This window comes from Streptomyces sp. NPDC047525, from assembly GCF_040643025.1.
GTDB classification, from domain to species: domain Bacteria; phylum Actinomycetota; class Actinomycetes; order Streptomycetales; family Streptomycetaceae; genus Streptomyces; species Streptomyces durmitorensis.
Genome location: NZ_JBEYTL010000001.1, coordinates 169639 through 386835, shown reverse-complemented (window position 1 = coordinate 386835; position 217197 = coordinate 169639). Strand labels below are relative to the sequence as shown.

Annotated in this window: 221 protein-coding genes, 1 tRNA gene, 6 pseudogenes and 1 riboswitch (2 of these 229 cut by a window edge); of the genes and pseudogenes, 108 read left to right on the top strand and 120 right to left on the bottom strand. The window is 70.9% G+C overall.

Translation table 11 applies throughout. The annotated features are described in order from the left end of the window. Together dgoD and ABZ833_RS01910 are read left to right on the top strand one after the other, a co-directional pair. Positions 1 to 767, top strand: the 3' portion of a protein-coding gene (gene dgoD / locus ABZ833_RS01915; protein WP_361039687.1) for a galactonate dehydratase. The gene continues 379 nt to the left of window position 1, outside the view; the window shows 767 of its 1146 coding nt (coding positions 380–1146); its start codon lies beyond the left edge, outside the window; the stop codon is at positions 765 to 767. 72 nt (positions 768 to 839) lie between these two features. After that, positions 840 to 1667 (top strand): AraC family transcriptional regulator, encoded by an 828-nt coding sequence (locus tag ABZ833_RS01910; RefSeq protein WP_361039684.1) that lies wholly within the window; start codon positions 840 to 842, stop codon positions 1665 to 1667. Positions 1668 to 1921: 254 nt separating this feature from the next. Here the strand turns inward: ABZ833_RS01910 and ABZ833_RS01905 are convergent, their stop codons facing one another. Beyond that, positions 1922 to 2374, bottom strand: coding sequence for an Lrp/AsnC family transcriptional regulator (locus tag ABZ833_RS01905; protein ID WP_361039682.1), 453 nt, complete (start codon positions 2372 to 2374; stop codon positions 1922 to 1924). Positions 2375 to 2485: 111 nt separating this feature from the next. Between ABZ833_RS01905 and ABZ833_RS01900 the strand changes: the two genes are divergently transcribed. Continuing rightward, entirely contained in the window at positions 2486 to 3106 is a 621-nt protein-coding gene (locus ABZ833_RS01900) for a LysE family translocator (RefSeq protein WP_361039680.1), read from the top strand. Positions 3107 to 3163: 57 nt separating this feature from the next. Here the strand turns inward: ABZ833_RS01900 and ABZ833_RS01895 are convergent, their stop codons facing one another. Further along, a complete protein-coding gene (locus tag ABZ833_RS01895; protein ID WP_361039679.1) occupies positions 3164 to 3721 on the bottom strand; it encodes a GNAT family protein in 558 nt (185 codons plus the stop codon). Between the two features lie 94 nt (positions 3722 to 3815). On the opposite strand from ABZ833_RS01895, the gene ABZ833_RS01890 reads away from it, so the two are divergent. Further along, entirely contained in the window at positions 3816 to 4451 is a 636-nt protein-coding gene (locus ABZ833_RS01890; protein WP_361039676.1) for a TetR/AcrR family transcriptional regulator, read from the top strand. A gap of 12 nt (positions 4452 to 4463) precedes the next feature. On the opposite strand, the pseudogene ABZ833_RS01885 reads toward ABZ833_RS01890, so the two are convergent. The 5 genes and pseudogenes from ABZ833_RS01885 to ABZ833_RS01865 all read right to left on the bottom strand — a co-directional run. Further along, a pseudogene (locus tag ABZ833_RS01885) lies at positions 4464 to 5044 on the bottom strand (FAD-dependent monooxygenase); the annotation flags it as partial. Positions 5045 to 5103: 59 nt separating this feature from the next. Then, positions 5104 to 5970: an alpha/beta hydrolase gene (locus ABZ833_RS01880; RefSeq protein ID WP_361039673.1), complete on the bottom strand. Its 867-nt coding sequence runs from the start codon at positions 5968 to 5970 to the stop codon at positions 5104 to 5106. Between the two features lie 97 nt (positions 5971 to 6067). Next, positions 6068 to 7072, bottom strand: coding sequence for an NADP-dependent oxidoreductase (locus tag ABZ833_RS01875; RefSeq protein WP_361041295.1), 1005 nt, complete (start codon positions 7070 to 7072; stop codon positions 6068 to 6070). 46 nt (positions 7073 to 7118) lie between these two features. Further along, entirely contained in the window at positions 7119 to 8174 is a 1056-nt protein-coding gene (locus ABZ833_RS01870) for an aldo/keto reductase (protein ID WP_361039671.1), read from the bottom strand. A 55-nt stretch (positions 8175 to 8229) separates the two neighbouring features. Then, positions 8230 to 8922 (bottom strand): SDR family oxidoreductase, encoded by a 693-nt coding sequence (locus ABZ833_RS01865; protein ID WP_361039668.1) that lies wholly within the window; start codon positions 8920 to 8922, stop codon positions 8230 to 8232. 130 nt (positions 8923 to 9052) lie between these two features. Here ABZ833_RS01865 and ABZ833_RS01860 point away from each other — a divergent pair, with 130 nt between their 5' ends. After that, positions 9053 to 9676, top strand: coding sequence for a TetR family transcriptional regulator (locus ABZ833_RS01860; protein WP_361039666.1), 624 nt, complete (start codon positions 9053 to 9055; stop codon positions 9674 to 9676). Positions 9677 to 9827: 151 nt separating this feature from the next. Here ABZ833_RS01860 and ABZ833_RS01855 read toward each other — a convergent pair whose 3' ends face one another. Next, positions 9828 to 10325, bottom strand: coding sequence for a PaaI family thioesterase (locus tag ABZ833_RS01855; protein WP_361039664.1), 498 nt, complete (start codon positions 10323 to 10325; stop codon positions 9828 to 9830). Positions 10326 to 10452: 127 nt separating this feature from the next. On the opposite strand from ABZ833_RS01855, the gene ABZ833_RS01850 reads away from it, so the two are divergent. Beyond that, entirely contained in the window at positions 10453 to 10926 is a 474-nt protein-coding gene (locus ABZ833_RS01850; protein ID WP_361039662.1) for a helix-turn-helix domain-containing protein, read from the top strand. A gap of 117 nt (positions 10927 to 11043) precedes the next feature. Here the strand turns inward: ABZ833_RS01850 and ABZ833_RS01845 are convergent, their stop codons facing one another. Together ABZ833_RS01845 and ABZ833_RS01840 are read right to left on the bottom strand one after the other, a co-directional pair. Then, positions 11044 to 11646, bottom strand: a complete 603-nt coding sequence (locus tag ABZ833_RS01845) for a response regulator transcription factor (protein WP_361039659.1) — start codon at positions 11644 to 11646, stop codon at positions 11044 to 11046. Next, positions 11643 to 12818, bottom strand: a complete 1176-nt coding sequence (locus tag ABZ833_RS01840; RefSeq protein ID WP_361039656.1) for a histidine kinase — start codon at positions 12816 to 12818, stop codon at positions 11643 to 11645. The genes ABZ833_RS01845 and ABZ833_RS01840 overlap by 4 nt, the downstream gene beginning before the upstream one ends. Positions 12819 to 12991: 173 nt before the next feature. On the opposite strand from ABZ833_RS01840, the gene ABZ833_RS01835 reads away from it, so the two are divergent. Continuing rightward, positions 12992 to 13876 (top strand): ABC transporter ATP-binding protein, encoded by an 885-nt coding sequence (locus ABZ833_RS01835; protein WP_361039653.1) that lies wholly within the window; start codon positions 12992 to 12994, stop codon positions 13874 to 13876. A 45-nt stretch (positions 13877 to 13921) separates the two neighbouring features. Beyond that, complete coding sequence (locus ABZ833_RS01830; protein ID WP_361039650.1) at positions 13922 to 14641, top strand: ABC transporter permease; 720 nt, start codon at positions 13922 to 13924, stop codon at positions 14639 to 14641. Here ABZ833_RS01830 and ABZ833_RS01825 read toward each other — a convergent pair whose 3' ends face one another. Beyond that, positions 14642 to 15217, bottom strand: coding sequence for a GNAT family N-acetyltransferase (locus tag ABZ833_RS01825; RefSeq protein WP_361039647.1), 576 nt, complete (start codon positions 15215 to 15217; stop codon positions 14642 to 14644). A gap of 36 nt (positions 15218 to 15253) precedes the next feature. Between ABZ833_RS01825 and ABZ833_RS01820 the strand changes: the two genes are divergently transcribed. Beyond that, positions 15254 to 17230: a PE-PGRS family protein gene (locus ABZ833_RS01820; RefSeq protein ID WP_361039644.1), complete on the top strand. Its 1977-nt coding sequence runs from the start codon at positions 15254 to 15256 to the stop codon at positions 17228 to 17230. Positions 17231 to 17240: 10 nt separating this feature from the next. Here the strand turns inward: ABZ833_RS01820 and ABZ833_RS01815 are convergent, their stop codons facing one another. The 3 genes from ABZ833_RS01815 to ABZ833_RS01805 form a co-directional block, all read right to left on the bottom strand. Beyond that, positions 17241 to 18020, bottom strand: coding sequence for an NAD(P)H-dependent oxidoreductase (locus ABZ833_RS01815; protein WP_361039641.1), 780 nt, complete (start codon positions 18018 to 18020; stop codon positions 17241 to 17243). A gap of 284 nt (positions 18021 to 18304) precedes the next feature. Continuing rightward, positions 18305 to 18589, bottom strand: a complete 285-nt coding sequence (locus ABZ833_RS01810) for a hypothetical protein (RefSeq protein WP_361039639.1) — start codon at positions 18587 to 18589, stop codon at positions 18305 to 18307. Positions 18590 to 18644: 55 nt separating this feature from the next. Further along, entirely contained in the window at positions 18645 to 19661 is a 1017-nt protein-coding gene (locus ABZ833_RS01805; protein ID WP_361039637.1) for a LacI family DNA-binding transcriptional regulator, read from the bottom strand. A 238-nt stretch (positions 19662 to 19899) separates the two neighbouring features. Here ABZ833_RS01805 and ABZ833_RS01800 point away from each other — a divergent pair, with 238 nt between their 5' ends. From ABZ833_RS01800 to ABZ833_RS01780, 5 genes are all read left to right on the top strand, one after another. Continuing rightward, on the top strand, positions 19900 to 21267 hold the full coding sequence (locus ABZ833_RS01800) for an extracellular solute-binding protein (RefSeq protein WP_361039634.1): 1368 nt from the start codon (positions 19900 to 19902) through the stop codon (positions 21265 to 21267). 83 nt (positions 21268 to 21350) lie between these two features. Further along, complete coding sequence (locus tag ABZ833_RS01795) at positions 21351 to 22259, top strand: sugar ABC transporter permease (RefSeq protein WP_361039631.1); 909 nt, start codon at positions 21351 to 21353, stop codon at positions 22257 to 22259. Positions 22260 to 22261: 2 nt separating this feature from the next. After that, a complete protein-coding gene (locus ABZ833_RS01790) occupies positions 22262 to 23149 on the top strand; it encodes a carbohydrate ABC transporter permease (protein ID WP_249585533.1) in 888 nt (295 codons plus the stop codon). A gap of 52 nt (positions 23150 to 23201) precedes the next feature. Beyond that, on the top strand, positions 23202 to 24722 hold the full coding sequence (locus ABZ833_RS01785) for an alpha-N-arabinofuranosidase (RefSeq protein WP_361039628.1): 1521 nt from the start codon (positions 23202 to 23204) through the stop codon (positions 24720 to 24722). A 66-nt stretch (positions 24723 to 24788) separates the two neighbouring features. Further along, positions 24789 to 25988, top strand: a complete 1200-nt coding sequence (locus ABZ833_RS01780; protein WP_361039626.1) for a sialidase family protein — start codon at positions 24789 to 24791, stop codon at positions 25986 to 25988. Positions 25989 to 26081: 93 nt separating this feature from the next. Here the strand turns inward: ABZ833_RS01780 and ABZ833_RS01775 are convergent. After that, positions 26082 to 27164 (bottom strand): annotated as a pseudogene (locus tag ABZ833_RS01775) (silent information regulator protein Sir2); the annotation flags it as partial. A 456-nt stretch (positions 27165 to 27620) separates the two neighbouring features. Here ABZ833_RS01775 and ABZ833_RS01770 point away from each other — a divergent pair. Continuing rightward, the gene (locus ABZ833_RS01770; protein WP_361039624.1) at positions 27621 to 28025 is read left to right on the top strand and encodes a hypothetical protein; all 405 of its coding nucleotides are present in this window, start codon (positions 27621 to 27623) and stop codon (positions 28023 to 28025) included. 64 nt (positions 28026 to 28089) lie between these two features. On the opposite strand, the gene ABZ833_RS01765 is transcribed toward ABZ833_RS01770, so the two are convergent. Next, positions 28090 to 28710, bottom strand: a complete 621-nt coding sequence (locus ABZ833_RS01765; RefSeq protein ID WP_361039622.1) for a dihydrofolate reductase family protein — start codon at positions 28708 to 28710, stop codon at positions 28090 to 28092. 153 nt (positions 28711 to 28863) lie between these two features. On the opposite strand from ABZ833_RS01765, the gene ABZ833_RS01760 reads away from it, so the two are divergent. Beyond that, positions 28864 to 29388 carry a hypothetical protein gene (locus tag ABZ833_RS01760; RefSeq protein ID WP_361039619.1) on the top strand — a complete coding sequence of 175 codons (525 nt, stop codon included), beginning with the start codon at positions 28864 to 28866 and terminating at the stop codon, positions 29386 to 29388. A gap of 33 nt (positions 29389 to 29421) precedes the next feature. On the opposite strand, the gene ABZ833_RS01755 is transcribed toward ABZ833_RS01760, so the two are convergent. From ABZ833_RS01755 to ABZ833_RS01735, 5 genes are all read right to left on the bottom strand, one after another. After that, positions 29422 to 29832 (bottom strand): VOC family protein, encoded by a 411-nt coding sequence (locus tag ABZ833_RS01755; protein ID WP_361039616.1) that lies wholly within the window; start codon positions 29830 to 29832, stop codon positions 29422 to 29424. A gap of 10 nt (positions 29833 to 29842) precedes the next feature. After that, positions 29843 to 30283 (bottom strand): AraC family transcriptional regulator, encoded by a 441-nt coding sequence (locus ABZ833_RS01750; protein ID WP_361039614.1) that lies wholly within the window; start codon positions 30281 to 30283, stop codon positions 29843 to 29845. A 145-nt stretch (positions 30284 to 30428) separates the two neighbouring features. Then, positions 30429 to 31334 carry a PRC and DUF2382 domain-containing protein gene (locus tag ABZ833_RS01745; RefSeq protein WP_361039611.1) on the bottom strand — a complete coding sequence of 302 codons (906 nt, stop codon included), beginning with the start codon at positions 31332 to 31334 and terminating at the stop codon, positions 30429 to 30431. 226 nt (positions 31335 to 31560) lie between these two features. Beyond that, positions 31561 to 31980, bottom strand: coding sequence for a hypothetical protein (locus ABZ833_RS01740; protein WP_361039608.1), 420 nt, complete (start codon positions 31978 to 31980; stop codon positions 31561 to 31563). 183 nt (positions 31981 to 32163) lie between these two features. Further along, positions 32164 to 33105, bottom strand: a complete 942-nt coding sequence (locus tag ABZ833_RS01735) for a YihY/virulence factor BrkB family protein (protein ID WP_361039605.1) — start codon at positions 33103 to 33105, stop codon at positions 32164 to 32166. A 297-nt stretch (positions 33106 to 33402) separates the two neighbouring features. Here ABZ833_RS01735 and ABZ833_RS01730 point away from each other — a divergent pair, with 297 nt between their 5' ends. After that, a complete protein-coding gene (locus ABZ833_RS01730; RefSeq protein ID WP_249585521.1) occupies positions 33403 to 33996 on the top strand; it encodes a hypothetical protein in 594 nt (197 codons plus the stop codon). 68 nt (positions 33997 to 34064) lie between these two features. On the opposite strand, the gene ABZ833_RS01725 is transcribed toward ABZ833_RS01730, so the two are convergent. Next, on the bottom strand, positions 34065 to 34802 hold the full coding sequence (locus ABZ833_RS01725) for a VOC family protein (protein WP_361039601.1): 738 nt from the start codon (positions 34800 to 34802) through the stop codon (positions 34065 to 34067). Positions 34803 to 34980: 178 nt separating this feature from the next. Between ABZ833_RS01725 and ABZ833_RS01720 the strand changes: the two genes are divergently transcribed. The 3 genes from ABZ833_RS01720 to ABZ833_RS01710 are packed head-to-tail and all read left to right on the top strand — an operon-like array spanning position 34981 to position 38903. Then, positions 34981 to 35853 (top strand): ABC transporter ATP-binding protein, encoded by an 873-nt coding sequence (locus ABZ833_RS01720; RefSeq protein WP_249585519.1) that lies wholly within the window; start codon positions 34981 to 34983, stop codon positions 35851 to 35853. Beyond that, the gene (locus ABZ833_RS01715) at positions 35850 to 36830 is read left to right on the top strand and encodes an iron-siderophore ABC transporter substrate-binding protein (protein WP_361039598.1); all 981 of its coding nucleotides are present in this window, start codon (positions 35850 to 35852) and stop codon (positions 36828 to 36830) included. Before ABZ833_RS01720 ends, ABZ833_RS01715 begins: the two co-directional genes overlap by 4 nt. Before the next feature lie 6 nt (positions 36831 to 36836). After that, positions 36837 to 38903, top strand: coding sequence for an iron ABC transporter permease (locus ABZ833_RS01710; RefSeq protein ID WP_361039596.1), 2067 nt, complete (start codon positions 36837 to 36839; stop codon positions 38901 to 38903). 22 nt (positions 38904 to 38925) lie between these two features. On the opposite strand, the gene ABZ833_RS01705 is transcribed toward ABZ833_RS01710, so the two are convergent. The 8 genes from ABZ833_RS01705 to ABZ833_RS01670 all read right to left on the bottom strand — a co-directional run bounded on the left by ABZ833_RS01705 (position 38926) and on the right by ABZ833_RS01670 (position 46610). Next, on the bottom strand, positions 38926 to 39306 hold the full coding sequence (locus ABZ833_RS01705) for an NUDIX domain-containing protein (protein ID WP_361039593.1): 381 nt from the start codon (positions 39304 to 39306) through the stop codon (positions 38926 to 38928). Positions 39307 to 39572: 266 nt separating this feature from the next. Continuing rightward, positions 39573 to 40844 (bottom strand): MFS transporter, encoded by a 1272-nt coding sequence (locus ABZ833_RS01700; protein ID WP_361039590.1) that lies wholly within the window; start codon positions 40842 to 40844, stop codon positions 39573 to 39575. Continuing rightward, a complete protein-coding gene (locus tag ABZ833_RS01695) occupies positions 40841 to 41398 on the bottom strand; it encodes a hypothetical protein (RefSeq protein WP_361039587.1) in 558 nt (185 codons plus the stop codon). Before ABZ833_RS01695 ends, ABZ833_RS01700 begins: the two co-directional genes overlap by 4 nt. Before the next feature lie 164 nt (positions 41399 to 41562). After that, positions 41563 to 42792 carry a hypothetical protein gene (locus ABZ833_RS01690; protein WP_361039584.1) on the bottom strand — a complete coding sequence of 410 codons (1230 nt, stop codon included), beginning with the start codon at positions 42790 to 42792 and terminating at the stop codon, positions 41563 to 41565. Between the two features lie 88 nt (positions 42793 to 42880). Continuing rightward, positions 42881 to 43048 carry a hypothetical protein gene (locus tag ABZ833_RS01685; protein WP_361039581.1) on the bottom strand — a complete coding sequence of 56 codons (168 nt, stop codon included), beginning with the start codon at positions 43046 to 43048 and terminating at the stop codon, positions 42881 to 42883. A gap of 273 nt (positions 43049 to 43321) precedes the next feature. Continuing rightward, positions 43322 to 44872 (bottom strand): SulP family inorganic anion transporter, encoded by a 1551-nt coding sequence (locus tag ABZ833_RS01680; protein ID WP_361039578.1) that lies wholly within the window; start codon positions 44870 to 44872, stop codon positions 43322 to 43324. Positions 44873 to 44926: 54 nt separating this feature from the next. Further along, on the bottom strand, positions 44927 to 45568 hold the full coding sequence (locus ABZ833_RS01675; RefSeq protein WP_361039575.1) for a carbonic anhydrase: 642 nt from the start codon (positions 45566 to 45568) through the stop codon (positions 44927 to 44929). A gap of 388 nt (positions 45569 to 45956) precedes the next feature. Next, entirely contained in the window at positions 45957 to 46610 is a 654-nt protein-coding gene (locus ABZ833_RS01670; RefSeq protein ID WP_361039573.1) for a TetR/AcrR family transcriptional regulator, read from the bottom strand. Positions 46611 to 46805: 195 nt separating this feature from the next. Here ABZ833_RS01670 and ABZ833_RS01665 point away from each other — a divergent pair, with 195 nt between their 5' ends. Both ABZ833_RS01665 and ABZ833_RS01660 read left to right on the top strand, forming a co-directional pair. Next, entirely contained in the window at positions 46806 to 48203 is a 1398-nt protein-coding gene (locus ABZ833_RS01665; RefSeq protein WP_361039571.1) for an MFS transporter, read from the top strand. Then, positions 48200 to 49435, top strand: a complete 1236-nt coding sequence (locus tag ABZ833_RS01660; RefSeq protein WP_361039567.1) for an FAD-dependent monooxygenase — start codon at positions 48200 to 48202, stop codon at positions 49433 to 49435. The genes ABZ833_RS01665 and ABZ833_RS01660 overlap by 4 nt, the downstream gene beginning before the upstream one ends. 13 nt (positions 49436 to 49448) lie before the next feature. Here ABZ833_RS01660 and ABZ833_RS01655 read toward each other — a convergent pair. Continuing rightward, positions 49449 to 49829, bottom strand: a pseudogene (locus tag ABZ833_RS01655) (NmrA family transcriptional regulator); the annotation flags it as partial. A 73-nt stretch (positions 49830 to 49902) separates the two neighbouring features. On the opposite strand from ABZ833_RS01655, the gene ABZ833_RS01650 reads away from it, so the two are divergent. Then, positions 49903 to 50475, top strand: a complete 573-nt coding sequence (locus tag ABZ833_RS01650) for a GNAT family N-acetyltransferase (protein ID WP_361039564.1) — start codon at positions 49903 to 49905, stop codon at positions 50473 to 50475. A 30-nt stretch (positions 50476 to 50505) separates the two neighbouring features. Here ABZ833_RS01650 and ABZ833_RS01645 read toward each other — a convergent pair whose 3' ends face one another. Beyond that, a complete protein-coding gene (locus tag ABZ833_RS01645) occupies positions 50506 to 51003 on the bottom strand; it encodes a DUF5709 domain-containing protein (protein ID WP_361041292.1) in 498 nt (165 codons plus the stop codon). A gap of 144 nt (positions 51004 to 51147) precedes the next feature. Next, positions 51148 to 52266: a PP2C family protein-serine/threonine phosphatase gene (locus tag ABZ833_RS01640; protein ID WP_361039561.1), complete on the bottom strand. Its 1119-nt coding sequence runs from the start codon at positions 52264 to 52266 to the stop codon at positions 51148 to 51150. Positions 52267 to 52658: 392 nt separating this feature from the next. Between ABZ833_RS01640 and ABZ833_RS01635 the strand changes: the two genes are divergently transcribed. Next, positions 52659 to 52841 (top strand): hypothetical protein, encoded by a 183-nt coding sequence (locus tag ABZ833_RS01635; RefSeq protein ID WP_249585505.1) that lies wholly within the window; start codon positions 52659 to 52661, stop codon positions 52839 to 52841. 110 nt (positions 52842 to 52951) lie between these two features. Then, the gene (locus ABZ833_RS01630; protein ID WP_361039558.1) at positions 52952 to 53974 is read left to right on the top strand and encodes a PHP domain-containing protein; all 1023 of its coding nucleotides are present in this window, start codon (positions 52952 to 52954) and stop codon (positions 53972 to 53974) included. A gap of 56 nt (positions 53975 to 54030) precedes the next feature. On the opposite strand, the gene ABZ833_RS01625 is transcribed toward ABZ833_RS01630, so the two are convergent. From ABZ833_RS01625 to ABZ833_RS01595, 7 genes are all read right to left on the bottom strand, one after another. After that, complete coding sequence (locus ABZ833_RS01625; RefSeq protein ID WP_361039555.1) at positions 54031 to 56127, bottom strand: xanthine dehydrogenase family protein molybdopterin-binding subunit; 2097 nt, start codon at positions 56125 to 56127, stop codon at positions 54031 to 54033. 39 nt (positions 56128 to 56166) lie between these two features. Further along, positions 56167 to 57162 carry a xanthine dehydrogenase family protein subunit M gene (locus ABZ833_RS01620; protein ID WP_361039552.1) on the bottom strand — a complete coding sequence of 332 codons (996 nt, stop codon included), beginning with the start codon at positions 57160 to 57162 and terminating at the stop codon, positions 56167 to 56169. After that, positions 57159 to 57692 (bottom strand): 2Fe-2S iron-sulfur cluster-binding protein, encoded by a 534-nt coding sequence (locus tag ABZ833_RS01615; protein ID WP_361039550.1) that lies wholly within the window; start codon positions 57690 to 57692, stop codon positions 57159 to 57161. The genes ABZ833_RS01620 and ABZ833_RS01615 overlap by 4 nt, the downstream gene beginning before the upstream one ends. A gap of 180 nt (positions 57693 to 57872) precedes the next feature. Continuing rightward, positions 57873 to 58247 (bottom strand): hypothetical protein, encoded by a 375-nt coding sequence (locus ABZ833_RS01610; RefSeq protein WP_361039547.1) that lies wholly within the window; start codon positions 58245 to 58247, stop codon positions 57873 to 57875. A gap of 78 nt (positions 58248 to 58325) precedes the next feature. Further along, positions 58326 to 58718: a roadblock/LC7 domain-containing protein gene (locus tag ABZ833_RS01605; RefSeq protein WP_249585499.1), complete on the bottom strand. Its 393-nt coding sequence runs from the start codon at positions 58716 to 58718 to the stop codon at positions 58326 to 58328. Between the two features lie 82 nt (positions 58719 to 58800). Continuing rightward, positions 58801 to 59577: a transcriptional regulator gene (locus tag ABZ833_RS01600; RefSeq protein ID WP_361039544.1), complete on the bottom strand. Its 777-nt coding sequence runs from the start codon at positions 59575 to 59577 to the stop codon at positions 58801 to 58803. Continuing rightward, on the bottom strand, positions 59574 to 59978 hold the full coding sequence (locus tag ABZ833_RS01595) for a hypothetical protein (RefSeq protein ID WP_361039541.1): 405 nt from the start codon (positions 59976 to 59978) through the stop codon (positions 59574 to 59576). Before ABZ833_RS01595 ends, ABZ833_RS01600 begins: the two co-directional genes overlap by 4 nt. 328 nt (positions 59979 to 60306) lie before the next feature. Between ABZ833_RS01595 and ABZ833_RS01590 the strand changes: the two genes are divergently transcribed. Together ABZ833_RS01590 and ABZ833_RS01585 are read left to right on the top strand one after the other, a co-directional pair. After that, complete coding sequence (locus tag ABZ833_RS01590; protein ID WP_361039538.1) at positions 60307 to 60969, top strand: TetR/AcrR family transcriptional regulator; 663 nt, start codon at positions 60307 to 60309, stop codon at positions 60967 to 60969. Beyond that, the gene (locus tag ABZ833_RS01585) at positions 60966 to 62402 is read left to right on the top strand and encodes an MFS transporter (RefSeq protein WP_361039536.1); all 1437 of its coding nucleotides are present in this window, start codon (positions 60966 to 60968) and stop codon (positions 62400 to 62402) included. The genes ABZ833_RS01590 and ABZ833_RS01585 overlap by 4 nt, the downstream gene beginning before the upstream one ends. Here the strand turns inward: ABZ833_RS01585 and ABZ833_RS01580 are convergent. Continuing rightward, positions 62389 to 63222 carry a helix-turn-helix transcriptional regulator gene (locus ABZ833_RS01580; RefSeq protein WP_361039533.1) on the bottom strand — a complete coding sequence of 278 codons (834 nt, stop codon included), beginning with the start codon at positions 63220 to 63222 and terminating at the stop codon, positions 62389 to 62391. The genes ABZ833_RS01585 and ABZ833_RS01580 overlap by 14 nt on opposite strands. A gap of 101 nt (positions 63223 to 63323) precedes the next feature. On the opposite strand from ABZ833_RS01580, the gene ABZ833_RS01575 reads away from it, so the two are divergent. Then, a complete protein-coding gene (locus ABZ833_RS01575) occupies positions 63324 to 64031 on the top strand; it encodes an SDR family NAD(P)-dependent oxidoreductase (protein WP_361039530.1) in 708 nt (235 codons plus the stop codon). 27 nt (positions 64032 to 64058) lie between these two features. Here the strand turns inward: ABZ833_RS01575 and ABZ833_RS01570 are convergent, their stop codons facing one another. Then, positions 64059 to 64874: an SAM-dependent methyltransferase gene (locus ABZ833_RS01570; RefSeq protein ID WP_361039528.1), complete on the bottom strand. Its 816-nt coding sequence runs from the start codon at positions 64872 to 64874 to the stop codon at positions 64059 to 64061. 246 nt (positions 64875 to 65120) lie between these two features. Between ABZ833_RS01570 and ABZ833_RS01565 the strand changes: the two genes are divergently transcribed. The 3 genes from ABZ833_RS01565 (at position 65121) to ABZ833_RS01555 (ending at position 67551) form a co-directional block, all read left to right on the top strand. Beyond that, positions 65121 to 66026, top strand: a complete 906-nt coding sequence (locus ABZ833_RS01565; RefSeq protein WP_361039525.1) for a glycoside hydrolase family 16 protein — start codon at positions 65121 to 65123, stop codon at positions 66024 to 66026. A gap of 101 nt (positions 66027 to 66127) precedes the next feature. Further along, positions 66128 to 67093: an LLM class F420-dependent oxidoreductase gene (locus ABZ833_RS01560; RefSeq protein ID WP_361039523.1), complete on the top strand. Its 966-nt coding sequence runs from the start codon at positions 66128 to 66130 to the stop codon at positions 67091 to 67093. A gap of 35 nt (positions 67094 to 67128) precedes the next feature. Then, on the top strand, positions 67129 to 67551 hold the full coding sequence (locus tag ABZ833_RS01555) for a hypothetical protein (RefSeq protein WP_361039521.1): 423 nt from the start codon (positions 67129 to 67131) through the stop codon (positions 67549 to 67551). Positions 67552 to 67553: 2 nt separating this feature from the next. Here ABZ833_RS01555 and ABZ833_RS01550 read toward each other — a convergent pair whose 3' ends face one another. Beyond that, positions 67554 to 68180, bottom strand: a complete 627-nt coding sequence (locus ABZ833_RS01550) for a TetR/AcrR family transcriptional regulator (RefSeq protein WP_361039518.1) — start codon at positions 68178 to 68180, stop codon at positions 67554 to 67556. 127 nt (positions 68181 to 68307) lie between these two features. Here ABZ833_RS01550 and ABZ833_RS01545 point away from each other — a divergent pair, with 127 nt between their 5' ends. Next, positions 68308 to 69765 carry an amidase gene (locus tag ABZ833_RS01545; RefSeq protein ID WP_361039515.1) on the top strand — a complete coding sequence of 486 codons (1458 nt, stop codon included), beginning with the start codon at positions 68308 to 68310 and terminating at the stop codon, positions 69763 to 69765. Positions 69766 to 69795: 30 nt separating this feature from the next. On the opposite strand, the gene ABZ833_RS01540 is transcribed toward ABZ833_RS01545, so the two are convergent. The 6 genes from ABZ833_RS01540 to ABZ833_RS01515 all read right to left on the bottom strand — a co-directional run bounded on the left by ABZ833_RS01540 (position 69796) and on the right by ABZ833_RS01515 (position 75526). Continuing rightward, positions 69796 to 71208, bottom strand: coding sequence for an NADP-dependent succinic semialdehyde dehydrogenase (locus ABZ833_RS01540; protein ID WP_361039512.1), 1413 nt, complete (start codon positions 71206 to 71208; stop codon positions 69796 to 69798). A gap of 19 nt (positions 71209 to 71227) precedes the next feature. Further along, the gene (locus ABZ833_RS01535) at positions 71228 to 71416 is read right to left on the bottom strand and encodes a DUF6479 family protein (protein WP_249585488.1); all 189 of its coding nucleotides are present in this window, start codon (positions 71414 to 71416) and stop codon (positions 71228 to 71230) included. A gap of 166 nt (positions 71417 to 71582) precedes the next feature. Further along, on the bottom strand, positions 71583 to 72416 hold the full coding sequence (locus tag ABZ833_RS01530; RefSeq protein ID WP_361039510.1) for an aldo/keto reductase: 834 nt from the start codon (positions 72414 to 72416) through the stop codon (positions 71583 to 71585). Positions 72417 to 72492: 76 nt separating this feature from the next. Next, entirely contained in the window at positions 72493 to 73065 is a 573-nt protein-coding gene (locus ABZ833_RS01525; RefSeq protein WP_361039507.1) for an HPP family protein, read from the bottom strand. Positions 73066 to 73315: 250 nt separating this feature from the next. Continuing rightward, a complete protein-coding gene (locus ABZ833_RS01520; protein ID WP_361039505.1) occupies positions 73316 to 73837 on the bottom strand; it encodes a hypothetical protein in 522 nt (173 codons plus the stop codon). Between the two features lie 114 nt (positions 73838 to 73951). Beyond that, the gene (locus ABZ833_RS01515) at positions 73952 to 75526 is read right to left on the bottom strand and encodes an MFS transporter (protein WP_361039502.1); all 1575 of its coding nucleotides are present in this window, start codon (positions 75524 to 75526) and stop codon (positions 73952 to 73954) included. Between the two features lie 115 nt (positions 75527 to 75641). Between ABZ833_RS01515 and ABZ833_RS01510 the strand changes: the two genes are divergently transcribed. Continuing rightward, positions 75642 to 76559 (top strand): GntR family transcriptional regulator, encoded by a 918-nt coding sequence (locus ABZ833_RS01510; protein WP_361039500.1) that lies wholly within the window; start codon positions 75642 to 75644, stop codon positions 76557 to 76559. A gap of 6 nt (positions 76560 to 76565) precedes the next feature. Here ABZ833_RS01510 and ABZ833_RS01505 read toward each other — a convergent pair whose 3' ends face one another. The 3 genes from ABZ833_RS01505 to ABZ833_RS01495 all read right to left on the bottom strand — a co-directional run bounded on the left by ABZ833_RS01505 (position 76566) and on the right by ABZ833_RS01495 (position 80311). Further along, a complete protein-coding gene (locus ABZ833_RS01505; RefSeq protein ID WP_361039497.1) occupies positions 76566 to 77897 on the bottom strand; it encodes an enolase C-terminal domain-like protein in 1332 nt (443 codons plus the stop codon). A 66-nt stretch (positions 77898 to 77963) separates the two neighbouring features. Further along, positions 77964 to 79301: a gluconate:H+ symporter gene (locus ABZ833_RS01500; RefSeq protein ID WP_361039494.1), complete on the bottom strand. Its 1338-nt coding sequence runs from the start codon at positions 79299 to 79301 to the stop codon at positions 77964 to 77966. 35 nt (positions 79302 to 79336) lie between these two features. Next, positions 79337 to 80311 carry a 5-dehydro-4-deoxyglucarate dehydratase gene (locus ABZ833_RS01495; RefSeq protein WP_361039491.1) on the bottom strand — a complete coding sequence of 325 codons (975 nt, stop codon included), beginning with the start codon at positions 80309 to 80311 and terminating at the stop codon, positions 79337 to 79339. A 119-nt stretch (positions 80312 to 80430) separates the two neighbouring features. Here ABZ833_RS01495 and ABZ833_RS01490 point away from each other — a divergent pair, with 119 nt between their 5' ends. The 7 genes from ABZ833_RS01490 (at position 80431) to ABZ833_RS01460 (ending at position 87455) form a co-directional block, all read left to right on the top strand. Next, a complete protein-coding gene (locus ABZ833_RS01490; protein ID WP_361039488.1) occupies positions 80431 to 81243 on the top strand; it encodes an IclR family transcriptional regulator in 813 nt (270 codons plus the stop codon). 44 nt (positions 81244 to 81287) lie between these two features. After that, positions 81288 to 81857, top strand: a complete 570-nt coding sequence (locus ABZ833_RS01485; protein ID WP_361039486.1) for a DinB family protein — start codon at positions 81288 to 81290, stop codon at positions 81855 to 81857. Between the two features lie 245 nt (positions 81858 to 82102). Next, positions 82103 to 83374: a fused response regulator/phosphatase gene (locus tag ABZ833_RS01480; protein ID WP_361041290.1), complete on the top strand. Its 1272-nt coding sequence runs from the start codon at positions 82103 to 82105 to the stop codon at positions 83372 to 83374. 70 nt (positions 83375 to 83444) lie between these two features. Then, a complete protein-coding gene (locus ABZ833_RS01475; RefSeq protein ID WP_361041287.1) occupies positions 83445 to 84998 on the top strand; it encodes a CHASE3 domain-containing protein in 1554 nt (517 codons plus the stop codon). Continuing rightward, positions 84995 to 85444 (top strand): response regulator, encoded by a 450-nt coding sequence (locus ABZ833_RS01470; protein ID WP_361039483.1) that lies wholly within the window; start codon positions 84995 to 84997, stop codon positions 85442 to 85444. Before ABZ833_RS01475 ends, ABZ833_RS01470 begins: the two co-directional genes overlap by 4 nt. A 113-nt stretch (positions 85445 to 85557) precedes the next feature. After that, positions 85558 to 86106 carry a SigE family RNA polymerase sigma factor gene (locus tag ABZ833_RS01465; RefSeq protein WP_361039481.1) on the top strand — a complete coding sequence of 183 codons (549 nt, stop codon included), beginning with the start codon at positions 85558 to 85560 and terminating at the stop codon, positions 86104 to 86106. Then, positions 86103 to 87455, top strand: a complete 1353-nt coding sequence (locus ABZ833_RS01460; RefSeq protein ID WP_361039478.1) for a PQQ-binding-like beta-propeller repeat protein — start codon at positions 86103 to 86105, stop codon at positions 87453 to 87455. The genes ABZ833_RS01465 and ABZ833_RS01460 overlap by 4 nt, the downstream gene beginning before the upstream one ends. 116 nt (positions 87456 to 87571) lie before the next feature. Here the strand turns inward: ABZ833_RS01460 and ABZ833_RS01455 are convergent, their stop codons facing one another. Next, on the bottom strand, positions 87572 to 88192 hold the full coding sequence (locus tag ABZ833_RS01455) for a GNAT family N-acetyltransferase (protein WP_361039475.1): 621 nt from the start codon (positions 88190 to 88192) through the stop codon (positions 87572 to 87574). 398 nt (positions 88193 to 88590) lie between these two features. On the opposite strand from ABZ833_RS01455, the gene ABZ833_RS01450 reads away from it, so the two are divergent. Together ABZ833_RS01450 and ABZ833_RS01445 are read left to right on the top strand one after the other, a co-directional pair. After that, positions 88591 to 88710: transfer RNA gene (locus ABZ833_RS01450), tRNA-OTHER, on the top strand. Between the two features lie 41 nt (positions 88711 to 88751). After that, a complete protein-coding gene (locus ABZ833_RS01445; RefSeq protein ID WP_361039472.1) occupies positions 88752 to 89252 on the top strand; it encodes a hypothetical protein in 501 nt (166 codons plus the stop codon). Positions 89253 to 89274: 22 nt separating this feature from the next. Here the strand turns inward: ABZ833_RS01445 and ABZ833_RS01440 are convergent, their stop codons facing one another. Beyond that, on the bottom strand, positions 89275 to 89982 hold the full coding sequence (locus tag ABZ833_RS01440; protein ID WP_361039469.1) for a hypothetical protein: 708 nt from the start codon (positions 89980 to 89982) through the stop codon (positions 89275 to 89277). A gap of 307 nt (positions 89983 to 90289) precedes the next feature. On the opposite strand from ABZ833_RS01440, the gene ABZ833_RS01435 reads away from it, so the two are divergent. Beyond that, positions 90290 to 92053, top strand: a complete 1764-nt coding sequence (locus tag ABZ833_RS01435; RefSeq protein ID WP_361039466.1) for an alpha-L-fucosidase — start codon at positions 90290 to 90292, stop codon at positions 92051 to 92053. 33 nt (positions 92054 to 92086) lie between these two features. On the opposite strand, the gene ABZ833_RS01430 is transcribed toward ABZ833_RS01435, so the two are convergent. Further along, positions 92087 to 92743 (bottom strand): maleylpyruvate isomerase N-terminal domain-containing protein, encoded by a 657-nt coding sequence (locus ABZ833_RS01430; protein ID WP_361039464.1) that lies wholly within the window; start codon positions 92741 to 92743, stop codon positions 92087 to 92089. Positions 92744 to 92868: 125 nt separating this feature from the next. Then, positions 92869 to 93936 (bottom strand): tRNA (adenosine(37)-N6)-threonylcarbamoyltransferase complex transferase subunit TsaD, encoded by a 1068-nt coding sequence (tsaD, locus tag ABZ833_RS01425; RefSeq protein WP_361039461.1) that lies wholly within the window; start codon positions 93934 to 93936, stop codon positions 92869 to 92871. A 137-nt stretch (positions 93937 to 94073) separates the two neighbouring features. Between tsaD and cbiE the strand changes: the two genes are divergently transcribed. Both cbiE and cobM read left to right on the top strand, forming a co-directional pair. Continuing rightward, positions 94074 to 95375, top strand: coding sequence for a precorrin-6y C5,15-methyltransferase (decarboxylating) subunit CbiE (gene cbiE, locus ABZ833_RS01420; RefSeq protein ID WP_361039459.1), 1302 nt, complete (start codon positions 94074 to 94076; stop codon positions 95373 to 95375). Beyond that, positions 95372 to 96121, top strand: a complete 750-nt coding sequence (gene cobM / locus ABZ833_RS01415) for a precorrin-4 C(11)-methyltransferase (RefSeq protein WP_361039456.1) — start codon at positions 95372 to 95374, stop codon at positions 96119 to 96121. Before cbiE ends, cobM begins: the two co-directional genes overlap by 4 nt. A gap of 36 nt (positions 96122 to 96157) precedes the next feature. On the opposite strand, the gene ABZ833_RS01410 is transcribed toward cobM, so the two are convergent. Next, complete coding sequence (locus tag ABZ833_RS01410) at positions 96158 to 97273, bottom strand: cobalt-precorrin-5B (C(1))-methyltransferase (RefSeq protein ID WP_361039454.1); 1116 nt, start codon at positions 97271 to 97273, stop codon at positions 96158 to 96160. A gap of 11 nt (positions 97274 to 97284) precedes the next feature. Here ABZ833_RS01410 and ABZ833_RS01405 point away from each other — a divergent pair, with 11 nt between their 5' ends. Continuing rightward, entirely contained in the window at positions 97285 to 98040 is a 756-nt protein-coding gene (locus ABZ833_RS01405) for a cobalt-precorrin-6A reductase (RefSeq protein WP_361039451.1), read from the top strand. A 13-nt stretch (positions 98041 to 98053) separates the two neighbouring features. Here ABZ833_RS01405 and ABZ833_RS01400 read toward each other — a convergent pair whose 3' ends face one another. The 3 genes from ABZ833_RS01400 to cobG all read right to left on the bottom strand — a co-directional run bounded on the left by ABZ833_RS01400 (position 98054) and on the right by cobG (position 101571). Continuing rightward, positions 98054 to 99565 carry a precorrin-2 C(20)-methyltransferase gene (locus ABZ833_RS01400; RefSeq protein ID WP_361039447.1) on the bottom strand — a complete coding sequence of 504 codons (1512 nt, stop codon included), beginning with the start codon at positions 99563 to 99565 and terminating at the stop codon, positions 98054 to 98056. Continuing rightward, the gene (locus ABZ833_RS01395; RefSeq protein ID WP_361041284.1) at positions 99562 to 100188 is read right to left on the bottom strand and encodes a precorrin-8X methylmutase; all 627 of its coding nucleotides are present in this window, start codon (positions 100186 to 100188) and stop codon (positions 99562 to 99564) included. Before ABZ833_RS01395 ends, ABZ833_RS01400 begins: the two co-directional genes overlap by 4 nt. A 72-nt stretch (positions 100189 to 100260) precedes the next feature. Further along, on the bottom strand, positions 100261 to 101571 hold the full coding sequence (cobG, locus tag ABZ833_RS01390; protein ID WP_361039445.1) for a precorrin-3B synthase: 1311 nt from the start codon (positions 101569 to 101571) through the stop codon (positions 100261 to 100263). Positions 101572 to 101620: 49 nt separating this feature from the next. Continuing rightward, positions 101621 to 101773, top strand: a riboswitch (cobalamin riboswitch). A 68-nt stretch (positions 101774 to 101841) separates the two neighbouring features. Here cobG and cobN point away from each other — a divergent pair. Further along, positions 101842 to 105438, top strand: coding sequence for a cobaltochelatase subunit CobN (gene cobN / locus ABZ833_RS01385; protein WP_361041281.1), 3597 nt, complete (start codon positions 101842 to 101844; stop codon positions 105436 to 105438). Positions 105439 to 105524: 86 nt separating this feature from the next. Here the strand turns inward: cobN and ABZ833_RS01380 are convergent, their stop codons facing one another. Further along, the gene (locus ABZ833_RS01380; protein ID WP_361039443.1) at positions 105525 to 106184 is read right to left on the bottom strand and encodes a YceI family protein; all 660 of its coding nucleotides are present in this window, start codon (positions 106182 to 106184) and stop codon (positions 105525 to 105527) included. A gap of 299 nt (positions 106185 to 106483) precedes the next feature. Here ABZ833_RS01380 and ABZ833_RS01375 point away from each other — a divergent pair, with 299 nt between their 5' ends. Next, positions 106484 to 106639, top strand: a complete 156-nt coding sequence (locus ABZ833_RS01375) for a DUF6131 family protein (protein WP_249585458.1) — start codon at positions 106484 to 106486, stop codon at positions 106637 to 106639. A gap of 133 nt (positions 106640 to 106772) precedes the next feature. After that, entirely contained in the window at positions 106773 to 107981 is a 1209-nt protein-coding gene (locus tag ABZ833_RS01370; protein ID WP_361039439.1) for an aromatic acid exporter family protein, read from the top strand. 13 nt (positions 107982 to 107994) lie between these two features. Here ABZ833_RS01370 and ABZ833_RS01365 read toward each other — a convergent pair whose 3' ends face one another. Continuing rightward, positions 107995 to 108123, bottom strand: coding sequence for an LPFR motif small protein (locus tag ABZ833_RS01365; protein ID WP_283779064.1), 129 nt, complete (start codon positions 108121 to 108123; stop codon positions 107995 to 107997). 653 nt (positions 108124 to 108776) lie between these two features. On the opposite strand from ABZ833_RS01365, the gene ABZ833_RS01360 reads away from it, so the two are divergent. Next, positions 108777 to 109985 carry a helix-turn-helix domain-containing protein gene (locus tag ABZ833_RS01360; RefSeq protein WP_361041279.1) on the top strand — a complete coding sequence of 403 codons (1209 nt, stop codon included), beginning with the start codon at positions 108777 to 108779 and terminating at the stop codon, positions 109983 to 109985. Continuing rightward, on the top strand, positions 109985 to 111040 hold the full coding sequence (locus tag ABZ833_RS01355) for a hypothetical protein (protein WP_361039436.1): 1056 nt from the start codon (positions 109985 to 109987) through the stop codon (positions 111038 to 111040). Before ABZ833_RS01360 ends, ABZ833_RS01355 begins: the two co-directional genes overlap by 1 nt. Here the strand turns inward: ABZ833_RS01355 and ABZ833_RS01350 are convergent. Together ABZ833_RS01350 and ABZ833_RS01345 are read right to left on the bottom strand one after the other, a co-directional pair. Next, positions 111032 to 112375 (bottom strand): phosphatase PAP2 family protein, encoded by a 1344-nt coding sequence (locus tag ABZ833_RS01350; protein ID WP_361039434.1) that lies wholly within the window; start codon positions 112373 to 112375, stop codon positions 111032 to 111034. The two genes, ABZ833_RS01355 and ABZ833_RS01350, sit on opposite strands and share 9 nt — an antisense overlap. A gap of 291 nt (positions 112376 to 112666) precedes the next feature. Beyond that, positions 112667 to 113347 (bottom strand): TetR/AcrR family transcriptional regulator, encoded by a 681-nt coding sequence (locus ABZ833_RS01345; protein ID WP_361039431.1) that lies wholly within the window; start codon positions 113345 to 113347, stop codon positions 112667 to 112669. Between the two features lie 77 nt (positions 113348 to 113424). On the opposite strand from ABZ833_RS01345, the gene ABZ833_RS01340 reads away from it, so the two are divergent. The 4 genes from ABZ833_RS01340 to ABZ833_RS01325 all read left to right on the top strand — a co-directional run bounded on the left by ABZ833_RS01340 (position 113425) and on the right by ABZ833_RS01325 (position 117444). Beyond that, a complete protein-coding gene (locus tag ABZ833_RS01340) occupies positions 113425 to 114534 on the top strand; it encodes an FAD-dependent monooxygenase (RefSeq protein ID WP_361039428.1) in 1110 nt (369 codons plus the stop codon). A gap of 136 nt (positions 114535 to 114670) precedes the next feature. Then, positions 114671 to 115648: a Ku protein gene (locus tag ABZ833_RS01335; protein WP_361039425.1), complete on the top strand. Its 978-nt coding sequence runs from the start codon at positions 114671 to 114673 to the stop codon at positions 115646 to 115648. Between the two features lie 221 nt (positions 115649 to 115869). Next, on the top strand, positions 115870 to 116667 hold the full coding sequence (locus ABZ833_RS01330) for a hypothetical protein (protein WP_361039422.1): 798 nt from the start codon (positions 115870 to 115872) through the stop codon (positions 116665 to 116667). 108 nt (positions 116668 to 116775) lie between these two features. Then, entirely contained in the window at positions 116776 to 117444 is a 669-nt protein-coding gene (locus ABZ833_RS01325; RefSeq protein ID WP_361039419.1) for a histidine phosphatase family protein, read from the top strand. A gap of 110 nt (positions 117445 to 117554) precedes the next feature. On the opposite strand, the pseudogene ABZ833_RS01320 reads toward ABZ833_RS01325, so the two are convergent. The 3 genes and pseudogenes from ABZ833_RS01320 to ABZ833_RS01310 form a co-directional block, all read right to left on the bottom strand. Further along, positions 117555 to 118181 (bottom strand): annotated as a pseudogene (locus ABZ833_RS01320) (WYL domain-containing protein); the annotation flags it as partial. Between the two features lie 10 nt (positions 118182 to 118191). Beyond that, a complete protein-coding gene (locus ABZ833_RS01315; RefSeq protein ID WP_361039416.1) occupies positions 118192 to 119130 on the bottom strand; it encodes an alpha/beta hydrolase in 939 nt (312 codons plus the stop codon). Between the two features lie 112 nt (positions 119131 to 119242). Further along, positions 119243 to 119863 (bottom strand): helix-turn-helix domain-containing protein, encoded by a 621-nt coding sequence (locus ABZ833_RS01310; RefSeq protein ID WP_361039413.1) that lies wholly within the window; start codon positions 119861 to 119863, stop codon positions 119243 to 119245. A gap of 211 nt (positions 119864 to 120074) precedes the next feature. Here ABZ833_RS01310 and ABZ833_RS01305 point away from each other — a divergent pair, with 211 nt between their 5' ends. After that, positions 120075 to 121229 carry an NAD(P)/FAD-dependent oxidoreductase gene (locus ABZ833_RS01305; protein WP_361039410.1) on the top strand — a complete coding sequence of 385 codons (1155 nt, stop codon included), beginning with the start codon at positions 120075 to 120077 and terminating at the stop codon, positions 121227 to 121229. A gap of 30 nt (positions 121230 to 121259) precedes the next feature. On the opposite strand, the gene ABZ833_RS01300 is transcribed toward ABZ833_RS01305, so the two are convergent. The 8 genes and pseudogenes from ABZ833_RS01300 to ABZ833_RS01265 all read right to left on the bottom strand — a co-directional run bounded on the left by ABZ833_RS01300 (position 121260) and on the right by ABZ833_RS01265 (position 128295). Next, positions 121260 to 122009, bottom strand: a complete 750-nt coding sequence (locus ABZ833_RS01300) for a sulfite exporter TauE/SafE family protein (protein ID WP_361039407.1) — start codon at positions 122007 to 122009, stop codon at positions 121260 to 121262. A 152-nt stretch (positions 122010 to 122161) separates the two neighbouring features. Beyond that, positions 122162 to 123529 (bottom strand): MBL fold metallo-hydrolase, encoded by a 1368-nt coding sequence (locus tag ABZ833_RS01295; protein WP_361041277.1) that lies wholly within the window; start codon positions 123527 to 123529, stop codon positions 122162 to 122164. A gap of 145 nt (positions 123530 to 123674) precedes the next feature. Next, a complete protein-coding gene (locus ABZ833_RS01290) occupies positions 123675 to 123911 on the bottom strand; it encodes a rhodanese-like domain-containing protein (RefSeq protein ID WP_361039404.1) in 237 nt (78 codons plus the stop codon). 14 nt (positions 123912 to 123925) lie between these two features. Then, positions 123926 to 123985, bottom strand: a pseudogene (locus ABZ833_RS01285) (hypothetical protein); the annotation flags it as partial. A 277-nt stretch (positions 123986 to 124262) separates the two neighbouring features. Beyond that, positions 124263 to 124490: a hypothetical protein gene (locus tag ABZ833_RS01280; RefSeq protein ID WP_361039401.1), complete on the bottom strand. Its 228-nt coding sequence runs from the start codon at positions 124488 to 124490 to the stop codon at positions 124263 to 124265. Positions 124491 to 124566: 76 nt separating this feature from the next. Then, positions 124567 to 126651, bottom strand: coding sequence for an NAD-dependent DNA ligase LigA (gene ligA, locus ABZ833_RS01275; RefSeq protein WP_361039398.1), 2085 nt, complete (start codon positions 126649 to 126651; stop codon positions 124567 to 124569). A 36-nt stretch (positions 126652 to 126687) separates the two neighbouring features. Then, positions 126688 to 127560, bottom strand: coding sequence for a class I SAM-dependent methyltransferase (locus ABZ833_RS01270; protein WP_361039395.1), 873 nt, complete (start codon positions 127558 to 127560; stop codon positions 126688 to 126690). 144 nt (positions 127561 to 127704) lie between these two features. Then, positions 127705 to 128295 (bottom strand): XRE family transcriptional regulator, encoded by a 591-nt coding sequence (locus ABZ833_RS01265; RefSeq protein ID WP_361039393.1) that lies wholly within the window; start codon positions 128293 to 128295, stop codon positions 127705 to 127707. Positions 128296 to 128402: 107 nt separating this feature from the next. Between ABZ833_RS01265 and ABZ833_RS01260 the strand changes: the two genes are divergently transcribed. From ABZ833_RS01260 to ABZ833_RS01205, 12 genes are all read left to right on the top strand, one after another. Further along, positions 128403 to 129467 (top strand): NAD(P)/FAD-dependent oxidoreductase, encoded by a 1065-nt coding sequence (locus ABZ833_RS01260; RefSeq protein WP_361039390.1) that lies wholly within the window; start codon positions 128403 to 128405, stop codon positions 129465 to 129467. A gap of 128 nt (positions 129468 to 129595) precedes the next feature. Next, positions 129596 to 131218, top strand: coding sequence for an MFS transporter (locus tag ABZ833_RS01255; protein ID WP_361039388.1), 1623 nt, complete (start codon positions 129596 to 129598; stop codon positions 131216 to 131218). 72 nt (positions 131219 to 131290) lie between these two features. Continuing rightward, a complete protein-coding gene (locus ABZ833_RS01250; protein ID WP_361039386.1) occupies positions 131291 to 131767 on the top strand; it encodes an SRPBCC family protein in 477 nt (158 codons plus the stop codon). A 155-nt stretch (positions 131768 to 131922) separates the two neighbouring features. Then, positions 131923 to 132786 (top strand): class I SAM-dependent methyltransferase, encoded by an 864-nt coding sequence (locus tag ABZ833_RS01245; protein ID WP_361039383.1) that lies wholly within the window; start codon positions 131923 to 131925, stop codon positions 132784 to 132786. Then, on the top strand, positions 132783 to 133469 hold the full coding sequence (locus ABZ833_RS01240) for a GNAT family protein (RefSeq protein ID WP_361039380.1): 687 nt from the start codon (positions 132783 to 132785) through the stop codon (positions 133467 to 133469). The genes ABZ833_RS01245 and ABZ833_RS01240 overlap by 4 nt, the downstream gene beginning before the upstream one ends. A gap of 120 nt (positions 133470 to 133589) precedes the next feature. Then, on the top strand, positions 133590 to 136481 hold the full coding sequence (locus ABZ833_RS01235; protein ID WP_361039377.1) for a Na+/H+ antiporter subunit A: 2892 nt from the start codon (positions 133590 to 133592) through the stop codon (positions 136479 to 136481). Further along, positions 136478 to 137053: a Na(+)/H(+) antiporter subunit C gene (locus ABZ833_RS01230; protein ID WP_361039374.1), complete on the top strand. Its 576-nt coding sequence runs from the start codon at positions 136478 to 136480 to the stop codon at positions 137051 to 137053. Before ABZ833_RS01235 ends, ABZ833_RS01230 begins: the two co-directional genes overlap by 4 nt. After that, positions 137050 to 138657, top strand: a complete 1608-nt coding sequence (locus ABZ833_RS01225; RefSeq protein WP_361039371.1) for a Na+/H+ antiporter subunit D — start codon at positions 137050 to 137052, stop codon at positions 138655 to 138657. Before ABZ833_RS01230 ends, ABZ833_RS01225 begins: the two co-directional genes overlap by 4 nt. Then, positions 138654 to 139235 (top strand): Na+/H+ antiporter subunit E, encoded by a 582-nt coding sequence (locus ABZ833_RS01220; protein ID WP_361039368.1) that lies wholly within the window; start codon positions 138654 to 138656, stop codon positions 139233 to 139235. Before ABZ833_RS01225 ends, ABZ833_RS01220 begins: the two co-directional genes overlap by 4 nt. Then, positions 139232 to 139552 (top strand): monovalent cation/H+ antiporter complex subunit F, encoded by a 321-nt coding sequence (locus tag ABZ833_RS01215; protein ID WP_361039365.1) that lies wholly within the window; start codon positions 139232 to 139234, stop codon positions 139550 to 139552. The genes ABZ833_RS01220 and ABZ833_RS01215 overlap by 4 nt, the downstream gene beginning before the upstream one ends. After that, entirely contained in the window at positions 139549 to 139905 is a 357-nt protein-coding gene (gene mnhG / locus ABZ833_RS01210) for a monovalent cation/H(+) antiporter subunit G (protein ID WP_361039363.1), read from the top strand. Before ABZ833_RS01215 ends, mnhG begins: the two co-directional genes overlap by 4 nt. 36 nt (positions 139906 to 139941) lie before the next feature. After that, positions 139942 to 141075, top strand: coding sequence for a winged helix DNA-binding domain-containing protein (locus ABZ833_RS01205; protein ID WP_361039361.1), 1134 nt, complete (start codon positions 139942 to 139944; stop codon positions 141073 to 141075). 14 nt (positions 141076 to 141089) lie between these two features. On the opposite strand, the gene ABZ833_RS01200 is transcribed toward ABZ833_RS01205, so the two are convergent. Continuing rightward, positions 141090 to 141920 carry a helix-turn-helix transcriptional regulator gene (locus ABZ833_RS01200; protein WP_361039358.1) on the bottom strand — a complete coding sequence of 277 codons (831 nt, stop codon included), beginning with the start codon at positions 141918 to 141920 and terminating at the stop codon, positions 141090 to 141092. Positions 141921 to 142022: 102 nt separating this feature from the next. Between ABZ833_RS01200 and ABZ833_RS01195 the strand changes: the two genes are divergently transcribed. From ABZ833_RS01195 to ABZ833_RS01185, 3 genes are all read left to right on the top strand, one after another. Continuing rightward, positions 142023 to 142805 (top strand): SDR family oxidoreductase, encoded by a 783-nt coding sequence (locus ABZ833_RS01195; protein WP_361039355.1) that lies wholly within the window; start codon positions 142023 to 142025, stop codon positions 142803 to 142805. 110 nt (positions 142806 to 142915) lie between these two features. Then, complete coding sequence (locus ABZ833_RS01190) at positions 142916 to 144301, top strand: SMI1/KNR4 family protein (RefSeq protein WP_361039352.1); 1386 nt, start codon at positions 142916 to 142918, stop codon at positions 144299 to 144301. A gap of 56 nt (positions 144302 to 144357) precedes the next feature. Continuing rightward, on the top strand, positions 144358 to 145011 hold the full coding sequence (locus ABZ833_RS01185) for a DNA alkylation repair protein (protein WP_361041274.1): 654 nt from the start codon (positions 144358 to 144360) through the stop codon (positions 145009 to 145011). Positions 145012 to 145075: 64 nt separating this feature from the next. Here the strand turns inward: ABZ833_RS01185 and ABZ833_RS01180 are convergent, their stop codons facing one another. Beyond that, entirely contained in the window at positions 145076 to 145819 is a 744-nt protein-coding gene (locus ABZ833_RS01180) for a helix-turn-helix transcriptional regulator (RefSeq protein WP_361039350.1), read from the bottom strand. Positions 145820 to 145873: 54 nt separating this feature from the next. Here ABZ833_RS01180 and ABZ833_RS01175 point away from each other — a divergent pair, with 54 nt between their 5' ends. Both ABZ833_RS01175 and ABZ833_RS01170 read left to right on the top strand, forming a co-directional pair. Further along, positions 145874 to 147088: an MFS transporter gene (locus ABZ833_RS01175; RefSeq protein WP_361039347.1), complete on the top strand. Its 1215-nt coding sequence runs from the start codon at positions 145874 to 145876 to the stop codon at positions 147086 to 147088. Positions 147089 to 147269: 181 nt separating this feature from the next. Then, a complete protein-coding gene (locus ABZ833_RS01170) occupies positions 147270 to 148169 on the top strand; it encodes a trypsin-like serine protease (protein WP_361039344.1) in 900 nt (299 codons plus the stop codon). Between the two features lie 33 nt (positions 148170 to 148202). On the opposite strand, the gene ABZ833_RS01165 is transcribed toward ABZ833_RS01170, so the two are convergent. Then, positions 148203 to 148832: a class I SAM-dependent methyltransferase gene (locus ABZ833_RS01165; protein WP_361039341.1), complete on the bottom strand. Its 630-nt coding sequence runs from the start codon at positions 148830 to 148832 to the stop codon at positions 148203 to 148205. 159 nt (positions 148833 to 148991) lie between these two features. Beyond that, positions 148992 to 149537, bottom strand: coding sequence for an AAA family ATPase (locus tag ABZ833_RS01160; protein WP_361039339.1), 546 nt, complete (start codon positions 149535 to 149537; stop codon positions 148992 to 148994). 197 nt (positions 149538 to 149734) lie between these two features. Here ABZ833_RS01160 and ABZ833_RS01155 point away from each other — a divergent pair, with 197 nt between their 5' ends. Then, positions 149735 to 150580: an endonuclease/exonuclease/phosphatase family protein gene (locus ABZ833_RS01155; protein WP_361039337.1), complete on the top strand. Its 846-nt coding sequence runs from the start codon at positions 149735 to 149737 to the stop codon at positions 150578 to 150580. Positions 150581 to 150597: 17 nt separating this feature from the next. Further along, the gene (locus ABZ833_RS01150; protein ID WP_361039334.1) at positions 150598 to 151440 is read left to right on the top strand and encodes a phosphotransferase; all 843 of its coding nucleotides are present in this window, start codon (positions 150598 to 150600) and stop codon (positions 151438 to 151440) included. A gap of 69 nt (positions 151441 to 151509) precedes the next feature. Here ABZ833_RS01150 and ABZ833_RS01145 read toward each other — a convergent pair whose 3' ends face one another. Then, positions 151510 to 152589: a polyprenyl synthetase family protein gene (locus tag ABZ833_RS01145; protein ID WP_361039332.1), complete on the bottom strand. Its 1080-nt coding sequence runs from the start codon at positions 152587 to 152589 to the stop codon at positions 151510 to 151512. Between the two features lie 140 nt (positions 152590 to 152729). Between ABZ833_RS01145 and ABZ833_RS01140 the strand changes: the two genes are divergently transcribed. Then, a complete protein-coding gene (locus tag ABZ833_RS01140; RefSeq protein ID WP_361039329.1) occupies positions 152730 to 154106 on the top strand; it encodes an FAD-linked oxidase C-terminal domain-containing protein in 1377 nt (458 codons plus the stop codon). Positions 154107 to 154161: 55 nt separating this feature from the next. Here ABZ833_RS01140 and ABZ833_RS01135 read toward each other — a convergent pair whose 3' ends face one another. Next, positions 154162 to 155406, bottom strand: coding sequence for an MFS transporter (locus ABZ833_RS01135; protein WP_361039326.1), 1245 nt, complete (start codon positions 155404 to 155406; stop codon positions 154162 to 154164). Positions 155407 to 155533: 127 nt separating this feature from the next. Here ABZ833_RS01135 and ABZ833_RS01130 point away from each other — a divergent pair, with 127 nt between their 5' ends. Next, positions 155534 to 155986, top strand: coding sequence for a helix-turn-helix domain-containing protein (locus ABZ833_RS01130; RefSeq protein WP_361039323.1), 453 nt, complete (start codon positions 155534 to 155536; stop codon positions 155984 to 155986). 67 nt (positions 155987 to 156053) lie between these two features. Here the strand turns inward: ABZ833_RS01130 and ABZ833_RS01125 are convergent, their stop codons facing one another. After that, positions 156054 to 156455 (bottom strand): nitroreductase family deazaflavin-dependent oxidoreductase, encoded by a 402-nt coding sequence (locus ABZ833_RS01125; protein WP_361039321.1) that lies wholly within the window; start codon positions 156453 to 156455, stop codon positions 156054 to 156056. 274 nt (positions 156456 to 156729) lie between these two features. On the opposite strand from ABZ833_RS01125, the gene ABZ833_RS01120 reads away from it, so the two are divergent. Further along, on the top strand, positions 156730 to 157734 hold the full coding sequence (locus ABZ833_RS01120) for a DMT family transporter (RefSeq protein ID WP_361039318.1): 1005 nt from the start codon (positions 156730 to 156732) through the stop codon (positions 157732 to 157734). Positions 157735 to 157758: 24 nt separating this feature from the next. Here the strand turns inward: ABZ833_RS01120 and ABZ833_RS01115 are convergent, their stop codons facing one another. The 6 genes from ABZ833_RS01115 to ABZ833_RS01090 form a co-directional block, all read right to left on the bottom strand. After that, entirely contained in the window at positions 157759 to 158964 is a 1206-nt protein-coding gene (locus ABZ833_RS01115) for a cytochrome P450 (RefSeq protein WP_361039316.1), read from the bottom strand. Positions 158965 to 159085: 121 nt separating this feature from the next. Then, positions 159086 to 160255, bottom strand: a complete 1170-nt coding sequence (locus tag ABZ833_RS01110) for an acyltransferase (protein WP_361039314.1) — start codon at positions 160253 to 160255, stop codon at positions 159086 to 159088. A gap of 182 nt (positions 160256 to 160437) precedes the next feature. Continuing rightward, positions 160438 to 161004 (bottom strand): MepB family protein, encoded by a 567-nt coding sequence (locus ABZ833_RS01105; RefSeq protein WP_361039311.1) that lies wholly within the window; start codon positions 161002 to 161004, stop codon positions 160438 to 160440. 280 nt (positions 161005 to 161284) lie between these two features. Beyond that, positions 161285 to 161926, bottom strand: coding sequence for a response regulator transcription factor (locus ABZ833_RS01100; protein ID WP_361041271.1), 642 nt, complete (start codon positions 161924 to 161926; stop codon positions 161285 to 161287). A 157-nt stretch (positions 161927 to 162083) separates the two neighbouring features. Continuing rightward, a complete protein-coding gene (locus tag ABZ833_RS01095) occupies positions 162084 to 162830 on the bottom strand; it encodes a VCBS repeat-containing protein (RefSeq protein WP_361039308.1) in 747 nt (248 codons plus the stop codon). Between the two features lie 283 nt (positions 162831 to 163113). Beyond that, positions 163114 to 163704 (bottom strand): TetR/AcrR family transcriptional regulator, encoded by a 591-nt coding sequence (locus ABZ833_RS01090; protein WP_361039306.1) that lies wholly within the window; start codon positions 163702 to 163704, stop codon positions 163114 to 163116. A gap of 275 nt (positions 163705 to 163979) precedes the next feature. Here ABZ833_RS01090 and ABZ833_RS01085 point away from each other — a divergent pair, with 275 nt between their 5' ends. After that, entirely contained in the window at positions 163980 to 164912 is a 933-nt protein-coding gene (locus tag ABZ833_RS01085; protein WP_361041268.1) for a chlorophyllase, read from the top strand. A gap of 46 nt (positions 164913 to 164958) precedes the next feature. Here the strand turns inward: ABZ833_RS01085 and ABZ833_RS01080 are convergent, their stop codons facing one another. Then, positions 164959 to 165366: a MerR family transcriptional regulator gene (locus tag ABZ833_RS01080; protein ID WP_361039303.1), complete on the bottom strand. Its 408-nt coding sequence runs from the start codon at positions 165364 to 165366 to the stop codon at positions 164959 to 164961. Positions 165367 to 165414: 48 nt separating this feature from the next. Here ABZ833_RS01080 and ABZ833_RS01075 point away from each other — a divergent pair, with 48 nt between their 5' ends. Both ABZ833_RS01075 and ABZ833_RS01070 read left to right on the top strand, forming a co-directional pair. Next, positions 165415 to 166299: an NAD(P)-binding domain-containing protein gene (locus ABZ833_RS01075; RefSeq protein WP_361039300.1), complete on the top strand. Its 885-nt coding sequence runs from the start codon at positions 165415 to 165417 to the stop codon at positions 166297 to 166299. A gap of 121 nt (positions 166300 to 166420) precedes the next feature. Further along, complete coding sequence (locus ABZ833_RS01070) at positions 166421 to 167170, top strand: dienelactone hydrolase family protein (RefSeq protein WP_361039298.1); 750 nt, start codon at positions 166421 to 166423, stop codon at positions 167168 to 167170. Between the two features lie 56 nt (positions 167171 to 167226). Here the strand turns inward: ABZ833_RS01070 and ABZ833_RS01065 are convergent, their stop codons facing one another. After that, the gene (locus ABZ833_RS01065) at positions 167227 to 168123 is read right to left on the bottom strand and encodes an ANTAR domain-containing protein (protein WP_361039296.1); all 897 of its coding nucleotides are present in this window, start codon (positions 168121 to 168123) and stop codon (positions 167227 to 167229) included. Positions 168124 to 168235: 112 nt separating this feature from the next. Next, complete coding sequence (locus tag ABZ833_RS01060; RefSeq protein WP_361039294.1) at positions 168236 to 168673, bottom strand: glutaredoxin domain-containing protein; 438 nt, start codon at positions 168671 to 168673, stop codon at positions 168236 to 168238. A gap of 117 nt (positions 168674 to 168790) precedes the next feature. Between ABZ833_RS01060 and ABZ833_RS01055 the strand changes: the two genes are divergently transcribed. Both ABZ833_RS01055 and ABZ833_RS01050 read left to right on the top strand, forming a co-directional pair. Then, complete coding sequence (locus tag ABZ833_RS01055) at positions 168791 to 169273, top strand: MarR family transcriptional regulator (protein ID WP_361039291.1); 483 nt, start codon at positions 168791 to 168793, stop codon at positions 169271 to 169273. Continuing rightward, entirely contained in the window at positions 169270 to 169734 is a 465-nt protein-coding gene (locus ABZ833_RS01050; RefSeq protein WP_361039289.1) for a MarR family transcriptional regulator, read from the top strand. Before ABZ833_RS01055 ends, ABZ833_RS01050 begins: the two co-directional genes overlap by 4 nt. A 54-nt stretch (positions 169735 to 169788) precedes the next feature. On the opposite strand, the gene ABZ833_RS01045 is transcribed toward ABZ833_RS01050, so the two are convergent. Next, positions 169789 to 170778, bottom strand: coding sequence for a YafY family protein (locus ABZ833_RS01045; protein ID WP_361039287.1), 990 nt, complete (start codon positions 170776 to 170778; stop codon positions 169789 to 169791). A 133-nt stretch (positions 170779 to 170911) separates the two neighbouring features. On the opposite strand from ABZ833_RS01045, the gene ABZ833_RS01040 reads away from it, so the two are divergent. Further along, a complete protein-coding gene (locus ABZ833_RS01040) occupies positions 170912 to 171310 on the top strand; it encodes a VOC family protein (RefSeq protein WP_361039284.1) in 399 nt (132 codons plus the stop codon). Between the two features lie 13 nt (positions 171311 to 171323). Here the strand turns inward: ABZ833_RS01040 and ABZ833_RS01035 are convergent, their stop codons facing one another. Together ABZ833_RS01035 and ABZ833_RS01030 are read right to left on the bottom strand one after the other, a co-directional pair. After that, entirely contained in the window at positions 171324 to 172187 is an 864-nt protein-coding gene (locus tag ABZ833_RS01035) for an alpha/beta hydrolase (protein WP_361039282.1), read from the bottom strand. Further along, positions 172184 to 172807, bottom strand: a complete 624-nt coding sequence (locus ABZ833_RS01030) for a TetR/AcrR family transcriptional regulator (RefSeq protein ID WP_361039279.1) — start codon at positions 172805 to 172807, stop codon at positions 172184 to 172186. Before ABZ833_RS01030 ends, ABZ833_RS01035 begins: the two co-directional genes overlap by 4 nt. A 170-nt stretch (positions 172808 to 172977) precedes the next feature. Between ABZ833_RS01030 and ABZ833_RS01025 the strand changes: the two are divergent. Next, positions 172978 to 173348, top strand: a pseudogene (locus tag ABZ833_RS01025) (hypothetical protein). Positions 173349 to 173359: 11 nt separating this feature from the next. Here the strand turns inward: ABZ833_RS01025 and ABZ833_RS01020 are convergent. The 6 genes from ABZ833_RS01020 to ABZ833_RS00995 form a co-directional block, all read right to left on the bottom strand. Next, complete coding sequence (locus ABZ833_RS01020) at positions 173360 to 174088, bottom strand: alpha/beta hydrolase (RefSeq protein ID WP_361039277.1); 729 nt, start codon at positions 174086 to 174088, stop codon at positions 173360 to 173362. A gap of 77 nt (positions 174089 to 174165) precedes the next feature. Continuing rightward, complete coding sequence (gene sigJ / locus ABZ833_RS01015; RefSeq protein ID WP_361039275.1) at positions 174166 to 175017, bottom strand: RNA polymerase sigma factor SigJ; 852 nt, start codon at positions 175015 to 175017, stop codon at positions 174166 to 174168. Then, entirely contained in the window at positions 175014 to 175592 is a 579-nt protein-coding gene (locus ABZ833_RS01010; RefSeq protein ID WP_361039273.1) for a carboxymuconolactone decarboxylase family protein, read from the bottom strand. Before ABZ833_RS01010 ends, sigJ begins: the two co-directional genes overlap by 4 nt. A gap of 102 nt (positions 175593 to 175694) precedes the next feature. Next, positions 175695 to 177056, bottom strand: a complete 1362-nt coding sequence (locus ABZ833_RS01005; protein WP_361039270.1) for an AMP-binding protein — start codon at positions 177054 to 177056, stop codon at positions 175695 to 175697. A gap of 162 nt (positions 177057 to 177218) precedes the next feature. Beyond that, entirely contained in the window at positions 177219 to 177728 is a 510-nt protein-coding gene (locus ABZ833_RS01000; protein WP_361039268.1) for a DinB family protein, read from the bottom strand. 58 nt (positions 177729 to 177786) lie between these two features. Beyond that, positions 177787 to 178461, bottom strand: coding sequence for a class I SAM-dependent methyltransferase (locus ABZ833_RS00995; RefSeq protein WP_361039266.1), 675 nt, complete (start codon positions 178459 to 178461; stop codon positions 177787 to 177789). 131 nt (positions 178462 to 178592) lie between these two features. Between ABZ833_RS00995 and ABZ833_RS00990 the strand changes: the two genes are divergently transcribed. Continuing rightward, positions 178593 to 179231: an XRE family transcriptional regulator gene (locus ABZ833_RS00990; RefSeq protein WP_361039263.1), complete on the top strand. Its 639-nt coding sequence runs from the start codon at positions 178593 to 178595 to the stop codon at positions 179229 to 179231. A gap of 67 nt (positions 179232 to 179298) precedes the next feature. After that, positions 179299 to 180324 carry an endonuclease/exonuclease/phosphatase family protein gene (locus ABZ833_RS00985; RefSeq protein ID WP_361039260.1) on the top strand — a complete coding sequence of 342 codons (1026 nt, stop codon included), beginning with the start codon at positions 179299 to 179301 and terminating at the stop codon, positions 180322 to 180324. Here the strand turns inward: ABZ833_RS00985 and ABZ833_RS00980 are convergent. Further along, positions 180321 to 181016, bottom strand: a complete 696-nt coding sequence (locus ABZ833_RS00980; protein WP_361039257.1) for a helix-turn-helix domain-containing protein — start codon at positions 181014 to 181016, stop codon at positions 180321 to 180323. The genes ABZ833_RS00985 and ABZ833_RS00980 overlap by 4 nt on opposite strands. Positions 181017 to 181184: 168 nt before the next feature. Here ABZ833_RS00980 and ABZ833_RS00975 point away from each other — a divergent pair, with 168 nt between their 5' ends. The 4 genes from ABZ833_RS00975 to ABZ833_RS00960 all read left to right on the top strand — a co-directional run bounded on the left by ABZ833_RS00975 (position 181185) and on the right by ABZ833_RS00960 (position 184498). Then, positions 181185 to 182318 carry an NAD(P)/FAD-dependent oxidoreductase gene (locus tag ABZ833_RS00975; protein ID WP_361039255.1) on the top strand — a complete coding sequence of 378 codons (1134 nt, stop codon included), beginning with the start codon at positions 181185 to 181187 and terminating at the stop codon, positions 182316 to 182318. 85 nt (positions 182319 to 182403) lie between these two features. Further along, complete coding sequence (locus ABZ833_RS00970; protein WP_361039252.1) at positions 182404 to 183423, top strand: Gfo/Idh/MocA family oxidoreductase; 1020 nt, start codon at positions 182404 to 182406, stop codon at positions 183421 to 183423. Between the two features lie 212 nt (positions 183424 to 183635). Then, entirely contained in the window at positions 183636 to 184097 is a 462-nt protein-coding gene (locus ABZ833_RS00965) for an OsmC family protein (RefSeq protein WP_361039250.1), read from the top strand. Further along, positions 184094 to 184498, top strand: a complete 405-nt coding sequence (locus ABZ833_RS00960; RefSeq protein WP_361039247.1) for an ACT domain-containing protein — start codon at positions 184094 to 184096, stop codon at positions 184496 to 184498. The genes ABZ833_RS00965 and ABZ833_RS00960 overlap by 4 nt, the downstream gene beginning before the upstream one ends. Before the next feature lie 72 nt (positions 184499 to 184570). Here the strand turns inward: ABZ833_RS00960 and ABZ833_RS00955 are convergent, their stop codons facing one another. Beyond that, positions 184571 to 185563: an NADP-dependent oxidoreductase gene (locus tag ABZ833_RS00955; RefSeq protein ID WP_361039245.1), complete on the bottom strand. Its 993-nt coding sequence runs from the start codon at positions 185561 to 185563 to the stop codon at positions 184571 to 184573. Positions 185564 to 185632: 69 nt separating this feature from the next. On the opposite strand from ABZ833_RS00955, the gene ABZ833_RS00950 reads away from it, so the two are divergent. From ABZ833_RS00950 to ABZ833_RS00940, 3 genes are all read left to right on the top strand, one after another. After that, entirely contained in the window at positions 185633 to 186619 is a 987-nt protein-coding gene (locus tag ABZ833_RS00950; RefSeq protein WP_361039242.1) for a helix-turn-helix domain-containing protein, read from the top strand. A gap of 129 nt (positions 186620 to 186748) precedes the next feature. Further along, entirely contained in the window at positions 186749 to 186913 is a 165-nt protein-coding gene (locus tag ABZ833_RS00945; protein ID WP_361039240.1) for a hypothetical protein, read from the top strand. 422 nt (positions 186914 to 187335) lie between these two features. Then, complete coding sequence (locus tag ABZ833_RS00940) at positions 187336 to 188691, top strand: hypothetical protein (RefSeq protein ID WP_361039237.1); 1356 nt, start codon at positions 187336 to 187338, stop codon at positions 188689 to 188691. Here the strand turns inward: ABZ833_RS00940 and ABZ833_RS00935 are convergent. Further along, entirely contained in the window at positions 188679 to 189170 is a 492-nt protein-coding gene (locus ABZ833_RS00935) for a hemerythrin domain-containing protein (RefSeq protein WP_361039235.1), read from the bottom strand. The two genes, ABZ833_RS00940 and ABZ833_RS00935, sit on opposite strands and share 13 nt — an antisense overlap. Before the next feature lie 149 nt (positions 189171 to 189319). Beyond that, complete coding sequence (locus ABZ833_RS00930) at positions 189320 to 189712, bottom strand: helix-turn-helix transcriptional regulator (RefSeq protein WP_361039232.1); 393 nt, start codon at positions 189710 to 189712, stop codon at positions 189320 to 189322. Between the two features lie 156 nt (positions 189713 to 189868). On the opposite strand from ABZ833_RS00930, the gene ABZ833_RS00925 reads away from it, so the two are divergent. Then, on the top strand, positions 189869 to 191665 hold the full coding sequence (locus ABZ833_RS00925; RefSeq protein ID WP_361039230.1) for a cytochrome c biogenesis protein DipZ: 1797 nt from the start codon (positions 189869 to 189871) through the stop codon (positions 191663 to 191665). 145 nt (positions 191666 to 191810) lie between these two features. Next, positions 191811 to 192227: a TOBE domain-containing protein gene (locus tag ABZ833_RS00920; protein WP_361039227.1), complete on the top strand. Its 417-nt coding sequence runs from the start codon at positions 191811 to 191813 to the stop codon at positions 192225 to 192227. Positions 192228 to 192297: 70 nt separating this feature from the next. On the opposite strand, the gene ABZ833_RS00915 is transcribed toward ABZ833_RS00920, so the two are convergent. Together ABZ833_RS00915 and ABZ833_RS00910 are read right to left on the bottom strand one after the other, a co-directional pair. After that, a complete protein-coding gene (locus ABZ833_RS00915; RefSeq protein ID WP_361039225.1) occupies positions 192298 to 193095 on the bottom strand; it encodes an NAD(P)-binding domain-containing protein in 798 nt (265 codons plus the stop codon). After that, the gene (locus ABZ833_RS00910) at positions 193092 to 194093 is read right to left on the bottom strand and encodes an alpha/beta hydrolase (RefSeq protein WP_361039223.1); all 1002 of its coding nucleotides are present in this window, start codon (positions 194091 to 194093) and stop codon (positions 193092 to 193094) included. The genes ABZ833_RS00915 and ABZ833_RS00910 overlap by 4 nt, the downstream gene beginning before the upstream one ends. A gap of 74 nt (positions 194094 to 194167) precedes the next feature. Between ABZ833_RS00910 and ABZ833_RS00905 the strand changes: the two genes are divergently transcribed. Beyond that, on the top strand, positions 194168 to 194743 hold the full coding sequence (locus ABZ833_RS00905; protein ID WP_361039220.1) for a TetR/AcrR family transcriptional regulator: 576 nt from the start codon (positions 194168 to 194170) through the stop codon (positions 194741 to 194743). Positions 194744 to 194982: 239 nt separating this feature from the next. Further along, positions 194983 to 196179: a hypothetical protein gene (locus ABZ833_RS00900; protein WP_361039218.1), complete on the top strand. Its 1197-nt coding sequence runs from the start codon at positions 194983 to 194985 to the stop codon at positions 196177 to 196179. A gap of 45 nt (positions 196180 to 196224) precedes the next feature. On the opposite strand, the gene ABZ833_RS00895 is transcribed toward ABZ833_RS00900, so the two are convergent. Beyond that, the gene (locus tag ABZ833_RS00895; protein WP_361039215.1) at positions 196225 to 196836 is read right to left on the bottom strand and encodes a dihydrofolate reductase family protein; all 612 of its coding nucleotides are present in this window, start codon (positions 196834 to 196836) and stop codon (positions 196225 to 196227) included. A 255-nt stretch (positions 196837 to 197091) separates the two neighbouring features. Between ABZ833_RS00895 and ABZ833_RS00890 the strand changes: the two genes are divergently transcribed. Continuing rightward, the gene (locus tag ABZ833_RS00890) at positions 197092 to 198243 is read left to right on the top strand and encodes a hypothetical protein (protein WP_361039213.1); all 1152 of its coding nucleotides are present in this window, start codon (positions 197092 to 197094) and stop codon (positions 198241 to 198243) included. A gap of 82 nt (positions 198244 to 198325) precedes the next feature. Continuing rightward, positions 198326 to 198661 (top strand): hypothetical protein, encoded by a 336-nt coding sequence (locus ABZ833_RS00885; protein ID WP_361039211.1) that lies wholly within the window; start codon positions 198326 to 198328, stop codon positions 198659 to 198661. 26 nt (positions 198662 to 198687) lie between these two features. On the opposite strand, the gene ABZ833_RS00880 is transcribed toward ABZ833_RS00885, so the two are convergent. After that, positions 198688 to 199707, bottom strand: coding sequence for a YafY family protein (locus tag ABZ833_RS00880; protein ID WP_361039209.1), 1020 nt, complete (start codon positions 199705 to 199707; stop codon positions 198688 to 198690). A 98-nt stretch (positions 199708 to 199805) separates the two neighbouring features. On the opposite strand from ABZ833_RS00880, the gene ABZ833_RS00875 reads away from it, so the two are divergent. Next, positions 199806 to 200402 (top strand): DinB family protein, encoded by a 597-nt coding sequence (locus ABZ833_RS00875; protein ID WP_361039207.1) that lies wholly within the window; start codon positions 199806 to 199808, stop codon positions 200400 to 200402. Between the two features lie 142 nt (positions 200403 to 200544). Further along, on the top strand, positions 200545 to 201642 hold the full coding sequence (locus tag ABZ833_RS00870) for a winged helix DNA-binding domain-containing protein (protein WP_361039205.1): 1098 nt from the start codon (positions 200545 to 200547) through the stop codon (positions 201640 to 201642). A gap of 35 nt (positions 201643 to 201677) precedes the next feature. Here the strand turns inward: ABZ833_RS00870 and ABZ833_RS00865 are convergent, their stop codons facing one another. Then, the gene (locus tag ABZ833_RS00865; RefSeq protein WP_361039203.1) at positions 201678 to 202325 is read right to left on the bottom strand and encodes a TetR/AcrR family transcriptional regulator; all 648 of its coding nucleotides are present in this window, start codon (positions 202323 to 202325) and stop codon (positions 201678 to 201680) included. A 183-nt stretch (positions 202326 to 202508) separates the two neighbouring features. On the opposite strand from ABZ833_RS00865, the gene ABZ833_RS00860 reads away from it, so the two are divergent. The 3 genes from ABZ833_RS00860 (at position 202509) to ABZ833_RS00850 (ending at position 204972) form a co-directional block, all read left to right on the top strand. Next, positions 202509 to 203138 (top strand): MSMEG_1061 family FMN-dependent PPOX-type flavoprotein, encoded by a 630-nt coding sequence (locus ABZ833_RS00860; RefSeq protein ID WP_361039201.1) that lies wholly within the window; start codon positions 202509 to 202511, stop codon positions 203136 to 203138. Positions 203139 to 203161: 23 nt separating this feature from the next. Continuing rightward, complete coding sequence (locus ABZ833_RS00855) at positions 203162 to 204082, top strand: PDR/VanB family oxidoreductase (protein WP_361039199.1); 921 nt, start codon at positions 203162 to 203164, stop codon at positions 204080 to 204082. 101 nt (positions 204083 to 204183) lie between these two features. Beyond that, the gene (locus ABZ833_RS00850) at positions 204184 to 204972 is read left to right on the top strand and encodes an NAD(P)-dependent oxidoreductase (protein WP_361039196.1); all 789 of its coding nucleotides are present in this window, start codon (positions 204184 to 204186) and stop codon (positions 204970 to 204972) included. A gap of 35 nt (positions 204973 to 205007) precedes the next feature. On the opposite strand, the gene ABZ833_RS00845 is transcribed toward ABZ833_RS00850, so the two are convergent. Further along, positions 205008 to 205499, bottom strand: coding sequence for an NUDIX domain-containing protein (locus ABZ833_RS00845; protein WP_361041265.1), 492 nt, complete (start codon positions 205497 to 205499; stop codon positions 205008 to 205010). 227 nt (positions 205500 to 205726) lie between these two features. On the opposite strand from ABZ833_RS00845, the gene ABZ833_RS00840 reads away from it, so the two are divergent. The 3 genes from ABZ833_RS00840 (at position 205727) to ABZ833_RS00830 (ending at position 208332) form a co-directional block, all read left to right on the top strand. Then, the gene (locus ABZ833_RS00840; RefSeq protein ID WP_361039194.1) at positions 205727 to 206134 is read left to right on the top strand and encodes a RidA family protein; all 408 of its coding nucleotides are present in this window, start codon (positions 205727 to 205729) and stop codon (positions 206132 to 206134) included. Positions 206135 to 206254: 120 nt separating this feature from the next. Continuing rightward, positions 206255 to 207730 carry an FG-GAP and VCBS repeat-containing protein gene (locus ABZ833_RS00835; RefSeq protein ID WP_361039191.1) on the top strand — a complete coding sequence of 492 codons (1476 nt, stop codon included), beginning with the start codon at positions 206255 to 206257 and terminating at the stop codon, positions 207728 to 207730. Next, positions 207727 to 208332, top strand: a complete 606-nt coding sequence (locus ABZ833_RS00830; RefSeq protein WP_361039189.1) for a hypothetical protein — start codon at positions 207727 to 207729, stop codon at positions 208330 to 208332. The genes ABZ833_RS00835 and ABZ833_RS00830 overlap by 4 nt, the downstream gene beginning before the upstream one ends. A gap of 7 nt (positions 208333 to 208339) precedes the next feature. Here the strand turns inward: ABZ833_RS00830 and ABZ833_RS00825 are convergent, their stop codons facing one another. From ABZ833_RS00825 to ABZ833_RS00780, 10 genes are all read right to left on the bottom strand, one after another. Continuing rightward, positions 208340 to 209089: a class I SAM-dependent methyltransferase gene (locus ABZ833_RS00825; RefSeq protein WP_361039186.1), complete on the bottom strand. Its 750-nt coding sequence runs from the start codon at positions 209087 to 209089 to the stop codon at positions 208340 to 208342. A 140-nt stretch (positions 209090 to 209229) separates the two neighbouring features. Beyond that, entirely contained in the window at positions 209230 to 209982 is a 753-nt protein-coding gene (locus ABZ833_RS00820; protein WP_361039183.1) for a FadR/GntR family transcriptional regulator, read from the bottom strand. A 17-nt stretch (positions 209983 to 209999) separates the two neighbouring features. Continuing rightward, a complete protein-coding gene (gene denD / locus ABZ833_RS00815) occupies positions 210000 to 211040 on the bottom strand; it encodes a D-erythronate dehydrogenase (protein WP_361039180.1) in 1041 nt (346 codons plus the stop codon). Further along, entirely contained in the window at positions 211037 to 211840 is an 804-nt protein-coding gene (otnI, locus tag ABZ833_RS00810; RefSeq protein WP_361039177.1) for a 2-oxo-tetronate isomerase, read from the bottom strand. Before otnI ends, denD begins: the two co-directional genes overlap by 4 nt. Before the next feature lie 35 nt (positions 211841 to 211875). Then, on the bottom strand, positions 211876 to 213180 hold the full coding sequence (locus tag ABZ833_RS00805) for an MFS transporter (RefSeq protein ID WP_361039174.1): 1305 nt from the start codon (positions 213178 to 213180) through the stop codon (positions 211876 to 211878). A gap of 49 nt (positions 213181 to 213229) precedes the next feature. Further along, entirely contained in the window at positions 213230 to 213913 is a 684-nt protein-coding gene (locus tag ABZ833_RS00800) for an aldolase (RefSeq protein ID WP_361039172.1), read from the bottom strand. After that, the gene (gene otnK / locus ABZ833_RS00795) at positions 213910 to 215190 is read right to left on the bottom strand and encodes a 3-oxo-tetronate kinase (RefSeq protein ID WP_361039170.1); all 1281 of its coding nucleotides are present in this window, start codon (positions 215188 to 215190) and stop codon (positions 213910 to 213912) included. Before otnK ends, ABZ833_RS00800 begins: the two co-directional genes overlap by 4 nt. A gap of 1 nt (position 215191) precedes the next feature. Beyond that, a complete protein-coding gene (gene ltnD / locus ABZ833_RS00790; RefSeq protein ID WP_361039168.1) occupies positions 215192 to 216118 on the bottom strand; it encodes an L-threonate dehydrogenase in 927 nt (308 codons plus the stop codon). 208 nt (positions 216119 to 216326) lie between these two features. After that, the gene (locus ABZ833_RS00785) at positions 216327 to 216977 is read right to left on the bottom strand and encodes a hydrolase (RefSeq protein WP_361039166.1); all 651 of its coding nucleotides are present in this window, start codon (positions 216975 to 216977) and stop codon (positions 216327 to 216329) included. 68 nt (positions 216978 to 217045) lie between these two features. Beyond that, positions 217046 to 217197 carry the 3' portion of a cytochrome c oxidase assembly protein gene (locus tag ABZ833_RS00780; protein ID WP_361039164.1) on the bottom strand. 631 nt of this gene lie beyond the right edge of the window, so only the last 152 of its 783 coding nucleotides appear in the window; its start codon lies beyond the right edge, outside the window; its stop codon occupies positions 217046 to 217048.

Sequence of the window (217197 nt, the reverse complement as noted above, 5' to 3'; positions counted from 1 at the left end):
ACATCACCGAGCAGGTGACGGCCCAGGTCGAGGCGGGTTTCACCGCGGTCAAGATGAACGCGAGCGGCCGCATGAACCGCCTGGCCACCGTCGCGGACATCGACGAGATCGTCGACCGTGCCACCGCGGCCCGCGAAGTCCTCGGCCCCGAAAGGGACTTCGCGCTCGACTTCCACGGCCGTTTCCACGCCGCGAACGCCCGCCGGCTGCTGCCCCACCTGGCGCCGCTCGCCCCCATGTTCGTCGAGGAACCGATCCTGCCTGAGTACGACCACCTGCTGCCCGCCCTGGTCGCCTCGTCGCCCGTGCCGATCGCCACCGGCGAGCGCCTGTTCTCGCGGCAGGACGTGCTGCCCGTCCTCCAGGCCGGTGTCGCGGTCCTGCAGCCCGACCTGTCCCACGCGGGCGGCATCTCCGAGGTCCGCCGCATCGCCTCGCTCGCCGAGACCTTCGACACCCTCATCGCCCCGCACTGCCCCTTGGGCCCCGTCTCGCTGGCCGCGAGCCTGCAGATCGCGGTCAGCGTCCCCAACTTCCTGATCCAGGAACAGTCGATCGGCATCCACTACAACACCGGCGCGGACGTCCTGTCCTACCTCGCCGACACCGAAGTGTTCCGCTTCCACCAGGGCCATCTGCTGCGCCCGACCGGCCCGGGGCTCGGCATCGACATCGACGAGAAGGCGGTGCGCGCGGCCGACGACAGCCAGGCGGACTGGCACAACCCGGTGTGGCGGCACGAGGACGGTTCGTTCGCCGAGTGGTGAGGGGAGTGGGGGAGGCGAGGACGGCACGGATGAAGGCCGCGCCGCGGAGGGTGAGCCGGTAGCTTGGGAGGCGTGGACCCGGTTCAGTACGAGGGCGACCGCCTGCGCGGGTGGGAGGTCGCGTGCCCGAGCCGCCCATCGCCGCTCGACGGCGTGGTGGTGGCCGGATTCCGCGACCGGGCGGCTGCCGGACTGGACATGCGGGTCATCCCGCAGCCGACCGTGACGGTCGTGATCGAACTGGGCGACGACGCCCTGGCCGTGGACAACACCAGCGGCAGCAGGGCGTTGCGGAGCCTTGCCGCCGGTCTTGCCCCGGGTGAAGTCCGCATCCGCGGGCAGCGCGTGGACTGCGTGGAGCTGCGCATGTCGCCCGTGAGCGCCTACTCGTTGCTGGGCGTCTCGCTCTCCGATCTGAACGGCCTCGTGATCGGCCTCGACGAGCTGTGGCGCCATGAGCCCCGGCTCCGCGAGCAGTTGACCGCGGCGAAGGAGTGGGAAGGCCGCTTCGCGCTGATGGACGAGTTCCTGACGCGGCGCCAGGCATCGGCGCGGTCGATGGACCCGGAGGTCGTCGCAAGCTGGGAGCACATCGTCTCCCGCCGGGGCCAGGTGCGGGTCGGTGACCTGGCGCTGTCGTGCGGGTGGAGCCGCAAGCGGCTGTGGTCGAGGTTCACCGCCCAGGTCGGCCTGACGCCCAAGCGCGCCGCGATGCTCGTACGGTTCGACCGTGCCGTACGAGGCCTGTCGGCGGGCCGGGGCGCCGCCGAGGTCGCCGTGGCGTGCGGGTACGCCGACCAGTCCCATCTGCACCGCGACGTACTGGCCTTCGCGGGCTGCACGCCGGGCGCGCTGGGCCCGCCGCCGGACACGGACACGGCGGCCGGCAGCCACTGGTGACGACGAGCACGACGACCAGCAGCGGGAACATTCGTCCAAGACGTGACGCGCCGCCGCCGGTGAGGGTGGGGCCATGCAGAGCCATGACCCTGGGAGCGGTGTCGAGACGCACGCCGTCGCGTGCGGATCGTCACCGAACGCGCCCGCCCTGGTGCTGATCCACGGATACGCCGCCCCAACGGCCTGGTGGAACCCACTGGTTCTGCTCCTGGCCAAGACGCACGTCGTCCTCGCCGCGGATCCGCCGCTGACGTTCACAGGGGCAGGGCGCGCTCGTTCACCACGTGTTTCATGACGAGCGTGGAGCTCAGGCGCTGCACGCCCGGCAGCGTGGCGAGCTTGTCGTCGTAGAGCCGCTGGAAGGCGGGCAGGTCCCTGCTGACGATGCGTACGAGATAGTCCGGATCCCCGAACAGGCGCTCGGCCTGCAGGATCTCGGGGATCTCGGTGAGCGCCTGCTCGAAGGCGGAGACGGTGTCGCGGTCCTCCTGGCGCATGGTGACGAAGACCAGCGCCTCGAAGCTCAGGCCCACGGCGCGCGCGTCCAGGATCGCGCGGTAGCCGCGGATGGCCCCGCTGCGTTCGAGTTCGCGCAGCCGACGGTGGCAGGGGGAGAGGCTGAGCCGCACGCGGGCCGCCAGTTCCGTGACCGTCAGACGGCCGTCGTCCTGGAGCTCCGCAAGAATCTTCCGGTCCACATCGTCCATGGGGAAGATCCTGCCACGGAGGCCGCCTCAGCTGGCAATACTTGGAAACACCTTTGGGCGTATCGGAACTAATCTCCTACTCAGAACCTGTTTGAGAGGGAGAAGTACGTCGTGGCAGTCAGCTCCATCACCGCCTTCTGGGCGGTCTCAGTTCTGCTCATCCTCGTACCGGGGGCGGACTGGGCCTATGCGATCAACGCCGGGCTCCGCGACCGGTCCGTGGTGCCGGCCGTCAGCGGTCTGCTGCTCGGCTACGTCGCGCTGACCGCCGTGGTCGCCGCCGGGGTGGCGGCGGTCATGGCAAGGACGCCGTCCGTCCTCACCGCACTGACCGTCCTCGGCGCGCTCTACCTGGTGTGGCTCGGCGCCACGACGCTGGCCAGGCCCACCGTGGCCGGGACCGGATCGCAGGATGCGGAGAGCGGGGCGGTGGGGGCCCGGGTCCTCAAGGGGGTGGGCATCAGCGGCCTCAACCCCAAGGCGCTCCTGCTCTTCCTGGCCCTGCTGCCGCAGTTCACCGCCCCGCACGGCAGCTGGCCGCTGGCGGCACAGATCGGCACGCTCGGCCTGGTCCACACGCTCAGCTGCGCCGCGATCTACCTCTGCGTGGGCGTGCTGGCCCGCACCATCCTGCGGGCACGCCCCAAGGCCGCGCGCATGGTCACCCGCGTCTCGGGCGCCGCCATGATCGTGATCGGCGTACTGCTGCTCGCGGAGCGCCTCGCGGCCTGAGGCGGGCCCGGCATACGCCCCTGAAGCAGGCCCTCGGCGCGCCCTGAGGCGGGTACGTCACGCGGGCTTCGGCTCGCCGCTCCACTCGTGCGCGAGCAGGGACCAGATCTCCATGTCGTGGCGGACCCCCTTGTAGAGGGACTGCTCGCGCAAGGTGCCGTCCAGGTGCATGCCCATCCGCTGGGCGACGGCACGGCTGCGGGCATTCCCCGCGCTGTTCCACCACTCGACGCGGTGCATGCCGCGCTCGCCGAACGCGTACGCGATCAAGTGCCGGACCGAGGCGCTGATCAAGCCATGGCCCTCGCCTGCCGGTTCGGCCCAGACGCCGATCTCGCAGGTGCCGGACTCCGCGTCGAACCGCACGAACATCACGCCGCCGAGCAGGACGCCGTCCCGCCAGATCCCGTAGATCCGTCCGGCGTCGGCGGCCTGCTTGTCCGCGTAGCTCTGGAGGGTGGCGCGGGCGGACTCCAGATCGGTGGAGCGGGAGGCCCAGGGGATCCAGGGGTCGGTGTGGGAGCGGGCCCGGTCGATGTGGGCCAGGAACTCGGCGTCCTGCCAGGGCTCCAGCGTGCGGAGCTCGGCATTCTCGGTCAGCGGTATGGCGTACATGGCTGGTCCTATGCGGTTGTCCGGCTGGGCGGGAGCGGTGTCGGGCGCCGCGCACCAGGTACGTAACGAACGTTGGGTATGTACTCTAACGGCTATGACGCCCCCGGCCCGTACAGACCATGACGCCCGCAGGACCGAGGTCTCCCAGGCGGTGTGGCGAGTCCTTGCCGCCCACGGCTTCGGCGGACTGACCCTGCGTGCGGTCGCCGCGGAGATGGGGGCCACCACCGGCCTGCTGACGCACTACTTCCCCAGCAAGCGCGCCCTGCTGCAACACGCCCTGGAGGTACTCGACCGACGCTCGGCCGACCGCCCGCGCCCGGCGGCGGAGCGGGCAGGTGCGGCATCGGGTCTTGTGATGCTGCGGGCGACGCTGCTCGACATCCTCCCGCTGGACGCGGAGAGCGCGGCGAGCAACCGGATCTGGGTGGCCTCCTGGGACGTGGCGCTCGCCGACCCGGAGCTGGCGCGGGAGCACGCCGAGCGCTACCGCCGTGCGCGCGAGCGGAAGGCCCGGCACATCGCCGAGGCCCAGGAGCTGGGCGAACTGCCGCCCGGCCCACGGGCCGATGACACCGCTGCGGCGGCCCAGAGCTTCGTCCTCGGCCTTGTCGTCCAGGCGCTGTTCGCGCCTCAGGATTTCCCCGCCGAGCGGCAGATCGCGCTGGTCGACGAGTACCTGGCGCGGATGGGCGGCGGAGGCACGGGTGCCACCGGGCGGGTCGGCTAGGCATCTTCGATGCTAGTTCTGCGGGCTGCCGAGCCAGTGGGCGGCGGCCCGCTCGAACGTGTCCGGGTCCAGGGCCTCTTCGCTCGCCCAGGCCACGACGCCGTCGGGGCGCACGAGTACAGCAGCGAATCCAAGGTCGTTACGCGCCGGTCCTGCCGCGTACCGGATGCGGTCGTCCCAGTTCTTGGCCACACGTTCCAGTGCGAGGTCGGCGCGGAAGTCGAGCAGGACGGCCTGGCCCTGGCGCAGCAGGTCGCCGAGGCGGGTGCCGTCCTCGAAGCGGAAGTCGGGGGCGGTGCTGCCGATGAGCGGGTGCGCGCTGCCCAGGTCGTAGCGCCCGGTTTCATGGTCGCCACCTGGGCGCGTGACCAGTCGAGCACCGCGGCGCCGACGGGGTGGCGCTCGCTGGTGTAGGTGTCGAGCAGGCCCTGGGGCGCGGTGCCGTGCACGGTCGCGGCGAGCTTCCAGCCGAGGTTGGCGGCGTCGCCGATGCCGAGGTTGAGCCCCTGGCCGCCGAGGGGAGAGTGGATGTGCGCGGCGTCGCCGGCGAGCAGCACCCGTCTTTTGGATCGCTGCACCAAATTGGTGCAGCGATCCAAATGGGGTGCCGACGTGGTCCAGTCAGGCTCTGCGGTATCGGGCCCCGGTCTGGCTACGATTCAAGGAATCCAAGCGCCTGTGCGACGAATGCGTCGTGGTACTGGAAGATGCCCACGTGTCCGGCGTCCGGGTAGAGGGGGACGAGTTCGCCCCGGGGCAGCCGGGTGGCGAGGTCGAGTGTGTTCTCGCTCGGCACCATCCGGTCACTCTCCCCGTTGGCGACCAGGACCGGCTGGCTGATGCGGGTCAGGTCGGCGGGTGGCTGAAGGCCCCATCGGCGGATGGCCTTCAGCTGGGCGCGGAACGACGTCAGCGAGATGGTGCTGTCGCGGTCCTCTGTGCGCTCCTTCAGCCGGTCCAGGAAAGCGCGCGCTTCCCTTCGGCCGTGCTCGGTGTCGGTGAAGAAGAGGAACTGCTTGGGATCCTTGCGGGTCAGGAGGCCCTTGAGGATGTCCTTGATGGTGAGGCTGGTGACCTTGTCGATGCCGGGGCCTCCGGCGGGGCCCGTGCCCGCGAGGATCATCTTGCGTACGAGGTCAGGTTCTTCTGTGGCGACGACCTGGGCGATGAAGCCGCCCATCGACAGGCCGAGCAGGTCGACCCGGTCGTATCCGAGGGCGCGGATGAACTGCGCGGTGTCGCGGGCCATCGCCTCGATGGTGTCGGGCGTGGAGCCGCCGGAGGCGCCGACGCCGCGGTTGTCGAAGGTGATCACGCGGCGCCGGGTGGCGAGTCCGTCGACGACGCGGGGGTCCCAGTTGTCCAGGACCGCGGACAGGTGGTTGAGGAGGATCAGCGGTATGCCGTCGTCCGGACCGTGCTGTCGGTAGGCGAAGTCCACGCTGTCCACGGACACGGAGCGGGTCGGCGCGTCGTGCGACGACGGGGTGGGCGTGAGGGAGTCGGACGGTGCGCTCATGGCCGGGTCCTGGGGTGCGTGAGGAGGAAGTGAGGGGCGGGATCTCTTCGTCGTGGCGGGTGGCCTTCTGGGGGTACGGCAGCGTCTGCGCCGGCGCTCACGTCATGGAGACGACGACCTTGCCGGCCTTCGTGCGGCCCTTCTCGACGTACTCCATGGCCTGGAGGGTTTCGTCGAAGGGGAAGACGCGGTCGACGACGGGACGGATCTTTCCGGCGTCGATGAGCGGGGTGAGTTCGCGCAGTTGGGCGCCGCTGGCCTTCATGAACAGGAAGGAGTACGTGACGCCGAGGCGCTTGGCCCGGCATCGGGTCTTGAAGCTGAGCGCGGTCATGGCCAGACGCAGGACCGGGTTCGCGCCGAGTTCGCGGGCGAAGGCGGGGTCGGGCGGGCCCGCGACGGAGATGGCCTGGCCCCCGGGCCTGAGGATGCGCAGGGACTTGGCGAGGTTGTCGCCGCCGAGGGAGTCCAGGACGAGGTCGTAGTCGTCGAGGAGTTCGGCAAAGTCCTGTGTGCGGTAGTCGATGACGACGTCCGCGCCGAGTTCCTTGACCAGGCCGGTCTTGGCGGTGCTCGCGGTGGCGGCGACGTGTGCGCCGAGTGCCTTGGCCAGTTGGACGGCGACGGAGCCCAGGCCGCCGGCGCCCGCATGGATGAGGACCTTCTGGCCCGGTTGTACGTGGGCTCGTTCGACCAGGGCCTGCCAGGCGGTCAGGGCGACCAGGGGGAGAGAGGCGGCCTCGGTCATGGTGAGGGCGGCGGGTTTGGGTGCCAGGTCGTCCTGGTGGACGGCGAGAAGTTCGGCGAAGGTGCCGATGCGGTCCTTGTCGGGGCGCCCGTAGACCTCGTCGCCGACCGCGAAGCGGGTGACGGACGGCCCGGTCCGGACGACGGTTCCGGCGAGGTCGTTGCCCAGGACGAGCGGGAGGCGGTAGGGCATGAACGCCTTGAAGTCACCGTCGCGGATCCTCATGTCCAGCGGGTTGACGCTCGCCGCGTGGATCTCGACCAGGACGTCGTCGGCGCCCACCTGCGGGTCGGGCATCTCGGCGGCGCGCATTCCGCTCGCGTCGCCGTACTTCTCGACCATGAAGGCCTTCATCGTCATCGTCTCCGTTCGCAGCGTTCCGTAGAGCCGTGTTCCCGGTTCAGGCGGCCGGCACGGCAGGGGTGATGACGCGGCTCGCGTCGCCGCCCTGGAGGCGGTCCAGGGAGCCGGCGATCCCCTCGTGGGGCGCGCCGAGCGGTACCGCGCTGACCTCGGTGAGGCGGGCGTACTGCTCATCGGTGAGCCGGACGTCGAGGGCGCCGAGGTAGCTGTCGAGCTGGGTGAGGGTGCGCGGGCCGATGATCGGGACAAGTGTGGCCGCGGAGCGGGCGGCGCGCTCGCGGACCCAGGCCACCGCCACCTGGGCAGGCGTCACGCCACTCTCCTGGGCGATGGCCAGGACGGTGTCGACGACGGCGGTCTTCTGGTCGGTGCTCTCGGTGTGGATGACCATGCCCAGGTCGCTCAGGCGTCCCTCGGCGGAGCTGCGGTACTTCCCGGTGAGCAGTCCGCCGCCGAGCGGGGACCACAGGGCGGCGCCCAGTCCGAGGCTTTCGGCCATCGGCAGCAGTTCGCGGTCGGCGGTGCGCTCGACCAGGCTGTACTCGTGCTGGATGCCGATGATCGGGGCCTGGTTCCGCAGGTCAGCGAGGGTCACCGCGCGCGAGACGCGCCAGGCGGGGAAGTTGGACAGCGCGGCATGGTGGATCTTGCCGGAGCTCACCAGGTCGTCGAGTCCGCGCAAGATCTCTTCCATGGGGGTGAGCTCGTCCGGGAAGTGCACCCACAGCAGGTCGATGTAGTCGGTGCCCAGGCGCTTCAGGCTGGCCTCCACGGAGGCCACCATGTTCTTGCGGCTGTTGCCCGTCCTGGAGATGTCCGGCTGCGCGGCGGCACCGAGGGTGAACTTGGTGGCCAGCACGAAGTGCTCACGGTCGGCGGAGATCAGCTTCCCGGTCAGTTCCTCCGACTCGCCGAACTGGTAGCCGTCCGCGCTGTCGAGGAAGGTGCCGCCCGCCTCGGCGAACCGGTCGAAGATCCGGCGGGCCTCGTCCGGCTCGGCTCCGGCGCCCCAGCCGGTGCCGAAGTTCGCGGTGCCGAGCGCGTACTCGGAGACGCGCAGTCCGGTCCGGTGTCCGAAGGTCGTGTAACGCATGAGATGTCCTTGCATGAGGGGTGGGAAGGCGGTCTCGCTGGTGGAGGGGTGAGCGTCAGCCCGCGTTCGGCTGGGGTGCCGCGGACAGGCTCTGCTTGACGTACCGGCTGGTCTCGTCGGCGAGGATCTCGGGCAGGCCGGTCTCGATGCCGGACAGGGCCTGGGCCGCGACGTCGGCGGCGGCGACCTTCTGATCGGCGGGCACGCCGGCGGCCATGTCGGTGTCCATGTAGCCGACGTGCAGCGCTGAGACGGTGATCCCGCGCGGTGCCAGCTCCTCGCGGGTCGCGTCGCTCAGCGCCCAAGCGGCGGCCTTGGAGGCCGCGTAGGAGCCGAGGCCGGCCGGGTGGAACCAGGACAGGGCGGACAGGACGTTGAGTACGGCGCCGCCGCCGTTCGCCTCGATGACGGGGGCGAAGGCCCGGGTCGCGGCGAGCGGGCCGAAGAAGTTGGTCTCCATCTCCCGGCGCACCGCTTCCAGGTCGCCGCCGACCAGCGTTGCGCCGGTGGAGATGCCCGCGTTGTTGATCAGCAGCGTCGCATCCGACGCGGTGCGGGCGGCAGTCCGTATCGACTCCTCGTCCGTCACGTCGAGGCGCAGCGGGGTGACGCCCGGCAGGTCGACCGTCTCGGGGCGGCGGGCCGCCGCGTAGACCTTCGCGCCGTGCCCGACGAGCTGGGCGGCCAGATGCCGTCCGAGGCCCCGGTTGGCTCCGGTGACCACCGCGACCGCGTTCTTGAGTTCCATGCCTGCTCCTGGTCCGGGCGGGCCTTGTCGGGCACCCGCGCCAATTAGATTGCACTCACAATCTAACCACCGGACTATGATAGATGCCAGCCGACATCCAAAAAGGCTGAGGTTCACGTGGGAGGTGGCTATGGGTCGCGTATCGCAGGCGCAGGCGGAGGAGAACCGCAGGCGGGTGGTGGACACCGCATCGCGGCTGTTCCGGGAGCAGGGCACGCACGTCAGCGTCACCGACCTGATGAAGGCGGCCGGTCTGACCCACGGCGGCTTCTACAAGCAGTTCGCCTCCAAGGAGGCGCTGGTCGACGAGGCCACCGCCCACGCCTTCACCGAGCTCGCCCTGCGTCACGCGGCCGGCCTTGCGCGGTACGACGGGCAGCGCGACGCTGCCCAGCGCGCCCTGGTCGACGCCTACCTCTCCGTCGAACACCGCGACGACGCGGCGGACGGCTGCCCGGTCGCGGCGCTCGCGGTCGACATCGCGCGCCAGGACGAGGACGGCGAAGCTCGCCGCGTCTACACGGAGGGCGTGGCCGACTTCGCCGCATTCCTCATGCCCACCGGAACCGCCGGCCGGGACGGAGACGGGGACGAGGGCGGGAACGGGAGCGGGGATGGGGATGGAGATGGGGATGGCATCGCCCGGCTGTGCACCCTGTTCGGTGCGCTGGTCCTGGCCCGGGCCACCAAGGGTTCCCCGCTCTCCGAGGAGATCCTGACCGCCGCGCATGCGGCCCTGACGAGAGACAGCTGACCAGGCCGACCTGGGTCCGGGTCTCCGGCGCCGCGCGGCGTACGCGCCGGTCGCACCCGTAGGTGACCGAGGCCCGGCACGTAGACGCGGGGCGCCTGGCGAGGGCGCCGCTCACTCTCGCTGCCATCCCTGGGAACAGCGGCAGTCGCGGTTACACGGACACGGGCACCGGAAACAGCAAGCAGCTACTGGTCGCGTGGGCCAGCAGGCGCTCGTCCGCGTCGACCAGCTGGGCTTGGGCGAGTGCGGTGCGGCGGCCGGAGTTGAGCACCGTGCCGATGGCGCGCACCCGGCCGGTGTCGACGGTGATCGGCCGCAGGAACTTCACCGTCAGGTCGAGCGAGGTGTAGGCCATCCCCTGCGGGAGGGTGGACTGCACGGCGCAGCCCGCCGCAGAGTCGAGCAGAGTGGCGAACACGCCGCCGTGCACACTGCCGATCGGGTTGTAGTGCTCCTCGCCCGGCACCAGGGAGAACACGGCCTTGCCGTGTTCCACCTGGTCCAAGTCGAAGTCGAGGGTCTGGCCGATGGGCGGCCCCGCGACCCTGCCCGCCTGCACCTCGCGAAGGAAGTCGAGCCCGGCCATTCCGGTGGCGGCCTGCGCCGGGATCGCGGGATCGTCCCAGCTGTACGTACGCGTTCGCCCCACAGTCCAGTGCCTTCCCTTTGGCCGTCGCGGCCGTCGCGGCCGTCGCAGTCATCTGACTTCTTCAAGTGAAGTTAGCTGTGCCTCATCTGACTGTCAATGACGAAGCCAGCGGCCCTACGATGGGCGGATGGAGTGGCTTGAGACGAGCATGGAGAACTGCCCCGTCCAGCGGACGCTCGACGTGGTCGGGGAGAAGTGGACGCTGCTGATCCTGCGCGACGCGGTCAACGGGGTGCGCCGCTTCGACGACTTCCACCGCCACATCGGCCTCTCGGAAGCCGTCCTCAGCGACCGCCTGCGCAAGCTCACCACGGCCGGAATCCTGACGACGGTCTCCTACCGGGAGCCAGGCAGCCGCTCCCGCAACGAATACCGCCTGACCTCCAAGGGCTGGGACCTGTGGCCCGTCCTGGTGGCGCTGGGGCAGTGGGGCGAAACGCACGCCATCGACCCCGAGGGACCCGGCCCCGCCTTGGACGTGACCCACACCGACTGCGGCGCCCCGGTCCACGTCACTGTCCAGTGCACGGCCGACCACACCACCCTCACTCCCCGGGACGTCACCGTTCGACTGGGGCCGGGCGCCCGGCGCCGATCGTGAGTCGTGGCGATGCCGCGTTCTGAAATCCGTTTGCCTGTGTCCGAGGGGAGGGCCCACTACCGCGTGGCCCTTCAGGGCCGGTCCAGGATCGAGCGCACCCCGCCGCCCCGCGCGTGCCTAGAGCCAGTCGTGCTCACGCGCGTAACGCGCCGCGTCGTGTCGGGTGCGTGTCTGGGTCTTCTGCATTGCGTTCGAGAGGTAGTTGCGTACGGTGCCCTGAGCCAGGCGGAGACGGATGGCGATCTCGGCGACGGAGTACCCGTCGCCGGTCACCCGCAGGACGTCGATCTCCCGGTCGGTGAGGGGGCAGTCGTCCACGACGGCGAGCGCGGAGACGTCCGGATCGATCCAACGCCTGCCCTCGTGCAGGGTGTTGATGACCGCCGTGATGTGCGCGGGTTCCGCCGATTTGCTGACGAAGCCCTGGACGCCGAGTTTCAGGGCCTTGCGGAGAACCCCGGGCCTGGCGTGGCGGGTCAGCATCAGGATCACCTGGTCCGGTTGCACACGGCGGATCTCCGCGACGGCGCCGAGGCCGTCCACACCGGGCATCTCCAGGTCGATGACGAGTACGTCGGGCCGGTGCCGCAAGGTGGCCTCGATGGCCGAGGCGCCGTCCTGCGCTTCGGCGAGCACGGTGATCTCGCCTTCGAGCGTCAGCAATGCGGCAAGTGCTTTACGGAGGAGGGCCTCGTCGTCGGCGAGCACCACGCTGGTCATCGGTCGCCCTCCCGCGCGGCGGAGGACCGCGGTGCCGAGGAAGCCGAGGGAAGCGAGGGAGGCGAGGAAAGCGAGGGGAAGTCCGCGGCCGTGAGGAAGCGCCCGTCCTTCTGCTCCACCGTCAGCTCGCCTCCGTCGGCGCCCACTCGTTCCCTGAGGGCGGCCAGTCCGCCGAGGGCGGGAAGGGCAGTCTCCGGGGCGCCGTCGTTGGTGATCGCGATGCCCGATTCCGAGACCGTGATGCGCACCCGCGTGGCTTGCGCGTGGCGCAGGATGTTGGTCGTCGTCTCGCGGAGGACCTGGCCGAGCAGGCCGTTGACTCTCTCGTCGACCTCGGCCTCGCGGTTGACGCGTACGCGGATACCCGCGGCTTCGAAGAGGTTCTTCGCGTTCTCCAGCTCCACGGAGAGGTTGAGCCGCCGCTGTGCGTAGGCGAGCTCCTTGGTCTGGGTGATGGTGTCGCTGACCAGGGCGTGCACTTCCCGCAGCTCCTCCTCCACGCGCCCGATGTCGCTGCGCAGCAGCTTCTCGGCCAGCGTGATCTTCAGTTTCACCACGTGGAGGGTGTGGCCCTGGATGTCGTGCAGATCGCTGGCGAAGCGCATGCGTTCCCGGACGACGGCCAGCTCCGCCTCGCGTTCCCGCGACTGCTCGATGACCTTGTAGAAGCGCTGGTTGACGAACATGAGGCCGGTCGCCGCGAGGGTGATGCCCGTGGGCAGGAGGACGTACACGATCAAGGTGCCGACGACATCGTCCGGTGATTGGAGCAGCTTCGCCGCGCCCACCGCGGCGATGAAGGTGCCAAGGCCCAGGGTGGCCGCGCCGTGGTGGCGCGGCAGCTGGGAGATGAAGTACGGGCCCACGATCGTGATGCCGTAGCACGCCGTGCGACTGTCGGTCACGAGCACGCCGATCAGCCACACGGCGGCGGTGAGGATCAGACAGGGGAGCACGACGCGGGAGGTGTCGCCGGCCGTCCACCGCTCGACGATCACCAGGCCCGCCACCACGCCCAGGATCAGGACGGCGGCCTCCCCCCAGCTCCGGGCATCGACCGCCACCAGGACCGCTCCTACGACGGCGAGCGGCGGGATGAACATGGTGAGGTTGACGTTGCGCAGCCGTCCCTGCGTCGTCCGGGCGTGCTCGGCCGTGGCCGTGGTCTCCATGCGTGGGTCTCCGGGTCTCCGGGATCGATCAGCAGCGTCTGCCCGCAGTATTCTTCCGGCTCCGGGGCTGTCACCAGTGACACCGCGTCATGCCTTCACCCCGAGGAATGTCATGGCGCAGTGGTGACACCACGCCCCTGCCGGACGGGCGTGACGACGGCTGAGATCGACGCATGACCTCGACACCAGTCATCGACGTTGAACGCCTCAACCTCAGTTACGGCGACTTCCATGCCGTGAAAGACCTGTCCTTCCAGGTGGCGAAGGGGGAGCTCTACGCCCTGCTCGGCACGAACGGCGCCGGCAAGACCTCGACCCTGGAGACCGTCGAAGGCCACCGTACGGCCACGTCGGGCACCGTGCGGGTCTTCGGGCAGAGCCCGCGGGACCGGCGCGCCGTGCGGCCGAGGATGGGCATCATGCTGCAGGAGAGCGGATTCTCACCGGACCTGACCGTGAAGGAATCGGTCCGCCTGATCGGAAGCCTCTCCCAGCGCAGGGACCGGGTCGAACGCGTCCTCAGCATCGTCGACCTCACGCACAAGGCCGGAACCCAGGTCTCCCAGCTCTCCGGCGGTGAGAAGCGACGCCTGGACTTCGCCACCGCCGTGTACGGCAGCCCCGAGCTGATCTTCCTGGACGAGCCGACCACCGGTCTGGACATCCAGTCCCGGGACGCTCTGTGGGACGCCGTGGAGAAACTGCGCGAAGACGGATCCACCATCGTGCTCACCACGCACTACCTGGAAGAGGCCCAGCAGCGCGCCGATCGCATCGGGCTGATGCACCAGGGCGCCTTCCACCAGGAAGGGACCGTCGCCGAGCTGACGAGGACCCTGCCTGCCGCCATCCGCTTCTTCCTGCCCGCCACCGCGCCTGCGCTGCCGCTGCGGGCCAAGCGCGAGAGCGACGGGAAGGTCCTCGTCGAGACCTTCGGCCTGCAGAAGGACCTCCACACCGTGCTCGGCTGGGCGCACGCCCACGCGGTGGAGCTGCGGGAGCTCGAAGCGGGACCGACTCGGCTCGATGACGTCTTCCGCGCCATCGGCAGCGCGTAGCCCGCCCCCCCCACTCCCGGAACTTCCCAGAAGGGGACCTTCACCATGCTCTCCATCGCTCTGAGCGAGCTCACCCAGATCTTCCGGAACCGGCTGATCCTGCTCAACAGCTTCATCATTCCCGTCGCGGCCTGCGCGTTCTTCGTCTATCAGCACGAAACCTTCGCGGACCTGCGCAGCCTCGGATACATCGCGGCGGTGGTGATGTTCACCGTGGCCGCCTTCGGGCTCTACGCCACCACGGTGACCACGCTCGCCTCGCGCCGCCAGACCCTCTTCCTCAAGCGGCTGCGCTCGACCCCGGCGGGCGACGCCGGCATCCTCACCGGGCTGACGCTCCCGGTCACCGTCCTCGCGCTGGCCCAGGTGACCGTGATCCTCGCGGTGCTGGCAGCGGTCGCCGGTCAGCCGGACAACGTCCTCCTCCTGTCGGCGGCGGTCCTCTCGACGCTGATCATGATGCTCGCCCTGGGCCTCGCCACGGCGGGCCTGACGAACTCCCCGGAGCACGCCCAGGTGACGACGCTGCCCGTCAGCCTCGGCGCCATCGCCGTCGCCAACTGGGTGGCCATCACCGGCACCGAGGAGCTCACCCTGCTCAAGCGGCTGCTCCCCGGCGGCTCGGCCACCGAACTGGTCCTCAACGCCTGGAACGGCGGCGTCCCCGTGGCGGAGTCCCTGCCGCTGCTGCTGCCCACACTGGGCTGGGTCGTCGTGTCCGTCGCGCTGGCCTCCCGGCTCTTCCGCTGGGAACCGCGCCGGTGATCACCCGCCGGACTCGGTCACCGCGGCCCCCCTGTCGCCGCCGGAGAACGGAGAAAGGAACACGACGACGCCGGTCGCCCGACCCGGCAAGGGCTCGGGCTCGCGCCAGCCCATCCGGCGGTAGAACGCGAGCGTCGCGTGGGCCTGATCCCACGTCAGCAGCCATGCCCGGCCGGCGGGAGCGGTGGCGGTGAGGGCGGACAGGAGCTGCTTCCCCAGCCCGGTGCCGCGGGTACGGGCGCGTACCCCCAGCTCGTCGATCTCGAAGGCGCCCACCAACAGCGCATCGACCCGGTCAGCACCGAGCCGCCGGGTCACCTCGCCATAGGCACGGTCGGCGGGAAACGGCGCCTGCGTGACCCAGCCGGTCACGAAGCCGTCCACCTCGCCGTCGGCCGCAAGGGAGAGGGCGGCCCGGAACCCAGGGCGATGCGCGTCCACTTCAAGCCGCTGACGGAACTCCTTCCGGGTGGCGGCGGGGTCCCGGTGATCCCAGGGCGGGGCCGTGAACACCTCGACGTAGGCATCGGTGAGGCGATCGGCGACGGTGAGGATGTCGGAGCCGAAGTGCTGCATGGTGATCGAATGTAGTGGCTGCGGCAGGATGAGCCCATGACGGGTGGGAGCGACGAGCTCGCGGAGTTGTTGCGGCGCGCAGGGCTGGCAATCGCGGGGGAGAGCCGGATCGAGAACGTGCTGCGGCCGTCGGCCGCGTGGCGGGGCATCGGCTGCGGTGAGGCCCGGCAGGTCGTTGCCGTGCGAGGAGACCGGCACGACCTGAGCGCCGAGGTCGACGCCGAGTGGCACCGGCTCGCCGTCGATCTCGGGATCCTGGGCGAGGACGGTGTGTTCCTGATCGATGTCGCCGGGGACTGGACGGGCTGTACGCCCAGGCGCTGGACGCGGGTAAGGCTGGCCGAGGACTGGAGCCTTGCCGCGCTGCTGAGGAAGCGGGCGGGGCGGCCCGAGTTCGTCACGCTCTCGATGGACGGGGACGCACTGCTCGGCGTGACCGCCGAGGAATCCGAGGTCCGGCTCATCGCCGTGGACGGGGTCCGCGAGCGGCAGGACGTGGCTGCCGTGGCGCAGGCGCGGGAGACCTCGCAGGAGCGGGCGGCTGCCTGGGCCTCGCTGTTCCAGGGGCCGGCCCCTTCGGCAGGGCTGTGCGAGGCGTGGGCGCATGGACTGGCGCTCAACCCGGCCACACCAGATGACCTGTGGGGCGATCTGCTGGGGCTGTCGCACCACCTGCTGCGGCGCCCGCTGCCGGCGGCGGTCGTGGAGGCGGCCATGGTCCATCCGGACTGCAGAGTAAGGGAGTTGCTGGCCGAGGCCCAGCCCCTCACGGTCGAGCAATGGACCCGTCTGATCACCGGCGAGCGGAACACCCGGCACAGGTGGATCCTCACCATGATCGCGGCGGACCAGCGTGCCGAGCTCGGTGACATCGCGTACGAGCAGCTGGCCTCCGACGCGTCCGTCCCGATCCGCGAAGAGGCCGCTCGCCTTCCTGGCCTGCCCGCACGGATCCTGATCGCCCTGGCCACCGACCCCGAGCCGACGGTGCGCGCCGCGGCCTGTCATGCCGCGTGGCCCCATCTCGACGACCCGGCCCGGTACGGACTCCTGGCAGACCCGGACAGCAAGGTCCGCGTCACGGCGCTGCTGCGGCACCACCGGGACCACCCGCTGCCCCGGGCGGTCTGGGAAGCCGAGGGGCTAATGGACCGTGCCGTGGAGACCTGCCGCCTTGAGCGCGACCTCGCCGGGCACCTGGCCCGCCACGGTCATGCAGCCCAGCGCCGCTCCCTCGCACGCAATCCGCGACTGGACCCGGACCTTGTCGCTCTCCTCGCCCAGGACCCCGAGGAGAGCGTTCGTGGGGAGGTGGCCCGGCGCCCCGACCTCACCGAGGAGCAGCGGGCAGCCATCCCCATCGCCTTCGATCCGGGCATCCACCACCACGCGCTCGACTGGGTCGTGGCGCTGCACGACGACCCCGACGCCATGCGCCGTCTTGCCGCTTCGGCCCATCCCCTGGTGCGCAGAAGCGTTGCCCGCGCCCGGCACCTGCCACCGGACGTCGTCGGGCTCCTCGCCCGGGACGAGGACCGTGTCGTCCACCTCTTCCTCGCCGAATCCTGTGACGACGCACCCGCCGCCATGCTCCTGGAGGTGTGGCAGTGGTGGACCGGCAGTCTCTCCGTCCCCGACCGCCCCCGGGGGCACCCGAACTTCCCGCGCAGCGATCTCCTGCGCCACGCCGACGACACGAACCCCCGCATGCGTCAACTGGCCCTGGACGACCCGCAGTCGACGCCCGACCTGGTGGAGCGGTTCAGCCGGGACCCCAGCGAGGAAGTGCGCTACCGAGCGGCAACCGACGCGCGGCTGACGGCCGCGTCGGCGATACGCCTGCTCGACGACCCGTATGAGTACGTGCGCCACGCCGCCGCCAGGCACCCGCGGTTGCCCGCACAGGTGCTCGTCCGGCTCCTGGGGGACAGGGACACAGCACAAGACGCGGCCCGGCACCCGGCCCTGCCCGTCGGCGTCATGCGGGAGATGGTCGGGCGGCTTCAGGGCTGAAGGGGGTGCGTCAGCGTCCTGATGTCCGTGATCGGTGTGCCGCGACGCCCGTGAGGTCCGGCTCGATCTCCGGGTGCAGGACGAGTGCGTCGTCGTAGTCGCCGCGGTGTTCGTGGCGGTAGGGGAGCGGCTCGGTGACCGGCAGTGTGCGGAGCCGCTCGCGGAGTTCGGCTGCGCGGGTGCGGTAGTCGGCGGAGGTCAGGCGGTCGGCGCCGTAGACGACGTAGGGCGGCAATGCGTCCATCCCCGTGTACCAGAACGTGCCGTGCAGCAGTGGGAACAGCACCTCGTCCAGCTGGCCGTGGATTCCGCGTGGCCCGAAGCCCGACTCCCGCGCGCCGACCGTGGTGATGACCATGGCGCGCTTCCCCGCGAGGCCGCCGTCGCCGTAACGCAGGGTGCGCCCGGAGCCGTCCTGGAGCCCGAAGGCGAAGCCCTGCACGAGGACCCGGTCGAACCACCCCTTGAGGATGGCGGGCGGTCCGAACCACCACAGCGGGAACTGGAACACCAGCGCATCGGCCCAGGCGATCTTCTCCTGCTCGGCGGTGATGTCGTCGGTCAGCTTGGCCGCGCTGTAGGCGTGCTCCTGTTCGGCGCCGACCAGAAGCCGGTCGACTGTTTCGCGGTGGAAGTCGCCGGAGTCCACCACGGGCTTCCAGTCCATGGCGTAGAGATCGGACTCGCGGACCTTGTGCCCGAGGCCGCGCAGGTCCCGGATCCCGTCGTCACGCAAGGAGCCGTTGAGGGATTGCGGTTCGGGGTGGGCGAATACCCAAAGAATCTTCATGCCGTCGATCCTCCGCCGCTGCCCGACGGGGGACGAGTGGCCAGATGGCCAGGGAGTGCAAGGATCTGGCCACGGCGGTACGGGGTGTCTCCGCTGGGCTCATCGAGTGGCGTCTCACCCTCAAGGTGAGCGTGAGGGTGAGGGTTGGCGCGGGCCGTCCGTCGGCCACCAGGAGGCCGCGGCTACCGGGTGACCGGCAGCCGCTGGACCCCGTAGATGAACGGCGTCGTACTGGAAGGGGATCTCCTCCGGGCCCGTGGTCGCGACGTCGCCTCTGCACCGCGTCATCCCGCTGGCTCGCCGATCACCCGGACGTCGGGGGCCAGCTGGATTCCCGCCGCCGCGAGGAAGCAGGCAAGGCTGATCTCTCCGCGGCCGGTGGCGTCGTCCCATTCCGTGATCAGCGCGCCGTCGTCCCACGTGTCGGGGTCCGGGCCCGGGTAGGTCTCGACGCTGCCGACGCCGTGGCGGTAGCGGAGGTAGAGGTACTGGCCGTCGGTGGTCCAGGCGTCCCACTGTGAGGGCATGGCCTGGCAGGTGCGGACGGTGTGAGCCAGGACGAGGGTCATCGCTGCCGCCTCCGTGAGGGCCGTACATGTGGCCGTGGGCCGCCATCCAACCGGTTCAGCCCGTCGCGCGCGTGCTCTCCCGCACCACGAGCTCGTATCCCGCGGTGAGCCGCGTGTGCGGGGCCATCGCTCCGGCGTCGATCCGGCGCAGCAGCGCGTCCACGGCCAGTTCCGCGATCCCCCGCTTGTCCGGGGCGACGGTGGTCAGGCTCGGCACGCTGTAGCGGGACTCCTCCACGTCGTCGAATCCGGCCACGGCCACGTCGTGCGGAACGCGCAGGCCGTGCTCGTGCGCCACCCGCAGCGCCCCGGAGGCCAGCAGGTCGTTGAAGCAGAAGACGGCGTCCGGCGGGTCGTCGAGCGCCAGGAGAGCCCGCATCGCGTTCGCACCCTCGGCTCGGGTGAACGCCCGTGTGCCCGGGGCCAGTTGGGGATCGTGCGGCACGCCCGCCGCGTGCAGCGCGGTCAGGTATCCGTGCATGCGCTGGACCGTCGTCGCGTGGGCGGACCCCGAGGGCTGTCCGATGACGGCGATGCGGCACCGCCCGAGGGACAGGAGGTGGTCGGTGGCCTCGCGCGCCGCCGCCGAGTTGTCGATCAGGACGTGGTCGGCGGGGATCTCGTACGACCGCTCGCCCAGGAGTACGAGCGGCACGCGGCGTTCGCGGGCGGCGAGTGCCTCCTCGTCGAGGCGGAGCGGGCTGAGCAGGACGCCGTCGATGAGCGGGTCGCTGAGCCCGCAGGCGATGCGGAGTTCCTCGTCCGCGCTGCCCCCGGTGTCCTCGATGAGCACGGTGCAGCCGCGCTTCTTCGCGGCGGCGATGACCTGCGCGGCCAGCTCGGCGAAGTACGGTGCGACGAGTTCGGGGACGGCGAGCGCGATGATGCCGCTGCGGCCTGTGCGCAAGTGGCGTGCCGATGCGTTGGGCTGGTAGTCGAGGTCCGCGATGGCGCGCAGGACGCGTTCGCGTGTCCGGTCGGCGACTCCGGTCTCGCCGCGGACGACATTGGACACTGTCTTGATCGATACTCCGGCGCGCTCCGCGACGTCCTTCAGGCGTGCGCCTGCCACGGTGTTCTCCCTCCCCCTGACCTCCCCCGACAGCAGCAGCGTACGTCATGGTCCAACGTTGTAACCGGTGAGGGGTGATGGGGATTCGTCGAGTGCTTGAACAGGTAATGCGGGCCTAGGTGTTGACGCCGTATTGCCATCTGAGTACAACGTTGTAAACGCAGCGGACAGCCGAGCAGTGCGGCTGTCGTCGCCGAGCATTCCAACGTTGCACTCCGCCGTGGAAGGACGCATGCCCATGCGGGACCGCATACCGACCCCGTCGCCGCCCGCCCCGTCCCGCCGCCGTGTGCTGCGCGGAGGGATCGCGCTCGGTGCGGCCGGCGCCGCAGCGCTCACCGCGTCAGGCTGCGGCAGCACGCTCGCGCAGGGGTTCACCGGCGGCGCGCCCTCACCGTCGCGGCTCAACTTCTGGAACCCGTTCACCGGCGGCGACGGCGAGCGGATGCTGGCGATGCAGGACGCGTATCGAGCCGCGCACCGCTCGACCGAACTGAAATCGGCGACGTTCCTGTGGGGCAACCCGTACTACACGAAGCTCACCCTCTCCACGCTCGGCGACCGGCCGCCGCAGGTGGCGGTGGTCCATCTGTCGAAGCTGCCCACGCTCGCCGAGGCCGGGCTGCTGACCGAGCTGCACACCGAGGACCTGGCCCGGCACGGGCTGACCGAGGACAAGTTCGACGCACGGCCGTGGCGGAAGTCCCAGTTCGGCGGGGCGCCGCACGCCGTGCCGCTCGACACGCACCCCTTCGTGCTCTTCTTCCGCACGGACATCGCCCAGAAGGCCGGACTGCTCGACGGGCAGGGCCAGTTGGTGGACGTGGACGGACCCGACGCGTTCATCGACGCGCTGCGTGCGGCGAAGGAGGTGACCGGAGCCTGGGGCGGCTCGATCGCCTCGGTGAAGGAGGCCTCGATGCAGTTCCGGCTCTTCTGGTCGCTGTACCGGCAGGTGGGAGGCGGGGATCTCGTCGCCGACCAGGGCAAGCGGGTGGTCGTCGACACGGCTGCCGCGGCCGAGGCGCTCGCGTACATCCGCCGCCTCAGCCAGGAGAAGGTGATCCCCGCCAACACCGACGGGAAGGGCGCCATCACGCTGCTGACCACCGGCAAGGCCGGATTCCTGATGGACGGCGTCTGGCAGGCGCTCGCGGTCCAGTCGGCGAAGGTGAAGTTCGACATGCGGCCCCTGCCGCGCATCTTCAAGGACGCGCCCTACGCCTGCGCCGCCGACTCGCACGCGCTGGTGCTCCCGAAGGCACCCACCGAGACGGCCCAACGCCTCGATCTCTCCCTGGGGTTCATCGCCTCGATGCTGCACTCCAGCAAGTTGTGGGCGGAGGGCGGCCACGTCCCGGCATGGCTGCCGACGCAGCGATCGCGCGCGTACAAGGAACTGGTGCCGCAGTCGCACTACGCCACGGCCGCCGACGGAGCGGTCTACGACCCGGCCGCCTGGTACGGCGGCGCGGGCAGCACCATGCAGAACGTGGTGGGCGATGCGGTGACGTCCGTGTTCACCGGCGAGACCAGCCCCAGGGCCGGCGCCGCGCGCCTGCGCCGCGACCTGCGCACCCTGGCGTCGCGCCCCGCTCCCGTGTGAGCGAGGCCGCCCGCGACCGCCGCCCAACCCCCCTTGTTCCACCCTCCCTTGGATCCCGTACGCCTTGACCGAAAGGCCGAACCGTGGCCACGACGACCGCCCCGACCCCGACGTCCAGCAGAGGCGACCGCTGGGCAGGACCGGGAATGCTGCTGCCCTTCGCCCTCTTCTACCTGGTGTTCCTGGTGGGGCCGCTGATCTACACCGTGGTCGCCGGATTCTTCGAGACGAGCCTGCTCAAGAGCGGCCTCGGTGACTTCGCGGGCCTCTCGAACTACACGGCGGTGCTCGGCGACGCGGAGTTCTGGCGGACCCTGCGCAACACGCTGTGGTTCACGGTCCTGACGACCGTGCCCCTTGTGCTGCTCAGCCTGGCCCTGGCCCTGCTCGCCGACCGGTTCGTGCGCGGCCGCTGGTTCTTCCGCTTCGCGTTCTTCGCGCCGTTCGTGCTGCCCTCCGCCGTCGTCTCGCTGCTCTTCATGTTCATCTACGCCGATCAACTGGGCCTGGCCCAGGAGGCGGTGAAGTGGTTCGGCGTCGACACCCCGCCGTCCTGGCTAGGTGACCCGGACTGGGCGATGATCTCCATCGCGGCGGCCACGGTGTGGTGGACCATCGGCTTCAACTTCGTGCTCTACCTGGCCGGTCTGCAGGACGTGCCGCGCGAGGTGCACGAGGCGGCCGCCATCGACGGGGCAGGACCCTGGCAGCGGATCCGTCATGTGGTCGTGCCGATGCTTGGCCGTACGACGACGCTGGTGACGGTGTTGCAGGTCATCGCCTCGCTGAAGGTCTTCGACCAGATCTACATGATGACCGCGGGCGGCCCCGACGGCAGCACCCGCCCCTCGCTGCAGCTCATCTACGACACCGGGTTCGTCGAGGGCCGCGTGGGCTACGCCTCGACCGTGTCGCTGCTGCTGTTCCTGGTGATCCTGCTCGTCTCCCTCGTCTGGTTCGCCCTCGTACGCCGTGCCGAGAAGGAGAACTGACCATGACCGCGATCGCCACGCGCCCCGAGACCGGACAGCGCGGCACCAGCGCCCCTCCGGCCCGCCCCCGCGACTCCGAGCGCCTGTTCAACCGGGTGGCACTCGGCACGCTCATCGCCCTCGCGCTGCTGTGGCTCGTCCCCCTGGCGTGGGCGCTCGCCACGTCGATCCGGCCCGCCCAGGAGGTCGTCACCAACCCGACGGGATGGTTCACCGCGCATCCGACCCTGGACGCGTACGGGGAGATATTCGACGCGGGCAAGCTGCCCTACTGGTACGCCAACAGCTTCATCACCTCGATCCTCACCACCGTCCTCACGGTGGTCATGGCGTCGCTCGCCGCGTTCGCCCTGTCGCAGACCCGCTTCCGGATGCGCCGGGCCGCATTCGTGATGCTGCTCGCCGGAATCATGATCCCGGGACAGGTCCTGATGATCCCGCAGTTCCTCGCCCTCCAGTCGGCCGGACTCCTGAACACCTACTGGGGTGTCGTCCTGCCTCAAGTCCCCAACGTCGTGGCGGTGTTCGTCTTCAAGCAGTTCTTCGACGGGATACCGCGGGAGCTGATCGACGCGGCACGCGCGGACGGCGCGGGCTGGCTGCGCACCTACTGGCAGATCGTGATGCCGATCTCCCGCCCGGCCGTCTCCGCCGTGACGATCTTCGTGTTCGTCGGCGTCTGGAACAACTTCCTGTGGCCCCTGCTGGTGGTGACCGACCCGGAGATGATGACGCTGCCCGTCGGACTCACCTCCGTCCAGGACGTGTTCGGCGTGCCCTACGCCCAGCTCATGGCGTCCGCCGTGCTCGGCGCGATCCCGCTGCTCGCCGTCTTCGCGCTGTTCCAGCGCCGCATCGTCGAGGGCATCGCAGGCACCGGCCTCAAATAGCCCACCCCCTGACCGAGTCAGCACACCGCACCACAGAGAGAGGCACCCGAACATGCCGCACACCGCACGGTTCGTCATCGACCCCGAGTTCAGCGTCGGCGACGTCGACCCGCGCCTGTACGGAACCTTCGTCGAGCACATGGGACGCTGCGTCTACACCGGCATCCACGACCCCGAGCACCCCACCGCCGACGCCGACGGATTCCGCGGCGACGTCGCCGAGCTGGTACGCGAACTGGGCACCGGCCTCGTGCGCTACCCCGGCGGCAACTTCGTCTCCGGCTACCACTGGGAGGACGGCGTCGGCCCTGTCGCCGATCGTCCGCGCCGGCTCGACCTGGCGTGGCGCTCCATCGAGACCAACCGCGTCGGCACCAACGAATTCCTCGGCTGGGCACGTCAGTTGGGACTCGACCCGATGATGGCCGTCAACCTCGGCACGCGCGGCATCGACGCCGCCCGAGCCCTGGTCGAGTACTGCAACCACCCGGGCGGCACCGCCTGGTCGGACCTGCGCGTCAAGCACGGCGTGACCGACCCGCACGGCGTGAAGCTGTGGTGCCTGGGCAACGAGATGGACGGACCGTGGCAGACGGGCCACAAGACGGCCACCGAGTACGGGAGGCTCGCGGCCGAAGCAGGCAAGGCGATGCGCCAGGTCGACCCGTCCATCGAGCTGGTCGCCTGCGGCAGCTCCAACTCGCGGATGCCCACGTTCGGGACGTGGGAGCGGGAGGTCCTCGAGCAGACCTACGACGAGGTCGACTACCTCTCCCTGCACGCCTACTACGAGGAGTTCGACGGCGACCGCGCCAGCTTCCTCGCCTCGGGCGCGCACATGGACCAGTACATCCGCGACGTGGTGTCGACCGCCGACCACGTCCGTGCGGTGCGGGGTGCCAAGAAGCACATCAAGCTCTCCTTCGACGAGTGGAACGTCTGGTACGCCGCCCGCTTCCCCGGCGAGCGCAATCTGGAGACCGCCGAGACACCTCGCCTCATCGAGGACACGTACAGCGTGATTGACGCCGCCGTGGTCGGTTCGCTGCTCATCACGCTGCTGCGCAACGCCGACCGGGTGGCCATCGCCTGCCTCGCCCAGCTGGTGAACGTCATCGCACCCATCCGCACCGAGCCCGGCGGCGCCAGCTGGCGCCAGACCACCTTCCACCCGTTCGCCCAGGCGGCCCGTTTCGCGACCGGCCGCGTGCTGCGCACGGACACCTCCGGACCCCGCATCGACACGCCTCAGTACGGGGACGTGTCCACCCTCGACACCGTGGTGACGCACGACGAGGAGAGCGGCGCGCTCACCGTCCTCGCCGTCAACCGCGACCAGGAGCACCCGCTGCGCCTCGAGGCCGCGCTGCGCGGGGCGGCCGCCGGACACCGCGTCGTGGAGCACCTGGTCCTCGCCGACCAGGATCCGGACGCGGTCAACACCGAGGCGGAACCGGACCGGGTGGTGCCGCGCCGCGCGTCCGGCACACACATCACCGCCGAGGGCGCGCTCGCGGCCGAACTGCCGCCGGTCTCCTGGAACGTCATCCGTCTCGCGCCCCCAGCCGCCTGAGAACGCCGCTGGTTCAGACCGTTCCGTACGTACGTCCCCCATCCATCGCAGAGTCAGGAGAGGCCCATGTCAGCGCACGACCCCGCACGACCACGTCTCCTCCGCCCCACTGTCCTGTTCCCCCTGCTGCTCGCCCTCCTGGCGGCACTGTTCGTCACGCAGTCCGGGTCGTCGGCCGACGCCGCGACCGGCACCTTGCTGCGCGACGGCACCGGGCTCTACCCGCGCGCCGTCAGACTCGCCCACAGCGGTGACGCCAACGGCCGGATCCTGGCCTCGGTGGTCACGTTCTCCGGGAACGACGGGCTCGGCGCCATCCACGAGAGCACGGACGGGGGCGCGTCGTTCCGCGAAGTCGGCACGGTGCGGGACCCCGAGGCCGCAGGCGGGCAGGGGCTGTGCTGCTCGACGCTGTACGAACTCCCGCAGCGCATCGGCGAGATGCCCGCGGGGACGCTGCTGTGGGCGGCGTCGGTCGGGCAGGACGAGCCGAACCGGCGGATGGCCCTGCGGGTCTTCAAGAGCACGGACGTGGGCCGCAGTTGGAGCCATCTGTCCACGATCGCCACGGCGTCGAACGACAAGGGGCTGTGGGAGCCGGAGTTCTCCGTCGACGCGTCCGGGCAACTCGTGGCGCACTACTCCGACGAGACCGATCCCGCACACAGCCAGAAGCTGGTGGCCGCCCGCACCGCGGACGGGGTGACCTGGACGGGCCATCATGACACCGTCGCCAGCACGCTCGCCTCGGACCGGCCCGGCATGGCGGTGGTGCGCAAGACGGGCGACGGGACGTACTTCATGTCGTTCGAGATCTGTGCGGCCGCGGGCCAGTTCCAGTGCGTCGTGCACTACCGCACCTCGTCCGACGGCTGGAACTGGGGCGCCACCACCTCCCTGGGCGTCCGCCCGGAGACCGCAGACGGCAAGTACTTCAAGCACGCGCCGAACCTGGCGTGGGCGCCCGAGGCGGGCAACCCGAAGGGCAGGCTGTTCCTCGTCGGTCAGGTCCTGTACAACCGCGACGGCAGCAAGGCGGCCGGGAGCGGGCGCACCGTCTGGGTCAACAGCGACGGTGGCTCGGGCAGTTGGCGGGAGATCCCCGCCCCGGTCGCCGTCGAGTCGACGACCGTGGACTACTGCCCCAACTACAGCTCAAGCCTGTTGCCGTCGGCCGACGGCAACAGGCTCCTCGAAATCGCCACGGACTGGTCCGGCTCGGTCTGCAAGCCGTACTTCGCCACCGGGTCGGTGCCTGCCGCCTGAGCGTGGAGGTGCCCCGCGTGCGCACGGCGGTCAGATCGCACGTGCGCACGCAGGGCACCGGCAGAGGGGGAGCAATATCCGGACGGGGAGGGCTTAAGGCGCGAGCGCGGTACCGCCGAAGGTCACGACGAGGCGTCCGTCCGTGGCGTAGGACCACTTCAAGGCCCCGGAGTACGAGGAGCAGCGGGACCCGTTCGAGCCGGACCAGAACTGGTTCGAGCTGTCGGAGTTGCCGACGACCCTGTCGTTCGAGCCGCTGCCGCTGCGGCACGAGGTGTTGTTCCGGAACACCGAAGTGCCGCCGTCGAAGGAGTAGTTGCGCTCGTCGTTGTCGATGCTGACGTTGTCCGACACCGACATCTTCCCGAGGTTCCTGTTGTAGGTGAATCCGTGCTTGCCGTTGTTGTAGGCGATGTTGCGGCGGATCACGTGGTTGACGCCGATGTCCTCGCCGCCGAGCTTGTAGCCGTTGCGGTCGCCGTTGCCGGCCTGGGAGCCGTCGCTGAGGGTGCCGTTGTCGTGGGCGAGTGAGTCCTCGATGGTCACCGCGCCGATCGGGCCCGTGTCCGACTTGGTGTACAGGTCCCATCCGTCGTCGATGTTGTTGTGGGCGACGGCGTAGCGGAAGACGTTCCCGGGCCCGGAGGTGAGCTTCGCGGCGAAGCCGTCGGCGTCCTCCCCGTCCGAATCGGCGTTGTCGTGCGACTCCGCGCTCAGGATGAGGTTGTTGGACGGCCACTGGCTGCTGGGGGTGCTGGAGAGCATCCGTGACAGCTGCAGGCCGGTGTCGCGGTTGTAGCGGGTCACCGTGCGCTCGAAGACGTTGTTGCTGCCGCCGACGAAGATGCCGTTGTCTCCGGCACGCTCGACGACGATGCCTTTGACGTGCCAGTACGACCCGTTCACGGCGAGCCCGCGGTTCGACGTGCCCTCGCTCTGGGCGGAGAAGTTCAGGACGGGCTTCTCGCCCGGGTAGGCGGCCAGCTCGGTGCGGTCGCTCGCGGTGCCGTTGTTGCCCTGCGGGATGGTGACCGTCTGCGAATGGCGGTAGGTCCCGCCGCGCAGGTAGATCGTTCCGCCGGGCGTGATGCGGGTGATCGCTGAGGTGAGTGTCGTGGGATTCGACTCCGTCCCGGCGGCGCTGTCGCTTCCGGTCGGTGCCACGTACAGCGCGGAGGCCTTCACGGCGACGTGCGCGTGGGCGCCCGTCGGCGCGGCCTGCGCCGCATTGCCGGACAGTGCGACGAGCGTGCCGGCGAGTAAGCCGAAGCAGGCGGTGATGGGTCTGGTTCGCATCGTTGGTCTCCAGGTCGAGTGGCTCGTCGGACCGGCGCGGGCAGGGTGCGGTCGGTGACGGGACGGTTCGGCAGGGTGAATGTGCAAAGTGGCCAGGCCTTGCACCTGCCGGTGGAAAGCGCTTTCCTGGAAGCTATTGCCATGCCATGAGCGCGTCAATGGTCATGTACATGATTCTTATTCAGGTGCGAGGACGAAGGTGCGTGTGCGGGGCGGTGGCCGAGAGGTCCACGCGTGGTGGCCGGAAGGTCGCGGGGCCGTCCGGTGTGCAGCCACACGGGGGAGCCCGCAGCGAGCCTTCGCCGCCCTGACCTCGGCAGCCGCTACCGAGAGATCATGACCTACGACCCCCTCGACGAGATGTTCCGGCGGATCGACCTGACGCAGGCCATGGAAGAGCAGTTCGGCACCTGCCGGGACTGGCCGCTGCACCTTCGTGCCGCCCACGCCCAGCTGGAGCAACTGCGCAGACTGCTCGGCGACACCGACTACGAGACGTTCGTGGAGGGCGCCGTCGAAGCCATCCGGCGCCGCGCGGAAGGCCAGGACTCCAGGGACCTCCACGGCCAGCACCTCGGCCGAGAACTGCACAAGCAGGATCGGCCCCTTGGTGAGGACGCCGCTCAGGTCGCGTGGGCGGCTGCCTGCGGGCTCGCCGTCCTGCTCGACGACGACCGGTACGAGAGGGTCTTCACCGCCGCGGCAGCGGCGTGCCGGACCGGCGCCGTCACTCTCGCCTGACCGGACGACCACCGCGGTGTCTCCACCCGCGGTGGTCGCGCACCACCCGGCACCGGCCTCCGGCTCAGGACAGCACGCGGTAGGTCACATGCGTGACGAGTTCCGCTCCCCGCGACTTCACCTGCTCGAGTTTCAGCGGCGGGACGCCCTCGAAGAGCCGCGTGCCGGCGCCGAGCGTGAACGGCACGATGTGCAGCCGCAGCTCGTCGATCAGACCGGCGGCGAGGTACTGGTTGATGGTGGTCGCGCCGCCCTGGACCAGGACATCGCCGTCGCCGGCCGCCGCGCGCGCCTGTGCCAGGGCCGACTCGATGCCGTCGGTGACGAAGTGGTACGTGGTGCCGCCGTCCATCGGCTGCGGCACGCGCGCGTGGTGGGTGAGCACGAAGACCGGGGCGTGGAACGGCGGGTCGCCGCCCCACCAGCCGTTCCACTGCCGATCCCACGCGCCGCGCACCGGGCCGAACATGTTGCGCCCCATGATGAACGCCTCGGCGGCGGCCATCAGGTCGACCTCGGCCCGGTTCTCGTCGGGAGTGTCGAACATCCAGGCGTGCAGCCTGTCACCCGTACCGTCGCCTCCGTCGTCGCCGAACGGGCGCTTCTCGGTCTGGTTGAGCCCGGCCGAGTACCCGTCGGCCGAGATCGTGATGTCGCAGATCACCTTGCCCGTACGTTTGGTCATGGCTCGCTCTCTCCTCTCGGGGCGACGTCCATCGCCTGCGCGGTGAGCTTCCCGTCAAGCATCGGCCCCAGCGCCGGGAAGTGAGCGCCGAACGAGTGGACGGCCTTCTTCAGGTACCGCCCCTGATGAGCGACTTGGCGCGACAATGGACCCATGACCAAGCCTGCACCCGCGCCGAACGCAGAGCAGTTCCAGGCTTGCGCCGAGGCGCTCAGACGGGCGATGGTGCCCGCCGTGCAGCGGATGGCCGACCAGGCCAAGGCCCTGCACGCCGCGATGACGCCGACGGCCGACGGGTACGAGCGCAACCCGGCTCCGCTCACGGTCAGGCCCTCCGAGCCCGGCTCCTGCCAGTGCGCGTGCGGCACCCATCCCGAATTCCCCGGAACGTGCCGCGGTGACGCCGAACCAGGCCACTCCATCGTCGCCAACTCGCCCACCACCGGCCCCTGGCACGTGCCGTTGTGCCGCAACTGCCACGACATCCGCATGGGTCTGGCGCCGCAACGCGCCTCTGACCTGGAAGCGGTCACCGAGACCTGCACCTGCCACTGCCGGGCCAACCACCCCGGCCGGCCCGGCATCTGCGAAGCCGCCTCCGAGGACGGGGTGACGATCGACGACAAGCCTGCCTGCCTGGAGTGCGCGGACGCGAGCCGCGCCCGGTCGGACGGCTAAGGGCAGCAGCCTGTCCCCCCCCCCCGCGCCCCCTCAGGTCTTCGGCTGCGTGAAGCGGATGCTGTTGCCGAAGGGGTCGCGGAGGCCGCAGTCGATGCCGTACGGGCGGTCGGTGGGTTCCTCGGTGAACTCGACGCCCCGGCCGAGCAGCGTCTCGTACGTCTTGCGGCAGTCGTCCGTGCCGAAGATGAGCGAGCCGCCCATCGCGCCCTTGGTCACCAGCTCACGGACCTGCTGGGCCGTCTCCTCGGACAGCGCCGGAGGGCCCGGCTTCTCCAGCAGGATCTGGCGCTCCGGGTGGCCGGGGATGCTGACGGTCAGCCAGCGCATGAAGCCCAGGTCGACGTCGGCGCTGACCGTCAGGCCCAGCTTGCCGACGTAGAACTCGACGGCCTCGTCCTGGTCGAGCACGTAGATCTGCGAGTGCGTGATGGCGTTCAACATGTCCGTCACGCTACTGGGGACGCCGGGCGGAAACTTGTCCAAAGCTGCTCAGTGGGCGGTCGGTTCGCGGGCGCGTCCATGCCATCGTGAAGCATGTCGGTACGTCTGTGGCCGTCGCTTCCTTGCGGTACCGCCGTGGCGACCGGCCGACGATGTCGCGGAAGGTGCGGCTGAAGGTTCCCGGGCTGCCGAAGCCGACCTGGAAGCAGATGTCCGTCACGCTGCGGTCGGTGTCCCGCAGCAGGGCCATCGCCCGCTCGATGCGGCGGCGCTGCAGATAGCGGTGCGGTGTCTCGCCGAACGTGGCGCGGAAGGTGCGCGTGAAGTGCGCCTGCGACACGAGGGCGATCCGGGCCAGGGCGGGTACGTCCAGCGGCTGCGCGTAGGAGCGGTCCATCGCGTCCCGTGCCCGGAGCATGCGGCGGTTGGTCTCTTCGGCGGCGCGGCTCACAGTGCCCCAGCAAACCAGCTTTCCCCCGGCTGCTCCAGAGGCGCCCGGCAGGAGAGGAGGGAGGGAGCACTCCTGCCGAGTGCTCCCTCCCTCCACCGCTTTCCTGCACCGTCAGCTGCCCTCGATCAGGGCGTGCCGAGAGGCGTCAGTGCCGCGGGCCCTGCTTCCGGTCGCGCCAGGCCTCGCCCTTCGCGCCGCGCTCGCCCTTGGCGTCGTCGAACTCGATCTGCTCCTTGCGCACCGTGTCGGAGATCTCCTGGGTCTCGGTGACCTTCTCGGTCTCCAGGCGGACGCGCTCGACCGGCACGGTCTCCTTGCGGGTCACCGCCTTCTCGGCGTGCAGAGTCACTTCGGTCTCCGCCTCACCGATGTCGGCACGCATGCGGTCGCCCTCGCGGATGGGCTCGCGTACGACGCGCACCTCCTCGTGGGAGATGGGGACGGAGGTCTTCACGTCCTCGGTGACGACCACCTTGCGCAGCCGGGCATGCCCGACCTCCTGCTCCTCCGTCCCGACACGCAGCCGCTCCTCGGAGCGCACCATTTCGTCCTTGCTGTCGTCGCCCGCGGCGGAGCGGGTCGCGAACTCACGCGCGCCCGCCTTGCGGCCGTCGCCGGCGCCCATGCCGGCGCCAGCTCCGGCCATGCCCGCGGTTCCGGCCATGCCCGCGGTCCCGGCGCGGTCACGGCCACCTGCCGCCGGGGCGGTACGTGTCTGAGCGCCGCCGGGCCGGGTGAGCCCGTAGTGGGTGTAGAGGTCCTGCTCCTCGCCGGGCTCGAGGTGCTGGTCGGCGTCCACGCGCGGGGCCTCCTTCACGGCCTCCTTCGTGGCTGCCACGTGCAGCTGGTCCTCCTGGCGGCGTGCTCCGGTGAGCGGCACGAAGCTCTGCTTCATGCCGAAGAGACCGGTCTTGACGGTCACCCACTCGGGACGCCCAGTTCGGTCGTCGAGATACACCTGCTCGACGCTGCCGATCTTCTCGCCGGTCCGGTCGTAGGCCGTCAGGCCCGCGAGCCCGTCAGCGCTGGTGAAGGCCTCGCCCTGAGCCATGGGTGATCACTCCCTCGCGGCGCGCGACGGGCAGAATCGAATCTCGCCACGGACGTCGCACGCGTCCCCTCCATCGCGCGCCACACAGGTGCGCGACGCAACCAGGAGAGTCACGGAGGGTGCACGGACAGCTCGACGGGAGCACTTCGGCGGGGTGTTTTCGGCGATCGGGCCGATCGGGTCCACCGCCCCGCCGACTAGCCCATCCGGGTGAGCAGGGGACCGGCTAGGGAAGGGCCGCCCGCACCAGGACCTGTTCCGTCTCGGAGGGGAAGAAGTTGGTGATCCCCTGCATCAGGCGCAGCGCCGTGGCCACGCGCTGGGGGAGGGGGCGGGGCAGCCCCGCCGGGGTGAGACCTGCCGCGCACGGCTGGGTCCGTGCCCGGTCCAGCTCGTGCTGGGCGCGCTGGACCTCACCGTTGTGGATGTGGACCAGAGCGCGCCGGACGCTGCCTGACGCCTGCTCCGAGACGCTCAGGAGCGCGGTGATGCCGGAGGTGGCGGGGGCGGGTCCTGCGGTCGGCCGGGGCACGGCCGTCGGGGGTCCGGCGAGGGTGGATTCGCGCGCTGCCAGCCGGAGGTGGGTGCTTGCCTGGTCCAGGATTTTGACGATCGCACACAACCGTCCCGTGTCGAACGAGGCCATGGGATGACTCCTCTTCGATGCCGCGTGGGCGAACACGTACACGAGTTTGTCCTTCAGGCGTATCACCGGTGTGCGCCCGACCCGAACCCCTGCGGGGGGAGCGCACGCGGCGCGCAGGGAAGGGCACGCGCGGGCACACGGACCCGGATTTCCGCCCGGGGGCGCACGACTCGGGGCCACGCCTCAGCTCGTGCGCACGGCGACCGGGGCGCGGGCCATCTCCACCGTGAACTGCGCTCCGGCCAGCAGCGCCAGGTTGGACATCCAGAGCCACACCAGGAAGACCACCACGCCCGCGAGCGAGCCGTACAGCTTGCCGTAGCTGCCGAACCCCGAGGCGTACAGGGTGAACAGGCCCGAGGACAGGAGCCACAGCAGCGCGGCCAGCAGTCCGCCGGGCAGGCTGTGGCGCCAACCGCGTGCGGAGGGCGGCGCGTTGCGGAAGAGCACGTGGACGAGCAGGACCACCAGGCAGACAAGTGCGGGCCACCTCATGACGCTCCACACGGTCTGCCCCGCGTCGCCGACCCCCGCGCGCCGCCCGACGGCCTGGACGAGCGAGCCGCTCAGGACGAGCACGACCGCACTGGAGGCCAACAGCGCGAGCAGCGCAAGGGCGGTCATCAGCACACGGTGCGCCTTGCGCCACACGGGCCGCGTGTCCTTCACGCCGTGCATCGCGTGCAGCGCCCGCCGGAAGACGGCCGCATAACTGGAGGCGGACCACAGCGCGCTGACACCGCCGCCGACCACGACCGTCACGGCCGCGGAACGCGCACCGGCCATCTCGGTGAGCACGTCGTTCAAGGCGCTGCCCGACTGCGCGGGCGCCCAGTCGGTGACCTCGGCGATCAGTGTCTGGGTCGTGCCGGGGCTCACCAGGCTGATCAGGCTGACCGTGACAAGGAGCGCGGGCAGCAGGGCGAGAATCGCGTAGTACGTCAACGCCGCGGCCCAGTCCGACACGTCGTCGTTCCACATCGCCACCGGGGTGCGGCGCAGCGCGGCGCCCCGCCGCCCCCACGGGGACGGGGAACCGGCCCGCCCGGCAGGGGCGGGAATCGTGCCGGACCCGTCCGAGACGCGGGCGGACGCCGCACGCGCAGGCGTCGCGGAACTGTCCATGGGCTACTCCTCGTTGTCTGTCGCCGGCGGCTTGTCGCACCGCCATCCCCGCTCCACCCTTGGACGCCGGTCGCCCGTGTCCGTTACGCGGAGGCGGGCGGCACACAATCTTCCCCTGCCCCCGCTTGTCGGCCGCAGCCGCCCCACATGTGCGTATTACCGTTCGGTGACATCGCGGACAGGCCTGTGACGTGGGCGAGGGCAACGGGTTCGGGGTGTCGCGGGTCGTACGTGGCGTGGGAGCAACAGGCAGGCTGTGCTTCCGAGAACGGGGAGTTGACGATCATGAGTGTTCGTATGAGCCGAGGACTGTGTGCGCTGGGGGCCGCTGTGGCCGTGGCGGGTGTGGTCGCCGGTACGGGTCCGGCGGCCGCCGCCGACTCGCCCCGGTTCCTGGCTCCGGCCGAACTGCCGCCGCACGCGACGTCGGCGTGGAGCGCGGGACCGGTGACCGCGGGGCAGCCCGACCCGCTGCCGATGTGTGTGGGGGAGGCGCTGCCGTCGATCTCCGTGCACCGCGCCTACCGCACGGACTACGACACCGGCGCCCTCCAGGTGACGGTGGTCGAGCGCAGCGAGCAGCGCGCCAAGGACTTCGCGGCCCTGCTGCGCAAGGACCTCGCAGGCTGCGCGGCGAAGGTGATGGAGCAGGATCCCGAGATCACCGCGACGCAGAAGTACTACGGAAAGCTGAACGTCGAGGAAGGCGCCCACGTCTACGGCGTCCACACCGAGGCCACGTGGGGCGCCTCCGACATCAACATGTTCTCGGTCGGCCGGGACGGGAACACGGTGACACTGGTCCAGTGGGGCCAGATGGGCAACTTCGCCCACGCGCAGGTGGCCGACTTCAAGACCACGACCATCAAGGCCGTCGCGAAGCTGTACTGACGGCGCGTGTATGCGGTCGGCACCGAGGCGTCACCGGTGCCGACCGCATCGGGCGGATCGGGCGGACCTCAGCGCGGGGTGAGGACGCAGAACTCGTTGCCTTCGGGGTCGGCCAGGACCGTCCACGGCGCATCGCCCTGACCGAGGTCGACGTCGACGGCGCCCAGAGTCCGTAGCCGGGCCACCTCCGCCTCGTGATCGTCACCGGCGTACGGGCGCAGGTCGAGGTGGATGCGGTTCTTCACTGTCTTCGCGTCGGGAGAGCGGAGGAACTCCAGATACGGGCCGACGCCCTGGGCGGAGCGCAGCGCCGCACGGTCGTCGGTCACCTCGTGCACGGTCCAGTCCATCGCCTCGCCCCAGAACCGGGCCATGGCGCGCGGATCCGCACAGTCGACCACCACCGCGGCCATCGGCCCGGTGTCGCGATAGATCTCCCGCGGCTCGAGGACGCAGAACTCGTTGCCTTCCGGGTCCGCAAGGACGGTCCAGGGAACATCGCCCTGGCCCACATCCGCGGGCTTCGCCCCCAGACCCTTGAGGCGCGCGACCAGCTCCGCCTGATGGGGGGCGGAGGTGCTGGCCAGGTCGATGTGCACGCGGTTCTTCACGGTCTTGGGTTCCGGCACGCGAAGGACGTCCAGGAAGAGGGCGGTGGCGTCGGGATAGCCGAGGCCCACCGGTTCGATGTTGGTCACGCCGGGCCCCTCGCTGGAAACGCCCCAGCCGAGCACCTCGGCCCAGAACCCGCCGAGGGCGGAGTCGTCCCGAGCGTTCATTGCGATTTGAACAAGCCGTGTCGCCATGCCGTGGATCTTATGCGCGCGTGAGCGGCGCGCTTCAACTGGGCTGACAAGACGCCCGGTTGAGGGGCAAAAGGGTGATCGGCCGCAGCCTCCGTCAGGGGTGTGCCGCCTCGTGGCCTTCGCCCGGGTTCGGACCCCCTACTTCCAGCCAGACTAAGGTTAGGCTAACCTGCACGCCGTGAGATCAGGTGAACGCGCAGGTAGCGCCACACGTCCGCGCGGTCACGAATTGTCCGCCGAGCACATGACGGTGTCGTACGACGGTGTCGATGTCGTCCACGACGCTGCCATCCAGCTCAGGCCCGGCGAAGTGACCGCTCTTGTCGGCCCCAACGGGAGCGGCAAGTCGACGCTTCTGCGTACCGTCGCCCGCTTGCAGGGCGCACGGCGCGGCACGCTGACCCTCGATTCCGGCACGGCCGATGCCGCCGACGGCTTCGACCTCACCGCCCGCCAGTTCGCCCGTCGCGTCGCGCTCCTGACCCAAGGACGCCCCACGCCCGGCGGCCTGAGCGTGCGTGACGTCGTGGAGTTCGGCCGCTACCCCTACCGGGGCCGCTGGGGCCAGGCGGATGTCGGGGGCGCCGCCGTGGTGGAGCGCGTGCTCACCCTGACCGGCGTGGACAACCTCGCCGACCGCGCCGTCGACCAGCTCTCCGGCGGGCAGTTGCAGCGGGTGTGGCTCGCCAGCTGTCTCGCCCAGGAGACCGGCGTGCTCCTCCTCGACGAGCCGACCACCTACCTGGACCTGCGCTACCAGATCGAACTCCTCGACCTGATGCGTGACCTCGCGGACGACGGCGGCATCGCGGTCGGCGTCGTCCTGCACGACCTCGACCAGGCGGCCGCCGTCGCCGACCGGATCGCCCTCCTCGACGCCGGGCGCATCGTCGCCGACGGCGCCCCCGCGGACGTACTGCTGCCGGAGCGCCTGTCCGAGACGTACGGCATCCGCATCGAGGTCGACACAGACCCCCTCACCGGCCGGCTGCGCACCCGCGCGATAGGCCGCCACCACAGCAGAAGCGAAAGGCTCCACACCTCCTCATGAGACGCCCCCTCATCGCCGCGGCGGCCGCCACCGCCGTTGCCCTCATCCTGTCCGGTTGTGGCACGTCCGAGCCCGAGAAGGCCAGTTCGGACAAGAAGTCCGAACCGATCACCCTCACCGACGCAGGCGGCGCGTCGGTGAAGCTCGACGGCCCGGCCAAGAAGGTCGTCGGAACCGAGTGGAACGTCGTCGAGTCCATGGTCACGCTCGGCGTGGACCCCGTCGGTGTCGCCGACGTCAAGGGATACAAGGCGTGGGACTCCGCGGTTCCGCTGAAGAACGACCCCAAGGACATCGGTACCCGCGGCGAGCCGAGCATGGACACCCTCGCCGGGCTCACCCCTGACCTCATCGTCACCACGACCGACATGTCGGCCTCCGCGGTGAAGCAGATGAAGAAGGTGGCTCCCGTCCTCCAGGTCAAGGCCGCCGACGGCGCCGACCAGGTGGGCCAGATGTTCGACACCCTGGACGTCATCGCCAAGGCCACCGGCACGACCACTGAGGCCAAGAAGGCCAAGGAGTCGTACGAGGCGAAGGTAGCCGAGGGCAAGAAGGCGCTGAAGGAGGCCAAGCTCGACGGCTCGAAGGTCGCCTTCGCCGACGGCTACGCCGCTTCCAACCAGGTCTCCATACGCGGATACACCAGCAACTCCCTCCTCGGCGCCGTCAACGAGGACCTCGGCCTCAAGAACGCCTGGAAGATCAAGGGCGACAAGGACTACGGGCTCGCCACCACCGACGTCGAGGGCCTCACGGCGCTCGATGACGACGTGAAGTTCGTCTACCTCGGCAACAAGAGCGACGGCAGCTCCGACGTGTTCACCGACGAGCTCGCCGACAACTCCGTCTGGAAGTCGCTGCCGTTCGTCAAGGACGACGAGGTCCACCGCCTGCCCGACGGCATCTGGATGTTCGGCGGCCCCGAGGCGATGGAGGCGTACATCGACGCCCTCGTCGACAGCCTGAAGAAGTAGGAGACCGTGGCCGTCACCGCAACGCCCTCAACCACGCCCGAGCGCGCGGTCGCGTCCCCCACGGGCGCGGTCGCGGTGACGGCCGGTCTCATCCTTCTGGTCGCCGTCCTCGCCGTCGTCGACATCACGCAAGGCACCGCGTCCGTCGGCCCCGGCCAGGTGTGGAGAGCCCTCACCGGCCAGGCCGAGCAGGGCGACTCCTCCGTCGTCATCGCCTCGCGCCTGCCGCGCATGGTCGCCGGGATACTCGTCGGTGTCGCGCTCGGAGCGGCCGGCGCCGCCCTCCAGGCCATCAGCCGCAATGTCCTTGCCTCGCCGGACACCCTCGCCGTCAACGCCGGTTCGTACCTCGCGCTGACCCTCCTGGTCGCCAGCGGTGCGACGGCTCCGCTGCTCGCCTCGTCGGGCGTGGCGTTCGTCGGCGGCCTCGCCGCTGCCGCCGTCGTCCTCGTCCTCGCGGGACGGAGTGCCGGAACGGTGCGCCTCGTCCTCGCGGGCAGCGCGCTCGCCCTCGGGCTCAACGCCATCACCGAGGCGCTGCTCCTGCTGTTCCCCGAACGGACCGAGGGCCTCTACAAGTGGGGCCAGGGGAGCATCAGCCAGAACGGATTCGACGGCGTGGCCCAGATGGCGCCCGTCATCGTGGCCGCACTCGCGGGCCTCCTGCTGATCGCCCGCCGCATCGACGCCCTGGCCCTGGGCGACGACGCCGCGCGCGGCCTCGGCATCCCGGTCCGCGGCACCCGCGTCACGGCTGTCGTCCTCGCGTCGCTGCTGGCCGCCGGAACGGTGACGCTTGCCGGACCGATCGCCTTCGTGGGCCTGTGCGCGCCGGCCCTGGTGCGCCCGCTCGCCGGCCGGGTCCGTGCCCTCCTGCGCCACCGGACCCGCATCCCCGTCGCGGGTCTCGTGGGCGCCGCCCTCGTGCTCGGTTCCGACGTACTTCTGCGCGCCGTGACGTCATCCCAGACCGCGGTCACCGTTCCCACAGGCGTCATCACCAGCGTCGTCGGCGCCGTGTTCCTCGTCGTCATGGCGATGCGCACCCGCGACGGCGCCGGTGCGGCCGCGCCGGACCGGCTGCGCATCCCGAGCCGGACCGCGTACGTCATCACCGTGGTGCTCCTCGTGGGCGCGCTGGTCGGCGTCACGATCACCGCCGTGCTCGTCGGCGACAGCACGTTCCTGCTCGGCGACGTGGCAAACTGGGTCCGGGGCCAGTCAGGCCAAGCCATCACCTTCGTCCTCGACACCCGCGTGCCACGGGTGCTCGCCGCGCTCCTCGCGGGTGCCGCGCTCGCGCTGTCCGGCACCCTCGTGCAGTCCGTGACCCGCAATCCGCTCGCGGAACCCGGTGTCCTCGGCGTCTCCGGGGGAGCGGCGCTCGGTGCCATCATCCTTGTCACCACGGCACCGGGCTCCGGATCGTGGAGCATCGCGGGCGCGGCGTTCGCCGGTGCCGCGGTCAGCGCCGTGGTCGTCTTCGGACTCGCGGCCAAGGGCGGCTTCCAGAACAGCAGGCTCGTCCTCGTCGGCTTCGGTGTGTCCACCGGGACGATGGCGCTCATCAGCCTCCTGATCGTGCTCACCGACCGGTTCAGCGCGACCAAGGCGCTGATCTGGCTCTCGGGCTCCACCTACGGCCGGTCCGGCACCGACCTCCTGCCGGTCGCGGGCGTGCTGGTCGTGGCGACCGTCGTCGCCGTCGCACGCCGCAAGGAACTCGACCTCGTGTCGCTCGACGAGGACACCCCCCGGCTCCTGGGCCTCGACCTGGCTCGCGGACGCCTCGGCTTCCTCATCGTGAGCGTGCTGCTCAGCGCCACCGCGGTGGCCGCGGCGGGCACGATCGGCTTCGTGGGACTCGTGGCACCGCACGCGGCCCGCGCACTTGTGGGACGACGGCACGTACGCGTCGTCCCGGCCGCGATGCTGCTCGGCGCGATCCTGGTCTGCCTCGCGGACCTGCTGGGCCGGACGGTCATCGCCCCGGCCCAACTGGGCGCCGGACTCATGACCGCGGTCGTAGGGACGCCCTACTTCGTCTACTTGCTGGTGCGCAGCCGCCGCTAGCGGGCGGCGGCCGCGTGCGTCGCTACGCCGCCAGGGCTCCGCGCTGTCTGAGCAGCGGCAGGACGTGATCCCTGACCGCGGGGGCGAGCCGAACATCCCGCTCCTGCCCTGAAATCCACCGCAGGGCGGACAGCTCGCCGGCGGGTTCGGGATCCTGGCCGATCCGCGCCTCGAAGACCGAGAGCCTCATGGGTATGCGCTCAAGGGCGGCCATGGCCTCGACATCGGCCAGGAACCGAGGCTCCAGGGGCTCCACCCCGAGCTCTTCGTCCAGTTCACGGACCAGGGTCTCCAGCGGTGCCTCGCCCGCATCGGGCTTGCCGCCCGGCAGATAGAAGACGGTGGGATCCGCCTGCTTGCTGACGACCAGCAGGCGCCCCTCCTGAACGATCGCGGCTGCCACCACGGCCAGAGGGCCTGCACTGTCGATGTGTGGGGGCGCCTGTTTCGCTGTCGCGTGGCATGCGGATCATCTTCCCGCACCCCATCGGCGACCAGCGGCACCGTCCAGCGCTGAGGCACGCAGCGGCCCCGCCGCGACGGGGGGACGCGGCGGGGCTCATTAGGGCGGTTGCCCCGGAAAGCGCGGGTCACGCATCCGACTTTCGATGGGATTCGCCGGAGCACCGGCACCGGCACCAGCACCAGCACCAGAGACTTGACCGGCCGTCAGCGTGAAGTGCCGCGTAGGGCCACTATGGGGATCACCGCGAGGGCCAGGGTTCCCGCGGTGACTGCCAGAAGCGGATAGCCGCCGCCCGCCACCACCAGGCCCGAGGCCATGCCACCCGTCGCACCCGCCAAGGACATGCCCACGTCGGCCAAACCCTGCACCGAGGCACGGCGGTCGGCCGGGGCGGCATCGGTGATCAAGGCGGTGCCGCTGACCAGCGCGAGGTTCCAGCCCAGGCCGAGCAGGACCAGCGCACAGGCCAGCAGCGGCATGCTGTCCGGCGGTGCGAGGCCCGCGAGTACGCCCGCGCCCAGCAGGACGGCCCCCGACGCCGCGGCCACGGGCAGTCTGCCGATCCGGTCGGCGAGCAGACCGCTCAGTGGCGAGGGCAGGAACATCGCGCCCACGTGCAGGGCGATGACGAACCCCGCGGCCTGCGTGCTGTGGCCATGCCCGGTCATGTGCAGGGGAGTCATCGTCATCACGGCGATCATGACCAGCTGGGCGGTGATCATCACGGTGGCGCCGGTGACGACCCCGGGGGAGAAGCGTTCCGACGCCCGGGGTGTCGGCGAGGCGGCCACGGCCTCCGGCACCGGCACCTGGGTGCCCGCGGCGTTCTGCGGCTGCTGGAGACGGGCAAGGAACAACGGGTCAGGACGCAGCCAGACCAACAGCACAAGACCCGCGGCCGTGTAGGCGAGCGCCGCGAGCAGGAAGGGCCCGGCAAGACGCGGGATGCCCCAGGCGTGTGCGAGGGCACCGGTGGGTCCGACGAGGTTGGGTCCCGCGACCGCGCCCAGCGTCGTGGCGAGCAGCACCGTGCCGGTGGCGCGACCCCGCCGCTCGGGCGGGGCGAGGTCGGCGCCCGCGTACCGGGCGAGCAGCCCGGTGGCCGTACCCACCCCGTACACGAAGAGCGACACAAGGAGCAGCCCCGCCCACTGGCCCGCGGCAGCCGCCACGACTCCGGCGCTGCCGAGCGCGGCGATGCCGTGCCCCAGCGCCAGGCCGGGGCGCCGCCCGTGGCGTTGCGAGACCCGCCCGATGAACGCGGCTCCCAGGGCCGCGCCCCCGGTGAACAGGGCGGTCGGCAGCCCGGCCAGACCCGTGGAACCGAGCAGATCCTCGGCGAGCAGCGCGCCGACCGTGATGCCGGCCGCCATGCCCGCGCCGCCGAGTGCCTGCGAGAGGACGAGCACGGACAACACGCGCCGCAGCACGTGGGGCGACGCCTCTTCTCCGGTTCGCGTGACGGTGGTGGTCATGCCGTTCCCCGCACCGGCGCTTTCCCGTCGACGGCGATGTCGGCGATCTGCGCGAGGGACAGGTCCAGCACGTCGTGCAGGAACCGTACGACCGTCCAGTGCGGCAGGGCGTCCTCGTCGAACGGCCCGAACGCGGCGGTGTAGAGGGGAATCCACCGCAGGGCCTCCTCGGCGGCCGTCTCGCGCCCCGGGGCCGCTTGATAGGCGTCGTACGAGATGCTGCGGTGGTGGATGAAGTGGCCGCCGGGCAGCCGCTGTTCGCACAGGTCCTGGTACTCACGGGTCTGCAGGATGAGGTAGTGCCAGATCTCGTCGATGTCCTGCTCGACGGGGAGGAAGAGGCCGCCGAGCCGGTCGGGATGGCGCGAGACCAGGTAGAGATAGCGCAGACACTCGCGGACCTGGTGAGTGACGACGGAGGCGGCCGGAGCGCCGGGCTTCGCCGCGAAGTGGGCCACCACCTCATCGTGCAGAGCGCTGCCGAGCAGTTCGTGGGCGGTGGGGGCTGTCTCCGCGCTGGCTTCGGAAGAGGCGGGGGCGGCAGTTGTGTGCATGGCGTCGTCCTGTCGGCAAAGGCGCAGCGGCGGGGCGACCGGCCGCGCCTGGGCGGGGCAACTGGCCGCGCACGCCGGGGATTCGGCGTCGCGGCGTCGGTGCTGCGGGCGGGAATCGGGCAGTGGTCAGGAGGGGGCCGGGAGGGAGCCAGGGAGTCAGGGAGTCAGGAAGGGTCGGGCGTGGACAGCCAGGCGTACTTGCCCGAGCGTCCGATCGGTACGTGCGCGCGGTGCTCGACGCGGCAGGAGCGGCCCGTCAGGACGCCCACGGATGCCGCGAGCTCGCTCTCCTCGGCGGGCGTCAGCGGCACGTCGTCGAAGGTCGTGCACCACAGCAGGCACTGGTCATCGCCGGTCAGCCGCAACTGGTGCAGGAAGACGCGGGGGCAGACGGCGGCGATGCGCGCATCCAGGTCGGCCTGGGCGACGGGGCCGCCGCCGGGTGTGGGCAGCAGTTCCTTCTCACGGCCGCAGAAGGAGACGATCTCCTTCGGGTCCGTGCTGCCGTCGCGGGTACGGACGCAGTCGCCGGACCGGTAGCGCACGAGCGGCATGTAGGGATTGCGGATGCTGGTGACGATGAGGCTGTGGATGCCGCTGCCCGGCTCCACCGGGATCAACTCCACGCTCATGTCGTGCAGATAGGGCTGATAGCGGCCATCGGCATCGCTGTAGAACAGGTAGCCCAGTTCCGTGCTGCCGAAGAGGTCGACCACGGGGCAGTCGAAGTGGGCGCGCAGGTAGGCGCGGACGTTCAACGGCGTGTATTCGTAGGCATGCACGATGCCTGCCGGTCGAGGAAATCCGTCCCACAGGCCCCACTCGGTGACTCTGCGGACCAGATGCGCCAGGTGGTACCCGGAGCAGTCCAGGAGATACGAGCCGTCGGGGTGCGCGGCGGCGACCTCCCGGATCTCGGCGAGCATCCGCTCGACCTCCGGACGCCCCCAACCGGCCGGGTCCAGCTGCCGGTTGAGGTACAGGGTGCGGTCGTCGAGCCATCGTTCGCCGGGAGTCGCGCCCGGCTTGGCGGCGTTGACGCGCGCGACGTGTTCGGTGGCGAGGACGGTGGTCAGGGAGATGCGCCGGGCACCGGCGTGCCAGGTGGTGCCGAGGTCGGGGTGTTCGCTCCACAGGCGGTAGTAGGAGCGGAGCAGGAAGTACGGCGGCCGGATGATCTGCATGCGGGCGTGGTTGGTCCCGGTCGAGAGCACGAACTCGGCCTCGCCCGTCTCCAGGGCCCGGGCCAGCTCCGGTGTCATCCAGTTGTCGGGGAAGCCCCGGGCGATGTCCGGCTTCTCCAGGATCGGGAACTCGCCGCGCTCGGCTGAGGCGCGGTAGAGGGGGATGTCGCGTACGCGGTCCAGGACGTCGGCGCTCGGCAGGCGGTTCAAGGCGGCTCCGGTGCAGGCGGGGGGTGGGGGAGCGGGGGCGGGGCCGCCGCCGCGAAGGGTGCGGCGGCGGCCCCGCGGCATCAGCGGCTCAGGAGATACAGCCGCTCTTGCCGGTGGCGCTGATGCAGCCGCTCTTGGGCGCCGAGCTGATGCAGCCGTCCTTCGAACCCTGCCCGGAGCCCGGCTGGGCCGAGTTGGTGGCGACCCACTTCTGCCACACGGACTCCTCGGTCATGCGCTTGATGAGCTGCTCCATGATGAAACCTCCATAGATGGTGGGTATTTAGCAATAGCTGCCGGATTGATGGGCCTATTGGCTTTCGTCCCATCCCCTTGAAGGTAAAGAGATGGTCAAGGGAAAGTCAATGGGGGTGGACTGGATGGCTGAACCGCATGCCGAAGCCCGGTTGTTGCCTGCATCCAGGTGAGCCCGCGGCCACGCGGGCATGCCAAGGGGGCCCATCGCGGGCCGCGCACCGTCTGCCGCCGGGGCGGGCGGCAGACGGCGATCAGAGGGGGACGCCCGGCTTCAGTGCCGTGCAGGTGCCTGCGCGGTGGAACTCTCGGTACCCGAAGCGGCCATCGGAGACGTCTTCATCCGCACGGCTTCCGTGTCGCTGTCGTTGTGCCGCAGGGCCCAGTTCTCCAGCGTCGTACGGCAGGCGTGGTCCAGATGGCGCACCGCGGTCAGATCCAGCTCGATGGGCCGGTCCTTGGGCAGGGCCTCCAGGGTCTCCAGGATGCGCGGCAGCCGAAGGAACGTGGCGTTGCCGGTGAGGGTGACCACCATCCGGCCACCGGTCAGCTCCCGTACGTCCAGGTGCACATGGGAGGTGTCCCAGGCGGACTTGACCACCGCGAGCACCAGGCCGAGCACGACGCCCTCGAACATGTTGGTCACCACGATGGCGATCGCGGTGGTGGCCAGGACCAGGGCCTCGCCCCGGTGGGCGCGGGCGAGCGGGACGATCTCCTTGACGGGGATCAGCTTGCAGCCCGCGTGGACCAGGACACCGGCGAGCGCCGCCAGCGGGATGATGCCGAGCGCGGCCGGAAACAGCACGGCGAACAGCAGCAGCCACGCGCCGTGCAGGACACGGGAGAGCGGCGTACGCGCGCCGGCCTCGACGTTGGCCGAGCTGCGCACGATCACCGCGGTCATGGGCAGAGCACCCAGCACGCCGCACACCGTGTTGCCGACGCCCTGGGCGACCAGCTCCTTGTCGTACTGCGTGCGAGGACCGTCGTGCATGCGGTCCACCGCGGCCGCGCTGAACAGAGATTCGGCCGAGGCGATGAGGGTGAAGGCCAGGACCGTGCCGAGTACGGCCACGCTGCCCAGAGCGGCGAGGTCGCCGAACCCCGGCGGCTGGATGGCGTCGACCAGGCCGCGCACCGTCACGTTGGCCACGTCCAGGCTCAGCCCGGCGGAGACCGCGGTGGCCAGAGCGACGGCGGCCAGCGGGGCGGGCACCACGCGCACGGCCGCGGGCAGCTTCGGCCACAGCACGAGCACGGCGATGGTGCCAAGGCCCAGGGCCGCGGCGGTCAGTGAGGCGGTGTCACCCAGCACGTCGACGAGCAGCCCGGGAAGCCCGGCTATCTTGTCGAGCCCGGAGCGTGGCTGCTCGGCCCCGGCCATGGTGTACAGCTGGCCGAGGATCAGGACGAGTCCGATGCCCGCGAGCATGCCCTGCACGACGGACACGGAGATGGCGCGGAACCAGCGGCCGCAGCGCAGCAGGCCCAGGATGATCTGCAGGGCGCCGGTGAGCAGCACGATGGCGCCGAGCATGCCGAGCCCGAACTCCTGTACCGCCTCGAAGACGAGCACGGTGAGTCCGGCGGCGGGCCCGCTCACCTGCAGGGCGCTGCCCGGCAGGAAGCCGACGACCAGGCCGCCGACGATGCCGGTGACCAGGCCCAGTTCGGCGGGCACGCCCGAGGCGACGGCCACGCCGACGCACAGCGGAAGGGCGACCAGGAAGACGACGAGCGAGGCGAGGAAGTCCTGGCGCAGGACGCCCGGTTCACGCAGCGGGCGGAAGGGGGAGCGGAGGGAGGAGAGGAAGGAGGACATGAGGGTGGGGGGTCCTGTCGTGGGAGCGGTCCGGTCGGTGGGGCGCGGCGGCTCTCACAGCGGACCGAACGCCGGCCGGTCGTCGGACGACGGGCGATGGGCGGTGACGGTGCCGGTGTGCACCTCGTAGTACCAGGCGTGCAGGGTGAGCGAGCCGTCCTCGATCCGCTCTCTCACACACGGGTACGCGCGCAACCTCTCCACCTGCGCGAGCACATGTGTCTGCACGGCTTCCGCGACGTCCGCGGAGGACGGGACGAGGGAGCGCACCGCGGCGTCCGGGGCGACGGAGTGGTCCAGCCAGTCGCGCACGGCCGGTACGGCCGACAGGTCTTCGCCCCGCACCAGGGCGCCCACCGCGCCGCAGTGCGAGTGTCCGCAGACGACGATGTCGCGGACTCCGAGCACGCACACCGCGTACTCGATGGTGGCCGCCTCGCTCAGGGGGCGGCCCTCCTGGCCGGCTTCGTTGCCGGAGGGGTAGGGCGGTACGACGTTGCCCGCCGTACGGAGTTCGAAGAGTTCGCCGGGGCGTGCTCCGGTGATCAGGGCCGGTACGACGCGCGAGTCGGAGCACGTGACGAACAGGGCTTCGGGCGATTGCCCGGCCCCGAGGGCCTGGAAGGCCGCGGCGTTTTGAGGGGCCGCGACGTGTGTCGCGGCGAAGGAACGGGCGTTGTCGATCAGGGACTTCATGATGGCCTGCCTCCTGCGTCGCTGCGGCGGAGCCGGGACGCGGTGTGGTCGGGTCGATGGTGACAGTGAGGCGGCGCGGGCCGCTGAGTGACAGCGGGTTCCACGTCGCCCCGAGAGACAGCCTGTACTCCGGCTGTGACTCTCACTTTGCCATCGCATTAACCTCTGATGACAGAGCAAAAATCTGCCAAAGATTGAGTAATAAACGCCCCTGAACTGGGAGTTGGTCGAACTCTCAACCGTTGGGCAAGGTTCATGTGGAGATCATGTGGAGTCCGCGCGGCCATTTCGTTCGCACGCGCTTGCAGTAGCGACGACTTGGCTGCGCCGTCCGCGCTCTGTCCGCGGTCGCCGATCTGGCTGACCGTGCACTGTTCTTTCGTACTTATCAGCCCTGATTGGTCCGGTATGCCCGGAGGAACGTCCGCACTCCCTCGACGACGAGTGGCTGAACACGGCTGTCCTCCGCTGCGTTCGCGGAACCGAGCCTGTCCAGTGCGACGCCGAAGGCCAGCGCGATGAACTGGTCGGCCGCGAGTCGGGGGTCGGGGACGTCGAGCAGCCCGGCGGCGCCCAGGGCGGCGAACCGCTCGGCGATGGCCTCGTCGGGAGTGTCGGCCATGGAGTTGTAGCCCCGGTGCGGCAGGTGGCCGGATTCCGCCCGGACCAGTCGCTGCAGCGTTGCGTACTCCGCCGAGCCGAGCATGTCGGTCGCGATGCGCATCGAGAACGTGACCAGGGCGTCCTCGAGTTCGGCTGCCTCTTCGAGGCCGGTGAGAGTGTCGTCGAGGGTGCGCCGGATCGTGGTGATCAGTGACTGGCCGACGCCGTCGACGACCGCTTGCAGCAGCGTCTGCTTGTCGCCGAAGTAGTCATAGACCGTCCGCTTGGACACCTCCGCGCGGGCGGCGACCGCGTCGACGCTGGACCGGTCGAAGCCGTCGGCGAGGAACAGTTCCCGGGCCGCCGAGAGGATGGCGGCCCGCTTCCGCGTGGACCCCTCGCGCAGTGTCTTCGTGGTCGGTGTCTTCATCGTCGGCATGGCCACATCTTAACCGTCCTACACTGCACGGTGTAGTGTAATCTCCGGTTCATGGCGTGCCGTCCCCATGCACCCGCTCCGCCCGACGGAGCCGTGCAGGCGTCATCTCGGTCACCGCTTCCCCGAGTTCACCCCGCCGGGCGACCACGGACCTGTCCACGAAGGACTCGCCCGGCAACGACGGAAAGGACGTCCATGACTGCAACGCTGGCTCCCCCGGTCCGCATCGGGAAGGGCACTGTCTGGGCCCTCGGCATGCTGGCGGTCGCCACCGGGGCCCTGGAGTCGGTAGTGACACCGACCCTCCCGCTCCTGCAACGCGAGCTGGGCATGAGCCGGGCCGAAGGGGCGTTACTCAGCGTCGTGCTGCTCATCACCGGCGCGCTCATCACGCCGGTCGCGGGCAAGTTCGGCGACCGCTACGGCGGAAAGCGAGTCCTGATACGGCTGATGGCGGTGGTCTCGGCCGGTGGCCTGGTGTCCGCCCTGGCGCCGAACCTGCCGGTGCTGCTGTTCGGCCAGGTACTGCAGGGAGCGATGGTGGGTGCGCTTCCCCTGTCGTTCATCCTGGTGCGCAAACACCTCCCCGCAGCAGAGGCGAAGGTGGCCATCGGGGTGGTCAGCGGGCTGTTCGTGGGGGGCGGGATGGCGGGAACGCTGTCCGCCGGTCCCGTGGCGGAAGGGCTCTCCCGGCACTGGATGTTCGCGCTGCCGACGTTCGCGGTCATCGGGGCCACGCTGCTGGTGAACCGGCTGATGCCGCTCGATTCGCCGGGTCGTTCGGACGACGCCGGATTCGACTGGCCGGGCCTGGTTCTCCTGAGCGGCACGCTGGTCACGCTCATGCTCCTGCTCGCCGTTGTGCCCGACATCGGATCACAGCCACTCGTGCTCGGCGCCCTCGTCGTGGTGCTGGCAGCCTTCGCGACCGGATGGACGGCCGTCGAGCGCCGTGCGGCATCGCCGATGGTCGATCTGCGCATGCTGGCACGGCCCGCGGTGTGGAAGTCGTGCGTGCTGACGTTCGTGATCTGCGTCGGTACCTCGGGGGCGGTCTATCTCGTCCCGCAGTTGTTCGAGGTGTCCGAAGACGCGTACGGCTTCGGGGCCAGCGCCACCGAGATCGGGTTCTTCCTGCTGCCCGGCGCCGTGGCCGCGTCGCTCGCCGGGCCGCTCAGCGGGATCTGGGCGCGGCGCTTCGGCTCGCGTGCCGTGGTCATCGCCGGGACCGTCATCATGGCCACCGCCCTGCTCGCCCTGGCGGCCGTGCACAGCCAGGTCTGGCACCTCGTCGTCGGCAAGATGATGGTCGCGCTCGCCAACGGCCTGTGCGTCACGGCGATGGTGACGAGGACCGCCACATCCGTCGGTCAGAGCGACACCGGCATCGCCACCAGCCTGGTCCTGGTGACGCGCGTGATCGGCTTCGCCGTTGGTGTGCAGGTCAGTGGAGCGATCCTCACCGCCGGGACCCCCTCCGGGTCGGATGTCCCGGCCGAATCGGCCTTCGTCACCGGCTTCGTCGTGGCCGGCGCCGTCACGGCCCTGTCCCTGCTGGTCACCCGCACCATGAGCAAAGGAGTCAAGGAATGACCCGCACTGATCTGTTGACGGACGTCCCCACGCATTCCCGTACGGCGCCGAGGCGCACGGTCCTGATATCCGGTGCCAGCATCGCGGGTCCGGCGCTCGCGTTCTGGCTGAACCGCCACGGATGCGCGGTCACGGTCGTCGAGAAGGCGGGCACGCTTCGTGACGGTGGATATCCCATCGACGTGCGCGGCACCGCACTTGAGGTCGTCCGCAGGATGGGAATCCTGCCGCGCCTGCGGGAGGCGCACATCGACCTGCGCCGGCTGACCTTCCTCGACGGGGACGGCGGCGAGGTGGCCTCGCTCGATCCGCACTCCGTCACCGGCGGTGTCGCGGGACGGGACCTGGAGGTGCGGCGCGGGGATCTGAGCGCCGCTCTCCACGCGGCGGTCCGTGACGACGTGGAGTTCTTGTTCAACGACTCCATCGACACCCTCGACCAGTCCGCCCACGGGGTCGATGTCACTTTCCGCGGGGGCGGCAGGCGTACGTTCGACATGGTGTTCGGTGCGGACGGTCTGCACTCACGGACCCGCGCGTCCCTGTTCGGCCCCGAAGAGCAGTTCCACCGGTATCTCGGCTACTGCTTCGCCGTGTTCACCATGCGCAACACCTTCGGGCTCTCCCACGAGACCGTCATGTGGAACACCCCGGGCAGAGCCGCGGCGCTCTACGCCGTGGGGGACAACGACGAAGTGCACGCCTTCCTGAACTTCGCCCACCCACAACCGCCGTACGACGCGTTCCGGAACCCCGAAGCCCAACGGGACCTGGTCGCCGCGGTCTTCGCCGACGCGGGATGGGAGGTCCCCGGCATGCTTGCCGCCCTGCGCGACGCGGACGACGTGTTCTTCGACGCGGTTAGCCAGATCCGCATGCCCCGCTGGTCCAGCGGCAGGGTCGCGCTGGTGGGCGACGCCGCGTACGCACCTTCGTTCCTCACCGGACAGGGGTCCAGCCTCGCGCTCGTCGGCGCGTACATGCTCGCCGCCTCCCTGGCCGACCGGGACCACGCCGCGGGCTTCGCCGCCTACGAACACACCACCCGTGAGTTCGTGACCGTGAACCAGGCGAAGGTCGGCGAGGGCGACGCCACGCTCTTCCCCACCACGGCACGGGCCCTGGAGCAGCGCAACGACATGCTGCGCGGACTCAGCACCATGCCCCCCTCCCCGGAGGGGCAGCCGGCCCACTCGGCCCTCACCCTGCCCGAGTTGGAAGGAACCCGCTGAGGAGTGCCTACGCCGGGACGTCCTCCTGTCCGGTCCAGGAGTCGTCCAGGAGCAGCCGGGCCGCGGTGGCGGCGATGTCGCCGGTGGTGCACGCCCGTGGTCGCGATCGCCTCGTCCATGGCGAGCGAAGCGGATATCTGGCCGCGGCGTTCTTCGCCACGCCGCGGCCCAGGCTGGAGACGCCGACGACGCGCTGTACGCCCTGACTGCCGATCACCTCGCGCAGCGGCTCGGTGAAGTCGCGGAAGCGGCCCTCGATGCTGTCGGCCACAGGCGTCGGCGGCACCAGCCAGAACATGCGGTCGGCGCCCGCGCATGCCTCCTTCAGGACGCTGGGGTCGGCGTGCGAGCCCCGCACCACCTCGGTCCGCGCGCGCACTCGCTCCGGCAGGCGGGCTCGTGACTTCGGCGCGCGGCTCCGTACGTCGTGCCACCGTGAGCGCAGGTGCGCGTGCCACTGTGGTGTCATGCCCATCGACGTACGCCCGGCTTCGGTCTTCGAGGATGTCCGTGCCGTGGTCGGCCCGAAGTCACCTGCCGCCAATGTCTGCTGGTGCCTGAGCTACCGGATCCCGTCCAAGCTCAACAACGAGCTCCGTGGGCCGGCCCGCGGTGAGTACGTCGCCGAGTTGTGCCGCGCAAAGACCCCTCCCGGGGTGCTCGCCCACGACGGGGACGAGCCGGTGGGCTGGGCGGCCGTGGCGCCGCGTTCGGAGACGTCCTTCGCGCGGAACCGGAAGATCCCGCACGTCGACGATCTGCCGGTCTGGTCGCTCTGGTGCGTTCGTGTGCGGCCCGGTCATCGCAAGCAAGGGATCTCGCACGCCCTGATCGCCGGTGCGGTCGAGTTCGCCCGCGCCCACGGCGCACCGGCGGTCGAGGCCTACCCGCTCGACAACGGCGACGCCAAGGTCGACCTGACGATGGCGTACGCCGGGCTGCGCAAGAACTTCGAGCGCGCCGGATTCACCCACGCCGCCGACACGACCTCTGTGCTGGCCGGTCATCCCCGGGTCCTGATGCGGCTCGACCTGCGCTGACGCGGCAGCCCCGGGCCGTTGCGGGGCACATCAGCCCGCGGAGTCCGTCCCGTCGGCGGCATCCGCGTCGATGACGTGCACCGCCGCCTCCTCGGCGGATGCGGCACCGCCGTCGATGCCCATGTCCTCGCCGATCATGTCCTGCGCGGCGTCGGACTCCGGGTCGTCACTTGCCCCGTCGTCGGGGGCGAACAGGCGCCCGGCGCGGGCGTCCCCGACCTCCGTCTCGTCGATCGGCTCGCCGTCGGTGTCGGTGGTGTCCCCGATGCCGTCGTCGTCCTCGGCAGGACCGGGCACCGCGAGCGCGGGATCGGGCCGCTCCTCGGAGAGGCGCTCCGCCAGGCTCTCGCCGTCCTGCTGCTCTTGTGCGGTGGTGCCGGTGTGGGCCACCCCGAGGGGCCGCTCGGGCGGTGACCAGCCCTCGTCGTACGGATCCGCCCCGCGGTCGCTGAGGGTGTCCTCCGCGTCGAGGATGCCCTCGTCCTCGCGGACCTCCTCCGCGTCGGGCTGGTAGACGTCGTCGCCCATGACCTCGTCGATTCCCACGGTGCTCGTCCTCCTTCACGCGCGACTGATGGTGCTGCTGTGCCGTGTATCCACCCTGATCCAGAACACACGTTCCGGCATGCGGGGAGGGTCGCGAGGGGACGAGGGACACGATGGCCCCGCAGGTCACCGCGTTCCGGGCGGGCGCCATTCGAGGAGCAACAGCGTCGCGTCGTCGCGCAGTTGGTTGTCCTGCCGGTCGAGGATGGCGTGGATGAGCTGGCGCAGTGCCTCCGGCGCAGGTTCGCCCGCCGCGGTCGCGCGGATGATGCTGTCCGTGAACCGCTCCAGGCCGAACTCGGCGCCGCCCCCGGTCCGCAGCTCGGTGACGCCGTCGGTGTACATCAGCACCCGGTCACCCGGCTGGAGCGCCTCCTCGTGGACCTGCCATTCCACGTCGGCCAGCAGGGCGGGCGTGCCCATCGGCGGCTGGGCCGGCCGCTCCAGGGCGCGGTCGAGAACGCGGTGGTCCCGGATCAGCAGGGGAGGCGGATGGCCGCAGTTGCACCACCGCAGCAGGCCGTCGGCCAGGTCGAGCTGGGCCAGGATCCCGGTGCAGAACTGCTCGGGCAGCCACCCGGCCAGCGCGTGCTGGACGGTGTCGACGAGCTCGGGCAGCTCGGCCTCGGCCCGCCGCGCGTTGCGGCAGCCCGCCAGGGCCACGGCGGTCGTCAGACCCGACGCGAGGTTGTGACCCATGGCGTCCAGGATCGCCACGTGCAGGGTCGAAGGGGTCAGGGAGTGGTCGAAGGCGTCGCCGCCGATCTCGTACGCCGGTTCGAGCACGGCGGTCGAGATCACGTGGGAGTTGCCGATGGTCCTGGGCGGCAGGAAGGCCCGCAGCATTTCGGCGGGGAGCTGCATGGACTCGGACCGCGTCCGGCGGGCGAAGCTGTCGCTCGACGCCCGCTTCGACGTGATCGTCATGGCCATCACGGAGGCCAGCATGCGGCAGCGGCGCAGCAGCGCGACGTCGATGACGGCCGCGGTGGCGCCGATCACGCCGAGGCGTTCGGCGCCGTCGATCAGCGGCAGCCAGGCGACGATCCTGCCCTGGGTCAGTTCCTCGACGCGCAGCGCGTGCGCCCGGTAGGCCGAACCGGCGACGGAGGTGTCCACATCGAGGGTGGGCGGCCCCTCGGCCAGCGGCACCAGACACCGCTGCTGGAGGTCCACGAGGTACACGTCGATCCGGTCGAGCCCGACGGCTTCGGCGAACCGCTGGGCCAGCGCGGGAAGCTCCATCGGCGCCGCCGCGTGCGCGGATGCGAGCAATTGTTCAAACAGCTGTTCCCCCGGGCCGGGCTGCCGGGGGCCCTGCTTCCCGGGACCGGTGCTTCCGGGACCGGAGTTTCCGGCTCCGGGCTCCGTAGGCTGGCTCGACATCTGTGATCACCGCCTCATCAGCAGTCTCACACCGGGTCCCGGATCGTGCCCGGCTGCAGGCGTGCGGGAGGCGCATTTCGCTTGCGCCCGCCGGATTTCCGGCGTTCGGGCACCCTCCCCGGTGGACCGGGCCTGCCGTCTCAGCGGTCGACCCCGGTCCGCAGAGGCCCGCAAGCGCAGCGTAAGGTCGCGGACCGGCCGCATGCGGCCGTACCGCCCCATTCAGTCACCCGAACAAGGAGCCGCTGGTCATGCCAGCCAATGACGCCGCTGAGGCGCCGATCTACGACACCCTCGTCCAGGAGCACGGCGACGTCCTCGCGACAGCCCGCAAGGCCGCCGAGGAGACGCAGCAGAGAGCCGAGGCCGTGCTGGACTTCAGGGGGCCGATCGCGGCCGTCCCGGACGCGGCGCCCGCCGAACCCGCGGCGTAGGCGTCCCCGGGGCGACGAAGGCTCCGGCCCTCGCGTGCCCCGCCGCCCTTTGTGGGCGACGCTGGAAGCACACGTACGCCGTCGGCAGTCCCCGACGGCCGGAGGTGCCGATGGACCCCGTGGAGGCGCTGGAACGGATCGCCTTTCTGCTGGAGCGAGGCCGCGCCCCGACCTACCGGGTGCGTGCCTTTCGCACCGCGGCCGAGGTGGTCGGCGACCTGCCCGACGGCGAGGCGGCGCGGCGCGTCGCCGACGGGTCCCTGGAGTCGCTCAAGGGGATCGGCCCCAAGACCGCCGGGGTGGTCCGCGAGGCGCTGGCAGGCGAGATGCCGGGATATCTGGAGCGTCTCGAGGGCGAGGCGGACGCCCCGCTCGCCGAGGGCGGCACCCGGCTGCGGGCCCTGCTGCGCGGCGACTGCCACCTGCACTCCGACTGGTCCGACGGCGGCAGCCCGATCGAGGAGATGGGCCGGGCGGCGCGGGCGCTCGGCCACGAGTGGGCCGTGCTCACCGATCACTCGCCCCGGCTGACCGTCGCAAGCGGACTTTCGCCGGAGCGGCTGCGCGAGCAGCTTGCGGTCGTGGCCGATCTCAACGAGCGGTGGGCGCCCTTCCGGCTGCTCACGGGCATTGAGTGCGACATCCTCGACGACGGTTCGCTCGACCAGGAGCCCGAGCTGCTCGACCAGCTCGACGTGGTGGTCGTCTCCGTGCACTCCAAGCTGCGCATGGACGCCGCCGCGATGACCCGGCGCATGGTCGCCGCCGTCAGCGATCCCCGGGCCGACGTACTCGGGCACTGCACCGGCCGGCTCGTCACCGGGCGCGGCAGGCCGGAGTCGCAGTTCGACGCGGACGCGGTGTTCGCCGCGTGCGCGGCATCCGGCACGGCCGTGGAGATCAACAGCCGTCCGGAGCGGCTCGACCCGCCGCGTCGGCTGCTGCGCCGTGCCGTGGACGCCGGAGTGCTCTTCTCCGTGGACACCGACGCGCACGCGCCGGGGCAGCTGGACTGGCAGGTGATCGGGTGCGCCCGCGCCGAGGAGTGCGGGGTGCCCGCCGAGCGCGTGGTGACGACCTGGACGGCCGAGAAGCTGCTGGCCTGGACGCGGGAGAACCGGGCTGTGGCGTGAGGGCGCCGCGGCACTCCGGCACTCCGGCGCCGCGGCACTCCGGCGCCCCGGCCGATTCAGATGCCGCCCGCCAGGACCCGGTCCGGCGTGAGGGGCAGTTCGCGCAGCCGCAGACCGGTCGCGTGGTGCACCGCGTTGCCGATGGCCGCGGCCGTCCCGACGATGCCGATCTCACCGATGCCCTTGCTGCCCATGGGGTTGAGGTGGGGGTCGTCCTCGTCGATCCAGTGCGCCTCGATCGCGGGTACGTCCGCGTGCGCCGGTACGTGGTAGGCGGCGAGGTCCGCCTCCGTGAAGTCGCCGAAGGCCGCGTCCATGGTGCTGCCCTCGGTCAGCGCCATGCCCAGGCCCATCGTCATCGCACCGATGAACTGCGAGCGCGCGGTACGGGAGTTGAGGATGTGCCCGGCCGCGTAGACGCCCAGCAGCCTGCGCACCCGGACCTCGCCGGACACCGTGTCGACGCCGACCTCGGCGAAGTGGGCGCCGAAGGAGTGCCGGGAGTAGCCGCTGTCCGCGTCGGCCTCGCCCGCCGTGTCGGCGGTGGCGCCCACCCCCTCCGGGGGCAGCTGCTGCCCCCGCTGTCCGGCCAGGCGCGCGGCCAGCCGCGTACAGGCCTCGTGGACGGCCCAGCCCCAGGAGCCCGTCCCGCAGGAACCGCCCGCCAGGGGCGCGGCCGGCAGGTCGCTGCTGCCGATGTCGGCGCGCACGGAGTCCAGCGGGACACCGAGCACGTCGGCGGCGACCTGCGCGAGTACGGTGCGGGCGCCCTGGCCGATGTCGGTGGCGTTGACGCGGATCACGAAGCTGCCGTCCGGGTAGGCGTGCGCGCTCGCCCGGCTCGGCGAGACGATCACCGGGTATGTGGCCGCCGCGACCCCGCTGCCCACCAGGACGGGACCGTCGGCGTGCGAGCGGGGGCGCGGGTCGCGCTCGGACCAGCCGAAGCGGCGGGCGCCCTCGCGCAGGCATTCGGCGAGGTGACGGCTGCTGAAGGGCAGGGAGCTGTCGGGTTCCGTCTGCGTGTCGTTGCGCAGGCGCAGTTCGACCGGGTCGATGCCGAGGGTCACGGCGAGTTCGTCCATCGCCGACTCCAGGGCGTACATGCCGGGCGCCTCGCCCGGGGCGCGCATCCAGGAGGGGCTCGGCACGTCGAGCGGCAGCACGCGCTGGGTGGTGCGGGCGTGCGGCGACGGATACATGACGCGCGTGGCGGCGGTGGCCGTCTCGACGAACTCCTTGACGCGCGAGGTGTGCGCGGTCACCTCATGGATCACGGAGGTCAGCGTGCCGTCCGCTTCCGCCCCGAGCCGCACCCGGTGCAGGGTCGGCGAGCGGTGGCCCACCACGGCGGCCAACTGGCGCCTGGGCAGGGCGAGTTTGACGGGCCTGCCGGTCGCGCGGGCGGCCATGGAGGCGAGCACCACGTGCGGGCGTGGCGTGCCCTTGGAGCCGAAGCCGCCGCCGACGTGTTCGGAGACGACCGTGATCTGCTCCTTGGGCAGCGCGAACAGTCCCGCCAGGACGTCGCGGACGGTGGTGGCGCCCTGGCTGCTGTCGTGCACGGTCAGCCGGCCGTCCTGCCACTGGGCGGTGGCCGCGTGCGGCTCCATCGGGTGGTTGTGCAGCGGCGGCACCCGGTAGAGGGCATCGACGCGCGCGGCGGCGGAGGCGAACGCGTCCTCCGCGTCGCCGCGCACGTGCTCGCCCGATGTGCCGTCCGAGTCCTCCGGCACGTAGGCGCCGGGGTGATCGGCCTTCAGGACGACGTCGTGCGGTTCCTCGGCGTACGTGACCTGGACCGCCGCCGCGCCTTCGCGTGCCGCCTCCAGGGTGTCGGCGACGACGAGCGCGACGTACCAGCCCCGGTGCGGCACGCGCGCGTGCTGCAGCACGGCGAGGGTGGCGTCGTCCGGCTTCCCCAGGCGCGGCGCGTTCAGGTGCGTGAGGACCTCGACGACGCCGGGCACGGCCAGGGCTGCCGTGGCGTCGACGGCGCTGACCGCGCCGCGCGCCACCGTGGCGGGCACCGGCCAGGCGTAGGCGCACCCTTCGGGGGTGTGCTCGGCGGCGTAGCGGGCGGTCCCGGTCACCTTCTGGGGGCCCTCCCTGCGCTCGGCGGGCGCCCCGAGGGTGCTTGCGGTGTCCGGCATGGGGTTCTCCCTGGGAGCGGAGGACAGGCGTGGTCTTGGTCAGGAAGCGGACGGTGATACGGCGAGGCGCCGCAGGACGTCACGGGCGAGATCGCGGGCGAGGCGCACCTTGAACGCGTTGTCCCGCAGCGGCTCGGCGGCGGAGAGCTCGGCGTCCAGGGCCCGCAGGAACACCTCGTCGCTCGGCGGCCCGCCCAGCAGCTCGCGCTCGGCACGCCGGGCACGCCAGGGCCGGTGGGCCAGGCCGCCGAACGCGATCCGCACCTGGCGTACGACGGAGTCCTCGACGTCCAGGACCACGGCCACCGAGGCGAGCGCGAAGGCGTACGAGGCGCGGTCGCGGGCCTTGCGGTAGGCGGAGGGCAGCCTCGCGGCCGCGGGCGGGAGCAGCACACCGGTGATCAGCTCGCCGGGCGCGATCTCGGTGTCCAGGTCAGGGCGGTCACCGGGAAGCCGGTGGAACTCGGTGACGGGCAGGGTGCGCCGCCCCCGTACACCGTGCAGCTCCACCTGGGCGTCGAGGGCGCTGAGCGCGACCGCCATGTCGGAGGGGTTGGTGGCGATGCACTGCGGCGAGTGGCCGAGGACGGCGTGGTCGCGGTGGACGCCGTCGCGCGCCCCGCACCCGGTGCCCGGCTCGCGCTTGTTGCACGGTTTGCTCAGGTCCTGGAAGTAGGGGCAGCGGGTGCGCTGGAGCAGGTTGCCCCCGGTCGTGGCCACGTTGCGGAGCTGGCCCGAAGCCCCCGCGAGCAGGGCCTGTGACAGCACGGGATAGCGGCCCCGCACCAGCGGATGGGCGGCGAGGTCGCTGTTGCGCACCGTGGCGCCGACGCGCAGGGACCCGTCGGGCAGCTCCTCCACCGTGTCCAGCGGCAGCCTGCTGACGTCGATCAGCGTCCCGGGGCGTTCGACGCCCAGCTTCATCAGGTCGACGAGGTTGGTGCCGCCGCCCAGGTAGCGGGAGCCCGGCCGTCCCGCGTGGGCCGCGGCCGCCTCCTCGACGCTGTAGGCGCGTACGTACCGGAAGGGCTTCACCGGGCCACGTCCTCGACGGCCTCGACGATGTGCGGATAGGCGCCGCAGCGGCACAGGTTGCCGCTGAGCCGCTCACGGATCTCGTCCCGGGTCAGCTCCACGGGCGCGCCGGTGTCCGCTCCCGGATCCGTCACGTGCGACGCGTGGCCCGCCGCGGCCTCCGCCAGGGCGCCGACGGTCGAACAGATCTGCCCCGGCGTGCAGTAGCCGCACTGGAAGGCGTCGCGCTCCAGGAAGGCCCGCTGCACGGGATGCAGGCCCTCACCGTCAGCGTCGCGCAGCCCTTCGACGGTGGTGATCTCGCACCCCTCGTGGGCGACCGCGAGGAGCAGGCAGCTGTTCGCGCGGCGCCCGTCGACGAGGACGGTGCAGGCACCGCACTGGCCGTGGTCACAGCCCTTTTTGGCGCCGGTCAGACCCAGCTGCTCGCGCAGGACGTCCAGCAGCGTCGAACGGTGGTCGATGGTGAGGCCGCGGGGCTCGCCGTTCACCGTCAGGCGCACTTGCGCGTGGAACACATCGGTTCCCATGGTGCTCTGCTCCCTGGTCGACGCGTGGTCAGGAGGTGACCGCGTATCCAGCCTGAGTCAGGACACCCGTTACGGCATGCCGGGATCACGCGTGTGGCGTATCGGCGGCAGCGGACGGCGCCGCGCCGTGAGGGGCGCGGCGCCGGGGACGGGGGAGGCGTCGTGGAAGGGGCCGTCGGGTCACACGTCCATGTCCGCCTCGATCCGCTTGAGCTGATGGCGGGCCATGGCCAGGTTGGCGCGGCTCTTGTCCAGGGCCAGGTAGAGGAAGAGCCCGTTGTTGTTGCGGCCCTTGATGAGCCGGATCAGGTGGTACTGGCTGCTGAGCGAGATCAGGATGTCCTCGATCTCGTCCTTGAGACCGAGCATCTCCATGGTGCGCAGCTTGGCGCGCACCACGTCCGTGTTCCCCGCAGCGGCGACCGAAAGGTCCAGGTCCTTGCCGCCGCCCAGGGTGCCCAGGGCCATGCCGCTCGTGTAGTCGACCAGGGCCGCGCCGATGACGCCCTCGATGGAGGTGGTGGCTTCCTTGAGCGCGGTTTCCGTGTTGCTCATGAGTTTGCTCCCTTTCCGTCTGCTGGATGCCCGTGATGAGGGCGTTGAAGGTGATGAGGATGAGGTGGGGGGCATGGGTCAGCTTTCCTCCGCTCGTTCGACGGCGGCGTCGACCAGCTCTCCGATGCAGGCGCTGGACCGGCGGGCCTCCAGGTGCAGCCGGCCCACGTTGATGCGGGGCTCCGCCAGCAGCGTCAGCACGGCGGACGAACCGGCGGCGTACGTGGCGACGTATCCGTGCTCACCCCGGATGAGCAGTTCCCGGAAGCCGCCCTGGTGCGTCGCTTCGGACAGGCGCAGGGCCACCCCCAGCGCCGCCGCGGTAAGGGCCGAGACGCCTTCGGCCTCCACGTCCGTGGCGTCCTGGGCCAGCACAAGGCCGTCGACGCTGGCCGCGAGCGCCCCCCTGAGCTGTGGAATCCGGGTGCGCAGGCGTCTCAGTTCGCTCAGTACGTCGGCTTCGGCGCCCATCAGGTGTCTCCTCTCGGCGCGCTTCCAGAGCGCGAAGAGCTTCATGAGGGCTGGTGCCCGGCCCGGTGTGCGCAGCGAGGCGTCATGGGCTCGCCTCCAGCGCGTCCCGCACCCGGCGCAGCAGAGCGATGTCCGGGTCCTCGGACGACTCCATGCACCACAGGGCGACCGGGGGCTCCACCGGTTCGGGGAGCCGTGGCGTGTGGACAAGACCGGCCGCGGCGAGGCGCCGGACCTCCAGCAGGGTGTGGAACGCCGGGCGGCCGAGCGCCCAGGCGATCTGGGTCGGCGTACGACTGCCGTCGGCGAGCCGGAGCACCTCCCGCTGGCGGTCGCCGACCGTCTGGCCGGGGGCGGGCGCACGGGGCACGACGGGGGCCGTGTCGATCACCGAGTCGGGCCAGACGCTGTCGAGGAGCTCCCGGCGGCGCCGCGTCTCCCGGGCCACGACCGTGGCCGGTACGGGGTGGATCTGCCCGAGCCAGTGGGCGGCGCCGTAGCGGAAGCGCGTGGCGCCCCCGGGCGGTTCCAGGACGAAGAACGCTGCGTCGAAGAGCGCGCCGAGGTGGCACAACTCCAGCTCGCCCGCGGCCACCCGGCCGCTGTCGATCAGGTGCTGCCCGACCGCGTGCCGGGACCCCGCCTGCGAAAGGGCGTCCTGCCAGCCCTGCTGGGGCAGCGAGCCGCCGGTGGTCAGCAGCACGTCGATGCCGGGTGCCGCGGGGCTCTCGGCGTGCACGACGTGCCCCTGGGAGAGGTAGAGGACCCCCTGGTCGCGCAGCAGCGCACCGGTGGCGTGTTCCTCGGCGAGCCGCAGCAGCATCGGGGAGGTGGCGACGCGGGCCCGAGCGGTACTCATACCAGGGCCAGACGGTCGGAGATGTCGCGCAGCCGGATGCGGGCGAGCGCGAGGTTCCCGGTGTGCCGGTCCAGCCACAGGTGCAGGAAGACGCTGCTGTCGAACGTGGTCTCCACGAACCGGATCAGGTGGAAACCGGTGCGGGTGGTGAGCATCAGGTCCTCGACCGGTAACCCCTTGGCGTCCGGTTCCTCGAACGCCCCGTCGACCGGCGCGAACGCCTGGTACTCGGCGGCCGCCCGCGCCACCTCCGCGGTCTCGGCGGCGGTCGCCTCGTGGTCGCCGTTGGGCGATTCGCCGACCGAACCAAGGGCGAGCCCACTGGTCCAGTCGACGATCGCGGCCCCGCGTGCACCGGGCAGTGTCATCGCCTCGAGCAGACACTCGTCGATTCCGGGCACGCGGCTTCCCTTCCCCAGGGTGAAACCGGGCGGTCCCCACCGCCCGTCACGGACGGTCCCCACCGTCCGTGACGAGGAAGGTACGTAAGGCTGTGCGGGTTCTGGGGAGAATTGGCATTTTCCAGGGGGACATGCGCGAGATCGACGCGATCGGTTCGAGGGTGCCCGGGAAGGGCTTGGGAGCGACCGAATTCATCGGTCGGATGACCGGATCGTCCCTCGACGCCGTCCCTCCGGGGCTCCCCGGGGTCCCTCCTGCCGGCTCTCCGCCGGATCCCCGTTCGATCGGAAGTAGACAGTGTCTACTCACCTCCGGTAGACAGTGTCCATGACGCAAGAAGACTCCCTGCGGGAACGGCTGATCGATGTCGGGGTGGACATCGTCATGACGGACGGAGCCGCCTCACTGGGGCTGCGCGAGATCGCCCGCCGGGCCGGGGTGTCCCACGGGGCGCCGCGGCGGCACTTCGCCACGCATCACGCCCTGCTCTCGGCGATCGCCCGGCGCGGATTCGAGGACCTCGAGGCCCGGTTCGAGATCGCGACCGGCCGCGCGACATCGCCACGCGGCCAGTTGGAGGCGCTCGCACGGACCTACGTCGGGTACGCACTTGCGCACCGCGGCATGTTCGAGCTGATGTTCCGTCACGACCTGCTCGACAGCGGACAGCACCCGTCGGACGCGGACCACCCGCGCCTCCGGGAATCCACACTCCCGCTCTTCGACGGCATCGTCGGGCTCGTCGCCCGATGCAGGACGGAGCAGGAGGCCGCGGACCGGAGCGGCGCGCGCAGCAGTGCCCTGCCGCCACCACCGGTGGTGGCGGCGGCGCTCTGGGCGAACCTGCACGGCATCGCCCAGCTGTGGGCATGGGACAGCATGCAGCTCGCACTTGACTCCCCGTCGGCGGGCGGCAGCGCCGGGCGAGATCACCTCGACGGGGTGGTCGCTGCGGCCCTGGACGCCCATCTCGGCCCGGCGGCCGTATGACCAGGATCCTGCGGCGCCATCTCGCGCTCGTGGTCAGCGCGGCCGGCGCGATGATCGTCGCGCTGGACGGCACCGTGCTGCTCGTGGCGCAGCCCAGCCTGCAACACGAATTCGGCGCGAGCGTGGCACAGGTGCAGTGGACAAGCACCAGTTATCTGCTCGCGGTGGCCGGGCTCCTCGTCATCGCCGGGCGCCTCGGAGACCGGTACGGGCACGCGCGGCTGATGTTCGTCGGCGTACTCGGCTTCGGGGGCGCATCGGCCGGTATCGCGCTGGCGCCTGAGGTCGGCTGGGTGATCGTCCTGCGCGCCGTACAAGGCGTGTTCGGCGCACTGCTGCAGCCGGCGACCCTCGCCCTGCTGCGGCTGACCCATCCACCGGACCGGCTCGGCAGGCCTGTTGCCGTCCGGACCAGCGCGATCGGGGTCGCCGCGGCGGCGGGCCCCCTGCTCGGCGGTGTCCTCGTCGCACACCTGGGCTGGCGCGCCGTGTTCTGGATCAACGTCCCCGTCGCTCTCGCGATCGCCGGGCTCACCCTCGCCCTGCGGGTGCCGCAGCCTTCGCGCGCCGGGGCCCAGCGCCTCGACGTCACCGGCGCGGCCCTGCTCGCGGGCGCACTCGCGGTCCTGGTGCACACCCTGGCCGGCGTGCCCGCGCACGGATGGACCGCCGCAGCGACGTGGCTCGGTCTGCTCGCCGCCGTGGGCATCGCGGTGCTGCTCGTCGTCCACGAACGCCGCGCCGTGCATCCGATCGTGCCCCGGGCCGTGGCCCGCTCCCGACCGGTGGCGGCCTCGATGGCGCTGCTCCTGGTCACCAGCGGCGGCATGTTCGGGGCGCTCTTCGTGACCACGTTCTACCTTCAGGACGCCCTCGGGCTCGACCCGCTCGCCACCGGTCTGCGGGTCCTTCCGCTGACCGCGCTCATGGTCCTGGGCGCGCCCCTCGCCGACGTCGCGCTGCGCAGACACGGGCCGCGCGCCACCGCGATCGCCGGTGTCGGCCTCGTCGTCCCGGGCATCGCGGCGCTGTCCCGGCTCGGCCCGACCAGCACTTGGATGTTCACCGGCACGGCGGTCGCCCTGCTCGGCGCGGGATTCGCGGTCGTGATGGTCACCGCGACCGGCACCGTCGTCGGTGACGCGCCGCCCGGGTACGCCGGGGTCGTCGGCGGGCTCAAGCAGACCGCAATGAACGTCGGCCCGACCCTGGGCATCGCCGTCGCCGCCGGCGTGATGCTGCCGAAGGCGGCAGGCACCGGGCCACCGGCGACGCTCCGGAACCCGGCCGCGCCCGTCCCCGAGATGGGCTCAACCCTGCTGATCCTGGCCGCAATCGCCGCCCTCGGCCTGCTGCCCGCGGCGCTGTTGCCGCGTGGGCACCCCGCCGGTCGTCAGCGCGTCGAGCTCGCTCGGGAGGCTAGCCGGGGGTGAGCGTCTGGATGCCAAGGACCGCCAGAAGCTCGAGTCGTTCGGCGTCCGGGCTGCCGGGTTCGGCCGTGTAGATCATGATGCGCAGGTCGCTGCCCGCGACACTGAGCACGTCGCAGTCCAGCGTGACGGGGCCCACCTGAGGGTGGTCGATCGTCTTGCGGGACGCCGCGTGACGACCCACCGCGCCGGAGTCCCACAGGTCCGCGAACCGCTCGCTGTGCGCGCGCAGTTCCGCGATCTGCTGCCGCAGCCGCTGGTCCGCCGGGTACCGGCCGGCCGCCGCGCGCAGGTCCGCGACCACCGCGGTCTCTATCGCGAGCTGGGACTGCGAGGAGTGGCGCACGCGGCCGCCCGGACCGAGGAAGGCGCGCCAGGCGCCACTGCGCTCGCGGCCGTGCCGCTCGCCCATCAGCGCCGTGTACAGGGGGTTGGCGAGGAGCAGCGTCCACGAAGCGTCGGAGACGGCCACCGGTGTCCCGCTCAGCCGGTCCAGCATCCGGTGCACGCTCGGCGTGATGTACGCGGGCACCGTGCCCTGGCCCGGCGGCACGAGCCCGGCGACGTGGAACAGGTGCTCGCGTTCGGCCGCGGACAGACGCAACGCCCGTCCGAGGGCTTCCACCACCTGTTCCGACGGGTGGGTCGCCCTGCCTTGTTCAAGGCGGGTCACATAGTCGACCGAGATCCCCGCCAGCATCGCGAGCTCCTCACGGCGCAGCCCGGCCGTGCGCCGCTGCCCGCCCGCGGGCAGCCCCGCCGCCTCGGGGCGCACCCGGTCGCGCCACCGCCGCACCACCCGCCCGAACTCCGTGCTCGCCATGCCACCACTGTGCACCGCGGCGGGCGGAACTTCCTGGTACCGGCAGTCCCAGGAAGAAGGGACTCCTGGCTGCCCCCGGGCGACCGCCGCAGCCTGGAGCCATGACCACGACACTGATCACCGGAGCGAACAAGGGCCTCGGCCTCGAAACCGCCCGTCGGCTCGTCGCCGCGGGCCACACCGTCTACATCGGCAGCAGGGACGCGGAACGGGGCTGCCGCGCCGCCGAGCAGGTGGGCGCGCGGACCGTCCTGCTCGACGTCACCGACGACGCGTCCGTGGCGGCCGCGGCCCAGGCGGTCGAGGCCGGGGGAGGCCTCGACGTACTGATCAACAACGCGGGCATCGAGACCCGGGACTCCGACAACAACGTGCCCGGCGCCGCCGATGTGACCGCCGACCAGATGCGGGAGGTGTTCGAGACGAACGTCTTCGGCACGGTGCGCGTCACCCAGGCGTTCCTGCCGCTCCTGCGACGCTCGCCCGCCCCCGTCATCGTCAACCTCAGCAGCGGCCTCGCCTCCCTGCACCGCGTCGCCGAGGCGGGCACCCCGGCGTTCGCGTACCCGGGTGTCGCCTACCCGGCGTCGAAGACCGCGGTCAACATGCTGACCGTGCAGTACGCGAAGGCGTTCCCCGGCATGCGGATCAACGCCGTGGAGCCCGGCTTCACCAGGACCGACCTGAACGGCAACACCGGGGTCCAGACCGTCGAACAGGGCGCCGAGATCATCGTCCGCATGGCACAGGTGGGCCCGGAAGGCCCCACGGGCGGCTACCGCGATGCCGAGGGTCCGCTGCCCTGGTGACCGACCACTGGTGACCGACCACTCCTGTCACGGCTTGCGGGCGAGGCCGCCGTGTTCGCCGATGGGCTCCAGGGTGGGGGAGTCGGAGTCCGGGCGCCAGAAGGGGACCGAGACGACGCCCGGGGCCAGGAGGTCCAGGCCGTCGAAGAACGCGGTGATCTGGTCGACGGGGCGCAGGAAGTACGGGACGGCGCCGGTTTCGTTGTAGGCGTCCTGGGCCTGTTCGTAGGCGGCGTCGGTGCCCCGTGAACCGTCGTTGATGGAGAGGTAGCTGCCGGAGGGCAGGCCCTCCATCAGGCGGGTGACGATGGCGCGCGCCCGGTCGTAGTCGGCGACGTGGCCCAGGATGTTGCTGAGGATCAGGGCGGTCGGGCGGCTGAGGTCGAGCGTCTCGGACGCGGCCGCCAGGATGCGGTCGGGGTCGGACAGGTCGGCGTCGACGTACGCGGTCGCTCCCTCGGGCGTCGAGGTGAGCAGGGCGCGGGCGTGCGCGAGGACCATCGGGTCGTGGTCGACGTACACGATCCGGGTCCGGGGATCGAGCCGCTGGGCGACCTCGTGGGTGTTGTCGACGGTCGGCAGGCCGGTGCCGATGTCCAGGAACTGCCCGATGCCCGCCTCGGTGACCAGGTGGGTGATGTTGCGGCGCAGGAAGGCACGGCTGCTGCGGGCGACCGTGACGATGCCGGGGAACACGGCGCTGTAGGCGTCGCCGGCTTCCTCGTCGACTGGGTAGTTGTCCTTCCCGCCCAGCCAGTAGTTCCAGATCCGGGCCGAGTGCGGCACCGATGTGTCGATCTTCTGATGCGCCGCAGATCCGGGCGTCGTGGCGTCGTCGGTCATGGGTAGCGTCCGTCTTTCCACCGAGGCGTGAAGTGTTCAACGCACAACCTACGTCCCAACCGTCCCGACACGTACACCAGTTCACGTTGTCGGCGCGTTCCGCGACCGGGTCTGTGACGTGACCGGGTCCGGTGGCGTCAGCGGTATGGCGGGACCTCCCGGCCTCCGCGAGGATGACCCCTTCGCGCGAGGCGTCCGCCGGGTCCTGTGGGGCGTGCGTGCGCGGCCGGGAGGAAGGGCATCGCGATGGGATCACACGCGGCGGTGAGACGGCGCAGGCCGTTCGTGCTCGCGGCGCTCGGCACCACACTGCTCGCCGCCCTGCTGGCCATCCCCAGCGCCGGGGGAGCGCCGCAGTCGGCCGATGCCTGCGGCAGCGTCGGCACGGAGCTGCCGCGCGGCGACTGCGGGCCGTTCTGGCAGGTCGTCGCCGAGGACTTCAACGGGGATCGGGTGCCGCTCGGCGCGTTCAGCGACTGCGACCATCACGCCGACACGTCCGCCGCGTACTGCGACGGTCTCAAGGGCTCCTACCGCGACAACTGGTGGGCCTACCCGACCGGTTGGCAGGACACGGCCAATGACCGGGGCCGTGACGTCGTCGGTGTCTACCACCCGGAGGACACCGTGAGCGTCGGCCCTGCGGAGAACGGCGACGGCCGTATGCGCATCCGGATGTGGCGGCCCGACGACGGAGGGCCGGTGCACGCGGCGGCGGTCGTACCGCGTGCCGTCATGCAGATGAAGTACGGCAAGTACAGCGCCCGTATCAAGGTGACCAAACCCGCCGCCGGGTACAAGTCGGCGTGGCTGCACTACGGCGGGGGCTGCGAGATGGACCACCCCGAGGGCAACTGGGCCGGATCCCTCACCGCCTTCCACCACCCGTGCGGCGGCGGCGAACAGGGTTCGTTCCGCGGCGCCGAAGAGTGGACCGAGTGGCACACGGTGTCGACCGAGTGGACCCCCGGACGCGTGCGCTTCTTCGTGGACGGACGGGAGACGGGGCAGGACACGCGGGGCGTGCCGGACCAGCCGCTGTCGTGGATTTTGCAGAACGAGAGCGCCCTGGAAGGCCCGGGAGCCGAGCCCGGCAGCAGCGCGCAGCTGGAGATCACCTGGGTCGCCGCGTACGCGTACGACTGGAAATAGGGCCGGAAGGGGCCGAGTGGTCCCGCGCCGCGGGGGCAGCAGCCTCATGTGCCTGCTGATGCGGATGTTTCAGCGGAGGCGGTTCGGCAAAGCGTACAAATATGGTGCAAATCGGCTACACGATGATGACCGAGCAGGCAGGGCCCCGTGCCCTCGTCGACGACCTGGTGGCGGCGGAACGGGCCGGATTCGACTTCTCGGTCACGTCCGACCACTACTTCCCCTGGCTCGACTCGCAGGGGCACGCGCCCTACGCGTGGAGCGTGCTCGGCGCGGCGGCCCAGGCGACCTCGCGGATCCCGCTCATGACGTACGTGACCTGCCCGACGGTCCGCTACCACCCGGCCGTGGTGGCCCAGAAGGCCGCGACGATGCAGCTGCTCTCCGAGGGGCGCTTCCGGCTCGGGCTCGGCTCGGGCGAGAACCTCAACGAGCACGTGGTCGGGGAGGGCTGGCCGTCCCCGCAGGTCCGCCTCGAGATGCTCGAGGAAGCGGTCGGCATCATCCGCGCGCTGTTCACCGGCGACAACGTCAACCACCAGGGCACCCACTTCGACGTGGCGAACGCCCGCCTGTGGGACCTGCCCGACGAGCTGCCGCCTATTGGCGTGGCCGTCTCCGGCGGACGGTCCTGCGCGCTGGCCGGCCGCCTCGCCGATCTGCTCATCGCCACCGAACCCAAGGCCGAGCTGCTCGACTCCTTCGACCGGCACGGCGGCAGCGGCAAGCCGCGCGTGGGCCAGCTGCCCGTCTGCTACGACACCGACAAGGACGCGGCCGTCGCCCGCGCACACGACCAGTTCCGCTGGTCGGCGGGCGGCTGGCCCGTGAACGCCGAACTGCCGGGACCGTCCGGCTTCGCGGGCGCCACCCAGCACGTCACCCGGCAGGACATCGCGGACCAGATCCCGTGCGGTGACGACGTCGACACCTTCGTCGACGCCGTACGTCCCTATGTCGAGGCGGGCTTCACGGAAGTCGCCCTGGTCCAGGTCGGCGGCGACCACCAACGCCCCTTCATCGACTGGGCCGAGCAGAAGCTGCTGCCCGCCCTGCGCGACCTCTGAGCACCTCACACCCCCGCGATCCAAGGGAGAACAGCGTGAACGACACCCACGGCCCCGCATCCCGCACCACGCAGCCCGACTCGCCCGACCTCGTGCAAGTGGTCCTCGGAGAGTGCTCCGCGGCCGACGCGGACGCCGTGTTCGGCGTGCTGCGCACCCACTTCCCCTCCGACCGCGGCGAGGACGCGCCGCACCGGACGGAACAGCCCCGGCCCGCCGTCTGGACCGGTGCCTTCCTCGCAGCCCACAGTCCGGGGCCTGTCCGAGGCGTGCTCCTCGCGGGCCCGGTCACCGCCGACCTGCAGGGCGGACCGGTGGCGGTGGGCCGACTGCGTGCCACGCTCGCATCGGCCTTCGTCGCCGCGGACACCGGCACGGCATCCGGCGACCAGGAGGTGCAGGTGCAACTGCGCCTGACGGGCGCCGAGCACGGGGAGCCGCCGCTCCCGGGGCGCTGAGGTCAGCCGGTGGTCGTCCGGGACGCCTCGCGCGGGGAGCCGTGCCGATCGATGACTCCCTCGACGATTCTCATCAGTCGGTCCCCCACCTGATCGACGCTTCCGTTCTGGGTGCTGACCTGCGCGCCTTCGAGCACGAAGGTGATCTCGGCCGCGGCCTGTTCGGGGTCCGGCAGCCCGGCATCGGCGCACATGGCGATCAGCCTGCGGGTCTGGTGGGCCTTGTGCTTCTCGATCACCTGCCGTGCGGGGTGGGCGCGGTCCGGCAGCTCGGCGATGGAGTTGATGAAGGGGCAGCCCCGGTGTGAGATCGCCGGCAGCCCCTCGGCGATGAAGCGGGCCAGGCCCAGGATCTGCTCCCTGGGCTGCCGGGGGTATCGGGCCTCGACCCGGTCGAAGGCCGCGCGGTATTCGGCGGCGACGATCCGCAGCCACTCCGCGACCAGGGCGTCCTTGGTCTCGAAGTGCCGGTAGATCGCCATTTTGGTGGTCTCGGCCCGGTCGGCGATCGCCTGGACGCCCACGCGCTGGATCCCCTCGCTCTGGAAGAGCTCTTCCGCGGCGTCGAGGATGCGCTCGCGAGGCGGCAGTTTCGCCACTCTGCCCGGCCTGCCGGCGGTCGATGTCATGCCTGCTCCGTGACGTCCGGTCAGTTGTGGGGCTCTCAACGCCTGCTACGGTACCAGCCCGTCCCATGCGATACCGATCGGTATCGTGAGGGACTCGACGGTATCGTTCTTTCCGCTGGGAGTGACAGTGAGAATTGCCGAGTACGTGACCTTCGACGCGGTCGGGCTCGCGGAGCTCGTGGCCCGGGGCGAGGTGACCCCCGCCGAGCTGGAAGCAGCCGCCCGCGAGGCCGCGAGGGCGGTCGATCCGCAGATCAACGCCATCGTCGAGACCTGGCCGACCGACGACGAGCCCACCCCCGGCAGCACACCGCTGGCCGGGGTCCCTTTCCTGATCAAGGACCTCGGAGTCTCCATGGCAGGGAGGCGCATGGAGCTGGGCAGCCGTCTCGCCGTCGGCAACGTCGCAGCTGCCGACTCCTCCCTGATGGTGCGTCTTCGCCGCGCGGGCCTCGTGACGTTCGGGCGCACCGCGACACCGGAGTTGGCCTACAGCATCACGACGGAACCACTCCTGCACGGCCCGGTCCGCAACCCATGGGATCTGGAGCGGAGCGCGGGCGGATCCAGCGGGGGAGCGGGCGCGGCTGTCGCGGCCGGGGTGGTCCCGATCGCACACGGCACCGACGCCGCGGGCTCGATCCGCATACCCGCCGCCTACAACGGCCTCTTCGGGCTCAAGCCCACCCGTGGCCGCGTCTCCATGGGCCCCGACGTCGACGAGATCTTCAGCGGGCTTGCCGTGCACGGCAGCGTCAGCCGCACGGTGCGCGACAGCGCGGCACTGCTCGACCGGATCCGCGGGCCGGAAGCGGGCGACCCCTACTTCGCCGAGCAGCCGCCCCGGCCCTATGCGGAGGAAATCACCCGCCACCCAGGAGTGCTGCGCATCGGTGTCCTCACCCAGGCATGGGGCGGACGCAGGACCACGAAACCGGTGGCCGACGCTCTCAGCCGTACCGTGCGCCTGCTCGAATCCCTCGGCCATCAGGTGGAGGAGGTCACGGTGGACCTCGGGGCCGACTGGGAGGAGTTCGTCCTGGCCAACGCCCGGCTGATGACGGCGAATCTCACGGCCTTGGTCGACGGTCTCGCCGCCGCCTTCGACCGGCCCGCCGACTCCTCGACCCTGGAGTCGGAGACCCTGGCCGGCTACCACTACGGGCAGCGGGTCAGCGGACCCCAGTTCGTCGCCGCCCTCGCGATGCGGAACAGGGTGGCTCGTAGCCTGGCGCGGTGCTTCGACGCCCGCGACGTGCTGCTCACCCCGACCTTGCCGGAGCTTCCGATGCCCCTGGGTGCTTACGCCGAGGGCACGGAGGCGCTTGACGGCCTCGGCTGGATCGAGCGCCTCAACGACCGCTCGCCGTTCACCACGGCGTTCAATGTCGCGGGCACGCCTGCCATGTCCGTGCCCGTGACGGCCGATCCCGGGACGGGGCTGCCGATCGGCATGCAGTTCGCCGCCGGCTACGGGCGCGAAGGCCGTCTCTTCCGCCTCGCAGGCCAACTGGAACAGGCAAGCCCGTGGTCGGGCCGCACCCCCGCGGTGTGGGCGGGGAACCACGGGGGCCGTCCCGGATAACGCGGCTTTGCTCAGCCCTTGGTGTGCGGGTCAGCCCTTGGCGCCCGGGTCGGACGGGCCGTACCAGACCGTCGTGGCGTTGCAGAACTCGCGGATGCCGTGCCCCGCGAGCTCACGTCCGTAGCCCGAGCGCTTGACGCCGCCGAAGGGCAGGCCCGGGTGGGAGGCGGTCATGCCGTTGAAGAAGACGCCGCCCGCCTGGATGTCCCGTACGCAGCGCTCGACGTCGGAGTCGTCGCGGGTCCACACGTTCGAGCTGAGCCCGAACGGCGAGTCGTTGGCCAGGGTTACGGCCTCGTCCAGGTCCGCCACGCGATAGAGCGTGGCCACCGGGCCGAACGCCTCCTCCCGGTGGATGCGCATCTGAGGGGTCACGTCGGCCAGGACGGTGGGGGAGTAGTACCAGCCACGCTCCTGCTCCTTGGGGCGCTGCCCGCCGCACAGCGCGGTGGCGCCGCGGTCGAGCGCGTTGTCGACGAGTTCCTCCAGGTCCTTGCGGCCCTGTTCGGTGGCGAGCGGGCCGACATCGGTGTCCTCGTCCGCCGGGTCGCCGACGGTCAACTCCCGCATGCCCGCGACGAATCGGTCACGGAAGGCGTCGTAGACGTCGGCGTGCACGATGAAGCGCTTGGCGGCGATGCAGGACTGCCCGTTGTTCTGCACCCGGGCGGTCACCGCGGTCGCGGCGGCCCGCTCGACGTCGGCGCTCGGCAGTACGAGGTAGGGATCGCTGCCGCCCAGCTCCAGGACGGTCTTCTTGATCTCGTCACCGGCGATGGACGCCACCGAGCGACCGGCCGGTTCGCTGCCGGTGAGAGTCGCCGCCGCGATCCGCTCGTCGCGCAGGATGCCCTCGACGGCACCCGAGCCGACCAGCAGCGTCTGGAAGCAGCCCTCGGGGAACCCGGCGCGGCGGAAGAGATCCTGGAGGTAGAGGGCCGTCTGGGGGACGTTCGACGCGTGCTTGAGCAGACCGACGTTGCCCGCCATGAGGGCGGGGGCCGCGAACCGTACGACCTGCCAGAGAGGGAAGTTCCACGGCATCACGGCCAGCACGACGCCGAGGGGGCGGTAGCGGACGACGGCCCGGTCCGCGCCGGAATCCGCGACGTCGGCCTGTGCGGGCCGCTCGTCCGCGAGCAGCTCCTCGGCCCGCTCGGCGTACCAGCGCATGGCCTTGACGCACTTGGCCGCCTCGGCCCTTGCCGCCTTGACGGGCTTGCCCATCTCGGTGGTCATGGTGCGGGCGATGAACGCGTTGTCCTCCTCGAGGAGATCGGCGGCCCGGTTCATCAGCCGGGCACGCTCGCTGAAATCGCTGGTGCGGTACCGGCCGAACGCGGCGTGGGCGGCCGCCAGACGAGCCTCGACCTTCACGTCATCGAGCTGCTCGAAGGTCTCGAGCGTCTCGCCGGTGGCGGGGTCGACCGTGGCGATGGGCATGCCGTTCCTCCTGGGACGCCTAGCGCGACTCGGGAGGATCCTCGTGGGGCTCCTCCCAGGAATCCGCGCGCGGCTGGGGTTCCTGTGGCGGGTCGGGGCGTCGAGTGACCTGCCGCCGTCCGAAAATGAACAGACCGAGCAGTACGACGACGATCACCACGCCGATGATCAGCATCAGCGACGAGGTTCCGCTTGCGGCGAGGGGCATGAATGGCCTCCTGTACGGCCCGAAGTCTGTGGTTCCGGGCATTGCGGGCCCCGGGATTCACCCTAGAGCGACATGCTCGGGCAAGCATGCGCAGCGACGTGACGGGTGCCCTGACATGCGGAGCGCACACTTCCTGTTTGCCGGCCGGGTTCCTCGGGCGGGGCCGTCAGAGGATCTCCAGGGGCTCCTTGCGCACTGGCGCGGGGAACGCGGCGTCCAGCGCCTTGAGGTCGTCGTCGGTGAGGCTGAGGTCGAGGGCGGCGTGGTTCTCCTCCACGTGCGCCGCGGTGGAGGCCTTCGGGATGGCGATGACGTCGTCGTGGCGCAGCACCCAGGCGAGCGCCACCTGAAGCGGTGTGCACCCGTGCGCCGACGCCACCGACTCCAGGGCCTGATGGCCGAGCAGTCGGCCCTGCTCCAGCGGGGAGTACGCCATCAAGGGCACCGAGCGTGCGCGGCACCAGGGGAACAGGTCGTACTCGGGGCCGCGGCGGGTGAGGTTGTAGAGCACCTGGTCCGTCTGCGGGAGGGCGCCTTCGGGGAGTTCCGTCAGGTCGTCGACATCGAGGTTGCTCACGCCCCAGGCGCCGATGCTGCCGTCGCTCACGAGGCCTTCGAGCGCCTCGACGGTCTCGGAGAGCGGGACACCGCCCCGCCAGTGCAGCAGATACAGGTCGATCTGTTCGGTGCCAAGACGGCGCAGGCTCGCGTGGCAGGCCTCGGCGGTGCCGCGGGCGTCGGCGTTCGACGGCAGCACCTTGCTCACCAGGAACACGTCGTCGCGGTGCCCGCGAATCGCCTCGCCGACCAGCTCCTCGGAGGCGCCCATCCCGTACATCTCCGCCGTGTCGATCAGCGTCATGCCCAGGTCCAGACCCCTGCGGAGGGAGGCCAACTCCTCGGCGCGGCGCGCAGGATCGTCGCCCATGTGCCAGGTGCCCTGGCCCAGGGCGGGCACGCTCACGCCGGAGGGGAAGGTCACTGTCCTAGCCGCTGCCATCACGTATCCCTTCTCGCACTTCTGCTCTCTGCTTCGCCAAGAACATCACCACGCCCCCGTGCCGTCGCACAACTGATCACCACCAGTACGCGGGATAGCGCGGCGCGCTGGGACGGGCACAGGAGGCGGCCCACCCCGCCAGGACGACCACGACGACCGATCCGGCGAGCAGGGGGACGAAGGTGGCGGGCCGGGGGTGGTGCAGGACGATGACGACGGCGGTGGCGCAGGCCGGCGAGTGCGGGGTGCGCGCCACGGTCATGACGGCGAGGCCGATGCCCGCGGCCAGCGCGGCGGCCCAGGGGGCGCTGCCCAGAGCGGCGAGGATCGCGTATCCGACGCCGGCGCACAGCAGATGCCCGGCGATCACGCTGCGCGGCTGGGCCAGCGGGAGCCGCGGGACGCTGTGCACGATCGCGGCGGACGCGGCGAGCGGGGGTATGAGGACCGGCTCGTGGACGACGGAACCGACGGCGACGAGCGCCAGCAGAACGGCGGTGACGGCACTGATGTTGTGCAGGGCGGTGCCCGCGGGCGGTGGGGCGGGGGCGCGGCCCGCAAGGCGGGGCAGGATGCGTGGACGTGTGCCGGTACGGGGGTGCGGCTGGGCAGGCGCGGGCGGCGCCTCGATGATTTCGTCGGTGCTCAAGAGAAGGACGTTCCGGACTTCAGCCGACGGGGGACCCGGACGGCGGGGTGACAGAGGGCAGGAGTCGCCACGGCCGCCCGTACGGTCGGCAGGGGGCGCCGGCACATCGGCGGCCCGGGGTCGGGGCGTCCGCGTACTCACCCGAGATCCTACGAAGTCGAGTCGCGCGGCTAGCGGCCAGGTCCGGTGATCACTGTGCTGACCTGGACCAATACAGTGATCATTTGACGTGCGACACGACGGGGGACCGTCAGGCGGCAGGGCAGAGCGCCGCGGGATCGGCCGGGGCCGAGGCGCGGGCCACGGCCGTGTGCACGGGACGGGCCGGGGCCGTGGCGGCGGCCTGCGAGCGGCTGCGTGCGAAGACGACGAGGCGCAGCACCACGAACCGCGCGACACCGGCGAGCGCGGAGGCCGTCAGGTAGACGACCTGCTCGAGCACCGCACCGGGCGACGTCACCAGCTGCTGCAGGACGAGCATCGCCACGCAGGTCACCGCATACGCGGCCGCAGCGGACCCGGCCGACTGGGCATGCTGGCGCCAGGTCGCGCGCCCGCCCGCACCGAACGTGAAGCGGGCGTGCAGCTCGGTGGCCAGGAGCGTGGAGACCGCGGTGACAAATGCGTTGGCCAGAACCCAGGGAATCCAGGAGGCTAGGCCCGCCACCGCGAAGCTGGAGGCGAGCCCCACCCCGCCGCCGCAGAGCACGAAGCGGGCGAACGCGGTGAAGGTGCCGGGCGCTGTCTGCTGCTGATTCTGTGCTGTCTTCATGGCCCGGCCCCTTAGATGACTCACTCCGCGTAACGCGCGTCCCTCGGCCTGCGAGGCCGAGGGATGCTCCCCTTGGTGCCATCATGGCACATGCGTGGCGCCATGTGGAGTCATTTATGGCACCACGTGTGCCGTCAGCGGCGTCACGGTGGATTCGGAGGGCGGATCGGTCGGGTGCTTGGCCTTGCCCGCGCCCCGCAGCAGGACGAGACAGAAGAGGCCCGCCGCGGCCATGACGACGGCCGCGCCGAGTGCCGCGAAGCCCATCCCGTGGGTGAAGGCGTCACGTGCCGCCGACAGCACGGTGTCCGCCGTGCTTGAGGGGAGTCCCGCGGCCACGGTCGTCGCGCCGCCCAGGGTTTCGCGTACCGCGTCGGCGTGCGGAACGCCCGCCGGGAGCGCGTCGGCCATGTCGCGGCCGTACACCGCCGCGCCGATCGAGCCGAGGATCGCCATGCCCAGGGCTCCGCCCAGCTCCTGCCCCGACTCGAGGACGGCCGCGGCCGAGCCCGCGCGTTCCGGCGGTGCGGCTCCGAGGGCGAGTTCATTGGCGAGCGTCATGGCGGCGACCAGGCCGCCCGCGTAGACCGATGCGCCGGCCAGCGTGACCCAGAGCGCCGTGTCGGCGTGCACCTGGGTCAGCCAGAGGAAGCCGCAGGCGGAGACGAGGAAGCCGCCGCCCATGACAAAGGCGCGGTCGACGTGCTGGGCGAGCACGGCCGCGACCGGGGCCATGACGGCCAGACCCGCGGCCGGCACCAGGCTCCACAGGGCGGCCTCGAACGGGCTCATCCCGAGGACGGACTGCAGATACTGCGTGAGATAGACGGCCATGCCCACCGTGGCGAACATGGCGAGGAGGTTGGCGACCACCGGGCCGCCGAAGGCGCGCCGGCCCAGCAGGCCGAGGTCGATCATCGGGTGCGTCAGACGCTTCTGGCGGTGCACGAAGACGAAGCCGAGCACCAGGCCCGATGTGACGCCGAGAGCGGGCAGCGGCTCGTAGCCGTGCTGGGCCAGCTCCTTGATGCCGTAGACGACCGGGAGCAGGGCGGCGAGCGAGAGTGCCGCGCTCAGCAGGTCGAAGCGGCCCTGCTGCGGCGCCTTGAACTCCGGCACCAGGAACGGGACCAGGGCGAGCAGGAGCGCCATCGCGGGCAGATTGATCAGGAAGACCGAACCCCACCAGAAGTGCTCAAGGAGCAGACCGCTGACCACGGGGCCCAGGGAGATGCCCGCGGTCATGACCCCCGTCCACAGGGTCACCGCCTGGGCGCGCTGCCTCGTGTCGCGGAACAGATTGCGGATCAGGGCGAGTGTGGACGGCATCAGGGCCGCGCCGCCGAGACCCAGCAACGCCCGTACGGCGATGAGCAGTTCGGCCGAATGTGCGTATGCGGCGGCGATCGAGGCCGCGCCGAAGACCGCGGCGCCCCCGAGCACCAGCGTGCGCCGGCCGACCCGGTCGCCGAGGGCGCCCATGGTGATCAGGAGGCCGGCGAGGACGAAGCCGTACATGTCGAGGATCCACAGCTGCTGTGTGGCGCTGGGTTCCAGGTCCTGGCTGATGTAGGGAATCGCGAAGTAGAGGATCGAGACGTCCATCGAGACCAGGAGCAGGGGCAGCATCAGGACGCCGAGGGCGGTCCATTCCTTGCGGCCCGCGCGGGTGTTGGGTGTGTTCTCCATGTCCGGCACGGAATCGGATCGGCGCGTACACCGCAAACAATGACCTAGTGCACCTCCCTGAGTGCCGCTGCCCAGCAGGGTGAGGGTGCACCTGGTGCACTAGTACAGTGAGCCCATGGCCGCCGACCCGCCCTATCTCCGCATCGCACAGGACATCCGCCACCGGATCGACTCCGGCGAGCTCGCTCCCGGCGACCGTGTCCCCTCCACCCGGCGCATCACCCAGGAGTGGGGCGTCGCCATGGCGACCGCGACGAAGGCGCTCGCCGCACTGAACCAGGAGGGCCTGGTACGCGCCGTGCCCGGTGTCGGCACGGTGGTCGCGGAGCCGGCGCGGGAGTACCGAGTGGCCCCCGGCCAGGGCCTGAACCGCGAGCGCATCATCCGCACCGCGATCGCGTTCGCCGACGCGGAGGGGCTCGCGGCGCTGTCCATGCGACGCGTCGCGGCCGAGTTCGGCACCTCCACCATGGCCCTGTACCGGCATGTCCCGAGCAAGGGCGAACTCGTACGGCTGATGTCGGAGGCGGTGTTCAGCGAGGAACCGCCGGGCCCAGGGCCGGGTGGCTGGCGTGCACAACTGGCCCGGGAGGCGCGGTGGTTGTGGGGTGCGTACGAGCGTCACCCCTGGCTGGGGCGGGCGATGGCCGCCCTCACCCGGCCGATCGCCTCACCCCACGCCATGCGGTACACGGAGCGTGTCCTCGCCGCCCTGAGCGGCGTGGGACTCACCCCGTACCAAATGATCCACGTCCACCTCTCGCTCCTCGCCCATGCCCAAGGTGTCGCGATGGCAAGCGAGTTGGAGGCCCAGGCGCGGCAGGACACCGGCATGACCCCCGAGGAGTGGATGACGTCCCACGAGCCCCGGATGGACGCGATCCAGACCAGCGGGGCCTATCCGATCCTGTCCACGCTCTTCGGCGAGGACGCATTCGACCTCGAGCTCGGCACGCTCTTCGAGTTCGGGCTCGAACGGCTCCTTGACGGAGTCGCGGAACTCATCGACGGCCAGGGCGTCCCCCAGTCCTGAAGGTCGTCAACGCACCAGGCAGGGGCGCTTGTTGTCGAACTGCCAGCCGGGGATGAGGTAGCGCATGCCGGTGGCGTCGTCGCGCGCGCCCAGTGCCTTGTGCAGGTACAGGTCGTGGGCCGCCAGGAGACGGTCCATGTCGAGCTCGATGCCCAGGCCGGGGGCGTCGGGCACGGCGATCTCGCCGTTGACGATGCGGGGCGGGGCGGTGGTGAGGCGCTCCAGGCCCTCCTGCCAGATCCAGTGGGTGTCCAGGGCGTTGTAGTCCCCGGGGGCCGCGGCCCCGCAGTGGGTGACCATGGCCAGGGATATGTCGAAGTGGTTGTTGGAGTGGCAACCCCAGGTGAGGCCCATCGCGTTGCACAGCTGCGCCACGCGCACGGAGCCCTGCATGGTCCAGAAGTGCGGGTCGGCGAGGGGGATGGAGACCGACTGCAGGGCCAGGGCGTGGGTCATCTGCCGCCAGTCGGTGGCGACCATGTTGGTGGCGGTCGGCAGCCCCGTGGCGCGGCGGAACTCGGCCAGGACCTCACGGCCGGAGTAGCCGTCCTCGGCGCCGCAGGGGTCCTCGGCATAGGCGAGCGTGTCGGTCAGGGGCGTGCACAGCTCGATCGCCTCGCGCAGCGACCATGCGCCGTTGGGGTCGAGGGTGATGCGGGCCTGGGGGAAGCGGTCCTTGAGCGCGCGTACGGCCGCGACCTCCTCGGCTCCCTCCAGGACGCCGCCCTTGAGCTTGAAGTCCCGGAAGCCATAGCGGTCGTAGGCGGCTTCGGCCTGCCGGACGATCGCGTCGGGGGACAGCGCCTGCTCGTGCCGGACGCGGTGCCAGTCGACGGGGGAATCGGGCTCGCGGACGTACTCCAGATCGGTGCGGTCGGGGTCGCCGACGTAGAAGAGGTAGCCGAGGACGCGGACGGAGTCGCGCTGCTGTCCGTCCCCGAGCAGCGCCGCGACGGGCACCTCCAGGTGCTGGCCCAGGAGGTCGAGCAGCGCGGATTCGACGGCGGTGACGGCGTGGACGGCGGTGCGCAGGTCGAACGTCTGGGCGCCGCGTCCGCCTGCGTCACGGTCGGCGAAGCGGTCGCCGATCTCGCGCAGGACGCGCTTGTAGTCACCGACGCGGGCGCCGACGACGAGGGACTCGGCGTCGCGCAGGGTCTGGGTTATCTTCTCGCCGCCCGGCACTTCGCCCAGGCCCGTGCGGCCCTCGGAGTCCCGCAGGACCACGATGTTGCGGGTGAAATAGGGGCCGTGCGCGCCGGAGAGGTTCAGCTCCATGCAGTCCCGGCCTGCGACCGGGTAGACGCTGAACGCGGTGACGGTCGGCTGCCTGTTCATGATCACGGATTCCTCGGGTGTCGGAGGTAGGGGGAGTTCGAAGCGGGGTGCGGGTCGGGTGGTGGGTCAGAGGCTGAGGACGTCCAGGGCCCACTCCACCGCGAGTACGCCGCCGAGGCCGAGGATCGCGAGCACCGTCGTATAGGTGGTGCGGACCTTGATCGCCTCGATGACGGAGAGGTTGAAGTACTCCTTGAACAGCCAGAATCCGGGGTCGTTGACGTGCGAGAAGGCGATCGATCCGCAGGAGACGGCGAGCACCAGGATCTCGGGGTGGACGCCGCTGTTCGCCAGGAGCGGCAGCACCACACCGGAGGCGGTGACGACGGCGACCGTGGCGGAGCCGAGGGCGATACGCAGGATCACCGCGATGAGCCACGCGAGGATGATCGGCGAGATGGACCAGCTGTCGGTGGTGTCCTTGATGTGGTCGGATATGCCGCCTTCGACGAGGACGTTCTTGAAGGCACCGCCCGCCCCGATCACCAGCAGGATCATCGCCATGGCCTGCGCCGCCGACGTACAGGAAGCGCTGACGTCGGCCAGGCTGCGGCCGATGCGCGGGCCGAACGCCCAGATCGCCAGGAGGAGGGTCAGAAGAAGCGCGATGGGTGCCGAGCCGATGAAGGTGACGAAGTGGAGGAACGGGCTCTCGCCTGAGGTGGCCATCTCGGTCACCGAGGCACCGGCGATCAGTACGACGGGGAAGAGCGCCACGGTCAGCGCCCAGCCCATGCCGGGCATCTCCTCGTCGGTGAACTCGCGCTCGCTGACGAGGCCCTTGGGGATGGAGGGGTTCATCGCCTTGATGAACGGAAGCCGCGGCCACACGAGCGCGATCAGCGCGCCGGCGGGTACCGCGATGAACAGGCCGTAGACCAGGGTGAGTCCGACGGAGGCGTGGAACGTCGCGGCCACGGCGGTGGGGCCCGGATGCGGAGGCAGGAAGCTGTGCATCGTGGAGAGCGTGATGGACATCGGAAGCCCGATCCACAGCAGCTTCGCCCCGGTGACGCGTACGAGGGTGAAGGCGATGGGCACGATGATGATGAAGGCGACCTCGTAGAACATGGTGACGCCGATGAGCATGGACGTGACCACCATGGCCACTTGGACCCATCGCGGTCCGAAGGCGTCCAGCATCTTGTTGGCGATGCGCTGCGCGGCACCGGAGTCCCCCATGACGCGGCCGACCATGGCGCCGAGCCCGATGACGAGCATGGTGTCGCCGATCTGGCCGCCGATGCCCTCCGAGAGGACGTCGGGGATCGTGGCGACCGGAATCCCCTGTACGAGGGCGACGGCGACCGCCACGAACAGGAGGGCGGCGAAACCGTTCAGTTTCAGCCGGGTCATGAGGAACAGCAGGACCAAGACGCTGATCCCGACTACGACGAGCGGCATTTCAGTTCCCCTTTGAACTGTGGATGCGGGTGTGTTCAGGGCCTGTGCCGCGTGGCCCGGACCAGGTCAAGACCGGCGTCGAGCACCTTCTCCAGGTCGGCGATGTCCTCAGGGCCGGGGTCGGTGAGGGGCGCGCGCACCGGGCCGACCGGGAGGCCGCGCAGCCGGGCGGCGGCCTTGACGAGCGAGACGGCGTATCCGGGAGCCCGGTCGCGCAGCTCGACCAGCGGGACGTAGAACTCCCGAAGGAGCCGGTCCACCGCGGTGTCGTCCCGTTCCCGCAGTGCGGTGAAGAAGGCGTTCGCGATCTCGGGGGCGAAGGCGTGGACGGCGGAGGAGTAGGCAGGGACACCGACGGTGGCGTACGCACGGGCCTGGATCTCCGCGGTGGCGGCGCCGTTGAAGAAGAGGAAGCCGTCGGGGGCGGCAAGGGTGAGGCGCTGCAGCCGGTCGAGGTCGCTGTGCCCGTCCTTGAGGCCGATGACGGTGGGGATCCCGGCGATCCGGCGCAGGGCATCGGCACGGAAGGTGACCTGGCCGCGCTGATAGGCGATGAGAGGAAGCCGCGTGCCGGCGGAGAGGCGGCGCAGCTGTTCCACCAGGCCGTCCTGTGACGCCTCGACCAGGTAGTGGGGCATCACCAGCAGGGCGTCCGCGCCCTCCTCCTCCGCGATCCGGGCGAACCGCAGCGACTGGGCCCACCCATAGCCGGTGCCCGCCACCACCGGCAGCCGGCCGTCGGCGACCTCGACCGTGACCCTGATGACCGCGCGGTACTCCTCCTCGTCGAGCGAGAAGAACTCGCCGGTTCCGCACGCGGGGAACACCGCGCCCGGCTGCGCCGCCAACTGAGCCGTCAGATAGGAGCGGTAGGACTCCAGGTCCAGGCCGCCGTCGCTGTCCATGCTCGTCAGCGGGAAGGACAGCACGCCGCGCGCCATGCCCTCCCGCAGCCGCTGGGCAACGCTCTGGGGCGTCGTACTGAGCTTGGTCGTGCTGTGTTCGTTCATGCCGTGCTCGTTCATGAATCTCATCTCTATATGCAGATGGCGTCCACGTATGAGAATGGAGGCTAGGGTCATGAATGACAGGGGTCAATGGGTGGACGCCGCGGATCTACGATGGGCGCATGGCGGAGAGCAGCAGCACGGACCGCGCGGCCGGCCCGGGAGTCCGCGGGGTGAAGTCGGCGCTGCGCACCGTCGCGCTGCTTGAGCTGCTCGCCGAACGCGCCGACCGGCCGGCCCGCCTTGACGAACTCGCCGAAGAGATGGACGTGCCGCGCAGCAGCATGTACCAGCTGCTGCGGACCCTGGTCGACTGCGGCTGGGTGCGCACGGACACCACCGGATCCCTCTACGGCATCGGCATCCGCACGCTGCTCACCGGCACGAGCTACCTCGACGGTGACGCGCGGGTGCGCGCCATCCGCCCGTATCTGGACGAGGCCTCGGACGCCCTGGGCGAGACGATCCACCTGGCACGGCTCGACGGCCCGAACGTCGTGTACCTCGCGACCCGTGAGTCCCACGAGTACCTGCGCACCATCAGCCGGGTCGGCCGCCGCGTCCCCGCGCACGCCGGAGCCCTCGGCAAGGCACTGCTTGCCGAGCGGCCGGACGCCGAACTCCCGCTCGGCGAAGGCCCGTTGACCGCGTTCACGCAGAGCACGCACACCGACCGCGCCGTGCTGCTCGCCGACCTCGGACGGGTGCGTGAGCGCGGCTACGCGATCGACCGCGAGGAGACGGTGAGCGGCATCGCGGGCTTCGGCTTCGCCCTGCGCTACGACGCGCCGGCCGTCGACGCCATCAGCTGCTCGGTGCCCGTGGCCCGGCTCACCGACGCACACCAGAGCCGCGTCGTGTCCGTCATGCGGGAGATCCAGACGAAGATCGAAAGCCTCCTGTCCCCCGTCTCGGGCGCGCCCGACTGGCGCTGACGGTCCGCGAAAGTCGGTGGCGCGCCGGACCCTCGCGGGCGACCATGGCCCGCATGAGCGACCGACCCGAACGATGGACGCAGGCGACCACCTACCCCGACATGTGGGCCGACCCGGACGACGACCCGCGCAACAGCGACGGAGTCAGCCCGGACGGTGAGCTGGCGACGCTGCAGGACTTCCTGAAGAGCTACCGCCTGACCCTGCGGATGAAGTGCGAGGGGCTGACCCCTGAGCAACTGGCCCTCCGTTCGGTACCGCCGTCGACGATGTCGCTGCTCGGCCTGGTGCGGCACCTCGCCGAGGTGGAGCGGGACTGGCGCAACTGGCTCCGCGACGGCGATCAGCTGCCGAAGCTGTACGGCGAGCGCGACGCGGACTTCGACGGAGCGGTCGGCGAGCAGGCCCAGGTCGATGCCGCGTACGCCGATCTGGCGCGCGAGCAGGCCGCGTTGGACGCCGAGCTGGCCCAGCACCCGGACCTGGGCGAGCGGTTGGGCAAGGACGGGTTCGCGGTCCGGGAGCTCATGGTGCACAGGATCGAGGAGTACGCCCGGCACTGCGGGCAGGCCGACCTGCTGCGTGAGTGCATCGACGGCAGGGTCGGCCAGTAGCGTCAACTCGGCTCCCCCTTGCAGGGGTTCCTCTGCCCGCGCCCGCTGCTCGGTGTGGCCCGGCGGCCTCGACGTTCCGCTACCGAGCGGTGTGTGCGTTGTGCGAAGATCCGGAGACCATTCGACGGTCACCGCGAGCGGACTCGGCTCCGTGGTGCCGTCGGCAACGGCCCAGCGGCCAGGCGGACTTACCGGGTGGGGAAGGCGGGAGCATAGCGGTGGCGCCACAGCCATGGACTTCCGGCGTGCGGTTGGCGGCCGAGAACGACATTGCACCGGCGCGGCAGTTGCCGCAGCCGTCGGTGCTGTTGGTCGAGGACGATCCCGGCGACGCGCTCCTGGTCGAGGAACTCGTCGCCGACAGCGCCCTGAAGATGCGCCTGCGGTGGGTGCGCTCCATGTCCGAGGCGCGTGAGGCACTGGCCTTGGAGGTGCCGGACTGCGTGCTGCTCGACCTCCATCTGCCGGATGCCCAGGGGCTGGAGGCCGTGTCCATGGTCCAGTCCCATGCCGACCAGGTCGCGGTCGTCGTGCTCACGGGCCTCGCCGAGGAGGAGACCGGCCTCGCCGCCGTGACCGCGGGGGCCCAGGACTACCTCGTCAAGGGCCGGGTGGAACCGGAGCTGTTCGGCCGGGCCGTGCGCTACGCGATCCAGCGCAAGCAGGCCGAGCAGGCGGGCGTCGCCCTGAAGGCCAGCCAGATGCAGGCCCAGGAGAACGCCCGCCTCGAACGGGGACTGCTGCCGAGGCCGCTCCTGAACAGCGCGGGTGTGGACGTCGTGGCCCGCTACCGGCCAGGCCGCGCCCAGGCCCTGCTTGGCGGCGATTTCTACGACATCGTCCAGGGCGCGGACGGCACCGTGCACGCGCTCATAGGGGACGTCTCCGGCCACGGCCCCGACGAGGCGGCCCTCGGCGTCGCGCTGCGCATCGCCTGGCGCACGCTGGTGCTCAGCGGCGTCACCGGCCCCGAACAGGTGGGCAGGCTCGAGGAGATCATGCTGGCGGAGCGTGCGAAGCCGTATGTCTTCGCCACGCTGACGAGCCTCTCCGTCCCGGCGGGGGCACAGCACGTGCGGCTGACGCGCGCCGGCCATCCCGGGATGCTGCTGCGCACCGCGGAGGGCGGCGTCGAGTGGGTCGAGGTGGCCGGCGGTCCTGCCCTGGGCGTCGTGCCCGGCGCGCTGCGCTGGCCGGTCGAGGAGGTGCCCCTTCCCGCGGGCTCGGCACTGGTGCTGTTCACCGACGGCCTGTTCGAGGGGCATGTGGGCAAGGGCCGCCGGCGTCTCGGCGAAGAAGGACTCCTCGGCCTCGCACGGGGGTTGGCCGAGCTGGCGCCGGAGGCGTTCGTCGACACGCTCATCCAGCGGGCCGAGGATCTCGCCGAGGACCAGGGCGGCCTGGCCGACGACGTGGCCGTGGTGCACCTGCACTGGCACGGGGACGGCGACGGGCCGACGCGAGCGGTGGCCGAAGGGCGCTACAAGAGCAGTATCGGGGAGCAACGCCGTGGCTGAGACGAGGAGCAGGGCATGGATCGGCCGTCGGCTGACGGTGCAGGGCTGGTTCCAGCTGGTGCTGGCTCTGATGGCGCTTCTGGTGGTCGTCGGCACCGTGGTCGGCGCCCGCCTCCTTGGACAGACCGCGGACGTGACCGACCAGTTGACCGACCGCCTCCAGCCCGCCCGGACGCAGGCGTACCGCCTGCAGGCAGCTCTGGTGAACCAGGAGACCGGCGTCCGGGGCTACGCCATCACCGCCGACCGTCAGTTCCTCGACCCCTACGTCCAGGGCAAGCGGGACGAGGCCCGCGCCGCCGCTCGGCTGCGCGACCTCATCGGCGACCGGCCCCGCCTGATGGCGGACCTCAAGGCGGTCCAGCGGGAGGCGGCGGACTGGCGGCGCGCCTACGCCGAGCCGCTGGTGGCCGATGTGACGCCCGGTGAGCCACGCGCCGTCGCGGCGACGAACGCAGGGCGCGGCAAGAAGGTCTTCGACCGGATCCGCACGGTGTGGGCCGCGCAGAACGCCGACCTGGCACGGGCCGTCGAGGACGGCAAGGACGAGCTGGACAGCACCCGCACGGTGCGCACCGTGATCCTCGGCGCCATGGTGGCGGTCTTCCTGCTGTCCGGGATCGCCCTGGCGTTCCTGGTGCGCACGCTGGTGGCCCGCCCTCTGGAGGCGTTGCGCGTCTCGTCGCGCCAGGTGGCGCGCGGCGCTTTCGACCACGTCATCACGGTCGACGGTCCAGCGGACCTCAGGGCGGTGGCAGAGGACGTGGAGGGCATGCGGCAGCAGATGGTGGCGGAACTGGAAGCCTCACGCCGCCAGCGGGACGTGCTGACCCAGCAGGCGGCAGAACTGGACGCCCAGGCCGTGGAACTGCGGCGCTCCAACGCCGAACTGGAGCAGTTCGCCTACGTCGCGTCGCACGACCTGCAGGAGCCCCTGCGCAAGGTCGCCTCCTTCTGCCAGCTCCTGGAGAAACGGTACGCAGACACGCTCGACGACCGGGCCAAGCAGTACATCGACTTCGCGGTCGACGGCGCCAAGCGCATGCAGGTCCTCATCAACGACCTGCTCACCTTCTCCCGGGTCGGGCGCCTCAACGACGCCCGGGTGCCCGTCGACCTCGACCAGGCCCTCACCAAGGCGCTTGCCAACCTGGACACCTCCGTCCGGGACACCGGCGCGCTCGTCGAACGTCCGCAGAAGCTGCCCGAGACCGTCGGCGACCCGACGCTCCTGACGATGCTCTGGCAGAACCTCGTCGGCAACGCCGTCAAGTTCCACCACCCCGAGCGCACCCCGCGGATCCGGATCACCTGCGAAAAAGACGAGGGCTCCGGCACCTGGAACCTCTGTGTCACCGACAACGGCATCGGCATCCCCGAGGAGTTCGTGGAGAAGGTGTTCGTGATCTTCCAGCGGCTGCACGGCCGCGACGCCTACGGGGGCACCGGCATCGGCCTGGCGCTGTGCAAGAAGATCGTCGAGCATCACGGCGGCCACATCTGGATCGACAGCGGCCACACCGGGGGGACACGTGTGTGCTTCACCCTGCCGTCCGACGCCGATGCCGACCCCCGCACCGCACAGGACTCCGCATCCCGCACCGAGGAGAAGGCCCTGACATGAGCACCCCTTCCGCCACGCCGATCGACGTGCTCCTCGTGGAGGACGACCCGGGCGACGAGCTGATGACGCGCGAGGCGTTCGAGGACAACAAGATCCGCAACAAGCTGCACGTGGCCCGGGACGGCGAGCAAGCGCTCGACTTCCTCTACCAGCGCGGTGCGTACACGGAAGTGCCGCGTCCCGATCTCATCCTGCTCGACCTCAACCTCCCCAAGTACGACGGGCGCCAGGTCCTTCAGAAGATCAAGTCGGACCCGGACCTGAAGGACATCCCGGTGGTGGTGCTCACCACGTCGGCCGCGGAGGAGGACATCCTGCGCAGCTACAAACTGCACGCGAACGCCTACGTCACCAAGCCGGTCGACCTGGATCAGTTCATCGCCGCGGTACGCCAGATCGATGACTTCTTCGTCCAGGTCGTACGCCTGCCGCGCCGCCACGGCTGAGTCTTCACCCCTCTCCCGTCATGCCACTTGGTGTGATCGCACAATCTCGTCCGCCGAGGGATAGCCGCGGGTGGTCCATCGCGTCGTGATGGTTGCCAAGAAGGGGAGGGTCGATGGAGGCCTCAAGTCACGACGAGTTCCGCGAGTTCGTAGCCATGCGCTCCACCGCGCTGCTGCGGCTCGCGGTGCTGCTCACCGGCGGGGACCGGCACGCGGCGGAGGATCTGCTGCAGATCGCGCTGATGAAGGCCTATGGACGCTGGGCGCGCATCGAACAGCCGGAGGCGTACGTCCGGCAGATCTTGTACCGCCAGCAGGTCAACCGCTGGCGACTGCGCGGACACCGGGCCGAGACGACGGTGCCCGTGCTGCCCGAGTCCGCCAGGGAGGGCGCGGAGTCGGAATCCGAGCTGCGGATCGCGCTGTGGGCGGCGCTGCGTCGTCTCTCGAAGCGGCAGCGGGCCGTGGTCGTACTGCGCTACTTCGAGGACCTGCCGGAGGCCGAGGTCGCGGCGCTGCTGAGATGCCCGGTCGGCACGGTGCGCAGCACGGCACACCGGTCGCTCGCCAAGCTCCGTGTCCTCGTGCCGGAGCTCGGGCCCGAAAGGCCCGTGGACCAGGTCCAGCCGCTCAGCTATTCGCCGAAGGAGATGCAGGGATGACGACGGACCACGTCGAGGAGAAGGTCCGGGAGACGCTGCACGCGGTCGCCCTTGACCGGGTGCGGGCGCCCGGGGACCTGGTCGAGCAGGTCGTACGGCGGCGCAGCAGGCGCCGTTTCTCGCAGGCCGCGGGGGCGGCGGTGGCCGTTGCCGCGATCAGCGTGGGGGCGGTGCTCGGCTTCGGGGGCGGCGCCGGCGGGGAGCAGGACCGGCCTGTGCGTCCCGCGGCGTCGCCGGAGGGCTGGAAGCCGTGGCAGAACGACGCCGCGGGTGTCGCCGAGCGGGGCTGTGTGGTGGACGGTTCGGCGCTGTACTGCGCCGGGTCCAAGTACGACGCCGCGAAGTTCGACGCCAACACCGGCGAGCGCCTGTGGACGGTCAAGGTCAATCGCGAGGGCGACGGCCCTGACCACCCGTTCGCCGTGCGCGACGGCGTGGTCTACGCCTACCGCAATCACACCGCCAAGAACCTGCCGGACGGGGACTATATGGGCGGTACCGATCTGATGGCGGTGGACGCCGACAACGGCGACGTGCTGTGGAAGAAGAAGATGCCGCAGGACGACCGCACCGACCAGGCCGCCATGCTCATCGACGGGGCGGTCCTCGCGAACACCCCGTCACTGCGCACGATGTCGGCCCTCGACCCGCTGACCGGCAAGGAGAAGTGGCGCCACACCTGGGACAAGGGCATCGCGTGCGAGCGGGCGGTCCTGAGCGGCGTACCCCATCTCCTGTGCACGCCGGACACGGAGAAGCCGGGCGACACCGATGTCATCCGGCTCGATCCCGCCACCGGCGACGCCAAGAAGATCACGACCATCCCCGGCAGGCACCAGTTCATGGGGACGTCGGGGGACCGGATGGTCCTGATCGAACAGAGGGATCCGGCCGCCAAGGTCAGGCACATGACCACCGTCGACAGCTCCGGGAAGCAGACCTCGCACTCCCATCGGATCGAGGGGAAGGTGGCCGGTTCGGACGTCGTCGGCGATCGTCTGATCTCCGTGAGCTGGGAGGGCAACGCGTCGGCCTACTCACTGACCACGGGAGAGAAGCTGTGGACCGCACCGGTGGGCGTCAAGATGCCCGGTGAGGAGATGGTGACGGGCATCGCGCCTCCCGTGGTCTCGGCGAGGCAGGGGGTCGTGTACTTCTTCAGCCCGAACGGAGACCTCTCCGGCCTCGATCTGCGCACGGGCGAGAAGGTCTGGCGCGATCACGTCGACACCGGCAAGCAGCAGGGGCCCAGCTTCGCGAACCCGCCCCAACTCATGCTCTACGGGGATGTGCTGGTCGCCCAGAAGGGAACCATGACGGTCTCCCTCCTGCCGCGGATCGGCGACTGACCGAAGGCCGTCGGCCGGGGGCGGGACACCTGCCCCCGGCCGACGGCCCGTGTCGTGGCGCGAGCTCGACGCTCAGCCAAGCACCCGACTCGACGCTCAGCCAAGCACTCGAACCGTCACGCGGTCTCGGACGTGGGGCGAGGCGCGCGGCGCATCGCCCACAAGGTCGGTCCGCCGCCCGGGAGTTGGACCTCGCCAAGCACCGTGAAGCCGAAGTGCTCGTAGACGGGGAGGTTGGACGGCTTGGAGGACTCCAGGTACACGGGCAGGCCGTCCGCGTCGGCCTTGGCGAGACCCGAGCGCAGCAGGGCGGCCCCGTGGCCCTGCCCCTGGACGGTGGGGTCCGCGCCGAGCACGGCCAGGTACCAGTGCGGCTCCTGGGGGCCGTGCCCGGCGGCGGCCTCCACGGCCTGCTGGAACAGCGGCGCCTGGTCGCCCAGGATCGCCGTGAGTTCTTGGATGGTCTCCGCGTCGGGAACGGCCTTGTCCTGCGCGCCCGGCGGCACCCAGTAGGCGGCCGCGGCCGGGGTGTGCTCGCATACGCCGTGGCGGACGTACTGCCGGGTGAAGATCGTGGCGAAGTAGCGGCCGAGCCCCGCCTCACGCGTGGCGTCGTCGGGGAAGAACCAGCGCATCATCGGGTCGTCGTCGAAGGCGCGGGCCAGGGTGCGGCCGATCGGCGAGGCGTCGTCGAGCGTTGCCGTCTTCGGAGTGTTCGATATCGACATAAGGGCCATTCTGCACGTGATGATCTTCGTCGGCGGGGCGGGGGTCCCAGGACATCGTCGGCCCCGGCCCGGAGGCGTGAGGCGGATCGCCTCGGTGGCGAGAAGACCCCGAACTGGCCTCGGAGAGCGCCGCATCGGGCTGCGCGAGCGAGGGTGCACGGCGCCCAGGCAGGCACTGGCCGCAGCCTGGGCGTGGAACGCCGCGTCGCCCTCGGCGGCATCGCCCCCGAGGCCGTCGACCGCAGGTCATCGACGCGAGCGGCGGCCTGTTCCTCGGGCCGCGCCCCTGATCCTGATCGCAGGGTGTCGGATCCCGGGAGTCGGGTCCGCGGCGACAATCGACTCGCTCCCCGCCGTGCGCTGTCCCTATCCTCACGGGAGCGGGATCGCGCAGTCCCGCAGGCTGCGGAGCCGTGGCAGAGCGGTCCAATGCGATCGGCGTGGGGGAAGCCCCTCTCACGTCGACTGGTGGGAACAGGGCGGGCCTTGCCCTTCCTCGCCCGCGGGTTCGAATCCCGTCGGCTCCGCGGCCGACCCTACGTGTCCGCCTCCGCCGACTGGAGTCCGCATGAGCACCCCTGTCCCCGCCCCCGCCGCCCCGGAGTTCGTCGGGCCGGAGCAGACCGCGGCCGCCGGGCGAGGGCAGATCAGCGTCCTGTGGTCGCTCGGCGACCGTGCGAGGGATCTGGACGCCGACGTCGTGCGGCTGGCGCCGGGCGCGAGCATCGGCGAGCACGCGGAGGAGGAGTTCGGCGTCCTGTTCACCGTGCTGACCGGCGCCGGTGAACTCCGCACCCCGGACGCGACCTGGCAGCTCGCCCCCGGCGCCCTCGCCTGGCTGCCCGCGGGCATCACGCGCTGCGTGGACGCGGGGGAGAAGGGGCTCGTCTACACGACCTCCCACCGTCGGCGTCCGGCCCCCGGTACCGGTCAGGCCGACGGCTCCGACGCGGGCGAGCCGGTCTGTCTGCTCGATCGTGTCTGTCCCGAGTGCGGCCGTCTCGCCGCCGAACGAGACGCCCGCTACTGCGCTCGCTGCGGAACGCCGCTGACCGATGCCGCGGCGTAGGACAGGAGTTGCGTGAGTCAGGTCAGTTGTCCACGTCCCCGTACGTCGTGCCGACCTTGAGCCCGTCGATCCAGTTGATGACGCGCTTGTCCTTGACCTCGGAGCCGTAGGAGCCGAAGCGGGTGTCGTTGCCCAGGTCGTCCCAGGTGCGGCCGGAGAACTCGGCGACCTTGGTGCCGTTGTAGAAGGCCGTCACCCACCCGGCGGAGGCATCGGACGAGGTGTGGATGCCGAGCACGATGCGCTTGTACGTACTGGTGGTGACGGGTGTCGACCACTTCAGGGTCCACTTCTCGCCGACCTCGATGTGGAACAGCTTCAGGACGCCGCCCTCCACCTTCATCAACACCGGGTAGTTCTGCTGGTGTTGGTCGTTGGTGCCGTACGACTTCCACTGGAAGATCGTGCCCGCGTCCGGGGTGTTGGTGGAGGTGTCCCAGCCGATCCAGTACGTCGAGTTGTTCTTGAAGGTGTACCGCGAACCGCCGACGCTGATCCCGTGCGCCTCGCAACGCTCAAGGCCCAGCGGCTTGTTGAACTTGAAGACCTGGCCGCGCCCGTCGCCGTTGTCCTGTGCGGTGACGCTGCCGGGTGCGTCGCACAGCGTCGAGGAGAACACGCCGGTGCCCGCGGAGGCGTCCCCGTCCCAGATGACGGAGGCGTCGGCGGGTGCCGCGGTGAGCAGGACCAGGGAGGCGGCGGCCGTGAGTGTGCCGGTTCGTTTGCGCATGAGGGGGCTCCTTGCGAGTGGGGGGAGGGGCTCGCGTGGCTGTGTGCCATCTGTGCGACGGGCTGGGAGTAAACGGTTTCTAGCATGGTCGTGGTTGAACACTCAATAGGGAAGCGCCAGTTGAGTGTTGTCACGCAGTAACCGGTATCTACGGCAAGCAGGTCTGTCGGGGGTGGTGACGCCACGCCCGCGCGCATCTAACATCCGATGTACCCGTCCCCGTACCTCCCTCGTGGCACGTGGAGTGCCCGTTTTGGCTCGTAACGTCGGATGAATCGACCTGGGGTAGTTGTAGAGGAGATTCGTGATGCGCAAGGTGATCGGCGTCGTGCTCGCGCTCCTGCTGGCCGTCGCGGCAGCCGTGGCAAGCCCTCCCGCAGCGGTCGCCACGCAGGCGGACCCGGCCGGCGGCCCCCGCACGCAAGGCATACCCGGCGAGATCGGGCCCAGCGACGACAAGGACCTCGCGGCCTGGCAGAAGCTCCAGTTCGGGATGTTCATCCACTGGGGCCTGTTCTCCGAACTGGGAGGAGTGTGGAAGGGCAAACCCGTCACCAAGGGCTACAGCGAACAGATCCAGATGTGGGCCGACATCTCCGAGGAGGAGTACCTCGAAGTGGCCGAGCGCTTCAGGCCGGACCGTTTCGACCCCGCGGAGATCTGCTCCCTCGCGAAGCAGGCGGGGATGCGCTACGTGGTCATCACCAGCAAGCACCACGACGGCTTCTCCATGTTCGATACCGGCACCACCGGCTACGACGTCGTCGACGCGACCCCCTACGGCAAGGACCCGCTGAAGGCGCTCGCCGACGAATGCCGCAGCCAGGGGCTGAAGTTCGGCTTCTACTTCTCGCTCGTCGACTGGCACCAGGGCCACGACTTCGACGGCAACAACAACAATCCGATCCCCGCGTCGATGGAACCCGTCATCGAGGGCCAGCTCCGCGAGCTGATGACCCGGTACGGGGACATCGCCGAGGTGTGGTTCGACATGTCGTCGCCCACCGCGGCCCAGAGCCGGAAATTCGCCGGGATCGTCCGCGAACTGCAGCCGAAGGCGGCGATCAACAGCCGGGTGTGGAACAACCAGGGCGACTTCCGCACCCTCGGCGACAACGAGATTCCCGATGTGGCCCTCGACGGCGCCTGGCAGACACCCGCGTCGATCTACCACGAGACCTGGGGGTACCGCAGCTGGCAGAAGCGTGAGGACCTGCCCGGCAAGATCAGGGACCTGGTCGGCGGTCTCACCGGCGTGCGCGCCCGCGGCGGCAACTACCTGCTCAACATCGGCCCGCGCGGCGACGGTTCGGTCGTGGAGTTCGAGGCCGACGTCCTGCGCGGCATGGGCGACTGGCTCGACCGCCACCCCGACGCCGTACTCGGCGCGTCGGCCACCCGCTTCGGCGGTCAGCCGTGGGGGGAGGTCACGGTCAACGACCGCGACCTGTTCCTGCACGTGAGCAAGTGGCCCAAGTCCGGCGACGGCGAACTCCGGCTGCCGGGCCTGGCCACCTCCGTACGTGATGTCCGCGAGGACGGCTCGAAGGACCGGCTGAAGTGGCGCTGGGACGGGGACGACCTCGTGGTGACGCTGCCCGACCGGCCGCGCGACGCGGTGCTGCCCGTCGTGAAGGTCGAACTCGGCGGCGAGCTGCGGATCATTCCGGAGCGCACGGTCGCCCTCGGCCCGGACAAGTCAGCCGTCCTGGACGCCGACGACATCGAGCACGGCTACAGCTACGCCGACGACGGCAGCTACTACAGCACCCAGCGGACCACGGTGCGGCACACCGCCCACATCACGGCCGACCGTGCCGCGAGGCTGTCGGTATCGGTCCGGGGCGAGGCACGGCCGGAGGCGCTCTACCGGGTCCAGGTCGGCAAGCACTCCCGGCTGGTGACGGGCGCGGACCTGACCCGACGCGCCGTAGGCCCCTTCTCCGTCCCCGGCGGGAAGGTCACCCCCGTGACCATCACCCTGGCGGAGCCGGAGCACGCGGGGGAGGAACTCGGCCTGCGTCTCGACTCGTTGCTGGTCGAGCCCACCGGCAGCCGCGCCGACCTCTGACCCGCGCCGCGGAACAGGTGCGCCAGGCGGAGATCACCCGAGGACGAACGGGAGTTTCGCGGCAAGCTCGCCCAGCTCGGCCTGCTCCGCCTCGGTCGGGGCGCGCCGTCCGGTGCCCACGAGGAGCGCGTCCCGGTCGGAGAACGACGCGGGGAACGCGGTGCCTGCGATCTTCTCCAGCATCTCGCGGCTCCGGGCGAGCCCTTCCGCCGGCGGTCCGGACACGTGCGGGAGGTGCGCGATCAGGTCGAGGTGGTGCAGGGTCCACTCCATGACGTACGTCATGAGGTAGTCGCCGGTGGTGAGCACCTCGTCGCGGGTGCTCACCCGGGCGCCGGGATCGGCGAGTTCGGCGGCGCGTCCTGCGGCGGAGCCCACGTCGTCGAGGTGGAACTTGAGCAGCCAGGGCTCCTCGTAGGCGGCGGCGAGCCGGACGGTCAGCGCGTCGAGCGGGTCCTCGCCGGTCGGCGGCGTTTCGGTGATGTCCCAGTAGGTCAGCGCGTCGCGGGTCGGCTCCGAGTCGGCGGGCGTCACGAGGGTGATCAGGACGTCCTGGGAGTCGACGACCAGATGACAGACCAGGTCCTGCACGAGCCAGCCGGTACAGCCTGAGGGCCGCGCGAAGTCCTCGTCCGGGAGTTCGGCGACGGCCGTGCGCAACGCCGCCCAAGAGTGCGAGAAGAGATCCACCTCGCCAACGTAGTGCGGTGCCGCGAAGCCGGACAAGCACATGTGGACGGAACGCCCGCGCGCGCCATGATGCGCGGACCTCCGCCCCCCCCCCGGCGCCGGATCCAGGGTGACCCCGGCGGCCGTCATGCGGCCTTGACGGCGCGGGCCACGGGGTGCAGGGCCGCGTACTCCAGAGGCGCGGACGGGTCGATGGACACGTCCAGCGGGGCGGGTTCCGCTCCCGCGCGGACCAGCAGGTCACCGACGGCCGCGATCATCGCGCCGTTGTCGGTGCACAGCTTCAACGGCGGCACCCGCAACGCGATCCCGGCGGCCCGGCAGCGCTCCTCCGCCAGTGCCCGCACACGGGAGTTGGCGGCCACGCCGCCCACCACGACCAGCGTTCCCACCCCGTGTTCACGGCAGGCGGCCACCGCCTTGCGCGTCAGCACATCGGCCACGGCCTCCTGCAGCGACGCCGCCCCGTCCGCGAGCGGCAGTTCCTCGTCGCGCAGCTGGTGCTGCTCGGCCCAGCGCGCGGCAGCAGTCTTGAGCCCGGAGAAGGAGAAGTCGTAGCGCGCGTCCCGCGGCCCGGTCAGCGGCCGGGGGAACGCCACGGCGCCCGGGTCGCCCCGCCGCGCGGTGCGGTCGATGGCGGGGCCGCCCGGGTACGGAAGGCCGAACACCCGGGCCGCCTTGTCGAAGCACTCGCCCGCCGCGTCGTCGATGGTGTCGCCCAGGTGCACGATGGGGTCCCGCGCCAGATCCCGTACGAGCAGCAGTGAGGTGTGCCCGCCGGAGACGATCAGCACCATGCAGGGGTCCGGCAGCGGGCCGTGCTCCAGCGTGTCGGCCGCGACGTGCCCGGCCAGGTGGTGCACTCCGTACAGCGGCACCCCGAGCGAGAACGCCAGGGTCCTGGCCCCGGCCAGGCCCACCTGGAGCGCGCCCGAGAGTCCGGGTCCCGTGGTGACGGCCACCGCCCCGATGTCGCCCATCCGCAGTCCGGCCCGGTCCAGGGCCTCGCGCACGACGGGCGTGAAGGCGTGCACGTGCGCCCGCGCCGCGATCTCCGGCACCACCCCGCCGAACCGGGCGTGCTCGTCCATGCTCGACGCCACCGCATGTCCGAGCAGGTGTCCGTCGCGCACGAGACCTGCACCGGTCTCGTCGCACGAGGACTCGATGCCAAGGACCACTGGAGACTCCACGTCCCGACTCCCGATCTTTCCAGCTTGTTGCAACCTATGTGCAATAAGGGTACGGCCAGGACGACCTGGCCGGTGTCCGGCCACGGCCGGACAGTAGAGTTCGAGTGCGTCAGCCCCCGAACACCGAGGTACCGTCCGTGACCCCCGCACCCGCCGCACCCCCCGCCCCGCCTGCCGTGAGCGTGGTGGGCATCGGAGCCGACGGGTGGGCCGGACTGCCCGACGCGGCACGCACGGAACTCACCGCGGCCCAGGTCCTGATCGGCGCCCCGCGTCAACTGGGCCTGCTCCCACCGGAATGCACGGGACGACGCGTGCCGTGGCCCTCGCCGCTGCGGCCCGCCGTTCCCGGGCTCCTTGCCGAGCACGCGGGCCGCAGGATCGCCGTACTGGCCAGCGGCGACCCGATGTTCTACGGCATCGGCCGCGCTCTGACCGAGGTTCTCGGCGCCGACGGCCTGCGCATCGTGCCCCACCCGTCGTCCGTGTCCTACGCCTGCGCCCGCGTCGGCTGGGCCCTGGAGGACACCGAGGTCGTCACCCTGGTCGGGCGCCCCGCCGCCCGTCTGGCCGCGGCCCTGCACGACGGCCGCCGGCTGCTTGTCCTGAGCGCGGACGCCACCACGCCCGCCGTCGTCGCCGCGCACTTGCGCGAACACGGCTTCGGACCCAGCCTGATACGCGTCCTCGAACAGCTCGGCGGCGAGAACGAGGCGTACGCGGAAGGCATCGCGGACACCTGGGCGCACCCGCCGGGAGACCCCCTGAACGTCATCGCGGTCGAATGCCGACGTGCCCCGGGCGCCCTGCGCCTCGGCGCCGTCCCCGGCCTGCCCGACGAGGCGTACGAACACGACGGGCAGCTCACCAAGCGCCACGTCCGGGCCGCCACGCTCGGCGTGCTCGCACCGGCACCAGGCGAACTCCTGTGGGACGTCGGCGGTGGCTCGGGGTCCGTGGCCATCGAGTGGATGCGCACCCACCCCTCCTGCCGGGCGATCAGCGTGGAGCGCGATCCGGTGCGGGCGCAGCGCATCGAGCGCAACGCCGCACACCTCGGGGTGCCCGCCCTGCGCGTGATCAGCGGCAAGGCGCCGGGAAGCCTGGCCGAACTGCCCACGCCCGACGCCGTGTTCATCGGCGGCGGTCTCACCGTGCCCGGCCTGCTCGACGCCTGCTGGGACGCGCTGCCCGCAGGCGGCCGTCTGGTCGCCAACACCGTCACGCTGGAGTCAGAGGCCCTGCTCGCCGAGCGATACCGCCGGCACGGCGGTGACCTGGTCCGCCTCGCCGTCGCCCACGCCGTGCCCGTCGGCGGCTTCACCGGCTGGCGCCAGGCGATGCCGGTCACCCAGTGGTCCGTACGCAAACCTTCGACCGACCCCACCGCGGAACGCTCAGCAGAGGCCCCCGCAGAACCCTCAGGAGACAACGGATGACCGTCTACTTCATCGGCGCGGGCCCCGGTGCGGCCGACCTGATCACGGTGCGCGGCGCACGCACGCTCGCCGCCTGCGGGGTGTGCCTGTACGCCGGCAGTCTGGTGCCCCGTGAACTGCTCGCCGAGTGCCCCGACGACGCCCGCCTTGTCGACACCGCGCAGCTGGACATCGAGCAGATCACCGCCGAGCTCGTCGCCGCGCACGAGCGGGGCCAGGACGTGGCCCGGCTGCACTCGGGCGACCCGTCCGTCTTCAGCGCCGTCAACGAGCAGATGCGGCGCCTGGACGAGGCGGGCGTGCCCTACGAAGTGGTGCCGGGCGTACCCGCGTTCGCGGCAGCCGCGGCGGCGCTCAAGCGGGAGCTGACGGTGCCGACCGTCGGCCAGACCGTCATCCTCACCCGGATCGCCCACCGGGCCACCGCGATGCCCGAGGGCGAGGACCTGGCCACGCTGGGCCGCAGCGGAGCCCTGATCGTCCTCCACCTGGCCGCCAAGTACGTGGACCGCGTGGTGGAGGAACTCCTGCCGCACTACGGGGCCGACTGCCCCACGGCGGTCGTGGCACTGGCCTCGCGCCCCGACGAGCTCATCCTGCGCGGGCCCCTCGACGAGATCGCCGAGCAGGTCAAGGCGGCGGGCGTGATCCGTACCGCCGTCATCATGGTGGGCCGTACGTTGGGCGCCGAGCAGTTCCGCGACAGCCACCTCTACTCGCCCGCCCGCGACCGCCACGTCTGCTGAGGGCTCCGGGCCGGTGGGGGCCGGGCGTTACGGAGCTCAGCGCACGCTGCTGCGTCCGACGACCGTGCCCGCCCGGTCGATGCAGATGACGTCCACGGCGACCGGCGCGCCCCGCAACACCGACAGCGCCTCGTCGCGCGCCGCCACGGCCACCAGGTCCCCCAGCGGGACACCCCGGGCCTGGCACAACTGGAGCGCGGCCAGGCCCGTGTTGGCGCCCGCCACCTCGGCCGCCAGGGCCTCGTCCGCGCCGCCCTTGCGGGCCAGCGCGGCCAGGAAGGGCTTGTCGACCTGGGAGCGGGCCGAGTGCAGGTCGAGGTGTCCGGCGGCGAGCTTCGACAGCTTGGCGAAACCGCCGCACACCGTCAGGCGGTCCACCGGGTGCCGGCGCACGTACTTGAGCACCGCGCCCGCGAAGTCCCCCATGTCAAGGAGGGCGATCTCCGGGATCCCGTACTCGGCCACCACCGTCTTCTCCGAGGTCGAGCCCGTGCAGCCCGCCACATGCGTATGCCCGGCGGCGCGCGCCACGTCCACGCCGCGGCGAATCGAGTCGATCCACGCCGAGCAGGAGTAGGGCACCACGATGCCGGTGGTGCCCAGGATCGACAGACCGCCCAGGATGCCGAGCCGGGGGTTCCAGGTGGAGCGGGCGATCTCCTCGCCGTGGTCCACAGAGACGGTGATCTCGACGTCTCCCGAACCCCCGTGCTCCGCGGCGACCCGTGCGACATGGTCGCGGATCATCTGGCGCGGCACGGGGTTGACCGCGGGCTCGCCGACGTCGAGAGGCAGCCCCGGCAGGGTGACCGTGCCCACGCCGGGCCCCGCCTTGAAGACCACGCCCGAACCCGGCGGCAGCCGCCGCGCGGTGGCCCGCACCAGCGCGCCGTGCGTCACGTCGGGGTCGTCGCCCGCGTCCTTGACCACCCCCGCGGTCGCCCGGCCTTCGGCCAGCTCCTCGATCGCCAGGGCGAAGGCCGGTGTCTGGCCCTTGGGCAGGGTGATGGTCACCGGGTCGGGGAAGTCGCCGCTGAGCAGGGCCGTGTAGGCGGCCGTGGAGGCCGCGGTCGCACAGGCACCGGTCGTCCAGCCGGGCCGCAGACCGGTGTGCTTGAGTTGGGCGCTGCGCCCGCCTTTCGCCTCACCCATGGATGGATCCGATGCACGTACTGGTACTTGGCGGGACGACGGAGGCCCGCCGCCTCGCCGAGGCCCTGGTGGACACGCTGCCTGCCGCGGCGAGGGTGACCAGCTCACTGGCCGGGCGCGTCACGAGCCCGAAGCTGCCGCCGGGCGAGGTCCGCGTGGGCGGCTTCGGCGGAGCCGAGGGGCTCGCCGCATGGCTGCGTACGCACCGGGTGAGCGCGCTCATCGATGCCACCCATCCTTTCGCCGAGACGATCAGTTTCAACGCGGCCGCTGCCGCCGCTGCCGCCCATGTTCCCCTGCTCGCGCTGCGCCGGCCCGGCTGGGTGCCGGGCGAGGGCGACGCCTGGCATGCGGTCGGCTCCCTGGCCGATGCGGCCTCAGAGCTGCCCGCGCTGGGGCAGCGCGTCTTCCTCACCACGGGACGCATGGGTCTCGCGGCCTTCGCCGAACTGGACCAGCTGTGGTTCTTGATGCGCTCGGTGGACGCCCCGGAGACACCGCATCCCGCGCACATGGAGGTGCTGCTCGACCGCGGCCCGTTCACCTTGGAGGGGGAGCGCGAGCTGATCCGCCGCCATCGCATCGACGTCGTCGTCACGAAGGACAGCGGCGGCGCCGCCACCGCCCCCAAACTCGCCGCGGCCCGCGAAGCACGGATCCCCGTGGTCGTGGTGCGCCGGCCGCCGGTGCCCGAAGGCGTGGCGGTGGCGGGCACCCCGGAGCAGGCCCTGACCTGGCTGCACGCCCACGGCGGCAGCCAGGTCTAGCGGACGCGGAGCCTCAGTCCTCCGGGTAACGGCGGGGCGTCCACACGATCTGCTGTCCGTCGCCCCGCTGCTCCCAGCGGGTCTGCGAGGAACCGACCAGCAGGATCGTGCGCATGTCGACCTCGTCGGGGTCGAGATCGGCGAGCCGCACCGTGCGGACGCTCTCGGCCGGTCCGCCGATGTCGCGGCCCAGGACCACGGGAGTGTCCGGCGAGCGGTGCTCGAGCAGCAGGTCGCGGGCCTTGCCGACCTGCCAGGTCCGGCTGCGGGAGCCGGGGTTGTACAGCGCGAGCACCAGGTCCGCACCGGCCGCCGCCTGCAGCCGCTGCGCGATGACCTCCCACGGCTTGAGCCGGTCGGAGAGCGATATCGCGGCGTAGTCGTGGCCCAGCGGAGCGCCCGCGCGGGCGGCGGCCGCGTTCGCCGCCGTCACCCCCGGAAGCACCCGCACCGGCAGATCCGCGTACTGCTTCTGCGATGCCACCTCCAGGACGGCCGTCGCCATGGCGAAGACGCCCGGGTCGCCGCCGGAGACGACGGCCACGCGCCGACCGCGCCGGGCGAGATCCAGGGCGAACTCGGCGCGCTCCGACTCGACCTTGTTGTCGGAGCCGTGGCGCACCTGCCCCGGGCGGACCGGCACCCGGTCCAGATAGGTCGTGTAGCCGACCAGGTCGTCGGCCGCGGCCAGCACGCCGCGAGTCTCGGGCGTGAGCCACAGCGGCCCGGCGGGACCGGTACCGACCACGGCCACTTCGCCCGCGTCCGGGGCGCGCTCGGGCCGGGGGGCGTCGATCCGGCTCGGCAGGACGGCGACGGCGAAGTACGGCACCGAGTCGGCGTCGACCTCGGCCAGCTCGTCGATGCGCTCGCCTGCCATGGTGGCGCGCTCGACGTAGTGGGCCTCGGGCAGCCGCCCGGAGGCCTCGAAGGCGCGGCGCACGGCGGGGAAGGTGCGGCCCAGCTTCATCACCACGGCGGCGTCCGTGGCGGCCAGACGCGCGGTCAGCTCCTCCTCCGGCAGGGTGCCGGGCAGGATGGTCAGCACCTCCTCGCCCTCGGCGAGCGGAGTGCCGAGGCGGGCGGCCGCGGCGCTGACGGAGGTGACACCGGGGATCACCTCGGTGGGGTAGCGGTCGGCGAGCCGCTTGTGCATGTGCATGTACGAGCCGTAGAAGAGCGGGTCGCCCTCGGCGAGGACGGCGACCGTGCGGCCGGCGTCGAGGTGCACCGCGAGGCGGGCCGCCGCCTCGGTGTAGAAGTCCTCCATCGCGCCCCGGTAGCCGCCGGGGTGGTCGGTGGTCTCCGTCGTGAGGGGGTAGACCAGCGCTTCCTCGATGTGGTCGGCCCGCAGGTGCTTGGCCGCGATGGACCGCGCGATGGACCGTCCGTGCCGGGCGCTGTGATAGGCGACGACATCGGCCTCCGCGATGACTTCGACCGCCCGCAGGGTCATGAGGGCCGGATCGCCGGGCCCGAGCCCGACGCCGTACAGCCGGCCTGTGTTCTGCTCGCTCACGCTCATTCTTCCTCGCTGGCGATCGCGTTGAGTGCGGCCGCCGCGATGGCGCTTCCGCCCCGTCGGCCCCGCACGATCATGTGGTCCAGGCCGGACGGGTGCGCGGCCAGGGCGTCCTTGGACTCCATCGCGCCGACGAAACCGACGGGCACACCGATGACGGCGGCGGGGCGCGGCGCGCCCTCCTCGATCATTTCGAGCAGGCGGAACAGGGCGGTGGGCGCGTTGCCGACGGCTATGACCGAGCCTTCCATCCGGTCGCGCCACAGCTCCAGGGCAGCGGCGCTGCGGGTGGTGCCGAGCTCGGCGGCCAGATCGGGCACCGCCGGGTCGGACAGGGTGCACACCACGTCGTTGTCGGCGGGCAGCCGCTTGCGGGTGACGCCGCTTGCGACCATCGCCACGTCGCACAGGATGGGGGCGCCCGCACGCAGGGCCTCGCGGGCCCTGGCCACCACGTCCGGGGTGAAAGCGAGGTCGCGTACGAGGTCGACCATGCCGCAGGCGTGGATCATGCGGACCGCGACCTGGCTCACGTCGGCGGGCAGGCCCGACAGATCCGCCTCCGCGCGGATCGTGGCGAAGGACTGGCGGTAGATCGCCGGTCCGTCCTTCTCGTACTGGTGCACAGTGCGTTCGCTCTCTTGATAGGGCAGGGAACAGTCGGGTGTTGCGGGGTTGATCATGTGTTCATGTGTGGTTCAGCCGCGGGCCGCGGCCACGGCGCCGGCGAGTGCGCCCGGGCTGCCGGGGACGGTCGCCGGCGTGTCCCGTTTCTCGCCGCGTACGCGGGAGATCTGATGTCCGTCGGGAGTGGCGACGACGTCGATCCACTCCCCGTGCGGATGTCCGCACCGGCGTTCGCACCCGGACCAGTACACGGGCAGCGCCCCTACGGGGCGGCCCAACGCGGCCTTCGCCGTGGCGCGTACGTCGTCCAGAGCCTTGGCGCAGCCGGGCCTGCCGATGCAGGCCCCCACTCCGGTCCAGGGTGAGTCTGATCCGGTGATGAGACCGGCGGCCCCCAGTTCCTCCAGGAGCTGCGCGGCCGCTGTCCGCTCGACTCCGGGCAGGACGACTCCGCGCCAGGGGGTCAGCCGCAGCTCGCCGCCGCCATGGTGGCGGGCGGTGTCCGTCAGCGTCTGCCACTGGGGTGCGCTGACGCTTCCCAGGGGCAGGCCGAGGGAGAGGGCGGCCGTGGGGTGCGGGCCGGACACGACGCCGAGGGCGGGTCCGCCCGGATCCCGGGGGAGGGGCGCGGTGGTGCGGGTGACTTGGAGTCCGGCCTGGCGCAGGCGGTGCAGGACCGAGTCGAGCAGAGGGCCGACGCCGCTCGGCAGGTCGGTGACCCGCCACGCACTGGCGTCGGGCGCCTGCTCCAGGAAGGTCTCGGCCGCGATGAGCGCGGCCCGCGGTGCCTGCGCGGCCGCCAGCAGGACGGCGTCGTGCGCCGGGCCGATCCGCAGCAGCGCCTCGTCCTCGCCCCGCGCCGTCAGGGTCACGTCGCCGCCGAGCGCCCCCACGTCGCCGCGGCCGTCGTCCAGGGCGAACAGGAACCGGCCGGACAGAGCGGCGGCCCGGTCGCCGGCGCACAGCAGCTCGTCCAGGGCGGACAGCCACGGGCGGATGTCCGCCTCGCCCCGGCCGTCGAGTCCCGCGAGCGGGGAGGCCACCACATTGCGCACCCGCTCATGGCGTTCGGAGGGCAAAAGCCCCGATTCGCCCAGCAGGTAAGCCAGTTCACCGCCGCAGTCCGCGGGCAGCCCGCGCAACTGCACATTGCCGCGCGATGTGAGATGCAACTCCCCGTCTCCCAGCCGCTCCGACGCGTCCCGCAGCACGTCGGCCTGGCCCGCGCTCAGCACACCGCCCGGGATGCGGACGCGGGCCAGGGCCCCGTCGTCCGCCCGGTGAAGGCGCAGCGTCCCGGGGCAGGCGTCACCGCGGCCGCGGGCAGACTCGTCTCCCGAGAGCGCGGGCGAGGGGACCGATGGGGGCATGGCGGCGAGCATACCGACCCATCGCAGCAGGTCCGCCTGCCCCCCCGGTAGTTGATCGGCCCTTAGTATTCCTAGCGACGGGTCAGCCGGCCCGTCGTCGCCACAGACGGCGACAAGGGGAGGAAGCCCGGTGCGATTCCGGCGCGGTCCCGCCACTGTGAGCCCGGTGCGCATGCCGGGTGAGTCAGGAACTCCCTTCCCCGAGCTCTCGTCCGCTCGAGCAGGGGAGACGCCATCGACACCACCCGGGGCGTGGACACCCCGAGGAAGGCCCGACGCCGCATGATCCTGCTCCTGTCGACGTCCGACACCGACCTGCTCAGCGCCCGCGCCGCCGCAGGCCCGGTCGCCTACCGCTTCGCGAACCCCTCCCGGCTCCCGCTCGAGGACCTTCCGCAGCTCCTGGACGGCGCTGATCTGGTCGTCGTACGCCTCCTCGGCGGCGTGCGCGCCTGGCAGGAGGGCCTCGACCAAGTCGTGGCGACCGGCCGCCCCGTGGTCGTCCTCACCGGCGAACAGGCCCCCGACGCCCAGCTGATGGCCGCATCGACCGTGCCCATCGGCATCGCCGCCGAGGCCCACGCCTACCTGGCCCACGGCGGCCCCGACAACCTGGAGCAGCTGGCCAGGTTCCTCTCGGACACCGTCCTGCTCACCGGCCACGGCTTCGAGCCGCCCGCCCCCGCGCCCTCGTGGGGCCCCTTGGAGCGCACCGCCCGTCAGGTCGAGGGACCGACCGTAGCGGTGCTCTACTACCGCGCCCACCACATGAGCGGCAACACCGCCTTCATCGAGAGCCTGTGCCGCGCGGTCGAGGACGCCGGAGCGCGCCCGCTGCCGCTGTACGTGGCCTCGCTGCGTACTCCCGAGCCCGAACTCATCGATGAACTGCGCGCCGCCGACGCGATCGTGACCACGGTCCTCGCGGCGGGCGGCACGCGCCCTGCCGAGGCATCGGCGGGCGGCGACGACGAGTCCTGGGACGCGGGCGCCCTCAGCGGCCTCGACGTCCCCATCCTCCAGGCGCTCTGCCTCACCAGCTCACGCACCGACTGGGAGGGCAACGACGAGGGCGTGTCCCCGCTGGACGCCGCAAGCCAGATCGCGGTCCCCGAGTTCGACGGCCGCCTGATCACGGTGCCGTTCTCCTTCAAGGAGATCGACGAGGACGGTCTGCCCGCGTACGTCGCCGACGCCGAGCGCGCGGCACGCGTGGCCGGCATCGCCGTGCGGCACGCGCGGCTTCGCCACATCCCGGCCGCCGACAAGCGCATCGCGCTCGTCCTTTCCGCCTACCCGACCAAGCACTCGCGGATCGGCAACGCGGTCGGCCTCGACACCCCCGCGAGCGCCGTCGCCCTGCTGCGCCGACTGCGCGAAGAGGGCTACGACTTCGGTACGGAGGAGGTCCCGGGCCTTGCCTCCGGCGACGGCGACGAGCTGATCTACGCCCTGATCGAGGCGGGCGGCCACGACCAGGAGTGGCTCACCGAGGAGCAGCTGGCCCGCAACCCCGTCCGCATCCCGGCGGCCGACTACCGCCGCTGGTACGCCACGCTCCCCGCCGAGCTGCGCGAGTCCGTGGAGCAGCACTGGGGCCCGGCCCCCGGCGAGATGTTCGTGGACCGGTCGAGCAACCCGGAGGGCGACATCGTCCTCGCGGCCCTGCGCCGCGGCAACCTGCTCATCCTCATCCAGCCGCCGCGCGGCTTCGGCGAGAACCCGATCGCGATCTACCACGACCCCGATCTGCCGCCCTCGCACCACTACTTGGCCGCCTACCGCTGGATCGCCGCGTCCGCCGACGACAACGGCTTCGGCGCCGACGCGATGATCCACCTGGGCAAGCACGGCAACCTGGAGTGGCTGCCCGGCAAGAACGCGGGCCTGTCCGCCGCCTGCGGCCCCGACGCGGCCCTGGGCGATCTGCCCCTGATCTACCCGTTCCTGGTCAACGACCCAGGGGAGGGGACGCAGGCCAAGCGGCGCGTCCACGCCACCCTCGTGGACCACCTCGTACCGCCGATGGCCCGCGCCGACAGCTACGGCGACATCGCCCGCCTCGAGCAACTCCTGGACGAACACGCCCAGATCGCCTCGATGGACCCGGCGAAGCTGCCCGCGATCCGCGCCCAGATCTGGACGCTGATCCAGGCCGCCAAGCTCGACCACGACCTGGGGCTCGAGGACCGCCCCGAGGACGAGGGCTTCGACGAGTTCATCATGCATCTCGACGGCTGGCTCTGTGAGATCAAGGACGTCCAGATCCGCGACGGCCTGCACGTCCTGGGCGGCGCCCCGGCCGGCGCCGACCGCGTCAACCTCGTCCTCGCGATCCTGCGCGCCCGCCAGATCTGGGGCGGCACGGCCTCCCTCCCCGGCCTGCGCGAGGCGTTGGGCCTCGACGAGTCCGCGGCCACCCGCACCGCCGCCGACGAGGTCGAGGAGAAGGCCCGCGCCCTGGTCCAGGCGATGGACGACGCCGACTGGGCCCCGGAGGCCGTCGCGACGGTGGCCCAGGGGCACCCGCAGTCCGTAGCCGACATCCTCGCCTTCGCCGCCCGCGAGGTCGTACCGCGTCTGGCCGCCACGACCGACGAACTGGACCACGCCGTCCACGCGTTGAAGGGCGGCTTCGTTCCCGCCGGGCCCTCGGGCTCCCCGCTGCGCGGCCTGGTCAACGTCCTGCCGACCGGCCGCAACTTCTACTCCGTCGACCCCAAGGCGGTGCCCTCGCGCCTCGCCTGGGAGACCGGCCAGGCCCTGGCCGACTCGCTCCTTGAGCGCTACCGCAACGACAACGGCGACTGGCCGACCTCGGTGGGCCTCTCCTTGTGGGGTACGAGCGCGATGCGCACCGCCGGTGACGACGTCGCCGAAGCGCTCGCCCTCCTTGGCGTCCGTCCGGTCTGGGACGACGCGTCGCGCCGCGTGACGGGCCTGGAGGCGATCCCCGCCGACGAGCTCGGGCGCCCGCGCATCGACGTCACCCTGCGCATCAGCGGTTTCTTCCGCGATGCCTTCCCGCACACCATCGGCCTCCTGGACGACGCGGTGCGCCTGGCCGCCTCGCTGGAGGAGCCCGACGACGCGAACTTCGTCCGGGCCCACGCCCAGGCGGACCTGGCGGTCCACGGCGACGAACGCCGCGCCACCACCCGCATCTTCGGCTCCCGCCCCGGCACCTATGGCGCGGGTCTGCTCCAGCTCATCGACTCCCGCGACTGGCGCACCGACGCCGATCTCGCCGAGGTCTACACGGTGTGGGGCGGCTACGCCTACGGCCGCGAACTCGACGGGCGTCCGGCGCGCGAGGAGATGGAGAGCGCGTACAAGCGCATCGAGGTCGCGGCGAAGAACACCGACACCCGCGAACACGACATCGCCGACTCGGACGACTACTTCCAGTACCACGGCGGCATGGTGGCCACGGTCCGCGCGCTGAAGGGCCGCGCCCCGGAGGCGTACATCGGCGACTCCACGCGCCCCGAGACGGTGCGCACCCGCACCCTGGTCGAGGAGACCTCCCGCGTCTTCCGTGCCCGCGTGGTGAACCCCAAGTGGATCGAGGCGATGCGCCGCCACGGCTACAAGGGCGCCTTCGAGCTCGCCGCCACGGTCGACTACCTCTTCGGGTACGACGCCACGACGGGCGTGGTCGCCGACTGGATGTACGACAAGCTCACCGAGACGTACGTCCTCGACCCGACCAACCGTGAATTCCTTCAGCAGGCCAACCCCTGGGCCCTGCACGGCATCGCCGAGCGGCTCCTGGAAGCCGAGTCCCGCGGCATGTGGGCCAAGCCCGACCCCGCGGTGCTCGAGGCCCTGCGCCAGGCGTACCTGGAGACGGAAGGCAACCTGGAGGGCGAGGACTGAGCGGCGGCCTCGCGGCCGACGGACGAGGGGAGGGCCCCATCCCGGTGTCGGGATGGGGCCCTCCCCTCGTCCGGGCCGTCGTGGAGCTACGCCATGGGAGTGGCCCTGATCGCGGAGATGTCGAACTGCAGCCGGACCTTCTCGCTCACCATGGCGCCACCCGTCTCCAGGCGCTGGTTGTAGACCAGGCCCCAGTCCGTGCGGTCGATGGTGGTGGTGCCGTCGAAGCCGGCTCTCTCGAAGCCGAACGGGTCCACGACCGAACCGAGGTAGTCGAGCTGCAGCTCGACGGGGCGTGCCACGCCGCGGATGGTCAGGTCGCCCGCCATGCGGAAGGTCTCCCCGCCCTCGTGGACCGTGGAGGTGCTGCGGAACGACATCTCCGGGTGGCGGCGCGCGTCGAAGAAGTCGGCGCCTATGAGGTGTGAGTCCCGCTGTTCCACACCCGTGTCGACGCTGGCGATCCGGATGACGATCTCGGCCCGCGACTCGGAGGGCCGGGCGCCGTCGAAGTACAGCGTGCTGTCGTAGTCAGCGAAGGCACCTCGCACCGTCGTGACCATCGCGTGCCGCACGGAGAACCCGATGCGACTGTGCGGGCGGTCGATGGTCCACTGCCCGGTCAGCGCGCGGAGCGCAGGGTCGAGCGCGGCACCGGCGGCCGCGGCCGCGGAAAAGGGCGAACCGGGGCCGGCGGACGGCGTCGGTTCGAGGGTCGCGGTCTGGCGACGGCTGAAGATACCCATGATGTCGTCGTCTCCTTGAATTTGATCACTCCGTGTTATCACGCAGTCGACAGGCGCCGCTCAGCAAGATGAGCGGTCTCGTCCGGGTTCCATGCTGCTGACTGCAAAGATGCACAAGATCGGCACGGATGTGGATGCACGGTTGGGTGGCTCCGCGTCACGCATGGTGACAATTGTGTCTGCGGAGCACGCACGCGTCGGCGGAACTGAGGCGGCCGTCGCGATGAGGTCCGTCCCAGGGGCCGCAATCGGCATTTAAAGGCGCATACTTGAAATAATTCTGAGGTTCGGAGGGCGCAATGATCGCACTCGGAGTCATCCTTCTCGTCATCGGTCTCGTGGCCGGAATCTCCATCCTGTGGACCATCGGCGTCATCCTCGTTGTCATCGGTGCGGTCTTTTGGATTCTTGGTTCCGTCGGCCACGCGGTGGGCGGGCGAAAGCACTATTGGTAGGCGTTTTCGCGGCAGCGGAAACAAAATCCGCGCGTGCGCCGGGTTCTTTTCACGCCCCGAAGCCCGCATGCGGCCGATCCCGCCGGGTAGCAGGCTGAGCTCGATGACCTGCTGAACGGAACGGAGTCGGTGCATGGCCGGCGAGGGCGGAGGGCAGCGGCATGCCGCTGCCCAGGGGTGGTTGGAGCGTGCGCGGCGATGGTGCGGGCGGGCCCGGGGGACGCCGGGTTACGAGCGCCACACCCTGCTCCTGGTCCTCAAGAGCACGCTGGCCGCGACCCTGGCCTGGGTGGTCTCCTACTACCTGCTCGACGCGCCGTCCCCGGCGTTCGCGCCGTTCTCCGCGGTGCTGATCATGCAGGTGACGGTGTATCAGTCCGTGCTGCAGTCCCTTCGCTACCTGGCGGCGGTGGCGGCCGGCGTGGCCATGGTGGCGGCCCTGGGGTTCCTTGGCGGCCCCGACCTGCTGACCTTCGCGCTGGTCGCGCTGGTGGGTCTGTCCATCGGACGCTGGCCCGCGCTCGGCGCGCAAGGATCGCAGGTCGCCACCGCGGCGTTCTTCGCCTTCTCCACCTACGCCGCCGCCACGTCCGCCACCGAGAAGGTCACCCAGCTCGGGCAGATCCTCCTGCTGGTCCTCATCGGCTGCGGCATCGGCGTCGTCGCCAACGTGACGGTGGCCCCGCCGATGCGCTACCGCAGCGCCGAGTACGGGATCCGCTCGCTGTCCACCGCACTGGGCGAGCTGGTGAGCGACATGTACCCGGTGCTGCGCGAAGGCGAGTTGGACGAGGAGCGCTGCCGGCAGTGGCGCAGGAGGGCCGAGCAGACCGGAGGGCTGATCACGCAGGCGAGGGAAGGCTTCCGTACCGCGGAGGAGAGCCTGTACTTCAACCCCCGCCGGCTGCTGCGCAGGCATCGGGGCCGGGCCTCCTTCGACGGGTACGGCGCGGTGGCGGCAGCCCTCGAACGCTCGCTGTACCAGGTGGCGTCCCTGACGCGCAGCCTGCACCAGTGGCACGAAGGGGAGGGGGACCGGCACGACGACCGGGCCTTCCTCCTCGGCTACGCCGACTTTCTCGAGTCCCTCGCACAGATCGCCCAGGTGCTCGGAGGGCTGGACGAGGACTCCCTCGCCGAGCAGTCCCGGCAGCTGTGCCAGCTGGCCGACGAGGCCCAGGGACGCTGCCGGGACGTGACCGGCACAGCGGACCGGGCCGGCCTTCCTCTGGCCGACCCGGCCCGCCCCTATGGAGTCCTCGTCGTCGAGTCCACCCGCCTCATGGAGGAGTTCCAGCACGCCTGCGATGTGCTCCAACGGCACGTCGGCCAAGAGGCGTGATGCCTCTACGGGCTCAATGGTGGCCGTGGGCGCTGGAAGAGGCTCCGCCGAAGAGTCGTGCGACGACTCGGAAGGGCAGCGTGACCACCGTGGCAATGGCTCCACCGATGGATCGGAGAACATCTGCAATGGCCTTCAGCATGTCGGGACCTCCATAGAACGTCTTTGCTTTCTCGTCGACTCGGTTTGTCCTCTGCCGGTTGCCCTGCGAGCGACGACGGAAACGTAAGGCCGCCGCTGTACCGGAATTCGGCGTTCTCGGGCGCGGCGGGAACGGGCGCAGCGGTTCTGCGAATACCTGTTCAAGAGTGGCCGTGGCCTCCTACCGTGGCTGCCGTAGATCAGGAGTCCACGTTCCTGGGATGCAGCGGTCGGCTTTTCCCGCATCGGACAACGGGGGTAGGCACGTTGAGGGAGCTCGCTGCGGCTGGTGCCGCCCTGCTGGTCGAGCACATGCTGAAGGGTTCCTGGCGAACGGTCCGTGACGCCCTCGCCGAAGTGCTGGCAGCCGGCGAGTCCGAGGGCGGCATCCGCGCGGACGAGGCCCGGGACAGGCTGGACCAGGCCCGTGCCGACCTGATCCGGGCCAAGGACCGGGGAGAGCGGGAGATAGCCGCCGACGTGGAGGCCGAGTGGCGCATGCACGTGTGGCGTGCGCTGCGAAACGCCCCACGGGCCGCCGAGCGACTCGAATCGCTCCTGCGCCAGCTCTCGTCCCGGGTTCCTCGGGACGCCCCGTCGGCGGTCCCGAGCCCCGGCGCGGCCGACCGTCCCCGGGCTTCGTCCGTCGCCGCCGTGCACGATGCCGGGGCTCGGGAACTCTCCGGGCGCCGCCGCAAGGAGATCGTCGCGGTGCTGCTGTTCAGCGGTGGCCCCATCTTCGAGAGTTCCATACCGCTCTCCGTGTTCGGGATCGATCGGCAGGACGCCGGAGTGCCGCGCTACCGCCTTCTGGTGTGCGGCGGCGAGGAAGGACCGCTGCGCACCACAGGGGGTCTGGAACTCAGCGCTCCGTATGGCCTGGAGGCGATCTCGCGGGCGGGCACGGTCGTCGTGCCGGCCTGGCGGTCGATCACATCGCCGCCTCCGCAGGAGGCACTCGACGCGCTGCGCCAAGCGCACGAAGAGGGCGCCCGCATCGTCGGGCTCAACACGGGTGCCTTCGCCCTCGCCGCGGCGGGTCTGCTGGACGGCCGTCCGGCGACGACGCACTGGATGTACGCGCCGACGCTGGCCAAGCGCTACCCGTCGGTGCGTGTGGACCCACGAGAGCTGTTCGTGGACGACGGGGACGTGCTCACGAGCGCGGGGACCACGGCCGGGATCGACCTGTGCCTGCACATCGTGCGCACCGACCATGGCAACGAGGCGGCGAGCGCGCTCGCCCGCAGGCTCGTCGTGCCTGCGCGCACGACCGGCGGCCAGAAGCGCCATCTCGACAGGTTCCTGCCCGAGGAGATCGGTACCGACCCGCTCGCCGAGGCTGTCGCCTGGGCCCTGGAACATCTCCACGAGCAGTTCGACGTGGAGACGCTGGCCGCACGCGCGTACATGGCACGGCGTACCTTCGACCGTCGCTTCCGCGCCCTGACGGGCAGCGCCCCCAAGCAGTGGCTGATCACCCAGCGCGTTCTGCAGGCGCAACGGCTGCTGGAGACGTCGGACTACTCGGTGGACGAGATCGCGGGCCGCTGCGGCTTCCGGTCGGCGACGGCGTTTCGTGAGGCCTTCCGGCGTGAGCTCGGCTCCGCGCCCGCTGCCTACCGGGCTGCGTACCGGGCCCGTCGCCCGCGGAGCGAAGGGCCGGTGGCGCCACCCGGCCATCCGCTCACGCCCCAGGCCGGACGGATCGGCGCGGCGGGGGCGCGCGGACCGTTCCTGCACACCTCACCCGGCCCTTCGCCCGCCCCGGACGACGACGAGTGGCCCGACCCGGCCACTGCTGCCCCCGGACCCGCCCCTCGGGCGACACCACACCCTTCACAGCCAAGTGGCCGCGACTGATGGGAGACATCGCGAAGGGAGCGCTCGGCGGTGCCTGGAGCCTGCTGGTCGGCTGGATCCTGCCGACCGCGCTCAACCTCGCCGTCCTCAGTGCGGCCCTGCTGCCCGGCCTGCGCGGCCTGCCGCCCTTCGCGCGCCTCGCAGGCCTCGCCGACGGCAGGTGGGCGCTCGCCTTCCTCACCGCTTCGTTGATGCTGGGCCTGGTCCTCAACGCCCTGCAGAATCCGCTCTACCGGATCCTGGAGGGCTACCTGCTCTGGCCTTCCGTCGCCTACGCGTACGGCTGCCGCCGCCACCGTGAGCGCAGCCAGGGCCTCGCCGACCGCCTGACGGTCATGCGCCTGGAGAGGCGGGAGGCCGAGAGCGCACTACCGCCAGCCCAGGCGGCGGACCTCGCCCGCCTCCGAAGCCGTCCGCGCGTGGCCCGGCACCGCCACAGCGACCTCCGCAGCACCGTGATCCGCCGCGCGCTGCTGCAGGAGCGCCTCGCGCGCTACCCCGTCGACGAGAGCCAGTTGGCGCCCACCCAACTCGGCAACGCGATCCGCCGCTTCGAGGAGTACGCCTACGACCGCTACCGGCTCGACTCGCAGCTGCTGTGGAACGAGCTGACTGCCACGGCCCCCGAGCAGGCACGCCGCCAAGTCGACACGGCCCGTACCAGCGTCGACTTCTTCGTCTGCCTGCTCTACGGCCACGTCGTCGTCCTGCTCGGCGCCCTGGCCACCTTCGCCTCCCCGGGCGCCGACGCCCCCGTCGTGATCACGACGGCAGCCGTGCTCCTGACGCTCATCCCCGTGTGGTACCGCAGCGCCGTCGTTGCCACCGACGAATGGGCCGCGGCCGTACGTGCCCTTGTGAACGTCGGCCGACATCCCCTGGCGGAGACCCTGGGCCTCGAAATCCCCCAGGAGCTGGCCGCCGAACGGGAGATGTGGTCCATGGCCTCCCGCCTGTCACGCATCCCCTACCACGAGCGCGCCACAGCCCTCGATCGCTTCCGGCGCCGGCCGGGGCCGCGCGCGGAAAGCCAAGACCCCGCCGCCTCAAACTAGTTCAGGTTGCGGTTCCGCTTGCTGAACGGGTGCGACCTTCGGCTCCCACAGCCTGGTGGTCCGCATATAGCCGTAGACCACTGAGGCCATCGCCAGAATGAGCAGTGGCCCGAAAACACCCGGGTGCTTGGCCATTTGCATCGGCAGAAAGCGATACGACACCAAGAGCAGCGTGAAGACCGTCGTGCCGTAGGCGACCAGCTGGATTCCCGAGCGGTCCCAGCCGCGGTCGAGTGCCCGCAGCGCCGCATCGATCGTGAACGCGAACACCACGCCGGCGATGATGTCCACGCCGTAGTGATAGCCGAATCCCAGCGTCGCGCCGAGGGTGGCCGTCAGCCAGAACACGCCCGCGTATCGCAGAAGTCGTGGGCCCTTGCGGGAGTGGATGAAGATCGTGGTGGCCCACGCCGTGTGCAGGCTGGGCATGCAGTTGCGCGGGGTGATCTCGTCGAAGGGTATCTCGTGCGGGGCGGCCAGCGGCGGCGGTGTGTGCGGCCACAGCTTGGCCAGGGCCCATTGCTCACCGCCGGTGCCGAAGGCGCCGTCGCCGTAGGTGAAGATCGGTCCGACCACCGGGAAGATCATGTAGATGGCCGGGCCCAGAAGGCCGATGACCAAGAAGGTGCGCACCAGATGGTGGCCCGGGAAGCGGCGCTCGACCGCCACGTTGCGCAGCTGGTACAGCGCGACGATGACCGCGGCCACCGCGAGCTGGATGTAGACGTAGTCGAGGACATGAGCGCCGACCGGACCGGTGGCGTTGACCAACCTGCCCACCACCCAAGAGGGGTTGCCCAGCGCGTGATCGGCGGTGGCCACGTACTGATCGAGCACCGTCGGGCGGGTCTTCGACGTGATGAGCAGCCAGATGTCGCCCGTCTTGCGGCCGGCCACCAGAAGCAGGCCGAGCCCGACGCCCTTCAGGAGCAGGACACGTTCCGGGCCGGTGCGGCGCGTGACGGCGATGACGGCATAGCCCAGCATCACCCACAACGCACCGTTGCCGAACATCATCTCGGCGCCGACGGCCCACCGCACCAGGAAGAAGACGATGTCGATGCCGACCGCGATGCCGGCCGCGATGAACCGTTGCCGCCAGGTGAGCACCACCATCATCAACGCCATCGAGGCGTAGAGCAGCGGCCCTGATTTCGGGGCGAACACCACCTCTCGCACCTGATTGGCGATCGGCCCCGGTACCCCGTAGTGACGCGCGGCGATCTCCAGCACGATGAGGAACCCGAGGGCCACCACGGCTGCCGCGGTCCACAGCATCGCCCGTGGCTGACGCCACGCGGCGAACACCGCTCTGCAGTTTTTTCGCGAAAACATCTGAGATGCTATAGATATCAATGGTTTGGCCGATTTGTTAGATGTTAATTAAATAGCTCACTCTTCGTGCTAGATAGCATGGTTTCTGGTGAAGTAAGGGCGATCAGGGCACTCGTTGTGAGTTCGATCATGTTAGCGGAGTGGTGCGGGTGGGTTCACTTGGTCGCCTGATCCTCGCCAACTGAGCTTTCCGGTCGGCGCTTGGCCGGTGCGCCGGGCGCCATCCCGTCCTTATCGGTCAGTTCGTGTCCGCGGTGCCGGTGATCACGTCCTCGGCGGACAGCTCCACCGTCACCTTGAGATGCGGGCTTCGATGCCGTCGAGCAGGAAGTCGAGGCCGATCCGGAAGGTGTGGTCGGCGTCCAGGTGGGCGGCGTCGCGCACCACCGTGGCCAGCGCGGGGAATCGGCCGGTGGCGAAGGTCCGCTCCAAGTAGGGCCCGAGTGAGGCCTGCCAGCGCTTCTCGTCCATCCCGGTGGCCCGCTCGGCACGCCGCTCGGCGATCTCCCGCCGCACCGCCCCGATCACGTACGCGTTGACTGTGGAGACCACCGGCATGATGGCGTCGACGTCGACGTCGCCCAGTGCGGCCATGACGGCTTCCCCGCTCGCCAGGGCGTTCGGCCCGAGCTGTGGCCGACCGCCGAGCAGGTCGGCGAGCCACTCGTGCTCATGGGCGGCCTGCCGGGTGGTTTCGGCGAGGGACCGCAGCGCCTCGCGCCAGTCGTCTCCGACCGGCCGGATCTCGGCGTGGACCGCGTCGACCATCAGGTCGAGCAGCTCCTCCTTGCCGTCGATGTAGCCGTACAGCCGCATCGGCCCGACGCCCAGCGCGGCGGCGACCTTGCGCAGCGACACCGCCTCCAGGCCGTCCGCGTCGGCCAACTGGATCGCCGCTCGCACGATCCGGTCCCGGCTCAGCTGGGCCGGCGCGGGTCGATTCGGTGGCTCCGGCCTTTCCCACACCAACATGCCGCTCACAGTACATTGCATCGAGCGATACAGTGTATCGTCCAGTACGGTGTATCGAGGAGAGATGAGAGGCAACCATGACCATCGCCATCGTCGGAGCGGGCCCCGGCGGCCTGGCTCTCGCCCGTGTGCTGCACGTGAACGGCATAGATTCCGTGGTGTATGAACGTGAATCGTCACGTGGTGCGCGCGGCCAGGGCGGCATGCTCGACATTCACTCCGGCCAGCGGGCGCTGCGCGAGGCCGGTCTGATCGACCGGTTCTACGAGATCGCCCGCGGTGAAGGCCAGGACATGAGCCTTCTCGAGCCGGATGGCACCCTCCTGTTCCAGGAGGACACACCCGACGACGCCCCGCTCGATCGCCCCGAGGTCGACCGCGCCGACCTGCGCGACCTGCTGCTGGATTCCCTCCCCGAAGGCGTTGTGCGCTGGGGGCACGCGTTCGAATCCGCCGACAACGGCCTGCTGCACTTCGCCGACGGCAGCAGCGCGACGTACGACCTGCTGGTCGGCGCGGACGGCGCGTACTCCCGGGTCCGCGCGCTGCTCACCGACGCCCGCCCGGTGCACATCGGACAGAACGTCGTCGAGATCGGCATTCCCGACATCGACCGCACGCACCCCGACCTCGCGGCGATGGTCGGGCGCGGCAACTACTGGGTGCTCGGTAAGGGACTGTCCCTGGCGGCGCAGCGCAACGGGGACGGCCGCGTTCGCATCGGCCTCAGCTTCTACGGCACGGCCGAGGACTGGTTCGCCACCAGCGGGATCCCGTTCGACGACCCGGCCGCCGCCCGGGCACGGCTGATCGACCTGCTCCCCGGCTGGGACGCACGGTTCATCGCGCTGATCGAGGCCTGCGACGACTCGGTCGTGCCGCGGTCGATCGCCACTCTCCCGGCCGGCCTCACCTGGCCGTCGAAGCCGGACGTCACACTGCTCGGCGATGCCGCGCACCTGATGCCCCCGGTGGGGGAGGGCGCCAACATGGCGCTGCTCGACGGCGCCCTGCTCGGTCTGGCGCTGGCCGCGCATCCGGACGACTTTCCCGCCGCCGTCAAGGAATACGAACGCGAGATGTTCGAGCGCACCAGCGCCGCCGCCCGGATGTCCGCGGACATGCAGGAACTGCTGACGTCGCCGGACGCCGCCCAGAAATTGCTCGCCTTCTTCCAGCCTGGCTGAAGGCGACCAAGGACGACCAGGAGACCGGTCGTCCGACCGGTGCGCCCCGACGCGGACCAGTGGCTGACGGGACGGGTTGCCAGGAGACTGTTCACGGGAGGTCCGCCTCACGTCCGACGCACTCCGGAGGTACCTCATGCCCCGCCCTGTCTGGTCCGGCGCGATCTCGTTCGGTCTGGTCACGATTCCGATCAAGGTGCTGCCCGCCACGGAGAACCACTCGATCTCGTTCCACCAGTACCACCTCGAGGACATGAGCCGGGTCCGCACGCGGAAGATCTGCGATCTCGACGGCAAGCAGCTCACGAACGCCGAGATCGGCAAGGGGTTCGAGGTCAGCAAAGACACGATCGTCGCGGTCACTGATGCCGAGCTCGACGAGATGCCGCTCCCGACCGCGAAGGCGATCGAGATCGCTGGTTTCGTGCCCTACGAATCGATCGATCCGATCCGGATCGGCGAGGGCTACTACCTGCAGGCCGACGGGCAGGTCGCGAACAAGCCCTACACGCTCCTGCGCAAAGCCCTCGAACGGAACAGCAAGGCCGCCGTCGCGAAGTTCGCATGGCACGGGCGCGAGAGGCTGGGCCTGCTGCGTGTGCAGGACGACGTGATCCTGCTGCACGCCATGAAGTGGGACGACGAAGTCCGGGACCCCAAGGAGCTGGCCCCCAAGGCGATGGACCTGGACGACGACGAGATCGACCGGGCCATACTGCTCATCGACTCCATGACCACGGACGGCATCGCCGACCAGGAATGGGCCACCGACCGCTACACCGAAGCCCTCGAGCGGGTCATCGAGGCGAAGGCGGAAGGGAAGAAGCCGCCGGAGATGGAAGAGGAGGAGGCGCCCGCCGGGCAGGTCCTCGACCTCATGGCCGCGCTCCAGGAGTCCGTAGAGAAGGCGCAGTCGGCCCGCGGCGAGACCGGCAAGGACGCGACGGTCCACGAGATGCCGAAGAAGCCGAAGAAGAAGACCGCGGCCACGACCGCGGCCAAGAAGACCGCGAAGAAGACGGCGGCCAAGACCTCTGCGGCGAAGAAGTCCTCCGCCGCGAAGAAGACCGCGGACAAGAAGACGGCCGCGAGGAAGCCGCGGCGCACTGCCTGATCCGTCATGGCTCGCGCTGATGTTCAGTGCCTCGCCGGTGAGCGACTGAGCCGGTGAGTGACTGAGCCTGTGGGCGACCGAGCCTGTGGGGCTTCCGGCGCAAGCGCATCGCCCGTTCGAGGGCGATCGAACCTGCCGCGCTTTCGGGCGCCGCAGAGCAGGTCATGATCACCGCGGCTTCGCGCAAAGGCCGGAGTCTGTCGTCTGCTCCGGAGGTATCAGTGGTCCTCGTCATCGTCGTCGCCGTACTCGCCCTGTGCGCAGGGCTCGCGGCGAACCGGTTCCTGCGGCCGCGGCTGATGCCCGACGACGACACCGGGATGGCCGTCAAGGATCTTGTCGGCCCGTTGCTGACGCTGACCGTCCTCCTGCTGGCCTTCGTGCTGGTCACCGCGTCGGGCTCATACGGAAAAGCCGAGGTCGCATCGCGCGGCGAGGCACGCGCGCTCGACCAGCTCACCGAGATCGCCGAATACGCTTCGGCGGAGGAGCGGGAACGGGTCCAGGCGGACGCCGTCTGCTACGCACGTGCCGTCCGCACCCAGGAGTGGCCCGCCATGGCCGACGGCAGCGGGGCGGCGGCGCCCAGCGTGTGGTCGACCGACGTCCGGCACTCCTTCCGCGGTCTGGAGGGCAAGCCGGTCTTCGGCATGCTGATCGCCGCCGACAACAAGCGGTCCGACGAACGCGAGGAACGCCTCACGCAGGCCACCGCCAGCATCCCCAGCGCCATCTTCTGGTTCCTGCTCGCCACGCTCGCCATCACCGTCGTGGCTCTCGCCGTCTGCCTGCCCCGCAGGAACAACCGCGGCCAGCTCGTCGTCCTGACGGTGATCACCGCGCTCCTGACGGTGACGCTGTGCATCATCCGTGACGTCGACCGGCCCTTCGACGGCATCATCAAGGTCAAGCCCACTGCGATCGCAGAGGTCGAACGCCAGGCCACCCGCGATTTCCTCGTGCACCACGAGGCCGCCGACCTGCCGTGCGACGACAAGGGCAACCGGCGTGACGCGTAGCCCGTCCCGCAAGGCCCGTACGGCTGCTGCTGGTGTCCACGCGTCGGTGCGGCGGGCCCGGGTGGCAGAGTGGAAGGGCTTGTTCCGTCCAGTGGAGGTAGTCCCCGCATGCGCTTGCTGCTCATACGTCATGGCCAGACCCCGTCCAACGTCAAGCACCTCTTGGACACCGGGGCGCCGGGCCCGGGGCTGACCACGCTCGGGCAGGAACAGGCGGGTGCGCTGCCGCAGGCCTTGGCGGGGGAGAAGATCGCTGCCCTTTACGCGTCCACGCTGGTGCGTACCCAGCTGACGGCCGCGCCGCTGGCCGCCGCGACAGGGCTTGAGGTCCAGGTCCGGGACGGGATCCGGGAGCTGGTCGCAGGCGACCTGGAGATGCGCGGCGACGACGAGGCCGCCGCCGCTTACCTCGCCACTGCCTTCGCCTGGTCCGAGGGTGACATCGAGCGCCGGATGCCCGGCGGCGAGAACGGCGTGGAGGCCCTGGGGCGCTACGACGCCGTCGTCGCCGAGGCGGCCGCGACGGGAGCCGAGACGGTGGCGATGGTCAGCCACGGTGCCGCGATCCGGATGTGGGTGGCCGCTCGGGCGGGCAACGTCGACGTGGCGTACGCGTCGACTCACCCGTTGGGCAACACGGGCGTGGTCGTCCTCACGGGCTCGCCCGAAGAGGGCTGGCGGACCCTGGTCTGGGAGGGCAGCCCGCTGGGCCCGGAAGGCGACTCGCCCGAGGAGGACAGCGGCCCGGCGGGGGAGGCCACCGTTCCGGCGGCCTGAGACTCGGTCCTGGGGTTCTCGGGCGGGGGCGTGAGCGGGGCCAGCGTGCTGGGCCGCACCGCGCCCGCGGCGGCCGAGCCGAGCAGCAGTTCGGTCAGGTCATGCGGCTGAGCCTGCTCGTCGGCCGGGGCTGCCGCTGTGACCCGGTCGAGCCGGAAGCCCCGGCCCGCCCGTCGCGTGCGGCACCAGGCGATGAGGTACCACCGGCCGCCGGCGGTGAGCAGTCCGGCTGGTTCCACCACGCGGTCGCTCTCGCGTCCCGCCGCGTCGATGTAGGACAGCCGCAGGACCGTGTTGGTGGTGAGGGCCTTCTCCACCGCGGCGCGGACCGTGGAGTCGGCCCGTGACGGCAGCGCGACGATCCGTGCGGCGAGCTCCTGTGCCGCCGCCGATGCGGGACCGGTCATCGAGACCGCGATCTTCTGCGCCGCTGTGCGGGCCGCACCGGCGTACGGCGCGGAGGCGTCGGCCGCGGCGAGCGCGACGGCCAGGGCCGAGGCCTCATCGGCGGTGAACCGGATCGGGGGCAGGGTCATCTCCGGGTCGATCGACCAGCCCCCGCCCCGGCCGGGTGCGGTGCGTACGGGCACGCCCGCTTCCATCAGCGCCTGGAGGTCGCGCTGCGCCGTGCGCGTACTCACCTCGAATCGCGCGGCGAGCGCCGCGACCGTCAGCGGCCGTGGCGCAGCCGCGCGCAACTCTTCCACCAGCGCATAGAGCCGAGCAGTGCGGTTCACGTCGCCGACGCTACCGTCCTGCTGTGGACAGGAAGTCCCGCTCGCGCCGCAGCTCCCGCTCGGTGATGGTCAGCGGGAACAGGGTGAAGCCGTGCATGGCACCGGCGACGACACCGAGCTGCACGGGCGCACCTGCCGCCTGCCAGCGTGCGGCCAGGAACAGCGAGTCGTCGCGCAGCGGATCCTCGGTGCCGACGACGATCCGGGCGGGCGGCAGTCCGGTCAGGTCGGCGAACAGCGGTGAGACCTCGGGAGCGCGGCGCTGTTCCGCTCCCATGCCCGGCGTGAACAGCTCGTAGGTGCGCCGGAGCGTGTCGGTGTTGCTCAGCAACTGCCGTGATCCGAACAACCGCTGACTGGGTGTCATCGACAGGTCGTACGGGCCGAAGAGCAGGTGCGCCGCCCGGAACGCGCCCGTGACGCCGTGCCGGTCGCGGAGACGCAGCAGTGTCGCGACGGTCAGGTGCGCACCGGCCGACTCGCCGCCGATCAGCAGTCGTTGCGTGCCGAATTCGACTGAGGCGTGGTCCACCAGCCATCGGGCGGCCGCTTCGCAGTCGTCAAGGCCGGCGGGGAAGGGGTGTTCCGGCGCGAGGCGATACTCCACGCTCACCACGGTCAGACGTGCCTGCTCGGCAAGGCGCCAGAGCTTCTGATCCTGCCCGTCCGCGGAGCCGAACGCCCAGCCGCCGCCGTGGATGTGCAGGTACACGCCGTCGACGTGGTCGGGCACGAACGCCCGGACCTTCACCCCGCCCGCGACAACGCGGTCCTGCCCCTGCGGGAGTCTCACGGATGGGGTGTCGCCGCCGAGCCGGTTGCGCCGCAGGGTGGCCAGGAGGGTTGCGTCCGGCGTCACTTCGCGGGCCGGGCGGCTCGCGAAAGCCGCGGCGAAACTCTCGTTGAACTTCAGGGTCTCGGTGAGGCAGTCCTCGTCTGTGATCGTCATGCCGCCGACGGTCGCAGCCGTCCGCGACAACGTCCTGTCACCCTTTCCTCGTGAGCCGCGTCACAGGGTGGCGTGCGAGAGCGCTCCTGCGCGCTGCGATCAGGGGGACTCCTCAGCCGAGATCGCGCCAGCCGCTCTCCAGGAGCTCGAAGGCGCGGGTGACGGCCTGGCGAGGGTCGTCGTGGCCGCGAGCGGTGCGGGGGGCTTCGAGGGCGAAGTGGGCCAGGGCGGTGCAGGCGGGGTCGTCCGCGGGCAGGCCGCTTTCGTCGGCGATGGCCAGGGCCAGGGCGGAGGCGTGGCGCAGCCACATGTTCTGGAGGTAGTCGCGCAGGGCCGGGGTGTTGTCGACCAGGTCGAAGAAGGCGGTGAAGCGGTCGTCGCCGTCCGTGGCCGCCATGCGGTGGCGCAGCGCGTGTTCGCGCAGCGCCGCGGGGATGGACCGGCCTGGGGGGCGCTCGCGCACGGCGGCGAGCAGGCCGGCTTCCTGGGCGGCGTCCTCGTCGAAGACGAGTGCTTCCTTGACCGGGAAGTGCTTGAACAGCGTGGTGGTGGACACGTCTGCGGCATCCGCGATCTCCCGGATGCCGACATCGTCGTATCCGCGCTCCAGGAAAAGGCGCAGTGCCGCATCCGCGATGGCTTGGCGGGTGGCGGCCTTCTTGCGCTCGCGGCGCCCCATCGGCGCCGGCGGGGTCCCCGCCTCGTTATCGCTGTCGCTGTCCGTGTCGGTCATACCTGGACTCTACCCTTCGGTTGCCCAACTTCAAAAGTTGAGTCGTTGCACTTATTGAGCTGGTGTGCTCTTCTGGAGCGGCGGCCGTGAGGTGCATGCCCGGCCCCGGAACCCCCTTGCCGCCTCACCGCGCGAATCGTCGAAGAACACCCACCCACGCGAAGCCACACCGCGGCCCGGCCCTGCCGTGCCGCAGGAACGGAGGATCACCATGACCACCACCCCCGCACCCCGTATCGCGATCATCGGCGCCGGTCCCGGCGGCCTGACCTGCGCCCGCATCCTGCAGGAGCACGGCATCGCCGCCACCGTCCACGACGCCGACGCCTCCCGCGCCGCCCGCGACCAGGGCGGCACCCTCGACATGCATCCCGGCTCCGGCCAACACGCCCTGCGTACAGCCGGATTGCTGGACGACTTCCTGGCCGAGGCCCGCCCCGAGGGCCAGCAGATGCGACTGGTCGGCAGGGACGGGCGGATTCTGTTCGACGCCGCCCCGCCCGCGGCCGACGCCACCGAGGGCAACCCCGAGATAGACCGCGGCCAACTGCGCGGCCTCCTCCTCGATTCCCTCGAGCCGGGCACCGTGCGCTGGGGTCACAAGCTCACGCGCGTCGCCCCACTCAAAGACGGCACCCACCGCCTGCACTTCGCCGACGACGCGATCGCCGCCGACGCCGACCTCGTCATCGGGGCCGACGGTGCCTGGTCCCAGGTCCGCCGTCTCCTGTCCGACGCGACGCCGGTCTACACCGGTGTCACCTTCGTCGAGGCCGGGCTCAGTGATGCCGACCGCCGCCACCCCCGCCTCGCCGAACTCACCGGCGACGGCACCATGATGGCCCTCGACAACAACCAGGGCTTCGTGGCCCAGCGCAACAGCGGCGGACACATCCGTATCTACATCGGCATGCGCACCGACGAGAACTGGCACCGGCAGGCCGGACTCGACCTCAGCGACACCGCAGCCGTGCGCGACGCCCTCCTCGATGAGTTCACCGGTTGGAGCCCCGACCTGCTCGGTTTCATCACCGGCACCGACACCGGCTACACCAACCGCCCCTTGTACGCCCTTCCCGTCCCGCACACCTGGCCCCACACCCCCGGGCTCACCCTCCTCGGCGACGCCGCCCACCTCATGTCCCCCTTCTCCGGGATGGGCGCCAATCTCGCCATGCTCGACGGCGCCGACCTCGCCCAGGCGCTCATCGACCACCCCACCGTCGACCAGGCCATCACCGCCTACGAGAAGGTCCTCCTGCCGCGCTCCGCCGAAGCCGCCGCAGGAGCCGCCGAGGGAATCAACGGCGCCTTCGCCCCCGACAGCGCCGCACAGACCCTCGCCCACATGACGCAGCACCACTGAAGGCAGCACCACTGAAACTCGCGCGGCGCGTCACAGGACGGCGTCGAGGAGCATGAACGCCGCCACAGCCAGCAGCACGAACGCGAAGGAGCGCTGCAGCAGGGGCCCTGACAACTTGAGGGCCAGGCGTTTGCCGTCCCACGCGCCCAGGAGCGCGGCGGCGGCGAACGGGCCGATGGCCGACCAGTCGAGGCCCGCGACGGTGGCGCCCCGGGTGGCCAGGGAAGCCAGTGAGTTGGCCGAGATGACCAGCAGACTGGTACCGATCGCGGCCTGCATCTCGAACGCCAGCACGGTGACCAGTGCCGGTACCGCGAGGAAGCCTCCCCCCACTCCCAGGAGGCCGGTCAGCGCGCCGAGCCCGGCCCCGGTGCCCGCCGCCTTCACCGGCCGCACCGTGCCGTCCCCTGCACCGGCCGCCGGTGCCGGACGCAGCATCCTGAGCGCGGCGAGGCCCGCGATGACGCCGAACGCGATGGTGAGGGCGGCCTGGGGCAGGCGGCTCGCGGCGGCTCCGGCGAGCGCCGCGGGCAGGAGACCGGCGGCGGCGAACAGGGCTCCGGCCTTCCACCGCACGTGGCCGGACCGGGCATGGCCGTACAGGGCGGTCAGCGAGGTGGCGGTGACGATGACCAGGCTCGCGGTGGTGGCCGCCGCGGGCGTGAAGCCGAGCAGGTAGATCAAGGCGGGCACGGCGAGGACACTGCCCCCGCCGCCGAGAGCGCCCAGCGTCAGGCCGACCACGGCCCCCGCGACCAAGGCCAGGACGAGGGTGCTCACGCTGCTCGGCCGCCCTGCCCTGATATCGCGTCCACCGGCGGCACGGCGGTGCCGTCGCCGGTGTGGTGCAGGGCCTGTTCAGGGGCAGGGCGGCTGTGACCACTGTCTAGGTGGGACATCGTGGGCCTTCGAGCTTGTGGGTTAGGTGGTGTTCAGGAAGGGGTGGTAATCGTCAGACCCGCGTCGCCCGCGGCGTCGAAGCCGTCGTCGACCGCGACGACCTGCCGTCCGGCGGCGTCCAGGAGGGAGGCGGCGATCGCGGCGCGCATCCCTCCGGCGCAGTGGACCCACACCGTGCCGTCCGGTATCTCGTCGATCCGCAGGCGCAGTTCATGGACCGGGATGTGCACCGAGCCTGCGATGTGTCCGGCGGCGCGTTCGGAATCACGGCGTACGTCGAGCACCAGCGCCCCTGCGCCGCACCGGCGGGCTTCGGCGAGGTCGGAGAAGGCGGCGCGCGGGAACGACGCAGGGCGTTCTCCCTCGCGGAGCCAGCTCGCCGGGCCGCCGGTGGCGCAGGCGGCCGGACGGTCGATGCCCACGCGGGTCAGTTCGCGCTGTGCGTCGGCGATCTGGGCGGCCGTCTCGGCCAGCAGCGTGACGGGCTTGCCCCAGGGGATCAGCCAGGCGAGATACGTGGCGAGCTTGCCATCGCCCTCGAAGTTGAACGTCCCGGCCACGTGTCCCTCGGCGAAGGCGACCCGGTTGCGGAGGTCCACCACCCACTCGCCTGCGGCCAGCCGCTCGGCGATCTGTCCGGCGTCGGCGGGTGCGGGCGGGGTGAGGTCGACAGGGGCGGGACCGGCGGCGTTGATCGGGCCCATGTGCGTGTAGTAGGCGGGCACTTCCTCCAGGCCCGCCAGGGTCCGGGCCACGAAGGTGTCCACATCGAGGGTGAGCGCGTCGTTGGCCCTGCGTTCCTTGCGGATCGTGGTCGCGTCCCCCTCGGCCTGGGAGGAGGAGCAGAAGCTGCCGAAGCCGTGGGTGGGGTGCACCGGCACCGTGTCGTCCAGCTCGTCGGCCAGCCGGTGCGCGGAGGCGTGCTGGGCACGGGCCAGTTGCTCGGTCAGCCGCGGCTCCACCAGGTCCGGGCGCCCCACCGTGCCGATCAGCAGGGAGCCGCCGGTGAACGCCGCCACACCGCGGCCGTCCTCCTCCAGGACGTACGAGGTGTGGTGAGGCGTGTGACCGGGGGTGGCGATGGCGCGCAGCACCAGGCCCTCGTCCACCTCGACCGTGTCACCGTCGGCGACCGGGGTCCGGGCGAACGACACGTGAGCCGCCGACGGCACCAGGTAGACGGCGCCCGTGATGCGAGCCAGCTCCAGGCCGCCGGTGACGTAGTCGTTGTGTACGTGGGTCTCCGCCACGTACGCGATGCGCACCCCGCGCCTCGTCGCCGCCGCGATCAACTGGTCGATGTCGCGCGGCGGATCGACGGCGACCGCGGTACGTGCGCCGCCGGACAGATAACTGCGGTTTCCCAGGCCCTCGAACGTCAGGGTGTCGACGAAGAACATGGCCATGGTTTCCCTTCGCGAGAAAGCGGTTGATCACGTGACGGGCTTTGGGGGGGGGGCGGGACGGAACGGTCGGCCCGCCGCCGAGCAGGTGCTGCTTGCCGCCCGGCCGACGCAGGTGCAAGGGGCGTCGCCCTCCACCCGGTTACTTCCCCGTGGGACCGGACACGACCGGCAGCCCGGCCGCTTCCCAGGCTTCGATCCCACCGGCGAGGCTGAAAACCGCGGAACGGCCGAGACCCACCGCCTGCGCCGCGGCCTGCGTGCCGCGCCGGCCGGTGCGGCAGATGAACGCCAGCGGTCCGTCGGGCAGCGCGAAAGGGAGGCCGGCAACGCGCCGAGCGCGGCGTGCACGGCGCCCGCAGGCCGCCCGGCCACCCACTCGTCGTCCTGCCGGACATCGACCAGGGTGAGTTCGCCCTCGGCCAGGCGCCGCCGCGCCTCCGGCGGCGACATCTCGGCGACCTCATGGGCGCGGTCACCGCCTTGCCCCCGGTCCGCGGCCGGGGCAACGGTCCGGATCGCCTCGTACCCCGAGGCGTGCACGACGGCCAACTGCTGGCCCATCATCGGGCACACGTTCATCGCCTGTTCCCAGTCGGCGAGCGACTCTCACTCGGCGACGTTCACGAGGCAGAACCTGCTCCCCGGCATGACCGTGCGGAACATGGAGGTCCGGACGCCCGTCGCGGCGGGTGATCGCTGCAGCAAGTGCGCCCACTGTGTGCGACGTTCAGCACAAGCGGCAAAGAGAATTGCTACTCCTGCAAACCAAAGTCATCGCCAGCTGGAGGCCGGTGCCGGGCAGCAGCAGGGTTTGGCAGACCACTTCCAGATCGCCCGGCTCGGGGTGACGCAGGTGCTTCCGCAGCATCGGTACGGGCCGTACGTCGTGGTCGCGCCAGCCGGCCACGAATTCCCGGCATGCGGGGCGGCGCGGGTGATCGTACGGTGGCCGCATGCGTTCCCAAGGACGCTGTGGGTGGACCCGTTTCCGTTCGCACGTGGCGGGCCCACCCTTCTTGTGCGTGGGGTGGTCAGCTGAGCAGGGCGGCCACGAGCTCGGCGAATTCGTCCGGGGTGGCCAGGCGGATGTCGAGCGACTCGGCCTTGGCGCGCTTGGACCCCGCGCCTTCCCCCGCGACGACCAGGCTGGTGCGCTTGGAGACGCTGGAGGACGACTTGCCGCCGGCGCGTTCGATCAGTTCGTTCATCTGGTTGCGGCTGAGCTGTTCCAACGGGCCGGTCATGGCGCCGGTGACGACCACGGTCATGCCGTCCAGCGGGCCCGTGGCCGCTTGTGCGCCGGTCTCCGTCTGGTCGTCGGGGGTTGGGGGTGTGGCGCCGGGTTCGGTCATGTTCACACCGGTCGCGATGAGTTTGTCGATGACCGCGGCGAGTTCGGACAGCTCGGCCACGATGACGGGGGCCTTCTCGCTGCCGATGCCCTCGACCTGCTGCATCGCCTCCGCGTCGGCGGAGCGGATGTGGTCCATGGTGGCGAAGTGCCGGGCGATGCGGCGGGACATGGAGCGGCCGGTGCCGCGCACGCCGAGTGCGCACAGGACCCGGGAGAGGGGCTGGGTCTTGGCCGTCTCGATCGCGGCAAGGAGGTTGTCCGTGCTGGTCTCGCCCATCCGCTCCAGGCCCAGGGGCTGTTCTCGGGTGAGGGTGAAGAGGTCGGCGATGTCGGCGACCAGGCCCGCGTCGACAAGCTGCACGACGCGGCTCGCGCCGAGGCCCTCGATGTCGAGCTGGTCGCGCCCGGCGGCGTACGACAGCGAGGCGACCAGGTGGCAGTCGCGGCCGCGTTCGCACCGCCAGCGCTGCTCGCCCGCATCGATGGGGGAGCCGCACTGCGGGCACACCTCGGGGAAGACGATCGGCCGTTCGTCTCCGGTGCGCAGATGGGCGACCGGGGCTTCGACGCGGGGGATGATGTCGCCCGCCTTGTAGACCATCACCTGGTCGCCCAGGCGCAGATCGCGCCGGGTGATGTCGGAGGGGTTGTGCAGCGTCGCGTACGTGACGGTGGAGCCGTCGATGTCGACCGGCTCCAGGACGGCGCGCGGGGCGATGATTCCGGTGCGGCCGACGTTCCACTCCACGCCGATCAACTTGGTGATCTTCTCGACGGCGGGCAGCTTGAACGCGATCGCCCAGCGAGGGGCGCGGCTTCCGGATCCGGCGGCCTGCTGGTCGGCGGCGAGGTCGGCCTTGATGACGATCCCGTCGATCCCGAAGGGCAGTTCGGCCCGCAGCGCGGCGATCTCCTCCACCCGGGCCAGGACGTCCTCGACGCTCTCCAGGGTGACGCCGGGCACCGATGTGCCGGCCGGAGTCCGCACGCCGAGGTCCGCGGCGTACTGGAGGAGGTCGCCGTGGGCCAGCTCGGCCAGGTGCCCGGCGGCGTCGGCGGGAGTGGCGGGCAGGGGCAGCAGGCCGTAGGCGAAGAACGTCATCGGCACCGTGTACGCGCGGTCCTTGGCCCGCAGGGTGCCCGCCGCGGCATTGCGCGGGTTGGCGAACGGGGCGCCGCCGTGCGCGGTGCGCACCGTGTTGGCGTGCTCGAACTGGCCGGTGGTCATCAGGACTTCGCCCCGCACCTCCACGGTGACCGGCTCGGTGAGCCGGCCGGGCAGGCCCTCGATGGTGCCGATGGCGTGCGAGACGTCCTCTCCGGCCGTGCCGTCCCCGCGGGTGACCAGCCGGGTGAGGCGGCCGTCGGTGTAGCGGGCGGCGATGGCCAGGCCGTCCAGCTTGGGCTGCACGTTCCACCGCGTCACCTCCCGGCCGATCCGGCGGGCCACGGAGGCGGTCCAGGTGGTGAACTCCTCGGGCGCGAAGACGTTGTCCAGGCTGAGCATGGCCACCGTGTGCGGCACATCGCCCTGCACGGCGCCGCCGGCGACCTTCCCGGTCGGCGAGTGGGGCAGCACCTGGTCGGGGTGCTCGGCCTCGAACTCCGCGATGGCCCGCACCAGGCGGTCGTACGCGTCGTCGTCCAACGCCGACGTGCCGCCCGTGTAGTAGGCGGCCGCGGCCTTCGATGCGTCCTCGACCGCCTGCGCGTAGGCAGCGGCATCGGCGAACACAGGAGCTGAGGTTGTCATGTGAGTCATCGTGCCCGGAGGCACTGACAATCGGCCTCAGCGAGCTCAGGCGCGGCGCGCGGCCCACACGGTGCGCTCGGTGCGCACGGCGAGGTCGCCGCGGCGCAGGATGCTGTGTGGGCTCTCGGTGTCGAGGAGTTGATCGAGGGCGCCGAGGTCGTCCGCGGTCAGGGCGTGGGCGCCCCCGGCGCGCAGGCGCTTCAGGCTGCTGAGCGCGTACGGGCCGACCGCCGCGCTGCGGGAGCCGTCGACGTTCACGGTGAGCGTCCGCTTCCGCTCGACGGTGAACCCGGCGGCAGTCAGCTTGGGGCCCCAGTCGGCGCCGCGGTGCGACACGTGTTCGGCGTCGTGGTGCGCCATGGCGGCGTGACAGCGCTCCTCGAGGCCGGGCCGCTCCTTCGGGGCATCGGCCGGCAGGAAACGCGGGAAGTCGGCCAGTTCTACGACGGCGAACAGGCCGCCGGGCGCGAGCAGATCGTGCACCGTGCGCAGGGCGCGGTCCGGGTCGGCCATGTGGTGCATCGACGCCGACGCCCACACCAGCTCGGGCTCACCGAGCTCGGGCCAGCCCGCGTCGAGATCGGCGGGCACCGTGCGCACCCGGTCGGCCACGCCGAGCGCCTCGGCCCGTTCCTCCAGACGGCGCAGATGACGGGCCGACGCGTCGACGGCGGTCACCTCCGCTCCGGCGAAGCGCGCGAGCAGGGCGAACGTGCCGGTGCCCGTCCCGCATCCCAGGTCCACGATGTGGCGCGGGGCCTGGTCGAGGGGCAGCCATGCGGTGATGGACGCGGTGTGCTCGGCGAGTACTTCCGCGTCCAGATCGAGGATCTCCGCCTGGCCGTCGTCGTCCGACTCGTGCTGGGGAAGGCGGTGGTGGGCGCTGTCGTGGGCCGCGTGCGGGGAGGTGTGGGTCATGACAGCGACGCTAGATCGATCATGCCGTTGCGGCACCATGGTTCCCGGAGTGCGCAAGAAGATGGCCCGCTCCGCTGCCGCACGCGCAACCGGCCGGCCGTCGCGGTCCGGTGCGGTCAGGGGCGGGGGCGCCGGTCCGGTCCGTCACGGGCGGGGCCGGTCGCTGTCGGCGTCGTTCTCGCGCTGGTGGCCGCGGCGGGCGTCGCGGTCGAAGATGCCCAGGATCTCGCACGGCCCGCCCTCGGCGCCGATGGCGTGCGGAAGCATCGTGGGGAACTCCGCTGCCTGGTTGGTCTCGACGCGAAAGCGCCGGTTGCCGAGGAGCAGGATCGCCGTGCCGGACAGGACGACGAGCCATTCGCGGCCCGGATGGGCGCGCATGCGTGAAGGGCTGTCGGGCGGCGGATTCGTCATGCGCTGACGTACGACGCTCATGCCGGGCTCCGCCTTGATCGGCCAGCGCATGAGCCCATGGGCTCCGTCGATCGCCGGGCTGGTGATGACGTCGTCGGTGGCCGTCTCGACGAGCTGGTCCAGCGAGGTGTCCAGGGCCCGCGCGAGCGTGACGAGCTGGTCGAGGGCCAGTCGGCGCTGGCCGTTCTCGATGCGGCTGAGCGTGGACTGGCTGACGGAGGCGCGGGTGGCCAGTTCCTCCAGGGACCAGCCCTGCGCCACCCGCAGGGCGCGGATCCGTTTGCGTACCAGGCTGTCCATCTCGCCATTGTCTTGCGTCATAGGCAACATCATATGCCTTGTTCGCAAGACGTGCCTATCGTCGTGAGCGCAGCCCCCGAACCGACCGGACCGCTGGGGGCTCGCGTGAAGGAAAGAGGTGCGACGCCATGTCCGAGACCACAGCCGTGCATGCGGCCGAGACCACTGCCGCCCGTGCGACCGACGAGCTGCCGGGCGAGACCGTCGACGCCGTGGTGATCGGCGGCGGCGCCGCGGGCTTGAACGGCGCGCTGATGCTCGCCCGCTCCCGCCGTACGGTCGTCGTGATCGACGGCGGCACCCCGCGCAACGCACCCGCCGACGGCGTGCACGGCCTGCTCGGCCTGGAGGGCATCGCGCCGGCTGAATTGCTGCGGAGGGGGCGGGCCGAGGTGCGCCGCTACGGCGGCCTGGTCGTGACCGGGGAGGTTGCTTCCGCTGCCCCAACCGCTTCCGCTGCCCCAACCGCCCCTGCCCCAGCCGCTGCCGGGGGAGACCCGCGCTTCACGCTCACCCTCGCCGACGGCAGCACCCTGACAGCGCGCCGCCTGCTCGTCGCCACCGGACTGCGCGATGTCCTGCCCGAGGTGCGCGGGCTGGCCGAGCACTGGGGCCACGGGGTGGTGCACTGCCCGTACTGCCACGGCTGGGAGGTGCGCGACGAGCCCATCGGGATCCTCGCCGTCGGCCCGGCCTCCGTCCACCACGCCCTGCTGTTCCGCCAGTTGACCGACGACCTCGTCTACTTCACCCGCGGCACCGAACTCGACGGGGACACCCGTGCGCGGTTCGCCGCGCGCGGTGTCCGCGTCGTCGACACCCCCGTGACCGAGGTCGTGGCCTCTGAGGACGGCGGCATCGCGGGCGTACACCTGAGTGACGGACAGCTGGTGGCCCGGCGGGTCCTCGCCGTCGCCACCACCATGCGGGCCCGCACCGACGGCCTGGAGGAACTGGGGCTCCCGATGCAGGACCTGCCCGGCGGGACGGGCCGCCACTTCGCCACCGGCAAGGCCGGTGCCACCGAGGTGCCGGGGGTGTGGGTGGCCGGCAACGCCACCGACCTGACCGCCCAGGTCGGCGCCTCCGCCGCGGCCGGTGCCCTGGCCGGCGCGCACATCAACGCCGACCTGGCCGCCGCCGACACCGAGGCGGCCCTCGCCGCCACACAGCGCGGCCGCACCCGCGCCTGAGCCCCGCTCGGGGCTTGCCCTCGCCCCACCCCCACCCCCCCTGGCGCCCATCAACCGATCCGGCGCTGACGTCCGCATGCCATCGCATCCACCTGCCCTTGGATCCGCATGCCCTTGGAGAGGAATCCATGAGTACGAATCAGCCTCCACAGCCGAGTGCCGATGAGCCCAGCGGCGCACCCGGCGCGGGCGTACCGGATGCGCGCCGGCGCCGCACCATCCTCATCGCCGTCTGCATCGCCTTGATGGCCGTGATCGCCTCGGTGTCCGGCCTGAACGTCGCCCAGCCCGACCTCGCCGTCTCCTTCGGCGCCTCGCAGAGCACCATCCTGTGGATCATCAACATCTACACGCTCAGTCTGGCCGCCCTGCTCCTGCCCCTGGGCGCGCTCGGCGACCGCTGGGGCCGCAAGCCCATGCTGCTCGCGGGCCTGGCCCTCTTCGGTGTCGCCAATGTGGTGGCCGGTCTCGCGCCGTCAGCCGAAGTCATGCTCGCCGCGCGCCTGTTCAGCGGTGTCGGCGCGGCGATGATCATGCCGATCACGCTGGCCGTCATCACCTCCACGTTCCCCAAGGAAGAACGCGGCCGGGCGATCGGCGTCTGGACAGGCGTAGCCGGAGGCGGCGGCATCCTGGGCATGTTCCTCTCCGCCGCCCTGGTCGACGTGGCGAACTGGCGCTGGCTGTTCGTGCTGCCCGTCGCGCTGGTCGCCGTGGCCCTCGCCATGGCGCTGCGGTCCGTTCCCAACTCCCGTGAGAAGTCCCGGCACGCTTTCGACACCGTCGGCGCTCTGACCTCCGTCGTCGCGGTGGTCGGTCTCATCTTCGTCCTTCAGGAGGGGCCCGAGCGCGGCTGGACCGCGCCCGTGACCCTGCTCGGCCTCGCCGCCGGTGTCATCGCCGCCGTCGGCTTCGTGGCCTGGGAACTGCGCCGCGGGGATGCCGCGCTCCTGGACGTGCGCCTGTTCGGCGAGCGCTCGCTGGCCGGCGGCTCGGTCACGCTCCTGGCGGTCTTCGGTGTCCAGGCGGGCATCTTCGTGGTCCTCTTCCCCTTCCTCCAGGCCGTGCTCGGCTGGTCGGGCCTGCTGTCCACGCTGGCCCTGATGCCCATGGCCGTGCTGATGATGATGGCCTCGGGCCTGGCCCCCAAGCTGGCCGCGCGCATCGGCGCCCGCTCCACCATGGCGGCAGGGATCTTGTTGGCCGGGGTCGGTCTGGCGCTCATGGCCGCCTTCGTCTCCGTCGACGGCGGCTACCTCTCCGTCCTTCCCGGCATGCTCGCCATGGGGACCGGCATGGGCCTGTCGATGACCCCCTCGACCGAGGCCATCACCGGCTCCCTGCCGCGTGAGCGCCAGGGCGTTGCCTCCGCACTCAATGACGTCACCCGGGAGTTCGGGACCGCGCTGGGCGTCGCCCTGCTCGGCGCACTGCTGTCCTCCGGATACCGCAGCGCCATCGACTCCCGGCTCGAAGGCCTTCCCCGGGGTGCTGCCGACACCGCACGCGAAGGCATCGCCAACGCCGTCGGCGCCGCGGACGGGGCCGGTGCCCATGGCCGGGCGCTGTTCCGTGCGGCCCAGGAGTCGTTCGTCGACGGCTGGCAGCAGGCCATGTGGGCGGGCGTCGCCGTCATGGCCGTGCTGTTCCTGTACGTCGTGGCGCGAGGGCCGCAGGGCGGGGGTGGAACGGCTGAGGGTTCCGACGACACGACCGATGAGTTCCGTGCCGTCGCGTCGTCTGCACGGTGAGGACGTCTTCCTTCCGCACCCGTGGGAGGCGCCTGAGCCGACGATGAGATGACGACAAGGAACGTGGACACCGTGGACCAGGAGAACGTGAGCGCCACCCTGACTGTCGCCGCGCCCGCCGAGAGGGTGTTCGCGGTCCTCGCGGACCCGACGGCCCACTCTTCGATCGATGGCACCGGCTGGGTCCAGAAGGCCGCCGACCGGGCGCCGCTGACCGAGGCGGGTCAGGTCTTCCGGATGGGCATGTACCACGCCAACCATCCGGACGGGGACTACCAGGTGGCCAACAAGGTCCAGGTACTCGACCCGCCGCGCGCCATCGGCTGGCTGACGGGGGAGGAGAAGGAGGACGGCCACCTGGAGTTCGGGGGCTGGAGCTGGCGTTACGACCTGGTGCCGCTCGGTCCGTCCGAGACTGAGGTCACGCTCACGTACGACTGGTCCGCGGTCCCGCAGTTCATCCGGGAGTACCTCCAGTTCCCGCCGTTCGGCCCCGAGCATCTCCCCACGTCGCTGCACCACCTGTCCGAGCTCGTCTCCGGCAGGTGAGGCCCAGCAGGCGAACCGGAAGGGAGTGCCTGTCCGGCCGCCTGCGGCACCACCGGGCCCTCCGCGGCAGGAAATCCCAACTGAAGGAGTGATCTATGCGCTCGGAGGAGTGACGCTCCTTGCTGGGCCGCCGCCCGTGTTGTGACCATCGCCGGATGGACGGACAGAAGCGGAAGGCCCAGCTGGATGGCGTCGCCGAGACGACGCTATGGACGTTGCACCACCGCGCTCTGGCCGCGAAGGACCCTGGCTCGGCACTGCTCGACCCGAAGGCGATCGAGGTGATCGACGCCGTCGACTACCCCTTCGAGCGGCGGTTCGGCACGGGCAACTGGGGCTATGCGCAAGGGATGGCCGTACGCGCACGCTGTTACGACCGCGAGGTGCGCCGGTTCCTCAGGGACCACCCGGACGGCACGGTCGTCTCGCTCGGAGAGGGCCTGGAGACGCAGTTCTGGCGGGTGGACAACGGCAGGGTGCACTGGCTCGGGGTCGACCTGCCCGAGGTCGCGGCGCTGCGGAAGCGGCTGCTGCCGGACGCGCCGCGCCACCGCACCCTGCCCTGTTCGGCCACCGACACACGGTGGATGGACGAGGTCGACGCCTCGCGCGGGGTGCTGATCCTCGCCCAGGGGATGCTGATGTATCTCCCGCGGGACGTGGTGCACCGGCTCATCGAGGGGTGCGCCGCCCGCTTTCCCGGAGCGGAGCTCGTCTTCGACACCCCGCCCGCCTGGATGGCCGCCCGCACCGAACGGGGCCGGTGGAAATACCCCGCTGGGTACCGGCCGCCGCCGATGCTCTGGGGGATGACGCCGAAGGAGCAGCGGAAGCTGCGCGCGGTGCACCCGAACGTCGCCGCCGTGCGAGCGGTGCGTGAACCCCGGGGCCGGGGCTTCCTCTGCGGGTGGCTCCTGCCCCTGGCCAACTTTCTTCCCGCGGTCCGCACGCGCAGACCACTGTGGGTCACACGCGTGTCGTTCGGCCCGACGAAACATCACCAAGGAGTCAGCAGATGACGGATCGCCTGGAAGCCGAGCGGGAGCAAGCCCCCCTGTGGGGGCCGCGAGAGCCGTGCCAGGCGCTGGTCGACGAACGGCCACCGGCCGTCTCCGAGCAGCGTTCCGTTCTCATCGAAGGCGCCACGCTGCGCCTGCGGGAATTCCTGCCCAGCGACGTCGAGGGCGTACTCGGCATCTTCGGTGACCCGCGCACGACCCGCGAGTTCGGCATGCCGCCCTTCCGGCGCCCCGACGCTGCGGCACTGGTCGAGCAGGCCAGGGAAGGTGCGCGGCGCACTCCGCGCTCGCACTACCGACTGGGCGTCAGCGAGATCGCCACGGGCGAGTTGATCGGCTCGGCGAAGCTGATCGTCGAGGACCAGTCGGGCGAAGGCGGAATGGTCCGCGTCGGCTACCGCAGCGCAGAGGTGGGTCTGGCACTGCGCGCCGATCGGGTCAGCGTGGGCCACAGCGTCGAGATCGGCTACCTGCTGGGTGTCCTTGGCTTCGACCGGCTCGGACTGCACCGCGTCTGGTCGGGATTCATGCCGTCCAACGTCGCCGCGCAGCGGGCCATCGAGAAGGCGGGCATGGTCCGCGAGGGACGGTTGCGGCACTACGGCCATGTCGACGGTGTGTGGCACGACATCGTCCAGTACTCCATTCTCGAGGACGACTGGAAGGCCCTGCGCGGCCACTGACGACTTGCGACGGCGTCTGCCGCACGGGCAGCTGTCGCTGCGCCCCCGGGAGTTGTGCCGCGCCACCGCCGCTCGGCGCGCCCACCCTATATGTCTCTTACTTGCCGATATGCATGACCCATGACCGTTTTGGTCCTGGCCCACTTCGTCGTCGCGCTCTGCGCCGTCCCGCTCGTCCGCCGCTTCGGCCCGCGCGCCTTCGTCGGGCTCGCGCTGCCGCCCGCGGCCGCCCTCGCCTGGGCGCTCTGCCAGTGGGGCACGCTCACCGGCGGCGGAACGCGTGACGAGGCGTGGACGTGGATCGAGGCGTACGACGTCGACGTGGCGTTCCGGCTCGACGCGCTGTCCCTGGTGATGGTGCTGCTCGCCGCCGGGATCGGGGCGCTCGTGCTGCTGTACTGCGTGAGCTACTTCGCCCCGGGGACACGGCAGTTGGGGGCATTCGGCGGGAACCTCCTGGCCTTCGCCGGAGCGATGCTGGGGCTCGTCCTCGCCGACGACCTGATGATCCTGTATCTCTTCTGGGAACTGACGACCGTCCTGTCCTTCCTCCTGATCGGGTACGACAGCGAGAAGCGGGCCGGCCGCCGATCCGCGCTGCAGGCCCTGATGGTGACCTCGGTGGGCGGACTCGCCATGTTCGTCGGATTCCTGATGCTGGGTCACGCGGCGGGCACGTACCGGATCTCCCGGATCCTGGATTCGCCACCGGCGGCCAGTGGCACGCTCTCGGCCGCGCTGGTGCTGATCCTGGCCGGGGCGCTCGCCAAGTCGGCGGTGTGGCCGCTGAGTCTGTGGCTGCCGAACGCGATGGCCGCGCCCACCCCGGTCAGCGCCTATCTGCACGCGGCGGCGATGGTGAAGGCGGGCGTGTACCTGGTGGCGCGCCTTGCCCCCGCGTTCGCGGACGTCGCGCCGTGGCGGCCGGTGCTCCTGACGCTTGGCACGGCGACGATGCTGCTCGGCGGCTGGCGCGCGCTGCGACTGAACGACCTCAAGCTCGTGCTCGCCTACGGGACCGTCAGCCAACTCGGCTTCCTGATCGTGCTCGCGGGCGACGGCACCTACAACACCGCGCTCGCGGCCATCGCGATGATCCTGGGGCACGCGCTGTTCAAGGCACCGCTGTTCCTGGTGACCGGGATCGTCGATCACGCGGCGGGAACACGCGATCTGCGGCGGCTGTCCGGTGTGGGGCGGTCGCTGCCCTGGGTGGCCGCGGTCGCCGTCGTCGCGGGCGCGTCGATGGTCGCGCTGGTGCCGCTGCTCGGATTCGTGGCGAAGGAGGCCGCGTTCGAGGCGCTGTGGCACGGCAGCGTCGCCGAACGGTGGGTGCTCGCCCTGATCGTCGTCGGCTCCGCGCTCACCACCGCGTACACGCTGCGCTTCCTGTGGGGTGCGTTCGCCCGCAAGCCGGGGCTCGCCGACACCGCCGTGCACCGCGTCGGTCCCGCCTTCCTCGCGCCGCCCGCCTTGCTCGCCGTCGCCTCCCTGCTGCTCGGTCCGGGGGTCGGATGGGTGGTGCCTCTCTTCGAGGCGTACGCGGCGCAGTACCCCGTCCCGCCGCACCCCTACCACCTCGCGCTGTGGCACGGGTTCGGGCCCGCGCTCGGTCTGTCCGCACTCGCCTGGGTGGGTGGCGCGGCGCTGTTCGCGGGCCGGGGAGAGGTGGTGCGCCTTGGGCGGCGGCTCGCGTGGCCGAAGGCGGACGAGGGGTTCGGGAGGATCGTGCTCGGCGTGGAACGGACGGCACTGCAGGTGACGGGCGCGGTGCAGAAGGGATCGCTGCCCGCGTACGTCGCCACCATCCTGGGCGTCATGCTCGCCGGGCTCGTCGCGGTCCTCGTCACGGACCGGCCCTGGCACGGCGCGCCCTCACCCCGCGTCTGGGACACCCCGTGGCAGGCCGGGGTCGCCGCGCTGACCTGCGCGTGCGCCCTGATGTGCCTGACCGTGCAACGCCGCATGAAGGCGGCCGTACTAGCGGGCCTGACCGGGTACGGCACGGCGCTGCTCTACGTCGTCCAGGGCGCACCCGATCTGGCGCTCACCCAGTTCGGCGTGGAGACCGTGTCGACCGTGGTCCTGGTCCTCGTCCTGCGGCGGCTGCCGGTGCACTTCGGGGAGGCGGCGCGGTCGTGGCGCCGCGTGGCCAGTCTGCTGCTCGCGCTCGGCAGCAGCGTCGTGGTCGCCTGCGCGGTGTGGCTCGCGGCGGGGGCGCGGACGGCGGATCCGGCCGGAGCCGCCATGACCGAGGAGACCGCGCACCACGGCCTGAAGGACGTCGTGGCGACGATCCTGGTGGACTTCCGGGCCTGGGACACGATGGGCGAGTCGGCCGTCCTCGCCGTCGCCGTCCTGGGCGTGACGAGCCTGCTGTACGTGCACCGCAGACAGGGGCCGACACCGGGTGCGCCACCCGCGCTGCCCGGCGGGGTGACCGCCTGGTCGCTGGCGGCGCCCGCCATCCAGGTGCCGCTCAAGTACCGCCAGACCGCGCCGGAGCGCAGCTGGCTGATGGCCGGTGACACGCTCGCGCCCGAGCACCGTTCCGTCGTCTTCGAGGTGATCGCCCGCCTCGTCTTCCACCCGATCCTGATGCTGTCGGTGTACCTGCTGCTGTGCGCGGAGAACCTGCCGGGCGGCGGATTCGTCGGCGGGCTCGTCGCGGGAGTGGCCCTGATGATCCGTTACCTGGCGGGCGGGCGACACGAGTTGGAGGCCGCGGCCCCAGTCCATCCCGGCTTCTTCACCGGTCTCGGCCTGGCCCTGTCCACCGGCGTCGCACTCCTGGGCCTGGCCGACGGGACCGTGCTGCACGCCTGGACGTGGCACGGGCGTCTGCCGCTGATCGGAGACTGGCACATGGGCACCGCCGTCCTCTTCGACCTGGGGGTGTATCTGCTGGTCCTCGGCGTGGTCCTCGACGTCGTCCGCGCCCTCGGATCGAAGATCGACCAGCAGACGGAGCACAGGGCCGGGCTCGCGCTCGCCGGGGCGGGGGAGCGGTGACCGTCAGCCTGAGTCTGCTGGTCTGCGCCGTCGTCCTGACCGCCGTCGGCGGGGTCCTCATCCACACCCGCAGCCTGACCCGGGTGCTCATCGGGGTCATCGTGTGCGGCAACGGCGTCAATCTGTTCGTCCTCACCACCACCGGGCGCGCCGGAGTTCCGCCGCTGCTCTACCCGGGCGTCGCCCACACCCGGGTCACCGACCCGCTGCCCCAGGCCATCGTGCTGACCGCCGTCGTCATCACCCTGGCCACCACGGCGTTCGTGCTCGCGATGGTCTACCGCAGCAGCCAGCTCACCGGCTCCGACTTCGTGCCGGACGACGTGGAGGACCGGCGCGTCGTCCTGCGCGCGGAAATCGCGGAGGAGCGCGCCGAACTGCGCGAGCTGCACCGCGGCGAGGGGCCGCGCGCCTGGCGCGACGAACGCCGCGAACAGCGCCGCAGGCTGCGCGCCGACCGTGCCTTCCAGGCCCGCGCCCGGGACGCCACCGGCGACCTGTGGGACGACATCCTCGGCGCGGACCCGCCCCGACCGCCAAGCCCCGCACGGCAGGAGAACGACCCCCGGTGAACGCCCTCGTCCCGCTGCCCGTCGTGCTGCCGCTGACCGCATGCGGCCTGAGCCTGTTCATCGGGCCCCGGCTGCGCATGCTGCACCGGCTGATCGGCATCGGCGTCCTGGCGGCCGTCCTGGTCGTCGACATCGTCCTCCTCGTCGAGGCCGACCGCGGCGGCCCGCTCGTCGTCCATCTCGGCGACTTCGCCCCGCCGCTCGGGGTGACCCTGGTCGCCGACCGCCTCGCCGCGCTGATGCTGACCGTGTCGGGGGCCATCACCCTGATCGTCCTGATCTACGCACTGGGCCAGGACATGGTCGACCGCGAGGAGCGCGCTCCGACCGCCGTCTTCCACCCCGCCTATCTGGTCCTGGTCTCCGGGGTGTCGCTCACCTTCCTCGCCGGCGACCTCGTGAACCTCTACGTCGGCTTCGAGATCATGCTGATGGCCAGCTTCGTGCTGCTCACGGTGGGCGGCACCGAACCGCGCCTGCGGGCCGGTTCGACGTACGTCGTCGTCTCCCTCGTCTCGTCGCTCGTGTTCCTCGCGGGCATCGCGGTCGCCTACGCGGCCTGCGGCACCGCCAACTTCGCGCAGCTCGCCGTCCGCCTGGCCGAACTGCCCCTCGGTGTACGGACGTTGATCGAGGCGCTGCTCCTTACCGTGTTCGGGGTGAAGGCCGCCGCCTTCCCGGTGGCCGCCTGGCTGCCCGACTCCTATCCGACCGCGCCCGCCCCGGTGACGGCCGTCTTCGCGGGACTGCTCACCAAGGTCGGCGTGTACTCGATACTGCGCGCCGAGACCCTGCTGTTCCCCGGCAACCGGCTCTCCACGCTCCTGATGGCCGTGGCGTTCGCGTCCCTGCTGATCGGCATCCTCGGCGCGGTCGCCCAGACCGACCTCAAGCGGCTGCTGTCCTTCACGCTCGTCAGCCACATCGGCTTCATGCTCTTCGGGCTCGCGCTCGGCAGTCGCGGCGGCATCGGCGGCGCCATCGTCTACACGGCGCACCACATCACCGTACAGACGACGTTGTTCCTGGCCGCAGGGCTGCTCGAAAGACGCTATGGGACAACGGAGTTGACGCGGCTGGGGGGCGCTGCACGCACCGCGCCCCTGCTGGCCGCGCTGTGGTTCGTGCCCGCCATGAACCTCGCCGGGATCCCGCCGCTGTCCGGCTTCCTCGGCAAGCTGGGGCTGATGCGGGCGGGTGCCGCGGAGGGCGGGAGCGCCGCGTACGTGCTGCTCGGCGCCTGCGCCGTCGCCAGCCTCCTGACGCTGTATGTGATGGCCAAGGTGTGGAACCTGGCGTTCTGGCGGGCCGCACCCTCCCAACTCCCGCTGGAGGGAACCGTGTTGGAGGACATCGATGACGACGAGGATTCCGTGGTCGCCGTGGGCGCCGGGAACGGAGGCGCGGTGGCCGTCGCCCCCGCCGCCGTCTGCGTGCGCACCACGGCCCGTGTGCCGCGCGTGATGATCGCCGCGACCGTCGGTGCGGTGCTGCTCGGGCTGTCCTACACCGTGCTCGCCACGCCCCTGACGGGTCTGGCCGACCGCTCGGCCGCTGAACTCCTGGCCAGGACCCCGTACATCACGGCGGTGCTCGGCCCGTGAGCTCCGCCGACCCCAAGGGCCGCCCGCGCCGCCTGGACCTCTCCCTGATCGCCTGGCTCACGGTGATCTGGATGCTGCTGTGGTCGGGGCCGACCTGGGGCAACCTGGTCAGCGGCGTCCTGGTCGCTGTCGCGCTCTGCCTCGTCTTCCCGCTGCCGGCTGTCGACCTCGCGCTGCGCCTGCGCCCGCTGGGCATCGTGCGCCTTGCCGGGTACCTGGTGTACGACATGGTGGCTTCCAGCGCCACGGTGACCCGCCAGGCGCTGAGCGGCCGCAGGCGCCCCGCCGCGGTGATCGCCGTCCAACTGCGGTGCCGCACCGACCTGATGATCGCCGCGACCGCCGTCGCCGTCTCGTGCGTGCCGGGTGGCGCCCTGGTCGAGGTGAACGGCGCCACCGCCACCTTGTACCTGCACATGTCCGACGCCGACGACCGCGACGCGGTGCGCCGAACCCGCCGTGACGTATGGCGACTTGAGGCACTGGTCGTGCGGGCCTTCGGCACCCGTGACGAGATCGAGCGCGTCGCCGTGGACCCCGAGCCCCCGTCTCCCGCACGAAAGGATCCCCGGCCATGACCGCCCTGGACAACATCCTGCTCGACGCCGCCCTGGCGGTGATCCTGCTCGCGGGCGCACTTCTCCTGATCCGTGTCTGGCGCGGCCCGTCCATGCTCGACCGTGCGGTGGGCGTCGATGTCGCGGCGGCGCTGATGGTCGCCGGAATCGGAGTACAAGCGGCCTCCACCCGCACCCGCTACTACCTGTCGATCATGCTGGTGATCGCCTTCCTCGGCTTCACCAGCTCGGTGGGCATCGCCCGCTTCATCGCCGTACGCGACCGCCCGACCCCGCGTCCCGTCCCGCGTCCCGTCCCGCCCAAGGAGGGTCCGTGACCGCCTGGCACGACGCGGCCGACCTCGCCGGAGCGGCCCTGCTCCTCCTCGGGGCCCTGGTCTGCCTGACCGGAGTCATCGGCCTGCTGCGGCTGCCCGACGTCCTCGCCCGGAGCAGCGCCGCGACCAACCCGCAGACGCTCGGCATCCTCCTGCTCACCGCGGGCGTCGCACTGCGGCTGCGCTCGTGGGCCGACCTGGGCACGCTCGCCCTGGTGGTGTTCTTCCAACTCCTGACCAACCCCGTCGCCGCGCACCTGGTGGCACGCGTGGCCTACCGCACGGGACAGACCGGCGACTGCGCCCTGCTCTTCGACGAGCTCGCCGGGTCGGAGCCGGACCGGCGGAACTGACGAGGGAGGAGAGCGGAGAGGGCAGAATCCAGGACTGTGAAGATCAGTGAGCGTGAACTGAACCGGGCGACCCTCAGCCGTCAACTGCTCCTGGAGCGTGAGCCCTTGACCGTCCAGGACGGCGTGCGACGCGTGGTCGCGCTCCAGGCGCAGCACCCGGCATCGCCGTACCTCGCCCTGTGGAACCGGCTCGCCGGTTTTTCCGCGGCTGAGCTCGATGCCGCGTTCGCCGGGCGTTCCGTGGTCAAGGCGACCCTGATGCGGATCACGCTGCACGCCGTGCACGCCGAGGACTACCCCGCTTTTCGCTCGGCGCTGCAGCCCACGCTGTACGCCTCCCGGCTCGGGTCCCGCTTCGCCGCCGCGGGACTCAGCCCCGCGGATGCCGACGAACTGGTGCCGGAGTTGCTGGACTTCGCCCGTCGGCCGAGGACCTCGGCACAGATGCAGGCATGGGCCGAGGAGCGGTTCGGTGCCGAGAAGAAGGACGGGGCGTGGTGGGGGCTGAAGGGATACGCGCCGTTGCACCATGCCCCGACGGATGCGCCCTGGTCGTTCGGTCACCGGCCGTCCTTCGTCGCGGCCCCGGGCGGATTCACCCCTACGGGCCGGGCGGTGGATCCTCAGGCGCTGCGGACCCTGATCCTGCGATATCTGGCGGGGTTCGGGCCCGCTTCGGTCGCGGACGTGGCGCAGTTCGCCATGGTGCAGAGGGCGCCCGTCCGTGCGGCGCTCGTCAGTCTGGGTGACGCCGTTGAGCAGCTCCAAGGCCCGGACGGGGGCGTGCTGTTCGACCTCCCGGGTGCTTCGCGGCCACCCGCCGAAACCCCTGCCCCTCCTCGGCTCATGGCCATGTGGGACAGCGTTCTGCTGGCCTACGCCGACCGTGCCCGGGTGATACCCCCGGACTACCGCCCTTGGGTGATCCGGCGCAACGGCGACGTACTGCCCACCTTGCTGGTGGACGGTCAGGTCGCCGGTGTGTGGCGCCCGGTGGACGGTGGGGTGGAGGCCACGGCCTTCCACCCGCTGAGCCCGGACACGTGGGACGAACTCGCCGAGGAGGCCCAGTCCCTGCGGACCTTCCTCGGCGACCGCGATGCGGCGGTCTACAGCCGCTACCACCACTGGTGGGCGAAGCTTCCCGAGGGCGAGGCACGCATGCTGTAGTCGACCGTCCCGGATCAGGCCTCCCGGCGCGAGGTCGCGGTCAGCGAGCCGAGGAGGGTGAGTGCCTCGCTGCTGGGTGAGGCCGGCTCCGCGTGGTAGATGACGAGTTCCTGGCCCGGGGCCGCACGGACGTCGAAGGTCTGCATGGTCAGCGTCAGCGGCCCGACCTCGCGGTGCTCGAAGCTCTTGCGTTCCAGCGCCTTGCCGCGGGCGTCGTGACGGGACCACAGGTCGGCGAAGTGCGGGCTCTGGTCCAGTAGTTCACCGAGCACTCGGCGCACCCGCGGGTCGTCGGGCGCCGTGCCGTGGCCGAGCCGGAAGCCTGCCACGGAGTTGCGCGCCACCTCGTACCAGTCGCGGTAGAAGGCGCGGGCGTCCGGGTCGGTGAACACGATGTGCAGGAGGTTGCGCGAGTGCGCCCAGCCGTGGAAGAGCGCGTCGGCGATCGCGTTGGACGCCAGCACGTCGTACGCGCGGTTGTAGACGATCGCCGGGTTGTGCGGCCAGGCGTCCATGAGCGCCAGGAGGCTCGGCTCGACCCGGTCGGCCACGGCGGCGGCCCTGGTGCGCGGGCCGATGCCGGCGAGCCGGAACAAGTGCAGGCGGCCGTCCTCGTGCAGCCGCAGGGCGGCGGCCAGGGCATCGAGCACCTGCGCGGAGGGCGTGCGCTCCCGGCCCTGTTCCAGGCGTACGTAATAGTCGGCGCTGACCCCGGCGAGCAGGGCCACCTCCTCGCGCCGCAGCCCCGGCACCCGGCGGTGCCCCGTCGCGGGGAGGTTCACATCGGCCGGGGTGACGTGGGCGCGCCGGGCCGTGAGGTAGGCGCCGAGCTCTGAGCGTGCCATGCGGCCATCGTAGGTCGGGGTCCGCCGCTCTTCCTGGGTGCGCTGCACCCAGGAGGATGCCGCCTCTCCCGCGTGCCCCGCAGCCGGGCCAGGCTCAAGTCCATGACCACACAGCAAGCAGAACAAGCACCGGACAACGCCGCGTCGGCCGGCCGCAAGGTCGTCCTCGTCACCGGCGCCAGCAGCGGCATCGGCGCGGCCGTCGCCGCGCGACTCGTGGAGGAGGGACACCGGGTGGTGGCCGGCGCGCGCCGCACCGACCGTCTGCGGGCCCTGGCGGAGAGCACGGCCGAGGCGGCCGCCCGCTCCGGGGGCAGCCTGCACCCCGTACAGCTGGACGTGACGGACCGCGCGGACGTCGCGGCCTTCGTCCAGGACGCCCGCGAGCGTCATGGACGCGTCGACGTCCTCGTCGCCAACGCCGGGGTCATGCCGCTGTCGCGGCTGGACTCCCTGCTCGTGGACGAGTGGGACCGGATGATCGACGTGAACGTCCGCGGTCTGCTCCACGCGGTCGCCGCGGCCCTGCCCGTCTTCACCGCGCAGGGCGCGGGACACTTCGTCACGGTCGCGAGCATCGGCGCCCATGAGGTCGTGCCCACTGCCGCCGTGTACTGCGCCACGAAGTACGCGGCCTGGGCGATCACCGAGGGGCTGCGCCAGGAGTCCGACCCCTCGATCCGGGTCACGACCGTCTCGCCCGGAGTGGTCGAGTCCGAGCTCGCCGACACCATCACCGACGTCAGCGCTGCCGAGGCCATGCGCGGCTACCGGGCCCACGCGATGGGGCCCGACGCCATCGCCGGAGCCGTCTCGTACGCCCTCGCGCAGCCGTCCGACATTGACGTGAACGAGATCGTCGTACGACCCGTGCGCCAGCGCTGAATCCACCGGAGGATCCCAGCACCTCCGCCTGTACGAACGGCACTTGGCGGCCCGCAGGGGTGTGCGGCTGGGCTGCCCGCGTTGTCAGTGGCTCCGCGTACGGTCTGCGCATGGTTGATCAGCCTTCTTCTTTGCCCTCGGTGCTCGACTTCGCGACCTGGGAGCCCGTGCTGCGGCTTCTGCGGGACGGCCGGGCGGAGGAGGAGGCTGTCCCGGCCATCCGCGTGGGGGGACGGATCGGTCGGGGGAGCTGGAATCTGCCCCTGCGGCGAGAGGACACGCGGGGCGAGACGGAGGCGGTGGAGCGGGTGCGTGAGGCGCTCGTGGCCGCCGGTGTCGAGGACGTCTGGTTCACGGCGAAGATGTCGCCGGACGGCAAGAGCACGCTCCGCCTTCGTGGGGCCAGCCCTGCCGTGGAGTCCGACAGCGGCACCCCGCACCCGGCGCTCCTCCTGGTCGAGGGCGCCGTTCCGCAGCCCTGGCGCCGGGTTCCCGATCCGGTGCCCGCGGCGGTGGCCGCGCCTTCGGCGGATCCGGCATTGCTGGAGCGGACGCTCCGTGAGCGGATGCCCGACGCCATCGGCGCGACGCACGCGGAGATCGCCGCCGCGGAGGCGCGCATCGGCGTCGCCCTGCCGGCGGAGCTCAAGGCGCTCTACCAGGTGACACGGGCACGGTGGGACGACCGGGAGGACTGGGAGGACGACGACGAGGCCGCGGAACGTGCCTGCGAGGCGGTCGGCTGCGAACTCTTCCCGCTGGACGAGCTGTACGTCGCCGACGCGTCCTCCCGCCCGTGCCCTTGGGAGTTCGCGGCGATGGAAGCGGTGGTCACCGCGCCCGACGCCGCGGTGCAGGGCCTGGTCGGCTCGCCCGGCTGGATCGCCTTCGGGGACAACGGCGGTGGCGACCGGCTGGCGGTCGATCTGACGCCAGGACCGTGCGGACACATCGGGCAGATCATCATCCTCAGTCACGAGGGGCACATCGGTGCGTCCCTGGTCGCCGACTCGCTCACCGACCTGGTGATGGGCCGGCCCAGCGAGCGGAGTGGTGACTCGGGCGGAGACCGGCCGCCGGCCGTGGCTCACGTCAACGTCCGCAGCGTGCCGAGCGTCGAGGCCGCCGCCCACCCAGGCCTGGAGGTCCTGTCCATCGGCGTATGGGACGCCGAGCCGCTCAGCCTCGCCCCGGTCATCGGGCTGCCCCGGCTGCGGACCCTCGCCGCCTACCCCGGCACGCTCGCCGACCCCCGGGAGATCGCCGGGCTCACCACGCTGGAGTTCCTGGCGCTCGGCCCGGAGGAATGGCGCCTCCTCCTTGACGCGGGAGCCGTCCCGCGCAGCCTGTCGGCCGCCGTCGTCAAGGTGCACGGCGACGCGGACCCGCTGTCCACCGTGCCCGTCGCCAACGAAATCCTCGCCCTCTGGGACCGGCCCCGGATCATCCGGACCGTCCTCGAAGGCGACCTCGGTCCTGCTTCCCTCGTAGGCTGAATCCCGCACGTGACGGACAGGAGACTGAGGTGGCCGAGACGACGGTGGCCGAGGTGATGGCCGAGCTGGCCGCACTCGAGGACCCGAAGGCACGTGAGGTGAACGAGAGGCACGGCGACGACCACGGCGTGAACCTCACCAAGCTGCGCGCGCTCGCGAAGCGGCTGAAGACGCAGCAGGAACTCGCGCGCGGGCTCTGGGAGACGGAGGACACCGCGGCGAGACTGCTCGCGATCCTGATCTGCCGCCCGAAGGCCTTCGGGCGTGACGAGCTGGACGGCATGCTGCGCCAGGCGCGCACACCCAAGGTGCACGACTGGCTCGTGAATTACGTGGTGAAGAAGAGCCCGCATGCCGAGGATCTGAGCCTTGCCTGGTCCGCCGATCCGGATCCGGTGGTCGCGAGCGCCGGCTGGGCGCTGACCACCGAACGCGTGGCGAAGAAGCCCGAGGGCCTCGACCTCGCAGGGCTGCTCGGCGTCATCGAGGCGGAGATGAAGGACGCCCCGGATCGCCTCCAGTGGGCGATGAACCACTGCCTGGCGCAGATCGGGATCGAGCACGCCGCGCACCGCGCCCGTGCCATCGACATCGGTGAGCGTCTGGAGGTGCTCAAGGACTACCCGACGTCCCCGGGCTGTACGTCTCCGTTCGCGCCCACCTGGATCACCGAACTGGTGCGCCGGAAGCACGAAAAGACGGTGGTCTGACCGACGGCAGATCGTCGGCGCGGGCGGGGGGGGGAAAGCAGCCGACCGGCCGGTCTGCGGCCGCTCAGCCCTTGGGGTGCGTGCCCGGTGTGTGGCCGAAGGTGCGGCGGAAGACGTCGATGAACGCGCTGGCGGACGACCAGCCACACAGATGCGCGACCGCGGTGACGGGCGTGTTCTCGGCCAGCAGGACCAGCGCGCGGTGGAGCCGCAACTGGGTGCGCCACTGCGGGAACGTCATGCCGAGGTCGCCGCGGAACAGCCGGGACAGGGTACGGTCGCTCGCCCCCACCTCACGCCCCAGTTCGGCGAGGGTCCGGCTGTCCGCCGGGTCGGCGCGCAGGATGTCGCAGAGCGTCCGCAGCAGGGGCGCGGCCGGGGTGGGCAGGTGCAGCGGCTCCTGGGGCGAGGCCCGCAGTTGGTCGAGCAACACCGCGCGCAGTCGCGCCCGTTCGGGGCTTTCGTCGCCGGGGGAGTGGGTGTAAGCGACGATCAGTTCGCGCAGCAGCGGGCCCACCGCGAGGACGGTCGGCGTCTCCAGGGCGAGCGGGTTCTCGGGCGCAGGAAGTCCCACCAGGTGCAGTTCGAGTTCACCGTGGGCCTGATGGGCGTGCACGGTGCCGGCCGGGATCCAGATGGCACGGGTGCCAGGGGCGACCCAGGAACCGGCGTCGGTGGTGACGGCCAGGACTCCGCGGCCGGCGTAGACGATCTGGTGGTCGTCGTGGCGGTGGGTGTCGATCGCGGCGCCGGACGCCAGCGACTGGGTGCGGGTCGGGGCGACCGGCTCATGGCGGATGTTCGTCATCGTCTGGCAGATTATCGGAAGTGCGACACGGTCCCCGGCGTCGACCATGACGGGGTGCGAAGGAATACACCCATCACCCTGTTGTCCGCCGGGCACGCCTGCGTCGACGTGTACCAGGGCGCCGTCGCGTCCCTGGTGCCGTTCTTCGTCGCCGAGCGCGCCTACAGCTATGCCGCCGTCTCGGGCATCGTGCTCGCCGCTTCCCTGCTGTCGTCGGTGGCGCAACCGGTGTTCGGTGTGCTCACCGACCGCTGGGCGATGCCGTGGTTGCTCCCGGTCAGCACGCTGCTGGGCGGTGTGGGCATCGCGCTGAGCGGGGTGAGCGGCTCCTACGCGCTGACCCTCGTGTTCGTGGCCGTGTCCGGGGTGGGCGTGGCCGCCTATCACCCCGAGTCCGCGCGGGTCGCCCGGCTTGCTAGCCGGGGCAGCCATAGGGGGATGGGCTGGTTCTCGCTCGGCGGCAACATCGGCTTCGCGGTGGCCCCGCTCATGGTCGCGGCTGTCGTTGCCACGGGAGGTCTGCGCCTGACGCCACTGCTGGTGCTGCCGGCGCTCGTCGGTGCGGTGCTGTGCCTGCCCGTGCTGCGGGCGATGGAGCGGCAGAAGGCCGCCGGGACCGGTACGGAGGTACCGGCGGGAGACGACGACAAGGCGTCGTTCGTGAAGCTGTCGCTGGCCGTGGTGTGCCGGTCGATCGTCTTCATCGGCCTGAGCACCTTCCTCTCCCTGTACGCCAAGGAACGTATGGGCGGCAGCACGGTGGCAGGTACTGCGGCGCTGTTCGTGCTCTACCTCGGTGGCGCGGTGGGCTCCGTACTGGGCGGCGCGCTGGCCGACCGCTGGGACCGAGTCACCGTTGCCCGCTGGTCGTACCTGCTCTCGGTCGGATGGGTCGCGGGTGTGGTGTTCGTGCCCGGCCCGGCGTTCTACCTGTTCGTGGCGCTCACCTCGGCCGGCCTGTACGTCCCGTTCTCGCTGCAGGTCACGCTGGGGCAGGACTACCTGCCCTCCCGCATCGGGACCGCCAGCGGGATCACGCTCGGACTGACGGTCAGCATCGGCGGTCTGGCGAGCCCTCTCATCGGCAGCATCGCCGACGCGACGTCCCTGAAGACCGCCCTGGCGCCCCTGGTCCTGATGCCCGCACTGAGCTGGCTGCTGTTCCGCACCCTGCCCGAGCCCACCGTGCCGCAACGCGCGGATGTGGCTCGCGCGCAGGGAGACGGCGCCGACGCGGCGCTCTCTCCTGCCGGCCCCGACCACGGCTGACACCCGCGCGCCGCACCCGCACGCCGCTCGCCGTGTGTCACAGATCGTCGACAGCCCCAACCGAACAGCCAACCGAGCAGACGGATCTCCTCTCTTGGGGAACGGACCGAGAAACCCAACTCCACCGTGTGCAGCCATTACTGAGGAGACATCCACCATGCCCAGGGCACTCACTCCTTCCATGAGCCGGCGTCTCCGCGGCCGCGCCGCGGGCCTCGCGGTGGCCGGCACGGCCCTCGTCATCGCCGCCCCGATCCCGGCGACGGCCGTGGTCGGCCAGGCCAGTGCCGCATCGGCCGACCCGGTCTCCGTCCTGAAGTACACCGCGCAGGAACGCCAGGAAGCCCTCGCCTACTGGACGCCCGCCCGCATGAAGGCCGTGGGGAAGTCCGTGGACCTCGGACCGACAGGACCGAAGGCCAAGCCGTGGCGGGGCACCACCCTGAAGACCGTGGGGCGGCTGTTCTTCGTCAACGCGAACGGAGCCGACACCTGGTGCACGGCCACCGCCGTGAAGAGCGACAACCGCTCTGCCGTGATGACCGCGGCCCACTGCGTACGCCGGGGTTCCTCGCCCGGCAACACCAACATCTCCATGGTGTTCGTCCCCGCCTACAGCAAGGGCAAGGCTCCGTACGGCGCGTTCGCGGTCCGCTCGGCCGCGTCCCCGCGCACCTGGGAGACGGACTCCACCAACGACATGTCCGCGCTGACCGTCGACAGCGACAAGAACGGCAAGAAGCTCACCGACGTCGTGGGCGGCCAGGCCGTCGCCTTCAACCGCCCCGTCGGCGGCACCATCTCCTCCTTCGGCTACTCCGCCACCCGCCCGCAGCTGGGCGAGGAACTCCTGCGCTGTGTCGGCACGGCGAAGAAGGAGAACGGCACACAGGCCATCCCTTGCGACATGAGCGGCGGCTCCAGCGGCGGCCCATGGCTGGCCGACTTCAACACCACCACAGGTAAGGGCACCTTGGTCTCGGTCAACAGCTCGCTGGACTCCCTGACGCCGACCAAGATGTACGGAGAGGTGTGGGGCGCCACGGCCAAGAAGGTGTACGACCGGGCCCAGCGAGGCTGACACAGCCTGCCCCTCATCGGTCGCCCGCGGGATTCAGGGCCGCAGGGAGTAGCAGTGAAAACTGGGATCGATCTTGCTGACACGGACCTGCGACCAGCCGGTGGCGAGCAGTTCGGCGTCGCCGGCAGTGATGTCCCATGGCCTGGGCGTTCCTTGAGCCGGGTCGTGGACGGAGGTGGCCACCCAGAAGATGCCGCCGGGCACCAGCAGATGGCGTACGCGGGAGAGGAAGGCGGGCTTGTCGGCCACCCAGCGGTAGACGAGGCGGCAAGCGACGACAGCGAAGGCAGGGCTGGGCAGGCGGGTGAGGTCGTCGGCGTCGAAGTCGAAGCGGCGGACGTCGAGGTCCGGCTGGTTCCGGCGGGCTTTGGTCACAGCGGTGGGGGCACAGTCGATGCCGGTGGTCCGGTAGCCGAACTGGGCGAGCCGCCTGGTCAGTTCGCCCTCTCCGCAGCCGATGTCGAGCGCGGGTCGGCCGCGGCCTTCACCGAGCTGTAGACGCAGCGCCTTGGCTTCCGCCTCGCAGATGGTCCGGTAGCGGCGGCCCTGCTGCCAGATCGGCTCCCAGTAGCTGCGGGCGTCTTGGGGCGCCTCCGGTGGCTCGGGCAGGCTCATGCCGCCGTACGTGGACGGGAGGGGAGTCGGGGTGGTGTCTGCCGGCACGGCGATCCCTTCGGGAGGTGGGTTCGCGAACGGCCGCTCGCGGGAGGGCGACGGCCTCACCGAAGGCCTCGCCCGCGTTCAAGCAGCTTCCCATCAAGGCGAGTTGTCTGGAGTGAGAGGAGAGGGAGAGGCCCGTGTGGGCAGGCTGTGATCGCATCCTCAGTCGACGCGCGCGGCCAACCCCGCGAGACCGGTGTCGCACATGATGCGCTCGACCGTGTCGGCAAGGGTGCTGTCGGCTCCGATGACGGTCTCGACGCCATCGGGGAGCAGGTCGCGCTCGCGATACCAGTCACGCAGTTCCCGCTCGGTGACCTGGGCCAGATAGTCGGGATCGGCCTTCGAGGCGTGCCGGGTCACCGTCTCCTCGATCGGGATGTCGAGGTAGTAGCAGCTGGATACTCCGCGGTGGTCGCCGAGCAGACCTGCAAGCATGTCTCCGTATCGGTCGGCGTACAGGATGCCCTCGACCACCACGTGGTAGCCGGCGTCCAGCGAGTAGCGGACGACCATGTCGATGAGGCCGATGTTGGCGCCGCCAGGCACATCTCGCTCCCTCAACACGGTCCGCCTCATGTTGTCCTGGCCGACCAGAGCCAGGCCGCGGCCGAAGCTGGCCCGGATCTCCGCTGCCACCGAGGACTTGCCCGACGCCGAGTTCCCTCGAACGATCACGAGCCGGGTCTCTTCACTTCCCACGATCATTCGGGGCACGCTACCGGTGACGTGCCCGGCATCGTCTGGGGTGAGCTCGCGCTGATGCCGGGCACCTCGGATCCAGCCGGCCGGGCCCCCGTCGGCGCCACGAGGATCAGGCACCTGATGTGCCACATACAACTCGTCCCATAACCTCGTGCAGGGAAACCTCATGTGATGCCGTGGGTTTCCACTTCGAGGAGGCGATGGTGAGCGGAACCGGCGCGCGGTGGCTCGCGGGTGCCATGGTTGTGGCCTGCATGGTGGTTGTCGGGCCCAGCGCACCGGACGGTGTCCCCATCGCCAACCCACTCCCGGCCGGCGCCCCCAAAGATGTCGTACCGAACCGGGTCATGACGTGGAACATCTGCAATCCCTGCAATGCGAGTGGGTACAACGCCGGCCGGGCAGCGGAGATCGCCACGTACGCGCCCCAGGTCGTCGGCCTGCAAGAGGCGTGTGTGCGTGACGTCGAGAGGATCCGGGACCATCTGCAGTACTTGTACGGGCTGGAGTACCACGTCGAGTACGGCTCGGTTGTGCACAGTTGGAGCCGCTGTGGAGGACTGCCCTGGAGCCCGGGGGGCTTTGGCCAGGCTGTGCTTTCGGCGGCGCCCATGACAGACCATGTGAACGTGGAGTACCCCGACGGCGGATCCGAGGACCGTGGGTACATGGCCGTCACCACCCTCGTGGACGGCCGGCCCGTCCGGGTCTTCAACACGCACCTGGCCCAACGGGAGCAGCAACCAGTCCGCGCGGAACAGACCGGCGTACTCGTGGCGGCGGTCGCCCGGCACGACCGCGCGATCGTTCTCGGCGACTTCAACGCGGTGCCGGATGCCCCCGAGCTCACCAGGATGTGGGGTCTGGGCACGGACGTGGACCCCGAGTGCGGTCCGTCGGGCACCGGTACGTGCGAGCCGACCACCGACTGGCGCAGCAAGTTCGACTACATCTTCCTGCGAGGCTTCGTCCCGACCGAACACGGTGTGCATCTCACCCGGTACTCGGACCATGACGTACTGCACGCCGACCTCAAGCCCGCGTAGCCCGGAGGGAGAACCGCATGGAACCAGGAGAACTCCGCCGCGCAGGCGAGGTCGCACGGGCGGTCGCTTCGGAGCTCGGCCTTGAGGTCGACGACGTGGTCGTCGTCCACAACTCGGACCGCGTCGCGCTGCGCCTGGTCCCTTGCGGCGTTCTGGCTCGGGTCGCGCCTTCGGCGCATCTGGCCGACTCCGAGTTCGAAGTACAGGTTGCCCGCCGTCTCGCCGACGTCGACGCCCCGGTGGCCGAGCTCGATCCCCGGGTCGAGCCCCGAGTCCATGTGCGCGATGCCTTCGCCATCTCGCTCTGGACCTACTACGAACCCGTGGGATCAGAGATCGCGCCGGCCGACTACGCGGACGCGTTCCTGCGGCACCATGCCGCCCTGCGCCAGATCGATCTGGACGCACCGCATTTCACGGATCGCGTCACCACGGCACTGAGGGAGGTGAACGACCGGGAGCGGTCCCCCGAACTACCCAGTCCTGAGCGGGAGTTCCTCAGCGCCACCCTCAGTGGACTGAGTGCCGCGATCAGCAGCGACAGAGCCGCCGACCAGCTGTTGCACGGCGAGCCGCATCCGGGCAACCTCCTCAACACGAGCAGAGGGCCGCTCTTCGTGGACCTCGGCACGTGCTGCCGTGGGCCGATCGAGTTCGACCTCGCCCATGCGCCCGAAGAGGTGGGCAAGCACTATGCGGGGGCCGACCACGAACTGATTCACCGGTGCCGCGCCGTGAACTGGGCGCTGTTCTCGGCCTGGCGCTGGCGCCGGGACGACCAGATGCCTGACCGGGACCACTGGAGAGCGGAGGGGCTCGACCGGGTTCGTGCTGCGCTCGATCGCTGCGGGCCGGGCTGAAATCGCGGCAGAGGGGCTGTTGTTGGATCACCGGTCACCGGTCACCGGTCATTGGTTAGCGGGTAGCTGTCATCGATTTCTGTGGGCGCCCCATAGGGGCAGTTGCTCGAAGAGGGTGACCGCCTCGTCGTTCCAGTGCCGGTGCCAGGATCCGGCTTCGGCTGCTGCCGCTTGGGCGTGGTGGTCGATGGCCGTCTGCAGGCGGGTGTGGACGTTGTGGCGGTGGGCGATGTCACGAATGCGGTCGATGGTCTGTGGTGTGCAGTCGGGGTTGCCGAGTGCGGTCTTGACGGTGTCGTGATCGTCGTCGCTCGTGAGGGCAAGGAGCTCGCGGGTCAGATAGGTGTGGCGGCCGGCCCGCAGGTCGGCGCCCTCGGGTTTGCCGGTGATGGCGGGGTCGCCGAAGAGGTCGAGGTAGTCATCGCGCATCTGGCCGCTGAGGCCGGCCAGCCGGGCATAGCGGCGCAGGCTCTGCTCATGTGGCGCCAGGTCCTGGCCCGCGGCCAGGAGGCCGAGGCGCAAGGGGGCCAGGATGGTGTAGCGAGAGGTCTTGTACTCGCACACCGTCTCCAGCAACTCCTCGTCGGCCGAGGAGTTCACGTCGCGTTCGAGGTCGAGGGCCTGGCCGATGACGGTGTCGGTCGTCACCCCGAGCTGGACATCGATCATGGCCTGCTTGCGGTCGGCCGGCAGCTCGGCCCGGAACAGCACACGCAGGGCGAGGAACCCGGCGAGGTCACCCGCCATCATGGCCAGGCCCAGGGCGGCCTGCGGGTGGTTCGGGAGATCCTCGCGGCATGCGTAGTACGTCGACGGGCCACCGCGCCGCATCGGTGAGTCGTCCATGATGTCGTCGAGGATGAGCGCGTGGCTGTGGAGCAGCTCAAGACTCAGTGCGGCTTCTGCGAGCCCCGGTACCTCGTCCCGGGTGACGAGGCCTGCCGCCTCGTAGAGCAGGGCGATCCGGATCCGCTTCCCGCCGCGCAGCGACAACTGCGCGAGCAGTTCCAGACATCGGGGTGGGAAGCGGCCCAGCTGCGCACCGTTGAGGTCACCGGCGAGTTCGGCGAAGTACCTCTCGAAGGACACATCGAACCGCTGCTGGTGACCGGCGGCACGCTCCAGGGCGCTGAGGGCACTGCTGTTCATAGACGTTCGGGCCGACCTTCCTTCATGAAGTGCTGGTGGCCAGCCTGCCATTCGACGGGGAAGCTCCCGTCACTGCACCCTTGAGGACGCACGCCACCGGAAGGCCCCGCCTCGGGGCGACCCCACCGAGAGGACACACATTGAGCGCCACGGTCGTCCGAGAGATCCGTGAGCACATCCCGGCCGACCGGGTGCTCACCGATCCGGACAGCGTCGAGGCCTTCCGCCGTGACCAGGCCGCATGGGCGCCCAGCGGTCGCCCCGCGGCCGTCGTCCGCGCGACGTCCGCCCAAGATGTCGCGGAGACGGTCCGCGCCTGTATCCGTCACCGCACCCCGGTCGTCGCCCGGGGAGCGGGCACCGGACTGTCCGGGGGTGCCAACTCCGGGGACGGGCACGTGGTCGTGGCGCTCGAGGCCATGGACCAGATCGTCGAGGTGAGCCCCCTGGAGCGGCTCGCGGTCGTCCAACCCGGTGTGGTCAACGACCACTTGCGGGCTGCGGTGGCCGAGCACGGGCTCTGGTATCCGCCCGACCCCGCCAGCTCCCCGTGGTCGACCATCGGCGGCAACGTGGCCACCAACGCGGGCGGGGTCTGCTGCGTCAAGTACGGCGTCACCGGTGACTATGTCCTGGCTCTGGAGATGGTCAACGGGCTCGGTGAGATCGTGCGGCTCGGCCGCCGCACCGCGAAGGGCGTCGCGGGCTACGACCTGACGGGACTCGTCGTCGGCTCGGAAGGGACGCTCGGCATCATCACGGAGGTGACCGTCCGCCTGCGGCCCCTGCCGCCGGCCGCGGTCACGGTCGCCGGTCACTTCGATTCCGTCGTCGACGCCGGCGCCGCCGTACGGGCCGTCGCCGCGGCGGGGTTGACCCCGTCGGCGCTGGAACTGATCGACCGGCACTGCCTTCGTGCCGTCGACGCGTGGAAGAACATGGGCCTCTCGGTCGACGCGGACGTGGTGCTCCTGGGCCGGATCGACGAGCCGGGCCAGACCGGTGAAGCCCAGGCCGAGCGCATGGTCGACTGCTTCCGGGAGGCCGGCGCGTCCTGGGCCGAGCGGTCCACCGACGAGCACGAGGCCGACGCCCTGTTCGCGGCCCGCCGGCTCGCCTATCCCGCCCTTGAACGCCTGGGTCCGGTCCTGACCGAGGACGTCTGCGTGCCCAAGGAGCGCATCGCGGAGATGCTCGGCCGCATCGAGAAGACCGCTGCCCGGCACGACATCCTCATCGCCAACATCGCGCACGCCGGTGACGGCAACCTGCACCCGCTGCTGATCACCCAGCCCGGTGACGACGCCGCACGCACGCGCGCCCAGGAGGCTTTCGCCGAGATCATCGCCGACGCCATCGCCCTGGGCGGCACGGTCACAGGAGAGCACGGGGTGGGCCTGCTCAAGCGTCCGGGCCTCGCTGCGGAGATCACGCCGGAGGTCATGGCCATGCAACGGTCCGTGAAGCAGGCGCTCGATCCGTACGGAGTCCTGAACCCCGGAAAGGTGCTGTCCTGAGCGTCGACTGGGGGCGCCGCCGAGCAGGGCACCCGGCGCCGCTGCACTGTGCTGATCAGCCAGGAGGGCTGCTGTGCCGGGTGAAGGCCCACAGCGCGAGCCCGAGGCAGCTGAACCCGGCCCCCAGTGCGCAGACGGCGCCCCAGCCTGCCACCGTGTAGAGGGAGGTCGCGGCAAGGGCGCCGGTGGCGCTGCCGATCGAGTAGAAGACCATGTACCCGCCGATCAGCCGGCTGCCCGCGTCCGGGTGCAGCGCGTAGATCAGGGTCTGGTTGGTGACATGGACCGCCTGCACGGCGAGGTCGAGAAGCACCACCCCGACGACCAGGGCCCAGAGCGAGCTGCGGGTGAAGGCCAACGGCAGCCACGAGGCGGTCAGCAGAGCCAGAGCGATGCCGGTGGTCCGCCGGGAGAGCCCGCGGTCGTTCAGGCGGCCCGCCGCGGTGGCGGCCAGGGCACCGGCGACACCGATCAGGCCCAGCGCCCCGATCGCGCTGTGGGACAGGAAGTACGGGGCCTCGCTGAGCGGCAGCGCGACGCTGCTCCACAGCGTGCTGAAGGCGGCGAAGACCAGCAGACCGAACAGGGCCCGGAGCCGCAGCAGTCGTTCCCGTGCGAACAGCGTGACCGTGGACCGCAGGAGCTGTCCGTAGCGCAGGGCCGCCGGCGGAGCCTCGCCGTGGCGCGGCAGCACGCGGTGCAGGACCAGGGCGAGCAGAGCGGTGAGCGACGCCGATGCGAGGTAGACGGAGCGCCAGCCCGCGAGGTCCGCCAGGAGACCGGACGCGGTGCGGGCGAGCAGGATTCCGATGACCACGCCGCTGGTGACGAGGCCGACGACCCGTCCGCGCACCGCGGGAGGTGCCAGTGACGCGGCGAAGGCCACCAGCGTCTGCGTGACGACGGCGAGCAGCCCTGTCGCGGCCATGCCCACGAGCAGGACGGCCGCGGTCGGGGCGGTGGCCACCACGGCCAGCGCCCCCACCAGGAGCAGCAGTTGGGCCACGATGAGCCGTCTGCGGTTGACCACGTCGCCCAGCGGCACGAGCAGGAAGAGTCCCAGGCCGTATCCGACGTGCGTGAGGGTGACCACGCTGCCGACAAGTGCCGGGCTCATGTTGAGGTCGTGGCCCATGGTCACCAGGAGTGGCTGGGAGAAGTAGACGTTGGCCACCGCGGCCCCGCAGGCGACGGCGAACAGAAGGACGACGCCTCGGGACAGGACGACCGCGGGGCTTTCCCCTTCGTGGGCCTTGGGTTTGTGGGCTTCGGGTTTGTGGGCCCCGGGCCGTCGTGGCATGGCCTCACAGTTGCCGGGCATCGGCACCCCTCCACGTATCTGGTTTCAACTTGCTACCAATGATGACGGCGACGGTAGCCCTGTTTGGTAGCATGTTGCAACCGTTGTCGTGAGAGTGAGGGACGCCATGGTGACCAGGACGCGCTTCGACGACAGTGAATGTCCGGTCGCCCGGTCGGTGGACGCGATCGGCGACTGGTGGTCCCTGCTGATCGTGCGGGACGCCTTCGACGGAAGCCGGCGCTTCGGGGAGTTCCAGCGCAGCCTCGGCGTCGCGAAGAACATCCTCACCGCGCGCCTGCGCAGCCTGGTCGCCGGTGGCGTCCTCGAATCCGTCCCCGCCTCGGACGGCAGCGCCTACCGCGAGTACGTACTGACGCCGAAGGGCCGGGCGCTCTTCCCCGTCATCGTGGCGCTGCGGCAGTGGGGAGAGCAGAACTTCTTCGCCCCCGGCGAACCGCACTCACAGCTGGTCGACCGCCGGAAGGGACAGGGGCTCCGCCCCCTGGAGGTGCTGGCTGCGGACGGGCGGCGGCTGGACCCCGACGACACCACCGTCCACAAGGTCTCCGCCGAGTGAGGCCACGCACGCGAGCACACAACTCGCGTACGCAGCCACTGTGACGGCCTGCCTCTGACGGCCTGCCTCAGACGCGTTCCAGGACCATCACCGGGATGTCCCGGTCGGTCTTGCGCTGGTAGTCGTCATAGGCCGGCCATGTGGCGGCCATGGTCCGCCACATGTCCGGCTTCTCGTCCGGGGTGGCGGTGCGCGCACGGGCGGTGTAGCGGTCGCCCTTCACCTGCACCTGGACCTCGGGGTCCGCCTCGATGTTGCGGTACCACAGGGGCGGCTGGTCGGCTCCGCCGTTGGAGGCCACGACGAGCACCGCGTCACCGTAGGGCCGGTAGATCAGCGGAGTGCTGCGCTGCTCACCGCTCTTGCGGCCGGTGGTGGTGAGGATCAGCACCGTGGTGTTCTGCCAGTCGTGGCCTTCTGCGCCATCCGTCGCCACATAGCGCTCGACGTGCTCTTTGCCGAACAGCATCTGCCGTCTCCTTTGTTTCCTCGCGCTTGTTTCCTCGCGCGAACGTGCGGGCTCTTCGTGTGCTGACCAACTCTTCATGGTCACTCCGCGGTTTCCCGCCAGCCTGGCGCCGAACCGGCGCGCCCGGCCTAATGACACGGCGGCTGTCTCGTCATCCGGCCCGCCCTGCCCGACGGAGGGTCGATCAGTTAGAAAGGTTCGGTCCCGGTCGCCCTCGCCAGGCGTCCCCGGTCACCATGCCCACTGTCGAACCACCCCCAGAGGTCGTACGCACATGCCCGCCGCCGCAGCCCCCTGGCTGCTCCTCGCCGTGTTCTCCGGCACCCTGATATCTCTGCAGGCACGGATCACGGGTGAGCTCGCCGCCGGGCTCGGCGGCGACGGATTCGCGGCGGCGGTGATCTCGTTCGGTTCGGGGTTCGTGGTGCTGACCCTCGGGCTCCTCGTGCTGCGCGGGCCGCGCCGTGGCGTCGGCCTGGTGCTCGCGGACGTACGCAGACGGCGGCTCAAGTGGTGGCAGGTGCTCGGCGGCTTCGGCGGTGCGGCCTTCCTGCTCGCGCAAGGGCTGACCGTCGGGGCGCTCGGGGTCGCGCTGTTCACGGTCGCGATCGTCGCAGGCCAGGTCACCGGAGGCCTGCTCTTCGACCGGATGGGGCTCGGACCTGCCGGACCTCAGCGGCCCACGCGGCGGCGGGTCGTCGGCGCGGTGCTGGTGCTCGCCGCCGTGGGCCTGTCGATGGCGGACAAGCTGGGCGGTGGCTTTCCGTACGTGATGCTGTCGCTGCCGCTGGTGGCGGGCGTCTGCGTGAGCTGGCAGCAGGCGGTCAACGGGCATGTGAAGAACGCCGCCGGATCCGCGTACGCGGGAACGTTCTTCAACTTCGCCGCCGGTGCCGGCGCGTTGAGTGTGATCTTCCTGGTGCATGCCGTGGCCGCCGGGCTTCCCTCCCGCCTGCCGACCGAGCCGTACCTCTACCTCGGCGGCCTGGTCGGCATCTCCTTCATCACCATCGCGGTCGCCACGGTCCAGCGGCTCGGCGTTCTGCTGCTCGGACTCTGCACGATCACCGGCCAGTTGGTCGGCTCGCTGGCCCTCGACCTGCTGCTGCCGCACGGCGGCACTAGTGTCACGGCGGCCACCGTCGCCGGCGTGGTGCTCGCCCTGGCGGCGGTCGCACTGGCAGCGCTCTCGGGCACGCGAACGGGCCGGGTCGTGGCTTCGAGCGGCGTGACGCGAGCCGGTGCTTCGGAGCGGGTGAAGGGCCCGGGCGCGACCTAGCCGGGGAGTACCGAGGACCGGCGGCTACCAGCGCACCGGCAGCTCTCGCAGGCTCCGCATGAGACTCGGGCGCCACTGCGCTGTGCCGTCGCCGTCGAAGGCCAGGCGCGGGAAGCGGTCCAGGAGGATGCGCAGGGCCAGGGTCGCCTCAAGGCGGGCCAGCGGGGCGCCCAGGCAGTGGTGCAGGCCGTGCCCGAACGCGAGGTGGGCGCGGGTCGCGGCGGGATCGCGGCGGATGTCGAACCGTTCGGGGGCGGGGAAGCGCGCGGGGTCGCGGTTGGCGGCGGCGATGGAGAGGACCACACGCGCGCCCGCGGGTATCGAGACGCCGCCGATGTCGATCGGCTCGGCGGTGTAGCGGTAGGTGCCCGCCGGCGCGGGCGACTCGAAGCGGAGCGTCTCCTCCACGGCGCCCTGCAGCAATTCGGGGTCGGCGCGCAGGTCGGCGAGTTGCCCGGGGTGGCCGAGCAGCAGGTGGACGGCGTTGGCGATGAGGTTGACGGTGGTCTCGTGCCCCGCGACGAGCAGGAGGAAGGCCATGCCGAGCAGTTCCTCCGGGGTGAGCCGGTCGGCGCCGTCCCCGTCGTGGCTGCGGACCAGGGCGTGCAGCAGATCGCTCTCCGCCGCGTCCCGCAGCCGCCGCTTCTCCTCCGCGAGACTGGCGAGGTACACGGCCATCTCCTGCGAGGCGCGGGCGGACTGCTCCGGGTCGTCGAGGGAGACGACCTTCGTGGACCACTCCCGGAAGGCGGCCCGGTCCGCGTCCGGCACGCCGAGCAGCTCGCAGATGATGGTGAGCGGCAGCGGATAGGCGTACGCGGCCACCAGGTCGGCACGGCCGTCGGCGGCCACGGCGTCCAGGAGCTCACCGGCCGCCTCCTGGATGCGGGGCCGCAGAGCCTGGACACGGCGGGCGGTGAACTCGCGGGCCACCAGCGTCCGCAGGCGCGTGTGATCGGGCGGATCGACCTGGAGCATGTTGAGGCCCACGGCGTACAGCCCGTCGTCCTCGAAGTCGGCGGAGTGCCGCACGTCATTGCGCAGCCTGGGGTCGACGAAAGCGGCACGCACTTCCTCGTGCCCGACCACCAGCCACGACTCGTCCCCGGTGGGGAAACGCACGTGGTGGACAGGTCCGCGGGGGCGCAGTGCGCTGAACACGGAGTAGGGGTCGGCGGTGAAGTCGTCGGTGAGGTCGGAGAGTCGAACGGTGGGGTGCTGCGTACGCATGGGCGGCTCCCGGACAGAAGTGGGGATCGCTCCCCGTTTGTATGCCGGAGTGACCGTAGCATGAAGCGGGGACTAGTCCCCGCTTCATGCTACGAGCGTGGCACGTGAACTTCTGTCCCGGCTACCTGGGCGATACGAGCGCGACCTTGGGAGCAGGGGAAGGTGCCGTGGGCGGAGGCTGGTCCGTGAGGAGGTAGGCGCGACGCCATCGCAGAAAGGGGCGTTCGATGCCGTTGAACGTGACCACGGCTGCGGCCAATGTGATGGGAAGGACCGCCGCTGTCGTGGTGATGAAGGCATCCATCACCGGACGCCCCGTCAACTCGATCCACCAGCGGTGGGAGATGAACATGGTGACGACCATGTAATGGAGCAGATAGACCGAGAAGCTCATTTCGCCGACCTTGGCGATTCCTCTGGACACGAGCCCGGCCGAGGAGACGGTGGCCACATAGGTCAGCACCACCAGGGCCCAAAGCGTTCCTTCGACGTCGACCCAGAGCAGACGCGTTGCGTGCCCTTCATGGAAGGAATGGGTCTGGTTGAAGACCCAGATCGCGCCTGTGGCCAGGGCTGTTGAGATCCCGACCTTCAGTGGCCCCTGGAACCGCCTTCGATGGTGCACGAAGAACCAGGCGGCCACCATGCCCAGCAGGAATTGGTCGATTCTTCCGGCGAGGCTGTAATAGAGCATCGAGTTCACGTTGATGCCGCCGGCGGCCGAGGCCCACACCAAGGTCCGGATCACGGTGATGGCGGCCAGGAGCTTGAACAGGGCCAGCGGGCCGTGCTTGGTGAGGAGTCTGCTGAGCAGCGGGAAGAGCAGGTAGAACTGCAACTCGACCGCGATCGCCCACCACATTCTCGACACGGCTCCCAGATCGAGGGACCCGGGCAGGTTTCCGAGGCCGGCCAGGGACTGGAGCACGGCGAGCAGGTTCGCACCCTGCTTGTGCGCGCCGATGCCCAGAATGATCAACGCCATGTAGAGCGGGAAGATGCGCAGCACCCGGTTGCCCAGGAACCGGCCGTAGCGAATGTCCTTGCCCAGAGTGCCGATGGTGAAGATGAACCCGGACAGCACCATGAAGAGGGTCACCCCGGTATGGCCTTCCAATACCAGGGTGGCCAGAGGGTTGTCCGCATACAGCCAGCCGTGCGGGGCGCTGTTCGGGATCTCTCTGAGGTACGGAGAGATCATCTGCGTACCGTGGCAGAGGAGCACCAACAAGGCGGCGTAGGCACGCAAATGATCCACGGACACGAGGTACTGCCGATTGCGGCTGCGCATGAGTTGGCCCCGGCCTCTTGTCGCCAACGTCGCGACGGCCTCGCGACGGAGAAAAGGTCAGGGATGACAGCACCATGCACGGAAGTCGAGACAGCAGATAGGCGCGATTCGCCCCGGTTTTTGTCGGAAGATTTCACTCATCCGAGGGGCGTCTATATGCGAATGCCATAAATGGGCCAGGGTCAGCGATAGAGCTCCCGGGCGCGGGCCAAGTCGATTGGCCCGTCCTGGTCGAGGCGCAGGAAGTGCTCCAGCTGCCAGGCCTGCGCACTGCCTGCTTGGCGGTTGGTGGTGGTCACCCAGGGCGGGTAGACACGGAAGGCTCGCTTCCCGCCGGATCCGTGTACGGACACGACACCGCGTCGGCTGAGCGCGTCCATGGAGAAGACGAACTGGCCGAAGTGTTCTTGATCGCGGGCGCTGATGACGAAGAGGTCGACGGAGTCTGTGGTGTCGAAGGGCTGGATGGGTCCGCCCGGGGACCTCTTCCACACGGTGACGAACTGGCCGACCTTGGTGGGGGTCGTCCTGGCTGCGCGGTACCGGACGGCGAGGCCGTCGATGGTCAGTGTGTGGGCGGCGTAGTCGGCGCTCTCGGCTTCGGGGACCGGTTGCGAGCAGGCGAAACCGCACGGGTCGTAGACAAGTTCCTTCGCCGCGACGAGGTCTGCGTGAACCCTGGTGGTGTCCGACCAGGGTGCGCGGTCGGTGCGGGCGGGATCGGATGGTTTGGCGTCGTTCGATGTCACTCGGACACCCTGCCACGAGTGTTCGGGAGGCATCGGACCGTCTCACGGCCGCCGTAAGCCGAACCGATACCTCGAACCGCTCGTTCGGGTCCGGCTCGGGTGCGTTGCGCCGGGCCGCCCAGTCACGCGTGGGTACCTCGAACCGGGGCCCGGCCACTGATCGTGCTCTTCGTGCCGTCCGGAGCGCAGGTACGGCAGGGATGACGGCGGGGCAGCGCGGTGTGCCTCAACGGACAGCTCGGGGAGCCCGTCCGGCCAATGGCGGGGGTGCCCCGGCCGGTCAGATGTAGCCCTCACGCAGGGCATAGGCCACCACGTGCGCGCGGTTGCGCAGGTGCAGGCGCGTGGTGAGGCCGTGCATCACGTTCTTGACGGTCCGTTCGGAGTACGACAGCTTCATGGCGACCTCCGAGGTGTCGAACCCCTCCGCCACAAGACGCACCACGTCCACCTCGCGCTTGGTGAAACTGAGGAAAGAGCCCGGCAGATCGGCGCCGCCCCGGTGCAGGCGCCCCACCTGGCCGATGAGCTGGCCCAATAAGTCCGACGGCAGATCGCCGCCGCCCCTGGCGGTGGTCAGCACCGCCTGGACCAAACGCTGTGCGGTTGCTTCGTGGCGCCAGACTATGGCTCCCACACCGCACTCGATGACCTCCAGGAGCTCGTGCTCGCGGACCGTGCCTGCGACGAGCACCGCGCGGGCGCCCTCGCTGCGCACGGCGCGCCTCAGCCGGGTGAGCGCGGCCTCGTCGAGGGCGTCCTCGATGAGCAGGGCGACGGCGGGCGGGCCGGGTTCCCCTTCCAGTTCGACCTCGGGGTGCCGGCGCAGCTGGCTGAGGACTCCCTCGCGGCTGATCGGGTCGGGGGCGGTGACGGTGACCCGAACCCGGTTCGTCGTCGGTGCGGAGATCGGCGCGGCGATGGGTGCGGAGGCCGGTGCGGCCGCGGAGGCCGGGGGCGAGCTGGACACGCGAGGTTCCTCAGTTCTGGGACGGGCAGTTCTGGGACGGGCAGTTCTGGGACGGGCGACGGCCGACGGGCGCCGCCGGTGTGCGAAGGGTCGGCGGCGCCCGGTGGGGTCAGGAGCAGGACTTGTAGAAGTGCTTCCACCCGTTGGTGGGCATGGTCGGCGGCTCGGCGGGGGTCCCGCGCTGGCCGTACTTCATCTCCAGCTCGTAGTCGAAGTCCCCCGGGCCGGTGCCCGGCCCCGACAGACGCACGTCCCGGTCCAGCGACCCGTCACCTGAGTTGTTGAGGATGGCGAGGTCCGGGTAGGCGTCGTCGCCGTAGTTGGCGATCCGGAGCTGCTTGGCCTCGCCCATGTCGCCGATGTCGGAGTGCCGGGAGTGGGCGGAGCCCAGGTTCGTGCGCTTGAGCGGGCCCTGGCGGTATTCGGAGACGCGAGCCGTCGCGGGGTCGTCTCCGCCGGCCGGCGTGACGAGGTTGACGACGATGTCCAGGGTGCCGTCGTTCTGGAAGTCGGCGACCGCGGCGGACGTGACCTCCCCCGTCTTCGCGCCGAGCAGCTTGCTGACGGCCTGCTTGCTGCCGAACGAGCCGTCCGCGGCCCCCCACTGGACCGTCATCTTGGTGCCGGTGTGCCCCGGGTTCGCGATCTTGTCGGGGCGGCGGTCGCCGTCGAGGTCGCCGACCAGCGTCGTGGCGTCGGCCAGGCATGGCGCTGTCGCCGCGGCGGCGTCGCCGGACCGCGCCGCGCTGCCCGAGGCGGGCGCCTGGGCGGCACTGGCCTGGTGGCCGGCGGCAGTCAGGGTCAGGGCGACAGCCGCGACCGGGGCGGCGATCAGGCGTGAGCGCTTGCGAAGCATCTACGAACTCCTCATGTCGTTGCCGTTGAGCACGCCTCGAGCTTGTGGGGCGATCTGTCCCGACGGCCACGAAATCCGGGCAGTTGGGGACGCTGGAACGCAAAGAGGGTTCTTGAACAGGGCAAACGCAGGCCGCCTGGAACGCGGGGGTGGGACGCCCCCAGGGGCCACTCTCCCTCGGTGGCCGTCCTTCGCTCCGTCAGGACTGCTGCGGTGCCGCACTCTTCGTCGCCGGGAACGACGTTAGTGAGGCGGAAGGGAATTTGGCAGTGTCAGATTTTCTTCACACCTGTTGCTGGAGCCCCTGAAGCAGCAGCGCGACCAGCCGACGGGGGTCGTAGCGGGGGTCGCTGTCGGTTCCGATGCAGAGGTTGCCGATGCCGCGCATCAGTTCATAGGGCTGCGTACCGGGCCTGATCTCGCCCGAGCCGACCGCGGCGTCGAGCAACTCCTCGGCGACGGGCAGCAAGCGGTCGAGGAAGTAGGTGTGGAGCGCGGTGAAGCCGCTGCTGTCCGGTTGCACCGTGTTGGCGAGGCCGTGCTTGGTGACCAGGAAGTCGACGAAGAGGTCGATCCACTCACGCAGCGCCGCCAGCGGTGAGCCGGCGCTGGCCAGCAGGCTCGGACCGGCTTCGGCGCACGCCTCGACCTGGTGGCGGAAGACGGCGACGACGAGATCCGCCCGGGTCGGGAAGTGACGGTAGATCGTCCCCATCCCGACGCCCGCCTTGGCCGCGATCTCGCGGATCGGCGCATCGACGCCGGAGGTGACGAACACCTCCGCGGCGGCGGCGAGCAGCTTCTGCTGATTGCGCACCGCGTCGGCCCGTTTGCTGGGGGCCGGCACCTCTCCGGACTGGCCTGCAGTGGGCACCGCGCTCTCCTTCCTGTAGCCGTCGAGAAGCCGGAGCGCTGTTCCGCTTGTCAAACGGAACAGCGCTCCGTATCGTAAGTGGAGCAACGTTCCGCTTCAGTCTAGCTGAAGCCGGACCTTCCTCCCTGCCTCCCGCGCGCCGCCCCACGCGAGATCTGCGACAAGCGGCGCAGAGGCCCTCAAGGGACAACCGAAGGGAAAGACGCATCGTGAGTGCATCGACTTTCGTGACCGACACCGACACCGACACCGACACCGGAACCGGCAGCGACGCCATCGGCTCGCCCGCCCCCGTGCTCTCGTTCAGCCCGGTGGTGCTGCCCGTGCCCGGACGCCCCGTTGACCTTCAACTGCGCGTCACCGCACCCGCGACCGGAGCCGGCCTGCCGGTCATCCTCCTCTCCCACGGACACGGCAACTCGAACCACCTCTCCTCGCTCAACGGTTACGGCCCGCTCGCCAACCTCTGGGCGGAACTCGGCTTCGTCGTCATCCAGCCCACCCACCTCAGCTCCAAGACACTCAGCCACCTCCATGCGGACACCCCCGAAGCACCCCTGTTCTGGCGCTCACGCGCCGAGGACATGTCCCGCATCCTCGACCGTCTCGACGTGATCGAGGGCACCGTGCCGCAGCTCGCCGGGCGCATGGACCACGACAGCGTCGCCGTGGCCGGACACTCGCTCGGCGGCTTCACCGCCGCCCTCCTGCTGGGTGCCCGGGTCGCCGACCCCGACGACGTACAGGAGGCGAACCTCTTCGAACCCCGGATCAAGCAGGGTGTACTGCTGGCCGCCCCCGGCAGGGGAGGCGACATCCTGACCGGAGCCATGGCTGAGCTGTTCCCGGTCTTCCGGAGCACCGACTTCTCCCGGATGACCACGCCCGCGCTCGTCGTCGCCGGTGACAAGGACGATTCGCGGCACTTCACGGAGATGGGTCCGGACTGGCACGCCGATCCGTACCACCTCGCTCCCGGCCCCAAGACGCTGCTCTCCCTGGTCGACGCGGAGCACGGACTGGGCGGGATCAGCGGGTACGACGCCGCCGAGACCACGGACGAGAACCCCGAGCGAGTGGCCGCGCTCGGACGGCTCACGGCGGCCTACCTCCGCACCCAGTTCCGCGAGGGTGACCACGCGTGGCAAGAGGCGCAGGACGCGCTGACCACCGGCCCTGGCGCGCTTGGGCGAGTCGAGTCCAAGTAGGCGGGGCTCGCCGGCTGTTGGACGGACGCCTGCCCGTCCACGGCCGTCAGGCGGAGACGGGCTCCCGTTCGGCATCGTCGAAGGGGGGATAGCTCTCGCTGCCCATCTGCTCGGCCGCTTCGATGTAGTTCGCGAGCGCGCCGCGGGACTGGGCGAGCCTGGCCATCTGGTCGTCCAGTCGCCGCAGCCGTGACCGCATCGCGTCGAGGAGCTCCGTGCACCCGGGCAGCTCCGGAGTCTCTCCGACCGCGCAGGGCAGCAGGTACGCGATGTCCTCGGAGGACAGACCGGCGCCGAGCAGGTGGCGGATCTGCTTCACCCGCAGCACGGCGTTCTCGTCGTACTCGCGGTACCCGTTCGCCCTGCGGTCTGCCTCCAGCAGGCCCTGGGCCTCGTAGTAGCGCAACTGATGGGCGTTGACGCCCGTCCGCCGGCCCAGTTCCCCGATCCGCATCGAACCTCACTTGACCTTCACACCGGTATCAACGTTGACGATGCTGCCATGAACAACACAACGGAAACACCCATCAACGTCATCGGACTCGGACGGATGGGCCAGGCACTCGCCGGCGCGTTCCTGAAGGCCGGGCATCCCACCACCGTGTGGAACCGTACGTCCTCCAAGGCGGACCAACTGGTGGCCGCGGGCGCACAATTGGCGCCGACGATCGGCGACGCGCTCACGGCAGGCTCTCTGACGGTCATCTGCGTCACCGACTACGAGGCCATGTACGAGCTGCTCGGCGCGGGCGGTGTCGCCCTGGACGGCACGACGTTGGTCAACCTGACCTCGGGCGACTCGGCCCAGGCCCGGGACGCCGCCCGATGGGCCGAGGAACGCGGCGCCCGTTACCTGGACGGCGCGATCATGGCCATCCCGCAGGTGATCGGGACGGACCAGGCGGTGATTCTGCAGAGCGGGCCGCAGCCGGACTTCGAGGCACACAAGTCCACACTCGACGCGCTCGGCACCGTCACCCACCTCGGCGCCGACCATGGGCTCGCGTCCCTGTACGACGTGGCCGGCCTGGCCATGATGTGGAGTGTCCTGAACGCCTGGCTCCAGGGCACTGCCCTGCTCAGGACGGCCGGTGTCGACGCCGCGACGTACGCGCCGTTCGCCCAGCAGATCGCTGCCGGGGTGGCGGAATGGCTGCCTGGGTACGCCGAGCAGATCGACAGCGGTTCCTTCCCGGCCGAGGTGTCGGCCCTGGAGACCGACGCGGCGGCGATGGCGCACCTGATCGAGGAGAGCGAGGCGGCGGGTGTCAACGCCGAACTGCCGAAGCTGATCAAGACGATGGCCGACCGCTCCATCGCCGCCGGTCATGGCGGTGAGCAGTATCCCGTGCTGATCGAGGAGTTCGGCAGGCCGCGCGAGAACTGAGCGGATCCTCCGCCGGGCATCTGCTGGCCCGGTGATCGTAAGGTCGTAGCCGGGGCGATCTCTTGTCGACCGCACCCCCGGCAGAGGCTGTGCTCCGGCAGCAGCCCAAGAAAGGAAGATCTTGTCCACCAAGACAGTGCAGATTCCCACCACGGACGGCCAGGCCGACGCCTTCGTCGCTTTCCCCGACCGCGGCGAGCAGCACCCGGGTGTGCTGCTCTACCCGGATGTCTTCGGCCCGCGGCCCGAGATGGAGCAGAAGGCACGCGAACTGGCCGAGCACGGGTACTACGTGCTCGTCCCCAGCCTCTTCTACCGGCACGGCCCGGCACCGGTGATCGACCTTCCCGACCACATAAGCAATGACGTCCGGCCCGAGATCTTCGCCCGGCTCATGCCGTTGGTCGAGGCGCACACCACCGACCGCATCCTGCGCGACGCCGATGCCTACCTCGGTTTCCTCACCACTCAGCCCGAGGTCAGCGCCGGACCGGTCGGCGTGGTCGGCTACTGCATGGGCGCCGCTTTGGCGATGCGCACCGCGACGGCCCATCCCGACCAGGTGGCCGCCGTCGCCGGATTCCACCCCGGCTTCCTGGTCACCGACGCGCCCGACAGCCCTCACCGCCTCGTCTCCGCGCTCACCGCCCAGGTCCACATCGGCCTCGCGGAAGGAGACCTGACGCCCGAGGCCATCAGCGAGCTCAACAAGGCCTTGGACGCCGCAGGTGTCGGCTACACCACCGAGATCTACCCCGACACCGCCCACGGCTTCACCATGTCCGACACCGACGCCTTCAGCCCCTCCGCACTCCAGCGTCACTGGGACCGGCTGCTCCCTCTCCTCGGCCGCACCTTGGCCACGGGCTGAGGCTCCGGGTTCGGCCAGGCGGCCGCCCGTCTTCGGCGGAAGGCCTCTGGCCGTGCCTACTGGCGGGAGTCGAGGGCGAGTTGGTGGAGGTTTTCCAGCGCGTCGAGCAGGACGGTGCGCTGGTGCCACTTGATCCAGGTGCCGAGAGTGCGGCTGGTGGTGTGCAGGGCCTGGAGCTGTGCCTGGGTGAAACCGATCAGGGGGCGGGCGTGATGGGAGGAGATGACACCGTGGACGGTGTCCTGGTCGTCGACGAGCGGGACGCTGTGGCAGGCGCGGCTGCCGGCCGTGAGGATCACCCGGCGCGTCTCGTCGTCGAAACCGGCCGATGAGGCCACCTCCTTGACGGTGACCTGGCTGCTGGCGGCCGCGGCCCGAGCACACGAGGTGTTCCCGTCGACGAACGCGAAGTAGTCGGTGAACTGCCGCGGCAGGCCCGCGTGTTTGGCCATGCGCAGGACGCCGTCCTCGACCAGCTGCACGTTTCCCATGTCCGTGCCGGTGACGGTCAGGACGCGGTGCAAGGCGGCGCCGAGGACCTCGCCCTGGTTGGCTGCGTTGAGCGTGCCGGCCGCGAGTGCCGCCAGGTCGGGCATCGGATGCCGTGTCCGTCCGCTGAGCCACACCTTGGCACCTGGCGCCGGACCCGGTGTCCGGGCCACCGCGGAGGCCAGCTGGTGCAGCTTGATGTTGGCCCGCTGCGACGCCTGGCGCAGCAGCGTGAACGCCGCCCGTTCGTCGGCCAGGCGGTAGCGCTCGACCAGGATGCCCTCGGCCAGAGCGATCCTGGGGCGCGCACGCGCCTGGATCTCCAGCTCGGACACCTGCTGGCGCAGCTGCTCGGCGGTGGCTCTCAGCCGTTCCGTCTCGTCCTCGGGGGAGGGGAACCGCTGAGACGGTGGCTGATGGTCGGGCGGCGGCGCAGACGGAATGTTCGTCACGTTCTCTCCCATGGCGGCACCCTGCTCCTCACACAACATGGCGACCATAACGCTGCCTGCCACCGCTCTGTTCGGTGATCCAGGCAATGACAGTGCCAAATGACAGTGCCCTTCCTGACCATGATCATTCGGAAGGTGAGAGCTGTTCGCGCACCCATGCAGGATCGGGGTTGACGTGTGGTCGGCCTGCCACGACGACCGTCGGCACGGTCTCATTGCCGTCGTTGGCTTCCCTCACCACTGCCGCTCCAGCCGGGTCACGCCAGATGTCGACCCAGTGCAACTGGCGGGCACCACGCCCCAATCGCAGGCGCAGCCGCAGACAGTACGTGCAGCCCGGCCGCCAGAAGACGACCGGCCGGCCATCGACCGCGCTACGGCGTTGCGCCTCGGTCGCACTGATCGACCTCGGGAAGACCAGCGGCGAGTACACGGCTGCGAGCAGCGCGAACGCCAGCAGGAACGCGGCGGCTGACCCGGGGCTCCCGCTGAAGGCCTGCCCGGTCGCGACGAGTGAGCCGCAGAGCACGAACAGCATCGGCAATATCCAGGCGCGCATCATGAAGGCGCAGGCTATCGGTGAGCCGGGATCGCCGCGGCCGCGGGCCACCCAGCAGCCGGGCCTGACGGCTTTCCCATTTAGTAGCCATGTACATAGTAGCCATGTACTGTATGTCGAGTGAGTTCAGCAACTGAGGGCGCCACGGCGGGATTTCTGGTCTGGCGCTTGTCGATGAAGTGGCGAGTGGCCGTCGACCGGGCGGTCGCACCGCTGGGCCTGACCCATGCCCAGTACGCGTTGATGGCATCGCTCTACGGAATGTCGCGCTCCGGGCTGCAGCCCAGTCAGCGTCGGCTCGCCGACCACACGGGGCTCGAACCGCTCTACGTCTCCAAGCTCGCCCGAGCCCTGGAGACCGCCGGACTCGTGGCCCGGACCCGCGACCCGAACGACCCGCGCGCCATGCAACTGTCCCTCACCGAGCAGGGACGCGACGTCACACGCCGCGCGATCAAGGTGGTCCAGGGCCTCCTTGACCAGTTGCTCTCGCCGCTCGGGGGACAAGACAGCGCCCGCACGAGGCAGTTCACTCGCGAGCTGACGACCCTGCTCGACGCACCTCTCAATCCGCATATCGAGAACGACGAGGAGCAGTCATGACCACCACCACACCCGCACCCATACCCGCACCCACAACCAACGGCCGGGTCATCGCCCTGGCGCACTACGCCGGGCGTGCCCTCCTGGAGGGCGTACTGGCCCGCCACGGCGCCACGTTCCACCAGAGTGTGACGATCCGGACCCTCGTGGTCGCGGGAGAGTCCATGGACCGCGACGAGCTCGTCGCAGAGGTCGACGGATACCTGAAGATCGGCGAGCCGGTCGTGCGCGGTGTCGTCGAGGAGCTGACGGCGGCGAAGCTGCTGGAAGGGGACCCGGCGCAGGCGTCCCGGCTGCGGCTCACGGATGCCGGACGGAAACTGCACGACACCACCGGCGCCGAGACCGCCGAGATCTCCGCCCGGCTGTACGCGGGCATTCCGGCCGAGGACCTCGCGGTCGCGGGCCGCGTCCTTGAGCTGATCACGGAGCGTGCGAACGCCGAGTTGGCCGGCGCCTGAGGTTCTGTCAGGCCACGGATGGAAGTTGCAGTGGCTGAAGGTGCGGCCGCGGCGTCAGGCTTGACGGGCGCGTTCGGCGAGGCGGTCCGAGAACGCAACGACGAGGTCGCGCAGTTCGTCGGGGCGTTCGACGATGAACGGCCGGTCGAGGGAGGCGAGCACCGGAGGCAGCCAGTCGAGTCGCTCCGCCCGTACCTCGACGCGCAGCCAGTCCTCGGTCGCAGGATCCGTGCCCGCCACGGACGCGGGCGCCTCCACGCTCGCGACGCTCGCGGGAAGCCGGGCGCGTACCTGCTCGACCGTCCCGTGGATCCGCAACGTCACCTCATGCCGGTACGCCGCCGTGGCGAACCCGGTCAGGATGCGCTGGGTCGGATCCGGTCCGTCGGGTGCGTCGAACGACCCGGGCAGAGCCCTGGCGTCCGTGATGCGGTCGAGCCGGAAGGTCCGGTCCTCCGCGATCTCGGGGTCCGCCCCGGTGACGTACCACCGGCCCGAGTGGGCCACGACCCCGTACGGGTGCAGTGTGCGGCCGCTGCGCCGGCCGTCGCGGTCGGTGTACCTGATCGAGACCGGTCGGCGGTGACGTACCGCATCGGCGATCGTGAGCAGGACCTCCGCGTCCGGGGTGGCGAGCTCGCCGGGCGGTTCCGTGAAGGCGAGGGACTCCAGGACCGAGTCGACCCGGCGGGCGAGGCGCTCGGGCAGCACCCGCCGGATCTTGGCCGTTGCCGTCTCGCTCGCGGTGGCTGTCGTCGTCATCAGCCCCGCTCGTCGGCCGGCGACCAGGCCGAGCAGTACCGCGATCGCCTCGTCGTCGCCGAGCATGAGCGGAGGCAGCCGATAGCCGGGTGCGAGGCGGTAGCCGCCATAGCGGCCGCGTACGGCCTCGACGGGCACGTCGAGATCGGTCAGCTGATGCACGTACCGACGCACGGTGCGTGCGTCGACGCCGAGTCGCTCGGCGAGTTCGGCCATCGTCCGGGTGCCGCCCGACTGAAGCAGCTCCAGGAGGGTGAGCACACGGCCGGTGGGTCGGGACATGTTCCGAGCCTAGCGCGAATAGTGGACTGATTCTGTCCACTATTTGTTCTAGCGTGCGTGACGAGGGGCTCCACTCATCCACGCAAGGGCTCCGCCCATCCACGCAAGGGCCCACCCATCCAGGGAGAACACCATGGACTTCGTCTCGATCCGGATCATCACCGGCGATGTCGCACGCCTCGTCACGTTCTACGAGAAGGTCACCGGGGTGCAGGCGACCTGGTTCACCGAGGACTTCGCCGAACTCAAGACCCCCAGCGCCACGCTCGCCATCGCAAGTACCCGTACCGTTCCGCTGTTCGCGCCGGGCTCATCCCGCCCGGCCGACAACCACAGCGTGATCCTCGAATTCCTCGTCGACGACGTGGACCGCGTGCACGAGAACCTGACGGGCATCGTGACCGACTTCGTCAACGAGCCCACCACGATGCCCTGGGGCAACCGGTCTCTCCTGTTCCGCGACCCCGACGGCAACCTCGTCAACTTCTTCACGCCGGTCACTCCGGCGGCGATCGAGAAGTTCTCCCGCTGATTGCGACAGAGGCTCACGCGCGCGCGATCCCTTCCAGGAACGGGACGATCGCATCGATGAAGTGTTCGTTGCGATCGCCGGCCACCATGTGTCCCGCGTCGGCCACGTCGACGCGCCGTGCGTTGGGCACCCGGTCGCAGAACTGCTGGGCGATGTCCTCGCGCACCACGTCGCTGATGCCGCCGCGGACGAGCTGGATCGGTACGTCGGCGTGACGCGCGGCGTCGAGGAGACGCTCCGCCATGCCGGGCGGGTCCATCCGTCCCTCGAAGCTGTCCAGCATCCGGGGGTCCCAGTGCCAGACCCAGCGGTCGCCGTGGCGTCGCAGGTTGTTCCGTATCCTCTCGGGGGCTTGGGGGCGAGGGCGATGCGGCAGGTAGGCGGCCACCGCGGCGGCCGCGTCCGCGACACTGGCGAACCCGTCCGGCCGGCCGCGCATGAACTCGACGATCCGGCGTGCCCCGCCGGGGTCCGGGCGATGGGCGACATCGACAAGCACCAGAGCGCGAACCGCCGCCCTGGGTGCCTCTCCGGCGGCGAGCAGCGAACTCAGGCCGCCGAGCGATGCGCCGATCAGCACCGGCCGGTCGCCGAGTTCGGCGACGAGCGCACGGACGTCCCCGGCGAACAGGTCGAGGGCGTAGTCACCGTCGGCCGACCATCCGCTGGTGCCGTGCCCGCGCAGGTCCGGGGCGATGACCCGCCACCCCAGCGCGGCCAGTCGAGGGCCGGTCCGGTCCCAGGCGTGCCGCGTCTGGCCGCCGCCGTGCAGCAGGACAAGAGGGGGCGATGACGCCTCGCCCCACACATCCGCGGTGAGCCTGATCCCGCCGTGGCCGACGAAGCTTCGGGGGAGTGGCGGCGCGCCGGCCGTCATGCCGTGCCTCGGGATCGCAGCGGCGCCAGCAACTGGTCGCGGTGGGGATCCGCGGCCGCCGCGGCGAGCGCGACGTCAAGACCGAGCAGCGCACGCGCGAGGAACCGGTCGTCATCGATCAGGGCGGCGACCCACTGATGCAGCGCGCCCACGCACGAGGTGCCGACAACGGCGGCCAACGCGTCCGTGTCGACGTCGGTGCGCAGGAGGCCCTGTGTCCGTGCGTCCGCCATCGCCCGTCGCAGCTGGACCAGAGGGCTGCGGTCGAGCACGAGACCGCTTTCCTCCCACTCACGCACCATGCGACGCGACACCACCGGGTCATCGACGAACAGCCCGACGGTCGACCTGACGACCTCCCGCGGGTCACTGGCTCCCGGGGTGGCCAGGCGGCGCTCGAGTTCGTCCATGAACCCGGCGGCGAGCGCCTCCCAGATCTTGTCGCGCGGTCCGATCAGGTTGTACACGGTGGCCGGGGCGACCTGTGCCCGCTCGGCGATCCGCTCGGTACTGACCACCGATTCCGGGTCCTCGCGCAGGAGCTCACGCGTCGCCTCGAGAATCCGGCGCCGCCGCTGGGCCTTGTGCCGTTCACGCAGCCCTTCTTCGACCGTCTGCATACGAGCACACCCTTCGCTGAAACTTAGAGAGCTATCTAAATTTAGAGCCACCTGCGGATGTGTCAAGCGGGCAGCGTCGGCCGCAGCGAAGTTCCGGCCCGTGGCGATGAGTTCCTGCGCTCCGGGCGGTCTGCCACGGACAAGACCACTTCAGGACCAGGGAGACCACGATGAGCGAGAACCAGACACCGCCCACCCCCTCTGAGCCGAGCGCCAAGGTGCGGGCGCTGGACTGCCTGGTCGGCAGCTGGCGGGTCAGCGGCGGCGTCGAAGGCACAGTCACATACGAGTGGGCGGCCGGGAAGTTCTTCCCAGCGAGGACGTGTGGTCCCGCTTCTACGACAACCACGGGAACACGCTCGACTACGTCTACGAGATCGACGGCGACACCCTGACCATCTGGGGCGGCGAGAAGGGGTCACCCGCCTACATGCGCGGCACCTTGGATGCCGACGGCGATGTCATGGAGAGCGAATGGGTCTACCCGGGCGGCGGAGGCTACAAGTCGACCATGACCCGCATCAACTGCCCCCTTGTGTAGGTGAATTGACCCTATTCGTGGGTGAGGAGCGGTACGGCGCTCGCTATGGCGCGGGCCGTCTCCCGCCCGAGTTCCGTCACGGAAGGATCGGTTGCGGGCAGGCACCGTTGTGCCGTGGGCTCGTGCGCGCAGCCCAGCACCCCGGCGTGGTCGGTGGCGGGCTCGGACAGTTCTGAGTTCCAGCCGTGTGCGAGGAGGGCTTCGTGCAGTTCACGCGAGGATTCGACGGGCACGACGGTGTCCGTGATGCCGTGCACGAGCCGTACGGGCACTGATGCCACCGCGCGGTCAACTGCCCGGAGGGGCACGGTGTCTGTGGTGCGTGCCGGGCGCCGGTAGCCGCCCGCGATGCCGACCACCGCGGCGGGCCTCCAGCCGTCGAAGAGTTGCGGCTGCAGGGCCACGCCCAGCGCGGCGCCCGCCCCCGCCGACCATCCGGCGAGGATCAGTCGTCCGCTTCCGTGGGTGGCATCGCGTACGTAGTCGCGGCCGAACCCCAAGGCGTCCGTGAGGTGTTCCCGGCCGCCGTCAGGCTGGTCCGAACGCCAGTCGGGGACAAGGACGGTGGGCCCCAGAGCGGAGATCGCCTCGGCCAGTGGGGCCATCACGTCCCGCTCGTCGGGTCCCATGCCGTGCCACAGCAGCACGTGCCGATCGTCCTGCTGACCGGAGGTGTAGACGTCGAGGAGTTTGCTGTCGTTGCCGGTGGCGTAACGCACCGTCCGTGTCGTGATCCTCAAGTCTCTTCCTTCCAACAGGCGAGGCCGCGCAAGAACCCACAGTCTGCATTTCGCCATGGCCTTGCGCGGCCTCGGTCCTACCTCGCGAGCTCGGCCGGCTCCTCCAGCCGCGTCAGCTTCTGCGGGTTCGCCACCGCGTGGATCCGGGTGACCCGACCGTTCTCCACGACGACGCTCACCGCGGCCAGTCGGCCGTCGGCCTCGATCCGGCCGGCGGGCGCGCCATTGATCCACACCGCCGACACCATCCGGTCGGGGCGCGCGAGCAACGCCGCGACGAGTTCAGCGCCGTGGACGGGAGTCCGGGCCGCGGATGCGAGCCCGCCGTCGTCGGCGATCAGGACCACGTCCGGTGCCAGGACCTCCATCAGCTCCTGCACCCGCCCGGTGCGCAACGCGGCCAGGAACCGTTCCACCACGGTCTGCTGCTCCGACCGGCTCACCTGAACCCGGGGCCGCCGGGCCGCCACGTGCTCGCGTGCCCTTCGTGCGGTCTGCCGCACCGCGGCCGCGGACTTGCCGACGGCGTCGGCGATCTCGCCGTACGGCATCTCGAAGACCTCGCGGAGCACGAACACGGCCCGCTCCGTCGGCCCGAGCGTCTCCAGCACGGTCAGCAGCGCGATCGAGACACTCTCCGCGAGTTCCACGTCCTCGGCGACATCGGGGCTTGTGAGGAGCGGTTCCGGCAGCCATTCGCCGACATAGTCCTCGCGGCTGCGTGCCAGCGTGCGCAACCGGTTGAGCGCCTGCCGAGTGACGATCCGCACCAGATAGGCCCGTGGGTCACGCACCTCAGCCTGAGCGACATCGGCCCACCGCAGCCACGACTCCTGCAGTACGTCCTCCGCGTCGGCCCCCGACCCGAGCATCTCGTAGGCGACCGTGAACAGCAGGCTGCGATGGACCACGAACGGATCCTCGATCATGCCGTCGACGCCACGGCGGACGTACCGGGACGCTCGGCCAGCGGAATCTCGCAGGCATCGGAGAAGCCCTGCGAAGTGACGCCGTTCGCCACGTTGGCCCTGGTCGCGAGGTTGACATAGGCGATGAGCGCGGTGAGTTCGACCATTGCCGCCGGGCCGAGCTGCTCCAGCAGACGGGCGTACTGTTCGTCGGTGACGGTCGGCGGTGTGTTCGTCATGGACTCGGCGTACTCCATCACGTCCCGCTCCAGCGAGGTGAACACGTCCGACTGCCGCCAGCGCGGAACCTGGCTCGCCTTGGACAGGTCCAGGTTCTCGTTCTGCGCCTGGAAGTAGCCGACGTCGAGACACCAACTGCAGCCGACCTGTGCCGCGACGGCCATGTGCGCGAAGGACTTGAGGCTCGCGTCCGCAGCGTCCCACTCGCCCACCTTGCTGCCGAACTCCAAGTTGTCCTGGGCGAGTCGGGGGTGGTGCCACAGCACCTCGACGTTCTCGGGCACGGCGCCGAGCTGCTTGATCATGTTTTCCTCGAGCTCGGCGGGGAGCTCGGCTTTCGGGAGACGTAGCGTCACGGTGTTCTCCTTGCACGTGTGTCTGCTTGCCTTTTCGGCATGAAGACACCGTCGGCCCTCCGAATGTGACAACCCGGTTCGCTCACGCCTCCCGAACCACCCCTACGGCATGCGGCCTTCGACGACGAGGTTGCCGTCGTCGGTGAGGTGGGCGATGGCGCCGGTCTTGCAGAAGCCGTCGGGGGTGAAGGCGCGGGCGTTCAGGTCGGGGGACTTGTAGTAGCCGCGCAGGGTGTAGGGGCCGCGTGTCCCGAGTTGTCCGGGCGTTCCCGTCGGCACTTCGGTGCCGTTCTGGTCCGTGATGCGGATCTCGTTCCCGGGCGAGAGGGGGCGGCCCTGCGTGTGCTGGATGACCTCTTCGGTGTCGGTGAGGCGGGTGAGGGAGAGCACTCCTTCGGCCATCTCGAAGACCTGTTGGAGGCGGCAGCCGAGGGCCTTGTGGAGGTCGGCCACGAGGTCGGGATCGCTACCCGCCCCGCCGATCTGGACGAGGCGCAGGCTGGAGAGGTCGTACGTGGCCTCGGGCAGGGCCTCCAGCCACTGCCGTGCGGCATCGGGGCCCAGGGACGTGACGGTGACCTTCTCGGTCTCGATCGCGCGGAAGGCATCGGCGGAGTCGGAGCTGAAGCCGGTGCCGGAGTCGGGGCCGGTGTCGTCGATCAGCACGACGGTGCCGCCGGTGGCCAGCGTGCCGACGATGCCCGGACAGCCGAAGGCGAAGTTGGACTCGGCAGGGAGAGCCGCGAGGTAGACGTCCTCGGGACCGAGGTCGATCAACTCGGCCGCGGCCCGGCTCTGGTACGCGTAGTCGTTGTGGGTGCGCGGGACCAGATGGGGCGAGGCCGTGCTCTCGCCCGAGGGCAAGAGGAAGGCGACGTCGTTGGGGTCGTACGTGCGCTCCGGATCCATCGGAGCGTCCACGGAACTGAGGGGGAAGAACAGACAACCGCTGGCCGCGGTGGAGAAGCCTCCCTGAGCGCCGTCGGGGCTGTCGAGGGTGAAGGCGCGGCGCAGACGCGGATGGTCATTGCTGACCTGCTCGACCATCTTGGCGTGGTCGAAGCCGCGGTGGAGGCTGGGGCCGACGTAGGCGGAGGCCTCGGTGGTGTGCGCGAGGTGCCCGATCTCGTCGGCGCGGCAAGAGGTGGACGCGAACACCGGGAGGGCCCCGGCCCGCATGAGGGCGTAGACGGTGACGACGAACTCGGGCACGTTCGGGAGCTGGACGATGACCCGGTCGCCCGCGCGCATGCCCCGGAGCGTGAGCCCGGCGGCCAGGCGGTCGACGCGGCGGTTCAGCTCGCGGTAGGTGAGGCGGCGTTCGCCGTGGACGAGGGCGGTGCGGGTGCCGTACGTGCGGGCGTGCTCGGCCAGGAGCTGGGGCAGGGCCGCGCCCCGGTAGTACCCCTGGTCGTAATAGCGGCCGAGGGTCTCGGGCAGGTGCGGGGTGCAGCCGTCCAGCATGGGGTCAGACTCCGTCCGGGTGCCGTATGAGGAATTCGATCACGGCCGCTCAGACTTCCATGCCGGGTGCGGAGGCGACAACCAACATATGTTTCCCCTCATCCGGCTTGGCCGTGGACCATTCGCCGCCCGCTCAGCGCACGTACGCGATCGGGGAGGCCCTCAGCGGCCGGTGGATCCGTCGATCTGCTCGCGGAGGATGTCGGCGTGGCCCGCATGGCGGCCGGTCTCCTCGATCATGTGCACCAGGACCCATCGCATCGACGGCGCCGGCCCCCGGCGCGGTGGTCGCGGGGAGGGCAGTGTCAGGTCTGGCCAGGCGTCGATGACCTGGTTCGCTCGCTCGACGGTCTTCCGGTAGTCGGCGAGCACCCTGTCGATGGTGTCCTGCGCGGACGGCCGCAGGGTCGCAGGCCACTGATCGACGTCCTCACCGAGGAAGTAGAACCGTTCGACGCACGCCAGATGCTTGAGCAGTCCGAGAAGGCTGGTGCCCGAGGGCACTCCGCCCGTTCGGACGTGCGGTTCCGGCGCGTCCGCGACCTTGTCCGCGATCGAGTTCCGCAGCTCGTCGAGGAAGCCCCGCAGGGTGGCCTTCTCGTCGGTGCCGGTCCGCTGAGGTCCGGTGTCCTTCGCCCGGGTCCGGGATGGCTGCGCACGGTTTGTTGGCATCGAGTCGCTCCGTTCCGACGTGAAGTCGTGTGGTGTGGCGCGGGAGGTCATGGGGCGGTCATCCGGCCGTGAGCCGGAAGAGCAGGACGTTGTCGATGACGGTGGCGGTCTCACCGGCGGGTCCGGTGGCCTGCCGACGGGGCATGTCGGCGCGCAGGACGGACCAGTGCGCGGGGTCGAGATCGAGTTCGGCGGCGATCTCGGCGGGCGTGGGGTGGTTGTCGGCGTCCTGGTTCCACGACCAGGGTGCGGTGGAGCCGTGGTCGACGATCAGCAGGAGACCACCGGGTCGCAGGGACCGCGCGGCGGTGCGCAGGACGTGGCTGCGGGGCAGCGCGAACGGGGTGTGGAAGTACTGGGCGGACACGAGATCGAACCGGCCGGCCGGGAAACTGCGGGCCAGGTCGTGCTGTTCGGCGGTGACCCGGTCCAGGATGCCGAGGTCGCGGGCGTGTTCCCGCAGCCGCTCGACGGCGGTGGCCGAGATGTCCACGGCGGTGACCTGCCAGCCCTGCTGGGCGAGCCAGACGGCGTCGCCGCCGGCGCCGCAGCCCAGATCCAGGGCGGCGCCGGGACGCAGCGGCGCGGCGGTCTCGGCGAGCAGCGGGTTCACGCGTCCGCCAGCGGTGCGTTGTGAGCGGTAGTGCCGCTCCCAGAACAGCGCGGCGTCCTCACTCGTCGCGCCCTGGTCGCCCGTGGCGTCAGGGGTGGGTCGGCGTCGGGTGGAATCCATGAGGGTGCCCTTCGTCGGCCGGCGTGCGAAGTGCGATCCGATACGCGCCTGCGCCGCCGGCGGTGTGCCCACAGCATCGGCACCGCTGTTTCGCCCTTGCAAGAAAAATTGCGGATCCGCATCATCGAGGCATGACGCGCGACGTGGAACGAGGCAGGGAGCGGGACGTGGCACGAGGCACGAACAACCCCGCAGAAGCAGGAGCAGAAGACGTCTTGGCCGGAGTCGGCCCGCGACTGCGCGCCCTGCGCCAGGCACGGAGCGCCACACTGGCGGCACTCGCAGACGAGACCGGCCTCACCGCGAGCACCCTGTCCCGCCTGGAGAACGGCAAGCTCCGTCCCACGCTCGAGCAACTGCTGCCCCTGGCCCGGGCGCACGGCGTCCCGCTCGACGACCTCGTCGCGGCGCCGCCCACCGGCGACCCGCGCGTCCACCTGCGACCAGTGCGGCGTGCAGGTCTCGTGATGGTGCCGCTGACCCGGCGGGCCGGAGGTATCCAGGCCTACAAGGTGATCTATCCGCCCGCTGGTCGTGCACCCACCTTGAACCTGCAGACCCACGAGGGATACGAGTGGTTCTACGTCCTCAACGGCCACGTCAGGTTCGTGCTCGGCGAGCAGGAGTTCCAGCTCGGCGTGGGCGAAGCCGCGGAGTTCGACACCGGCGTCCCGCACTGGATCGGCAGCGCCGGCAGCCAACCGGCGGAACTGCTCGCCCTGTTCGGCGCGCAGGGAGAGCGCGCACATCTGGCACCGTCCGGCCACTGACGCCGTCCCCTTGCGGGATCCGCGGTGATCGCCGCCCGTACTCTGACGAGAGGAAGCGGGAGGGATCATGGGGACTGCTGTGTGCACGGATCGCGCGGCCGAGGGGAAGCGGGGCGCCGACCGCCGCGGACCCAGGTGGGGACGGCTCGGCTGTGGCGCGCTGCTCGCCCTGCTTTTCGCCCTGCTGGCCGTACGGCTGACAGGGCTCGACGCGGGAACTCCGCTCGCCGTGCCGGTGGTCCTGTTGCCCTATGCCGCCGTACTCGGCGTGCTCGCTCTGGCTGCCACGCTCGCCGTCCCCGCTCTGCGCTCTCGCCCGCTGGTCATCGGCGCCGCACTGCTCACGGCGGCCCACCTCGTGCTGCTGGTGCCGCGGTTCATCCCGGACGACCAGCGGCACATCCCGGCGCAGGCACCCGAGTTGCGTGTGGCCACACTCAACACCCACGTGGGCAAGGAGGACGCGCGTGCGCTGGTACGGCTGGTGAAGTCCGAACGGATAGACGTCCTGGCCGTGCAGGAGTTGCCCGCCGCCGGTATCGCCGCGCTGGCCGAAGCTGGCCTGAGCAAGGTTCTGCCGTACGAGGAGCTCCAGCCCGAGAACGACTCCTCGCTCTACTCACGGATTCCGCTGACGCGCGGCGGCCCGCTCCAGGCGGACACCACCTGGCCCCAGACCACCGCACAGGTGACGGTCGGTGGACGCGCCGTACGGCTGGTGGCCGTTCACACCTACTACCCGCTCGGTGACGCGAAGCGCTGGACGCGGGACATGACCGCCCTCACCTCCGTCGCCCGCGACAGCGGCCCCGACACCGTGTTCCTGGGGGATTTCAACGCCTCCCTCGACCACGCGCCGATGCGCGACCTGCTCGCGTCGGGCGGGCTCACGGACACGCATGCCGAACTCGGCGAGGGCTGGGCTCGCACCTGGCCCGCGGGCAAGAGCCTGTTGCCGCCGCTCGTACAGCTCGACCACGTCGTGCACGGCCGCGGTCTCGCGGGCGTCTCGGTCGGAGAGCGGACCGTACCGGGCACCGACCACCGTGCGGTCATCGCGACGCTGGCACTGCTGCCCGCGGATGCCGGCTAGGAAGGCGCCGGGCCGGTCGGCTCGTGAAGGGCGGCGATTCCGGTGAGGACGAGGTCGATGCCGGCGAGGAACTCTGTTCGGTCGTCGTGATCGCGTAGTTGGTCCGCGACGTCACGCGTGAACGCGTACTCGTCAGGGTCGAGGTTTTCCCATGCCGTCGCGGCGGCGTCGAGGAACTCGGTCCGGTTCGTGCCCGGCCGGGCTCCGCGGGCGTTGGCCGCGTTCTGTCCGCCCACTCCGAGGATGTAGTTCAGAAGCGCGGACGCGGCGGTGAACTGGGCGGTGTGGGGGACTCCGAGCGCTTGCACCTGGCGTCCGAGGTGCTCGAAGACGCGCAGCATCGGTGACTGCGACGGCGTCCGGGAGATCTGCGAGCCGATCCACGGGTGGACGTCGATCGCGTCGAAGACGCCGAGCGCGAGGGTGCGGATCGCTTCCTGCGGCGTCGTGGCCGTCGTGTCGGCGCTCATGGTGTCGGCGACGACGGCGTCGGTGGCGGCATTGAGGAGTTCGTCCTTGCCCGTCACGTGCCAGTAGATGGCACCGGGCCCCGTGGCGAGGCGCTCGGCCAGCGCGCGGAACGTGAGCCCGCCCTCGCCCGCCGTGTCGAGAAGCTCGATCGCGGCCTCGACGATGCGCTCCCGGGAGAGCGGTTCCTCTCGTCGCTCTGGACGACGTGTCCTCGTTGCCATGCGTACATCCTGGCACACGCCTGGAACGACGTTCCAGCTTGACATCCCTGGAACGCCGTTCCAGGCTAGTGGTGGAACAACGTTCCAGAGACGACCTGCCGGGTGCTCGCCCGGCAGCTGACCTGCCGGGTGTCCACCCCGCAGGCGTGCCACAGGAGAGGAACCACCATGACCACCGACGTCACGATCATCGGCGCAGGCCTCGGAGGGCTGACCCTCGCCCGCGTCCTGCACATACACGGCATATCGGTCACGGTCTGCGAGGCGGAGGCCTCACCGACGGCCCGATCGCAGGGAGGGATGCTCGACATCCACGAGGACAACGGCCAGCCGGCTCTCCAGGCGGCGGGCCTGACCGACGAGTTCCGCGCTCTCATCCTGGAGGGCCGCGAGGCGATGCGGATCCTGGACACGGACGGGACCGTCCTGTTCGACGACGACAGCACGCGTGGACGCCCCGAGGTGCAGCGCGGCGAGCTGCGGCAGATCCTGCTCGACTCGCTCCCGGCCGGCACCGTCCGCTGGGGCCACAAGGTCAGCAACACCCGAGCCCTCGGTGAGGGTCGCCACGAGGTGACCTTCGCCGACGGCACCACGGTCGTCACGAGCCTGCTGGTCGGCGCGGACGGCGCGTGGTCGCGGGTGCGGCCGCTGCTCACCGATGCGACCCCCGAGTACATCGGTCATTCGTACGTCGAGACCTACCTGCTCGACGGCGACAACCGGCACCCGGCCAGCGCGAAAGCGGTCGGCGCCGGGTCGCTGTTCGTGCTCGCGCCGGGGAAGGGGATCTCCGTGCACCGGGAGAGCGGCGGGAACCTGCACACCTACGTGGCGCTCTCCAGGTCACAGGACTGGTTCGCCGGTATCGACTTCACCGATGCCGACGCGGCCGCCGCGCGCACAGCCCAGGAATTCGATGGCTGGGCCCCGGAGCTCACCGCGCTGATCACCGACGGCGAGACCGCGCCGGTCCTGCGCACCCTCAACGCCCTGCCCGTCGGGCTCCGGTGGGATCGGGTGCCGGGGGTGACCCTGATCGGCGACGCCGCCCACCTCGCGGCCCCGAACGGCGAAGGGGCCAACCTGGCGATGTACGACGGCGCCGAACTCGGCAAGGCCCTCGCCGCGCACCCCGACGACGTCGAGGCCGCGCTCACCGAGTACGAGCAGGCCATGTTCCCCCGCAGCGAGGCGGCCGCCGCCGACGGCGCCCACCTTCACGAGCTGCTCTTCGGCGACAACGCACCGCACGGCCTGATCGACATGTTCACCGGTCATGACGTCGCCCCTGCCCACTGACGTTGACGGTGCGACGGAATGGGGGTTCTCTCGCTGGAGACGCGGTGCGGGAAAGTCCCGAACCGGGAGGGGAGACATCCCAGTCATGGCATTTCAGCGAGGACTCGGTGTGGCCGTCATCGGCACGGGGAAGATGGGCGCGGACCATGTGCGCCGACTCCATGACGTCATCAGCGGAGCGCGGGTGACGGCCGTCGTCGACATCGAGGCGGACCGGGCGAAGTCCCTCGCCGACGCGATCGAAGGGTGCACGGCCTACACCGAACCGGCGGCCGCCATCGCCGCGGACGACGTGGATGCCGTACTCATCGCGTCGCCCGGCCCCGCCCACGAGGCGGCGCTGATCGAAGCGCTCGGCCGTGATCTGCCGGTGCTGTGCGAGAAGCCGATGACCCCGGACACGGCGTCCGCCCTGCGGGTCATCGAGGCGGAGCGGCGGCTGGGGTGCCGGCGCGTCTCGGTGGGCTTCATGCGGCGCTTCGACGCCGAGTACGTCAAGCTCAAAAGGCTGCTCGACAGCGGGGAGCTGGGCGCGGCGCTGATGCTGCACCAACGGCACCGCAACCTGACGATGCCGCCCGGGTTCACCGACGCGATGCTCATCAGCAGCTCGGTCGCACACGAGGTGGACGCGACCCGCTGGCTGCTCGGACAGGAGATCACGGCGGTCACCGTGCACAAGCCCGCGGCGTCCTCGCACGCCCCGGCCGGCATGAACGACCCGCAGTTCGTCCTCTTCGAGACCTCGGCGGGCGCGCTCGTCGACGTCGAGATCTTCGGCCACTGCGGTTACGGCTACCAGGTGCAGGCCGAGGCGGTCTGCGAGCGGGGCACCGTCCGGATCGGGGACGAGCCGGGGCCCCGGGTGAGCGCCGACGGCCGCTGGGGAGGCCGGGTCCCTCCGGACTACATCGAGCGCTTCGAGGACGCCTACGACCGCGAGGTGCAGGCCTGGGTGGATGCCACTCGCCGGGGCGAGGTCACCGGAGCGTCTGCCTGGGACGGCTATGCGGCCGCGGCCGTGTGCGAGGCGGGTGTGGCCTCTCAGCGGGAGGGCGGGCGCGTCGAGGTCGCGCTGGTCGAGCGCCCCGCGTTCTATCCGTAGACCGGGTTCTGTCCGTAGACCGTGCGGCAGGGGGAGCGGGTGGCGCCGGGTCGGTACGGCAAGGGGAGCGGTCGGCGCCGGGCCCGGTCCCGCCCGCTCGGTCGCGCCCTGCGCCAGGACGTGTGCCGCGCGGTGCTGGTTGCCGCACGGTCCACGGATACGACGACGACGCTTCGGCCGGTGCCGAAGCTTCCCGGCCCTACGGTGCGGCCATGAGCACCCACACGCACGCTTACCGGGCCCGCCTGCACTGGGACGGCTCCACCGCCGTCGGGATCCGCGCCTACTCACGCGACCACACCGCCCACGCCGCGCCCGCTCCCCAGGTCGACCTGAGCGCGGATGCGGCCTTCCGCGGCAACCCTGACCGGCTCAACCCCGAACAACTGGTGGTGATGGCCGCCTCGTCCTGCCAGATGCTGTCTTTCCTCGGCGCCTCCGCCCGCGCCGGAGTGGACGTGCTCGCCTACGACGACGAGGCCACAAGCCACCTCGACCTGACCGCGCGGCCTCCCCGCCTGGCCGCGATCCGCCTGCACGTGACCGTCAGGGCTGCCGCCGGGACCGACGCGGCCACGGTCCAACAGCTCGCCGTACAGGCCCACCACGACTGCTACATCGCCAACAGCCTGTCCGTCCCCGTCGAGGTCACGACCACCGTGGTGACCGCGTGAGCGCGCGCCCGCAAGACCTTGAGGTGCGCTTGCCCGACCGGCCCGGCGCGCTGGCCGACCTCGGCCAGGCGCTCGGCGGCCGCGGGGTGAGCCTGGAAGGCGGTGGCGTGTTCACGCACGAGGGGCAGGCCGTCGCGCACTACCTCGTGGACGACGGCCCCACCGCCCTGGCCGCTGTCGTCGCCGCGAGGCTCGGCCCCGCCGTCGTACGCGACGTGGCCATGACCCGGCTCGACCAGGAGACCCCCGGACAACTCGGCGCGCTGGCCCGTCTGCTGGGCGACGCCGGGGTCAACGTCCGCGTCCAGTACAGCGATCACGCGGGCAACCTCGTCCTGCTGGCGGCGGACGAGCACACCGCCCTGTGCCGTGACGTCCTCGAACGATGGGAGAGGGGCTGACGCGCCGCGTCCGCGGCCCGCCCCCGGCCGATGCGTCGGCCGGGAGCGGGGGAGGGAGCGTCGGTGCGGTGCCTACGGGCGGACCGTGAGCACCAGCTTCCCCGTGACGCGGCCCGTCTCGCCCTGCGCGTGCGCCTTGGCGGCGTCGGCGAGCGGGTACGTGTCCGAGACGTGGACGCGCAGCTGTCCGGACTCGACCAGGGCCGCGACCGCCGCCATGCCCGCCTGGTCGTGCTCCACCAGCATGTCCGTGGCCCGCACGCCCAACGCCGCCGCGCGCTCGGCCACGTCGCCGAAGTTGCCTGGCAGGATCGACACCAGGATGCCGCCGGGCCGCAGCACCTCGAGGGAGCGCAGCCGGTCGTCGCCGCCCAGCGGGTCGAGGACCACGTCGATGTCGCGGGCCTCCTTCACGAAGTCGGCGCTGCGGTAGTCGATGACCTCGTCCGCGCCCAGGCCACGTACGAAGTCGTGCTTGGCGGCGGAGGCCGTGCCGATGACGTACGCGCCGCGCGCCTTGGCGATCTGCACCGCGACATGGCCCACGCCGCCGGCGGCCGCGTGCACGAGGACCCGCTGCCCCGCCTCCACATGGGCGTTGTCGACAAGGGCCTGCCAGGCGGTGAGCGCGACCAGCGGCAGCGCGCCGGCCTCGATGTGGCTCAGCCCGGCGGGCCTCGGCACGAAGGCGCGGGTGGGCCCGGTCACGTACTCGGCGTGCGAACCCGCCCCGTACGGGTAGGGCAGCATGCCGAAGACCTCGTCGCCCGGCTGGAACAGTGAGACCCCGATGCCGACCGCCTCGACGACGCCCGACACGTCCCAGCCGAGCGTGAACGGCGGCTCGCCCAGGAAGGCGCCGAACCTGCGGTGCTTCCAGTCGGTCGGGTTCACGCCCGCCGCGTGCACGGCCACGAGGATCTGACCGACGCCGGGCTTCGGGCGCGCGACCTCGATCTCCTTCAGGACGTCGGGATCGCCCAGGGCGTCCTGGCGGATGGCCTTCATGGTCGGTTCGGTCGACTCGGTCGGCTCTGCGGACTGGGAAGCGGTGTTCTTGGTCATGGGTCCAGCGTGCGGCACCGGCTTGACCTGGGCAATGGCAAGATAGCCATTCAGCGATAGGATCGTGCCATGGCCTCGATGGAATTCCTCGCCGACCGCCCGCACCGCGTGGTCGTCCTCGCGCTCGACGGTGTCTACCCCTTCGAGCTGGGCATCCCGAACCGCGTCTTCCCGCTGGTCCCCGGGGGGTACGAGGTGGTGACCTGCGCGGCGACGGACGACCGCACGGTGGCCACCGACGCCGACTTCACCATCACCGTCGGGCACGGCCCCGAGGCGCTGGAGAGCGCGGACACGGTGGTCCTGCCGCCCTACGACCTGCGACTCATCACCGCCGAGCTGTCGGATCCCGTGCGCGACGCGCTCGCCCGGATCAGGCCCGGCACGCGGTTCGTCTCCATCTGCACGGGGGCGTTCACGCTCGCCGCGGCGGGTCTGCTCGACGGGCGGCCCGCGACGACGCACTGGGCGCTCGCGGACCACTTCCGGCAGCTGTTCCCCCATGTCGCCCTGGATCCGGGCGTGTTGTTCGTCGACGACGGCGACGTGCTCACCTCGGCGGGGGCCGCGTCCGGAGTCGACGTGTGCCTGCACGTGGTGCGCTCCGACCACGGCAGCGCGGTCGCCAACCGGGTTGCGCGGCACTGCGTGGTGCCGCCGTGGCGGGAGGGCGGCCAGGCCCAGTACATCGAGCAGCCCATCCCGGACGAGGGCGCCACCGGCACCGCCGTCACCCGTGCCTGGGCCCTGGAACACCTCGACCGGCCGCTCGCCCTGCGGGAGTTGGCGGACCACGCCCGGATGAGCCCGCGCACCTTCGCGCGCCGCTTCCAGGAGGAGACGGGCACGAGCCCCGGCCGGTGGCTGATCCAGCAGCGGTTGCACCGGGCCAGGCACCTCCTTGAGTCCAGCGACCTGCCGGTCGACCGGGTCGCGGCGGAGGTCGGTTTCGCCACTGGGACGTCGCTGCGCCAGCATTTGCAGGCGGCCATCGGGGTGTCGCCGCAGGTGTACCGGAAGACGTTCCAGGCAGGGGCGGTGGCCGGCGGCGCCTAGGCGGATTTGCCATGAAATCGGCCTCGGATTGGCGCCGACAGTACATGTATCGGCCAGCTTTCAGGGGTGGGGTTGCACTGGATGCGTTACCGCACGCAAGGGTGCGTGCACTGAAAGTGAGGATCGATCATGGGTAACCGCCAGTCCCCGCAGGACAAGAAGCGCGCCGCTCGCGCCCAGGAGCGCAGCAAGCAGGCTCCCCGTCGTCAGGACGAGCAGACCGACGTCGAGAGGGCCGAGAGGAACCAGCGCCCTGAGCCCGGAGGCAAGCCGGGCGGCGACATGGACTTCTAGGGCTGGCGGGCCCTGACCGCGGCGCCTCACCTGACCCCTGACGGGGTGGTGGGGCGTCGCGGTTTTTCCATGGAGGGGGGCGCGTCCGGCCCCTCGCCGCCGATGGTTGCCCTTTCCGCGCGAGTACGGCACAAAAGTCCGCCGAAGCGCCCTGCGCCACTGATGCAACCGACGCATCCGCACCGCGGAGGGCACGCGACACATTGACCCCCAGGGTTCCCCGGTGTTCGCTCGCCTACGGTGCACCTGGTCATGACCGATCGCCGCAGTGGCTGATGGCCGGGGTTCCGGCGCGGGGAACTTCACACGGGGGATTTCACACGGGGAACGACACGCGCTCCGGCACACCTTCCTCCACTGCGTCCTCCTCCCGAGCGTGCCCGGACGGCACACGGAGACCGCTGTCGACACAGGAGGAACCGATGACCGTTCATCAGCGCGTGACGGCGGCCGGCGCCGCGCTCGCCGCCCTCGCCGCCCTCTGCGCCGTGACCGTGCTTTCACCCGCGGGCGCGTCCGCCGCCCCCACCTCCGCGCCGGGCACCGAGCGGGTGAGCGTCGGCGCGGCAGGAGCCGAGGGCAACGCCGCGTCCACGAACCCCGCCCTCAGCGCCGACGGTCGCTACGTCGCGTTCGTCTCGGCGTCCCGCAACCTGGTCGCGAACGACACGAACGGCACGCCCGACGCCTTCGTACGCGATGTGCGCACCGGGAAGACGGAGCGCGTCAGCGTCAAGAGCAACGGCAAGGCGAGCCACGGTGTCGTACGGGAGGTCTCGCTCAGCCCCGACGGGCGGTACGTGGTCTTCACCTCCACCGCCGACGATCTCGTGGGGAGCGACCCGAACGACCTCGACGACGTCTACCTGCACGACCGGAGCACCGGCAAGACCCAGCGAATCAGCCCGACCGGCGCGTCCTACGACGGGCTGCGCGGCAACCTGACGTACGACCCCGCCGTCAGCGGAGACGGCCGCTACGTCGCGTACGCGTCGGGCGCCGAGGATCTCGTAGCGGGGGACGCCAACAAACGGGACGACGTCTTCCTCTACGACCGCAAGAAGAAGACCACGGAGCTGGCGCAGCTCACCGACGAGGGCAAGCAGGGTGAAGGCGACGCGTTCGGCCCCGCGTTCGCGGGCGACGCCGGTGGCCGGTACCTCGCCTTCACCTCCAACGCCCCCGGCCTGGCCGGGGTGGAGGACCACTCCTCCGCGACGGACATCTTCCTGCGCGACCGCGAGAAGAGCACCACGGAACTCATCAGCATCCCGCACAGCTACAACCGCAAGACCCCGTCCTGGGGCGCGGCCCTCAGCGGTGACGCCCGCCTTGTGGCGTTCACCTCGACCTCCAGAGCGCTCAGTCCCGAGGGCCCGGCCCCGACCAGCTCGCACAACGTCTTCCTCTACGACCGCGAGGCGAAGCGCATGCGCCTGGTCAGCGCCACCCCCGACGGCACACCGGCCAACGGGGACAGCGACGACGTCTCCCTGAGCCGGGACGGGCGCTACGCGGCGTTCACCTCCGCGGCCTCCAACCTCGCCCCTGACGCGGACGGCGACAGCAGCACGGACGTCTTCCTGCGGGACATGCAGACCGGCGAAGTCCACCTCATCAGCGGCGAGAGCGAGCCGGTGTCCGAGGACACCGCCCCAGGCCCGCGGACCGGCGTCAGCGAAGAGGGCAACGCGGTGGTCTTCGACTCCCCGGCCGGAAACCTCGTCCCTGACGACACCAACAGCGCGTCCGATGTCTTCCTGCGTCAATTGCGCTGACGTGGAGAAGACGGCGGTGCCCCGGCGCACGTCGGGTGCGCCTCGTGCCAGGCCGCCATCGACAGGTTCCAGTCGTCGCCGTCGAGCGCCGTGAGCGAGGCCGGGAAGAGGCCGTCCTCCTCCTTGGCGATGTGCCGGTGCAGTTCGTCGACGGCCTCGACGAGGGTGCGTACGTCGCCGGGGTCCGCCAGGTCGAGTGCGGGCAACAGGGCTGCCAGCTCGCGGTGTTCGCGCTCCAGGCCCGCGATGTAGTCCGCGTACTCGGGATCTGTGCGCATCACGGCGAACAGGCCGTTCTCCTCGCCCCGCCAGTGGGTGTCCAACTCGCGGGCCATGGCGTCGACGAGCGCGCGGGCACGGGCCGTGTCGCCCTGTTCCAGGGCGCGGAGCGCGTCTCCCGCGGCGTCCGTGACGCGCTCGTGCTCGGCGATGAACTCCTTGATCAGAGGGATCTCTCGGCAACCGCAGTAGTGGCACATGGAGCTGTTTCTAGGCGAGGTCCCGGCACTCGGGCGGGACGCCACGCAGGGCGGCAGGTGTCACCCTGCGCGCGCGTGCACGCAAGAGTGCTCGCGTGCATGCAAGAGCGCCTGGCCGCCGGGCCTCGGCCGTGTGGCCGCCGGGTGAGTCAGGTCCGGTCGATATGTACGTTGGTCGACTTCACTCGGGCGGTGGCCTCCATACCGACCTCGAGGCCCAACTCCTCCACGGCCTCCCGGGTCAGCAGCGAGACCAGGCGGTGCGGTCCGGCCTGGATCTCCACCTGGGCCGCGACGTCGCCCAGCTTCACGGCGGTCACGATGCCGGGAAAGGCGTTGCGGACCGAGGTGCAGGAGGCGTCCTCCTCACCGCCGTTCTGGGCGAGCTCCACCGAGAAGGCGGCCAGGTCCTTCCCGTCGACGAGGCGACGTCCGCCCTCGTCGCGCTGGGTGGTCACGCGCCCGGCATCGGCCCATCGGCGTGCGGTATCCGGACTGACGCCCAGCAGACGGGCCGCCTGCCCGATCGTGTAACGCTGCATGGCGCAAGGATAGGTGCCGTCGGCATCAGACAAAGGCCACCGACCTCACGGAAGTGACCCAGAGCGTCTCGTGGGACCAATCCTGCGGGGGGAGTCCCTCCGAATCACACGTGAGGAGAGCGGGTACGCCGGTCTCCTGACCGGAGGGCGTTCCTCATGCTCACCTTGATCCTGATCGGGCTGCTCGGAGGTTTGATCACAGCCGTCTCGCCCTGCATCTTGCCCGTCCTGCCGGTCGTCTTCCTGGCCGGCGGCCCGGGGAGCGATACGCCATCGGCGGGGAAGCCCGCCGCGGACCCACAGGCGGAGACGTCACCGGCCACCGGTTCCGCCGACGCGGCCCGCGACACCCTCACCGTCCTCGCTCCGCCGAAGTCCTCCCGCGTGCGCAACCGGCGTCCGTACGCGGTGGTGACGGGCCTGGTCATCAGCTTCAGCTTCTTCACGCTGCTGGGCGTGACCCTGTTGTCCGCGCTCGGGTTGCCGCAGGACATCCTCCGCTACGTGGGTCTCGCGCTCCTGGTGCTGATCGGCTTCGGCTTGATCTTCCCGCCCGTCGAGCGACTGCTGGAGAAGCCGTTCGCACGGATCCCGCAGCGGCAGGTCAACAAGGAGGGCAGCGCCTTCGTGCTGGGCCTGGGCCTCGGGCTCCTGTACGTACCGTGTGCCGGGCCGGTGCTTGCCGCGATCACGGTGGCGGGGGCGCGGGGCGAGATCAGCGGAGACATCGTCGCGCTGACGGTGTCGTTCGCCGTGGGTACCGCGATCCCTCTGCTGGTCTTCGCGCTGGCGGGGCGGCGTGTGGCCGAGCGGGTGGCGGCGTTTCGCACGCGGGCCCGCAAGCTGCGTGTCGCCGCCGGTCTGTTGATGGTCGTCCTGGCGTTCGCGCTCGCCTTCAACGTCACCGACACCATCCAGCGGGCCCTGCCCGACTACACCTCGGCGGCGCAGAAGAAGATCGAGGACAGCGACACCGCCCGCCAGCAGCTTTCGGGGCTGTACGACAACTCCAACAAAGAGCTCTCGCGCTGCGAGGACGGCGCCGACGGACTGCGCTCGTGCGGCAAGGCGCCTGCCATCGACGGCATCGCGAAGTGGCTCAACACCCCGGGTGGCGCGCCGGTCGACCTGGCGTCACAGCGCGGCAAGGTCGTGCTGATCGACTTCTGGACGTACTCCTGCATCAACTGCCAGCGCAGCCTGCCGCACATCGAGGCGTGGAACGACGCGTACAAGGCGTACGGCCTTGAGGTGATCGGGGTGCACTCGCCGGAGTTCGCCTTCGAGAAGAACGCGGGCAACGTGGCCGACCAGGCGAAGAAGCTCGGCGTCACCTACCCGGTCGCCCTCGACAACGACCTGACCACCTGGGACAACTACCGCAACCGGTACTGGCCCGCCAAGTACCTCATCGACGACAAGGGCACGGTGCGGTACTTCAAGTTCGGCGAGGGCGAGTACGACCGGACCGAGGACCTCATCCGCACCCTCCTGAAGCAGGCGGACCCGCAGGTGCAACTGCCGCCCAAGACCGGCCAGAAGGCCGACGACCTGACCGAGGACCGCACGCCGGAGACCTACCTCAGCAACCTGCGCATCCGCGGCTACGTCGGCACCCCGCTCGTCGACGACAAGGCGACCGCCTACCGCTTCCCGGCCGACATCCCCCTCAACTCCCTCTCCCTGGACGGCACCTGGACCGCGGGATACGAACACTTCACCGCGGGCGAGGATGCCAGGCTGGCCTTCACCTACCGGGCCAAGAACGTCAACCTGGTGATGGCCGGGGAAGGGCCCGTGACGGTTCTCGTCGACGGCAAGGTCACCAAGACGGTGCAGGTGCACGGCACCCCGTCCCTGTACTCCCTCGTCGACGGCGACACCCCGGACCGGGCGAGACTCGAACTGCGGGTGGCCCCCGGCATCCAGGGCTACGCCTTCACCTTCGGATAGGCCGCGATCTGCCAGGCGCAGCGGGGGGAGGGGCTTGCGGATGCGATGCCCTCCGCTCCGGTGCCGATTCAGGGCATTAACGTGTGAATCACGACAGGCGCACAGCCTGGCAAACCGCACCAATTTCCCTGTGAGGCATCCCTTCATGAGCCTGAGCATCCGCAATCAGATCGCAGGCACCGTCACCGCCGTCACCCCGGGCGAGGTCATGGCGACCGTCAAGGTCCGTCTCGACGGCGGCCAGGACGTCACCGCCGCGATCACCCTGGAGGCCGTCAAGGAGCTCGGTCTCGCCGAGGGCTCCGCGGTCAAGGCCCTCGTGAAGTCCACGGAGGTCTCCCTGGCGACGGGCCCGGTCCACGGCCTGTCCATTCGCAACCAGATTCCCGGCACCATCACCGACGTCGCCACCGGTGGCGCCATGGCTTCCGTGAAGGTCTCCGTCCGGGGCGGCGAACTGACCGCCGCCATCACCAAGGACGCCGTCGCCGACCTGAAGCTGGCCTCCGGCTCCTCCGTCGTCGCGCTGATCAAGTCGACCGAGATCTCCCTGTCCGTCTGATCCCGGCGCCACCCGACAGCGAGAGGGCCTCACCAGCCGATGGGCGGTGAGGCCATCGCCGCACCGGCTGCTACAGGTCGGCGAGCAGGCCGTCGAGTGCCTTGTCGAGGGCTTGAGAGTTGGCCGCGTCGAACCAAGTGGTGCGGATTCTTTCGTTGTTGCCTTTCGGGGTCTCGTGGTCGGCGGCGAGCTGGTGCAGGGAACGGGTCTCGTCGCTCAGGGCGCGGCCCACGCCCTGGAAGAGTCCACGGACGTAGCGATCGGCGTCGGCGGGGGCGACGCCCTGGCCGACAGCCCACGACGTGAGTGCGGCGAGGTACGCGTAGTGGGTGGTCAGCGTCCCCGTCAGCGTGGAGAAGACGTTGAAGGCCGCCTCGTCCGCGACTGGCTGCGCCCCGCCCAGCCGCTCGAAGAGCGCGTCCGTCACCGGGTGGGACGGGAACGTCACCGTGACGGAGCGGCGCTCGCGTGCGGAGGGCAGCGGGATGGCTCGCACCAGCACGGCGTCGGTGCCGAGTACGTGGCGCAGGTCGTCGTTGGCGACGCCGGACATCACGTTGACCACGATCTTGTCGTCGTCCACCCGCAGGCCGGCCAGTGCTTCGTGCCGGTCCTGTCCGCGTACGGCGATGATCACCACCTCGGAGCGGTCCACCACCTCCTGGTTGTCGGCGCAGACCTGTACGCCCTCGTGGCGCGAGGACAGCTCCGCGGCCGTGCGGGCTCCCCGCGGCGAGAGGAACACCTCGGGCGACTTGTCGACTTCATCGCACAGGCCCACCACCATGGCCCGACCGATCTCGCCAACTCCGATGATGCCGATGCGCTTCACTGCGTCTTCCTCCAAGAGTGCGGGCGATTCGCTCATGACGTGCCTCCGTCGTCAGAGTGTTTCGCTTCCGGTCGCGCGGCGAGGCAGGCTCGGAGGAACTCGACGATCTCCGCCCTCGCGGCCTCGGCCTGCGGCGCCAAGCCCGGCGTACTGAGGAACGCGTGCCCCGCTTCGGGGTATTCGGTGAGCCGCGCGGGCGTCCCGGCCGCGCGCAGTCGTTCGGCGTAGCGGCGCCCGTGATCGGCCAGCGGGTCGTGGGTCGGCACCACGACGAGCGCCGGTGCGAGTCCGTTCAGGTGGTCGGCACGCAGGGGCGAGAGCGTGCGCGGGTCGGTTCCCGGCGGCACGGCGAGCCGCTGGAACAGCTGCAGTTGCGGCACGGCGAGGGTCGGGGTGCGGGCGTGCTCGCTGACCGAGGCGTGGTCGAGCATCCTCTCGGTCACATCGACGGCGGGGTTGACCAGCACCTGCGCCCGAAGGCGCAAGCCGGTCTCGTCGGCCCGGATCGCCGCCAGGGCGTTGATCAGTCCGCCGCAGCTCTCGCCGAAGACGGCGATCCGGGCTGGGTCGATGCCCCACTGCGCGGAATGCCGCACCAGGTGCTGGAGTACGTCCCAGCCGTCGTCGACGGCGGCCGCCAGTGGATGGTCCGGGTCGAGGAGCCGGTGCTCGACCGATACGACGACTGCGGGCAGTTGGGCGGCCAGGTGACTGTTGACCCAGTCGCTCTGCACCGCCGTGCCCACGAACCCTCCTCCGTGCACGTGGAGCACGAGGGGCAGGTCTGGTTGACCGGCGTCTTCGCTGCTGCGCCCGTGCGACGGCCGGTGGACCCGGACCGGGATCTCGCGGCCGGGCAGCGTCACGTGCTGCCAGTCGATCGCGGCGCCGGGATCCGGATCACCGAGGATCGCCCGGGCCGCGGCGGAGGCCCGGAAGCGGTTCTCCGCGTCGCGGTAGGCGACCAGCTCCTCGGCCGTCATCGTCGGCCAGTCCGGCTCCGGCGGTCGGCCCGTAGTCGTGACCTCGCTCATGTCTTCTCCTCGTCCAGAGTTACGCGACCTCAGGTATCGAAACCTAAGGTAGCGAAACCAGGTACCGTGTGGCTATGCCATCGCCCACATCCGCCAGACCGCCCGGTCGCCCGCGTACCGGGGTCAACGAGGTGGTGTTCGCCGCCACCCTGAGCACGGTCCACGAGCTCGGCTACGCGCGCGCCACCGTCGAACGCATCGCTGTCGCGGCCGGGGTCGCGAAGTCGACGGTCTACCGGCGCTGGCCGTCGAAGGGCGCGCTGATCGTGGACTGCCTCCTGGACGCGTTCGGCCCGGCGCCGCTGACGGGCGCCGGCCGGGCCGAGCTCATGTCCTCGACCATCCGCTGGGTCGCGGCGAAGGTCGGCGAGCCGGGGGTGGGCGACGCGTTCGCCGGCGTGTTCAGCGATGCCGTGAGCGACCCTGCCCTGCGCGAGATCCTGTCCACGCGGTTGCAGGACCCTTACCGACTCGCGCTCCAGGACGCGCTCGGTGAGCCGGAGCACCGGGTCCTGTTCTTCATCGACGTCGTGGTCGGGGTCCTGCTCCACCGGATGGGCATGACCGGCGAGCCGATGGCCGACGCGGACGTCGACGCACTGGTCGAGATGGTGTTGTCGCATTTCGCCGGCGATTCCGGCCCGGCTTAGAGCTCTCAGGGGATGGACGGGGACTTGATCACGTCCGCGTCCGAGTGTGCGTGGACAACTATCGGCGCGGTCTGCCTGTCTCCAGGGTGTTCCCTGTCGCTAGCTCAAGCACTCCGGGCGCCTGCCTGGAGGGCCAGGGCACGTGCGGCAAAGACCCACCGGGTAGGCTGCGCGCTCGCTGAGAGCGACAAGGGGGAGCGATCATTCGCGGAGTTGTGGGAATCAGGCACCGGGGAGCGGTGGCCGCCGTCGTGCTGGCCGCTGTGCTCACGGCCGCGGGGTGTGGCACGGAATCCGGGCCGACAGGCTCCCGGGACACGGGCTCCGGCGGCGGGGGCGGCAGCGCCAAGGAACCCGCGGGGGCGCTGACTTGGGAGTTCGAGCACATCGCGGACTTCAGCGGAGAGCTCACCGATGTCGCAGTCCTGGCCGAGGACGACATCTGGGCGGTCGCGACCGAGAACAACGGCGAGTCCAACGCGCACCTGCTGCACTACGACGGCACGAAGTGGAAGCGCGAGCCCCTCCCCGAAGCTCTCGGCGCCGGTGTCTACCCGCCCTTGCTCGAAGAGGTCGGTGAGGAAGCACTGTGGCTGCGGCCGCAGGGCTCCGAGGACAGCGCTGTCCTGCGCCGCTGGGCGCGGTGGGACGGCACCCGCTGGTCCGCGGTGCCGAACCCCCCGCCGGGCCATCCCGGTGACTTCGAGGGCGCTGACCCGAACAACATCTGGGCCAAGGACAGCGAGCGGACCGCCCAGCACTGGGACGGAACCCGCTGGACCACGACCCGGCTGCCCTACGACGCCGCTGACCTCGCCGTGGTGGGACCGGACGACGTCTGGGCGGTCGGCAGCCGCTCGACCGGGCCGGGCACCGAAATGGAGGGCTCCGGCGAGAGCTACAGCCAGCCCGCGTCGATGCACTGGGACGGCACGTCCTGGAAGGCGGTGGAGACCCCGCAGGCCCGCTTCGAGGAGCCCCTCCCGCCGGAGCCCGGCGCGGGCCTCGGCCAGGTCTTCGCGCTCGAAAGCGGTGAAGTGCGCGCGTACGGCAGCAACTCCTTCAACCACGGTGAGGTCGAGAACGAACCCGAGGACGAGTTCATCCGGCTGCGCCGGGAGGGCTCGAAGTGGGTCGAGCAGGAGGAGGCGCCCGGCGGCTGCGCCCTGCGGACCCCGGTGGGTCAGGACGACAAGGGGCTGTTCCTCGACGGCAACTGGTACGTCACCGACGGCGGCCGCTGCGTGAAGATCAAGCGCCACCGCCTGCCCCTGTCGACCGGCGCCCGCAAGGAGTCCAACCAGTCGCTGTGGCTGAAGGAGATCCACCGGGTGCCGGGCACCGACGAGTGGCTCGGCGCGGGACACGTCCAGGTCAACCAGTCCGGCGACCCCTTCGGCGCCCCCGTCGTCGTACGCCTGAAGCGCGGCGGCTGATGCCCCTGCCGCCCTTGCCGCCCCTGCCGCCCTGCGCGGGAACGCCTACGCGCCGCCCCCGTACGTCCCGTACTCCGGACGCCCCGTCGATTCGTAGACGTGAATCGCCAGTCCGCCCGGAGTCGTCTCGTTGCTCAGGAGCCGCAGTCCGGCGGGCGCGCCGCCGTCCGGGAGCAGGCGGCGGCCCGAGCCCACGATCACGGGGGCGATCGCGAGCCGCAGCTCGTCGATCAGGCCGGCGGCCAGCAGGGACTGGCCGAGCCGGCCGCTGCCGTGGATCTGCAGCTCACGCCCGGGCTGCCGCTTCACCTCGGCGACCCGGGCGGGGATGTCGCCGGACAGGATCGTGGTCGGGTCCCACTCGGCCGTGGTCAGGGTCTGGGAGGCGACGTATTTGGGCAGGCCGTTCAAGATGCCGGCGAACGGGTGCTCGGTCATCTTCGGCCAGTCCCGTGCGAAGTTCAGATACGTGCGGCGGCCGAACAAGAACGCGTCCGCCTCGCCGAGCCAGGTGCCCGCCACCCGTTCGAACTCCTCGTCCAGGTGCGGCACGAACCAGCCGCCCCGGGTGAACCCGTCACTGGTGTCCTCGTCCGGCGCCCCCGGGCCTTGGTACACGCCGTCCAGGGACAGGAACTCCTGCAGCACCAACCTCATCGCGCACCACTCTCCGGCCGGGGGGAGGTGTCCGCTCCGTCCCCTCTTCCGCCATCGTGACACCGTTGCCGGTTCGCGGTGAGTTCGTTGGGCCCTGAGGCCGCCCCCGTTTGACCTGTGATGGCTGGATCGGAGCGGCTTGATGCCTCTACGTACCGTCCGTCCGGCGTGGTGGAGCCGTGGACGGGGTACCGCTTCCCTCGTCAGGTCCACGGGCCATACTGGTCGGGCCCCGACCACTCACAGAACGAATTCATGGCCAAGAAAAGCAGCTCCTCGACCACCGTCCCCGACACCGCGTGGCTGGGGCGCGGGCGCCACCTCGGGCCCGAGCCCGAGCAGGACGTCCGGCGCAACCTGATCGCCCTCAAGGCGGCCGGGGTGCTGGACGACTTCCTGGACCTCGACCCCGTCGAGGCGGCGCGCTCCACCGTCCTGCACCCGCGGGACGAGTCCGCCGACCCCGGCCCGTCGGCCCGCCGCCTCTTCGAGGCCCGCTGGCGCGTGGCCGACGACGTCACGGTGCGCGCGCAGCTGACCCTGTACGACCCCGAGGCCCGACGCAAGGACGGCGAGGGCGTCGCCTGGGTCCTCGCCGCCGAGGCGGAGCGGGCGTGGGACGCGTACTGGCCCTCGCCTGCCCTCATGTTCTGGCCCGACAGCGACCGGGTCGCCTGGGACCACGACACGGTGGGGGGCGTGCGCCTGCGGACGACGAACCACCTGCCCAAGGACGACGACGAGTTGCGCCACCGGCTGCGGGACTGCACCCGGCAGAGCTGGTACATCCATGTCGTGGTGCACGAGGCGATGACGCCGGACGCGATCGGGCAGCAGCCGATCTCGATGTTCCTGCCGCCGAGCCTGCGCCACCGGGTGATCGAGCACCGGGGCACGCCGGAGCAGGCACAGATCGCCGACTTCGCGATGAAGCGGGAGCTGAGCGTACGGATGCCGCGCGGCGGCGCCGTCGTCCTGCCCACGGCGCCGCAGGGTCCGGACTACGACGCGGAGCGTTTCACCGTGCGCAGCGTCTTCCTCGACGGCTCGGAGCCGACCGAACTCCTCGACAGGATCAAGGAGTTCGCCGTACTGCCGCGACCGCTGCCCGCGGAGGCCGAGCGGGCCCTGACACAGCTGCGCCAGGGCTGGCATCTGCTCACGCCGGACGAGGAACTGGCCCACGCGCAGGGCATGGTCACCAAGTACGCCGAGGCGCTCGACGCCATGACGAACTCCCGTGACCTGTACCAGCAGGCGGCCGAGGCGGCGCAGGCCGCGCTGGCCGAGGTGACCGGAGGCGACGGTGTGCCCCGGTCGGGCGCGCCGGGCCACGTCAAGGCGGACGGCTCGCCGCTGAGCGCCCTGACCAAGGCGTTCGGCCGCTTCCGGGACCCGAACAAGTAGCGCGCGCCGAGATCAGCCCTTCGCCTCTCTGGGGCACGCCACAACCGCGGCGCGAAAGCCCCCCACGCCCTACGGGCGGCTGGTGGGGATATGGCTGGCGGTGCTCGCGGTCGGGGCCGTGGTCACGGCGACCGGCTGGGACGAGGAATTCGGCGGCTCCTACCTCATGGCGGTGCTGCTCGTCCTGAACGCCGTCGACGACATCATCGGTGGGGTACGACACCGCTGGCCCGCCGCACTGGCCGCAGTGGTCGTCCTGTTGGCCGCGAGCCGCCTCACCGGCGCCGTCCTGCCCGGCTCGCTCGACGCGGCGTGGGAGGCGACCCTTGCCACGGCCGTCGGCGTCACGCTCGGTCTTGCGGCGGCCGCCGCGATCACACGGCTCCCGTTCCCGGGGCGGCTGGCCGAGGCGCGCTGAGGTTCCGCGCAGGGGGGGGGCGGCGGTCACCCGGGTCGCTCACCCCGACCGGGCGCGTCGGTCGCGGCATCGGCATAGCGGCGGGCCAAGTGCGCGAAGGCGTCCTTGAGTTCGGCCGGTCCTACGACCTCGATGTCGGCGTCGAACATGCCGATGGCGGCGGCGAGGCCGGGCCAGGACCACGAGCCCAGGACGAGCCGGCAGCGGTCCGGGCCGAGTTCCTCGACGATCCCCTCGCGGGAGTAGCGGGACACGTCGGCCGCGGGCAGGTCCAGGATCACCTCGCCGCGACAGGGCCAGTCGCCCGAGCCGTCGGAGCCCTGGAACCTGCCGGCGACGAAGGCGGCCACATCGCCGCCGGGCACATCGCGGGGGCTGAAGCGAGGCCCGGTCGGCGTACGCGGGGTGATCCGGTCCGCGCGGAACGTGCGCCAGTCCTCGCGGTCGAGGTCCCATGCGACGAGATACCAGCGCCCGCCCCAGGTGACGAGGTGGTGGGGCTGCACCCGGCGAGGCGGGGGACCGGCGGGGCCGCCGTCGTCGGTGTCCGGCGGGGAGACGGGGGCGTAGTCGAAGCGCAGCTCTTCGCGGGCGTGCACGGCGGCGCCGAGCGCCAGGAGCACGCGGCTGTCGACCTGCGGGTTCGGCCGGGTCGACGGCCGCTCGACGGCGGTCACCTGGAGCGTGTCGACACGGCGGCGCAGCCGGGCGGGCATGACCTGCCGGACGGTGGCCAGCGCACGCGCCGCGGCTTCCTCGATGCCCGCGCCGGTGGTGGTGGCGATCTGGAGCGCGACGGCCAGGGCGACGGCCTGCTCGTCGTCGAACAGCAACGGGGGCAGTTCCGCGCCCGCGTCCAGCCGGTAGCCCCCGTCGGGTCCCTTGATGGCCGCGACGGGATAGCCGAGCTCGCGCAGGCGATCGACGTCACGGCGCACGGTGCGCGGGCTGACGGCCAGCCGTTCGGCCAGCAGCGCCCCTGGCCACTCCCGGCGCGTCTGGAGCAGGGAGAGCAGCGAGAGCAGGCGCCCTGAGGTTTTCGGCATGACTTCATGCTGCCCCGAGAAGCGGCCACAACCTGGCCGCTTCTCTTGCGAGAGTCGGTCGTGCCAGACAACGAGCACGACCGGAAGGCCCGATCACTGTGACCACCACGACCACGCACCCCACGCACCCCACGCACCCCAGGCCCCTCGATGCCGAGCGCGCCGACCTGCTCGTCGCGCTCGCCACCGCGCGATCGGCCCTGACCAACACGGTGCGCGGACTCAGCGACGAGCAGGCGGGCGAGCACCCGACCGCCAGCGCACTGTGCCTGGGCGGCCTGATCAAGCACGTCGCGTCCATCGAGGAAGACTGGCTGCGCTTCGTCGTCGACGGTCCGTCGGCGATGCGCTACGACCTGCCGGACGGTGTCAGCTGGGAGGAGCTCGCGGCCGGTACCGCCCGCGAGTTCCCGCAGTGGGCGATCGACCACCAGAACGACTTCCGGATGCTGCCCGGCGAGACACTGGCCGGGATCGTCGCGCGCTACGAGGAGGTCGCCGCCCGCAGCGAGCAGATCATCACCTCCGTACCCGACCTTGCGGCCGTGCACCCGCTGCCGGAGGCGCCCTGGCACGAGCCGGGTGCAGTACGCAGTGTGCGCGGGGTGCTGATGCACGTCATCGCCGAGACCGCGCAGCACGCAGGCCACGCGGACATCCTGCGCGAGACGCTCGACGGCCAGAAGTCGACCTGAGCGCGGAGCGAAGGGGGCCGGTCGGGCGGTGGCCGCGTGTCGCCGCCGGGTCGGTCCGGTTCCGCGGCATTACTGCTCGAAGCGCCAGAGACTGCTCGAAGCGCCCGAGGTCCACCGCCCAGCACACCGCAGGAGTATCCCGATGACCGTTCTCGACAACCGGGCGCTCAACCGCGCGACGCTCGCCCGGCAGCTGCTGCTCGATCGCGCCGACGTACCGGTCGTCGACGCCGTCGCGCACCTCGGGGGTCTGCAGGCGCAGGAACCGCAGGAGCCGTTCGTCGGCCTCTGGTCGCGGCTTGACGGCTTCGACCCGACGGAGCTCTCGGACCACCTCGTCCAGCGGCGCGTGGTGCGCACCCACCTAATGCGCCGCACCGTCCACCTCGTCACCGCCGACGACGCTCTGGCCTGGCGCGCCCGCCACGACGCGATGCTGCGCCAACGCGTGCTCGGGGTCTACCGCAGCGAGCTCGACGGGACGGACCTCGACGAGCTCGCGGCAGCGGGCCGGGCGGTCATGGCCGACGGCGAGCCGCGTTCGATGACCGAACTCGCGCGGGCGCTCGCCGAACGCTGGCCGACGCCGGGGCCGCGGGCACTGGGGGAGATGCTGATGGCCCTGGTCCCGATGGCGCAGCTGTCGCCGCGCGGCCTCTGGCGGACGAAGGCAGGAGTGCGCAACGCCCCGCTGTCGTCCCTGCTGGGGCGCGAGGTCGCCCCGCTGTCCGCGGACGGCGCCGATCCCGTGGGGCAGGCGCTGCTCCGGCGCTACCTGGCGGCGTTCGGCCCCGCCGCGTCGGCCGACCTGCGCGCCTGGTGCGGACTTGCCGGACTGCCGGCCGCCGTCGCCGCGCTGCGCGAGGAGCTGGTCACCTTCAGGGACGAGCGGGGCAGGGAACTCCTCGACCTCCCCGACGCGCCACGCCCGGACCCCGACACCCCCGCCCCGGTGAGGTTCCTGCCTGCATTCGACAACGCGATCCTCGGCTTCCAGGACCGTACCCGGATCATCGACGACGCCCACCGAGGCCTTTCGGTCTCCGGCGCCCGCGTCGTCCTGGTCGACGGCAGGGTCGCCGCGACCTGGACCGTGGAGGACGGCACCGTGACGGTCGCACCGCTGGGCCGCTTCTCCCGCGCCGAAACGACCGCGGTCGCAGAGGAGGGGCGGGCACTGGCGGAGTTCCTCTCCGACAAGGAGAGCCGCCGCGTGCAGATCTCGGGGTCCTCGCGCTGAACTTGCCGCCGGGAAGACCTCGGACCGACCGTGCGTCATGCCGTACCGGATCCCGCCGTCTCGGACGGGCCGGTGAGATAGCGGTGGAGCATGGCCACGAGTTCGTCCTCGAACCGGCGCACGTCAATGGGGTCGGGTGCCGCGATGACCTTGTGGACCACCAACTCGACCGTCGTCACGAGAAGCCGGGTGGCGGTATAGGTGTCCGTCACCCGGACTTCAGGGTGTTTCGCCAGCAACTCCTCGATGTACGCGAAGCGTTCCGTCTCGTGGGCCTCCACCTTCGCGAGCAACTCGGCGGACCGCGGGGCCTGTTCCGCCATGACGCGCAGCAGCCGCGGATCGTCGAGGTGGTTGTCGATCGCGGTCCGGACGAAGAGGCGGAGCACCCCCTCCAGGGTGTCGGGCAACTCCTGCGCCTGGGAGCGCGCGACGGCGGCTCCGCCGGAGTCGAGGTGCCGGGTCACCAGCTCGACGAGGATCGCGTCCTTGTTCGGGTAGTACTGATACAGCGAACCGATCGAGACCCGCGCCCGCTCGGCGATCCGGTTGGTGGTCCCCGCGGCATAGCCGTACTCGCCGAAAACGTGAGCAGCCGCGTCGAGGATGCGCTCACGGGTCAGCTCGGCCCGGATCTGCCGGGGCTGTTTACGTGGGGCGAGTCCGCGTCGGTCGGACGGCATGGAACCTCCTGGTCAGCACCGCAAAAAGCGAGTAGCGAACGACCTGAGTAATTGCTCACAATAGTGCCATGAACTGCGGCGGAGCCGTCAGTGACGGTCGCAGGTGGGCGAGGTGCGCGCAGTGCGCCGACCGCCGCGACCGCCGGCCCGCCCCTCCTGCCGAACCCCCGGAAGGACCCCTTCATGACGTACGCCGCCACCCGCCCCCGGTGGGTCGCCCCGGACGAGGTCCGGGCCCGCCTGGGTGAGCCCGACGCCATGACCGCGTCGAAGAAGACCGACCGTCTGGACAAGCACTTCCGCCGGTTCATCGCCCACTCGCCGTTTCTGACGATGGCGACAGCGAACGCCGAGGGGCGTGCCGACTGCTCACCCCGGGGCGACTACCCGGGCTTCGTGAAAGTCCTCGACGACCGCACCCTCGCCATCCCCGACCGGCCCGGCAACAAGATCGCCGACTCCTTCGGCAACCTCGCCGAGAACGACGGCATCGGACTGCTCTTCCTGATCCCCGGCATGCGCGAGACCTTGCGGGTCAACGGCCGCGCCCACGCCACCGACGACCCCGATGTCCTCGCCCGGATGGAGGCCGAGGGCAGGCGGCCGGTCCTGGCCGTCGTGGTCGACGTGACCGAGGTGTACTTCCACTGCGGCCGCGCCCTCATCCGGTCCCGGCTGTGGGACCCCGAAAGCCAGTCGCTCGCCGACGAGATGCCATCGGTCGGCGAGGTCGCTGTCGAGCAACTCGGCCTGGACATCCCCCCGGAGGAGATCGAGCGCAAGTTCCAGGACGGCTACCGCAAGCTCTACTGACCAGACCCGAAGGACAACCGCCGATGACATCACCGACACAAGCGACCGTCGTCGACCGTATCGACCGCGTCGCGCAGGACGTCGTCTCCCTGACCCTGAGGGGCACCGAGGGCCCGCTCGCGCCCTGGGAGCCCGGCGCCCACATCGACCTCCGCCTGCCCAACTGGCTCACCCGGCAGTACTCCCTGTGCGGCGACCCCGCCGAGCGGGAAACCTACCGCGTCGCCGTACGCCACGACCGCCTCAGCCGGGGCGGCTCGGAGTACATCCACCGCTTCCTGCGCCGGGGCCGCCCCCTCACCCTCTCGACTCCGCGCAACCACTTCCCGCTGCTGCCCGCGCCGCGGTACCTGTTCCTCGCCGGTGGGATCGGCATCACCCCCGTCGTGCCGATGCTGCGGGCCGCCGCGCGTGCGGGTGTGCCCGCCGAGCTGGTGTACGTGGGGCCGTCGCTCGACGCCATGCCCTTCGCCGCCGAACTGCTCGCCGAACACCGGGACTCGGTGCGCGTCGTCGCCACCCGGAGCGAGGGCAGGCCGGATCTGGGGGCGCTGGCCGCGGACCTGGACGAGGACACCCTGGTCTACTGCTGCGGTCCTGCGCCTCTGCTGGCCGCGGCGCAGGAGGTGTTCCCCGCGGAACGGCTGCACGCGGAGCGGTTCCGTCCGACGCCGAGGACGTTCGGCCCCGGCACCGCCTTCGAGGCCGTGTGCCGCAGATCGGGCCGGACGGTGCCGGTACCCGCCGACGAGTCGCTGCTCGACGCCCTGACCCACGCCGGGTACCCGCTGCCCGCCGGATGCCGGGAGGGCGTCTGCGGCAGCTGCGAACTCGCCGTCGTCGAGGGGGAGATCGACCACCGCGACGACATCGGCGCTCCCACGGGCCGCATGTACCCCTGCGTATCCCGTGCGCGTTCCCCGCGCATCGTCGTGGACCTGTGATCCGTACGGAGAAGACCGCACCACCCGGCAGTGGGAGCATCACGACTGAAGGATCAGGTGACCGTCGAGATGCGAGGGGGAGAGCAGTGACAATCGGAACGGTGGCCATCACGGGAGCGGCAGGGAACATCGGATCGGTGGCGCGTGAGGCGCTGCGGCACGAGGCGGGCCGGCTGGTGCTGCTCGACCGCGTCCCGATCGCCCCGGTGGCCGACAACGAACAGGCACACACCGTCGACCTGCGGGACGCGGAAGCCGTGGAGTCGGCGCTCTCGGGAGTCGATTGCGTGCTCCACCTGGGCGGCGTGCCGGACGAGGCACCCCTTCCCGACCTGCTGGAAGCCAACGTGCTCGGCACCCACCACGTCCTGGAAGCCGCGAGGCGCACTGGAATCGAACGGGTGGTGCTGGCCAGCAGCAACCGTCTGACCGGCTTCTACCCCACCGGACACCTCACCGGCCCCCGGGAGCCCGCCCGCCCCGATGGTCTGTACGGGGTGAGCAAAGTGGCGCTCGAGGCCCTGGGCCAGCTGTACGCGGACAAGTTCGGGCTCTCGGTGATCTGCCTGCGCATCGGCAGCTTCGAGCAGGCGCCCACCGAGCCACGTCACCTGGCGACTTGGCTGAGCCCCCGCGACGCTGTCGGTTACATCCGGGCCGCGCTGACCGCCCCGCCCACCACGCGCTTCACCGCCGTGTACGCGGTCTCCGGCAACACCCGGCGTTTCTGGGAGCTTCCGGCCAGGACGGAACTCGACTACACACCCCTCGACGACGCCGAATCGCACGCGGCACACATCCCGGGCGCAGACATTCCGACCGACCCCGCAGCGCCGCAAGCCGGCGCCTACGCCACGCCCGAATTCACGTTGAAGCACCTTCGGCCTTGACGCACACCGCGCAGGGGTTGCGGCGGCCGGTCATGTCATGGGCTGTTGTCGGCAACCGTGGTGAATCGCGGGTCGACGTGGCCCAGCCAAGCGTCCTGGCGGTCGGCCAGGGGTTGCCTGAGAGGGAGCGGGAGGAACCAGCAGGCGAAGGCAAGACCGGCGTCGTCCCCGTCGCCGTCGACGTGGTGTTCCCAGGCATCGGAGGTGTCTGGCGGCACCTGCAGCAGGAAGAACGTGGTCCGGCGGGGCTGTCCCGTCTCGGGGTGAGGCTTGTCCTCCACGGCGATCTGCCGGACCACGGTGGCTGTCAGCAGCCCCGTCTCCTCGGTGACCTCACGAAGGACGGCTTCTTCCAGCCCTTCACCCGGTCTGACCCCTCCCGCAGGAATCTGGGTGCCTGCATCGGGAATGTCGACGTGGTCGAACACCAGGATTTCGGGAACGGCGCGGTGCCGGACCACGTAGGCGGCGACACGTGTGCGAGGTCGGGGTCCGGGCGGCCGGGGTCGAGGTCGAGGTCGAGTCATCCTGACATCGTCGGCCATCGGTGCTTGCGGCGTCGCCGCAGGCGTCTTCGTCAGCGCGCAAGCCCCTGAACTCCATGGTCACCCTACGGTTACCCAGTCACCGGAAAGTGCGTTCTTCCAGGTCAACGGCCACTCTCCTAGGGTTTCCCAGTAACCGCCGGAGACCACGAGTGTCTCGGTTCGGCGGAAGCGAGCCCGCGGGCTCTCAGGACGAGGAGACAGGCAGCATGGCCATCACCCTGGTGAATCCCGACGGGTTGCCGAAGATCGATGCCTACCGGCAGGTGTCCATCGCGACCGGGTCGAAGCTGGTGTTCGTCGCCGGGCAGGTCGCCTGGGACGCCGAGGGGGTCACCGTCGGCGAAGGAGACCTCGCCGCCCAGGTCGAGCAGTGTTACCTCAACGTCGCCACCGCCCTGGCGGCGGCCGGGGGTTCCTTCGACGACGTGGTGAAGATGACCGTGTACGTCGTCGACTGGACGCCCGACAAGATGCCTCTCTTCGGGGAGGGAGTCGCGCGGGCGGCCGCGAAACTGGGGGTCACTCCGGTGCCGCCCGGCACGCTGGTGGGCGTGGCGGCGCTGGACGTGCCCGACCATCTGGTGGAGGTCGAAGCCACAGCGGTCATCGACTGAGCAAGTGCCCGTCGTTCGGGGCGTGTTGCCCCGCACGGGCACCGGGACGTGGGTCGGGGTGGCGTAACGGAGTGATCTCGGGCCTTGGTACCGGGCGCGTACATCGGATCTAGTGGCCCCATGAAGCACGAGCGGGCAGAGGGCAGTTGCAAGGGCCTGCGGCGGCGAGGGGGGCTCGGCCTCCTCGCCGCCGCACTGGTGATGGGCACCGCCACGGGTGCGCACAACCACGAGGTCCGCCCGCCGATCCCGGACAGCGCCTGCCGCCCGTCGGCGCCGGCCGGCACGTCCGGACCCGCGGGCCAGGTGGGCACACCCGCTCCCGACTTCGACGGCGACGGCCATCCCGACCTGGCCGCCGAGGTGCCGGCCAGTAATGGGGACGTCTCCGAGACCGGCCGTATCGCCCTGGTGTATGGCTCGGCGCACGGTCCGCGCCCCGGACACCGGACGGTGTTCACGCCCAAGGACTTCCGGCTGCCCGCACACGACGGCATGTCCTACGGACTGTCCGGTCCCACCGTCGCCGACCTGGACGGCGACGGACACCTCGACCTCGTCGCGGGTGGCAGCGCCCATGTGCAGTGGGGCGGCCCCGACGGCCCGGACCCCGCTCACCGGCCCGCCCGCGTCCGGCTGCCGCACGTCGGCAAGGGTGAGTCCGCGATCGACGGCAAGGGCCACGGCGTCTACGGTGACCAGCCGGTGGCCGGTGACTTCGACGGGGACGGCCACGCCGACCTGGCCACTTTCCGCACCGAGACGGACAAGCGGCGCCTCGTGGTGCTGCACGGCCCGTTCACGCGTACGGGAGAGCCCGCACGGACCAGCGAGCGCGCCGACCCGGACCCACGCGGGGCCAACGCGGTGGTCGACCTCCAGCTCATCGCCGCGGAGGCCACCGGCGACCGCGCCACCGACCTCTTCGTCTACGAGCCGGCGGCGCCGGGCACGCCGCTGCTCCTGACCGGCGGAGCCGACACGGCGACCGGTCTCGGCAAGGAGCCCGAACGGCTGCCGAAGGGCGAAAGCATCGCCGTCGGCGACTTCGACGGCGACCAGTGGCCGGACATCGCCCTCGGCGACAGCGGCATTCCCGACGACGAGGAGCTGGAACCGGCCGACCGCAAGGGCACGGTGACCATCCGCTACGGCAAGGCGCCCGAAGCCCGCGTCGTCATCGAGGGCGGCGCCCGCAAGGGCGGCTTCGGCATCGGTCTGGTCGCCGGAGACCTGAACGGCGACGGCTGCGACGACCTCGCGGTGCACAGCGCGGGCGACCGCTGGGGCGACAGCGGCAGCGTCGACATCCTGCGGGGCGGCTCCTCTCCCGGCCTCGGCTCCCAGCCATGGCGTCATGTGCCCCGCTCACGCCATGTGCCCGACCCCGATCCCCTGAATTCACAGCACTGGACGGGCAGTCCTGTGAGCGCGGCCGATTTCGACGGGGACACCCGCGACGAACTCGTCCTGGCCACCGCCTACCAGACCAACCTCGGCCGGGACTGGTGGATCATCGACGGTGCAGGCAGGGACATGGCATCCTTCGACGCTGCGGACCTGGCCCGCCACACGGCAGAGGAGAAGAGCCGTTGACGACATTCCGACTCCACTTGGAGCAGATGGCGCTGCGCGCCCTGGGCGAGTTCCCCGACGAGTTGATCTCCGACATCTACGTGGTCACGTTCCGTGTCGACAGCGTCGACCAGGACCCCCGACACCCCTACGTGGCGATCGGCTACAACACCGAGACCGAGGTGGCCCGGCTGCTCGCGGAGACAAGCTCCTCGGAGCCGTGGGAGGCGCGCTGGAACTACGCCTACTTCCCGCCGTCAGGCCTTGAGGGCATCCGCATCGTCGGCCACCATCCCGAACACGATCCGGTCGGCGCCGACCTGCACCGGCGGGAAGCGGTGGTCCAAGACCTCTGGTACGAGGACGAGGACGACCTCTCCGAGCAGGAACAGGACGAGCGCGACGAACAGCTCGCGGAGCGCTTCAACGCGCTCTGCGTCGACCTGGCGCGTCAACTCCACGCGGACGGCCGTCTCGTCGGCGTCTTCGGGCGGCCCCTGCCGGTGATCCTCTACAACATGTTCGACCCCGACGAGATGTTCGCGCTGACCGCGGCCGCCAACCCGCCCGAGCTGGTCACGGAGTTCATGAGCGAGGACCCGGGAGCGCAGCCGCAGGCCTGAACAGCGGTCAGGGCGTGGGCGCCTGGCGCAGGAGCAGGGTGACGAATCCGAGTGTGCCCCGGTAGCCGTGGAGCCAGGCGTCGCGGTGTGCGGCGGCGGCTTCGAGAGCCTGGGCGGTGTCGGGGTGCTCGGGGTGGTCGAGGGCCCATCGGGAGAGGTCGCCCGTCCAGGACCATTCGTAGGCGTCCCACTCCTGGAGGGTGCTGACGTGTCCGTGGACGGGGATCCATCCGTCGGCCATGACGTGGTCGACGGTCGTGGCCAGGTCGGCGTACTCATCAGTGGTGAAACCGGCGTCGAGGGTCGCCTGGCCGGGCTCGCGTTCCCAGAAGCCGTCGCCGACGAGGATGCTCCCGCCGGGGGAGAGGTGACGGCCGGCGGCCTTCAAGGTGGGCAGCAGGCCACCGAAGGCGTGTGCGGCACCGACGCTGACCACCACGTCGTAGAGGTGCGGGGAGGTGAACTCCGCGGCGTCCTGGACGTGGAACGCGACCCGGTCACCGAGACCCGCGTCGTCAGCGGCACGCCTGGCAGTGGCGATGGCCCCCGCGTCGTTGTCCACGCCGTCGGCACGGAGCTCAGGGCGCATGGCCTGTGCGCGCGCCAGCCAAGTGCCCGAACCGCACCCGAGATCGAGGAGCCGTGCCTCGCCGTGCGGCAGGGCACGGTCGAGGAGCGCGTGCACGGAATCGTCGTTCAGCGGAGCGGCGATGGGGTGGCCGGAGTGGGCGATGGAGCTGATCTGTTGACGATGCATGGTCACATCCTGCCCGGCGCCAGCCGGATGGGTGCCCGGGTTGCCCTGAAGTCGCCGGGCGGCGACGCTGTGAGCCACTGATGCGCCGAGGGGCGGGCCACATGGCCCGCCCCTCGGCGCATCAGGCGTACGCACTCACATCACGGCGCCGTGTCCAGGTCCACCCCGAGATCGTCCGTCTCCGTCCAGAAGCCCTCGTCCGCGTCCTGCAACCGGGACGCGGCGTGCTTCATGTGACGGCGTACGGCGCTGCGGGCCGCCGCAGCGTCGCCCGACTCGACGGCCGCCAGGATCGCGTGATGCTCGACCCGCACCGCCTCGATGAAGTCGTCGCGCCGCGCCTCGTTGGCACGCGTGACGCGGATGCCGCCGCGCATGACCTCACCCAAGTACCGCACGGTGGAGACCATGACCGTGTTCCCGGTCGACTCGGCGATCGACTGATGGAACGCCAGGTCCTCGTCCACACCGTCACCGCCGGCCGCGACCGCCTCGTCGATCGCGGCCAGGGACCGGCGCATCCGGGTGACGTCGTCCGGTGTCGCCCGGGTCGCCGCCAGCGAGGCCGCCTCGCCCTCCATGGCGCGGCGGACCTCGACGATCTGCATGACCTTGGACTTGGTGCCGGAGGCCTCGGCCTCCAGGTCGAGCGGCCGGGTGCGCCGGGGCATGACGAACACGCCCCGGCCCTGGCGCGGTTCGACCAGGCCCGCGTTGCGCAGCCGGGAGACGGCCTCGCGGATCACGGTGCGGCTGACGCCCAGTTGCTTGACCAACTCGACCTCGGTCGGCAGCTTGTCGCCCTCGGCCAGACGGCCGGACTCGATCTCCTCCGAGAGGATCGCGGCGACCCGGTCCGCGAGCCGAATGGGGCCACTCACCTTGGAGAACATGCTCGTCAGTCTATCCGTCAGGGCCTGATCGCCCCGGCTGCGGGCAGCGCTGCGGCCGTGACGGCCTCGGGGTAGTCCTCGGCGTAGGCCCGCACGACCGACTCGAAGCTCTCGTCGGGCCGCAGGCCCAGAGCCGTGGCGCGCGCGTTGTCGAAGGCGGCGGGCCAGGAGCCGACGATGGCCTCCACAGCAGGGTCGGGCGCGACCGTCACCAGGTCGGCGACGGCGTCACCGGCCACCCGGCGCAGGGTGTCCAGCATCTCGGCGACCGTGACCGTGAGCGCCGGCAGATTGACCGGAAGCCCTCCGTCGAGCTCGCCGGGCCCGCTGCCGCGCCGGGCCTCGGTGATGCGCAGGATGCCCTCGACGGTGCGCCGCGGCGAGGCCAGGGCGACCCGCAGGCCGGGGCTGACCGGGCAGGTGGCAGGCAGACCGGAGAGGGGCTCGCGGACGATGCCGGACAGGAAGCTGGACGCGGCCGCGTTGGGCTTGCCCGGCCGCACCGAGACGGTCATCAGGCGCGCCACGCGCCCGTCGACGAAGCCCCGGCGGGTGTACTCGGCGACCAGCTGCTCGCAGATGCGCTTCTGCGTCCCGTAGCTGGACTGCGGCGTGGGCAGCGTCGACTCGCCGACCACCTCCGGCAGCGGCAGCGCGGCGTCGGAACCGTAGACGGCGACGCTGCTGGAGAACACCACCCGGGGCGTGGGACCGCCGGTGGCCGCCTGCGCGCGGGCGGCGTCGAGCAGCGCGCGGGTGGTGTCCAGGTTGGCGCTCATGCCGAGGTCGAAGTCGGCCTCGCACTCGGAGGAGACCGCCGCCGCCAGGTGGATCAGGACGTCCACCGGCTGCGCGAAGATCTCGTCGAGGCGCTCGCTCAGGTCGCCCTGGACGACGTCCACCAGCGGGTCGGCCGCCAGCGGCGCGCCGGCCGGTACGAACCGGTCGGCGAGCACCAGGCGGTCGATGGGCGCACCGCACAGGGTCCGCCGCTGCAGCAGGGCTTCGGCGACCTGCCGTCCCAGGAAGCCGAAGCCACCGGTGATGACGATCCTCATGCGCGTTCTCCTCGGTAGTTCTTGAGCCAGCCGAGCCCCTCGCTCGTACCGGCCCGTGGGTTGTACTCGCAGCCGATCCACCCGTCGAAGCCAAGATCGTCGACGACGTCGAACAGATGGCGGACGTCGAGTTCGCCCTGGTCGGGCTCGTGGCGGTCGGGCACGCCCGCGATCTGCAGATGGCCGACGCGACCAGTGGGAAGGTCGCGACGCAGTGTCGTCGTGAGGTCGCCCTCCACGATCTGGCAGTGGTACAGGTCGAGCTGCACCTTGAGATTCGGCGCGCCCACCTCCTGCACGATCGCGTGCGCCTCGGCCTGCCGGTGCAGGAAGTAGCCCGGCATGTCACGGCCGTTGATCGGCTCGATCAGGAGGTCGACCTCCGCGGCGGCGGCACGCTCGGCGGCCCAGGCCAGGTTGGTCAGGTAGGTGGCGCGGTGCGCGGCCCGCTCGGCGGTCGTCGCGTCCGGCGGCAGGAGACCGGCCATCACGTGCACCTGGCCGCAGCCGAGCGCGGCGGCGTACTCCAGCGCCCGCTCGATCCCGGAGCGGAGTTCGGCCTCGCGGCCGGGCAGCGCGGCGATGCCCCGCTCGCCGGACTCCCAGGCCCCGGGAGGCGCGTTGAACAGCACCTGCCGCAGACCGTGGTCGTCGAGCCTGCTGCGCAGCTCGGCGGGTTCGTGGGCGTAGGGGAAGAGGTACTCGACGGCCTCGAAGCCGTCGGCCGACGTCGCGGCGAAGCGGTCGAGGAAGTCGACTTCCGTGTACATCATGGACAGGTTCGCGGCGAACCTCGGCATGCGTGCTCCTGGGGTGGGGTCGGGACCGGACCCGGTCATCGGTTGACGACGTCCTTCTTGGTGCTCAGCACGGCGACCGCGCCGACGACGAGGCTCAGGGCAAGGACGTACATCGGGATGGAGGTCGAGCCGGTGGCGTCCTTGAGCCCGCCGATCATGTACGGGCTGACGAACCCGGCCAGGTTGCCCACCGAGTTGATCAGAGCGAGCCCGGCCGCCGCGGCGGTGCCGCCGAGGAACGCGGTGGGCAGCGACCAGAACAGCGGGGCGCAGGTGAGCACGCCGGCCGCGGCGAAGGACAGGGCGATCAGGGACAGCACCGTCGACCCGCTCCAACTGGCGGCCAGCGAGAAGCCGACGGCTCCCATGAGGCTGGGGACGACCAGGTGCCAGCGGCGCTCGCGGCGCTTGTCCGCGGAGCGTCCGAACAGGTTCATGGCGATCAGCGCGGCGACGAACGGCACGGCGCTGAGCACGCCGATGGTGAAGTTGTCGTCGATGCCGGTGGACTTGACGAAGGTGGGCATCCAGAACGTCAGGGCGTACTGGCCCATCACGAAGCAGAAGTAGATGAGGCACATCAGCCACACCTTGGGGTCGCGGAAGCCGTCCCAGACCCGGCTGTGCTTCTGGTGCGCGGTGTCCTTGGCGATCGCCGCCTCCACGATGTCCTTCTCCTCGTCGGAGAGCCACTTGGCGCTGCGTACGCCATTGTCGAGGTAGAACAGCGTGGCGACACCGATGAGGAGCGCAGGGATCGCCTCGAGCAGGAACATCCACTGCCAGCCCTGCCAGCCGTTGACCCCCTGGAAGCGGTCCATGATCCAGCCGGAGAGCGGGTTGCCGAAGATCCCGGCCACGGGGATCGCCGACATGAACATCGCGATCACGCGGGCCCGGCGGTGGGAGGGGAACCAGTAGGTGCAGTAGAGGATGACACCCGGGTAGAACCCGGCCTCCGCGGCGCCGAGCAGGAAGCGCAGGACGTAGAACATCGTCTCGTTGGTGACGAGTGCGAACGCCCCCGAGATGAGACCCCAGGTGATCATGATCCGGGCGATCCAGGTGCGTGCGCCCACCCGCTGCAGCATCAGGTTCGAGGGGACCTCGAAGATGAAGTAGCCGATGAAGAACAGTCCTGCGCCGAGGCCGTACGCCGCTTCGCTCAGACCCAGGTCGTCGGACATCTGAAGCTTCGCGAAGCCGACGTTGACGCGGTCCAGGTACGAGAAGACGTAACAGAGGATCAGGAAGGGGACGATGCGGAGAACGACCTTGCGGAACACGGCGTTCTCACGGGCGAGGTCGGGTGTCTCCGCCGTGGTGGTGGACGTGGACATGCGGAATCCTTACTGCGGCTCAGGGGATTCTCCGACGGGCGGTGCGCGATCACCAAGAGGCGCCGAACACGGCCTTGAGTTCGTCGAGAGCGGGGGAGGGGAGCGGCTCGGGGCGACGGTCGGTCAGGAGCCAGAGGCGTGCCGTTTCCTCGAGTTCTTCGAGGACGGCGAGAGCGGATGCGGCGTCCGGGCCCCAGACCACCGGGCCCAGACGGTCGAGCAGGACGGCCCTGATCGGTGTGCCTCCATCGGCACGATCAGCGATGTGGCCGGTCACCAGGTCGGCCACGCGGGGATCGCCGGGCCGGTGGTAGGGGATGAGCGGGACGTGCCCGACCTTCATGACGTAGTACGGCGTGAGGGGCGGAAGCACGTCGTCCGCGCTCCACACGCCGGCCAGGGTGAGCGCGACCAGATGCGTGGAGTGGGTGTGGACGACGAACCGTGCCGTGGGGTCGGCGGCACAGATGCGGCGGTGCAGGGTGAGGGTCTTGCTGGCACGGTCGCCCGCGACCTGCTCGCCTCCGGCGTCGACCAGGGCCAGGCGCTCGGGGTCGAGGAAACCCAGGGCGGCGTCGGTGGGCGTGATCAGGTGGGAGTCGCCGACCCGCGCGCTGATGTTGCCGGCGCTTGCATGGACGTAGCCCCGCGCGAAGAGGCTTGTGCCCACCCGGACGATCTCGGCGCGCGCGTCGTCGACATCGTTCGCGGCCGGGCTCGGGAGCTGCGTCATGCGGTCTCCCGGCCGAGGTGGGCGAAGGACGAGGCGAAGAAGTCGGGGCCGCCGAAGTTGCCGGACTTCAGCGTGATGTGGAGCGTGTCCCCGCCGGGCAGGGCCGCCGCGCACCACGGCACACCAGGGTCGATCTGCGGTCCGATGCGCAGACCCGTCAGGCCAAGCGCCTGGACGACCGCGCCCGAGGTCTCGCCGCCGGCGACGACGAGCTGACGGACACCAAGCCCCACGAGCCCCTGGGCGACGCGGGCCAGGGTCTGCTCGACGAGCTCACCGGCCTCGGCGACACCGAGGCGGCCCTGGACGTTCTTGACCGCGTCGGGCGCCTCGGTGGAGTAGACGAGCACCGGCCCGTCGGCCAGATGCGCGGCGGCGAAGGCCAGGGCCTGCCCGGCCACGTCCTCGCCGTCGGCGATCCGCAGCGGATCCACGCTGAACGCGGGCCCGCCACCCCGCAGGAACTCCCGGACCTGACCATTGGTGGCACGGGAAACCGACCCGGAGACGACCGCTTGATGCCCTGTGGGCCGGGGCAGCCGGGCCGCGGCGGGGGACGGCTCGAAGCCCCAGTTCGCGGGCAGGCCGATCGCCAGACCTGACCCGGCGGTCACCAGCGGCAGCCCCTTGACCGCCGCACCAAGCCGTACGAGATCGTCGTTCGAGACGGCGTCGACGATCGCGGCGCCGATGCCCTCCTTGCGCAGCGCGTCGACACGCTCTCCGATCGCATCGGCACCGGCGGCGACCACGGTGTGGTCGATGAGACCGACCGGGCGCGCGGTCTGCGCGCCGAGCACGGACACCAGGTTGGAGTCGGTCATCGGCGTCAGCGGGTGATGGCGCATGCCGCTCTCGCTGAGCAGGACGTCGCCGACGAAGAGATGGCCCTTGAAGACGGTGCGCCCGTTGTCGGGGAACGCCGGGGTCGCGACCGTGAAATCGGTGCCGAGGGCGTCCATCAGGGCCTCGGTGACGGGCCCGATGTTGCCGGCCCGCGTCGAGTCGAAGGTCGAGCAGTACTTGAAGTAGATCTGCTCCGCGCCCGCCGACCGCAGCCACTCCAGCGCCCGCAGCGAGGCCTCGACGGCGTCGGAGGCCGGGGTGGTGCGCGACTTGAGCGCGATGACGACCGCGTCCGCGTCGAGCGGGCCTTCGGCTCCGGCCCGCGGCACGTCGATCAGCTGGATCACGCGCATGCCCGCGCGCACCAGGTTGTTGGCCAGGTCCGTGGCGCCGGTGAAGTCGTCGGCGATGCAACCGAGTCGGATTCCCATGTCAGCCCTCCGACTTCCCGGTCTGTCCGGGCAGCTCGATGCCCGGGAAGATCTTGATCACCGCGCTGTCGTCCTCGCCGCCGAGACCGGAGGCCGACGCCTGAAGGAACATCTGGTGGGCGGTGGCCGCCAGGGGGAGGGGGAACTTCTCCGGCCGGGCCGCGTCGAGCACGAGCCCCAGGTCCTTGACGAAGATGTCGACCGCGGACAGGGGCGTGTAGTCCCCGGCGAGCACATGCGCCATGCGGTTCTCGAACATCCACGAGTTGCCCGCGCTGTGCGTGATGACCTCGTAGAGCGCATCGGCGGGCACGCCCGCCTTGATGCCGAGCGCCATGGCCTCGGCCGCCGCGGCGATGTGCACGCCCGCGAGGAGTTGATTGACGACCTTGACCTTGGAGCCGATCCCGGCCTCGTGGCCCAGGCGGTAGACCGTGCTGCTCATGGCTTCGAGCACCGGATCGGCGATCGCGTACGCGGTGGGCGCGCCCGACGTCATCATGGTGAGCTCGCCGCTCGCGGCCCGTGCGGCGCCGCCGGAGATGGGGGCGTCCAGGTAGAGCACGCCACGCTCGGCCAGACGCCGTTCGAGCTCGGCGGACCAGGTGGGGTCGGCCGTGGAGCACATGACGTAGACGGAACCCGGATGCAGCCGATCGGCCGCGCCTCCGGCGCCGAACAGGACCGACTCGACCTGCTCCGCGTTGACCACGACGCCGACCAGGACGTCGACCGAGGCCGCGAGCTCACCGGCGGAGGCGAAGGCGGTGCCCCCGTCCTCGGCGAAGGCCGAGGCCACATCGGGGCGCAGGTCATGAACACCCACATCGAAGCCCGCGTCCCGCAGGCTGCGCGCCATGCCGAGCCCCATGGCCCCCAGCCCCACCACGCCCACGCGTGGCAGTGCCGGCCTGTCCTGGTCGTTCATGCCCGTCCTCGTCTCGCTGTGCTGTGCCGTCCGGGGTGCAGCCCGGCTCTGAATCCGTGCGGCGATCGGGTCATATGATGACCTGAGGATGTGGGATGGCGCACTGTGATGCCGGTCACATGTCGGATGGTTTGTGGCCGGTGGCTGCCTGACGGGTGTGACTGCCTGGAGTACGTGCACGTGCGATCGGGGCCTGACCGGCGGGCCCTCAGGGGTGCGTCTGTCCCATGCCGGCGAACCATCTGGCCGCCACGGCGGCGACCTCGTCAAGCGCCTGCGGTTCCTGGAACAGGTCCGTGGCGTCGGGGATCACGCGCAGTCGGTTGAGGGGACGCAGGCGATTGGCCGTTTGCCGGGTGAGCCGCAGCGCCTCGGTGTCGCGGCCTCCGGCGAGCAGCAGGACCGGCGCGCGCACCTGGCCGAGCACGTCGTCTCCCGCCAGATCGGGGCGGCCGTCGGGGCAGACGACGGTGTCCACGATGCCGGGCCGGGCGGCCGCGGCGCCGAGCGCGGCCGCCCCGCCCGTGCTCGCCCCGAACAGGCCAAGTGGCAGATCCGTGGCACAGGCGGCGAGCCAGTCCACGGAGGCGATCAGACGGTGCGTCAGCAGACCGATGCCGCAGTGATGCCGGCCGGTCGCCCAGTCCGCGGCCTCCTCATCGGCGGTGAGCAGGTCGATGAGCAGTGTCGCGAGTGCGGCGTCCTGCAGCGCGTCGGCCACGGCCCGGTCGCGAGGGCTGTGCCGGGAGCTGTCGCTGCCGTGGGCGATGATCGCGACTCCGAACACCGTGTCCGGCACGGTCAGTTCACCGATGAGTGCCCCCTGGCCGTTGGGCACGGTGACGGTCTCGGACAGCATGGGACCTCCGGATTCCGGGTACGCGTGCGTGCCGGGTACCCCGCGTGATCTGCACTACGCGGCGACACCTAGGGGTGCTGTCCCGGCCCTGCCGTTTTCGCGTCGAGAGCGCGCCGGGCCCGGACGAGGGCACGGCCCCCGGCCGCGTACCACTGGTGTCCGAGCAGCACGGCAAGGGCGATGCCGACCACATCCCCGCCGTAGTACATGACGTACGACG

What these genes read in the sequence shown, in the direction of transcription:
- ABZ833_RS00870 (WP_361039205.1), top strand. Translation starts at nt 200,545, where the DNA reads ATGACCGTTCTCGACAACCGGGCGCTCAACCGCGCGACGCTCGCCCGG.
- ABZ833_RS01785 (WP_361039628.1), top strand. Translation starts at nt 23,202, where the DNA reads ATGCCGCACACCGCACGGTTCGTCATCGACCCCGAGTTCAGCGTCGGC.
- ABZ833_RS01035 (WP_361039282.1), bottom strand. Translation starts at nt 172,187, where the DNA reads ATGACGGCCGGCGCGCCGCCACTCCCCCGAAGCTTCGTCGGCCACGGC.
- ABZ833_RS00920 (WP_361039227.1), top strand. Translation starts at nt 191,811, where the DNA reads ATGAGCCTGAGCATCCGCAATCAGATCGCAGGCACCGTCACCGCCGTC.
- ABZ833_RS01630 (WP_361039558.1), top strand. Translation starts at nt 52,952, where the DNA reads ATGGACCCCGTGGAGGCGCTGGAACGGATCGCCTTTCTGCTGGAGCGA.
- cobN (WP_361041281.1), top strand. Translation starts at nt 101,842, where the DNA reads ATGATCCTGCTCCTGTCGACGTCCGACACCGACCTGCTCAGCGCCCGC.
- ABZ833_RS01670 (WP_361039573.1), bottom strand. Translation starts at nt 46,610, where the DNA reads ATGCCGACGATGAAGACACCGACCACGAAGACACTGCGCGAGGGGTCC.
- ABZ833_RS01835 (WP_361039653.1), top strand. Translation starts at nt 12,992, where the DNA reads ATGACCTCGACACCAGTCATCGACGTTGAACGCCTCAACCTCAGTTAC.
- ABZ833_RS01125 (WP_361039321.1), bottom strand. Translation starts at nt 156,455, where the DNA reads ATGCTGTTCGGCAAAGAGCACGTCGAGCGCTATGTGGCGACGGATGGC.
- ltnD (WP_361039168.1), bottom strand. Translation starts at nt 216,118, where the DNA reads ATGAACGACCAGGACAGGCCGGCACTGCCACGCGTGGGCGTGGTGGGG.
- ABZ833_RS01735 (WP_361039605.1), bottom strand. Translation starts at nt 33,105, where the DNA reads ATGGACAGTTCCGCGACGCCTGCGCGTGCGGCGTCCGCCCGCGTCTCG.
- ABZ833_RS00840 (WP_361039194.1), top strand. Translation starts at nt 205,727, where the DNA reads ATGGCCATCACCCTGGTGAATCCCGACGGGTTGCCGAAGATCGATGCC.
- ABZ833_RS01470 (WP_361039483.1), top strand. Translation starts at nt 84,995, where the DNA reads ATGAGCACCCCTTCCGCCACGCCGATCGACGTGCTCCTCGTGGAGGAC.
- ABZ833_RS01820 (WP_361039644.1), top strand. Translation starts at nt 15,254, where the DNA reads ATGACGGGTGGGAGCGACGAGCTCGCGGAGTTGTTGCGGCGCGCAGGG.
- ABZ833_RS01350 (WP_361039434.1), bottom strand. Translation starts at nt 112,375, where the DNA reads ATGTTTTCGCGAAAAAACTGCAGAGCGGTGTTCGCCGCGTGGCGTCAG.
- ABZ833_RS01515 (WP_361039502.1), bottom strand. Translation starts at nt 75,526, where the DNA reads ATGGAGAACACACCCAACACCCGCGCGGGCCGCAAGGAATGGACCGCC.
- ABZ833_RS01060 (WP_361039294.1), bottom strand. Translation starts at nt 168,673, where the DNA reads ATGATGCGCGCCTGGATATTGCCGATGCTGTTCGTGCTCTGCGGCTCA.
- ABZ833_RS00930 (WP_361039232.1), bottom strand. Translation starts at nt 189,712, where the DNA reads ATGCAGCGTTACACGATCGGGCAGGCGGCCCGTCTGCTGGGCGTCAGT.
- ABZ833_RS01475 (WP_361041287.1), top strand. Translation starts at nt 83,445, where the DNA reads ATGGCGCTTCTGGTGGTCGTCGGCACCGTGGTCGGCGCCCGCCTCCTT.
- ABZ833_RS01760 (WP_361039619.1), top strand. Translation starts at nt 28,864, where the DNA reads ATGACCAAGCCTGCACCCGCGCCGAACGCAGAGCAGTTCCAGGCTTGC.
- sigJ (WP_361039275.1), bottom strand. Translation starts at nt 175,017, where the DNA reads ATGATCGAGGATCCGTTCGTGGTCCATCGCAGCCTGCTGTTCACGGTC.
- ABZ833_RS00965 (WP_361039250.1), top strand. Translation starts at nt 183,636, where the DNA reads ATGAGCACCCACACGCACGCTTACCGGGCCCGCCTGCACTGGGACGGC.
- ABZ833_RS00860 (WP_361039201.1), top strand. Translation starts at nt 202,509, where the DNA reads ATGACGTACGCCGCCACCCGCCCCCGGTGGGTCGCCCCGGACGAGGTC.
- ABZ833_RS01840 (WP_361039656.1), bottom strand. Translation starts at nt 12,818, where the DNA reads ATGGAGACCACGGCCACGGCCGAGCACGCCCGGACGACGCAGGGACGG.
- ABZ833_RS01495 (WP_361039491.1), bottom strand. Translation starts at nt 80,311, where the DNA reads ATGAACGAACACAGCACGACCAAGCTCAGTACGACGCCCCAGAGCGTT.
- ABZ833_RS01860 (WP_361039666.1), top strand. Translation starts at nt 9,053, where the DNA reads ATGGGTCGCGTATCGCAGGCGCAGGCGGAGGAGAACCGCAGGCGGGTG.
- ABZ833_RS01440 (WP_361039469.1), bottom strand. Translation starts at nt 89,982, where the DNA reads ATGCGCAAACGAACCGGCACACTCACGGCCGCCGCCTCCCTGGTCCTG.
- ABZ833_RS01235 (WP_361039377.1), top strand. Translation starts at nt 133,590, where the DNA reads ATGACCGTTTTGGTCCTGGCCCACTTCGTCGTCGCGCTCTGCGCCGTC.
- ABZ833_RS01255 (WP_361039388.1), top strand. Translation starts at nt 129,596, where the DNA reads ATGAGTACGAATCAGCCTCCACAGCCGAGTGCCGATGAGCCCAGCGGC.
- ABZ833_RS01185 (WP_361041274.1), top strand. Translation starts at nt 144,358, where the DNA reads ATGGCCGAGCTGGCCGCACTCGAGGACCCGAAGGCACGTGAGGTGAAC.
- ABZ833_RS00820 (WP_361039183.1), bottom strand. Translation starts at nt 209,982, where the DNA reads ATGTTCTCCAAGGTGAGTGGCCCCATTCGGCTCGCGGACCGGGTCGCC.
- ABZ833_RS01455 (WP_361039475.1), bottom strand. Translation starts at nt 88,192, where the DNA reads ATGGCCCTTATGTCGATATCGAACACTCCGAAGACGGCAACGCTCGAC.
- ABZ833_RS00925 (WP_361039230.1), top strand. Translation starts at nt 189,869, where the DNA reads ATGCTCACCTTGATCCTGATCGGGCTGCTCGGAGGTTTGATCACAGCC.
- ABZ833_RS01585 (WP_361039536.1), top strand. Translation starts at nt 60,966, where the DNA reads ATGACCAGGATCCTGCGGCGCCATCTCGCGCTCGTGGTCAGCGCGGCC.
- ABZ833_RS01905 (WP_361039682.1), bottom strand. Translation starts at nt 2,374, where the DNA reads ATGGACGATGTGGACCGGAAGATTCTTGCGGAGCTCCAGGACGACGGC.
- ABZ833_RS01040 (WP_361039284.1), top strand. Translation starts at nt 170,912, where the DNA reads ATGGACTTCGTCTCGATCCGGATCATCACCGGCGATGTCGCACGCCTC.
- ABZ833_RS01815 (WP_361039641.1), bottom strand. Translation starts at nt 18,020, where the DNA reads ATGAAGATTCTTTGGGTATTCGCCCACCCCGAACCGCAATCCCTCAAC.
- ABZ833_RS01170 (WP_361039344.1), top strand. Translation starts at nt 147,270, where the DNA reads ATGAGCCGGCGTCTCCGCGGCCGCGCCGCGGGCCTCGCGGTGGCCGGC.
- ABZ833_RS00980 (WP_361039257.1), bottom strand. Translation starts at nt 181,016, where the DNA reads ATGGCAACGAGGACACGTCGTCCAGAGCGACGAGAGGAACCGCTCTCC.
- ABZ833_RS01150 (WP_361039334.1), top strand. Translation starts at nt 150,598, where the DNA reads ATGGAACCAGGAGAACTCCGCCGCGCAGGCGAGGTCGCACGGGCGGTC.
- ABZ833_RS01325 (WP_361039419.1), top strand. Translation starts at nt 116,776, where the DNA reads ATGCGCTTGCTGCTCATACGTCATGGCCAGACCCCGTCCAACGTCAAG.
- ABZ833_RS01675 (WP_361039575.1), bottom strand. Translation starts at nt 45,568, where the DNA reads ATGAAGTCCCTGATCGACAACGCCCGTTCCTTCGCCGCGACACACGTC.
- ABZ833_RS01295 (WP_361041277.1), bottom strand. Translation starts at nt 123,529, where the DNA reads ATGTTCTTCGTCGACACCCTGACGTTCGAGGGCCTGGGAAACCGCAGT.
- ABZ833_RS01810 (WP_361039639.1), bottom strand. Translation starts at nt 18,589, where the DNA reads ATGACCCTCGTCCTGGCTCACACCGTCCGCACCTGCCAGGCCATGCCC.
- ABZ833_RS00905 (WP_361039220.1), top strand. Translation starts at nt 194,168, where the DNA reads ATGCCATCGCCCACATCCGCCAGACCGCCCGGTCGCCCGCGTACCGGG.
- ABZ833_RS01825 (WP_361039647.1), bottom strand. Translation starts at nt 15,217, where the DNA reads ATGCAGCACTTCGGCTCCGACATCCTCACCGTCGCCGATCGCCTCACC.
- ABZ833_RS01640 (WP_361039561.1), bottom strand. Translation starts at nt 52,266, where the DNA reads ATGGAGCTTCCCGCGCTGGCCCAGCGGTTCGCCGAAGCCGTCGGGCTC.
- otnI (WP_361039177.1), bottom strand. Translation starts at nt 211,840, where the DNA reads ATGCCGAGGTTCGCCGCGAACCTGTCCATGATGTACACGGAAGTCGAC.
- ABZ833_RS00855 (WP_361039199.1), top strand. Translation starts at nt 203,162, where the DNA reads ATGACATCACCGACACAAGCGACCGTCGTCGACCGTATCGACCGCGTC.
- ABZ833_RS01160 (WP_361039339.1), bottom strand. Translation starts at nt 149,537, where the DNA reads ATGATCGTGGGAAGTGAAGAGACCCGGCTCGTGATCGTTCGAGGGAAC.
- ABZ833_RS01335 (WP_361039425.1), top strand. Translation starts at nt 114,671, where the DNA reads ATGCCCCGCCCTGTCTGGTCCGGCGCGATCTCGTTCGGTCTGGTCACG.
- ABZ833_RS01445 (WP_361039472.1), top strand. Translation starts at nt 88,752, where the DNA reads ATGAGCACCCCTGTCCCCGCCCCCGCCGCCCCGGAGTTCGTCGGGCCG.
- ABZ833_RS01895 (WP_361039679.1), bottom strand. Translation starts at nt 3,721, where the DNA reads ATGTACGCCATACCGCTGACCGAGAATGCCGAGCTCCGCACGCTGGAG.
- ABZ833_RS01580 (WP_361039533.1), bottom strand. Translation starts at nt 63,222, where the DNA reads ATGGCGAGCACGGAGTTCGGGCGGGTGGTGCGGCGGTGGCGCGACCGG.
- ABZ833_RS00950 (WP_361039242.1), top strand. Translation starts at nt 185,633, where the DNA reads ATGGCCTCGATGGAATTCCTCGCCGACCGCCCGCACCGCGTGGTCGTC.
- otnK (WP_361039170.1), bottom strand. Translation starts at nt 215,190, where the DNA reads ATGGGAATCCGACTCGGTTGCATCGCCGACGACTTCACCGGCGCCACG.
- ABZ833_RS01110 (WP_361039314.1), bottom strand. Translation starts at nt 160,255, where the DNA reads ATGCGCAGCCGCAATCGGCAGTACCTCGTGTCCGTGGATCATTTGCGT.
- ABZ833_RS01755 (WP_361039616.1), bottom strand. Translation starts at nt 29,832, where the DNA reads ATGTTGAACGCCATCACGCACTCGCAGATCTACGTGCTCGACCAGGAC.
- ABZ833_RS01510 (WP_361039500.1), top strand. Translation starts at nt 75,642, where the DNA reads ATGGCCGCCGACCCGCCCTATCTCCGCATCGCACAGGACATCCGCCAC.
- ABZ833_RS01865 (WP_361039668.1), bottom strand. Translation starts at nt 8,922, where the DNA reads ATGGAACTCAAGAACGCGGTCGCGGTGGTCACCGGAGCCAACCGGGGC.
- ABZ833_RS01560 (WP_361039523.1), top strand. Translation starts at nt 66,128, where the DNA reads ATGGTGCAAATCGGCTACACGATGATGACCGAGCAGGCAGGGCCCCGT.
- ABZ833_RS01535 (WP_249585488.1), bottom strand. Translation starts at nt 71,416, where the DNA reads ATGCCCCTCGCCGCAAGCGGAACCTCGTCGCTGATGCTGATCATCGGC.
- ABZ833_RS00990 (WP_361039263.1), top strand. Translation starts at nt 178,593, where the DNA reads ATGACGCGCGACGTGGAACGAGGCAGGGAGCGGGACGTGGCACGAGGC.
- ABZ833_RS00945 (WP_361039240.1), top strand. Translation starts at nt 186,749, where the DNA reads ATGGGTAACCGCCAGTCCCCGCAGGACAAGAAGCGCGCCGCTCGCGCC.
- ABZ833_RS01590 (WP_361039538.1), top strand. Translation starts at nt 60,307, where the DNA reads ATGACGCAAGAAGACTCCCTGCGGGAACGGCTGATCGATGTCGGGGTG.
- ABZ833_RS00910 (WP_361039223.1), bottom strand. Translation starts at nt 194,093, where the DNA reads ATGAGCGAGGTCACGACTACGGGCCGACCGCCGGAGCCGGACTGGCCG.
- ABZ833_RS01730 (WP_249585521.1), top strand. Translation starts at nt 33,403, where the DNA reads ATGAGCCGAGGACTGTGTGCGCTGGGGGCCGCTGTGGCCGTGGCGGGT.
- ABZ833_RS01575 (WP_361039530.1), top strand. Translation starts at nt 63,324, where the DNA reads ATGACCACGACACTGATCACCGGAGCGAACAAGGGCCTCGGCCTCGAA.
- ABZ833_RS01770 (WP_361039624.1), top strand. Translation starts at nt 27,621, where the DNA reads ATGACCTACGACCCCCTCGACGAGATGTTCCGGCGGATCGACCTGACG.
- ABZ833_RS01465 (WP_361039481.1), top strand. Translation starts at nt 85,558, where the DNA reads ATGGAGGCCTCAAGTCACGACGAGTTCCGCGAGTTCGTAGCCATGCGC.
- ABZ833_RS01830 (WP_361039650.1), top strand. Translation starts at nt 13,922, where the DNA reads ATGCTCTCCATCGCTCTGAGCGAGCTCACCCAGATCTTCCGGAACCGG.
- ABZ833_RS01310 (WP_361039413.1), bottom strand. Translation starts at nt 119,863, where the DNA reads ATGACCGACACGGACAGCGACAGCGATAACGAGGCGGGGACCCCGCCG.
- denD (WP_361039180.1), bottom strand. Translation starts at nt 211,040, where the DNA reads ATGAGGATCGTCATCACCGGTGGCTTCGGCTTCCTGGGACGGCAGGTC.
- ABZ833_RS01700 (WP_361039590.1), bottom strand. Translation starts at nt 40,844, where the DNA reads ATGACCACCACCGTCACGCGAACCGGAGAAGAGGCGTCGCCCCACGTG.
- ABZ833_RS01030 (WP_361039279.1), bottom strand. Translation starts at nt 172,807, where the DNA reads ATGCAGACGGTCGAAGAAGGGCTGCGTGAACGGCACAAGGCCCAGCGG.
- ABZ833_RS01080 (WP_361039303.1), bottom strand. Translation starts at nt 165,366, where the DNA reads ATGCGGATCGGGGAACTGGGCCGGCGGACGGGCGTCAACGCCCATCAG.
- ABZ833_RS00940 (WP_361039237.1), top strand. Translation starts at nt 187,336, where the DNA reads ATGACCGTTCATCAGCGCGTGACGGCGGCCGGCGCCGCGCTCGCCGCC.
- ABZ833_RS01600 (WP_361039544.1), bottom strand. Translation starts at nt 59,577, where the DNA reads ATGAGTACCGCTCGGGCCCGCGTCGCCACCTCCCCGATGCTGCTGCGG.
- ABZ833_RS01550 (WP_361039518.1), bottom strand. Translation starts at nt 68,180, where the DNA reads ATGACATCGACCGCCGGCAGGCCGGGCAGAGTGGCGAAACTGCCGCCT.
- ABZ833_RS01095 (WP_361039308.1), bottom strand. Translation starts at nt 162,830, where the DNA reads ATGCTTCGCAAGCGCTCACGCCTGATCGCCGCCCCGGTCGCGGCTGTC.
- ABZ833_RS01245 (WP_361039383.1), top strand. Translation starts at nt 131,923, where the DNA reads ATGGACGGACAGAAGCGGAAGGCCCAGCTGGATGGCGTCGCCGAGACG.
- ABZ833_RS01305 (WP_361039410.1), top strand. Translation starts at nt 120,075, where the DNA reads ATGACCACCACCCCCGCACCCCGTATCGCGATCATCGGCGCCGGTCCC.
- ABZ833_RS00955 (WP_361039245.1), bottom strand. Translation starts at nt 185,563, where the DNA reads ATGACCAAGAACACCGCTTCCCAGTCCGCAGAGCCGACCGAGTCGACC.
- ABZ833_RS00970 (WP_361039252.1), top strand. Translation starts at nt 182,404, where the DNA reads ATGGCATTTCAGCGAGGACTCGGTGTGGCCGTCATCGGCACGGGGAAG.
- ABZ833_RS01435 (WP_361039466.1), top strand. Translation starts at nt 90,290, where the DNA reads ATGCGCAAGGTGATCGGCGTCGTGCTCGCGCTCCTGCTGGCCGTCGCG.
- ABZ833_RS01355 (WP_361039436.1), top strand. Translation starts at nt 109,985, where the DNA reads ATGGGAGACATCGCGAAGGGAGCGCTCGGCGGTGCCTGGAGCCTGCTG.
- ABZ833_RS01490 (WP_361039488.1), top strand. Translation starts at nt 80,431, where the DNA reads ATGGCGGAGAGCAGCAGCACGGACCGCGCGGCCGGCCCGGGAGTCCGC.
- ABZ833_RS00800 (WP_361039172.1), bottom strand. Translation starts at nt 213,913, where the DNA reads ATGACGCAGCTCCCGAGCCCGGCCGCGAACGATGTCGACGACGCGCGC.
- ABZ833_RS01380 (WP_361039443.1), bottom strand. Translation starts at nt 106,184, where the DNA reads ATGGGTATCTTCAGCCGTCGCCAGACCGCGACCCTCGAACCGACGCCG.
- ABZ833_RS01520 (WP_361039505.1), bottom strand. Translation starts at nt 73,837, where the DNA reads ATGAAGACAGCACAGAATCAGCAGCAGACAGCGCCCGGCACCTTCACC.
- ABZ833_RS01660 (WP_361039567.1), top strand. Translation starts at nt 48,200, where the DNA reads ATGACCCGCACTGATCTGTTGACGGACGTCCCCACGCATTCCCGTACG.
- ABZ833_RS01485 (WP_361039486.1), top strand. Translation starts at nt 81,288, where the DNA reads ATGGCCCGCATGAGCGACCGACCCGAACGATGGACGCAGGCGACCACC.
- ABZ833_RS01890 (WP_361039676.1), top strand. Translation starts at nt 3,816, where the DNA reads ATGACGCCCCCGGCCCGTACAGACCATGACGCCCGCAGGACCGAGGTC.
- ABZ833_RS01045 (WP_361039287.1), bottom strand. Translation starts at nt 170,778, where the DNA reads ATGTCCCGACCCACCGGCCGTGTGCTCACCCTCCTGGAGCTGCTTCAG.
- ABZ833_RS01845 (WP_361039659.1), bottom strand. Translation starts at nt 11,646, where the DNA reads ATGACCAGCGTGGTGCTCGCCGACGACGAGGCCCTCCTCCGTAAAGCA.
- ABZ833_RS00835 (WP_361039191.1), top strand. Translation starts at nt 206,255, where the DNA reads ATGAAGCACGAGCGGGCAGAGGGCAGTTGCAAGGGCCTGCGGCGGCGA.
- ABZ833_RS01005 (WP_361039270.1), bottom strand. Translation starts at nt 177,056, where the DNA reads ATGCTGGACGGCTGCACCCCGCACCTGCCCGAGACCCTCGGCCGCTAT.
- ABZ833_RS01695 (WP_361039587.1), bottom strand. Translation starts at nt 41,398, where the DNA reads ATGCACACAACTGCCGCCCCCGCCTCTTCCGAAGCCAGCGCGGAGACA.
- ABZ833_RS01200 (WP_361039358.1), bottom strand. Translation starts at nt 141,920, where the DNA reads ATGGCACGCTCAGAGCTCGGCGCCTACCTCACGGCCCGGCGCGCCCAC.
- ABZ833_RS01370 (WP_361039439.1), top strand. Translation starts at nt 106,773, where the DNA reads ATGGCCGGCGAGGGCGGAGGGCAGCGGCATGCCGCTGCCCAGGGGTGG.
- ABZ833_RS01680 (WP_361039578.1), bottom strand. Translation starts at nt 44,872, where the DNA reads ATGTCCTCCTTCCTCTCCTCCCTCCGCTCCCCCTTCCGCCCGCTGCGT.
- ABZ833_RS01145 (WP_361039332.1), bottom strand. Translation starts at nt 152,589, where the DNA reads ATGAACAGCAGTGCCCTCAGCGCCCTGGAGCGTGCCGCCGGTCACCAG.
- ABZ833_RS00845 (WP_361041265.1), bottom strand. Translation starts at nt 205,499, where the DNA reads ATGACTCGACCTCGACCTCGACCCCGGCCGCCCGGACCCCGACCTCGC.
- ABZ833_RS01215 (WP_361039365.1), top strand. Translation starts at nt 139,232, where the DNA reads ATGACCGCCCTGGACAACATCCTGCTCGACGCCGCCCTGGCGGTGATC.
- ABZ833_RS01135 (WP_361039326.1), bottom strand. Translation starts at nt 155,406, where the DNA reads ATGCCACGACGGCCCGGGGCCCACAAACCCGAAGCCCACAAACCCAAG.
- ABZ833_RS01120 (WP_361039318.1), top strand. Translation starts at nt 156,730, where the DNA reads ATGCCCGCCGCCGCAGCCCCCTGGCTGCTCCTCGCCGTGTTCTCCGGC.
- ABZ833_RS01650 (WP_361039564.1), top strand. Translation starts at nt 49,903, where the DNA reads ATGCCCATCGACGTACGCCCGGCTTCGGTCTTCGAGGATGTCCGTGCC.
- ABZ833_RS01365 (WP_283779064.1), bottom strand. Translation starts at nt 108,123, where the DNA reads ATGCTGAAGGCCATTGCAGATGTTCTCCGATCCATCGGTGGAGCCATT.
- ABZ833_RS01505 (WP_361039497.1), bottom strand. Translation starts at nt 77,897, where the DNA reads ATGAACAGGCAGCCGACCGTCACCGCGTTCAGCGTCTACCCGGTCGCA.
- ABZ833_RS01400 (WP_361039447.1), bottom strand. Translation starts at nt 99,565, where the DNA reads ATGAGCGTGAGCGAGCAGAACACAGGCCGGCTGTACGGCGTCGGGCTC.
- ABZ833_RS00825 (WP_361039186.1), bottom strand. Translation starts at nt 209,089, where the DNA reads ATGCATCGTCAACAGATCAGCTCCATCGCCCACTCCGGCCACCCCATC.
- ABZ833_RS01540 (WP_361039512.1), bottom strand. Translation starts at nt 71,208, where the DNA reads ATGCCCATCGCCACGGTCGACCCCGCCACCGGCGAGACGCTCGAGACC.
- ligA (WP_361039398.1), bottom strand. Translation starts at nt 126,651, where the DNA reads ATGACTCACATGACAACCTCAGCTCCTGTGTTCGCCGATGCCGCTGCC.
- ABZ833_RS01570 (WP_361039528.1), bottom strand. Translation starts at nt 64,874, where the DNA reads ATGACCGACGACGCCACGACGCCCGGATCTGCGGCGCATCAGAAGATC.
- ABZ833_RS01115 (WP_361039316.1), bottom strand. Translation starts at nt 158,964, where the DNA reads ATGCGTACGCAGCACCCCACCGTTCGACTCTCCGACCTCACCGACGAC.
- ABZ833_RS00985 (WP_361039260.1), top strand. Translation starts at nt 179,299, where the DNA reads ATGGGGACTGCTGTGTGCACGGATCGCGCGGCCGAGGGGAAGCGGGGC.
- ABZ833_RS01410 (WP_361039454.1), bottom strand. Translation starts at nt 97,273, where the DNA reads ATGGGTGAGGCGAAAGGCGGGCGCAGCGCCCAACTCAAGCACACCGGT.
- ABZ833_RS00975 (WP_361039255.1), top strand. Translation starts at nt 181,185, where the DNA reads ATGACCACCGACGTCACGATCATCGGCGCAGGCCTCGGAGGGCTGACC.
- ABZ833_RS01605 (WP_249585499.1), bottom strand. Translation starts at nt 58,718, where the DNA reads ATGGGCGCCGAAGCCGACGTACTGAGCGAACTGAGACGCCTGCGCACC.
- ABZ833_RS01155 (WP_361039337.1), top strand. Translation starts at nt 149,735, where the DNA reads ATGGTGAGCGGAACCGGCGCGCGGTGGCTCGCGGGTGCCATGGTTGTG.
- ABZ833_RS01665 (WP_361039571.1), top strand. Translation starts at nt 46,806, where the DNA reads ATGACTGCAACGCTGGCTCCCCCGGTCCGCATCGGGAAGGGCACTGTC.
- ABZ833_RS00805 (WP_361039174.1), bottom strand. Translation starts at nt 213,180, where the DNA reads ATGTCCACGTCCACCACCACGGCGGAGACACCCGACCTCGCCCGTGAG.
- ABZ833_RS01050 (WP_361039289.1), top strand. Translation starts at nt 169,270, where the DNA reads ATGACCACCACCACACCCGCACCCATACCCGCACCCACAACCAACGGC.
- ABZ833_RS01000 (WP_361039268.1), bottom strand. Translation starts at nt 177,728, where the DNA reads ATGCCAACAAACCGTGCGCAGCCATCCCGGACCCGGGCGAAGGACACC.
- ABZ833_RS01270 (WP_361039395.1), bottom strand. Translation starts at nt 127,560, where the DNA reads ATGACCCACACCTCCCCGCACGCGGCCCACGACAGCGCCCACCACCGC.
- ABZ833_RS01715 (WP_361039598.1), top strand. Translation starts at nt 35,850, where the DNA reads ATGAGACGCCCCCTCATCGCCGCGGCGGCCGCCACCGCCGTTGCCCTC.
- ABZ833_RS01530 (WP_361039510.1), bottom strand. Translation starts at nt 72,416, where the DNA reads ATGGCAGCGGCTAGGACAGTGACCTTCCCCTCCGGCGTGAGCGTGCCC.
- ABZ833_RS01765 (WP_361039622.1), bottom strand. Translation starts at nt 28,710, where the DNA reads ATGACCAAACGTACGGGCAAGGTGATCTGCGACATCACGATCTCGGCC.
- ABZ833_RS01615 (WP_361039550.1), bottom strand. Translation starts at nt 57,692, where the DNA reads ATGGGAACCGATGTGTTCCACGCGCAAGTGCGCCTGACGGTGAACGGC.
- ABZ833_RS01190 (WP_361039352.1), top strand. Translation starts at nt 142,916, where the DNA reads ATGGTTGATCAGCCTTCTTCTTTGCCCTCGGTGCTCGACTTCGCGACC.
- ABZ833_RS01645 (WP_361041292.1), bottom strand. Translation starts at nt 51,003, where the DNA reads ATGGGCGACGACGTCTACCAGCCCGACGCGGAGGAGGTCCGCGAGGAC.
- ABZ833_RS01265 (WP_361039393.1), bottom strand. Translation starts at nt 128,295, where the DNA reads ATGACGCAAGACAATGGCGAGATGGACAGCCTGGTACGCAAACGGATC.
- cobG (WP_361039445.1), bottom strand. Translation starts at nt 101,571, where the DNA reads ATGCTCGCCGCCATGCCCCCATCGGTCCCCTCGCCCGCGCTCTCGGGA.
- ABZ833_RS00880 (WP_361039209.1), bottom strand. Translation starts at nt 199,707, where the DNA reads ATGCCGAAAACCTCAGGGCGCCTGCTCTCGCTGCTCTCCCTGCTCCAG.
- ABZ833_RS01460 (WP_361039478.1), top strand. Translation starts at nt 86,103, where the DNA reads ATGACGACGGACCACGTCGAGGAGAAGGTCCGGGAGACGCTGCACGCG.
- ABZ833_RS00995 (WP_361039266.1), bottom strand. Translation starts at nt 178,461, where the DNA reads ATGGATTCCACCCGACGCCGACCCACCCCTGACGCCACGGGCGACCAG.
- ABZ833_RS00935 (WP_361039235.1), bottom strand. Translation starts at nt 189,170, where the DNA reads ATGTGCCACTACTGCGGTTGCCGAGAGATCCCTCTGATCAAGGAGTTC.
- ABZ833_RS01565 (WP_361039525.1), top strand. Translation starts at nt 65,121, where the DNA reads ATGGGATCACACGCGGCGGTGAGACGGCGCAGGCCGTTCGTGCTCGCG.
- ABZ833_RS01850 (WP_361039662.1), top strand. Translation starts at nt 10,453, where the DNA reads ATGGAGTGGCTTGAGACGAGCATGGAGAACTGCCCCGTCCAGCGGACG.
- ABZ833_RS00785 (WP_361039166.1), bottom strand. Translation starts at nt 216,977, where the DNA reads ATGCTGTCCGAGACCGTCACCGTGCCCAACGGCCAGGGGGCACTCATC.
- ABZ833_RS01065 (WP_361039296.1), bottom strand. Translation starts at nt 168,123, where the DNA reads ATGGGAGAGAACGTGACGAACATTCCGTCTGCGCCGCCGCCCGACCAT.
- ABZ833_RS01405 (WP_361039451.1), top strand. Translation starts at nt 97,285, where the DNA reads ATGCACGTACTGGTACTTGGCGGGACGACGGAGGCCCGCCGCCTCGCC.
- ABZ833_RS01740 (WP_361039608.1), bottom strand. Translation starts at nt 31,980, where the DNA reads ATGGCCTCGTTCGACACGGGACGGTTGTGTGCGATCGTCAAAATCCTG.
- ABZ833_RS01870 (WP_361039671.1), bottom strand. Translation starts at nt 8,174, where the DNA reads ATGCGTTACACGACCTTCGGACACCGGACCGGACTGCGCGTCTCCGAG.
- ABZ833_RS01315 (WP_361039416.1), bottom strand. Translation starts at nt 119,130, where the DNA reads ATGACGATCACAGACGAGGACTGCCTCACCGAGACCCTGAAGTTCAAC.
- ABZ833_RS01280 (WP_361039401.1), bottom strand. Translation starts at nt 124,490, where the DNA reads ATGCGGCCACCGTACGATCACCCGCGCCGCCCCGCATGCCGGGAATTC.
- ABZ833_RS01240 (WP_361039380.1), top strand. Translation starts at nt 132,783, where the DNA reads ATGACGGATCGCCTGGAAGCCGAGCGGGAGCAAGCCCCCCTGTGGGGG.
- ABZ833_RS01075 (WP_361039300.1), top strand. Translation starts at nt 165,415, where the DNA reads ATGAACAACACAACGGAAACACCCATCAACGTCATCGGACTCGGACGG.
- ABZ833_RS01725 (WP_361039601.1), bottom strand. Translation starts at nt 34,802, where the DNA reads ATGGCGACACGGCTTGTTCAAATCGCAATGAACGCTCGGGACGACTCC.
- ABZ833_RS01195 (WP_361039355.1), top strand. Translation starts at nt 142,023, where the DNA reads ATGACCACACAGCAAGCAGAACAAGCACCGGACAACGCCGCGTCGGCC.
- ABZ833_RS01780 (WP_361039626.1), top strand. Translation starts at nt 24,789, where the DNA reads ATGTCAGCGCACGACCCCGCACGACCACGTCTCCTCCGCCCCACTGTC.
- ABZ833_RS00865 (WP_361039203.1), bottom strand. Translation starts at nt 202,325, where the DNA reads ATGCCGTCCGACCGACGCGGACTCGCCCCACGTAAACAGCCCCGGCAG.
- ABZ833_RS00895 (WP_361039215.1), bottom strand. Translation starts at nt 196,836, where the DNA reads ATGAGGTTGGTGCTGCAGGAGTTCCTGTCCCTGGACGGCGTGTACCAA.
- ABZ833_RS00890 (WP_361039213.1), top strand. Translation starts at nt 197,092, where the DNA reads ATGGCCAAGAAAAGCAGCTCCTCGACCACCGTCCCCGACACCGCGTGG.
- ABZ833_RS01875 (WP_361041295.1), bottom strand. Translation starts at nt 7,072, where the DNA reads ATGAAGGCCTTCATGGTCGAGAAGTACGGCGACGCGAGCGGAATGCGC.
- ABZ833_RS01130 (WP_361039323.1), top strand. Translation starts at nt 155,534, where the DNA reads ATGGTGACCAGGACGCGCTTCGACGACAGTGAATGTCCGGTCGCCCGG.
- ABZ833_RS01625 (WP_361039555.1), bottom strand. Translation starts at nt 56,127, where the DNA reads ATGCCGGACACCGCAAGCACCCTCGGGGCGCCCGCCGAGCGCAGGGAG.
- ABZ833_RS01340 (WP_361039428.1), top strand. Translation starts at nt 113,425, where the DNA reads ATGACCATCGCCATCGTCGGAGCGGGCCCCGGCGGCCTGGCTCTCGCC.
- ABZ833_RS01260 (WP_361039390.1), top strand. Translation starts at nt 128,403, where the DNA reads ATGTCCGAGACCACAGCCGTGCATGCGGCCGAGACCACTGCCGCCCGT.
- ABZ833_RS00915 (WP_361039225.1), bottom strand. Translation starts at nt 193,095, where the DNA reads ATGAGCGAATCGCCCGCACTCTTGGAGGAAGACGCAGTGAAGCGCATC.
- ABZ833_RS01610 (WP_361039547.1), bottom strand. Translation starts at nt 58,247, where the DNA reads ATGAGCAACACGGAAACCGCGCTCAAGGAAGCCACCACCTCCATCGAG.
- ABZ833_RS01790 (WP_249585533.1), top strand. Translation starts at nt 22,262, where the DNA reads ATGACCGCGATCGCCACGCGCCCCGAGACCGGACAGCGCGGCACCAGC.
- ABZ833_RS01345 (WP_361039431.1), bottom strand. Translation starts at nt 113,347, where the DNA reads ATGTTGGTGTGGGAAAGGCCGGAGCCACCGAATCGACCCGCGCCGGCC.
- ABZ833_RS01180 (WP_361039350.1), bottom strand. Translation starts at nt 145,819, where the DNA reads ATGACGAACATCCGCCATGAGCCGGTCGCCCCGACCCGCACCCAGTCG.
- ABZ833_RS01745 (WP_361039611.1), bottom strand. Translation starts at nt 31,334, where the DNA reads ATGGCTCAGGGCGAGGCCTTCACCAGCGCTGACGGGCTCGCGGGCCTG.
- ABZ833_RS01880 (WP_361039673.1), bottom strand. Translation starts at nt 5,970, where the DNA reads ATGAGCGCACCGTCCGACTCCCTCACGCCCACCCCGTCGTCGCACGAC.
- cobM (WP_361039456.1), top strand. Translation starts at nt 95,372, where the DNA reads ATGACCGTCTACTTCATCGGCGCGGGCCCCGGTGCGGCCGACCTGATC.
- ABZ833_RS01375 (WP_249585458.1), top strand. Translation starts at nt 106,484, where the DNA reads ATGATCGCACTCGGAGTCATCCTTCTCGTCATCGGTCTCGTGGCCGGA.
- ABZ833_RS01800 (WP_361039634.1), top strand. Translation starts at nt 19,900, where the DNA reads ATGCGGGACCGCATACCGACCCCGTCGCCGCCCGCCCCGTCCCGCCGC.
- ABZ833_RS01635 (WP_249585505.1), top strand. Translation starts at nt 52,659, where the DNA reads ATGCCAGCCAATGACGCCGCTGAGGCGCCGATCTACGACACCCTCGTC.
- ABZ833_RS01500 (WP_361039494.1), bottom strand. Translation starts at nt 79,301, where the DNA reads ATGCCGCTCGTCGTAGTCGGGATCAGCGTCTTGGTCCTGCTGTTCCTC.
- ABZ833_RS01685 (WP_361039581.1), bottom strand. Translation starts at nt 43,048, where the DNA reads ATGGAGCAGCTCATCAAGCGCATGACCGAGGAGTCCGTGTGGCAGAAG.